This window comes from Pseudomonas sp. D4002 (genome assembly GCF_013385665.1).
Lineage (GTDB): Bacteria > Pseudomonadota > Gammaproteobacteria > Pseudomonadales > Pseudomonadaceae > Aquipseudomonas.
Window position 1 is genome coordinate 1 of sequence record NZ_JACAPN010000047.1, and the last position, 212,022, is coordinate 212,022.

The window sequence follows — 212,022 nt, forward strand, 5'->3', positions numbered from 1 at the left end:
CAAGGATGCCGATTTAGCCGCGCCGGGCCATGGATGGCCCGTCGCGGCGGCCCGCGGAATCGGGCCGGAGTGCGGGCATGCCGAGCCTAAGCGAGGCACCGAGTGGTGGGGCAAAGACCTTTTGGTTACTTTTGGGGCGTTTGCCAAAAGTGACCCGCTGTAAGAGCGGAACCATAAGTGGCCGTTACCGCAGCAACGGATATGTACCCAATACAGCTACCGCGCCAGCACCATGGCAAAATACCCAAACACCGTGAGCAAAATCCCCGACACCGCATACGCCACCGGAAACCCAATCCACGGCACCGTACTATCAATTTCCTTGGCCGCCTCCCGCGCCGGCCCCGAGTGACTCCGCGCCCCCGCAACACCGCCCATGAGAATCGCCGGGTTGATCTTGAACACATGAAAACCCACAGCCCAAACAATAAACGGTGGAATCGTACAAGCCACGAACCCAAGCAAAAAGATCTTCAACGCAATGATCGCGCTAATCTGCGAAACCAGGTTAGCCCCGGCATTCACCCCCACAATCGCGACAAAGAATATCAACCCCATGTCCTCGAGAATGTTGCGCGCCGCATTCGGTGTATTGCCGAAAAACCGCACCCGCGACACCAGCGACGAGACGATAATCCCCGACACCAGCAACCCGCCCGCATTGCCCAGCCCCACCGCCGCACCGAACGCCGGCACCTGAATCAGCCCGATCAACAACCCCAGCACCATACCCAGCGACAGCGTCAGCAAATCCGTCGCCGTACTCGCCCGCCCCGCCTTGCCCAGCAACGCCGTGGCCTTGTCGATGGCACTGCGCAAGCCAATCAAGTGCATCACATCCAGGCGCTGCAACCGCGTTTCCAGCCCCACCGGAATCGGCGCACCACCCCGCTCAATCCCCACCAACTGCACCTGCCCGGCAATCGGCGACTGGCTGAATTCCTTGAGCGCCCTGCCCACGGCATCCTTGTGGGTCACCAGAATCACCGCCTCATCCAGCGGTATATTCAACGCCCGGGCATCCGGTACTTCCGGCCCGATCAGGCCCATGTGATCGGTCAGCGCATCCAGGCTGCCGCCCAGGGCGATCACATCGCCCAGCTGCAACACCAGCGTCGGATCAGCCCCCAGCAACTCTTCACCACGCTCGACGTTCTCGATCTGGTACAACGCAAAGCGCTGGCGAAACTGCGCGATGCTCTGCCCCACCAGCTCCGGGTTCACCAGGCGATAGGCCCGCAGGTCAAACGGCCGATACCCACTGAGCCCGGCATCGTCGACGTTCGGCACACCGTGCTCCACCTCGAATGCCTTGGCCGCCTTGCGCGCATCCACACCCCACCAGCGCGGCAGGTATTTGCAGATCAGGATGATGCCGACCGTGCCCCAGATATAGGTGATGCCGTAAGACAGCGCGATCATCGCGGTGGCCGCCGCCGCCGTGGTGCCCGGTGGCAGCGGCACCACGCCCGAGGTAATCGCCTGTTCGGCGGAGCCAATCGCCGCCGACATGGTTTGCGAACCGGCAAGAATCCCGCCCGCCGCGCCCACCGGCAGGGATAACAGCCGCACGCCGAGCACCACGATACCCAGCCCGAGGAACGAGGACAGGATCGCCAGGAAGGTGAATTTCAGGCCATCACCCTTGAGACTGTTGATGAACGAAGGCCCGACCCGCAGCCCGACGCCGTACATGAACAGGTAATAAAACAGGCTCTTGGTAAAGTTATCGAGTTCGAAATGCACGCCGTAGTAAGACGCCCACGTCGCAATCGCGCAGCCGATCACGATGGCCCCGGCCACCGCGCCCAGGCCATAACCCTTGATGGTGCCGCGCCCGACCCAGACGGACAGGCCAACCACCAGGAACAGCAGGGTGTAGGGGTTGTCGTGCAGGAAAGTAAAGAAGGCAGTCACGATGATTCGTACCTGGCGATGCAACGCTAAAGGCACCGGGCCTCGAGGCCCGGTGAGTGTTCAGTGCGTTCAGTCGAGGTTCGGGGTGTCGGCCGGGATGACCGGGTCGGCGATGGCGCCATGGCTGAAGCTGGGGCCCGCGTCGGAATGCTCCACCGGGTTTTTCTGCAGGTGGGCAACGGCCTTGCGCAGGTCTTCCAGCAGCAACGCCACCAGGTCACGGCTCACGCCATGCCGCACCAGGATGCGCTGTACCACGACGTTCTGCCGATTGGACGGCAACGGGTATGACGCGATCTGCCAGCCGCGCATGCGCACGCGCTCCGACAGGTCGTAGAGGCTGAAGCCGTGGTCGACGCCGTCCTTGAGCTTGTAGCAGACCGCCGGCAGCCCATCCTTGCCGTCGTACACCAGTTCCAGCGGGGCAAACTTGGTGATTTCCGAGGCCAGCCATTGCGCCGTGTCGGAGCACGCTTGTTGAATCCGCGTGTAGCCGTCGCGCCCCAGCCGCAGGAAGTTGTAGTACTGGGCAATGATTTCACCGCCGGGCCGGCTGAAGTTCAGGGCAAAGGTCGCCATGTTGCCGCCCAGGTAGTCGACGTAGAAGATCAACTCTTCCGGCAAGTCTTCGGTGGAGCGCCAGATAACCCAGCCGACGCCCAGCGGCGCCAGGCCGTACTTGTGGCCGGAAGCGTTGATCGACTTGACGCGCTCGATCACAAAATCCCATTGCAGCTCTTGCTGGATGAACGGGGCGATAAACCCGCCGCTCGCCGCGTCGACATGGATCGGGATATCCAGGCCGAGGTCACGTTGCATCGAGTCCAGCTCGGCCGCCAGGGCTGCGACCGGTTCGTAGATCCCGGTGAAGGTCACGCCCAGGGTCGCGACGACACCGATGGTGTTTTCGTCGCAATATTCCCGCAGGTCGGCCGGGCGCAGGCCCAATGCGTCACCGCGCAACGGCACTTCGCGAATTTCCACATCGAAATAACGGGCGAATTTCTTCCAGCAGATCTGCACCGGGCCGCACACGAAATTCGGTTTGTCGGTGGGCAGCCCCGCCGCTTCCCGGCGTTTCTTCCAGCTCCACTTCAGTGCCAGGCCGCCAAGCATCGCCGCTTCGCTGGAACCGGTGGTGGAGCAACCCACGGTTTGCCACGATTTCGGCGCGTGCCACAGGTCGGCAATGATGTGCACGCAACGGTTTTCGATCTCGGCCGTCTGCGGGTACTCATCCTTGTCGATCATGTTTTTGTCGAGGGCATCGGCCATCAACTGCTGCACTTCGGGCTCGACCCAGGTGGTGCAGAAGGTCGCCAGGTTTTGCCGGGAATTGCCGTCCAGCAGCAGTTCGTCGCGCACCAGGTTGTAGGCGGCCGACGGCGTGGTCGAGTGGTCCGGGAGGCGGTATTTGGGCAGTTTGTGCTGGGCGGAGCCACTCGAATAGACGTCTTCGATGGCTTGGTCCTGGGTCTCTACGGTTCTGTGAAGTGCCATGAAATCCTGCTCTTGAATGAGGGAAATGGCGTAGACGTTGATCGCGACAAATGCCGATCAGGCTGCGTCAGGAAACGAACGATGGAGCGGTGGCGCCGAATATCACACGCACGGCGGCGCAGGAAAGTGACCCAGATCATTAAAGGCGTGGATAAGCAGGCAAACGTGCCGGGGGTGCCTGGCAGTGACCTACTGGCTCAGTGCTTCGTTCAATATCAGGCTGCGATAGTGCCCGGGGTTGGAGCCCGACCACTTGCGAAACGCCTTGTAGAACGAGCTGGCATCGGCAAACCCCAGGCGGGTGGCGATCTCGGCAAAGCTGATGTCGGAATCGGCCAGCCAGACGATCGCCAACTCCTTGCGCACGCTGTCCTTGAGGCCCTGGTAGGTCTGCCCTTCTTCCGCCAGGCGCCGGCGCAGGGTCGAGGCCGAGATGCACAGGGATGCGGCCAGGCCTTCGGTTTCCGGCCAGGTGTCGGCAGGCATGTGCCGCAGGTCGGTCTTGATGCGGGCGGCAAGGCTGCCCGGGTCGCGGTATTTGACCAGGATGTTGGCGGGCGCATGGGCCAGGAAGCGCTTGAGCTCCTCCGGGCTGCGCTTGATCGGCAGGTCGAGGCAGTCGGCGGAAAAGATCATCCGGGTACGCGGCCGGTCAAAGCGCAGGTTGTCGGAAAACATCACCTGGTAGTCGTCGCAGAAGTCCGGCTGCGGGCAACGCAGTTCAATCGCCAGGATCGGGATCCGGCGCCCCGCCAGCCAGCAGGCGACGCCGTGGACGATCATCCAGTAGGCGAAATAGGTGAAGGCGCGCCTGGGTGCGGGCTCCGGCTCCAACAGTACGATTTCCGCCAGGCTCTGCTGGCGCACCAGTTGCGCCGGCATGCGCTCGAGCATCAGTGACAGGAACCCCAGGCCGGTTTCCAGCGCAGTGGCCAGGCTCGGTTGTGCCATGGAGGCCCGGCAGAGGAACTCCAGGCTGCCGGATTTGAGCTTGCGCGGGTCCATGCCAAAGAATTCATCGTCCATTCGCCGTGCCAGCAAGCGCCATAAGCGTGCGTAAGCGGTTGCCGGGACGCGTGCGGTTGGCTGGCCCAGCAGTGCCGGCTCAATCCCGACCTTGGTCAACACTTCATCGCTCGCCGCACCCGGCGCACAGCTCTGCAACAGGGCTTCGCGGACCAGTTGGATGGAAATCGTGTCTTTTTCCGACATGGGGAATGGCGCAATCCGGTGGCTGGGACGATGCCGCGCATTCTAGTGTCGGATGCGGTTTGCCACCACCGTTCAGTCAAGGTTCAGTAAAGGTCAATATTCCCTGTTTAGTAATGAGTATCATTATGTTACAACTTAGCATCCTATCTAGTGACGATTCGGTGCCGAATGCTTGTTCCCTTTTTAATCATGCTGCGCGAAGGCATAGAAGCCGCCTTGATCGTTGGCATTATCGCCAGCTACCTCAAGCAAACTGGCCGTGGCCAGTACATGCCCGCAGTGTGGATCGGCGTATTTCTGGCAGCGGCCCTCGCGCTGCTGGTCGGCGGTGGCCTGGAACTGGTGAGTGCCGAATTCCCGCAGAAACAACAGGAACTGTTCGAAGGCATCGTCGGCCTGGTGGCCGTGGGCATTCTCAGCTCCATGGTGTTCTGGATGCGCAAGGTCGCGCGCTCCATCAAGCATTCCCTGCATGAATCCCTCGATCATGCCCTGGCCGGCTCCAAACACCAGGTCACCGCACTGATTGCCATGGTGTTTTTCGCCGTGGCCCGTGAAGGCCTGGAAACCGTGTTCTTCCTGCTGGCCGTGTTCCAGCAAAGCGAAGGTCCGGGCGCGCCGATTGGCGCCCTGCTCGGCCTGATCCTGGCGATCATCGTCGGCTTCCTGATCTACACCGGCAGCATGCGCCTGAACCTCGGTGCGTTCTTCCGCTGGACCGGCCTGTTCATCCTGGTGGTGGCCGCCGGCATCCTCGCCAACTCGGTACAAGCCCTGCACGAAGCCGGGGTATGGAACCACCTGCAAACCGTACTGTTCGATTTCAGCGCGACGCTGCCGATGGATGGCCCGCTGGGCTCGGTGCTGGCCGGCATGTTCGGCTATCAGGACGCCCCGACCATCAGCACCCTCGGTGCCTACCTGATTTACCTGGTGGTGGCCCTGGTGATGTTCTTCCTGCCGGCGCCGCCGAGCAAGCCGGCTACCCGCACAACCTCTTCCGTTTCCAGCCAGTAAGGACCGCCTCTTGTCCAACCAAACCCCTCAACCGGCTCCGCCCTCCCGCGCCTTGCGCTGGGCGGTGGGCGGCTCGGTGGTCGTGATGATCGCCGCCGGTGGCCTGTTCTACTACGCCTCGCAACTGGCCGCCTCCAAGCGCCAGGCCAACCACAATGAAATCGCCGTCACCATCCACGCCCACAGCTGCGAGCCGAATGCGCTGACGGTACCGGCCGGACGCGCCAGCTTCCGCATCATCAACCGCTCGGACCGTGCCGTGGAATGGGAAATCCTCGACGGCGTGCTGGTGGTCGAAGAGCGCGAGAACATCGCCCCGGGCCTGAGCCAGGTGATCAACGCCAACCTGCTGCCCGGCGACTACCAGATCACCTGCGGCCTGCTGAGCAACCCGCGTGGCACCTTGAAGGTGACACCGACTGCCGAGTCTGACGCCCAAGCCAAGGCCAAGCCGTCGATGGTCGCGTTTATCGGCCCGCTGTCGGAGTTCCGCGTGTACCTGAGCAGCCAGGGTAGCGCCCTGGTCAAGGCCGTTACCGCGCTGGACCAAGCCATCGAAGCCGGCGACCTCGCCCAGGCCCAGGCGCTTTACGTACCGGCCCGCGAGGCTTACCAGCGCCTGGCCCCGGCCTCGCAACGCCTGGCGGAACTGGACAACGCGATCAACGCCCGCGCCGACTACTTTGAAAAGCGCGAGCAGGACCCGGCCTTCAGCGGCTTCCACCGTCTCGAATACGGCCTGTTCCAGCAACGCAATCTCGACGGTCTGGCGCCGATTGCCCAGCGCCTGGTCACCGACGTCACCAGCCTCAAGCAACAGCTGCTGGCCCAGTCGCTGCCGCCGGAGCAACTGGTGAGCATCGTAGTGCGCAACCTCAACAGCCTGGCCGACGTACGTGCCGCCAGCGGTGAGGAAGAACGCTACAGCCATACCGACCTCAACGGCTTCGCCGCCAACCTGGACGCCGCCCGCAAAGTGGTCGACCTGATGCGCCCGCTGCTGACCAAATCTGCCGCGCAATTGCTGCCGGGGATCGACAGCGCGATCACCGCCCTCGATGCCGAACTCAACGGTTTGAAAGTCGATGGCCGCTACGCCTCGTATGACAGCGTTACCGCCGATCAGCGCAAGCAGATCGCCGACAAGGCCAAGGCTCTGGCCGTTGCACTCGATGGAATCGACCCTGCCCTTGGCCTTTCCGGCCTGAAGTGAAGACGACCGTAGACATGAGTGATTCAGAACAATTTTCCGCCCAGCGTCGTCGTGTATTGTTGGGTATGGCCGCCACTGGCGCGGCCATTGCCGGCAGCAGCCTGAGCTGCCCGGCAATGGCTGCCAACGCGGCGGCACAAGTGACCACCGCGCCAAGCAGTGAAAAGACCCAGGATCACCACGATTTCCATGGCAAGCACCAGACCGGCATCGTCACTCCGCGCCCGGCCTGCGGCATGCTGGTGGCATTCGACGTATTGGCCAGCGACCGTGAAGACCTGGAGCGGCTGTTCCGCACCTTGAACGAGCGTATCGCGTTCCTGATGACCGGCGGCACCGTGGTGCAAGTCGACCCGAAACTGCCCCCCACCGACTCCGGCATCCTCGGCCCGGTGGTGACACCGGACAACCTGACCATCACCGTATCGGTGGGCGAGTCGCTGTTCGACGAACGCTTCGGCCTGGCCGCAGCCAAGCCCAAGCGCCTGATCCGCATGGTCGGTTTCCCCAACGATGCACTGGAACCGGCGCAGTGCCACGGCGACCTGAGCCTGCAGTTCAGCTCCAACACCCCGGACACCAATATCCACGCCCTGCGCGACATCGTGAAAAACCTGCCGGACCTGCTGCTGGTGCGCTGGAAGCAGGAAGGCAGCGTGCCGCCCCAGGCCCCTGCCCGCCCCGGCGAGCCGGCGCAAAGCGCGCGCAACTTCCTCGGTTTTCGCGATGGTTCGGCCAACCCGAACTCCAACGACAACAAGGCGATGGATCAGATTGTGTGGGTCCAGCCAGGCAGCGACGAACCGGCCTGGGCCGCCAATGGCAGCTACCAGGCGGTGCGGATCATCCGCAACTTCGTCGAACGCTGGGACCGCACCCCGCTGCAAGAGCAAGAAAGCATCATTGGCCGGATCAAGACCAGTGGCGCGCCCATGGATGGCCAGAAAGAAACCCAGGTCCCGGACTACAGCAAGGACCCGGAAGGCAAGTTGACCAAGCTCGATGCCCACATCCGCCTGGCCAACCCGCGTACTGCACAGACCCAGGCCAACCTGATCCTGCGCCGGCCGTTCAACTACTCCAACGGCGTCAACAAAAACGGTCAGCTGGACATGGGGCTGTTGTTCATCTGCTACCAGGCTGACCTGGAGAAAGGCTTTATCAGCGTGCAAACCCGGCTCAACGGCGAGCCTCTGGAGGAATACCTGAAGCCGGTTGGCGGCGGTTACTTCTTCACCTTGCCAGGCGTCACCGGGGCCCAGGATTTCATCGGGCGCACGCTGCTTGATGCGACACATCCACAAACCACTGCCAAAACCTAAAACAAACCCCAGAGCGGAAATCGTCCCATGAAGAAGTCGTCTCTCGCATTGTCGTTGTTAATGAGCCTTTCGCCGCTGGCCGCCTTCGCCGCCACCGCGCCGCTGGACCTGGTAGGGCCGGTGTCGGACTACAAGATCTACGTCACCGAAGAAATCGGCGAGCTGGTCACCCAGACCCAGGCGTTCACCGACGCCGTGAAAAAAGGCGACCTGGCGACCGCCAAGAAGCTGTACGCGCCAACCCGCGTGCACTATGAGTCGATCGAGCCGATCGCCGAACTGTTCAGCGACCTCGACGCCTCCATCGACTCCCGCGTGGACGACCACGAGAAAGGCGTGAAAGCCGAAGACTTCACCGGCTTCCACCGCATCGAGTACAGCCTGTTCTCCGAGAACACCACCAAAGGCCTCGACGCCCTGGCGGACAAGCTCAACAGCGACGTACTGGACCTGAAAACCCGCGTGGACGGCCTGACCTTCCCGCCGGAAAAAGTTGTCGGTGGTGCTGCTGCCCTGCTGGAAGAAGTCGCCGCGACCAAGATCTCCGGTGAAGAAGATCGCTACAGCCACACCGACCTGTATGACTTCCAGGGCAACATCGACGGCGCGAAGAAAATCGTCGACCTGTTCCGTCCGCAGATCGAGAAGCAGGACAAGGCCTTCGTCGCCAAAGTCGACAAGAACTTCGCCACCGTGGACAAGATCCTGGCCAAGTACAAAACCAAGGATGGCGGTTTCGAGACCTACGACAAGGTCAAGGAAGCCGACCGCAAAGCCCTGGTCGGCCCGGTCAATACCCTGGCGGAAGACCTGTCCACACTGCGTGGCAAGCTTGGCTTGAACTGATCCAGACGCTGCATGCTCTCGCCCGGCCTGCCGGGCGAGAGCCTTCCTCAGGCTGACGCCACCTGCACTCCGTCCGAAGGCCGCAAGGCATCGCGGATAGTCCGCAGCTTCAAGCACGTTTCCTCGTACTCACTCCCGGGATCCGACTCGGCGACAATGCCGCAGCCGGCGAACAGGTGCGCCTCACAGCCTCTGATCAACGCCGAGCGCAACGCCACGGCAAATTCACCATCACCCTGCGCATTCATCCAGCCCACTGGCGCTGCGTACCAGCCACGGTCGAGCTGCTCGTGCTCTCGGATATAGGCCATCGCCTCACGTCGCGGCAAGCCACCCACCGCCGGCGTCGGGTGCAGGGCCTGCACCAGTTGCAGCAATTGCACCTGGGGATGCAAGCGGCCCATCACCGGCGTCAACAGGTGCTGCACGTTGGCCAGCCGGTGCAACTGCGGCTGGCTGGCAATGTCGAGCATCGCGCAATAGGGCTGCAATGCTTCGCGCAGGGTTTGAACCACCAGGGTGTGTTCGTGGCGGTCCTTGGGGCTGTCCATCAAGGCCTGGCCAAGTTCGGCATCGTGCTGCTCGTGACGACCACGCGGGCAAGTACCGGCCAACGCCACCGTGTTCAGCGTGCCACGAGTCACCCGCACCAGCCGCTCCGGCGTTGCGCCGAGAAAGCAGCTGTCACCACGGCTGAACGCAAACAGGTACGCCTGGGGATAGGCCGCCTTGAGGTTTTCCAGCAGCGGGCCACAGGGGATCGTCCGTGAGGTGGTCAACCGCACTTCGCGGGCCAGCACCACCTTGCGCAGGTCGCCGGCGTTGATGCGCTGCACGGCCGTCGCCACGGTGTCTTGCCATTGCTGCGCGCTGATGGTGTTTTCGTCGCTCGGTGTGCCGAGGGGAATCTCCTGGCGTGGCGCACTGGCGTAGCGGGACAGAAGCAACGTCCACTGGGTTTCCAGGCTCTGGGCGCAACGCACCGCGTCCGCCCCGGGCTCCAGCCACTGGCTGAAGATCACATGATGTTGCTCGGCTTCCCGCAGCAGCAGGATGCGCGGCAGCACCAGGGAGGTGGCGGCGAATGACTGCCATTTGAGCGAGCGTGGGCCCTTCGGGTCAAACGCAAAGCCGCCACACAGCAACGGCTGGCGCGGCCCCACCTGATGGGCCTGGCTGAGCAACGCCTGCCACGCCAGGGCACTGGCGTTGAAGCGGTCATCGGCCCCGGGGCTGATTTCCTCGGTACAACCAAAGCCGGCCATGGCCAGTGCGCCCCGGTCACTTGACCAGAACAGGCTTTGCCCGAGTACCTGGCGGTTGGCGGCAAATAACCGCAGCGGGTCCAGGCGCTCCGAGGCCAGGCTGAACACCACCAGCACTGCGCCGCCCTTCTCGCGCGCCAGGCGTTCGCCCTCGGTCAGCGCCTGAAGCAATCCCGGCAGACGTTCACTCATGCTCCGCTCCTTGATGCTGCTGGCGCCAGTGGCGCACTTGCTGGTCGATATTCCATTGGATGATCTGCGCAAACAGCGGGACCACGAACATCGGGTCCAACCCTTCGCGCTCGGCCCAGCGGCGGCGATGGGGCAGCATGGCGGCCACCCGCTCGGGGGCGGCGATGCTGGCTTCGTCAGGCTTGAACTGCGCCGCAGCTTTCACATAGGCCAACCGCTGGCCGAGAGCGCGGATGATCTGTTCGTCCAACGTGTCGATACCCAGGCGGACGTCTTCCAGCCCGCTGCACTGCTCAGGTGTTTTCATAGGATTCTCCGGTCATGGGGTCGACGGCCAGCACTGCCACGCCGGTTCGGCGGGGCTGCCCAGCAACAGTTCCAGGTGCTCGATCAGGTCGGCCTGGCTGTCGCGCAGGTAAAAATGCCCGCCGTTGAAGGTTCGAAAGTCGGTGACCTGGCGCGTCACTTCCGACCAGGCATGGGCTTCCTCCCGATCGACTTCGCGGTCGGTGCTGCCCAGGCATACGCTCACGGGCACGTCCAGCAGCTCGCTGATATCGCCGCAGTAGTTTTCGATCAGGCGGTAATCATTGCGCAATGCGGGCAGGTAAAGTGCCTGCATCTCGGGTTCGTCCAGGGGTGATGGCGCACCACCCGACAGGCGCCGCACATCCGCCAGCAGACCGGCATCCGGGCCCTGGTGCAATTGGCTGTGACGTTGCCGGTGAGGGGCCGGATGGGCGGAGACGATCAGCCGTTGCAGGTCCTTGCCCTGGCGGTTCAGGCGCCGCGTCACCTCATAGGCCAGCGCCGCACCCATGCTGTGGCCGAACAGCACCAGCGGCCGGTCGGACAGGTCCCACAGCGCCCGGGTAATAGTGCCCGCCATCCATTCCAGGCTGCCGGGCCAGGTTTCACTCAGGCGCTCTTCGCGGCCGGGGTATTGCACGCTGACCAGTTCGATGTCAGCCGGCAACAGTGCCTGCCAACCGCTGAAAAATCCCGCGCTGCCGCCGGCGTGGGGCAGGCAGACCAATCGGCAACGCGGCGTTTGATGCTGCGGGTAACGTCGCAGCCATGGGCTGGGGATTTTCTTCATAACACGCCCTCCTCCAGTTCAGTGGTGACGTGGATCCGGGTCTGCGGCAACCAGCGCAGCACCTGGCGCAAGCAGTCATCGGCGTCCATCACCTGGGCAGCGTAGTGCGTGCCTTCGGGCAGTTTGGCCAGTTGCAGGGCGCAGATTGCCGCCACTGTGCCGGTCAACGCCGAGCCGTCGGCGGCACGCAACCAGGCGGTGGCCTGCTGCGGTTCGCCGTGTTGCAGGCCTGCCATTTCGACTGCGAGCAACTGGTAAGGCGTGCGCCCTGCCAGGTCCAGCGCACTGGCCTGTACCAGGGCGGCAATGTTCTCTGCCGTGTGTCGCAGAGCCGGTGGCGAGCCCTGAATGCGCCCGAGTGCGGCCCGCAGGTGGCCGCCGTCGAACAGGTTGTAGGCCTGGGCTTCGCGCACCCGCAAGTCAGTAAACAAGCGCTGTTGCTCAGTGGTTAGATACGGGTGGGCCGTTACGGGACCGCCCACCAGCCAGGGCCGCTCGAAGTGTTCATCGACGAGTACGGCGGACTTGATTGCACGGCCATCGCACCAGCCCATCGAGGCCTGGCCATAGCCGTTGCCGAGGCTCAATAGAAAGTCCTCGGCCGCCGTTGTCGACAACCGCCCAAGTCCGACGGCATAGCAATGCACGGCATCGACGCGCTCGAACGACGCCGCAAGCACCTTGGGAAACAACCCCGACAGCCCGGGCAACATGCCGGCTGATAACACCACACGACGACCCGGCGGCAACTGAGCGGGCAGCAGCTGATGCAGCGGATCATCGCCGCCGACATCGATGTAATCGGCGCCACTGGCCAAAGCGGCCAGCGCCACCCGGTCGAGCACCTGGTAGCTGGGGCCCGCGCAATTGATCAGCAGGTCGCAGCCGCTGCAAAACGCCGCCAGGCTTTGGGCGTCCCACAGGTCCACTTCACGGATCTCGGCCTGCCCGTTCAACTCGCCGTCGTTACAACGCTGCCCTTGCCCAGGGTCGCGACCGCCCAGGCGCAAGCGGCAATGACCGACCAGCACCCGCGCAACCTGCCGACCGACATGCCCATAGCCGCCTACAATCCCGACTCTCACGCCGCCACCTGCGCCAGCCGTTCGAACGCGCGGGCCACGGCTTCGACCTGGGGGCTCTGCATGCAGCTGAAGTGGTCGCCCGGCACGTCCACCACCTGCAATTCGCCAAGGCACAGGGCCTGCCAGTATTGGCTCATGTCGCGGTGCATGCCGGGCAGTACCTGGACTTCACCGCACTGGCGGATAAACACCATGTCACCGTCGTAAGGCGTGGCCTGATGCAAGGCGACGGCGGCCAGGCTGTGGCGCAGCACCTGCAGTTGCTCGCGCAGCCAGTCCAGGTCGCTCAGTTGCGAGCCGGCGTGGCGCATCGCGTCTGCAATTGCCTGCAAGCGCTCATCTGCCGACTTGGATGCCAGGGCCCGCAGGCAGGCCAGGGCCGTGGCACAGTCGGGCTCATCCTGCAGCGCCAGCAACGCACCTTGGGGCACGCGGCCCGGAGTTTGGCGCAGCACCTTGGCAATCGCCCGCTCCATCGCCTGTTCATCCACCGGGTAACCCAGGGTGTGCGGGTCGGCCTGCATCACGCGGGCGAACACGTACTCCACCAGCAGGTCATCCTCGATCATGAACGGCACGCGGTAGCTGCTGATCACTGTCAGTTGCAGCACCTCGATGTCCCTCGCCGCGAGGCATGACGCCAGCTCCGTCGCCAGCAACCCGCCGAGGCAATAACCGACGATGCTCACCTGGCGCCGGCCTTCGGCGTGCAAGGTGTCGGCATAACGCTCGGCCAGTTCACGAATCGCCGTAGCCGGTGCCAGAGCCAGGTAACCCGGTACATCATTGAGCACCAGCCCCTCCAGTGGCGCTTCTTCCCCGAGTGCAGCAAACAGCGCGCGATACGGTGCCAGGGTGCCGCTGCCATCATGGACAAAGATCCGCGCCGGGCCTTGCGCCTCCTCACGAATCCGCACCAGCGGCGACAGGCTCTCGCTGCCCTGCCCCCGCAGGTAATCCGCCAGGGCCGCAACGGTGGGCTGGTTGATCAACTGGCGCAGCAAATCCCCCCAGGGCACGTTACGGGCCTGGGGCAGGCTTTCCCGCAGGCGACCAACCACCTGCGCCACCAGCAATGAATCACCGCCCAACTCAAAGAAGCCCTGTTCACGGCCCACACTGGGCACCCGCAACAGGGTTTGCCAGACCTCTGCGATACTGCGCTCCAGCGCATCCAGCGGTGCAGCCCCGCTGTTGGCCTGTTGCGTGGCCTGGGCCATGCCGAGGTTGGCCAACGCCTGGCGGTCGACTTTGCCGTTGACCGTCAGCGGCATTTCATCCAGTACCCGCCACTCGGTGGGTACCATGTAATCCGGCAGGCGCTGGCCCAGATGCGCGCGCAACGCCTCCGGCTCAAGGGTCTGGCGCTCGGTCTTGAAGCGCGTGATGAACAGGTGCTGGCCGATCTGTGACATCGCATCGTCAGCTGCCGGCATGCACAGCGGCGTCTGCGCGCCGGCTTCCTGCAACAGTTGCTGCCACTGCTCGCGGCGGATGAACGTGGTGTCCTGCTCGGCGCGGAAATCCTCGAACGCGGTCAGGCCCTCCTTGAACTCCATGGACGCCATGATCTGGTAGGTGTCGCGGGTGGCTTCGATAAAGATCAGCCAGCCGCCGGGGGCGAGCATTTCCCGCAGCCGGGCGAGTACCTGGCTGGCATGCCGCGAGTTGTGCAGCACGTTGGCACACAGAATCACATCCAGGGAGTTGGCGGCGATGCCTTGGGCCCAGTGGTCGAGGTTCAGGTCAAACAGCCCGTAGCTGACCCACGGAAACTCGACGAAATGCTCCCGCGCTTCGTTGAGGAAAAACTGCGACAGGTCGGTGAACTGGTAGTCCACCGCCAAGCCGTCCAGGGCCGGAATCAGGTCGGCACTGGTGCCGCCCACGCCTGCGCCGATTTCCAGCAACTGCAGACGCCAGCCCGCCGGTTGCAGTGCGGCGATTTCCTGCACCGCCGCACACACCGCCTGGTTCAGGTACTGGCTGATCAGGTTCTTGCGATAGGCGCCTTCGGCGGTGTCGGTACGGCCTTCGGGAAACAGCAAGTGCAACGGGTCGAGCCGGTCGCTCATCAGGGCAGGCAATTGCTCCTGGCTTTCCCGCAGGTAGCGCAGCACTTCACCGCCCCAGCCCACACTCGGTTCCAGCGCCTCGATGCGCTGCCACAGCTGACGGTATTCAGCACCCGAGACCCGCAGTGACGAATAGGCGCCGGTGCCTGGGTTGCGGTCTACCAGTTGTTCGCGATGCAGCGCTTGCAGCCAGCGGCGGATCAGCCGTTCGTTGCGTGGCGCCACTTCGCACAGGCTCATGATCTGGGCCAGGTCGTGCTCGACGCCCGGTTGATCAAACAGCCCCGGGCGTTGCAGGGCCAGGCCCATGGAGAGCAACGCGGCACGCTCGACGCAATCGGACATCTGCGTAATCAGCGCTTCCGTCAGTTGGCCTTTCACGCCGTTGGCCGCCGCCAAGGCGTTGGGTGCCAACCGGGTCGGCCAAGGCAATGGAGTATCACGCAAAGTCCCGCGCACGCAGGCCTGCAAACGCCGCTCGAACGCGCCCTCGCCCGCAGCGACCACCACGGCCGATTCGACATGAGGATGACTGAGCAAGGCACTTTCGACTTCCGCCAACTCGATGCGATGCCCGCGAACCTTGACCTGGAAATCCTCACGGCCAAGGAACTCAATCAACCCGCTTTCAAGGTAGCGCCCCAGGTCGCCGGTGCGGTACAGCCGCTCGCCGCTGTGGGCATGCTCGATAAAACGCTCGGCGGTTTTCTCCGCGTCCCCCAGGTACCCCATCGCCAACCCCGTGCCGGCGATGAACAGCTCACCGGCAACGCCTTGCGGGCGATCGCGGCCTTGTTCGTCGAGCACCATGAAGCGTTGATTGGCCAGCGGCGCGCCGTAGGGAATGCTGCGCCATTGTGCGTCCACCTCGGTGATTGGATAGGCAATCGACCAGATCGCCGCTTCTGTGGCGCCGCCCAGGCTGATCAGTTGGAGCTCAGGCAACAACGCAGCGATTTCGGCGGGCAGGTTCAGCGGGATCCAGTCGCCGGACAGCAAGGCCAGGCGCAGGCTCTGAGGTGCCGCGGCCGGCACGGCTTGCAGGTAATGGGCAAGCATCTGCAACTGCGCGGGCACCGAGTTCCACAGGGTCACACCGTGCTCGCGGGCGCATTCGGCCCAGTGGGACGGGTCGGCGCGGCGTCCGGCGTCGGGCAACACCAGGGCGCCACCTACGGCCAGCAGGCCGAAGATGTCGTACACCGAGAGGTCGAAGCCCAGGCTGGCCAAGGCGAGTACCCGGTCTTCGGCGCCGATGGCGAAGCGCTGATTGATATCCACCACCGTGTTGAGGGCCGCCTGGTGACTGATCATCACACCCTTCGGAATCCCGGTGGAGCCGGAGGTGTAGATCACGTAGGCAAGTTGTTGCGGTGTCACCTGCGGCGCCGGCAGTTCACGTCCGGCACTGGCTGCGGCCTGATCAACGGGTATGCACTGGGTCACCTGGGCGGGCCAGGCCACGCCCTCGCTCAACCACGACTGGCTGAGCACCCGGCTGACCTCGGCGTTCTCAAGAATCAACGCGCGCCGCGCCATCGGCTGATTAGTGTCCAGCGGCAGGTACGCCGCGCCGGCCCGCAAGATCCCGAGTACACCGACCACCTGGTCGATGCCTTTTTCCATGCATACCGCGACCCGCTCGCCGGGCTGGCAACCGCCATCCAGTAACTGCTCGGCAATCGCCTCGGCACGGGCGGCGAGTTGCGCGTAAGTGAGCTGTCGCGCGCCCTGGATCAGGGCGACACGTTGGGGTTGCGCCGGGGCCTGGCGAAAGAACGGTTCATGCAGCAAGCCTGGGGGAATCGGCTGCGCCGTCTGGTTGATCAACTCCCGCACCAGTCGCTGGGGTGCCGGCAGTTCAAGGCAATCGTCCAGGGTCCAGGCCGAAGGCTCCCGCGCCAAGCGCTTGAGCAGACGTTCGAAGGTGTCGAACATCGCTTCCAGCATGGCCTCATTGAACACGCCCTGGCGAATGTCCCAATTGATGAACAGGCCGTTGTCGCGCTCGCTGACCTGGCAATCAATCAACACTTGCGGGGTCTGGCTGATTCCGTGCACCAGTTCTGCGCCGGGCATAAATGCCCCGCCGCCACTTTCGCCACCGGCGCCCAGGGTGCTGGTGAAGGCATAGGGCATCAAGGCCGCATCACGGCCTTTGCGCCGCGCCAGTTCGCGCAGTACTTCAATGCCGGAACACAGGCGGTGGTCCATGTCTTGCCACAGTCGCTCCTGCAACTGCTGGCTGCGTTCACCAAAGCTGCCGCCTTGCAGGGTCTGGACTTCCAGCAATTCCACCGAGCTGAAATCCCCCACCAGCCGATCGACCTGCGGGTGCAGCGACAGGCGATTGAGCAAGGTCAGGCTCAAGCAGAAATGCCCCTTGCGGCTCCAGCGCCCCAGGGTTTCGGCATAGCAGGAAAGAATCGCCGCCGACGCACCCACGCCGGCCGCCGCTGCATTCAGGCGCAGGGCGTTGAAATCCCGGGCCTCCAGGTTCAGGGCGCGGCGCTCGAAACGCGGTCCGCTGGGAGCGCCCTGCATGGGCAATTCCGGAGCACCGGGCAGGCTGTCGACCCGCGCCCACCAGTACTGGCGGTCACGCTGGTAACGCGGCTGTTCCCGCAACCGGCGCTCGCCCAGTACGTAGTCGCGAAAACTGATGGGCGCCGCCGGCGGCAAGGCTTCGCCACGATAGACCTGCTGCAACTCGGCCAACAGCATGCGCACGCTCTGGTAGTCGCACACCAGCAGATCCACTGAGAGATGCAGGCGCGCATGTTCACGGCCCTGGCTGACGCACAACTCGATCAGCGGCCACTGCTGGGGCGACGCCAGGCGAATTTCCATGCGTTCGCGCAGAGCGGCCAGTGCACGGCCGTCGTCTTCGCGCAGGTCATGCCGGGCGATCAGGTAATGCGGCACCTGGGGCAGGATTTGTTGGTAGCCGTCTTCCAGCACCACCGCCCGCAGCATGTCGTGACGCGCAATCAGATGGTTCCATGCCTGCTCCAGGCGCGCCGGGTCCAGTTCCCTGAGTTCAAATTCCAGGTAACCGTGGCACGCCACCCCGCCGTAGCTGAATGCCTGGGTGCGGCCCATCAGGTAAGCGGCCTGCACGTCGGTCAGCGGAAACGGTTCGCTGCGGGCAGCCAGGTCGGCCGAGACGGTGGGCATCACCGGTTCCATCAATTGCTGCAACAACGCGTCCTTGTGTTCGCGCAATTGTTGCAGGCGGCCTTCATCCATCACCCCGGCGGGCGCCCGGTAGCGCAGGCGGCCCTGCTCTTCCCAGAGTTCCACACCCAGTGCTTCGAGGTCCTGTTGCAGTTGCTGCAGTGTCATAGCGCACCCTCCACCATTGCGTTCCGGTTGACGTGGTCCTGTTCTCGTCGGGCGACAAGCCATTGGGCCTGGCGGGCGACGGTGGCCGCGTTGAAAAAGTCCTTCAGCGACAGTTCGACGTCGAACTGTCGGGCGATACGTTCGATCAGGCGAGCGGCCAACAGACTGTTGCCGCCGAGGGCGAAAAAGCCCTGGTTGCGTCCCACCAGGGGAATGTCGAGCAATTCGCGCCAGAGCCCGGCCAACAGTTGTTCGGCTTCGCCTTGAGGCGCGTCTTCATGCTCGGGTCTGGCGCCCTGGCGTTGCTCCTGCACCAGCCACAGCAGTGCGGCGCGGTCGACCTTGCCGTTGGCGCTCAGGGGCAGTTCGGTGAGGTTCAGCCAGTGGTCCGGCAACATGTGTTCCGGCAACCATTGGCAGAGCCACTGGCGCATGGCTTCGGCATCCGGCAGCGCGTCGCCCATCAGGGTTGCTGCCAACTGCGGGTTGGCCCCGGGCAACACCAGGGTGACGGCACGACTGACGGCCGGATGGCGTTCCAGGGCCACGTCGATCTCACTGAGTTCGATGCGGAAGCCACGGACCTTGACCTGCTGGTCCATACGCCCGAGAAATTCGAGGCTGCCGTCGGGCCAATAACGGCCCTGATCGCCGGTGCGGTACCAGCGTTGCCCGGCGTGCTCGACGAAGCGTTGGGCGCTGAGATGCGGCAGGCCACGATAGCCCTGGGCAACCCCGGCGCCGCCGATCCACAACTCCCCCGCCACCCAGTCCGGGCAATCGCGGCCCTGGCTGTCGACGACTCGAAAGCTTTGGTTATCCAGGGGTTTGCCGTAGGGAATCGAGAGCCAGTGAGCCGGCACTTCGTCGACGTCCTGGACGTTGGACCAGATGGCCGCTTCAGTGGCGCCGCCGAGAGCGGCGAACCGGGCGCTTTCGCCGGCTGCCAATCGCAGGCGGCGTGGCAGGTCCAGCCCGACCCAGTCACCCGAGACCATCGCCAGGCGTAATCCGCTCAGGGCATTCGGCTCGCGGGCCTTGAGGGTCAGCATGTCGAGCAACGCCGGTACCGAGTTCCACAGGGTCACGCGCTGCTGGCGGATCAGCCGCAACCATTCGGACGGCTCCTTGCGCCGCGCATCCGCTGGCAGCACCACGGCGCCACCGACACTCAGCAGGCCAAACAGGTCGTACACCGACAGGTCGAAATCGAGGGCGGAAACCCCGAGCACACGGTCATCCGCGCCCACCTGATAACGCCGGTTGATCGCGGCGACGGTGTTCAGCGCCGCCTGGTGGGAAACCTCGACGCCCTTGGGTTCGCCGGTAGTGCCAGAGGTAAAAATCACATAGGCCAGTGCGTCCGGCGCCACCTCGATCGGTTGTTTCAGGGCCCTGGCCGAACGCGCCTGGGCCAGGTCCACCACTTGCAAGTCCGCCAGCCATACACCGCGATCACGGTGGGCCGTATCGGTGATCACCACCTTGGCTCCGGCGCGTTGATAGATCATGTCGCGACGGGCTGCCGGCTGTTCGATACCCACCGGCACATACACCGCGCCCGCCGCCAATATGCCGAGCACCGCAACGATTTGCGCCTGGCCTTTGGGCAAGGTGATCGCCACCGTATCACCCGGTTCAATCCCCCACTGGCGCAGGGCAGCTGCCACTTGCAGGGCCTGGGCCGCCAGCTCGGCGTAACTCAACTCAGCGTCCTCGGTGATCAATGCCACCCGCTGCGGGTGCACCTGCGCCTGTTGGAAAAAGCCATCGTGCAGCAAGCCTTTGTCATAGGCCCAGGGCGTGTGGTTGACCGCTGCACGGACCTCTTGCTGGCCTTGGGGCAACGGCAGCGGCGCGGGTTGGCGCCAGTCACCGGTACACAGCCACGCCAGCAGGTCGCCATAGGCGGTGAACATTTCGTCCAGCAGGCCTTCGGGGAACAGCGCATCTACCCCGTCCCAGTTGAGCAACAGGCCATCGGGCAGCGGATAGCTCTGGTGGTCAAGCCACACTTGGGGCGTTTGCGACAAGGCCCAGCCCGGTTCGCCCAGGTGCTGCCGGCAAGTGGCGTCGACAAACGCTTCGCCAAGGTTGCAGGCAAACACTACGGGGGCGCCGCCTTGCCGGGTGCGGGACAACTCACGCAGCACTTCCACACCAGGCCAGGCGCTGTGGGCGATGTCGCGGTGCAGTTGGCGTTGCAGGGCTTGCGCCTGCTGCGCGAAAGAACCCGCCTGGCGCTGGTCGATCTCCAGCAGCACCAGGTTGGAAAAATCCGCCAGCAGATGCGGGACGCAGGGGTGCAGCTCCTGGCGGTTGAACAGCGGCACGTTCAACAGGAAATGCTGGCTGGCGCTCCAGCGGCCCAGCACTTGGGTATAGGCGCAGCACAGCACGCTGGCCAGGGTCAGGCCGTGTTGGCGGGCCTGGTCTTCCAGGGCTCGCAACTGCGCGCGGCCGAGGCGCATCGCCAGGCGACGAAAACGCGGCGGGCCGAGGGATTGCGGCTCGTGTGCCAAGGGGAGTTGCGGGCCGTCGGGCAGGTCATCCAGACGTTGCAGCCAGTAGTCCCGCGCGCCGGCATCGCTGGTTCGGGTGGCGCCCAGGTAGTGGGCAAAATCCCATTCCAGACGTGGCAGCTGCGCCTCTTGCCCGCTGTAGATCAGCGCCAGATCCCGCAGCAGTACGCTGATACTCAGGACGTCCGCCACCAGCAAATCGATGTTCAGGTGCACCCGGCTGCGGCCGTCGGGCAAGCGGCTGAGTTGCACATCAAACACCTCGCCCTGGCGCACATCCAGGCAGCGGTGGGCCAGGCGCTCACGCAAGGCCAACTCATCCGGCCGTTCATGCACGGTCAACCCAGGCCACGGGCTGGTCGGCAGCACGCGCTGGCAAGTGGCGTTCGGGAAACAGGCGCGCAGCATGGGATGGCGGTGAGTCAGGCGCATCACCGCGCTTTCCAGGCGTTGAGCGTCGACCTGATACCCGTCCAGCTCCTGATACAGGTGACAGCCAACGCCCCCCAGCGGCATGGCCGGGTCGCGACCAAACCAATAAGCCTGCTGCAACGGTGTGAGGGCGAAATCGTTGTCGGCGGCGACGGGCTTGAGGTGCGTCGCCTGCCCGCGACGGCGGTCGATCAGCAACCACCAGGCCTCAAGGGTCGGCTGCTCAATCAGTTCCGCAAAGCTCACCTGCACACCTTCGCGGGCGAGCAAGGCCGGCAGGCGCATCATGCTCACCGAGTCCAGGCCCTGCTCGATCAGCGAGGCATCGGGCTCCAGGTCCTGGGGGGCATAGTCGAGCAACTGCGCGACACCGGCGCACAGCGCCTCGGGGCTGTGTGCGAGGCCGCCGGGTGCAGGATGAACGCATGCCAGTGATGGGTTATCGGTCATGGGGGACGGTCCTTTGGGGAACGGTAGGGTCTGGGCGCAAGCGCCAGCGATTGATCGCTTCGCGCTCGTGGAACAACTCGCGGTAACGGCCGGGCGTGGCCATCAACGCGTCATGGCGGCCGACCTGGGCCAACTGGCCGTGGTCGAGCAGCAGAATCTGGTCGGCATGGGGCGCCAAGGTCGGTTTGTGGGTGACCAGCACCACCGTGTGCCGGCGGGCCAGTTGCAACAGGGTCCGATTGACCCGCGCCTCGCTGATGGCATCGAGGGCGGCGGTCGGCTCGTCCAGCAGGATCAGCGACGCGTCCTTGAGCAACACCCGCGACAACGCCAGGCATTGGCGCTCGCCGCCGGACAGGCTGACGCCCTGCTCGCCCAGCACGGTGTGCCAGCCCTGGGGCAGGCGCTCGGCGAGGCGGTCGAGGCCGGTGGCGCGGGCGGCGTGCTGCCATTGCTCTTCGCTGGCGTCGGGGCGGCCCAGCAGCAGGTTGTCCAGCAGGCTGCCCGGCAACAGCGGGCTGTCCTGGAACATCAAGGCGACCTGGGTATCTCGGGCCAGGGCCGACAGTTGCCGCAGGTCGACACCGCCGAGGTGAATCGCGCCACTGCTTACATCGCTGAAGCGCGCCAGCAGGCGCAACAGGCTGGACTTGCCGGAGCCGGACGCCCCCACCACCAGGTTCAGCGAACGCTCCTGCAACGTGAAGTCGATGCCTTGCAAGATCGCCTGGCCCTGGCGGACCAGTCCTACGTCCCGCACTTGCACGTCGTAACCCAGGGCAGGTTGGGGTTCGAGAGGCTCAGGCAACCCCGGCATCTGCAGCAGGTGGCGCAGGCGATTCAAGCCGTGGCGGGTCTGGCGCAACGTGGTACCGAGGTTGACCAGCGCGCCCATTGGCTCCACCAGGCAGGTGGCGAGAATCGCCAGCGCCAGGAACTTCGCCGCATCGAGGGTGCCACCCAACACGGCATACAGGCCGCATAACAGGATGGCGCTGTAGCCGGCCTGCAACACCACCGCCAAACCCAGCGCGGCGGGAAAAGTGCGCCAGTGGGCGTGACGCTGTGCCTGTTGCTGCTGGGCCAGGGCCTCGGTGAGCAGGTCGAAACCTTGCTCGGTGCGCCCGCTGGAGCGCAGCAACGGTTGCTGGCGCAGAAACTCCATCACCCGGGCCGCCGCTTCATTGGCTGCGGCTTCGCTCAGTGCTTCAGCTTGCCCGCCCCAGCGCACGCCCCAGTGGTACACCAGCACCAGCAACGGCAACGCGGCCAGTGCCGCCAACGCCATGGAGCGGTCGTAGAAAAACAGCGCCAGCAGGAGTGCCAAAGGCGTCAACAGCGCATTGGCCATTGGCTGCAAAAGGTGCGCCGGGGTGCTCATGATTTGCAGCACGGTGTGAGTCACCAGGCGATTCAGTTCAGCGCTGCGCCGCTCCACAAACCATTCCAGCGGCAGTTGCACCAGCTTGTCACCAATGCGTCGGTTCAACGCCTGGGCTGCTTCGGCACCGGCGCGATAGCCCGCCAGCTGGGCATACCGGCGCAGCCAGAGGCACAACAAGGCCATGCCGGTGAAACCGATGGCCCAGGCCCAAGGCGTGGTGTTGCCGAACCACTGGGCAAAGGCCATCGGCAACAACGCCAACGCTGCGCCCTGGGCCAACGCACTCAACGCCATCGCCATCAGCGCACGCCGCAACAAGCCGGCTTCACGGGGTTGCAGGCTGCGTAACAGCGCGCGAATCATGCCCGTGCCCTCTTCAGTGCGGCCGCCGAAAACTGCTCAGCGGCCCACAGCCCGGCGTAAGTGCCCTGCTGGTCCAGCAAGCCGTGATGCGTACCGCGCTCGACAATCCGCCCGCCTTGCAGCACGACGATCTGGTCGGCGTCCTGGATGCTGCTCAAGCGGTGGGCGATTACCAGCACCGTGCGGGCACGGGCCAGGCGAGACAGCGCCTGCTGGATCGCGGCTTCGGATTCAGGATCACTGGCGGCGGTGGCTTCATCGAGAATCAGGATCGGCGCTTCACTGAGCATCGCCCGGGCAATGCCCAGGCGTTGCACTTCACCGCCGGACAGTTGCACGCCGGCTCCGAGGACGGTGTGATACCCCTGGGGCAGCGCGAGGATGCGCTGGTGAATCTGCGCGGCCCGGGCGGCGGCTTCCACCTCGATTTGCGTGGCGTCGGGGCGCGCCAGGCGCAGGTTGTCGAGGACGCTGGTGCGCAGCAGGCGCACATCCTGGAACACAAAGGCGACCTGGCGATACAAGGTGGCGCTGTGCATGTCCCGCAGGTCGACGTCGCCGATGCGGATCGCCCCGGCACTCACATCGGCAAAGCGCGCAAGCAAAGTGGCCAGGGTGGATTTGCCGGCGCCCGAGTCGCCCACCAATGCGGTCAGCGTGCCGGGCGGTAGATCCAGGTCAATGTCATGCAGCACCTGCGTGCCGTCGGGGTAGCGAAAGTCCACGCCTTCAAAGCTCACCTGGCGGCCCTTGGGCTCGCGGGATTCGCGAGGTTGCGTCAACGTCGCGCTGTTGAGCACGGTGGCGATACGGCTGGCGGCCATGCGGCCCTGCACCAGTGCATCCGCACCATGCCCGACGGCCGCGACCGGCGCTGCCAGGGCCGGCCCCAGCAGCAGGAACGGCAGCAGTTGCACCGGCATCAGCCAACCGCCAGCCACCAGCGACGCACCGCCCAACAGCACCAGGGCCAGCACCAGCAACGGCGAAAGCAGCACCTCGACACTCGCCCCAAGCCCGGCCCAGCGTTGGGCCCAGCAGGAAAAGAAACTGGCGAAACGTTCCACCGCACCGAAGAACTTTGACTGCACCCGATCGGCCCGGCCGAATGACTTGACCATGGCGATGCTCTGCACAAACTGCTGGGTGGCCAGGGACAGGTTGCCCAGCGCGGCGCCCAGTGCCTTCTGGTCATCCCGATAAGCCTGGGAGCGCAAGGCTCGCAGTCGCCACAGCGCCAGCGCTGGAGGCAGCAGCACCACAACGGTCATCGGCACACTTACCGTCAGCAGGTACAACAGGCACGCCAGGGGCGCCACCAATGCGGCGGCGAGGTTGTTTGGCAAGTGCGCCACCAGTTGATGCAGCGCACCTACGTCGTCGAGCAAAACACGGTCGACTTTTTGCCCACCACGGGCGCTGAACCAAGCCAGCGGAACCCGCGCCAAATGCGCGGCCAGCCGTTGGCGAACCTGGCGTTGCAGGTCGCTGTCGGCCAGGTGGGTCATCTGCAAGGCGGCAGCCAGCCCGAGCATGCGCAACAGCAAAGCGCCCGCACCGGCCAACAACCACCAGAACCCATCGTGCAGATCGAGTTTTCCGTCCAGCAACGACGGCGCCAACTCCGCCACCGCGATCAACGGCAGCAGGCCGATCAGGGTCGCCAGGGCTTGCAGCAGCATGGCGCAGATCAACCGGCCACGTACAGGCGCGAGCAGTTCACGCAGCGAGTCTTGATCAGCCACGGGCGGCGCTTCCCTCAGGTTGTTTTGCCCCGAAATACAGCTGCTGGATAGCCTCCCGCAGGTGCTTGCGGCTGACCTTGCCCACGCCGGTTTGCGGGAAACCGGGGATAAATTCGAAGCGGTCCGGCAGCTTGAAGGCCGCCAACCCTTGCTCACGCAGATGGCGCAGCAGTTCCGGCGGGCGCGGTGCCGTGCCACGGGGAATCACGAAGGCGCAGGTGCGTTCGCCGAGGTAGGCGTCCGGCATCGCCACCAAGGCCACATCGGCGACGGCAGGATGGCTGAGCAGGAGGTTTTCGACTTCTTCGGCGGCGATCTTTTCGCCGCCACGGTTGATCACGTCCTTGTCGCGACCTTCGACCATCAGGTAGCCGTCGTCGGTGAGCATTACCCGGTCGCCGGTGCGGTAGAAACCGTCAGTGGTAAACGCCTGGGCGTTGTGCGCAGGGTGGCGGTAGTAACCGCGAATCGTGTACGGACCACGGGTCAGCAATTGGCCGACCTGGCCCTGTATCACGTCCTGTTCGTTGTCGTCCACCACCCGGATTTCGTCGCCCGGGGACATGGGTTTGCCCTGGGTGTGCAGGACTCGTTGCGGTGGGTCGTTGGGGTCGGTATAGCAAATCAGCCCCTCGGCCATGCCGAACACTTGCTGCAAGCGGCAGCCGAGGGTGGGTTCCACGCGGCGGGCAGCCTCGAAGCTCAGTTTGGCGCCGCCGACTTGCAGCAGTTGCAATCCTGGCAGGCCCTGCCCGCGCGCCTGGGCGGCATCCAGCCAGACCAGCACCAGTGGCGGCACCAGCGCGGTATGGGTCACGCGTTCATGCTCGATCAGGGCGAAGCAGGTTTCGGCGCTTGGCGAGCCGCTCAGCACCACACGGCCGCCCATCAGCAAGGTGCCCATGAACCCCGGGCAGCACATGGGAAAGTTATGGGCCATGGGCAGCGCGGCGAGGTACACCGTGGCGTCGGTCAGGCCGCAACGTTCGGCGCTGGTCCGCACGTTGTAGAGGTATTCATTGTGGCGACGCGGGATCAGTTTCGGCACGCCGGTGGAGCCACCGGACAACTGGAAACACGCGACGGCATCCGCGGGCGGCGCAGAAAAGGTTGGCTGCGGGTCGTCCAGATAAAGGTCTTCGAGCGCGATGAATTCTTCAGCCTCACCGGCCACGATCACCCACGCAAGGTCGCCATGGGCCGCCTTCAAGCCACGGGCCATGCCCCGATAATCAAAACCTGCCGTGACGTCAGCGCAGAGGTATGCCCTGGCCTGGGCAAACTCGCAGAAGCGGCCGATTTCCAGATGACGATGGGCCGGTAACGCAAAGATTGGCCGTACGCCGAGGCGATACAGGGCGAAGCACACTTCGACAAAACCCACGCAGTTCGGCAGTTGCACCACCACGTTGTCCCCTGCCACCAACCCCAGCCGGGAGAACCCGCCGGCCAGTTGATCGACCCGTTGATCCAGTTGGCGATAGCTCACCCGCAGCGTTCCATCGGTGATCGCTTCACGCTCGCCAAAGGTGCGGGCGGCGTTGCGTAGCAGGTCGCCAAAGGTCTCGTCGCGCCAATAGCCTGCGTCGCGATAGCGTTGGGCAAACGCTTCGGGCCAATCGGGGCAGTCGTCAATGATAGTCATGGGGTCTCCAGAGTTTTTTTCGGCAATAAGGGGCCGATGCCGTGAACAAAAGGCCTGCGGGGCAAGGGTGAAAAGGGCTAGGGAGAATGGGTCATTGAGCGGTTCATCCATGAGTCGCCAAGGGCTGCGGAAATGAGAGTGATTATTAATAGGCAAAAGCCGCAGCACGGCAACCGGCAGGACATTCGTTTGCGCGGCTTTTTCTTTTGATTGCGCTACAGCGTGAGTTTCTGCGGCCTGCAGCGATGAGGCGTGGTCCGGGCTTTCGGCTAAAGGATAATCATTCTTAATTACAGGTAAGAAATTTCCTGCTAGCGTATGCCCCTCTTTTCCGGTTCACAGGGAGTCCGCCATGCTCAGCCCACACGCTGCGCCGCTACCGACCCAAAGGGATTTCACCCTCAATTTTCCCAACACTTTGAACACGGGTGCCGCCACCGTCGTGCCGGAAATCACCCTGTCCGCCGGGACTGTGTTGATGGACAGCCAGATGTGGATGCAAGAGCCGCTGTGGCAAGGTTTGAAGATCATCCTGGTGCTCAGCGGCCAGCTCAATTGCCGGGTCGAAGGCCAGCAGGAAGTGGAGATTCGCGGGCCGACCCTGTGCGCCGTGGCCAACCAGGGTGAACATTGTGGCGATCACCTGTTCGCCAGTGGTGTGCCGGTGCGCTACACCACCGTGCAGCTGGATTTCCCGTCGATCCGCAGCGTCGGCCTTGAGCCTGAGCGCCTGCTGGATAAACGCGGCGGCGGGCCGATGATGTTCTGCCAGCCCGCGAGCAAACCGTTGCTCGCCCTTGCCCAACAGATTTTCACCTGCCCGTTGCAGGGCCCTGCCCGCTCCTTCTATCTGGGCGGCAAGGCCCTGGAGCTGACAGCGCTGGGGGTGGAGGGAATTCTCGCGCAAACCGAGTCGCGCCCGGTGCAGGACGCCCATTGCAACTCAGCGGACATCGAACGCATTCATGCCGCCCGCGACCTGTTGCTCGGTTCGTTGCAGGCTTCGCCGTCATTGGCCGAGCTGTCTCGCGCAGTCGGCCTCAACCCGCGCAAATTGACCGCGGGCTTTCGTCAGGTATTCGGCACCAGTGTCTATGTGTACTTGCAGGAACAGCGCCTGGCCGAAGCCTATCGCCTGCTCGCCAGCGGTGAGACCAATGTGTCCAGCGCCGCGTACCGCGTGGGTTACAGCCCGGCGCATTTCTCCACGGCGTTTCGCAAGCGTTTCGGGGTTTCGCCCAAGGCGTTGCGCTGACGGGTTGTGAAAGTTCCGCCCTGCCCCGCAAACGAAAGAAATGATCGCTCGACCCAAAGCAATAGCCCTGCGTCACAACGCCTGGATGAGATAAGTTTGCATTCGCATTGAACACCTCATCATGGAGTGAAGCATGGGCACCCGCGTTCTGTACCGAGACACCCCAGGTTTGCCAATCGATACCGCAGTCCCGCACTTGAAAACCAGTCGCAAGCCCTTGGCAACCCTGATCCATGGCGTTGCCCTGGGCCTGTCGCTGACCCAGATGAACCTTGTGCAGGCCGCCGAGGCGGACACCGATCACGCCCTGGTGCTCGACAGCAGCGTGGTCACCGGGACCCAAGCCGACAGCCCCACCGGACAACAGGCCGGCTACGTGGCCAAGCGTAGCCTCAGCGGGACCAAAACCGACACCGCGCTCAATGAAATCCCCCAGTCGATCTCCGTAGTGACCCGCGACCAGATGGACGCGCAGCAAGTGCAATCGGTGAGCGAAGCGTTGCGCTACACGGCCGGCGTGCAGGCCAACACTACCGCCGCCAGCCAGCGCTTCGACAACCTCTCGATTCGCGGCTTCGACGTGACCAGCACCGGCATGTTGCGCGACGGCTTACGTGGCACCACCACCCAGGCCTGGCCAAAAGCCGAAGCCTATGGCCTGGAACGCATCGACGTGCTCAAGGGCCCGGCCTCGGTGTTGTTCGGCCAGAACGCACCGGGCGGTGTGGTCAACCAGATCAGCAAGCGGCCACTGGACCAGTCGTTCCATGAAGTGCAGCTCCAGGGCGGCAGTTTCGACCGCGCCCAGGGCCAGTTCGACTTCAGCGGGCCACTGGATGACCAGAGGCAATTCCTCTATCGGCTGGTGGGCCTGGAGCGCAGCAGCGGCACCCAGTTCGATCACATCAAGGACGACAAAACCTTCATCGCGCCGTCGTTTACCTGGCGGCCGAACGACGACACCAGCCTGACCGTACTGGCCGATTACTCGGAGGATGAATTCGGCGCGCCCCGGGTGTTCCTGCCGACGGTGGGCACGCTCAAGCCGAACCCGAATGGCAAGGTCAAACACAACGTCTTTCTCGACGAACCCGGCCTGGACAACGGCCGCACGCAATACTCGCTGGGCTACCTGTTGGAGCACCGGATCAACGATGTGTGGAGCCTGAATTCCAGCGCACGTTATGGCCACGTCAACCTGCTGACCAACACCGCCAGCGGCATGTCCCTGGCGCCGGACCTGCGCACCTTGAACCGGTCGGCCTACCGCTTCCGCATCGTCGGCGACGTGTACTCCCTGGACAACAATGCCCAGGCCCGCTGGAACCTTGGCGAGGTGCAGATGGTGTCGCTGCTGGGGGTCGATTACCGGCGCACCCGTGAAGACTATTACCTCAACGGCGGCGCGGCATCGTCGATCGACATCTACAACCCGGTGCACGGGGGTGTGTTCGCGCCGAACACCCCGTTCGCCAGCACCTTGCAGCGCGCCGACCAGACCGGGCTCTACGCCCAGCAGCAGATGACGTTCAACGACCGTTGGGTACTGACCGTCGGCGGTCGCCAGGATCATTCGAGTGCGCGCACCGACAACCGCCTGACCGACACCGGGCAGAAGCAGGACGACAACAAGTTCACCTACCGTGCAGGCCTCGTTTACCTGGCCGACAACGGCCTGTCGCCGTACATCAGCTACGCCACCTCGTTCGACCCGGTGCTCGGCACTGATTTCTACGGCACCAGCTTCAAACCGAGCACCGCCAAGCAGTCGGAAGTCGGCATCAAGTACCAGCCGCCCGGGATCGACAGCTACATCACCCTGTCGCTGTTCGACCTGACCCAGCAGAACGTCAAGACCACCGACCCGAGCAACCCGCTGAACAGCGTGCAGACCGGTGAGGTCAACGTGCGCGGCGTGGAGCTGGAAGGCAAGGCCAGCCTCGCCAAGGGCCTGGACCTGCTGGCAACCCTGACCTACAACGACGCCGAAGTCAGCAAGAGCAACAACCCGCTGGAAAAAGGCAACCGCCCCACCGACACCCCGGAAAAAATGGCGTCGTTGTGGGCTGACTACACCCTGCCCTTTGGCCCGCTCACCGGGCTCGGATTTGGCGTCGGCGTACGCTATATCGGTTCCACCGAGGCCGATGCTGCCAACACTGTGAGCGTGCCCTCCTACACCTTGCTCGACGCGGCGGTGCACTACGATTTCGACAAGCTGATCCCGGCGGCCAAGGGCCTGCGCCTGGCGGTGAATGCCACCAACCTGACCGACAAGCACTATTACGAAGGCTGCTCCCTCTCCAGCTGCAGTGCCGGGTATGACCGCAGTGTCATCGCCAGCCTGCGCTATCGCTGGTAACTGCCATGCGTGGGTGGTGGCTTCGTGTGCATCGATGGCTGGCGCTGAGCGTCGGCCTGCTGCTGGCGCTGATTGGCTTGAGCGGTGCGCTGCTGGAACTCAAGGGGCCGATCCTGCGCTGGGAGGTCGGCAGCCAGGCCTTGGACCTGGCTCCGGTTGAACACGGCGCACTGCTGGATGACGCGCAGTGGATCAGCGCGGCACTGGGTGCCTACCCGCAATTTCAGAAAGTCTTTGGCGCCGCAAAACCGCGCCAGGGTTTCCTGGAATCGGACAACGCGATCGTCTTCGGAGCCCTGGAGGATCGGCCCGGCATCGGCATTGCGATGATCGATCCCTACAGTGCCGAGCCACGGGCATTTTTTGTGTTCGATGACCTGTGGCTGGCGAAGCTGGTGGCGCTGCACCGGGCACTGCTGTTGCCGCCGCCCATTGGCGCCGTCGCCCTGTTTGCCTGTGGCCTGGTGCTGCTGGGCTCGGTGGGCAGCGGCCTGTACCTGTGGTGGCCGGGGCGGCGCAGCTGGTGGAAAGCCGCCAGCTTGCGCCCGGGCAGCCAGGGCCTGCGCCGCCTGCGGGAATGGCACAACGTCGCAGCCGCCTGGCTGTGCCTGCCGTTGGCGGTGATTGCCGGCAGCGGCGCCTGGCTGGCCCGGCCCGACTGGTTCTTCGCCAACCCCGCCGCGATCAAACCGCTGTTCTCCGCCGCCCACGGCCACCTGTTGCTCGGGTTGCCCGGCGCGGCCCTGGCCTTTCTTTGCGGCCTGGCATTGCCGCTGCTCTATCTCACCGGGCTGTTGTTGTGGTGGCGCAAACGCGTCCGCCACGTGCGCCCAACTGTTCAAGGAAATTGTTCATGAAACACCCTCTGTTGTTGCAACGCGGCCTGCTGCTCGGTCTTGGCCTGTTAATGAGCGGCCTGGCCTGCGCCCACACCGTCACCGACCTGGCGGGGCGCAAGGTCGACGTACCGGACAAGGTCTCGCATATCCTGCTGGGTGAAGGCCGGATGATCTACTCGCTGTCGCTCCTTGAAGGCAAGAACCCGTTTACCCGCATCGCCGGCTGGCAAGGGGATTTTCGCGGCCTGGACGTGCAGGGTTACGCCGCGTTCCAGAAGCACTTTCCCGAAGCCGACAACGTACCGTTGGTAGGCGGCACCTCCGCCGAAACCTTCAGTGTGGAAAAGGCCCTGGCGGTACACCCGGACCTGGCGATCATGGCCTTGAGCGGCGGCCATGGCCCGAGCCCCGACAGCGAGGCGGTCAAGCAGCTGGAAGCGGCCGGCGTGGCGGTGATTTTCGTCGACTTCAGCGACCATCCGCTGAGCAACACGGTGCCGAGCATGCGCCTGCTGGGCAAGGCTCTGGACCGTAATCAACAAGCCGAGGACTACATCGCGTTTTACCAGGCCTCGCTGGCCAAGGTCACCGATACCCTGGCCAAGGCCGGGACGGTAAAACGGCCGAAGATCTTCATCGACATGCTCGCCGGCCTGCAGGATTGCTGTGGTTCGCCGGGCACCGGCAACTTCGGGGAAATGATCAAGCTCGCGGGTGGCCGGAACATCGCCGACGGGCGCATTCCCGGCCCGATCGGCACATTGAACGTCGAATACATTCTGTCCAGCGATCCGGATGTGTACGTCGCCACCGGCGTATTCGGCCACGGCCAGGGCGGTGTGACCCTCGGCTATTCGGCCACGCCGCAGCAGGCCAACGACAGCCTCAAGCAAGTGTCCCAGCGCGCGCCGCTGAATGAACTGCGGGCGGTACGTGAAGGCAACGTGCATGGCCTCTGGCATATTTTCTATGACTCGCCGGAACACTTGATCGCAGTGCAGGCCCTGGCCAAGTGGCTGCATCCTGAGTTGTTCGCCGACCTGGATCCGGAACAGACCCGAGCCGAATTGTACCGGCGCTTTATGCCAATTCCGGCCAGCGGCGTATTCACCACGAGCCTTGTGCCGTGACGCAGGTGCAAGCCTGTGCGAGCGCCGATGGCGCAGGTGAGCGCTATCGCCACCGCCATGGACGACGGGTATTGCTGTTGTCGGCGCTGGCGTTGGCATTGGTGGTTTCCCTGGCGGTGGACATCACCACCGGGCCTTCCGGCATGAGCCTGACGCGCCTGTTGCAAGTGCTGTGGGACCCGGCTTCGATGCCGCGGGTGGAGGCGGTGATCGTATGGAATGTGCGCCTGCCTTACGCGTTGATGGCGGTACTGGTGGGCGCGGCACTGGCCCTGGCCGGCGCCGAAATGCAGACGGTGCTGGATAACCCGCTGGCCAGCCCGTTCACCCTCGGCGTTTCCGCCGCCGCCGCCTTCGGTGCAGCCCTGGCCATTGTGCTCGGGATGGGCATTCCTGGCGTGCCGGCGCAGTACCTGATTTCGGCCAACGCCTTTCTGTTCGCACTGGCATCGGTGGCATTGCTGTATCTGTTGGCACGCTGGCGTGGGTTTGGTGTGGAGAGCCTGGTGCTGTTCGGGATTGCCCTGGTGTTTGCGTTCAATGCGCTGGTGGCACTGCTGCAGTTTGTGGCGAGCCAGGACAGCCTTCAGCAACTGGTGTTCTGGACCCTGGGCAGCCTGGCCCGGGCGTCCTGGGAAAAGCTCGCGATCCTCGCTGCGGCGTTGCTGCTGTGCCTGCCGTTTTCCCTGCGTCAGAGTTGGGCGTTGACTGCCCTGACCCTGGGCGAGGAACGCGCCCGCAGTTTCGGGATTGATGTCGGCCGCCTGCGGGTGCTGTCGTTGCTGCGCATCAGCCTGCTGTCGGCGCTGGCGGTTTCGTTTGTCGGCACTATCGGTTTTATCGGGCTGATTGCTCCGCATATCGCGCGGCTGTTGGTGGGTGAAGATCACCGCTTGTTCCTGCCAGCGAGCGTGCTCAGCGGTGGCTTGATCCTGTCGATGGCGTCGATTGCCAGCAAGGCATTGATGCCCGGCGTGTTGATTCCGGTGGGGATTGTCACCGCACTGGTGGGAATTCCGTTTTTCATGGCGATTGTGATGCGTAACCGCCGAGGTGCTCTGTGACCGGATTAAGCACACAAGCATTGAGCATGCACTACGGCAGTCGCAGCGTGCTGCAGGACATTCATCTGCCGGCGTTGCTGCCCGGCACCATCACCGCGCTGATCGGCCCCAACGCTGCCGGCAAGTCGACCTTGTTGCGTGGCATCGCCGGACTGCACAAGGCGCACGGCCAGATCTGGCTGGAGGGTGTCGATCTCAATCGCCTGCCGCAAGTCGAGCGCGCGCAACAAGTGGTGTACCTGCCTCAGAGCCTGCCGGAGCGTACGCGCCTGTGCGCCTTCGAAGCGGTACTGAGTGCGGCCATGGCCGGCCATCGCGGCGCGGGTTTTGCGCCTGGGCGGCCGAGCCCGACGGTGCTCAAGGGCGTGGAAAAAATCCTCGCCGACCTCGACCTGACCGCCCTCGCCGACCGCCCGATCGATGCACTTTCCGGTGGCCAGCGCCAACTGGTGGGCCTGGCCCAGGCCCTGGTGCGCCAGCCTCGGGTGTTGCTGCTGGACGAACCCACCAGCGCCCTGGACCTGTATCACCAGTGCCAGGTGGTGGAAGCCATCACCCAGGCCACCCGCGAACGCAACCTGATCACCCTGGTGGTGGTGCACGACATCAACCTCGCCCTGGGCTTCAGTGATCAGGTGGTGGTGTTGCACAACGGTCAGTTGGCCGCTGCCGGGCCACCGCAAGTGGTGATCAATCAGGCGTTGCTGAAAAACGTCTATGGTGTGAGTGGCCGCCTGGAACAGGTGCATGGCCGCCCGCTGGTGATGGTGGATGCACGACTGCCCTTTTCTCCTGCCCTTGGATAACCGATGAACAGCTCCCAAGACGCTGCACTCGCGACTTTGCACACTGACCGCCCATTCAACCTGAGGCCGCTGCTGTTGGCCAACATGGCCTGCACCATGGCGATGATGGCATTTGTCTCGCTGATTGGCCCGATCGCTCGGGTGCTTGGCCTGGCCACCTGGCAGGCAGGTGCGGCGGTCACCGTGTCCGGGGTGATCTGGATGCTTCTGGCTCGTCCATGGGGCCAGGCCAGTGACCGACTGGGCCGGCGCCGTGTGCTGCTGCTGGGCACCGGTGGTTTCACCCTGGCCTACTGGGCGCTGTGCGTGTTTATCGATGCGTCCCTGCAACTGCTGCCATCGGCCATGTTGGCGTTTATCGGGCTGATTCTGGGTCGTGGCCTGATCGGCGTGTTCTACGCTGCGATACCGGTGGGCGGCTATGCGCTGGTGGCCGACAACATTGAGCCTGAGCACCGCGCCAAGGCCATGGCTTCCCTGGGCGCCGCCAACGCCTGCGGCCTGGTGCTGGGCCCGGCGATTGCTGCGCTGTTGGCGCGTCACAGCCTGAGCCTGCCGTTTTATGCGATGGCGGTGTTACCGCTGTTGGGATTCTTGTTGCTGCTGGCCAAATTGCCGCGCCAGGAGCTGCACCTCAAGCAGCCGCCCAAGCCGGTCAACCTCTCGGACCCACGCCTGCGTCGACCGTTGGTGGTGGCGTTTGTCGCGATGCTGTGTGTGTCGATCGCGCAGATAACCGTGGGTTTTTTCGCGTTGGATCGCTTGAAGATGAACCCGGCCGATGCGGCACAAACTGCCGGTATCGCCCTGACCATGGTCGGGCTGGCGTTGATCTGTTCGCAACTGGTAGTGCGCAAACTGGAGTGGCCGCCGCTGCGGATGATTCGCATCGGTGCGGTGGTGTCAGCCCTGGGATTTGCCGGCAGCATGTTCGCTGATACGGCCTGGATCCTGTGGCTGTGCTTTTTTGTGTCCGCGGCCGGCATGGGCTGGATCTTCCCGTCTTTCGCGGCGCTGGCGGCGAATGCGGTGGATGCGTCGGAGCAAGGCGCCACGGCAGGTTCGGTGGGTGCGGCCCAAGGCCTGGGCGTGGTGGTCGGGCCGTTGGCCGGGACCTTGATCTACGCGATCGAACCTCGCCTGCCCTACTTGGTGGCGGCGGCGCTGCTGCTATTGATCGCGTGCTGGCCGGCGGCACGGCAACCAGGTAACACCCCAGGTTGAGCTACCTGTTATTTCTGACAGTAGACGTCCATCCCTGAAAAGCCTCTGATAAAGCGCGTGGCCACAGCATTAGCTGAGGCCACCTACCTTTTCTGGAGACAAGCACCATGAGCGACGACCTGAATGACTTGACGACATTTACTGACAGAAATTGGAATGGCTGGCACCCGGACCGCCCAGACACCGCAAAGCTTGAGCCACGGACGCCTGGGAACGATCACGAGTTCTACCTCACCAATGCATCCGATGCGGTTCATGAGATGGGTATCTCCAAGTCCTACTCATTCATAAAGGGCACTGAATACACAGTGATCTTTGAATACCGGACCCTATCGGAAACGGACATCATCGTGTTGGCGGGAGGCTTGGAGCAAGCATACGGGCCACATCCACCGTCTCCCGGCTGGACGCGCCTGACTGTCCCTCTTCCGTACGTGAAAGAGGACGGAGGCACTCACCCAATCTCAATCAGACTCTGGTCAAGAAGTGCAGGCAGCGAACCCCATCGCTACGACTTGGACAACATTCTTGTCAGGTCGATTCCGGATTAACCTGCAAGGTCACGGGCCCTACAAAATCCGATACAGCAAACGCTCGATCCGCACCCGGCTGACCCGGCGCAAGAACTTGCCGACGGCCGCCGGGTACTCCACCAGGGTTTCCAGCTGCTGGTAGCGTTCAATACGCGAGGTGTGCTGGAAAATCTCGGCAAGCTCGGTGCACCGTGGCCCTACCCACTCACCCTTGGGATCATCGATCAGCAAGGCGTTTTCCAGGTCGAGGCGAAACGCTCGTGGGTTGATGTTGTTGCCGGTCAGCAAGGTGTAGCGCTGGTCGACCCACATGCCCTTGAGGTGGTAGGTGTTGTCGCCGTCGCGCCACAGGTGCAGGTTCAGCTGGCCGCTGTCGATCATGCGCTGGTGGCGCTTGGCGAAGCGACGCAGGCTTATTTCGTAGAGATACGGTAGCGCGGCGATGACCTTGAACGGCTCGCTCGGCGGGATGTAGAAGTCGTTGGCAGTCTTGTCGCCAACAATGATGTCAATCTTCACCCCGCGGGCCAGGGCGCGGTTGATTTCCCGGGTCACCGGCAGCGGCAGGTTGAAGTACGGCGTACAGATAGTCAGCTGGTGCTGGGCGCTGGCAATCAGCTCGCAGATCACCCGGCTCAGGGGGTTGTTCTTGCACACGCCCAGCAACGGACTGACCGTCAGGCTGCCGTTGGGCAACTGCCCCGCCGAGGTGTCATACACCGCGTGTTTCAGGCGGCTGCGCAGGTCGCCGATGTCGTTGCGCAGGCTGCGGGTGGTCGGCGGGTTGGGCAGGTCCAGGCGATGCACCGCCTTGGCGGCCACCAGGCCGTGCTCCACCAGGTGCTGCATCGAGTCGGCCAGCGCCTTGTTGTGGATCAGGTGATAACGGTCATAGCGGTACTTGTCGAACTTGTGCAGGTACACGTTATTCAGGCTGGCGCCGCTGTACAGCACGCTGTCATCGATCACGAAGCCCTTGAGGTGCAGCACGCCGAACAGTTCGCGGGTTTGCACCGGCACCCCATACACCGGCACTTCGGTGCTGTGGGACTCGGTCATGGCCTGGTACCAGGCGCTGTTGCCCGGCTGCTTGCCGGCGCCGATCAAACCACGCTGGGCCCGCAGCGAGTCGACCACCACCACGATATCCAGCCCGGGCCGGGCGGCCTTGGCAGCATGCAGCGCGTCGTAGATCTCTTGTCCCGCCTCATCCTGCTGCAGGTATAACGCCACGATGTAGATGCGCTGGGTGGCCTGGGAAATTTTCTCCAGCAGGCAACGGCGGTACTCGGCGGCGCCGGACAGCACCTCGATCGCGTCGGGCGTGAGGGGAAAACCGCGCAGCTTGGGCAACAGGGAGCGTTTGAATAACGACGGCATAGGGCTCGCAATGGGTCGAATCCGAAGGACTCCAGAGCTTACACCATGGGCTGGCTCAGGTCTTCCCGCCCAGGGTTAAAAATAATTAATTGACCAAGGAGAACGATCGTTCTACTGTAATCTCCATGAACGATATCACTCGCGACATTATCCTCGACGTTACCGAAAAGTTGATCTACCGAAATGGCATCGCTGCCACCGGCATGGATCTTCTGGTGAAAACCGCCGGCGTCTCCAGAAAGAGCGTCTACCGCTACTTCGCCAACAAGGACGAACTGGTGATTGCCGCCCTGCAACGCCGCGACGAGCGCTGGATGCAGTGGCTGCGCAGCGAAGTTGAACACCACTCCACCACGGGCGAGCGCCTGCTGGGTGTGTTCAGCGCGTTGAAAACCTGGTTCGGCTCCGATGACTTTCGCGGCTGCGCCTTCATCAACACCAGCGGCGAGACCGGCGACCCGCACAACCCGGTGCGCCAACTGGCCAAGGCCCATAAACAGAAACTGTTCGAGTACGCCCTTGAACTGTGTCAAGCACATGGCACCCCCGACCCGGAACGCCAGGCCGCGCACCTGCTGATCCTGATTGATGGCGCCATTACCGTTGCCCTGGTGATGGGCGACACCACCGCTGCCGATAATGCGCAATCCATCGCGCGAACCCTATTGCAACTTTGACCTGACCTTTAAACCTGTGAAGGAGCCGTCCCATGTCATCCACTGCTGAAATACGCCCGCCGTTGCCGCCGTTTACCCGTGAGTCGGCGATTGAGAAAGTTCGCCTGGCCGAAGACGGCTGGAACTCCCGGGACCCGCAACGGGTGTCCCTGGCCTATACCCTGGATACCCAATGGCGCAACCGTGCCGAGTTCGCCCACAACCGCGAAGAGGCCAAGGCCTTCCTGACCCGCAAATGGGCCAGAGAGCTGGATTATCGGTTGATCAAGGAGTTGTGGGCGTTTACCGGCAACCGCATTGCGGTGCGCTATGCCTATGAATGGCATGACGACTCCGGCAACTGGTTCCGCTCCTACGGCAACGAGAACTGGGAGTTTGACGAGAACGGCTTGATGGCGAACCGGTTTGCCTGCATCAACGACATGCCGATCAAGGAAAGCGAGCGCAAGTTCCACTGGCCGCTGGGGCGGCGTCCGGATGAGCATCCGGGGTTGTCGGAGCTTGGGTTGTAGGCTCGACGCTACACAACTGTGGGAGCGGGCTTGCTCGCGAAGGCAATGGCTCAGCCAACATCTCCAGCGACTGACCCACCGCTTTCGCGAGCAAGCCCGCTCCCACATTGGTATTTGCCGTATCCGTCAGTCCTGGTTCAAACCCACCCGATACAACACGCCGTTATCTTCATCCGTGAGCACATACAGGTAACCATCCGGGCCCTGGCGCACATCGCGGATTCGCGCTTTCAGGCCACCCAGCAGTCGCTCTTCGTGGATGACCTTGTCCCCATCGAACTGCAAGCGAATCAACTCCTGGCTGACCAATGCCCCGATAAACACGTTGTGCTGCCAGGCCTTGAACCGGTCAGCGTCGTAGAACGCCATGCCGCTCACACCCGGGGATTTTTCCCAGACGTGGTGCGGTGCAACGGTGCCTTCGACTGTCTTGCCCTTGGCCTCGGGAATCGGCGTCAGGGAATAGTTGATGCCATGGGTTGCCAGGGGCCAGCCGTAGTTTTTCCCTCGTTCAATGATATTGATCTCATCCCCGCCACGCGGGCCATGTTCGTTTTCCCAGAGTGTGCCGCTCCACGGGTTGAGTGCCGCACCCTGGGGGTTACGCTGGCCGTAGGACCAGATTTCCGGCCTCACGCCTTCCTGGCCGACAAAGGGGTTGTCTTCCGGTATACGACCATCCGGGAAGATCCGCACGACTTTGCCTTGCAGCTTGTCGAGGTCCTGGGCGGTGGGGCGGTCGTTGTTTTCCCCAAGGGTCACGAACAGGTAACCATCGCGGTCAAACACCAGCCGCGAGCCGAAGTGGTTGCCCGTGGACAGCTTGGGCTCCTGACGCAGGATCACCTTGAAGTCTTGCAGGCCGCTCAGGTCATCGCTCAAGCGCCCACGCCCGACTGCGGTGCCTGCAGTGCCATTCGTGCCGCCGCCCTCGGCGTAGGACAGGTACACCAGGCGGTCCTCCTTGAAGTCCGGTGACAGCACCACGTCCAGCAGGCCGCCCTGCCCTTTGGCAAACACCTTCGGCACGCCACTCAGGGGCGCGGACAGTTTGCCGTCCGGGCTGACAAACCGCAGGTTGCCGGGACGTTCGGTGACCAGGAAGCCTTGCTTGTCCGGCAGGAACGCCACCGCCCACGGGTGATCGAGGCCCTTGGCAATCGGGGTGACGGTGATACTCCCTTGCTCGCTGGGAAACTGTTGGGGGGCGGCCGCCGAGACAGGCAGCGCCAGGGGCAGCAAGGCAGCGGCGCAGAAGGTGGCTAGAAGGGTTTTGCGTAACAGCATACGGTGGGTTTCCTTGTCGTCTTTACACACTCAATCGCCGCGATTGCCATTGGCGTCACGGGTGGGAGTCTTGGGCTGGATAGCCGGCGGGGTCTGCGCGCCGTCACGGCGCTGGACGCTGTTGCCGATACCGCCGTTTTGCAGGGTCGGCGGCCGCTGTGCCGGCGGAATATAGGTGCCTCGCGCTGCCGGCGCGTTGGGCTGGGTGCCCTGCATGCTGTTGGGATTGGCCTGGTGGATGGGGCCGTTGTAGGGGTTGTTGCTGCTGCCGGGCAGGTTTTGCGCCTGTGCCAACGAACTCAAGGCCAGGCCCAACGCCAATACGGCAAGGTTGCGCAAACGGGTGTTCATGACAAAGCCTCTCTGGGCGCAAGTAATACGTGCTTTCGATAACACGCTACGCCTTGGGTTCGGCTTTGGTAACTAAATAGTTTCTCATCAGGTGTAACACGATCTGTCTGAAACCCTGGTGCCAGCCGGCTGGCCAGGGAAACTTTTGCCGAATCCGCCCTGTCACCTGAAGACCACACACTTCAGGAATACCGACATGCCACGGGCTATCTGGAAAGGCGCAATCAGTTTTGGCTTGGTGCACATCCCCGTGTCACTGGTCTCGGCCACGTCCTCCCAGGGCGTCGACTTCGACTGGCTGGACAAACGCAGCATGGACCCGGTGGGTTACAAGCGCATCAACAAGACCACCGGCAAGGAAGTCACCAAGGAGAATATCGTCAAGGGCGTGGCCTACGAGAAAGGTCGCTACGTGATCCTCAGCGAAGACGAAATCCGCTCTGCCCACCCCAAGTCCACCCAGACCATCGAAATCATCGCGTTTGTGGCCAGCGACCAGATCCCGTTGCAGAACATCGACACGCCCTACTTCCTGGCCCCCGACAAGCGCGGCGGCAAGGTGTATGCCCTGCTGCGCGAAACCCTGAAGAAAACCCGCAAGGTCGCCCTGGCCAACGTGGTGCTGCACACCAAGCAGCACCTGGCGGCACTGATGCCGCTGGAGTCGGCGCTGGTGCTGGTGATGCTGCGCTGGCCTGCCGAAGTGCGTGGCCTGGACGAGTTGGAATTGGGCAGCGACGTGACCAAACCGACATTGGCCAAGGGCGAACTCGACATGGCCAAGCGTCTGGTGGAAGACATGAGTGCCGACTGGCAGCCGGACGAATACCGCGACAGCTTCCAGGAAAAGATCATGGCGCTGGTGGCGAAGAAGGCCAAGGCCGGCAAGATCGAAGACGTGGAATCCAGCGAAGGTGTCGACGAGCGCAAATCTGCGGACGTGATCGACCTGACGGAGTTGCTCAAGCGCAGCCTGGCCGGCAAGCCCGCGACCAAGGCTGCAGCCAAGAAACCTGCCGCGAAAAAGACCAGCAAGGCTTCATGAGGTAGACCGCCATGGCCAAGCCCCTGAGTGAATACAACGCCAAGCGCGACTTCGACGTGACCGCCGAACCCGCCGGCAGTGCGCCTCGCGCCAGGAACCGGGCGCATGCCCTGTCGTTCGTGATTCAAAAGCACGATGCGCGCAACCTGCATTATGACTTTCGCCTGGAGCTCGACGGCGTCCTCAAAAGCTGGGCGGTGCCCAAGGGCCCAAGCCTCGACCCGAGCCAGAAGCGCCTCGCGGTGCATGTGGAAGATCATCCATTGGGCTACGGCAGTTTCGAGGGCAGCATTCCGGCAGGCCAATACGGCGCTGGCGATGTGATCGTGTGGGATCGCGGTGTATGGCAGCCCCACGATGACCCGCACAAGGCCTACGCGGCCGGCAAGCTGAAGTTCAGCCTGATCGGCGAAAAACTGGCAGGCGACTGGACGCTGGTGCGCACCCGACTCAAGGGCAGCGGCGACAAGGAGCAGTGGTTGTTGATCAAGGAGAACGATCAGCAGGCACGCCCGGTGGCTGACTACGATGTGGTTCAGGCTGAACCGAAAAGCGTGCTGAGCGACGCAACGGTGGGGGCTGCGAAAAAGCCCGCAGCGCCGAAGAAAGCCCGGCGCAAGCCCTCAACCGACCTGCCCGATCAACTCGCGCCACAGCTGGCGACACTGGTGGACCGTGCACCGGAAGGCGATTGGGTGTACGAGATCAAATTCGACGGCTATCGCATCCTCGCGCGGATTCGCGATGGCGAAGTTCGGCTGTTCACCCGCAATGGCCATGACTGGACCGATCGCCTGCCACGCCAGGCCAAGGCCCTGGAAGTCCTGAAGCTCAAGGACAGTTGGCTCGACGGTGAGGTGGTCAGCCTGAACGCCGACGGGCTGCCGGATTTCCAGGCGCTGCAGAACGCCTTTGATATCGGCCGCAGCCTGGACATTGTCTATTACCTGTTCGATGCGCCGTTCCTGGACGGCCGCGACCAGCGCGAAGCCGCTGTCGAAGAGCGCCGCACCGCGCTGAAGGACGCGGTTAGCCGCAGCAAGAGCAAGCTGCTGCGCTTCTCCGAGTCCTTTGCTGCCAACCAGCGGGATATCTTCGAAAGTGCCTGCGACCTGGCGCTGGAGGGCGTGATCGGCAAACGTGCCGGCAGCCCCTACGTTTCCAGGCGCAGCCCGGACTGGATCAAGCTCAAGTGCCGGCTGCGCCAGGAATTCGTGATCGTAGGGTTCACCCGCCCGCAAGGTTCGCGCAGCGGGTTTGGCGCGCTGTTGCTGGCGGTCAATGATGACAGCGACCTGGTGTATGCCGGGCGCGTAGGTACCGGATTCGATCAGGCCGCGCTGAAAAAGATCAGTGCACAGTTGAAGGCGCTGGAACGCCAGACTTCACCGCTGGCCAAGCCCCTGACCAGTGCCCAGGCACGCGGCGTGCACTGGGTCGAGCCGCAGCTGGTGGGCGAAGTGCAATTTGCCGAATGGACCCGCGAAGGTGTGGTGCGCCAGGCGGCGTTTGTCGGGCTGCGCACCGACAAGCCGGCGGAGCAGATTGTGCATGAGCAGCCGCGGACGGCCAAATCGCTGAAGGAAAAACCCCGCAAAAAGACGGTGGGCACCGGCGCCGTGGCTGGGGTCAGGATTACCCATCCGGACCGAGTCATCGATGCCCAGAGCGCTACACAGAAACTGCAACTGGCACAGTTCTATGAGGGCATCAGCGAATGGCTCCTGCCCTTTCTGCGCAACCGGCCGGTGTCCTTGCTCAGGGCACCGGAAGGCATTGCCGGCGAACAGTTTTTCCAGAAGCACTCCGAGCGCCTGGCGATCCCGAATATCAAGCAACTGGACCAGGCCCTGGACCCGGGCCATGCGCGGCTGATGGAAATCGACAGCCCGGCCGCGCTCATCGGTGCCGTGCAGATGGGTACCGTCGAGTTGCATACCTGGGGCGCTACCGCTGACAAGATTGAAACCCCGGACCTCTTTGTGCTCGACCTCGACCCGGACCCGGCACTGCCGTGGAAAAGCATGCTTGAAGCGGCGCAACTGACCTTGTCGGTACTCGATGAACTGGGGCTTGAAGCGTTCGTCAAGACCAGCGGCGGCAAAGGCCTGCACCTGGTGGTGCCGCTGGCGCGCCGCGACGGCTGGGACTCGGTAAAAGCCTTCGCCAAGGCCATCGCCCAGTTCATGACGCTGCAGTTGCCTGAACGCTTTACCGCGACTTCGGGCCCGAAGAATCGCGTGGGCAAGATCTTCATCGACTACCTGCGCAACGCCCGGGGCGCCAGCACGGTAGCCGCCTACTCGGTGCGGGCGCGGCCCGGCCTGCCGGTATCGGTACCGGTGAGTCGTGATGAGTTGAAGAGTTTGCACAGCGCCCAACAATGGACGGTGGCTAACCTGCACGAGCGTTTGCAGGGTTTGAAGAAGGACCCGTGGGCGGGTTATGCCAATCGGCAGAAGATCAGCAAGAAGATGTGGGAGAAGCTGGGGGCGCATCCGCCAGGCTGATGCGCTCCGCTGCCCGGTTCAGATGAGGATGAAGATCGCGGCCAGGCCGGCAAAGATCGCCCACTTTTCCAGGTAGTAACGGGTGCGGTTGCGTTTCTTCAACTCCTTGCCCCGCAGGCGAATCTTGTACAGGCGGGTAAACGCACGGTTCAGGCCGCCGGTCTTGTCACCGGCATCGTTGGGCGAACCGGCCGCGGCCATCACATTGCGGCTGAACCAACGGTTGAACGCGGCCGCCCAGCGGTACTTCATCGGGCGTTCGATATCGCAGAACAGAATGATCCGGTTCTGCTCGGTGGTGTTTTCGGCGTAGTGGATGAAGGTCTCGTCAAACATCACCGGTTCACCGTCGCGCCAGTAGTAGTTTTCACCGTCCACGTTGATGTAGCAGCCCGGGGAGTTGGGCGTGTCCAGGCCCAGGTGGTAACGGTAGGAACCGGCATACGGGTCACGATGGCGTACCAGCTTTGAGCCCGGTGGCAGCTCGGCAAACATCGCGGCCTTGATCGAGCCGATGCTTTGCACCAGCTCGGTGGTGCGCGGGCACAGCTTCATCGCCGAAGGATGGCTGTCGCCGTACCACTTCAAATAGAAACGCTTCCAGCCCGACTTGAAGAACGAATTGAAACCCACGTCATTGTACTGGTCGGAGCGCTTGATCTCGCCTGCGCGCAGCAGGTTCTGACCTTCCTCGCGGATCTCTTGCCAATGCTCCTGAAGCGGGCTCAGGTCGGGAAAGTCGCTGGGGGACAGGTACGGTCGGCTGGGCAGTTTGGAAAAGAGGTAGAGAAAGCAGTTCACCGGAGCCAGGAAGGTCGAGTGATCACTGAGCTGGCGCCCCAGCTTGTGGCGCACCCGGCCACGCAGGTGGACATACGCAATAGAGGCAACGTAGAGAGCAACAATGATGAGTTTCAAGGTATTCGTCACAAGTCAGAAGAGAACAGGCTGCTCCCGCGTGCCCACAACGGCCGAGGATTGAAGATGCAGCACCTGAAATCACAATTCACAAAACCGGCAACACGAACGGCTGGGTGACAATCCGGTCGTGGCCATTGGCAGCTATTTTAGCCACACTTTGTAACCAAAGGTTAATCAAGATTTGTGAAAAGGTGTCCAGTGAGTGTGCCAGGAAGAGCAGCAGCGGGCTTGCCGGGCGGCCTGCCCGCTGCTGAAGGCGTCAGCTTTTCGGTTCGTCATCCTTGCGTGTACGCAGAGAAAGCCGATATTCATCCAACTCCGAGTAGGGTACGGCTTCGCGTCGTGCCAGCAGATGGCGGCCCAGCGCAATCAGTACACCCACGGTCAACCCTGCCAGCAGGCTCAGTATCATAACCAGGGCTTTCTTGGGCTTGATCGGGCTCAGCGGCTCTTGGGCACGACGGTCAATGGTTACCAGCTTGAGGCCACTCATGTCGATATTCAGGCCTCGCAAACGCGCGACTTCCGCTCGTAACGGTTCAACATCCTGCAAGAAAATGTCTTCATTCCCGCGATTTTTCAGCACCTCCACTTCACGGTTGACCTCCAGCATCTGCAACTCTTTGCCAATCTGTGCAATGCGGCTGTTGGTAAAGTCGTCGCTGGTACGCGCCTGCAACGCGGCACGTTCCGCCTCAAGCGCCTCTGTACCGAGGAAGTACAGCGGGATTTTCTGGTTGTTGACCTCGGTGCGCATTACTTGATTCGAGCCGCTACGCGAGGCATCTGCCATGGACGAAGGAGTGGTCGGGGTCTTGATGCCCATCGACTTGGCGATGGAAATGGCCTCCGCCAGCTCTGCCAGCCGGTCCGTGCGCTCCATTTTCATCTGTAAGCGCAGGGCACCCAGTTCGTCCTCCAGCTTGGCCCGTTTGAGCCTGTCGGCTTCAAGCAGCTTGGCAATCTTCGATTCCTTGTCGGTTTCGTAATTGGAGCGCGCCGCGTCGATTTTGCCCTTGAGTTCGTTCAAGCGGTTATTGACGATCACTTTAAGGTCAGCACCGACCTGGGCACGTTCCGAATCAATTGCGTAGTCTACAAAGCCATTGAGAATCGCTACCCCGTCGATGTCTGCCGGGTATTCCAGCTCAAGCTTGATATAGCTGCTCAGGGAGTCGGACTTCTTGGGATCGGGCAGGCTCAGGTTGATGGAGTTTCGATTGAATTCTTCAAAACTCTGCTCGAGGCTTTGCCCGGTTTTCTGGAACGCCTTGAACAGGTCCTCATGGGACTTGAAAAACCCCAGGCGCGCTTCGTATGAGTCCAGTTGCGCCCCCACTTTGTTCAGGGCGTCGGCCGGCGGCAACTTATAGACTTCGGAGCGGTTCAGAGCATCCAGCTCATTGATGGCAGCCGGGCGCAGCACACTGCTGACCTGATACTCCCGCGGGGCCAGAAAAGCGTAGCCCGCCCCCAGCACCCCCGCCAGAATCGTACACCCCAGCACCAACTTCTTTTGCCGCCAGATACCATGACACAGTTCAAACAGATCAATTTCGTCCGATGCCGCATGAGCGTGGAGCCGAGGAGTTTTATTCAAAACTGATGCACCTTAAAAAGTCGACAGTCAGCGGTCACACATATTCATCAAATACTGAATGGCCGCTTGAAAATCAGGGACAACGCCCTGTACACAAGACACGAACGGTCTACCGATGGTCATCGGACCACCTCGGTCATGGAAAAATCCCACATCACCGTAGATTGTTTTCGTTCAGATTACGCAGGAGCCCCTACCCTGGTGCTGAGCGTAGACGAACTTGTAAAGAACCGTTTCCGAATCAACGCACAAAATGGCGCTAAATACCCGTGAATACTGGGAAAATTCGTACGCAACAATGAGAAACCAGACAATTCTCACAAAATCGATTCAGCTTATCCGTCAGGCATCTACGCACCAAGGTATTGACTGCTCGTTTTTTAACCAAAAAGGAATTTGTATGACACGTGCTTCAAATGCGGATTTCCAGGCGCTCCAGGGGGCATGGGAACAAACGGCGCTGGAAGACAATGGTGTGCTCAATCCCACGGATGAACACAGCGCGCCAGGCGCGATCACGACAATCTCGGGCGATCAATTCCAGGTGGTGACGGTCGACGGCGAGGTTTTACTGGCAGGCAGCTTCACGCTCGATGCCAGCACGGCACCCAAAAGCATTACCTGGGTTGACTCGATGGGAGAGGATGCCGGCAAGCAGTTACCCGCGAGTTACCGGCTGGAAGGTGATCACTTCGTGTTTATTGCGGCAGATGAAGGCATGCCCCGCCCTACCCGCTTCAGTACCGGCCCAGGGCAAACCATGCGCACGTTCGTGCGCAAACCCTGACACGGAGATACATCCGTTCCTGCGACATGGTTTTCACATGGCCTTCACGTGTTGACCTATAGGGTGAAGGCTACCTACTCCAGTGAACACCTTGGCCCGTCTACCCCACGGGCCTTTTTTTGCCTGCACGGCAGCCAATCAGCACGGGCGCTTGATGGCGGTGAGGGTGTAGCACGGGGCAGCTGAGCGGGCTGGTTTTGATACCTGAGCTGACAGCATGTCCATTGCGTCTCCAATATGTTCCGGTCATTGCGACAAAAGAAGTCCGCCCTACACCGAAAGCCTCGCCATCCTTGAACCGGTAAAGAGCCTTCACTGTAGGGCGAACGGACGGAAAATAAGCCAGGCTTATTGGATGTTCAACTGTTAACAATAAAAAGCCCTGAAAAAGCCTCGATCAGCGCTATTTTTCGATGCAAATGGCTCCACTTTGTAAATGTTTTTGCTTGTATTGCCATACGAGTGCAACGCCGCCTTCAGAAACTATACCTTCACGCCATGGGTCACTACTGCTACCGACCTCTTGCCTGAAGACCGTGCCATGGCCACTCGCTCTGACCTGCGCAACACCCTGTCCCTGGACAGCCTGAACTTCTTCCTGGCGGACGTGCGTGACGGACTGGGGCCGTACCTGGCGATTTATCTGCTGGCCGTGCACCACTGGGACCCCGCCAGCATCGGCGTGGTCATGACCCTGGCCGGCATCGCGGCCCTGCTCACCCAGACCCCGGCCGGCGCATTGATTGACCGAACCCGCAGCAAACGGGCAGTGATCGTGATCGCCGCGCTGCTGGTGACTGCCAGTTGCCTGCTCCTGCCCTTCGTCAGCTCCTTCAGCCTGGTGGCGCTGACCCAGGCGGCCAGTGCAGCGGCGGCCTCGGTGTTTGCGCCGGCCATCTCGGCGATTTCCCTCGGGATCACCGGGCCGCGCGCTTTTACCCGGCGCACCGGCCGCAATGAAACCTTCAACCACGCCGGCAACGCGGTGGCGGCCCTGCTCGCTGGTGGGTTCGCCTACCTGTTCGGCCCGGTGGCGGTGTTCTATCTGATGGCAGTCATGGCTGCGGCGAGTGTCATCGCGGTCAGCTGCGTGTCAGCCCAGGCAATCGACCACGAAGTCGCACGGGGTTTCGACCCTGCGCATGGCACCGGCCATGAACAACCGTCGGGGTTGGCCGTGCTTCTGGCGAACAGGCCCTTGATGCTGTTTGCCATCTGCTGCGCGCTGTTTCACCTGGCCAATGCGGCCATGCTGCCGCTGGTCAGCCAGAAGCTGTCGCAGATCAACCTGCAGATGGCCACGCCGCTGACCTCGGCCTGCATCGTCGCGGCCCAGTTGGTGATGGTGCCGGTGGCCTGGCTGGTGGGCGTGAAGGCCGACGTGTGGGGGCGCAAGCCGTTGCTGCTCGCCGGTTTCATGATCCTGCCGCTGCGGGGCGTGTTGTATACGCTGTCCAGTGATCCTTATTGGCTGGTGGCAGTGCAGATGCTTGACGGGGTCGGCGCCGGGGTGTTCGGCGCGCTGTTTCCGGTGATCGTCAAAGACCTCACCCAGGGCACCGGACGCTTCAATGTCAGCCTGGGCGCGCTGTCCACGGCATTCGGCCTCGGCGCGGCCTTGAGCAGCAGCCTGGCAGGTTTTGTCGTGCAGTGGGCGGGTTACAACGCCGCGTTCCTGACCCTGGCCGGCGTGGCGGCCGTCGCATTGGGGCTGGTGTGGGTGGCAATGCCGGAGACTCGGGCGAATCCATCCGTGCAGCGCCATACAACTCCCGCCTGACATATGCGACAATGCGCGCCAAATTCCAACATGCACCCATTTTTCTGCTCAGCGACTGGGCCCCAAGCCTTGATGTCGCTGCCGACGTATGCCCGTTGGCCTGGGCCACAAAATGGGCCCGGCTCAAATTAGCGCACTCCAAGCTATTGATAGGTAAAGTAATTGATCTCCACAGCTAACATCACCATGCAGTTCGGCGCCAAGCCGCTATTTGAGAACGTTTCGGTCAAGTTCGGCGCAGGCAACCGTTATGGCCTGATCGGTGCCAACGGTTGCGGCAAGTCGACTTTCATGAAAATCCTCGGTGGCGACCTCGACCCGTCGGGCGGCCAGGTCATGCTGGAGCCGAACGTGCGCTTGGGTAAACTGCGCCAGGACCAGTTCGCCTACGAAGAATTCACCGTACTCGACACCGTGATCATGGGTCACGAAGAGCTGTGGAAGGTCAAGGCCGAGCGCGACCGTATCTACTCGCTGCCGGAAATGACCGAAGACGACGGCATGGCCGTGGCCGAGCTGGAAACCGACTTCGCCGAGATGGACGGCTACACCGCCGAATCCCGCGCCGGTGAGTTGCTGCTGGGCCTGGGTATCGGCATCGAGCAGCACAACGGCCCGATGAGTGAAGTGTCACCAGGCTGGAAGCTGCGTGTATTGCTGGCCCAGGCGCTGTTTTCCGATCCGGAAGTGTTGCTGCTCGACGAGCCAACCAACCACCTGGACATCAACACCATCCGCTGGCTGGAAAACATCCTGACCCAGCGTAACAGCCTGATGATCATCATCTCTCACGACCGTCACTTCCTGAACAGCGTCTGCACCCACATGGCCGACCTGGACTACGGCGAGCTGCGCCTGTTCCCGGGCAACTACGACGAATACATGACCGTGGCGACCCAGTCCCGCGAGCAGTTGCTGTCGGACAACGCCAAGAAGAAAGCGCAGATCTCCGAGCTGCAATCCTTCGTCAGCCGCTTCTCGGCCAACGCCTCGAAAGCCAAGCAGGCCACTTCCCGTGCCAAGGCGATCGACAAGATCCAGCTGGCCGAAGTCAAGCCATCGAGCCGCGTCAGCCCGTTCATCCGCTTCGACCAGACCAAGAAGCTGCACCGCCAGGCGGTCATCGTCGATCGCATGGCCAAGGGCTTTGACGGCAAGACGCTGTTCAAGGACTTCAGCTTCCAGGTTGAAGCCGGCGAGCGCGTGGCGATCATTGGCCCGAACGGTATCGGCAAGACCACCCTGCTGCGTACCCTGGTCAACGAACTGACCCCGGATGCCGGTACGGTCAAGTGGACCGACGCGGCTGAACTGGGCTATTACGCCCAGGACCATGCTTCGGACTTCGAAGACGAGTCCAACCTGTTCGACTGGATGGGCCGCTGGACCAAGGAAGGCGAGCAAGTGGTTCGCGGTACCCTGGGCCGCATGCTGTTCTCCAACGACGAGATCCTGAAGTCGGTGAAGGTGATTTCCGGTGGCGAGCAAGGTCGCATGCTGTTCGGCAAGCTGATCCTGCAAAAGCCGAACGTGCTGATCATGGACGAGCCGACCAACCACTTGGACATGGAGTCCATCGAGGCGCTGAACCTGGCGTTGGAGAACTACCCGGGTACGCTGATCTTTGTCAGCCATGACCGGGAGTTTGTGTCGTCCCTGGCCACCCGCATCATCGAGCTGAGCCCGAGTGGGGTGATCGACTTCAGCGGGACTTATGACGATTACCTGCGTAGTCAGGGTGTGGTTTTCTAAGAGCCGCCGGTAGTTTGAAATGCGAAAGCCCCGTCCAGTGTGATGGGGCTTTTTTTTGGGATATGGCTCTGCTTTTCTGTGGGAGCCGTCGAGCTTTAGCGAGGCCGCGATAGCGGTGTGCCAGGCAACATCTTTATTGACCATGCCGCCGCCTTCGCAGCCTCGCTAAAGCTCGACAGCTCCCACACTTTACCGCGTCCGCTTTAGTCGTCCCGGGCCAGGGAGGCCCCATGGATCCAAAGCCGGATAGGCACGGGCCGCAATATCATCAAATATAGTTAGCCTGCTTCCTTTTACCCCAAGCCCTTGCCATGATGCCCTCACCGCCCGCCCGCGAACGAGTCCCCATGCCTGCCACACAGCTTGCCACCCCCAGCTCCTTGTCGATCACCCTGCAGATCGTTTCCATCGTTTTCTACACGTTTATCGCGTTTATCTGTATCGGCCTGCCGATTGCCGTCATCCCCGGCTATGTCCACGGTGAGCTGGGTTTCAGCGCGGTGGTCGCCGGGATAACCATCGGCTCGCAATACCTGGCCACGCTGCTCAGCCGCCCCATGGCGGGGCGCATGTCGGACAACGTGGGCACCAAGCGCGCTATCGTGCTGGGCCTGAGCGGGATTCTGCTGAGCGGGGTGCTGACGTTCATCGCCACGCTGGTGCAAAGCCTGCCGTTGCTGAGCCTCGGCATATTGATTGTCGGCCGGCTGTTACTCGGCGTCGCGCAGGGCCTGATCGGCGTCGGCACCATCAGTTGGTGCATGGGCGCGGTCGGTGCCGAACATACGGCACGATCGATCTCGTGGAACGGCATCGCCTCCTACGGCGCGATTGCCATTGGTGCACCGCTTGGGGTGGTGATGGTTGCCGACTACGGCTACACCAGCCTCGGAATCGCCCTCACGGCACTTTCCGCCCTGGGCCTGCTGCTGATTCGCAACAAACCTTCGGTGCCCGTGGTGCGCGGCGAGCGGCTGCCCTTCTGGGCGGTATTCGGGCGTATCGCGCCGTTCGGCGCCAGCCTGTGTCTGGCATCGATTGGCTACGGCACCCTCACCACGTTTATCACCCTCTACTACTTGAGCCGTGGCTGGACGGGCGCAGCCTGGTGCCTGACGGTATTTGGCGTGTGTTTCATCCTGTCACGGCTGGTGTTTATCTCTGCCATCAACCGCTTCGGCGGCTTCACCGCGGCGATTGCCTGCATGACCATCGAAACCCTGGGCCTGACGCTGCTGTGGCTGGCACCGTCCACCGGCGTGGCCTTGATCGGCGCCGGGCTGACCGGCTTTGGTTTGTCGCTGGTGTACCCGGCGCTGGGCGTGGAGGCGATCAAGCAGGTGCCCAACAGCAGCCGGGGCGCCGGGTTGAGTGCATATGCGGTGTTTTTTGACCTGGCGCTGGCCATTGCCGGGCCGGTGATGGGTGCGGTGGCGCTGAACCTGGGCTACTCGTGGATCTTCTTCTGCGCCGCCCTGCTCTCGGTCACCGGCCTGGGCCTGACGTTGCTGCTCAAGCGCCGCGCTTACTGATCAGCCGTCTGCAAGCCCGCCCGGGTGGATTGCCCGAGGGTGTGATTAAAGAACCGCCCGGCCTCGGAAATCAGGTCGCGGTGTATGCTTTCACGGTCAACCCCGTCAGCATCGGTGCACATGGCGGGCATCGCGGCCAGTTGGCTCTCGTCGCAAGGCGCCATGAACACAAAGTGCCCTGCCCCGGCCAGCAGCTTGAAGTCCGGCGGCTCCGGCAGTTTGCGCGCCAGGGCCTCGGCGTTCTTGTCCACGGCCACCAGCTTGTCGCCGTCGCCGCTGTAGAGCAGCACCGGTACATGCACGTCCGCCAGGGTGTGGCGGCCGAACATCAGGCTCAACGGCGCCATCAACATCAAGGCATGGATACGCGGGTCGGCCTGCGGTTGCAGGTCGTCGCGGTCGACGATCAACTCGCCCTTGGTGGTGCAGGCGTCGCGATCTTCCGGGCGCTGCTGGCAGTAGCGGCGCAGGCGGTCGAGGTCCGGCTTGGCGCCGGCGAGGATCAGCGCGGTTTCGCCACCGGCCGAATAACCGATGACGCCTACCTGGTCGACGTTGACGAATGGCGACAGCATCGGGTCGCCGAGGGTGGCGGTGATCGCTTCGGAAATCTGGATCGGGCGCCCGTACAGGTTGCTCAAGGTGCCCAGCCGGCTGTGATCCTTGTAGTTGTCGCCAGGGTGCAGCACCGCCACCACCACAAACCCCTTGCGCGCCAGGGAGGTGGCGAGGTCGTGCAGGGCCAGGGGCGTGCCGGTATTGCCGTGGGACAGCATCAGCATCGGAAAGCGGCCGATGGCGATTTTCGAGTCTTCAGTGGCGGCGATGTGATAAGCGCCCACCTGGGTGGTGTGTTCCAGGCCGGTGGACGGGTAGAACGCGACGGCTTTCATCGGCTGCAGATCCAGCGGGTCGAGAAAAGTCATGCGGTGGAAGCCCACACTCCAATGGGGGTGCGGCGCGGGCGCGGCTTGCACTGAAATCAGGCCGCCGAGCAGGGAGAGAACCAAGACTGCACAAAGACGCATCATGGGGATGTCCACCTTTGTTGCGTAAGCCCGCGTAGCTGTTGAAGTATCCATGGTTCAGGCGCTCGGACTGGCAGGGTTTACCCATGCGTGCATAACCTGGGCCAAAGTAGTGACAGCGGGTAAACGAAAAAACTCCGTACTCCGATCGCTTTTCAGGCGAGCAGAATACAGAGTTTAGGCGCCTCGAATCAGATTGATATCGAGGAACAGCAAAATTTACACAAGTCTTACGCTGCGGCAAACAATTGTTCGTTGATCACTGCGTTGGCGTCGCTGATCGCCTTGCTGCGCACTTCATCGCCATAGCCCAGGCCGTGAGCGCGGACGATTTCGATGTCGGTGATGCCGAGGAAGCCCAGCAGTACTTTCAGGTAGTCTTCGTGAGCCACACCGGTAGGCTGGCCAACGTGCAGGCCGCCGGAGGTCGACACGATGATGACTTTTTTGCCACCGGCCAGGCCTTCAGGACCGTTTTCGGTGTAGCGGAATGTCTGGCCGGCGACGGCGATACGGTCGATCCAGGCCTTGAGTTGGGTCGGGATGGTGAAGTTGTACATCGGCGCAGCCAGGACGATGGCGTCGGCCGCGAGGAATTCGGCGAGGGTGTTGGCGCTCAGCTCGGCTTCATGTTTCTGTACGGCATCACGCAGCTCGGCAGCGGTGCCCAGTGCACCCAGGGTCACGCCGGAAAAGTGGTTGATGCCTTCGCTGGCCAGGTCACGGTAGGTCACTTCAACGCCTGGCTCGGCCGCCTGCCAGGTCTTGACGACACCTGCGCTCAACTGACGGGAAACCGAGTTGTCGCCGAGGATGCTGGAATCGATATGCAACAGTTTCATGGTTAATCTCCAAGTAAGCATCGCCAAGGGCGACGGAATGGAAATAAGCCTACAGATGAAACCAATCAGCGATTAGTCAGGCAATATGCGATTATTCGTCCCACTGACAGGACAATAGGCCCACCATGCAAGATCTGAATGACCTCTACTACTTCGCCAAGGTGGTGGAAGCCGGCGGTTTCGCCGCTGCCGGGCGACTGCTGGGGATTCCCAAGTCGCGGCTGTCGCGGCGCATTGCCGAGCTGGAAGAACGCCTCGGCGCCCGCTTGCTGCAACGTACCACCCGCCAACTGACCCTCACCGCCGTGGGTGAACGCTACCTGCGCCACTGCCAGGCAATGCTGCTGGAGGCGGAAATGGCCGATGAGGCAGTGGCCAGCATGTCCAGCGAACCCCGCGGTCGGCTGCGGGTCAGCAGCCCCGTGGGCCTGGCTCACCAATTCCTGCAGACCGTGGTGGCGGAGTTTCTCACCGCCAACCCGCTGGTGCAGTTGGAGATGAACCTGGTCAACCGCCGCGTCGACCTGGTGGCCGAAGGCATTGATGTGGCCTTGCGCGTGCGCGAGCTTGGGGATGAAGACCCGCTGCTGGTGACCAAGCGCCTGCGCCAGGCCCAGACCGCGATTGTCGCCAGCCCCGACTTTGTGCACGAGCGGCAGATCGACACCCTGGAAGACCTCAAGCAACTGCCGGTGCTGGGCGCCCTGGAAGCAGACCGCATGGTGCACTTCCGCATGCTCAGCCCGGAAGGCAGCAGCCACGACCTGGTGATGGAAGCGCGGCTGGGGATCGATGATTTCCTGGTACGCAAGGCCTGCGCCCTCGCCGGCCTGGGGTTTACCGTGCTGCCGATGATGTATTGCGAGGAGGAATTGGCCAACGGCCAATTGGTGCAGCTCTTGCCGCAATGGTCATTGCCGGGTGGCTGGTTGCAGGCGGTGTACCCACATCGGCGCGGTGTGTTGCCGGCCGTGCGGGCCTGGATCGACCACCTGGATAACGCCTTCAAAGGTTGCGGAGACCGTTTGCTATGAGAATGACCGAAGAACAAGTCGCCACGTTTTGCCTGGGCTTGCCCGGCGCGCGGGAAGATTACAAATGGGGTGGCGTACGGGTGTTTTCGATTGCCGGCAACAAGATGTTTGCCTTGCAGAACCTGCGGGGCGACTCGCTGGCCTTCAAGGTCGACAAGGAGCTGTTCCTGGGCCATGTGGATCGCCCCGGCATCCACCCGGCGCCGTACCTGGCGCGGGCGCAGTGGATCATCATGGAAACGCCCTACCCGCTGGGCGCCGAGGAACTGCGTGGCCTGTTGCAGCGTTCCCACCAGTTGGTGGTGAGCAAGCTGCCCAAGCGCACGCAGGTCGGCTTGTTGCTAGAAGATCGAGAGTAGCGTGCCACCCAGGAACAGCTGATCAATCCAGAACACCTGGTGCAGCAACACGATCAGCCAGAACACCACCTGATAAGACACCTTGCGCGTCTTGTGGCGGAACACCTGCTGGGCAATCAACGCCCCCGGCCAACCGCCTGCCAGCTCCACCGCGTGCAGGACGTTTTCCGGGGTGCGCCAGCTGTCTTCGCGAGCCTTGCGCTTGTCGCTCCAGTACAGCAGGAACGCCACCACGCTGACCACGCCATAGGCCACCAGCGGGATCAGCGAAACCCCGCGGTACCCCAGCAGCGCCGCACCAAACAGCGGCGCGGCGCACAACAGTGCAAACACCAACGCCTTGAAGCGCGGATGCTGGATGATCATGGCTTGACGGCCGACCAGTCGATCCAGCCGAACTGCCAGGTGGCCAGGATCACCAGGCCGAAGGCGATCCGGTACCAGGCGAACGCCGCGTAGCTGTGGCTGGCGATGAACTTGAGCAGCGCCTTGACCGCGATCATCGCGAAGATGAACGAGGTGACAAAGCCGATGGCAAACACCGGCAGGTCATCCGGCTGGAACAGGTGACGGTACTTGTAGCCCGAATACACCGCTGCGCCGACCATGGTCGGCATCGCCAGGAAAAACGAGAACTCGGTGGCGGTCTTGCGTGACAGGCCGAACAACAGGCCACCAATGATGGTAGCGCCCGAGCGCGAGGTGCCCGGGATCATCGCCAGGCACTGGGCCAAGCCGACTTTGATCGCGTCCTTCCAGGTGATGTCGTCGACGGTTTCGGCGTGCACTTCATGCTGGCGGCGCTCGGCCCACAACATGATGACGCCGCCCACCACCAACGCCGCCGCAACGGTGATCGGGTTGAACAGGTAGTGTTTGATCAGGTCGGCGAAAATCACCCCCAGTACCACCGCCGGCAATACGGCAATGATCAGGTTGACGGTGAAACGCTGGGCATTGCGCTGGGTCGGCAAGCCAATGACCACGTCGAGGATCTTGCGTCGAAACTCCCACACCACCGCCAGGATCGCGCCCAGCTGAATGATGATATTGAACGCTTCAAAGCGTTCGCCACCGAAGTTGATCAAGTCGGCCACGATAATCTGGTGCCCGGTACTGGAGATCGGCAAAAACTCCGTCAGCCCCTCTACAACGCCGAGTATCAGTGCCTGTACGGCGGTCCAAAGATCCATCGATTCCCCCAAAGGTCATGCCCACGGCATGCCTCGTTGATATTTTTTAGACGTTCACTAACGAAGAGTGCGCTGCAAGCACAGCGCAAATAATCAAGGCCGAACTGCGAAAATTCCGTGAAAAATCAGGCAGGACTCAGGTTTTTTGATTCTGGGCCGAAAGCCTATCAGACAAGCCGGAAATGTCGATGCAGCACCCAAAATTATAAGAACACGGAGTGACAGGACCATGAACAGTTTGCGCAATATGTCTATCAGCCGGCGACTCTGGCTGATCCTGATCGTCGCCGTGCTGATGCTGCTAACCCTCGGCCTGCTTATGCTCAAGCAGATTCATGACGACCTGTACCAGGCCAAGAGTGAGCAGACCCAGCGCGTGGTGCAAACCGCCAGCGGGATCCTGACTTATTATCACAGCCTCGAAACCAGCGGCGTCCTGACCCGTGAAGCGGCGCAGAAGCAAGCCTTGAGCGCGGTACGTGGCTTGCGCTACGGAAAGGACGACTACTTCTGGATCAACGACCTCACGCCCGTGATGATCATGCACGCGGCCAACCCCAAGCTCGACGGCCAGAACCTGTCGGCCATCCGTGACCCGGACGGCTTTGCGGTGTTCAACGAGTTCGTGATCCTGGCCAAGGCCAAGGGCGCCGGGATGGTGAATTACCGCTGGCCCAAACCCGGCGCCGATGCGCCGGTGGCCAAGACCTCCTATATACAGCTGTTCGAACCCTGGGGCTGGATCATCGGTTCCGGCGTGTATGTCGATGACGTGCAAGGCGAGTTCCGCGGCCAGGTGTGGAAAGCCTCGGTGGTTGGCCTGGTGATCGCGCTGATCATGGCCCTGCTGGTGGTGCTGATCGCCCGCAGCATCGTGCGCCCGTTGCAGCAGGCAGTGAATGCGATGGCCAATATCGCCAGTGGCGAAAGCGACCTGACCCGCACCCTCGACACCCATGGCCAGGATGAAGTCACTCAATTGTCGCGGCACTTCAACAGCTTTACCGCCAAGCTGCGGCAGGTGGTGGGCCAGTTGCAGACCTGCGCCAACGCCTTGGGCCAGTCGTCCACCGAGCTGGGCAGCAACGCCAGCGATGCCCATGACCGCAGCCAGCAGCAATCGCAGCAGATGGAACTGGTGGCGACGGCGATCAATGAAGTCACCTATGGCGTACAGGACGTGGCCAAAAATGCCGAGCATGCCGCCAGCGAAATGCGCGATGCCCAGGTGCAGGCCGAACAGGGCCAGCTCAATATCGATGGCAGCCTGCAACGGATCGACCAGCTCTCCGGCACCATCAGCCAGGCCGTGGAGGTGATCCGGACGCTGTCGACTGAAAGCACGCAGATTGGCGGCGTGCTGGAAGTGATCCGCTCGATTGCCGACCAGACCAACTTGCTGGCCCTCAACGCCGCCATCGAAGCGGCCCGCGCCGGGGAGCAAGGCCGTGGTTTTGCGGTGGTGGCCGACGAAGTACGGCTGCTGGCCCAGCGCACGCAAAAATCCACGGCAGAGATCCAGGCGATGATCGAGCGCCTGCAAGGCCATTCGGAGGCAGCGGTCAAGGTCATCAGCGACAGCCACCAGGCCTCGCAACTGACCATCGAACAAGCAGGTCAGGCGGGCGCGAGCCTGACTGCCATCGGCCAGGCGCTGCGTAATCTCAACGGGCTGAACGCCTCGATTGCCAGTGCCACGTTGCAGCAGGCGCATGTGGTGGAAGACATCAACCAGAACGTCACCCAGGCAGCCGGCTTGTCCCACAGCACCGCGCTGGCGGCGCAGCAGTCCAGCGTCGCGAGTGCGCACTTGAAAGGCCTGAGCGAACAACTCGACAGCCTTCTGCGCCAATTCAAGGTCTGACGCCGATGATCGTTCCCACGCTCTGCGTGGGAACGCATTCTGTGACGCTCTGCGTCACCGTTGCGCAGAGCCGGGACGCGGAGCGTCCGGAACTGCATTCCCACGCAGAGCGTGGGAACGATCTATCGTCGCACCGCCGCTCCCACATTGGTTACAATCAGCGCCCTCTTCGACTCCCCCAAGGAACCGCCATGTCCGGGCTTGAACTGTTTGCCGCCGCCCTGGGGGTGATCGCTGTCTGGTTGACGGTTAAACAGAACCCGTGGTGCTGGCCCATCGGCCTGGTGATGGTGCTGCTGTACACCTGGATCTTCTTCGATGTGAAGCTCTACTCCGACATGCTCCTGCAAGTGATCTACGCCGCCCTGCAACTCTACGGCTGGTGGCAGTGGACCCGCGCCGGTGAGGTCAAGCAAGGCCGGCAAGTCACCAGCCTGGGCCTGCAACCGATCCTGCAAGGCCTGGCTGTGGGTGCTGTGGGCAGCCTGTTGCTGGGCGCAGCCATGGCCCACTGGACCGACGCCGCCCAACCCTGGCTGGACGCGGCCCTGACCGGCTTCAGCCTGGTGGCGCAGATGTGGATGGCGCAAAAACGCGTGCAGTGCTGGCCGTTGTGGATCACCGTGGATGTGATCTTCGTCGGGCTGTTCCTCTACAAAGGCCTGTACCTCACCGCCGCGCTCTACGCCTTGTTCACCGTGATCGCCGTGCAGGGCTGGCGTGAATGGCGCGCCGACCCGGCGTTGCACGCATGAAGGTGGTGGTACTGGCCGGCCCGGAATCCAGCGGTAAAAGCTGGCTGGCCGCCCAGTTGCAGGCACATTTTGGCGGGGTAATGGTGGGCGAATACGTGCGTTATTTCATCGACCACCACCAGCGCGATACCACCCTGGCGGATATCCCGGAGATCGCCCGGGGCCAGTTGGCCTGGGAAGATGCCGCCCGCGCCGCGCAGCCGGCGTTGCTGATCTTCGACACCAACCTGCTGACCAACAAGCTGTGGAGCCAGACCCTGTTTGGCGACTACCCGGCGTGGCTCGACAGCGAACTGCTCGCCCGCCACTACGACCTGCACCTGCTGCTGTCGCCGGAAGACGTGGAGTGGACCGCCGATGGCCAGCGCTGCCAGCCTGAGTTTGCCGATCGCCTGGCGTTTTTCCAGGCCAGTCGTGACTGGCTGGAGCAACATCATCTACCGCTACGGGTCATCCGTGGGGATTGGCAAGCACGCCAGGACCAGGCCTTTTCAGCTGTGGAACAACTGCTGGATTGACCGGCGGGGACGGTTTTCATGCACCGCTCGTTACGCATGGCCCACTTTCAACGCTCTGGCGCGCAGGGCTGAAGACCGGTTATCGGGTCAACGCAGTCCTCTACCCGGGGCACCGGTCAATCCTTAAAAGGAGATTGGCCTATGAACATGCGCATCGTTGCCCGCTTGATCAACTTGCCCGAAGACCGTGGCGTTCGTGTTGAAACCGCCGCCCATCACATCCTGCTGGTGCGTTCGGGTAGCGAGGTTCGTGCCTATCAGGCGGATTGCCCCCACGCCGGGGCGCCCCTGGAGCAAGGCGTGGTCTGTGACGGGAGGATCATTTGCCCGTGGCACAAGGCGGCCTTCCGGGTGGATGACGGCCAGGTCTGCGAGCCGCCCGCGCTGGTGCAGCTCAAGCAGTACCCGGTGGAGATTCACGACGGCGTGGTCAGTGTGGGCGACGAGGCACTGCCCTCGCCCGTTGCCCCGCACACCAACGATTCGCGCTGCTTTATCGTGATTGGTGCCGGTGCAGCCGGTTCGGCGGCCGTGGCCACGCTGCGCCGCAAGGGTTTCAGCGGCCGGTTGTTGTGGATCGACCAGGAACAGGACCCCGCCTACGACCGCACCGCCCTGAGCAAATTCGTCATCTGCGGCGAGATGCCGCCGCAGGAAACACCGCCCTTGCTGGACGAGGCCACCTGCCACGCGTCGCGGATCCACGGCGAAGTGCGCCACCTCGACCCTCAAGCCAGGCGCCTCGAGCTTGCGGACGGTCGCCATTTCGACTACGACGCCGCACTGCTGGCCACCGGCGGCGAAGCCAGGCCATTGGATGTTCCGGGCACCGTACTCAACAACGTGTTCGTGTTGCGCTCCCGGGACGATGCGGCGCGTATCGTCAAGGCGGCTCAACCGGGCACATGTGCAGTGATCATCGGCGACAGTTTTATCGGCCTGGAAGCCGCGTCCGCCTTACGCAAGCGCGGGTTGACGGTGCAGGTGGTGGGCCGTCACGAGATTCCGCTGGCGGCCCAACTGGGCAAGCGCATCGGTGCCTCACTGCGCCAATTGCATGAAGCCAACGGCGTGATATTCCACACCGCCAGCGAGCCTGCACGCCTGGAAGGCCACATGGACGTGACGACGGTGGTGCTGAAAAACGGCCACAGATTGGCCGCAGACCTGGTACTGATAGGCGTCGGCGTCACGCCTGCCACGGGGTTTGTCGAGGGGCTGGAAAAAGCCGAGGACCAGTCGCTGAAAGCCGATGCCGGTTTGTCTGTCGCGCCCGGACTATGGGCGGCGGGCGATATGGTGACCTTTCCATGGAACGGCCAACCCGTGCGCATCGAACACTGGCGTGTGGCGCAGCAACTCGGGGTGCTGGCGGCGCGCAATATGCTGGGCGCACAACAGGTGTTTGCCGATGTGCCGTTCTTCTGGACGTATCACTTCGGCAAGACCTTTGAACTGCTGGGCCACCCCCGCCACTGGAATCAGCTCCACGTGGAAGGCGACCTGCAGCGCCACGACTTCATCGCCCTGCTCTGCCAGGGCGACGAAGTGGAAGCGGTAGTTGCCTGTGAACATCAGCGGGCCATGGCGCTGCTCTCGCAACGCCTGAAGCACCCGCTGAAGAAGGCCGAGGTGCTGGAGCTGATCCGCGGGCTTTAGTAGCCCAGCGACAACCCGGTATTGCGCCGAGGGTCGTTGGCCCCATAGAAACGGTTATTGCCGACCGGCTTGCCGTCCAGGGACGGCGCGCCTACCAGGATCGCCGCCAGGTGGTTAGCGTCCTGCGGGCCGGCAAACTTGTGGCCCCAGCCTTCGAGGATTTTCTGGGTGTCGGGGCTCAGGGCAAAGCGTTCGATATTGGTCGCCTCAGGCAGCCATTGCTGGTGGAAACGCGGGGCGTCCACGGCTTCCTGGATGTTCATCTTGTAGTCGATCACGTTGAGGATGGTCAGCAACGTGGCCGTGATGATACGGCTGCCACCCGGCGTACCCACCACCATCACCGCCTTGCCATCCTTGGTGACGATGGTCGGGCTCATGGACGACAGCGGCGTCTTGCCCGGAGCAATGGCGTTGGCTTCGCCCTGCACCAGGCCGTACATGTTCGGCACGCCGATCTTGGAGGTGAAGTCGTCCATTTCGTCGTTGAGGATCACCCCGGTCTTGCTCGCCATCACGCCCGCGCCGAACCAGTCGTTGAGGGTGTAGGTCACCGAGACCGCGTTGCCCCACTTGTCGACGATGGAGTAGTGGGTGGTGTTATTGCCTTCGTGGGGCGAAACGCCCGGCTTGATGTCCTGGGAGATCCCGGCTTTCTGCGGGTCGATGGCAGCGCGCAGTTTGGCGGCGTAATCCTTGTCCAGCAGGTGCTCGACCGGGTTCTGCACGAAGTCCGGGTCGCCGAGGTAGCTGTTGCGGTCGACGTACGCGTGGCGCATGGCTTCGATCTGGTAGTGCAGGCCCTGGGCCGAGTGATAGCCGAGGTCGGCCATCGGGTAGCCTTCGAGGATGTTCATGATTTCGCAGATGACCACCCCGCCCGAGCTCGGTGGTGGCGCGGACACCACGTGGTAGCCACGGTAGTCACACTCGATGGGCGCCAGTTCGCGGGTCTTGTATTTGTCCAGGTCGGCCTGGGTGATGATGCCTTTGCCTGATTGGCTGGAATCGACAATCGCCTTGGCTACCCAGCCTTTGTAAAAGCCATCGGTGCCCTTGGCGGAGATTTCCCGCAGGGTTTTCGCCAGGTCTTTCTGCACCAGCTTCTGGCCCACCAGCATCGGCTCGCCGCCGTGCAGGAAGATGCCGCGCAGGTCTTTGTCTTTCTTGAATTCGTCAGTAGCGGTGTGCAGCAGGTCGACATCGCCCTGCTCCAGGGCAAAACCGTCTTCGGCCAGCTTGATCGCCGGGGCGATGACCTGGGCGCGCTTGAGGGTGCCGTATTTGCTCAGCGCCAGTTCCATGCCCGACACAGTGCCGGGAACGCCGACCGCCAGGTGGCCCTTGGAGCTGAGGTCCGGGACCACGTTGCCGTCCTTGTCCAGGTACATGTCGGCGGTCGCGGCCAGCGGGGCTTTTTCGCGGAAGTCGAGGAAGGTCTTGCGGCCGTCGGCCAGTTGCACGGTCATGAACCCACCGCCGCCGAGGTTGCCGGCTGCCGGGTACACCACGGCCAGGGCGTAGCCCACCGCCACCGCCGCATCCACGGCGTTGCCGCCGGCCTTGAGCACATCCACGCCCACATGGGTCGCCAGATGCTGGGCGGTGACCACCATGCCATTTTCGCCAGCCACCGGGGCCTGGGAGGCCGCCTGCACGCCGCTGACAGTCAGCACCAGCGCGGTGGCAATCAAAGTTCGGGTAAACGGTTGGTATTTCATCCCTGCATACTCTGTTTATTAGAAGAACTAGAAAGTAATACGTTTCCGATCCAAGCCCCAGCGTTATGCCGCGTTTGTGACAGAGCCTGTCGGTAACGGAATAATGCCCATGCTATATTCCGGGCCTTTACGCCGCGCAGCAGAGGCTTTTCGATGGTAATCAAGAAGACCGGTATCCGCGCCCAGCAAGCCGACCAGACCCGCGCGCGGATTCTCCAGGCGGCGGTCAAGGTCTTCACCCGCGACGGCTATTCCGGCGGGCGTGTGGAAAGCATTTCCCGCGAGGCCGACTCCAACGACCGCATGTTGTATTACTACTTCGGCAGCAAGGAGCACCTGTTTGTGTGTGTGCTGGAGCACACCTATGAACAGTTCAACAAGGCCGAAAGCAAGCTCAAGCTCGACCTGACTGCACCGGTGCAAGCGTTGCAGGCGCTGGTGGGGTTTATCTGGAATTACTACGTCAAGCATCCCGAGTTTGTGGCGATCCTGAGCATCGAGAACCTGCACCAGGGCAAGCATGCGAAGCAGTCGGGTGAACTGCGGCGGTTGTCCGGGGAGGCAGTTGGGGTGTTGCGGCCGATCATTGAAGCGGGCCAGGCCCAGGGGCTGTTTCGTGAAGATGTGGACATCAAGCATGTGTACTTGATGATTGCTTCGTTGTGCTACTTCTATAACTCCAACCAGCACACGCTGAGTTCGTTTTTGGGGGAGGATTTGGCGGATAAGACCCAGCAGCGGGATTGGCTGGGGTTTATCAGTGATCTGGTGTTGCGCGGGGTATGCGTGACACCGCCCATCCAACGGTAGAACCTGGATCTAAATGTGGGAGCGGGCTTGCTCGCGAATGCGGTGTATCAGTCAATATATTTGGCGACTGACGAACCGCTTTCGCGAGCAAGCCCGCTCCCACATTTTTTGACCGTGTGAATCAATGGGTACCGGGATTGGCTCGCAGGTGTGCCACGGTTTGCTCCAGGCCTTCCCACTGCGGTGCATGGGGTGCGAAGCGCCCGCGCAGGTAGGCGGCCAACTCCGCCACTTGGGTGTTCGACAAACTGTCCTTGAACGCCGGCATGTAACCCAGATCCTTGGTCGCCGGAGTGCTGATCCCTTGCAAAATCACCTTGATCAGGTTGTCCGGTTGATCGCTGTGCACATTGGTATTGGTCGCCAGTGATGGGCTGACGCCGAACAGCTTCGGGCCCTGCCCGTCGGCATGGCAGGCCTTGCATGAACCTTCGAATACCCGTCGCCCATTGGCATTGGGCACCGTCGCAGCTGCCACCACCTGCGCTTCGGCGGCGCCGCTGTCGTTCAGCGAAGCCAGGTATACCGCCATCGCGCGGATGTCGGTCTTGGGCAGTTTCGCCAGTTCAGTCACGACCGGTCCCATCGGCCCCGTTGCCACGCCATGGGCATCGGAATAACCAGTGCTCAGGTAGCTGAACAATTGGTCTTCGGTCCACGGCGTCGGCGCCTTGGACAAGCCATTCAAGGCCGGCGCTTCCCAACCGTCCACCCTGCCGCCCGCGAGGAACGCATTGCCGCCCTTCTCCGCCCCCATCAGGTTGCGCGGCGAATGGCACGCCGCGCAGTGCCCCAAACCGTTGATTAGGTAAGCGCCACGATTCCATTGCTCGCTGCGCTGTGGCTGCACGCTGATTTCCCCACGGCGCAGGAACAGCGCATTCCAGCCGGCCATCAACGGCCGGATATTGAACGGAAACTTCATCGCGTTCGGCACCGGTGCCTGGCTCACCGGCGCCTGGGACATCAGGTAGGCATACAGCGCCTGCATGTCGGCATCGTTGATATTGCGAAACGCCGTATAGGGAAACGCCGGGTACAGGTTGCGCCCGTCGCGGCCAATGCCGTCGCGCATCGCCCGCTCGAACGCCGGGTAGGACCAGTTGCCAATCCCGGTTTTCTCATCCGGGGTGATGTTGCTGCTGTAAAGGGTGCCGAACGGCGTATGCATCGCCAGCCCGCCGGCATTGGTGGCACCACCCGGTGCCGTGTGGCACACCGCGCAATCCCCCACGGCGGCCAGCAAGCGCCCACGCTCCAGGGTGGCCTTGGACCAGGTTCCGGCGCTGGGCGGTGTGATCGGGGCAATTTCACTGTGAAACGGCCACGCGGTAGCAGCCATGCCCAGCACCGCGCCAAAGGCGGCGAACAATGAGCCGAACAACCATTTGCGGCGCTTTTCCGGGGACTTCGCCGGCTCGCCCAGGGTGCCTGCATTCAGCGCCGCCAATACCCGCTCGGGGGTAATCGGCAGCTCGCGAAAACGGATGCCGGTGGCGTCATAGATCGCATTGGCAATCGCCGCCGCGCTGGGCACCGAGGCCGACTCACCGGCGCCCATCGGGGGCTGGTCCTGGCGCGGCATCATCAGTACGTCGATCTGCGGCACTTCCGGGAAGGTCAGGATCGGATAACCGCCCCACTCCTTGCTCGCCACGGTCGACTCTTCAAAGGTCACGCGTTCCTTGAGCACACGGCTGGTGGACTGGATCACATTGCCGTGGATCTGATGCTGCACCCCTGCGGGGTTGATCATCATCCCCGAGTCATGCCCGATCACCACCCGCGTCACCGAGACATCGCCGGTCTGCTTGTCGATGGCCACGTCCGCGACCCAGGCCGCCCACGCCGCGCCGAAGCCGGGGAACTTGCTGTGGATGTAACGCGCGTAGGCAAAGCCCCGACCACGCAGCAGGTGGTCCTCATTCGCGGTTTGCATCGGCGCGGTACGCGGTGCCCAGTTGGCGCGTTCGGCGGTGGATTTCACCAGGTCGATGGCGCGCTCGTCCTTCAGGTAACGCAGGCGGTACTCCACCGGGTCGACCCCGGCGGCAAACGCCAGTTCGTCGATATAGGATTCATGGGCGAAGGTGTTGGGCAACGCCGACACACCGCGCATCCACGAGGCGCGAACGATCGGCGCCATGTCGTTGATGGTGACGCGCATGTTCGCGATGTCGTAGGGCGGGATCGAGGTGCGGTCGCCCATCTCGAACATCGCCGCCACCGGCTCGACCCGGCCGGTCAACAGCAGCGCCAGGGTGGGCGCGCCGTTGGACGGGTAGCTGGTTTCAAAGTCATAGGCGGCGATGCTGCCGTCGGCGTTCAGGCCGCCGTCGACATCCATCAATTGCGCGGTGCCCTTGGGCTCCCACAGGTGCTCCTGTTCGCGGGTCAGTTGCACCCGCACCGGCTTGCCCACCGCACGCGACAGCAGCAAGGCGTCGGCGCATACATCATCGGCGCAGTTGCGGCCGTAGCAGCCGGCGGCCTCCATGCGAATCACGTCGATGGACGCTTCCGGGCATTCCAGCAACCAGGCCAGGTCGGCCCGCAGCAGGTGCGGGTTCTGGCTGCCCGACCAGACGCGGCTGCCACCGGGCTGATAATCCGCCACGCCACAGGACGGGCCGATGGAGCCGTGCATCTGGTATGGCCACAGGTAGGTGCGCGGCATGCGCTGGCTGGCGGCGGCCAGGGCTGCGTCGACGTTGCCCTGGTCGAGCACGGTGCGGCGTACCCGCGGGTTGTCGCGGATTGCCTGCTCCACATCGCTCATGTCCGGCAGTGGGTGGTTCCAGGGTTTCCAGTGCACCTGCAGTTCGTGGGCGGCCTTGATTGCCTGCTCTTCGCGCAAGGCCACCACGCCGACAAAATCACGGATCACCACCACCGCAACAATGCCCGGGATATGGGCGATGGAAGACTCGTCGACCTTCAGCAGGCTGTTGCCGACAAAGTCACCGCAATCCAGGCCCGCATACGGTGGGCGGATCACCCGACCGTGGAGCATGTCCGGCACGCGCATGTCGTGCACGTACGTCAGTTCGCCGGTGGCCTTGCCCGGGATATCCACCCGGGCTGCGCCCTTGCCCACCAGGCGGTAATCAGCGGTGGCCTTGAGCGGTGCATCGCCGCTGATGCGCAGTTGGTCATGCTCGCCCGTCACCAGTTCACCATAAGTGATGGTGCGCCCGTCTTCGCCGCGGATAACGCCTGCGTCGACCTTGAGACTTTGAGCATTTACGGACCAGCGTTGCGCCGCCCGCGCCAGCAGGAAACGCCGGGCTTCGGCGGCGGCATTGCGCAGCGGAATCGCGGAGATCTGCAAGGTTGCGCTGGCAATGGTCGCGCCCTGGTTCGGCGCACGCTCGGTGTCGCCCAGCACCATGCGCACCTGGTCCATGGTCAGGTCCAGTTCTTCAGCGACGATCTGCGCCAGGGAGGTGCGAATGCCGGTGCCCAGGTCCACGTGCCCGTTGAAGGCGTACACCAGCCCGTCATCGTTCACTGCGATAAACAGCCCCAGCTCCTTGGGCTTGACGGTCGGTGTGCCGCCTTTGGCCACCGGCCCCGAAGGTGGCAGCACATCGTCGACGATCAGCAGGACGCCGGCCTTGGCCAGCCATTGGTCGCGGGAAGGGATTGCGTCAGTCATGGTCATCGATCCACGTTCAAGGCGTTTGGCGGGCGGCACGCAGCACCGCGCGGAGGATTTCGATATGGGTGCCACAGCGGCAGAGGTTGCCAGACAGTTCGCTGCGCACCTCGGCTTCGCTGGGGTTGGGATTGCGGTCGAGCAAGGCCTTGGCGGTCATGATCATGCCGTTGAGGCAGTAGCCGCACTGGGCGGCCTGTTCATCGATGAAGGCCTGCTGCACCGGGTGCGGGGTCTGGCGGGTGCCGAGGCCTTCGAGGGTGACGATGTTGCGTCCCACGGCACCCGACAGGGGGAAGACGCAGGAGCGTGCAGCCACGCCGTCGATGATCACCGTGCAGGCGCCGCACTCCCCCAGGCCGCAGCCGTATTTGGGGCCGTTGAGTTGCAGATCATTGCGCAGGATCAACAACAGCGGGGTGTCGGCCATTGCGCTGACTTCGCTGGTGTGGCCGTTGACCTCAAGCGTTACCGTGATGTTCTGGCTGGTCATTCGCTTCGCCCGTTGGATTTGGTGAAGTGTCCACTACATCAAACAGTCAAAAAAAAGCGTCGCGTACCTGGGGTCTCGCGACACACTTGACGGGTGAAGTGGTTACTACATCAACGTAGAGCAAAAACGGTGCCAGAAGATGGATGAATAGCTGTGGCGAGGGAGCTTGCTCCCGCTGGGTTGCGAAGCGACCCCAAAAGATGGGCCTGCTGCGCAGTCCAGCGGGAGCAAGCTTCCTCACCACAGGGGATCGGGGTCAGGTTTGGGGGTCTTCGATCATTTTGCGTAGCAGGAAGAGTACGGCGACGCGTTCGGCAGGGTTGAGGTTGCTCAGGGTCAGTTCGGTGATGGTGGCGGCGCAGGGCACGGTTTGCTGCACCAGGGCGGCGCCGGAGTCGGATAGGTTGACCACGACTTTGCGTTTGTCCTGCGGGTCGGGTTCGAGGGTGATCAGTTCGCGGGCCTTGAGGCGTTCGACGATGCCACGGATGGTCGCCTGGTCGACGGCGGTGGCCTTGACCAGTTCGGTGAGCGAACTTGCACCGTGATCGCGCAGGGCGCACAGGGTGACGAACTGCACGGCGGTGAGCTGGGAGTCGCCGACGTTCTGCTGGAAGATCGCCAGGTGACGCTGGTAGGCCTTGCGCAGCAGGTGGCCGACTTGTTCGGAGAAAACGTAGGAATCAGGCACGGCGGGCTCGGGAAGGCGGTGGTCGATGGGGTGGCATGATGGCGGGGTTGTGGAAATGACTCAAGGATCTCATTGCCGGAACGCGGTTGAAATGTGGGAGCGGGCTTGCTCGCGAATGCGGTGTGTCAGGTGGCGCATGTGTGACTGACGTACCGCATTCGCGAGCAAGCCCGCTCCCACATTGGATGTTTAGTGGGCCAGGGAGGCCTTGGGGGCTACGACGTCGCCGGCGATGACTACGGCCTCATCATCGAGGTAGACGTCGCAATTGCGCAGCGGGATGTCCATGTGGCACGGGGTCTTGCGGGTGCCGCCGACTTCGGTGTTCGGGCCGGTGGAGAACAGGAAGTTGCCGTAGAACGCGCGGGCGTCCATGCACATGCCGTCGTTCTTGTCGTGCAGGCCCATGGCCGTCCATTGCGCCCGTGGCTGCAGGCCCCAGCCGATGTGGGAGATGCCATATACCTCGGGGTCGTTGAAGTATTTCATGTAGTCGCGCAGGTATTCGGCCTCGAAACCACCGTGGATTCTGGTGATGAAGCCCTTCTCGATCTCCAGGGTGATTTTCTCCCGGGTGTAGGTCTTGAACGGCAGCAGGATGTCGCCGATATCCAGCACCAGCACGCCCTCTGCAGTTTCCTCATTGGGCCAGGAGAACAGGAAGCCGCTCGGCCAGTGGTCCCAGCGTCCCGGTTCGTCGGCAAAGCCGTATTCGGTGACGGACGGGTATTGCCCCAGCGCCGCCCGGAAATCACTGCCGGCGCGGGATTTGACGTGGATCGAGCGGGCTTTTTTCAGCAGTTCTTCAGCGGCCAGCACGCGCACTTTGTCCTCTTCGGTCGGCAGCATGCGCGCCAGCACTTCCGGGGGTTCAACCGCCAGCAGGATGCGCGTGCCGGTCTTGAGGATCTGTTCCTGCTCCGGCGAGTGCAACAGCATCATGGTGTCGACGATCAGGTCTGCCGCTTCCAGCGCCCGCTGCGCCGCGATATTGCCGGTCAGGGCAGTGTCGCCACAGTAGGCGGTCATGTCATTGCCCATCGCCCGGGGATGGTTGAACGACGGCAACTCCACCGCATACACCTTGGCCCCCAGGCGCTGCGCCGCGTCCATCGCGGCGCGCACGGTGCGCGGGTCGGAGTAATGGCTCTTGAGCACGGCGACGCTCTGGGTCGGGTCGACCTTCGAGAGCTTCAACACATGCTCAAACATCTGGGTCAGTTCGCAATCACTTACCGGCATTTCCTGTCTCCTCAGCTGCTGCACCAAGATCTTGCAGGGCGCTTCACTCTAGTGCGTTTTTATAGCGTATACGCCAATTAATCACGATAAGAACTGATTTCATCATGGACTGCAAGCACCACGCCAAAACGTTACGAATCCACACAAGCCCAGTTATATATGGAGATAACCGGTTACAGGGGATCGATATGGCCAAAAAAACAATTTTTCAGGCGTGGGCTTTTCATTTGAAAAAATGAGCGTATACACTTTAAAAACCTTGCGGACAGACGCCGCCGGCCATTATTCGAAAAAGAGGACCACGCCCCATGGGAAGCACACAAAAAATCGCAATCGTCGGCGCCGGCCTTGGCGGTGCCGCCGCTGCCACCCTGCTGCAACAGGCAGGGTTCGACGTGGACATCTACGAGCAGGCGCCGGAGTTTTCCCGCCTGGGTGCCGGGATCCACATGGGCCCCAACATCATGAAAATCTTCCGCCGCATGGGCATCGAAAAACAGCTGGACCTGATGGGTTCGCACCCCGAGCACTGGTTCAGCCGCGATGGTGAAACCGGCGACTACCTGTCACGCATTCCCCTGACTGGCTACGGCGCGTCCTACATCACCGTGCACCGCGGCGATCTGCACGCGCTGCAGATGTCCACCCTCAAGCCCGGCACCCTGCACTTCAACAAGCGCCTGGAAACCCTTGAAGAAACCGATACCCAGGTGCGCCTGACTTTCGCCGACGGCGAGGTAACCTACGCCGACATCGTGATCGGTGCCGACGGCATCAACTCGCGCATTCGTGAAGAGCTGCTGGGTGCCGAAAAACCGCTGTACAGCGGCTGGGTCGCGCACCGTGCGCTGATCCGTGGCGACCAGTTGGCCAAGTACGACCTGAAGTTCGAAGACTGCATCAAGTGGTGGACCGAGGACCGGCACATGATGGTCTACTACACCACCGGCAAGCGCGACGAGTACTACTACGTCACCGGCGTGCCGCACCCGGAATGGGACTTCCAGGGCGCCTTCGTCGACAGCAGCCGGGAGGAGATGTTCGACGCCTTCAAGGGCTACCACCCGACCGTCCAGGCCCTGATCGAATCCACCGAAAGCGTGACCAAATGGCCGTTGCGCAACCGCAACCCGCTGCCGTTGTGGAGCCGTGGTCGCCTGGTATTGCTGGGCGATGCCTGCCACCCGATGAAACCCCATATGGCTCAGGGCGCCGGCATGGCCATCGAAGACGCCGCGATGCTGACGCGCTGCCTGCAGGAAACAGGGATCGGCGACTACCGCACCGCGTTCGAGCTGTATGAAGCCAACCGCAAGGAACGCGCGTCCCGGGTGCAGGCCGTGTCCAACGCCAACACCTGGCTGCGCACCCAGGAAGATCCGGACTGGGTCTACGGCTATGACCTCTACGCCCAGCAACTGAAATCGGGGGTGGCGGCGTGAGCAGCTTTCTCTACGGCGGCAATGTCCAGGCCAACGGTATCCGCCAGCATTACCTGCGTTACGGCGGCAAGGGCCCGGCACTGATCCTGATTCCCGGCATCACCAGCCCGGCGATTACCTGGGGTTTTGTCGCCGAACGCCTGGGTTTGCACTTCGACACCTACGTGCTGGACGTGCGCGGTCGCGGCCTGTCGTCCACCGGCCCGGAGCTGGACTACAGCGCCGACACCTGCGCCGATGACATTGGCGCGTTTGCCGACGCCCTGAAGCTCGACAGCTATCACCTGGTCGGCCATTCCATGGGCGCGCGGTTTGCCGTACGCAGTGCGGTGCGCCATCCACAAGGTGTCAACCGCGTGGTGTTGATCGACCCGCCGATGTCCGGACCGGGTCGCCGCGAATACCCAAGCAAACTGCCGTGGTACGTCGATTCGATTCGTCAATCCCAGGTCGGCATGGATGCGGAGGCGATGCGCGCCTTCTGCGCCACCTGGACCGAGGAACAACTGCAACTGCGCGCCGAATGGCTGCACACCTGCTACGAGCCGGCGATCGTGCGTGCGTTCAATGACTTCCATACCGTCGATTTCCATCAGGACCTGCCGCACCTGGAGGCTCCTGCCCTGCTGATTGTTGCCGGACGCGGCGGTGTAATTCAGGCCGAAGATGTCGCGGAAGTCCGACAGTTACAGCCGACCCTACAGGTCGCCCATGTGCCAAATGCAGGACACATGATCCCCTGGGACGACCTTGAAGGCTTTTTCGCTGCCTTCGGCGACTTCCTCGGCCAGCCCCTGACTGCATAACGGAGACCATCATGCTCAAGCCTTATCGCATCGGCCAGATTGTGCCGAGCTCCAACACCACCATGGAAACCGAGATCCCGGCGATGCTTAACGCGCGCCAGGCGATCCGCCCGGAACGTTTCACCTTTCACTCCAGCCGCATGCGCATGAAGCAAGTGCGCAAGGAAGAACTGGCGGCCATGGACGGTGAGTCCGACCGTTGCGCCATCGAGCTGTCCGACGCCAAGGTCGACGTGCTGGGCTACGCCTGCCTGGTAGCGATCATGGCCATGGGGCTGGGTTACCACCGCAAGTCCGAGCAACGCCTGCGCAAGGCCACCGCCGACAACGACGCCAACGCCCCGGTGATCACCAGCGCCGGCGCCCTGATCGAAGGCTTGAAAGTCATGGGCGCCAAACGCATCGCCATTGTTGCGCCGTACATGAAACCGCTGACCGAACTGGTGGTGAACTACATCCGCGAAGAAGGCTTTGAAGTGGTGGACTGGCGCGCCCTGGAAATCCCCGACAACCTCGAAGTGGCCCGCCACGACCCGGCCAACCTGCCGGCGATTGTTGCCGGGATGAACCTGGAAGGTGTCGACGTAATCGTACTGTCGGCCTGCGTACAAATGCAGTCGCTGCCCGTGGTCGCGAAGGTCGAAGCCCAGACCGGCCTGCCGGTACTCACCGCCGCCATCGCCACCACCTACGCCATGCTCAAGGCCCTGGACCTGGAACCCATCGTCCCCGGCGCCGGCGCCCTCCTGTCGGGAGCCTACTAAAAACGCTTTTGTGGCGAGGGAGCTTGCTCCCGCTGGGGTGCGAAGCGCCCCCAAAAAAACAGGCCTGCTACGCAGCCCAACGGGAGCAAGCTCCCTCGCCACAAGGTTATGTGCACTGTCCATTACCGAGGACTGAAAGATGAGCGAACAATCCGCCGACGCCAACTACCAGGGCGTCTGGGGTAACCGAATCGGCTTCGGCAAAAAATCCGCCCTGCTGATGATCGACTTCATGCAAGGCTATACCACCGAAGGCGCGCCACTGTTTGCCCCCGAAGTGCGCATCGCCGTGGCCGAAAGCGTCGAGCTGCTGGCCTGCGCCAGGCGTCACGGAATCAGCGTGGTGCACACCAATATCCGCTACCATCCGGGCCATTTCGCCGACGGCGGTATCTGGGTAAAAAAGGCCCCGGTGATGAAAGACATGGTCGAGGGCAACCCCCTCGCCGCCTTCTGCACCGAAGTGCTGCCCCTGGCCAATGAAGTGGTCATCACCAAACAATACGCCAGCGCGTTTTTCGGCAGCAGCCTGGCCCCGATGCTGCACGCCCAGGGCATCGACACCGTGGTGCTCGCCGGCTGTTCCACCAGCGGCTGCATCCGGGCCACCGCAGTGGATGCGGTGCAACACGGGTTTCGTACCATCGTCGTGCGCGAATGCGTCGGCGACCGCCACCCGGCGCCCCATGAAGCCAACTTGTTTGATATCGACAGCAAGTACGGCGACGTGGTGAGCAAGCAGGAGGCGATGAGCAAGTTCAAGGAGCAATAACGCGTCAACAGGAACCACGACAAAGAGCGTGGTCCGGAAAAAACTGAGCGCCCACGCTGGAATGCAGTCGAATGTGGGAGCAAGCCCGCTCCCACACTTGATCACCTCCAACAGGGCACCTCAGTCTTCTGTCACTGCCTTTGGAAGTCGCTTTCACAGCACTCCGAAGTGCTGAAAAAGCGGCCGTATAAAAACCATAAGTCACCGCCAGGAGACACCCCAATGCCCATTGCGAATGCAGCGCCCGCGACTACGGTCGCCGATCCGGTCCACACGCTCTACCACAAGATCACCTGGAAGCTGATTCCGTTCCTGTGTTTCTGCTACCTCGCGGCCTACCTGGACCGCATCAACATCGGCTTCGCCAAACTGCAGATGCTCGACCAGCTGCACTTCAGCGAAACCGCGTTCGGCCTCGGTGCCGGGCTGTTTTTTGTCGGCTATATCATCTTCGAAGTCCCCAGCAACCTGATCCTGGAAAAGGTCGGGGCGAAGATCTGGATCGCCCGCATCATGATCACCTGGGGCCTGCTGTCGGCCTGCACCATGCTGGTCACCTCCACCACCCAGTTCTACATCCTGCGGTTCCTGCTGGGTGCGGCCGAAGCCGGGTTTCTGCCGGGCGTGCTGTATTACCTGACCACCTGGTTTCCCACCCATCGCCGGGGGCGGATCATCGCCCTGTTCATGATCGGCCTGCCGCTGTCCAGCGTGATCGGCGGCCCTTTGTCGGGCTGGATCATGGGCCACTTCGACAACATGGCCGGCCTGCGCGGCTGGCAGTGGCTGTTCCTGATCGAAGCGGTGCCCAGCGTGCTGCTCGGTGTGTGGACCTTCTGGGCGCTGCCCAATACCTATCAGCAAGCCAAGTGGCTGTCGCCGGAAGAAAAAACCCTGCTGGAAAGCGAGCTGCGCAAGGATGACGCCGACGGTGCCGGCAGCAAACACAGCTTCCGCGACGGCTTCTTCAACCTCAAGGTGTGGATGCTCGGCGGTATCGACTTCTCGATCCTGCTCAGTGCCTATGCCATGGGGTTCTGGATGCCCACATTCATCCGCAACGCCGGGATTACCGACACCTTCCACATCGGCATCCTCACGGCCCTGCCCAGCGTAGCGGCACTCTTGGGCATGCTGCTGATCGGCGCCAGCTCCGACAAACACCGCGAACGCCGCTGGCACATCATCGTGCCGTTCTTCATCGGCGCGGCGGCGATGGCTACCAGTACGTTCTTCACCCATAACGTGGTCGCCACCGTGGCGCTGTTTGCGATTGCCTCGGCGGCGATCATCGGTGCGGTGCCGGTGTTTTTCAGCCTGCCGGCGACCTTCCTGAAAGGCACCGCAGCGGCCACCGGCTTTGCCCTGGCCTGCTCGCTGGCGAACATCGCGGGCCTGGTGAGCAACTCGCTGATGGGCGTGGCGATTGACGTCACCGGCAGCAGCGCGGGGGCCTTGTGGTTTTTTGCCGGCTGCCTGATTCTCAGCAGCTTCCTGGTGATCGCCTTGCCGGCGAAGCTGGTAAACCGCTAACAACAACAATTTTTCGGGTGAGTCTCCATGCAAGGTTTCATCAAGCGCTGTGCCCTGCTTGTCGCCGTGGGCCTGTGTGCCGGTACGGCGCAGGCCGCAGAAAAGGTCATCTTCGACACCGACTTCAACGTGCTCAACGATGACGGCCAGGCCTTTATCATGCTCGCCCAGCTGCACGGGCAAAAACGCATCGACCTGCTGGGCATGACCCTGGTCAGCGGCAACGCCTGGGTCGACCAGGAACAGGTCGACGCCCTCAAGGCGGTGGAACGCATGGGTGTGGAGAAGGAAGTCGGCGTGTATTCCGGCGCCGCCTACCCGCTGCTGCATGACTACGCCACCTATGAGGCGGAAAAAGCCCTGTTCGGTTCCGGCTGGCCGGGTGCGTTCAAGAACCCGCGGCCAACCAGTGCCTCACAACTGGTCGCGCCACCGGACGGCCTGGCGACCCACACCAGGCTGCGCAAGGAAACCGCCGCCCAGTTCATCGTCGACAGCGTACGGGACAACCCCCACGAGGTAACGATCCTGGCGGTCGGCCCACTGACCAACATTGCCCTGGCGATTCGCTCGGCACCGGACATCGTGCCGCTGATCAAGCGCATCGTGTACATGGGCGGCGCGCTGGAGATTCCGGGCAACACCACGCCGGCGGCGGAGTTCAACTGGTGGTTCGACCCGGAGGCGGCGAAGATCGTGTTGCGCTCGCCCATCGAACACGTGATTTTTCCCAACGATGTCTGTGAGAAAGTCACCTTCGACAAGTCGGTGTATGAGCGGGTGATCGCACACAAAGGCCCGATTGCCGACCTGTACAAGCACGAGTTCGGGCCACTGTTCGCCAAGGACCCGGCTTACCACAGCTTCACCTGGGACAGCCTGCCGGCACTGTTTCTCGTGAACCCCGGGATCGTCACCGAATCCCGCGAGCTGTGGGTGGACGTGGATGCCACCTTCGGCGCCGACTACGGCCGGGCACTGGGCTACAAGAAAGGCGCGCCGGTCGGCACGCAAAAGGCCAAGGTGGTCTTCGCGGTGGACCAGAAGCAGTTCTGGGACGGTTATGTAGGGTTGGTGACGCTGCCGACGCCGGTCAACATCTTCCGCTGAGTGCGCCGGAACTTGAGGGGCTGTGGTTTAATTGCGCGCCTTTGCCCAGCCCTTCAAGGAATCCGTTGTCGATGAATCAGCCCGCCACCAAAGTCCTGGTCATTGGCTACGTCTGGCCAGAGCCTCGCTCCTCGGCGGCCAGCGGGCACATGATGCAGATTCTGGAGAGTTTCCTGGCCCAAGGCTGGGACATCACCTTCAGCAGCCCGGCGGTCACCGGCGAACACAAGGCCGACCTGCCCGCCCTGGGCATTCGCGAATGCGCGATCGAGTTGAATAACAGCAGTTTCGACGCGTTTATCCAGCAATTGGCTCCGGATATCGTGCTGTTCGACCGTTTCATGATGGAAGAACAGTTCGGCTGGCGCGTGGAAAAATCCTGCCCGAATGCTCTACGGGTGCTGGAAGCATCCGACCTGCAAAGCCTGCGGGACGCCCGCCACCAGCGCCTCAAGGATTTCCTGAAGGCGCACCCCGAAGCTGATGACTTCGACGCGCTGTTCAGCCGGGACCTGGCCGCCGAATTCGATGACATGGCCGATACCGACCTGGCCAAGCGCGAGATCGCTGCGATCTACCGCTGCGACATCAGCCTGATGATCTCCGATGTGGAAATCCAGTTGCTGACCGAACACTTCAAGGTGCCCGCTGCCCTGCTCCACTGGTGCCCGCTGATGCTGGTGCCGCCCACCGAAGCCTTTGCCCCCTTTGAGGACCGTGCCCACTTCCTGAGCATCGGCAATTTCCGCCATGCGCCGAACTGGGATGCGGTGTTGTGGATGAAGAACAGTGTGTGGCCGCTGATCCGCCAGCAACTGCCCGGCGCTCAACTCCACGTGTACGGCGCCTATACGCCACCCAAGGCCACCGCGCTGCACAACCCGGCCCAGGGCTTCCATGTGATGAATTGGGCCGAGGATGCATTGCAGGTCATGAGCGCTGCGCGTATCTGCCTGGCGCCACTGCGCTTTGGTGCCGGGATCAAGGGCAAGCTGGCCGACGCGATGCTCTGCGGCACACCCAGCGTTACCACACCGATTGGCGCCGAAGCCATGGGCGAACCGTGGCCCGGCGTGGTCGAACACAGCGCCGGTGCACTGGCGGCTGCGGCGGTTGCGCTGTATCAAGACCCGCCACGCTGGACCCAGGCCCAGGAAGATGGCCGGCAGTTACTGGCCCGCCGTTACGCCCACGACCTCCACGGCCCGGCCCTGGTGGAGCGCCTGGAGCAGTGCCGCCGCCAGTTGGCCGAGCACCGTCGGAACAATTTCACCGGCAGCATGCTGCGCCACCACCTGCACAAAAGTACCCAGTACATGGCGCAGTGGATCGAGGCGAAAAACCGTACGCTGTAGACACAGACGCTGGCGAGGTGGCGCGCAAGGGGGCATTATCCTTTTCGCAACCACAATAAAGCGACTGCAGCATGACCCGAGCAGCGAGAATCACCGATCCTTCCTACGAGCTGATGGACGATCACAACGGTCTGTCCATCATCTATCGCCAACACGGCTTCCCGTGCCCGTTGGTGCGCTGGCATTTCCACAAGGAATACGAGCTGCACCTGATCGTTGCCAGCTCCGGCAAGGTGTTTATCGGCGACTACATCGGCAACTTCTACCCGGAAAGCCTGTTCCTCACCGGCCCCAACCTGCCCCATAACTGGATCAGCCAGGTGGCCGAGGACGAAGTGGTGCCCAAGCGCGACATGCTGGTGAACTTCACCGACGAGCTGTTCGACGGCGGCAGCCATGTCTTTGCCGAGCTCAAGACCCTGGCGCCACTGCTGGAACGGGCGCAATACGGCATCGAATTTCGCTGCAAGAAAACCATCGCCCAGGCCATGACCCTGATGCAGCGCATCGAGGACGCCCAGGGCATGGCGCGCCTGGGGCACTTCTTTATCCTGATGGAAGTGCTGAGTGCCTGCGAGGACTACCATCTGCTCTCCGGCGTGACCACGCCGCAATTGGCGGACGAACACAGCATCGACCGCACCAACCGCGCGGTGGACTACATTTTTGCCCACTACGCGCGGGAGCTGTCCCTGGAAGAGGTGGCCGAATACCTCGGCATGAAACCCACCTATTTCTCCCGCGTGTTCAAACAAGCCACCGGCCGCACCTTCATCGAATTCGTCAACCGCCTGCGTATCAGCAAGTCCTGCGAGCTGCTGGCCGATGGTGACAAGGCCGTGACCGATGTGTGCTTCGAGTCAGGCTTCAACAACATCTCCAACTTCAACCGCCGCTTCCAGCAGCTCAAGGGCATGACCCCCTCGCACTACCGGCGCCTGGCGGTGCAGCGGTTAACCGAGCAGAACCTGGCCTGAAAACGCGCGTTCCTGTGGGAACCCGCTTGTGTGGGAGCGGGCTTGCTCGCGAATGCAGTGTGTCAGGCAGCGCAAATGTCGGCTGATTCACCGCCTTCGCGAGCAAGCCCGCTCCCACATTTGCATCGCGCTCACGCAGGAAGGCGATCGCTCCCAGCGAATCGTTTCAGCAATTTTCCGCTGCAGTGCAAAAAAGTATCAGTAAAAGTGCTCCCAAGGATTTGTCAGCACGTCAATTGAAGGCTGTAATCAACGCACACTCTTCCAGCTGTCGTGGAAGACACAACAACAATAACTGTCCTTCTGCAGCCCCTGGGCGCAGAAATGGAGTGCGCGATGAAGTTCACAGCCAAAGCTCTGCTTGCCTGCACCTGCATGACCCTCAGCGCCGTCAGTCTTGGCGCGCAAACCCTGACCATTGCCACCGTCAACAACAGCGACATGATCCGCATGCAAAAGCTCTCGAAAACCTTCGAGACCGAGCATCCGGAGATCAAGCTGAACTGGGTGGTACTCGAAGAAAACGTCCTGCGCCAACGCCTCACCACCGACATCGCCACCCAGGGCGGACAGTTCGACGTGTTGACCATCGGCATGTACGAAGCTGCACTCTGGGGCGCCAAAGGCTGGCTGGAACCGATGAAGGACCTGCCTGCTTCCTACGACCTGGACGACGTTTTCCCTTCCGTGCGTGACGGCCTTTCCGTCAAGGGCTCGCTGTACGCCCTGCCGTTCTACGCCGAAAGCTCCATCACCTACTATCGCACCGACCTGTTCAAGGACGCCGGGCTGACCATGCCCGAGCACCCGACCTGGACCCAGATTGGCGAATTCGCCGCCAAACTCACCAACAAGGAAAAGGAACAGTACGGCCTGTGCCTGCGCGGCAAAGCCGGTTGGGGCGAGAACATGGCGCTGATCACCACCCTGGCCAACGGCTACGGTGCACGCTGGTTCGATGAGAAGTGGCAACCGGAATTCAACGGGCCAGAGTGGAAAGACGCACTGAACTTCTACGTCGACAACATGAAGAAATCCGGCCCGCCGGGCGCTTCCAGCAACGGTTTCAACGAAAACCTGGCGCTGTTCAACAGCGGCAAGTGTGCGATCTGGGTCGACGCCAGCGTCGCCGGCTCGTTCGTGACCGACAAGACCCAAAGCAAAGTGGCTGACCACGTCGGCTTCACCTTTGCCCCGCACGAGAAGACCGACAAAGGTACTTCGTGGCTGTACTCCTGGTCCCTGGGGATTCCAACCAGTTCCAAAGCCAAGGACGCTGCCAAGGTGTTCACCACCTGGGCCACTTCCAAGGAATACAGCCAGTTGGTCGCCAAGACCGACGGGATTGCCAACGTACCGCCAGGTACCCGCAAATCGACCTACAGCGACGAATACATGAAGGCCGCGCCGTTTGCCAAGGTGACGCTGGAATCGCTGAAAGTCGCCGACCCGAAAGACCCGTCGGCCAAGCCGGTGCCGTATGTGGGCATCCAGCTGGTGACCATTCCTGAATTCCAGGCGATTGGTACCCAGGTCGGCAAGTTCTTCTCCAGCGCACTGACCGGTGGCTCCACTGCCGAAAAAGCCCTGGCGGATGCACAGACCTTCACCGAACGCGAAATGAAGCGGGCCGGTTATCCCAAGTAAAGCGGTCTCACCACACTGAATGTGGGAACCCGCTTTATGTAGGAGCCGGGCTTGCCCGCGATGCAGACAACTCGGTCTGTCAGTTTCACCGAGGCGCTCTCATCGCAGGCAAGCCAGCTCCCACATTTGACCGCACTCCGACCCGCATTCCGCATGTACCTGACTGGTCCTGATCACCATGAATACCACCACTGCCCAAGTGCAAACCGCTACGCCGGACAAGCCGCGTAAAAGCCGCCTGATCAACCCCGGCTGGTTCCTCGTCAGCCCCTCGGTGGCCTTGTTGCTGCTGTGGATGATCGTGCCGCTGGGCATGACCCTGTACTTCTCGCTGATTCGCTACAACCTGCTCTACCCCGGCGAAAACCAATTCGTGGGGCTGGAGAACTTCACCTACTTCATCACCGACTCGGGCTTCCTGCCCGGCGCCACCAACACCCTGTTGCTGGTGGGCAGCGTCTTGCTGATCAGCGTGGTGTTTGGCGTATTGATCAGCGCGCTGCTGGAAGCCAGCGAGTTCTTCGGTCGCGGCCTGGTGCGGGTGTTGCTGATTTCACCGTTCTTCATCATGCCCACCGTCGGTGCGCTGATCTGGAAGAACCTGATTTTCCATCCGGTGTCGGGGATCCTCGCCTACGTGTGGAAGCTGTTCGGCGCCCAGCCGGTGGACTGGCTGGCCCATTACCCGTTGCTGTCGATCATTATCATCGTGTCCTGGCAGTGGCTGCCCTTCGCGATCCTGCTGCTGATGACCGCCATGCAGTCCCTCGACCAGGAACAGAAGGAAGCCGCCCGCCTCGACGGTGCCGGCGCCATCGCGATCTTCTGGCACCTGACCCTGCCGCACCTGGCACGTCCGATTGCCGTGGTGGTGATGATCGAAACGATCTTCCTGCTCTCGGTGTTCGCCGAAATCTTCACCACCACCAACGGTGGCCCCGGCTACGCCTCGACCAACCTCGCCTACCTGATCTACAACCAGGCGCTGGTGCAGTTCGACGTGGGCATGGCCTCGGCCGGCGGCTTGATTGCCGTGGTCATCGCCAATATCGCGGCGATCATCCTGGTGCGGATGATCGGCAAAAACCTGACTGACAAGCCTTGAGGGCCGCGCCATGACGCTTCAACAATCCCGCCGCCTGCAAAGCGTGCTGCTCGGCACCCTGGCCTGGGCCATCGCGATCCTGATTTTCTTCCCGATCTTCTGGATGGTGCTGACCAGCTTCAAGACCGAAATCGACGCGTTCGCCACGCCGCCGCAGTTCATCTTCACGCCGACGCTGGAGAATTACCTGCACATCAACGAGCGCAGCAACTACTTCAGCTACGCCTGGAACTCGGTGCTGATTTCCTTCAGCGCCACCGCCCTGTGCCTGCTGATCTCGGTCCCGGCCGCCTACTCCATGGCGTTCTACGAGACCAAGCGCACCAAGGGCACGCTGCTGTGGATGCTCTCCACCAAGATGTTGCCGCCGGTGGGCGTACTGATGCCGATCTACCTGCTGGCCAAGAGCTTCGGCCTGCTGGATACGCGCATTGCGCTGATCATCATCTACACCCTGATCAACCTGCCGATCGTGGTCTGGATGGTTTACACCTACTTCAAGGACATCCCCAAGGACATCCTCGAAGCCGCCCGCCTGGACGGCGCCACCCTGTGGCAGGAAATGGTCCGGGTGCTGCTGCCGATCGCCAAGGGCGGCCTGGCTTCCACGGTGCTGCTGTCGCTGATCCTGTGCTGGAACGAGGCGTTCTGGTCGCTGAACCTGACCTCGTCCAACGCCGCGCCGCTCACCGCGTTGATCGCCTCCTACTCCAGCCCCGAAGGCTTGTTCTGGGCCAAATTATCTGCCGTGTCGACCCTGGCCTGTGCGCCGATCCTGATCTTTGGCTGGATCAGCCAGAAACAGCTGGTCCGCGGTTTGTCCTTCGGCGCCGTGAAGTAACGGCTCCTTCAAAAATATTTAGAAGCGGAGGCCCATCATGGCCAACCTGAAAATCAAGAATCTGCAAAAAGGCTTCGAAGGCTTCTCCATCATCAAGGGCATCGACCTTGAGGTGAACGACAAGGAATTCGTGGTGTTCGTCGGCCCGTCGGGCTGCGGCAAATCCACCCTGCTGCGCTTGATTGCCGGCCTTGAAGAAGTCACCGAAGGCACCATCGAGCTGGATGGCCGCGACATCACCGAGGTCACCCCGGCCAAGCGCGACCTGGCAATGGTGTTCCAGACCTACGCCCTGTACCCGCACATGAGCGTGCGCAAGAACATGTCGTTTGCCCTGGACCTGGCCGGCGTCGACAAGAAGATTGTCGAGAGCAAGGTCAACGAAGCAGCACGTATCCTGGAGCTGGGCCCTTTGCTTGAGCGCAAGCCAAAGCAGTTGTCCGGCGGCCAGCGCCAGCGTGTCGCCATTGGCCGTGCGATTGTGCGTAACCCGAAGATCTTCCTGTTCGACGAACCCCTGTCCAACCTCGATGCCGCCCTGCGGGTGCAGATGCGCCTGGAGCTGTCGCGCCTGCATAAAGAGCTGCAAGCCACGATGATCTACGTGACCCACGACCAGGTCGAAGCCATGACCCTGGCCGACAAGGTTGTCGTACTCAACAGCGGCCGCGTGGAACAGGTGGGCTCGCCGCTGGAGCTGTATCACCAGCCGGCCAACCTGTTTGTCGCAGGCTTTTTGGGCACGCCGAAAATGGGTTTCCTCAAGGGCAAGGTCACTCGCGTTGACCCACAGAGCTGCGAAGTCGAACTGGACGCCGGCGGCCGCATCAGCCTGCCCCTGAGCAGCGCGAGCTTGAGCGTCGGCAGCGCCGTGACCCTGGGCATTCGCCCGGAGCACCTGGAAATCGCCGCGCCGGGGCAAGCCACCCTGACCGTCACCGCCGACGTCGGCGAGCGCCTCGGCAGCGACACCTTCTGCCACGTGATTACCGCCAGCAAGGAGCCGTTGACCCTGCGGATCCGTGGCGACATGGCCAGCCAGTATGGCGAGACCCTGCAGCTGTACCTGGACCCGACCCAATGCCATCTGTTCGACGCTGAGGGTGTTGCCGTGGCCCGCCCACTGCGCGCCGCCGCCTGATTTCGCGAGAATTTCCCGATGAAACTGAACAAGCAAAACCTCACGCAACTGGCGCCCGAAGTGCAACTGCCGGCCTATGCGATTGCCAATACCAGCCAGGGCATCGCGCACATCGGCGTTGGCGGGTTCCACCGCGCCCACCAGGCGTATTACACCGATGCCTTGATGAATACCGGCACAGGCCTGGACTGGAGCATTTGTGGTGTGGGCCTGCGCAGCGAGGACCGCAAGGCGCGGGACGACCTGGCCGGCCAGGACTACCTGTTCACCCTGTATGAACTGGGCGACACCGACGACACCGAAGTGCGCGTGATCGGCTCCATCAGCGACATGCTGCTGGCCGAAGACGGCGCCCAGGCGTTGATCGACAAGCTGGCCAGCCCGCAGATTCGCATCGTCTCGCTGACCATCACCGAAGGCGGCTACTGCATCGACGACAGCAACGGCGAGTTCATGGCCCACCTGCCGCAGATCCAGCATGACCTGGCCAACCCGGGCTCGCCGAAAACCGTGTTCGGGTTTATCTGCGCGGCGTTGACCCAGCGCCGGGCGGCCGGGGTGCCGGCGTTTACCGTGATGTCCTGCGATAACCTGCCCCACAACGGCGCCGTGACCCGCAAGGCGTTGCTGGCCTTCGCCGCGCTGCATGACGCCGACCTGCACGAGTGGATCAAGGCCAACGTGAGCTTCCCGAATGCGATGGTCGACCGCATCACGCCAATGACCAGTACCGCGCACCGCCTGCAATTGCATGACGATCACGGCATCGACGACGCCTGGCCGGTGGTCTGCGAGCCGTTTGTGCAATGGGTGCTGGAAGACAAGTTCGTCAACGGCCGCCCGGCGTGGGAGACGGTGGGCGTGCAGTTCACCGACGACGTGACACCGTATGAAGAGATGAAGATCGGCCTGCTCAACGGCAGCCACCTGGCATTGACGTACCTGGGCTTCCTGAAGGGCTATCGCTTCGTCCACGAGACCATGAACGACCCGTTGTTCGTGGCCTACATGCGCGCCTACATGGACCTGGACGTCACGCCCAACCTGGCGCCGGTACCGGGTATCGACCTGACCGAATACAAGCAGACCCTGGTGGACCGCTTTTCCAACCAGGCGATTGCCGACCAGCTGGAGCGCGTGTGTTCCGATGGTTCGTCGAAGTTTCCCAAGTTCACCGTACCGACCATCAACCGCCTGATTGCCGATGGTCGCGAGACCGAGCGTGCTGCGCTGGTGGTGGCGGCCTGGGCGTTGTACTTGAAAGGCGTGGATGAGAATGGGGTGATCTACCGCATTCCAGACCCTCGCGCCGAGTTTTGCCAGGGGCTGGTGACGGAAGATGCGTTGATCAGCAAGCGGCTGCTGGGGGTGGAAGAGATTTTTGGTACGGCTATTCCCAACTCGCCCGAGTTTGTGGCAGCGTTTGAGCGGTGTTTCGAGAGCCTGCAGGATGTGGGTGTGAGCAAAACGCTGGAGCGGCTGCTCGGCAATCTCAACTGACGGAACCGAATCAAAGTGTGGGAGCGGGCTTGCTCGCGAAAGCGGTGGATCAGTCAGTATTTGCATTAACTGACACACCCTATTCGCGAGCAAGCCCGCTCCCACATTGACCGAGTTCTCCATAACAATGTGCTGAGCGACCTACCATGACCCAGCAAAACCTCTACCTCGGCATCGACTGCGGCACCCAGGGCACCAAGGCCATCGTGCTGGACGCCAGCAGCGGCAAAGTCCTGGGCCTGGGCGCCGCCAGCCACACGCTGATCAGCGGTGCCAACGGCCGCCGCGAACAGCACACCCAGGAGTGGCTGGACGCGTTTACCGAAGCCACTCACCGCGCCTTGCAACAGGCCGGGGTGGACGGCCAGGACATCCTCGCCATCGGCGTTTCCGGCCAGCAACACGGCCTGGTGTTGCTGGATGACCAAGGCCAGGTGCTGCGCCCCGCCAAACTGTGGTGCGACACCGAAACCGCGCCCGAAAATGATCGCCTGCTGCAACACCTGGGCGGTGAAAGCGGCTCCCTGGAACGCCTCGGTGTAGCCATCGCGCCGGGCTACACCGTGTCCAAACTGCTGTGGACCCGCGAACAGCACCCGGAGGTGTTCGCGCGCATCGCGCATATCCTGCTGCCCCACGACTACCTCAACTACTGGCTCACCGGCCGCGCCTGCGCCGAATACGGCGATGCCTCCGGCACCGGTTATTTCAACGTGCGCACCCGTGAATGGGACTTGGCACTGTTGCGCCACATCGATCCCGACGGGCGCCTGGAAGCTGCGCTGCCCGAGTTGATCGAGGCCAACCAGCCAGTGGGCACCATCCTGCCAGCCATCGCCGAGCGCCTGGGAATCAACCCGAACGCCCGGGTGTCCAGCGGCGGCGGCGACAACATGATGGGCGCCATCGGCACCGGCAATATCGCCCCCGGCGTGATCACCATGAGCCTGGGCTCATCCGGTACCGTGTACGCCTTTGCCGATCAGGCCAATGTCAGCCCGCAGGCGTCGGTGGCGACTTTCTGTTCATCCAGCGGCGGCTGGCTGCCGTTGATCTGCACCATGAACCTGACCAACGCCACCGGGGTCATCCGCGAGCTGTTCGACCTGGATCTGGCGGCGTTCAACGGGTTGGTGGCCCAGGCACCGATCGGCGCCGACGGCGTGAGCATGCTGCCGTTCCTCAATGGCGAGCGGGTGCCCGCCCTGCCCCACGCCACCGGCAGCCTGCACGGCCTGACGATGACCAATCTGACCCGCGCCAACCTGTGCCGCGCCGTGGTCGAAGGCACTACCTTCGGCTTGCGCTATGGCCTGGACCTGCTGCGCCAGACCGGCCTGCAAAGCCAGAGCATCCGCCTGATCGGTGGCGGCTCGAAAAGCCCGGTGTGGCGGCAGATGGTCGCGGATATCATGAACACCGAAGTGGTCTGCACCGAACAAAGCGAAGCCGCAGCCCTGGGCGCGGCAATCCAGGCCGCGTGGTGCCAGTCCGGTGAAAGCCTGGCGCAGTTGTGCCAGCGCTGCGTGAGCGTCGACGCAGCCAGCCGCACACTGCCGGATGCCGGCAGCGTCAGCGCCTACCAGCAGGCTTATGAGCGTTATCAACAGCACGTGGCATCCCTTTAAGAGCGAACGAATATGTATTTGGTATGTGGCGAAGCGCTGTTTGATTTTTTCAGCGAGGACGATGCCAGCGGCAAGGCATCCAGGGTCAATTACAAGGCGATTGCCGGCGGCTCGCCGTTCAACGTCGCGGTAGGCTTGCGTCGACTGGGAATCGACGCGGGCTTTTTCGCCGGGATCTCCGACGACTACCTGGGCCGACGCCTGTTGCAGGTGCTCAAGGACGAAGGCGTGGGCGAGGATTACCTCGTGGAATTCTCAGCGCCCACCACCCTGGCAATGGTCGCCGTGGGCGCCAATGGCTCACCGCAATACAGCTTTCGCGGTGAAGGTTGCGCCGACCGCCAGTTGCAACTTGAGCATCTACCGGCGTTGGGCGACGAAGTGCGTGGCGTACACATCGGCTCGTTCTCACTGGTGGTGCAGCCGATTGCCGACACGTTGCTGGCCCTGGTACGCCGGGAAAGCGGCAAGCGCCTGATCAGCCTCGACCCCAACGTACGCCTGAACCCGGAGCCGAACATCGAGCTGTGGCGCGCCCGCGTGGCCGAGCTGGTCAAGCATGCCGACCTGATCAAGGTCAGTGACGAAGACCTGCACCTGCTCTACCCCGGCCAGGCTCCGGAAAGCATTCTGCAAGGCTGGTTGCAACACCGTTGCCAACTGGTGTTCCTGACCCGTGGCGGCGACGGCGCGACGGTGTTCAGCCGCCAGCACGGCAGTTGGTCGGCGCCGGCGGCCAAGGTCGTCATGGCGGACACGGTAGGGGCTGGCGATACGTTCCAAGCCGCGTTGATTGCCTGGCTGACCGAGCAGCAACTGGACTCGGTAGAGGGCCTGCAACGGCTGACCCGCGAGCAGATCAGCAGCATGCTCACCTTCGCCATCCGCGCTGCCGCACTCACCTGCAGCAAGACCGGGCCGGACCTGCCCTACCGCCAGCAATTGAACTAGCCCAGCCTGCCCCCGCGCGCTGCGGGGGCAACTCATTTACTCCTTTCTCCTTTCCTCCACAACCTGTCAACTTTGACAGTTGTCAGTCGTGGTTTTCGGGTCAAGACTCCGGTTACGCCTCAATCTCAAGGAAGTGGCGCCAACATCATTGTGTTGCCGGGAGATTTTATGAAAAACATCAAGATTGGCTTGTTCGTAGGGATAGTGTTGGCCACGTCGGTTGCTCGCGCAACGCCACTGGATACCACGACAGACCTGGAGTCTATTGCATGGGAACATGTGTCCTTTGTGTCTATAGCACCCTATGCCCCATTGAAAACTTTGAGCCCAGAAAAGAGCGCCACTCAACCCGGATTCCCTACGGGTTTCTGTAACGGCACCTCGGCAAATGGGATCAGTTGCCGCACGGGAGCGGGAAAAGCTGTCGGACATACACGCATAGGGGTCAATTTGCACTATTGAAGTGGCCAGCATGAGCCGGATACTTGGTTTGCGCAGCACGGGATCGTGTTGGCCACGTTGGTTCCAGGCGCAACGCCCGTCGACACAAAGGCAATTCTGGAAGATGTGAGGAGACCCAGTTGGACAGCTATACGCTGGAGGGTTTCAGCGGTAATGCGCAGGTACGCATGAGCTGGTAGGCTCACGCTTCCCTAGCGCGGGTAACCGCCCGGGCAACGATGGCGCCCACCACCGCCCCCACTATCGGTGCCGCCCAGAATAGCCACAACTGCATCAGGTATTCCCCGCCGGCAAACAATGCTGGCCCGGTGCTGCGCGCCGGGTTGACCGAGGTGTTGGTGACGGGGATGGCCACCAGGTGAATCAGCGTCAGGGTCAGGCCAATGGCAATCGGCGCAAACCCGACAGCCGAACCCGGGCCGGTGACACGCATGATGATGAACACAAAAAAGAACGTCCCCACCGCCTCGACCACCAACGCGGCCAGCAGGCTGTAATGCCCGGGGCTCAATTGGCCATAGCCGTTGGCGGCGAAAGCGCCCACTTCAAACCCCGGACGACCACTGGCGATCAGCGCCAACACGGCGGCGGCGACAATCGCACCGGCGACTTGGGCAATGATGTACGGCACCACGTCAACGCCCGGCATCCGGCGCCCCACCCATAGGCCGATGGTCACCGCCGGGTTGAAGTGTGCACCAGAAATACTGCCCACCGCGTAGGCCATCGTCAGCACCGTCAAGCCAAAGGCCAGGGCGACACCGGCGAAGCCGATCCCGAGTTCCGGAAACGCCGCGGCCAGTATCGCGCTGCCGCACCCGCAGAAGGTCAACCAGAACGTCCCAAGAAACTCTGCTGCGATTTTCTTTTGCAAACCAACTCCACCCAATGCCAACGCCATCCGATTGATGGGCCTGGCGGCGACGGTAGCAAAAGCGATTAACTTGGCTGTATCAGACTTGTCCGGTAAACCGGTGAGCCTTTTTCTATGGCAGCGTTGCAACGACTGCATCGTCGGTGCCCGTGCTGTCTTCAGCACCGCCTGCCACATAAGTGCCGTTTGGGGATATCGCCGTCAGACCGCTTTCCTGACCGCCGCCGAACTGTGGAATGGCCACGGTTCCCGTCGCAGAAGTCCAGGTGGCGGCCTGGTGATGCTCGCCGGCATTTTCGCTGGTCAGTGCCACGACGTCGTTATCACTCAAATCCACGAAGCCTATATGTGTGCCGCCTGCCAACGGCGGAATCAACTGAGTGCTGCCCGACGAAGGCGTCCAGAAGGCCAACAGATGATGGCCATTGCTGTCCTGGTACGACACAACGGCATGCCCGTTATTGTTCAACCGCAAACCGGTGATTCGAGATGCCCCCGATACACCGCTGATGCTGCTCAACTGAACCGGCGTGGCGCTTGGATTGGGCCAGTAGACGGCTTGGGGCACATCCGGCGCCGAGAAGTGGCAAGTGCCCAGCAACTGCACTGCATTGTTTACGCTGCTTACGCTGCAGCCCGTGCTACCGGCAGGTGTGGTCAAGGGCGTCGTGACCAAGGTGCCCAGTAGCCCGGTTTTCTGCACGACTTTGGCGACGGTGTTGCCAGACGCAGGATTCGGGCAGTCGAGCGCAACGGTGGGCACACCGTTTATAGGCGTGTTGTTGATGTCGGCGGGAAAGCAGTTGTCGTGCAGGGCGGACACTTGAAGCGGGGCTGTACTCCCGGAAAACCACAACACTGCCGTTGCGTCACCGGTACCGCTTAAGCTCGCCCCGGCCAATACATCGCTCTGGTTGAAGGCACTAATGACAGTGCGCGCCTCAGGCAGTAATCCAGTGCCCAATACCGAGACGGCTTGCAACGCCACCGGCGCAGCGCCCGGCGTAGCGCTGTTCCAGATGACGGCGGTGGCTCGATTGTCTGCCATTTTGCATGAGCCCGCTATTTGTCCGTTATTGTCTATAGCCACGGCGGTGCAGCCTTGGCCACTCACCAATGGCGGTAGCGGAACTTCAGTGCCTGCCGTGGACGCGACCCACGCCACGGATGGCCCCGAAGTAGTGCCCGGGGTACAGGTACCCACCACAACGCCCGAGTTGTTGACCGCCAAGGAAACACATTGCTTCCCGGCAGCCGTGCCTTCACCGACGAATGTTGCTGCGCTGACAGCGCCTGTATAGGCAGTTGCACCCGCCATCGCGAGAACCAGCGTGCGGTTGATCAAATTGTTCATGGCTATTCTTTCCTTGGAGGCCAGTTTGATGGCCGGCGGGTGAGACGTTTCAAGCGCCGGGGCAACCTAGTTATGGCACAGTTCCCAGGACAGACAACTGTCAGAGTTGACAGGTTGTGAGGTGATAAAAAAAGGCGTAATAGATGCTTCCCTCACGCAGCCCACGCCCCCATGAAGATGAAGCTTTTGTCAGTAAAGCCTCACTTAATCGATGGTTAATCCCCCGGGAAGACAGTTGATTCGACCGCACTCGCACGGCTCCAACCGTTGCCCAGGGCGGCCGCGGCTCATCACGTTGTTGAGCCTGCGAACGACTTGCGGAGAAACACCATGAAACTGCGTACGTTAATGCTCGGTGCTGCACTGGCCCTGACGGCTGTAACGGGGATGGCGCAGGCTGACACCGCACCCGTCGTCACGCCTTATCACTACGGCGAGAAGATGGATGTGCAGAAGGTGCTTGCCATGCATGAAACCGATACCAATGAATGCAAGGTGATCAAGGCCGATATCAAGTTCGTGGACAGTCAAGGGAAAGTCCAGGACGTGGGCTATCGCAAACTGTCGGAAGCCTGTGATTTCCAGAATTGAACCGATCGGCTTTTTTGTAGGAGCGAGCTTGCTCGCGAAAGACTCCAGCGAAACGCGGGCATCCTGAATGTACGCGGGCCTTGCGTTCTTCGCGAGCAAGCTCGCTCCTACAGGGGTATCCTTGAGCGCTCGTTACGGCTGAAAGGATTCGCCATGCAAGTGCACTTCCGTCCCCTCGCTACCTTCACTGCCCTGCTGTGCTTTGCCCTCGCGCTGATCTGGGGTTTGCGCCCGGACCTGCTCCTGTGGGTGTGGAGTGTTGAATACTCCAGTGCCACCGGCCTGGTCGCCCGACGCAACGCCGCGCTGTTCCTGGCCATTGGCATCATGTTTTACCGCGCCCGCCATTCCCCACCTGATGCGACACGGCATGCCATGACCTCCGGCTTTGCGATCGGCTGTTTTGTGCTGGCGATGTTGGGGATCAGCGAATGGATCAGCGGCCATGCGGGCCCGGGGATTTTGCTGGCGGTGATCACGGAAACGGCGTTGGGCCTGGCGTTTCTCCAGGCCCGCAAGTCTTCACTGATTGAAGCTCAACCGTCCGTTTAATAGACGTCCGTTTAATAGAAAGGACGCGCACCGGCTCGTTTGAGGGCCGGGGCATGGGTGTGGGTGTGCTTGAGGTCTTCACGCAACTCGGTAATCAAATTGCAGATCGCCCGACTGCTGTCGAGCTTGTTGGCGCAAATGCCGGTGACCACCAAGTCGACCCGGTCATGGTCGATCTCGTGATAAACCTTCACCGTCAGCGAGGCGTCTGGCGCCTTGGTGACTTCACAGCGCTTAGGCAGAAAACTTCCTTCAATAATGCCGCGTAATTCCAGATCCGAAAGCATGGCCGACCTCTCCTTTTATGAGATTGCCAATCGATTGTTATCAATATTCTTTATTCGTACGGCTGGCGAACGCGGTGACACGCTCGCCGTTTGCGCCTGACCAGCCCTGGCAGACGGCTTTGCTTACCCAGCGTACTAGGCTCGCTCGAAATGCGTTGGATCCTTTCCTCATAAGCGACGACATTACTTATATAAGTTACGTGGCAGACCGCCATCAACCCTCCCGTTTGAGGTATGAACCGTCGTGCTTGTAGCTCATTCAGAGTTGCAACAGGATCTTATAAAGCATTAAACGTGCCGCCATACGCACTGCCCTGCGCCCCAGACAAATCGGGGCTTTCGGACAAAATTACGTGCCGTCGATTCATGCGTCTTGCAATGAGCCTCCCTTGGCATCATGCAAATTGAAAGACCGCTCGCTATAAGTGCCCGCAACAAACTTTTTGACGCCTTCATAACCACTATCCAAACGGATGAATGTAACTAAATTAAACAGTCTTTAGGTTAAACGTTTAACCTGTCTGAGCAGCCACTCGTTCAGCAACATGCCGCAAACTATCGAAGTTGATATTGGCCCCGGAGTTGATCGCCACCCATGTTTGCCCCTGGAGGCCAGTCTTCCCGACATACTTGCGGATACCGGCGACAGCCAGGGCACCTGAAGGCTCAGTGATCGAGCGCGTATCGTCGTAGATCAGCTTGATGGCACTGCACAGTTCGTCATTGCTGACGGTGATCACTTCATCCACATGGTGCCGGCAGATTTCAAAACCATAGGCGCCGATCTGGGCCACGGCCGTGCCATCGGCAAAGCTGTCGACACTCGGCAACACCACCCGGCTCCCAGCGCGCAAGGCTGCCAGCAGGCAACTGGAGCCTTCGGGCTCGACGCCGATGATGCGCACTTCGGGCCGCAGGTATTTCACGTAGGCCGCGATACCGGCGATCAACCCGCCGCCGCCCACCGGAACGAAGATCGCGTCCAGCGGGCCCTGCTGCTGACGCAGCACTTCCATCCCCACTGTGCCCTGCCCGGCAATCACGTCCGGGTCGTCGAACGGCGAAACAAACGTACTGCCGGTGGCCTCGGCCAATTGCAACGCATGGGCCAAGGCGAACGGAAAGCTGGCCCCATGCAACACCGCCTCGCCGCCTCGGGAGCGTACGCCCAACACTTTCAGCTCCGGGGTGCTACACGGCATGACAATCGTCGCCTTGATCCCCAACTCCCGCGCCGCCAATGCCACGCCCTGGGCATGGTTGCCCGCCGACGCGGTGATGACGCCCCGGGCCTTTTGCTCGGCGCTGAGTTGCACCAACTTGTTGTAGGCGCCACGGATCTTGAAGGAAAAGGTCGGTTGCAAGTCTTCGCGCTTGAGCAGGATCTGATTACCCAGCAGCGCCGAAAGCGCCGGCGCTGCCTGCAATGGCGTGCGCACCGCCAGGTCGTAGACCGGGGCGGCCAGGATCTTCTTCACGTAGTGCTCAAGCAATCCCGAATCTTGGGGCTGGCTCGCCGGGCGGGTACTCATGGATGTCTCCTGGGTGTTTACAAGGCCCTGGAGACGGAAAAACAAAACCCGCCTCTAGGGCGGGTTTGGGTGCAGCCGTGTGCTATCCCGCCAAATGAGGAATGGCGGTAATAATGCTTGGCTGGCAACGAAAGGTTTGAAATGTCATGAATCAAAATTAACCGGCGCCATCCGGCAAGTCAATGGCGAAACGCCAGGCTTTACGCGAAGCATACGAAACGTATACGCTTTGTATATCAACCCTGCACAGTGAAGCTTATGGGCATCGTCAAGATCACCGACCAATTGCACGAACAACTCCGTCTGGCCAGCGCCACCATGGACCGTTCCATCAACGCCCAGGCCGAGTTCTGGATCAAGATCGGCCTGCTCGCCGAGCTCAATCCGCACCTGGCCTATAACGACCTGATCAACAAGCTGTTGCTGGACAAACCCGACCTGATCCGGGGGCGCGCGCAATGATCAAGACGGCGGAACAACTCGCGGTGATGCGCGAATCCGGTCGCCTGTTGGCCCAGGTGTTTACCATGCTTGACGGCTTTGTCGCCGCCGGCCAGTCGACCCTGGAGATCGACAGCGCCGTCGAAGCTTTCATCCGCAACGACCTGCAATCGCGGCCGGCGAGCCTGGGCCAGTACGACTACCCCTTCTGCATCAACACCTCGATCAACGAGGTGGTGTGCCATGGCATGCCGAGCGCCAAAGCCGTGCTCAAGGATGGCGACATCGTCAATATCGACATCACCCTGGAAAAAGGCGGTTTCATTGCCGACTCCAGCAAGATGTACATGATCGGCAACGTCGCGCCCAAGGCCCGGCGCCTGGTGGAAATGACGTTTGAGGCCATGTGGGCCGGGATCCGCCAGGTCAAACCCGGCGCGCGCCTGGGGGATATCGGCTACGCCATCCAGAGCCATGCCCAGAACAACGGCTACAGCGTGGTGCGTGAATATTGCGGGCATGGCATTGGCCGCGAGATGCACGAGGACCCACAGGTCCTGCACTTCGGCCGCCCCGGTACCGGGCTCGAACTGCGTGAAGGCATGGTGTTTACCATTGAGCCGATGCTCAACCAGGGCAGCGCCAAGGTGCGCAGCTTGAAGGATGGCTGGACGGTGGTGACGAGGGACAACAGCTTGTCGGCACAGTGGGAACATACCGTGGCGGTGACGCGGGATGGGTTTGAGGTGCTGACGTTGCAGCCGGACGTCTGAATGGCGCACATCCCCTGTGGGAGCGGGCTTGCTCGCGAAAGCGGTGTGACAGTCGCCATCTACAGTGACTGATCCACCGCTTTCGCGAGCAAGCCCGCTCCCACATTTAGACCTCAGTGATATTCAGGATTTTAGTCATACTGCCTTGTCACCACTCCCCGCAATCCGCTTCAACCCCAGCACCATCAACCCCGCCCCGAGTCCCATCGCGGCCATGAACAACGGGTACGAAATCCACCACGGCGTGCCCGCCGTCATCATGCTGAATTCCGACATCCCGCCCACGCTCGCAATCAGGTTCAACGGCAGGAACACCACGTTGATCAGCGTCAGCTTGCGCAGCAGGTTGTTCATGCTGTTGTTCATCAGGTTGCCCCGGGCGTCGATCAGCCCGGAGAACACGTTGGAGTAAATCTCCGCCTGCTTGTAGCACTGGTTGTTCTCGATAATCAGGTCATCGATCAGGCCCAGTGTTTCAGCGCTGAAATGTTCCTTTTCCCCATGGTTGCGCAGGCGCGTCAGCACCGCGCCGTTGCTGTGCAGGGCGTTGATGTAATAGATCAGGCTTTCGCTGAGGTTGAACATCTGCATCAGGTGGCGATTGCTCATCGATGCATTGAACTGCTGCTGCAGTTCCCGGGCGACCATCTTGATCACCTTGAGGTGGCCCAGGTAGTGATGGATGTTGTTGAGCAGCAAGTCCAGCAACACATCCAGCGGCGTGCGCAATGGCCGGCGCGCACCCAGCCCGGAGAGCTGGCTGTCGTCGGTGGCGATCACCAGGAGTTGGTCCCCGGAAAACAACAGGCCGCAGGACGACACTTCAAACACCAGGTTGCCGCCGCCGGAATAGTTCTCCGGGCGCTTCCAGATCAGGAACAGGTTATCGGGGTGGAACTCGATGCGCGACACTTCGTCCGGGTCCAGCGCCGAAGCCAGGGCGTGTTCATCGAGCTTGTAGCAGTCGCGCAGGTACTTGCGCTCGTGGGGGTCAGGATTGCTGAACAGCAAGACATCCCCGCCGTCCCCCAGGCTGTTGTACAACTTGCCATCGGTTAATTCAAAGCGCTGGATCATCGCGCGTCACCACACCTGGCCTTGACGCTTCAACTCCAGGCGTCGCACGAACTCTTCCAGTACCAGGGAATACAAGTCGTCTTGCAGGTAGGCATCTTCGATGCCGGCGTCCATGTTGGGGTTATCGTTGACCTCGATCACCACCACCTTGTCGCCGGACTGCTTGAGGTCGACGCCGTACAGGCCGTCGCCGATCAGGTTGGCGGTTTTTACCGCCAGTTCCACCACCGCCTTGGGGGCTTCGTGAACCGCCAGGGTGCGGCACTCGCCGTTGATGTCCTGGCCGATGGCCTTGTGGTTGTAGATCTGCCAATGCCCCTTGGACATGAAGTACTGGCAGGCAAAGATCGGTTTGCGGTTGAGGACGCCGATGCGCCAGTCGTACTCGGTGTAGAAAAATTCCTGGGCCAGCAGCAACACGGAATGCTCGAACAGTTCGGCGGTGGCGGTCAGCAGCGCTTGCTGGCTTTCGACCTTGATCACGCCGCGGGAGAAACACCCGTCGGGGATCTTCAGCACCAGCGGGAAGCCGAGGCGCTCACCCACCCGTTCGAAATCTTCGGGTCGCTCCTTGTAGAGAATTTCGGTGGCGGGCATGCCCAGTTGATGGCTTTTCAGCAGGTCCGTGAGGTAAACCTTGTTGGTACAGCGCAGGATCGAGGCCGGGTCGTCCATCACCACCAACCCTTCGCTTTCGGCCTTTTTCGCGAAGCGGTAGGTGTGGTTGTCGACGCTGGTGGTCTCGCGGATCAGCAGGGCGTCGTATTCGGCCAGGCGGGCGTAGTCCTTGCGTTCGATCAGTTCCACGTCGATGCCGAGCCCCTTGCCGACCCGGACGAAATTTTCCAGGGCGCGGGCGTTGGACGGCGGCAGTTGTTCCTGCGGGTCGTGCAGGATCGCCAGGTCATAGCGGGCCAGACGGCGGGAGCGCGGTTGACGCCAGATCTTGCGGCTGAAGTTGTCCAGGGCATTCGCGAATTGGTCTTCCTGGTCATCACGCAACTTGTGCAATACGCCAGACTTGATGCCTTCGATGTGCCAGCCGTTATTCTTGCGAAACTCAACTAACAGGATCGGGCAGGGAAACGCTTCAAACAATTGGCGGGCCAGATCCTGCAAGGGTTCAATATTGGTCCGGCCAAAGTAAAGTGTCAGGGTAAAGCCTTCGGTGTTGCTGTAGAGATGATGACTCAAGGCTTTATCGAGGGTTTTATCCAGGTCATCCAGGGCCAGGCCGTACAGGGACTTTTTCGTCAGTTCGCTGATGGTGCGCACCGACGGAATCACCTTGTGGCCACGCGCCTCGGCCAGCAGCGAGCAGTAATAGCCGTGCCCCAGGTACTTGTAGCTGCGGCACAGGTTGATCACCTGCACGCGCTTGCCCGTCTCGTTTTCCCGGGTTTGCTCAAGGTATTCCTGGGCGGTGACGATGTCTTCGCTGGGGAAGTACGAGGCCCAGTCTTCCTTGCGCTCGACAATGATTACGACTTGACTTGCACTCTTGGGAGGGCTGGAAAAATAACCGTTGGAAGTTATTGTCGCCGCCACTGTTTGCTCGGATACTTCACGCCAATGACCTTGTACCGCTGACATATTGATTGATCCGCTTTAGAGAACTAGACCTTTTCTATTAAGCACGATCTTTTAGAGAAGTCCCGTTTCGTTACGCAACTTTTACGGCGGTCACATGGCTCTTTCCTTTCGCGTTGCAACACCCGATGACGTGCCTGCATTGGTGGCATTGGAACAGCACTGTTTCACCACGGACCGGCTCTCCACCCGCAGCTTCCAGTGGATGGTCAGTCGCGCCCACGGGCAACTGCTGGTGGCAGAAAAACACGGCGAATTGCTGGGCTACGCCCTGGTGTTGTTCCACCGTGGCACCTCGCTGGCGCGCCTGTATTCCATCGCCATCGCCGAGTCTTCCCGGGGCCTGGGCCTGGGCAAACAACTGCTGACGCGCATCGAAGCCTGTGCGGTGGAGCATGACTGCGCCTACCTGCGCCTGGAAGTGCGTACCGACAACCCCGGCGCCATCGCCCTGTATGAGCGCAACGGCTACCGGCGCTTTGCCCTGGTCAACGACTACTACGAAGACCACGCCCCTGCCCTGCGCCTGGAGAAACGCATCCTCCAGCACCAGGACGCGCGCGCCTTGAGCGTGCCCTATTACCAGCAAACCACCGACTTCACCTGCGGCGCCGCCAGCCTGCTGATGGCCATGGGTGCCCTGGAACCTGCGCGGGTGGCCCAGCGCCGGGAAGAACTGCAGATCTGGCGCGAGGCAACCACCGTGTTCATGACCGCCGGCCATGGCGGCTGCAGCCCCCAGGGTTTGGCGCTGGCCGCCTGGCGCCGGGGCTTTCGGGTGCGCATGCAGGTCAATGTCAGCGGGCCGTTGTTTCTCGACGGGGTGCGTGATCAGCATAAAAAAGACGTCATGCGTTTGGTGCATGACGCCTTCGAGGAAGAGTTGGCCTTGAGCGACGTTGAGCAAGTGCTCGGCGGCCCGCTGGATTTACCCCAGGTGCTGCGCGAAGGCGGCCAGCCGCTGGTGTTGATCAGCAGCTACCGGCTGACCCGCTCCAAGTCGCCCCACTGGGTAATCGTCACCGACTGCGACGAAGACTTCGTGTACCTGCACGACCCGGACGTGGATCACAGCCAGCACCGCCAGCCCATGGACTGCCAGCATCTGCCGGTCAGCCATGGGGAGTTCGAGCGAATGTGCCGGTTCGGCAATAACAAATTGCGGGCAGCGGTGGTGGTGTTCAGGCGACTTGCTTGATCCCGGCCTTGGCTTCCAGTTCGCGCACCAGCGGTAATACACGCTTGCCGAAGTATTCCACTTCTTCCTGGAAGTGCAGGAAGCCGGCCAGTACCAGGTCCACGCCGACCGCCTTCAAGGCGACGATGCGCTCGGCAATCTGCTGCGGGGTGCCGATCAGGTTGGTCTTGAAGCCGTCGTTGTATTGCACCAGATCCTCGAAGGTCGACTTGGCCCAGTTGCCCTCACCTTCCGGTGATGCCTTGCCCGCCTGTTTCGCCGCATCGCCAAACGCGTTGACGGCTTCCGGGTCGGCCTGTTCGATGATTTGCGCGAGCACGGCGCGGGCTTCTTCCTCGGTGTCGCGGGCGATCACAAACGCATTCACACCGACTTTCACCGAATGGTTATTGGCCGCCGCCTTGGCGCGAATGTCATCGACCTGGGCCTTGATGCCTTCCGGGGTATTGCCGTTGGTGAAGTACCAGTCCGATACCCGTGCCGCCATGTCCCGCGCGGCCCTCGAACTGCCACCCTGGAAGATTTCCGGGTGGGGCTCGCCCAGTGGCTTGGGCTTGAGGCTGTAGTTGTCGAAGCGGTAGAAATCACCCCGGAAGGTGAAGTTGTCCTGGGTCCAGATGCCTTTCAGGGCGCGGATGAATTCCTCGGAGCGGCGATAACGCTCGTCGTGCTCCAGCCAGTGTTCGCCGATGGCCTGGAACTCGCCCTTGAACCAGCCGCTGACGATATTGACGGCAACGCGGCCGTTAGTGAGTTGGTCGATGGTTGCCAGTTGCTTGGCCGCCAGCGCAGGTTGCCAGGGGCCCGGCAGGATTGCCGCGATCACCTTGAGCTTGGTGGTGGCCGCCAGCAACGCATGGCTGAACGCGACCGACTCATGCTGGTATTCGGCGCCATAACCGGCGGTGAAACGAATCTGTGTCAGGGCGTATTCAAAGCCGGCTTCTTCAGCCAACTGCGCCAGCTTGCGGTTGTAGTCGATGCCCCAGTGGGTGCGCTGTTCGATCTTGCTGACCACCAGCCCTCCGCTGACGTTGGGCACCCAGTAGGCAAATTTGACGGCTTGCTGACTCATTGGACTGTACCTCGCGGATTGGCATGTACGAGGTGTGGGGCAGCAACTGTGCCAGTGGGCGTGAGAGGCCCGCACTACCGGCCTTTGAGCGCGGAAACAGGCGAAAAGCAGCCTGCTCCGAGCTGTCATGGATTGCAGCGGTTTGTCGTTTTGCTGTTGCAGGAACAACAGTTGAATCGGCACCCGTCCCGTAAATACGTGCCTTCGCGCCCGGCATGGACCGTGCAATAGCTCACCTATCTCACTGCCCAGGAACCGTCCCCATGACCGAACATCACGTGATCAATCCACTGTCCACCGGCGTCGATTATCACGCCCTGGCCGAACGCTTCCGGCCGATTTTCCAGCGCATCGCCGAGGGTGCCGTAGAGCGCGAACAAACCCGCGCCCTGCCCTACGAGCCGATCCAATGGCTCAAGCAAGCCGGCTTTGGCGCCGTGCGCGTCCCGGTGGAATACGGCGGTGGCGGCGCCTCCCTGCCCCAGCTATTCGAACTGCTGATCGAACTGGCCGAAGCCGACTCCAACGTGCCCCAGGCCCTGCGCGGGCACTTCGCGTTTGCCGAAGACCGCGTGAATGCCGCACCCGGCGCGGCGCGAGACCTCTGGTTCAAACGCTTTGTCGACGGTGAGATCGTGGGCTGCGCCTGGACCGAAATCGGCAGCGTGGCCATCGGCGATGTCGTCACTAAAGTCAGCCCCGACGGCGACAAATGGAAACTCAACGGTGAAAAGTTCTACAGCACCGGCAGCCTGTTTTCCGACTGGATCGACGTCTACGCCCAACGCAGCGACACCGGCGCCGACGTGATTGCGGCCACTCGTACCCAGCAGCCCGGCGTGGTGCAAAGCGACGACTGGGACGGCTTTGGCCAACGCACCACCGGCAGCGGCACCTCGCGTTTTACCGATGCGGTGGTGGAGGCGGAAAACGTCATCGACTTTGCCACGCGCTTCAAATACCAGACTGCGTTCTATCAGTTGGTGCTGCTCGCCACCCTCGCCGGCATCGGCCGCGCGGCCCTCAAGGATGTGGCGCATCAGGTGCGCAGCCGCAAACGGATCTACAGCCATGGCAATGCCGCCCATGTGAGCCAGGACTCGCAGATTCAGCAGGTGGTGGGTGAAGTTGCAGCGCTGGTATATGCGGCCGAAGCCAGCGCATTGAAAGCCGCAGTTCCAGCGCAGCGGGCTTATGTGGCGCGGTTCGGTGGGGACGATGCCGTGGAGCGCGAAGCCAATGTGGCCGCCGAAATCGAATCAGCTACGGCGCAGGTGGTGGTCTCGGAACTGATCCAGCGCGCCACCACTGAACTGTTCAACGCACTGGGGGCTTCGGATGTGCGCCAGGGCAAAGCCCTCGACCGGCACTGGCGCAACGCCCGCACCGTGTCGTCCCACAACCCGGTGATCTACAAGGCGCGGATTGTCGGCGACTGGGTGATCAACCGCACCGAGCCGCCGTTTGTGTGGCAGATCGGCAATGGGCCGGCGCGTTAAAACGCCAGCTTGAAGCCGATCATCACCAGCATGAACGCCAGGCAAGGACGCAATATCCCGTCCGGAACCTTGCCGGCCATGTGGCTGCCGACATAAATCCCCGGCAGCGAGCCCAGCAACAGGAAGCCCAGCAGGGTCCAGTCCATGTTGCCCATGCTGGCGTGGCCGAGGCCGGCGACCAGGGTCAGCGGCACGGCGTGGGCGATTTCGGTACCCACCAGGCGCTTGGTGGCCAGGAACGGGTACAGGATAAACAGCGCCACCGTGCCCAGGGCACCGGCGCCGATGGAGGTCAGGGCCACCATGGTACCGAGGACAGCGCCGGTGATGATGGTCAGCGCATTAAGGTTGCGCGGCGCCATCTTGTAGTCGTCGCCGGCATGCCGCTGGGCAAAGGCCAACAGCTTGTTCTTGAACAGGATCGCCGTGGCCGTCAGCAGCAAGACCACGCCCAGGGACTGCTTGATCACCGCGTTCAAGGCGGCGGGGTCGGTGTCCAGGCTCTTGAGAAACCACAAGGTCAGCAACACGGCGGGCACGCTGCCCAGGGTCAGCCAGCCGGTGATGGTCCAGTCGATGTTGCGATTCTTGCTGTGAACCAGCACCCCGCCGGACTTGGTGATGGCGGCGTACAACAGGTCGGTGCCCACGGCGGTGGCCGGGTTGATGCCGAACCAGAGCAGGATCGGCGTCATCAACGAGCCCCCGCCTACACCGGTCATTCCCACGATAAATCCAACAATCAGGCCAGCAATCGAGAAACCAAAATTACCTACATCCATTACCACTACCTGCGGCCTTATAAAATTCTGGCCGCAGCATAGCGATTTTTCTTATAACTACTTATATCAAAACGATCTGACTTTATGCCTTTCTGGTCAGCCGCTGGCTGCGGTAAGCCTGGGTCTGGTACGGAAACGCAACCGTCTCACGGCCGCGCAAGGCCGGATGCGTGTTGATCAGCGACTGCAACTGCTCAGTCACCTGCGCCTTTTCTGCCGGTGGCAATGCGGCGATAAAGCTCACGGAAAGGAAGCGGTCCATGATCACTTCCTGGGGGCTGCCGACATGGCTGTAGGGGAAGCAGGTCATTTCGGGGGCGGAAAAATACTCGCCGGTAAAGGCCTCGCGCCAACGTCCGGTATGAAAGCGCGGTGTGTCGCCCTCGTAGGGCGTGATGATTTCGGTGATGGCCGCGACCCAGTCCACTGACTCATCCCGCACATTCCAGATCAACCCCAGGCGACCGTCCGGCTTGAGCACCCGGTGAATTTCCGCCAGGGCCGCTTCCGTGGAAAACCAATGGAACGCCTGGGCACACACCAGGGCATCAGCGGTGGCCGACTCCAGGGGGATGGCTTCAGCGGTGCCCGACAGCAGGCGCACCTGGGGCAGCAGTTTGTGCAACTGCGCCCCCATTGCCTCCACCGGCTCCACTGCGATCAACGTCGGCGCCACGGTGCTGAGCAAGCGGGTGAACTTGCCGGTGCCGGCGCCCAGGTCGATGACCGTGGAGTGGGGATTGATCTGCAGGGCGTCGGTGAGCCAACCCGTGAGTTGCCGTGGATAGTCCGGCCGGCCTTGGGCGTAAGTGACGGCCTGAGTAGAGAAACCCTGTTGAGCAGACTTGTGAACACCGGTCATCGTCAATCTCTCCTCTGGTAGTGCGGGGGCCCACAGTGTGCGCCCTTGAAGATTTATTTTCTAATCGCTGCATCCGTTTGCGCGTGCCGTGGGTAGTACAGGTAGCAGCGCCTTGCTGCCCTTATGGAGAGACACCGATGAACGCCAAAGCCCTGTTCTGCGTGACCTGCCTGTTCGCCGCTGCACCGACTGCCTTTGCCCAGACCGGTTTACCCGACAGCATCAAGGTGCCGGACGGCCACAAGGTGACCATGGAAACCACCGGAGTCGGCGAAATCACCTACGAATGCCGGGACAAGGCCAATGCTGCCGGCCAGACCGAATGGTTTTTCGTCGGGCCCAAGGCGGTGCTCAATGACCGCAGCGGCCAGCAGGTCGGTAGCTACTTCGGCCCGCCGGCCACCTGGCAGGCCAAGGATGGTTCGAAAGTCACCGGCACCCAGTTGGCCGTGGCGCCGTCCAGCCCTGGCAACCTGCCTTATCAACTGGTCAAGGCCAACCCCGCCGAAGGCAAGGGCGCGATGAGTGGCGTCGCGTATATCCAGCGGGTGGCCCTCAAGGGCGGCGTGGCGCCAGGCACGGAATGCAAGGCGGCCAACAAGGGCAAGCAGGAAGTGGTCAAATACCAGGCCGACTACATCTTCTGGGCGGCCAACTGACCAGATTCGTCTACGCTGCTGCGAAAGCGCCCCGGGCTCACCGCCGGGGCCTCCACCTGGGAACCTGTCTTTGCCTGAAGCCGATTTTGACTATCAAGCCTGCCTGCTGGCCTGCGCCCGTGGCGAACAACCGGCCTTGCGCCGGCTGTATCAACAGGAAAGCAGCCGGCTGCTGGGGGTCGCGTTGCGCATCGTGCGTGACAAGGCGGTGGCCGAAGATATCGTGCATGACGCCTTCATCAAGATCTGGAACGGCGCGGCCAGTTTTGACCCGCACAGAGGCTCGGCCCGCGGCTGGGTATACAGCGTGACCCGGCACCTGGCGCTAAATGCCGTGCGCAGCAATGGACGCGAGGTGCCCCTCAGCGAAGAGCATGAAAGCGCAGAGCGCGCTGACACCTTCGACTATCAGGCGCACTCGGCGCGGATCTACAGCTGCCTCGAACAACTCGACCCGGCCCGCCGCAACTGCATCCTGCATGCGTATGTAGACGGTTATTCCCACAGCGAAATCGCGCACAAACTCGGCACCCCGCTGGGTACCGTGAAAGCGTGGATCAAACGCAGCCTCGCGGCATTGCGTGAGTGCATGGCATGAACAGCATCGACGAACTGGCCAGCGAATATGTGCTGGGCACCTTGCCCACCGAGCAACGCACCGAGGTGGAACAGCGCCTGGCCACCGATGCCGACTTGCGTGCGGCAGTGGACGCCTGGGAACAGCGCCTGCTGCCACTGACTGAACAGGCCGCCCCGGCAACGCCTTCGGTGTATTTATGGCGACGCATCGAGCGCAGCCTGGGGCATTCAGCCACCCGGGACTCGTCGGTCTCATGGTGGAACAGGCTGGCGTTGTGGCGCGGACTGGCCGGCGCCGGCATCGCGGCGAGCCTGGTATTGGCGACACTGCTGTTGACCCGTACGGCCGCTATCAACCCGACCGCGTATGTGGTGGTGCTGGTAGCCCCGCAAAACCAGGCCCCGGGGTGGGTAATCCAGGCGAGCAATACCCAGGAAATTCAGCTGATTCCCCTGGGCATCATGGAAGTACCGGCAGACAAGACGCTGCAGTTCTGGACCAAGGGCGAAGACTGGCAAGGCCCGGTGTCGCTGGGCTTGGTCAAGCCTGGACAGACGTTATCTGTGCCCCTGGACAAACTCCCGCCACTGGCGCCGAACCAGCTGTTTGAGCTGACCCTGGAAAATCCCGGCGGGTCGAAAACCGGCAAGCCGACAGGTCCGATTCAGGCAATTGGCCGGGCCGTTAAAGTAATCTGAACGTAATGCAATGTTGTGGAAGGCCAGTTCGCGCATGTGCATTACATCTCGGGGCTATGGCGTCACCATTGCGCTATAGAATCGGGCTCGGAAACCCGGCTCCCTGGACCCTTCATGCCCTCAAAAACCCGTTCGCTGCTGATTCTCGCACTTGTCGTCATCTTCACCGGCATCGGCGCCGGCCTGGGCGGCATGCTCCTCGCCTTGCTGCTGCACGGCATCCAGCATCTGGCCTACGGCTACAGCCTCGACAGCCTGATCAGCCATGAAACCTTTTTGCTCGGCGTCACCGCCGCCGCGCCCGAACGCCGGGTGCTGGTGCTGATCACCTGTGGCCTGCTGGCCGGTGTGGGTTGGTGGTTGATCTACCGCTATGGCCGCCCGTTGGTGAGCATCAAGCAAGCGGTCTCCGCCCAGGCACCGATCATGCCGCCCAAGACAACCCTCGCCCACGCCGTGCTGCAAATCATCACTGTGGCCCTCGGCTCGCCATTGGGCCGTGAAGTGGCGCCACGGGAAGTCGGCGCGCTGGCCGCCACCTGGTTGTCACAACGGGCGCGACTGGCGCCGGACATGCATCGGCTGATCGTCGCCTGCGGTGCGGGCGCCGGGCTGGCGGCGGTGTACAACGTGCCGTTGGGCGGCGCGGTGTTTGTGCTCGAAGTGTTGGTGGGTGTGTTCAGTTGGCCGGCGGCAGTGATTGCGTTGGCCACCTCGGCCATCGGCGCGTCGGTGGCCTGGATTGGCTTGGGCGCAGAGGCGCAATACGTGGTGCCGCACTTTGTGCTCAGCCCTGGTTTGATCGCCTGGGCGCTGGCCTGCGGGCCGGTGTTTGGCCTGGCCGCCTACGGATTCAACCGGCTGACCGGCGCGGCCCGCAGCAACGCCGCCCGTGGCTGGCGGTTGCCGGTACTGTCGTTGATCAACTTCACGATCATCGGGGGCCTGGCGATTTTCCTGCCGCAGATCCTCGGCAACGGCAAGGGCCCGGCGCAACTGGGCTTTGACAATGAGCTGACCATCGGCCTTGCCGCGGTGCTGCTGGTGGTCAAGGTACTGATCACGGCGAGCAGCCTGCGCGCCGGTGCCGAAGGCGGTTTGCTGACCCCGGCGCTGGCCAACGGCGCCCTGCTCGCCATCATCCTCGGCGGCGCCTGGAGCCTGTTGTGGCCCGGCGTGCCGCTGGGGGCTTTCGCGATCATCGGTGCGGCGGCGTTCCTGGCATCGAGCATGAGCATGCCGTTGACGGCAATCGTGCTGGTGGCGGAATTCACCCGCATCGACCATGACTTCCTGGTGCCGATCATTCTCGCGGTGGCAGGTTCGATGTGCATGAGCAAGCTGTGCGTCCTGTGGGAAAAGCGTTGAAGAAGCTGGATTAAAACCCCGACACGCGCCATCCTCCGCGCTTTAAGCCGCCCCATCAGCGGCGTTCCACGCACAAAGGATATGCCCATGCACGACCAACCCCTCGCCCCCGCCGATTTCGAGTTCATCGACGACACCCTGCTCAAGTACGGCGACGACCACTCGGTGCTGAACCTGGCCGAGCTCGACGGTTACTTCACCGCCCTGGTTTCAAGCCCCGCGCAGGTGGAGGTTGCCGAATGGTTCCCCGGTATCTTTGGTGGGCAGAACCCGGATTGGGAAAGCCCGGAAGAAGCTGGCCAGTTCCTTGAATTGTGCGTGCGCCATATGAACGCCATTGCCACGCAACTGGCGACCGACGCCCAGGGTTTCAAGGCACGTTTCGAGGAAACCGAGCATCAGGACCAGCCACTGACCCTGGCGGAAGAATGGTGCTTTGGTTATATCCGTGGCGCCGCTATCGGCAACTGGCCAGAGCTGCCTGCCGAACAGGCCGGGCAACTGGAGAAGATTTCCTGGTGCGCCGAGCAGGACAACTTTGAACTGCCGGCAGACCTGGATGTAAATGCCCATCAGCAACGGGTAGCCGCTATCGAACCGGCCGCCCGTGCGTTGCACGACTACTGGTTGGCCCAGCGCTGAACGCAACACCTGTGGCGAGGGAGCTTGCTCCCGCTGGGGTGCGAAGCGCCCCCGATTTTTACGGCTGCTTCGCAGCCCAGCGGGAGCAAGCTCCCTCGCCACATTTATGTTGTTCCTCCAGGTTCAGTTGCCGCTAGTTGAAATCGACGTCAAACGCCTGATAGAACGCATTGCCGGTGTTGGCCACGATCCACATCAACACCAGCACATGCCGGCCCTTCTTGCCCTTGGGCAATGTCACTTGATGTTCAACCTTGGCCTTCAGTTCAGCCGAGTGCTGGTAGTACGGCACCTGGGTGTAGAAGTCCTCGAAGAACGGCTTGGGCTCCAGTTGAGCACGGCTGATGCGTTGCTTGGGGTCCCAACCGTCCCGGGTGATCAACCAGCGATAGCCACGGGTCACGTGCGCGGCGGTGTAATCCCACTGCACCTTGAACACCTGGCCGGCTTCAACATTCAACAACGGCCAGTTAAACGGAGTGTTGAGCTTTTTAGCCATTTCTTCGTCGGTGAAGTTGACGCAGTCGCGGGCATCGGTCTTGCCGCCGCTGAGGATGTGCCCGTCGGCGGGCGGCGTGACGCTTTGATCGTCGGTTTCATAAGGCGCCGGAAACGGCCCGGCGTTGAGGGCCGGGAAGTTCTTGCCGCCTTCCATTTCGTTGACTTGCCAGTTTTCCAGCAGGCCACGCTCTACCGCCACCGAGCCACGGCTGGCGGGTGTCACGACGCGACCATGCCTGAGTTGAGTCTGGGGTTTGTTCATTTCAGTCACTCCTTGATTGAAGACTTCCCCTCATGGGAAGCGCCTTGAACTTAGCCCACCTCGCCGGGTTGTCTACCCGACGGTTCTGTCAGACAAATCGCGTCATGTCCTTGTTTTGCGTAGCTTTCGCACTGATCTTGCACCAGAGTTATCGTCGGTCCTACCCTGCGACAGGCGATCGGACTACAGCCGCCGTCCATGAACGCCTGGCCTCAGGTGTTGAGGATCATCTCAAATCCGCCATAGATCATCCGTTGCCCATCAAACGGCATCGGATTGACGTCTGCCTTCAGGCGCGGGTCTTCCAACACCTTGCTCATCCCGGCGTCACGCACCTGCCGCGACGGCCAGACGATCCAGGAAAACACCACGGTTTCATCCTCCTTGAGCTTGACCGCCATGGGAAACGAGGTCACCTGCCCCTGAGGTACATCATCGCCCCAGCACTCGATGATATTCAGCGCACCATGTTCCTTGAACACCACGGCGGCGGCCTTGGCGTGCTGGATGAATTGTTCGCGTTTTGCGGTGGGCACCGCGATCACACAGCCATCTACGTAAGACATGATCACTCTCCTGATTCGACGGGTTGTTCTGCTTGTAGTCGATCCATCAGGCGCTCAATCGACATCAGCGTGGCAAATGTCGACCAGTGGTGGTTTAACGATTGCGATGCCGGGTCGATTCTTGATATGACAGGCGCCTTCAACAGCAAAGCCCACCCAAAGGACTGACCCGCCATGACCGCCCACGCTACCGCCTTCCACGCCCTGCACCATGCTCAACTGTTGATCCTGCCCAACGTCGCCGATGCCGGCGGCGCGCGCCTGGTGGCGCAACTGGGCAGCCAGGCCGTCGCCACCAGCAGCGCGGCCGTTGCCTGGACCCACGGCTACAAGGACGGCAATCAGCTGCCGCTGCCGCTGCTGGTCAGCACCGTGCAATCCATCGCCCGGGTGATTGACGTGCCGCTGAGCGTGGACATCGAGGCCGGTTATTCCGACGACCCGGAGCACGTGGGCCAGGTGATCAAGGCCGTAATCGACGCGGGCGCCATCGGCGTCAATATCGAGGACGGTGCCGGCACCCCTGAACTGCTGGCGCGCAAGATCGAGGTTGCCCGTCGTGTGGCGGACAACTGTGGCGTGAAGCTGTTTATCAATGCCCGCAGCGACGTGTATTTGAAAGGATTGGCCCCGGAGCCACAGCGCCTTGAAGAACTCCTCAAGCGCGCCGCGTTGTACCAGGGCGCAGGCGCCGACGGACTGTTTGCCGCCGGCATCCACCTGGAGCACGAAATCCAGCAGCTCTGCCAGGCGACCAACTTGCCAGTCAACGTGCTGGCCTGGGCCGGCCTGCCCGCGCCCGAGACGCTGCAAGCCTTGGGCGTACGCCGCCTCACGGCCGGCTCGAGCATCGCCGAATTCCTGTATGGCGCCATGCACAGCCTGGCCGAAGGCTTCCTGCGAACCGGGAAGCTCGATACCCATGAGCTGAAGTCGTTCACCTACGGCGACTTGAATGGCCGCATGCCGGGTTAAGACGTCCCACGTACCAACGGCATATTGGCGACAATAAATTCGATAAACACCCGCAGCTTGGGCGGCACCTGCCGCCCCGACGGCCACAGCAGGTTGAACTGGCCGCCCTCACAGGTGTAATCCCCAAGCACCTCCACCAGATGCCCGGCCGCGAGTGCCTCGCGCACCACGAAGTCGGCCGCATAAGTCAGGCCCTGGCCTTGCACCGCCAGCTCCATGCGTCCTTCCACCGAATTGCAGATCATCGAGCGCGGCAGCTCAAGCTCCAGCGCTCGCTCGTCGCGGCGCATCTGCCAGGCCTGGAGTTTGCCGGAGGCGGGAAAGCGGAAATGGATGCAGCGATGTGCGTGCAGGTCTTCCGGGCAACGCGGCGCTCCGTTCCGAGCCAGATAATCCGGGGAGCCAACGACCAACATTCGATAGGTGCCCAGCGGACGCGCCGACAGCCCGGAATCCTTCGGCACGCCGCTGCGGATCACCGCGTCGAAACCTTCGGCAATCACGTCCGCCAGGCGGTCGTTGAAATCCAGGTCCAGCTGGATCTGCGGGTACAGCGCCTGGAACTCGCCGAACATCGCCAGGAACGGCCGCGCAATCATTGGCAGGCCAACCCGCAGCGGGCCCTGGGGCGCGACAAGGGTTTGCGACAGCTCTTCACCCGCCACTTCCAGCTCCGCCAGTACCCGCCGGCAGCGCTCGACAAACTGCGTGCCCTGGGCCGTGAGGGTGATGCTGCGGGTGCTGCGATGAAACAGCCGCACACCAAACTTTGCTTCCAGCCGGGCGATGCTCTTGCTCACCGCCGACGCCGAGATGCCCAGCGTCCTGCCAGCGCCGACAAAACTGCGGGCTTCAGCTGCCGCGACAAACACGCCGATGGCATTCAGGCTTTCCATACGCTTACCCATTAAGGACTCTGGAGTCCATTCTAAACAGAACTAAGGCCTGTTTTTCCGCTAATTGTTCACGCCTATGGTGGTGGCTCGTTCCCCAGCCACAGGCTTTTTCCATGAAGATTTTCCTTACCGGTGCCAATGGTTTCGTCGGCGGCAGCGTTGCCCATCACTTGATCGCCCAAGGGCACAGCGTGCGCGGCCTGCTGCGCGACCCGCAGAAAGCCGGACGCTTGCAGGCCCAGGGCATCACCCCGGTGATCGGCAGCCTGGATGACCGCCAATTACTGATCGACGAAGCACGCCAGGCCGACGCTGTGATTGATGCCGCCAACAGCGACCACGCCGGTGCCGTCGACGCGTTCATCGAGGCGCTGCGTGGCTCGGGCAAACTGCTGATCCACACCAGCGGCTCCAGCATCATCGGCGATGACGCGTTGGGCAATACCTTGTCCGAACACATCTTTGACGAAGACACCCCCTTCATCATCGAGGCCCCCAAGCAAGCCCGCTACGACATTGACCTGCGCATGATGGCTGCCGCCGACCAAGGTATTCGCAGCGTGGTGATCTGCCCGAGCAACATCTATGGCGTGGGCCATGGATTGACCGATCACAGCTTCCAACTGCCGTTCCTGATGGCCCGTGCCCGGGAAACCGGGGTGATGCGTATCGTCGGGGCCGGGGTCAATCGCTGGTCCAACGTGCACATTGATGACGTCGCGCAACTGTTCCTGCTGGCCGTGGAAAAAGCCCCGGCCGGCGCGTTTTACTTTCTGGAAAACGGTGAGGCGTCGTTTATCGATATGGCCGCCGCACTGGCCAAGCGCATGAACCTGGGCGCGGTGCAGTCATGGCCAGCCGAAGAAGCCGAGCAACATTGGGACCCGATGCATGTGCATTACACCTTCGGCACCAATAGCCGGGTCAAGGCCAAGCGCGCTCGCGCCGAGCTGGGTTGGGCGCCGCGTCACGCTTCGATCCTCGACTGGATCGGCAGCGAGATGCCGCTATGAGCCGAGTCTGGATGATTACCGGCAGCGCCGGCGGCCTGGGTGCCGGCATCGCCCGCGCGGCGCTGGTTAACGGCGACCAGGTGGTAGCCACCGACCTTGACCTGGCCCGTCTGGACCAGACCTACAGCAGCGACCAGGTGATGACCGCCGCGCTGGACATCCGCGATGAGCAACAGGCCCAAACGGTGGTGACCGCAGCAGTGGCGCGATTCGGACGCATCGATGTGCTGGTCAATAACGCCGGCTACGGACAGTTCGGGCAATTCGAGGAAGTCGAGCCCGAGGCCATCGAGCGTCAGTTCGCGACCAATGTGTTCGGCACCTTCAACGTCACCCGCGCAGTGCTGCCGGTGATGCGCCGCCAGCGCAGCGGGCACCTTGTGATGATGTCGTCCAATGGCGGCTTCAAGGGCGTGCGTGGGGCCTCGATGTATTCGGCGTCGAAGTTTGCGATTGAAGGGTTTTCCGAAGCCCTGGCCGAGGAAGTCGCCGAGTTCGGCATCCGCCTGACGCTGTTGGAGCCCGGGGCGTTTCGTACTGACTTTCTCGACAGCCGCACGCTCAAGCTGGGCACCCGGGCACTTGAGGATTACGCCGAATTTCGCGCCCGCACGCTGGCCGTCTTCGAGGCTCGTAATCACCGGCAAATCGGCGACCCGTACCGACTCGGCCTGGCGGTTGTGCAATTGGCGGCTCTGGCAGCACCGCCGTTGCGCTTCGTCGCTGGCAGCGATGCGCTGAGTGTCGTCGAAGCCAAGCTGGACCAGGTTCGCGCCGATCTTGAACGCTGGCGCTCGCTGTCCACCTCCACCGATTTTCCTCAATAAAGGCCTCTGTCATGACTGACCTCATCACCCGCGTAGAACAGCTGGAAACCCGCTTCGCCCTCGAGCGCCTGATCAGTGAGTACGCCCACGCCTTCGACTCCCGCGACGAAACGCTGCTGCGCAGCATCTGGCACGACGACGCACGGCTGGACCTCGGTGCCGCGTTCGGCTGCCATGACGGCGTCGCCGCGATCATAGCTTCCGCCCACCTCAACTGGGCAGCCATGCCGCATATGCATCACTGGATGGCCAACCCGCTGATCGACATCAGCGGCGATACCGCCAGCGCGAGGGTTGCGGTGGATTGCCTGTGCACCCATAACGAACTGGGGCAGGTGCAGATCAGCGGTCTTTATCACGATCGGTTCGAACGCCGGCAAGGGCAATGGGCGTTCAGCGAGCGGCGCTTTGAGCTGCATTTCCTGACACCACTGGCCGCCTGGAAGCCGGTGGCAGGGCTGGAGGCGTAGATCCATGCTCGACAAGGGTGGCGTGTTTGGCCGATTATTCGTGTCCGCCAAACGCCACCCGCCTTGAAGCAGGAGCCTTGTACCTTGAGTTCGCAGAAAACCGTGACCGTTACACCGCCCAACTTTCCTCTGAACGGCAAGGTAGCGCCCCCCGGCTCCAAATCCATTACCAACCGTGCCTTGCTGCTGGCGGCCCTGGCCAAGGGCACCAGTCGCTTGAGCGGCGCGCTGAAAAGCGATGACACTCGCCACATGTCGGTGGCCCTGCGGCAGATGGGCGTGGTGATCGATGAACCGGACGACACCACGTTCGTCGTCACCAGCCTGGGCAAGCTGCAATTGCCGGCGCAGCCGTTGTTTCTCGGCAACGCCGGCACGGCGATGCGCTTTCTCACCGCTGCCGTGGCCACTGTACAAGGCACCGTGGTGCTGGACGGCGACGCCTACATGCAAAAACGCCCGATCGGCCCGCTGCTGGCGACCCTCGGCCAGAATGGCATCCAGGTCGACAGCCCTAGCGGTTGCCCACCCGTGACCGTCCATGGCACTGGCCGCGTGCAAGCCAAGCGTTTCGAGATCGACGGCGGCCTGTCGAGCCAGTACGTGTCGGCGCTGCTGATGCTGGCGGCGTGCGGCGAAGCACCGATTGAAGTAGCGCTGACCGGCAAGGACATCGGCGCCCGTGGCTATGTCGACCTGACCCTGGACTGCATGCGCGCCTTCGGTGCCCAGGTGGACATCGTCGATGAAAGCACCTGGCGCGTGGCCCCGACCGGCTACACCGCCCACGACTACCTGATCGAGCCTGACGCTTCCGCTGCCACCTATTTGTGGGCCGCCGAAGTGCTGACCGGTGGCCGCATCGACCTCGGTGTCGCCCCGCAGGATTTCACCCAGCCCGATGCCAAGGCCCAGGCAGTGATCGCGCAGTTCCCGCACATGCAACCGGTGGTTGTCGGTTCGCAGATGCAGGACGCAATCCCCACCCTCGCCGTGCTCGCCGCGTTCAACAACACGCCGGTGCGCTTCACCGAACTGGCCAACCTGCGGGTCAAGGAATGTGATCGGGTGCAGGCCCTGCATGACGGTCTGAATGAAATCCGTCCGGGCCTGGCGACCATTGAAGGTGATGACTTGCTGGTGGCCAGCGACCCGGCCCTGGCGGGCACCACGTGCAATGCGCTGATCGACACCCACGCCGACCACCGCATCGCGATGTGCTTTGCCTTGGCGGGCTTGAAGGTCTCGGGGATCAGGATTCAGGACCCGGACTGCGTCGGCAAGACCTATCCTGAGTACTGGAAAGAGCTGGAAAGCCTTGGGGTCCATCTGACCTGGTAAGCCGCCGGCGCCGGTAACGGGAGGGAGACTGCATGACGATTCGCCAACCCTGCCCACCCGGCGTCTGCGACTGCAATCGTGAGCAACTGCTCGACCTTCCCGGCGCCGATGCACGCATCCTGCACCTGACGCGCCAGGAAGAAAAACGCCTGCTCGAACGCCTCGAAAACCTGCAAAGCCTGCCCGACCTTGAGCGCATGCAACAGCTGATGTACCAGCAACTGGGCATTCGCGTGCATATCGCGCCGGGCCATACGGAAGTGAAGACGATGCGCGGGATTCAGATCGCTATCGATGACTTGCCGGGGTTGTGTCGCAAGACCCGGCAGTCGATTCCGGCGGCGATTCGCAAGGGCATGGAGAAGCGCCCGGAGATTGCGTATCGGTTGCTGGATGCTCATGACTTGTTTCGCGAGGGTTGAGGGCCGCCTTCCATTTGCGGCGATTTTCTCGCTTGAGTCTGCGGGCCTGTTGGTATTCGAGGCGAGCCTGGGCCATCTCCTGAGTACGCGGGGGCCGAAAACCGGCTTTGTAACGCTTGCGTTCGTGGCGAAGTAGAACGAGTTCTGCGCGCATTTGGCGGTGGCGTTTAGTATTCAGGAGGTAGAGGCCTAGAAGCGAGAACAAAAGCCCTGTCGAGAAAGTAAAAAGATCTGGTGTGTGGCTGATAGTGAACATCACCGCAGAAAAGCTCAGCACACAACAGCCAACCATTATCCAGACTCCCCACGCTCGCCCTCGCACAACAAGAGCATTTCCCACCGACAAGATCACTGACATTACGCCCATATCAAGACCCGAGTAATTGCGGTAACCAGAAATCCGATGTAGATAGGTGCTGCCCAAAAGCGCGCTCGCCATAACAAGCGCAAGAAGCGCGCAAAAAAAAGCACCAATAAAAACCGGGCCATACCGAGCCAGAAAGGCCTGACGTGAATGCCTCAATTCCATCATTCAAACTCTTCGTATAGGCCGATGGCCAATGTCCCGATATTCCCGGAGACGCCGCTGCCTATGACACTCATGGTTGCACCCACTCCTGCCCCCGCAATCGCCGGGTCAGCATCGATCGCGGCAAACAACCGGCCGAGGTCGATACTGCCTTCGATCCGTTCGCGGGTGGTGCGATAAGCAGCTGGAAAACCGTCCTTCAAGACGCTGGAAGTCATTCCTTTACTCCTGGATTCCACGAGAACGCAAAGAGTAAGACTGAGCCGCCTGAAAGGTTGTCAGAAAGGTCCTCCTTTCCAGACTGACATTTCCCGATCACCTCTCCATACCTTGTGGGCAATCATTCCAATTGGAAAAGTACGCCCGTGCTACTAATTCCCTCTTCCCCCCGCAAACGACCACTCATCCGCCGCCGTCGTCGTAATCACCACCATCACATCCTCAGGGCTCAGCCCAATCGCAGCCTCCAGCCGCTCCACCAACACCTGGTAAAACCGCCGTTTGGTCTCGGTATCACGAGGTTTACCGCCCGTGATCGCGATGAGTACATAGTCGTGGCTGCGCGGGCCGCCCAAATAGTTGGGGTCGATGATCATCTCGCCAATTTCGTGCTGGTGGATCACGTGGAAGCGATCCGCGTCAGGAATCTTGAAGCTTTCAACCAGAGCGTCATGCAATCCCTGTGAAAGTGCTTGCAGATACTCAGGGGATTTCCCGCGGTGCAGGGAGATTCGGGCGTAAGGCATGGTGGTTACTCCGCAGGATGGATGGCTGCCAACAGGTTCAGCGCCGACGCCGCTGTCGGCCAGCCGGAGTAAAACGCCAGGTGAGTGATGACTTCACCCAGTTCCTCGACGCTCAAGCCATTGCCAACCGCCCGCTGCAAGTGAAACGGTAGTTGCTCCAGACGGTACATCGCCACCAGTGCCGCCACGGTGATCAGGCTGCGCTCCCTGGGCGACAGGCCCTCGCGCTCCCAGATATCGGCGAACAGCACGTCGCGGGTCAGCTCGGTAAATTTGTTGCTCATGGACGCTCGCTCCGACAATTCAGTTGACGGGCAAAAACTAGCAAGCCAGGATCATTCCGAATATCAGATTTAATAGCATCCACCATCCCATTTTAATGGACCATTCAATGCGCCGCCCCACCTTCGACCTTGATGTACTGCGCACCTTCGTCACCGGCGTCGAGCTGAACAGCTTTGCCAAGGCGGCGGATCGCCTGGGCCGTTCGACCTCAGCCGTCAGCGCGCAATTAAAGAAACTCGAAGAACAGGTCGGCACGCCGGTGCTGAGCAAATCCGGGCGCGGGCTGGTGCTGACGCCGGTGGGTGAAGCGCTGCTCGGCCACGCCAGGCGGTTGCTGGACCTCAATGACACTGTCTTCAGCAGCCTTAACGAAACCCAAACCGCAGGCACTTTGCGCCTCGGTTTGCAGGAGGATTTCGGCGAGCATGTGCTCAGTGACATCCTGCGGCGCTTCGCCAGGCTTTATCCGATGATCAGCCTTGAAGTGCGGATAGGCCGCAATGCCGAGCTGTTGACCCTGATCGACAGCGCGAGCCTGGACCTGGCGCTGACCTGGGAAACCGGTCAGACATCGTCCTGCCGCACCCGCCTGGGGCAAACACCCATGCACTGGATCGGGCCCCGGGACAAACCCCAACTACCGCGCGCCGAGGACGCGCCGCTGCCGCTGGTGATGTTCGAGGCACCCTGCGTATTGCGCAGCGCCGCCACCGAAGCCCTGGACCGCGCCGGCATTGCCTGGCGCATTGCCTTGACCAGCCCCAGCGTGGGTGGGATCTGGGCGGCGGTCGATGCCGGGTTGGGTGTGACCTTGCGCACCCGTATCGGTTTGCCTGCGCACCTGCGTGTACTCGACGGTCTGCCGCCGGTGCCGTCCCTTGGCTATGAATTGCATTGCAGCCATCCAGCGCCAGGCGCTGCGGTCGCACAGCTGGCAGCGCTCATACAGAGCAGCCTGGTTCAGGCGGTTTCGAAGGGTTGCAGGGTGACGAACAGTTGTCGCCCCAACTTCGCCGCCGTCTCCAGATGCTGTTCGGCAGCGCCGCTTTCCGAGTCCAGCAGCAGCTCGGATGTCAGCACTTTCGCACCGCAGTAATCAAAGATCCCATGGTCGATTTGCGTGCGCATGGCGTCGGCATAGCCGTGGCGTTCAAACACCCCTTCGTCCGCCCCGCCAACGCCCAGTAAGTGCACCTGCAAGTGGCCGAGTTTTTTCACCACCTTCGTCTCAAGGCTGTAGTCGATCGCCCAACCGTTGACGAATACCCGGTCGATCCAGCCCTTGAGCAAGGCCGGCATCGACCACCAGAAGATCGGGAACACCAGCACCAAGGCGTCGGCGCGGTCGAGTCGGGCCTGTTCGGCCAGTACGTCGGCCGGCGGCGTGGCGCGGGTGCGATGCACTTTATGGTCGGCGGCGTTGTAACGCGGGTCGAAACCTTCAGCGGCGAGGTCGGCGATTTCAAAGGTGTGGCCGGCGGCGGTTATGCCGGCAGCCGCCTGTTTGGCGAGGCTGTGGGTCAGGGAGTGTGAGTCGTGGTGAGCAACAACGATCAGCGCGTGCATGGCAGTGACTCCGTCGGGGTAGCGATGAGAAGGCAAATTGAGTAGGCTTGAGCTAAGTTACCGTTGGTAAGTTACTTTTGGTATATAAGCATGTCAAGCGATCAATCCCCTGCCCCTCGCCGCCGCTTGTCCCGGGATGACCGGTTGCGCCAGCTGCTCGACGTGGCCTGGCAACTGGTGCGAGAAGAAGGCACCGATGCCCTGACCCTGGGGCATCTGGCTGAGTTGGCCGGCGTTACAAAGCCGGTGGTGTATGACCATTTTGGCGATCGCGCGGGGCTGTTGGCCGCGCTGTATGAAGATTTCGACGCCCGTCAGAACCAGGTATTTGCCGCCGCAATCGAGGCCAGCGAACCCACCCTGGACGACCGCGCGTGGGTCATCGCCTCGTGCTACGTCGATTGTGTGTTGCTACAAGGGCGTGAAATTCCGGGGGTGATTGCTGCTTTGGCCGGCAGCCCGGAACTGGAGACCATCAAGCGTGAGTACGACGCAATTTTCCTTGGCAAGTGTCGCGATGCCCTCTCCCCCTTTGCCGTGGACGGTGTGATTGGCCAGCCCGGTTTACGCGCAATGCTGGGCGCGGCGGACGCCTTGTCCCATGCTGCGGCCAGCGGGGAGATCAGCCCGCTGGAGGCGCAAGAGGAGCTGTTTGCGAGCATCAAGTCGATGGTGAGTCGAGGAGCGCGTTAGCCCAGCCTTGCGTGCACAAACATCCGGGCCTTGTGGGTCATTTGGTCGAAGTGACGATCACGTTGTTTTTCCGCATCGATCATCGCCCGCTTACCGTGTTTTTGCAGGAGATAAGTGTGGATCTGTCGCACCTCCAGCGAGCTGTAGATCGACGCCACATCCAGCAAACCCATCAGACCGTCAGTGCTGTAGTCGCGGGTGTTCATCAGCACCTGGGTACCGCGCACGCCGCGCAGTTGAAAGCCCATGGACTCGAACGCCGGGACCTTCTCCACTGCGCAGGTCAGTTCGGCATGCGGGTAGCGAGCGAGCATGTCCTGCATCATCGCCCGCGCCACGCCTTTGCGCCGATGGCTGGCGTGCACCGCCATGTAAGCCACGCCGCACGCCTCGGGATCGTCCTTCACCGGCAGGTACAGCAGGAAGCCGATCACCTGCTCCTGCGCGTCCAGCGCGACGATCAATTCCACCGCAATGCCCTTGGACCCGCCCAGCGCTTCCAGGTACAGGTGCACCTCGTAGCCGATGGCGTACTGGTAGACGTTGTACAGCAGATTGCTTGGCGGGATGGCGACCATGCTGATGTCCGTCAGGTAGTCGACCACCATCTGCAGGATCTGCGCGTTGATCGGCTCGGGGCATGGGGTTTCGTAATGGGTAAGGCTGAACATTTGAATTCCTGGTGTTTCATTTTAAGGCCCGGCGGATTGTACCTGCTGAAGGGCCGCCGTGGACCCGCAAGCACCCATTGTGGCGAGGGAGCTTGCTCCCGCTGGGCTGCGTAGCAGCCCCATTAAGCGCGCCGCGTTCTTTTCGCGGGAAACAGGATGCAGGTTTTGGGGCTGCTTCGCAGCCCAGCGGGAGCAAGCTCCCTCGCCACAAGGGGGCTGCTCGGCTCATTGCGCACATACCTCCCGCAGGCAACCGCGCAGCCAGCGATGGGCCAGGTCGGCGTCCAGGCGCGGGTGCCAGAGCATCGAGACGGTGAAGTCCGGGAACACGAACGGCAGCGCAAAGCGGAAGAGGTCGCTGTGCAGGTTGGCGGTATGCCGCTCCGGCACGCTGGCGATCAGGTCGGTGCTGCGGGCCAGGGCCAGGGCGGTCGAGAAGCCAGCGACGATGGTCGCCACGTCCCGGGTCAGCCCGAGCGCTTCAAGGGCTTGATGGATCTGGCCCTGATCACGGCCGCGCCGGGACACGTAGATGTGCTGGCCTTCGGCGAAGCGCTGCGGCGTGACTTCGCCCTGGCTGAGCGGATGGCCCTTGCGCACCACGCCGATAAACCGGTCGCGGAACAGCGCCTGGGTCAGCACCTCGGGGCTGGCGCTGCTGTCGACCACGCCGGTTTCCAGGTCGACACTGCCATCGCGCAGCGGCGTACTGCCTTTGTCCGGCTTGTGCACGAAGCGCAACCGCACGCCAGGCGCTTCCCGGGCGATCCGCGTCAACAGCGCCGGGCCGAAGTTTTCAACAAATCCGTCGCTGGTGCGCAAGGTGAAGGTGCGTACCAGTTGGCTCACATCCAGCGTCGCAGCGGGTCGCAACACCGCTTCGGCGTCCTGCACCAACTGACTGACCTGTTCGCGCAACGCCAGAGCGCGCGGCGTGGGTACCAGGCCGCGGCCGGCACGGACCAATAACGGATCGCCGGTGGTTTCCCGAAGTCGCGCCAGCGCCCGGCTCATCGCCGACGGGCTCAGGCGCAAGCATTGAGCGGCACGGGCGACGCTGCCTTCGGCGAGCAACACATCCAGGGTGACCAGCAGATTGAAATCAGGTGTCGACACGGCATACCTCATAGGGCGTTTGGCGCACGTATAAAGTGCAAATGCTGCGCCTTCCGCCATGTTAGGTGACGGCGTAGATTTCTGACAGCGGTCAAACCCTGGAGCCTCTTGATGAAATCACCTGCACCCCGTGGCGCTCTCGTCGCCCTGTCACTGTCCATGTTGCTGGCGTCCTTGGGCACCAGCATCGCCAACGTCGGCCTGCCGAGCCTGGTGCAGGCGTTTGATGCATCGTTCCAGGCGGCGCAGTGGGTGGTGCTCGCCTACTTGCTGGCGATTACCGCGGTGATCGTCAGCGTCGGGCGACTGGGCGACCTGATGGGCCGCAGCCGCCTGCTCTTGGCCGGGTTGTTGCTTTTCACCGTTGCCTCGGCCCTGTGCGGCATGGCTCCGTCCCTCGGGCTGTTGATTGCGGCCCGCGCCCTGCAAGGCCTGGGCGCGGCGATCATGATGGCGATGACCATGGCGCTGGTGGGCGAGACCGTGGCCAAGGAACGCACCGGCCGCGCCATGGGGTTGCTGGGCACGATGTCGGCCATGGGTACCGCGCTGGGGCCAAGCCTTGGCGGGGTGTTGATCGCGGGGTTTGGCTGGCGCGCGCTGTTTTTCATCACCGTGCCGCTGGGTTTGCTGACATTTGCCCTCGCCCGGCGCTATCTGCGCGTCGACCGCCATGGGCTACAGCCCGCGCAATCCGGGTTCAGTTTCTTGTCGACTTTACGGGATTCAACGCTAAGCGCTGGCCTGGCCATGAGCGCGCTGGTATCGGCAGTGATGATGGCGACCTTGGTGGTCGGGCCCTTCTACCTGACCCACGGTGCAGGCCTCGACCCTGCCTGGATGGGCCTGACAATGGCAGTCGGGCCCTGCGTTTCGGCATTGACGGGCATCCCTGCGGGACGTTTGACCGACCGTTTCGGCTGCGGCCCGATGACCATCGCCGGGCTGCTGGCGATGCTGGCGGGGTGCCTGCTGCTCTCCCTGGCGCCGCTGAACCTTGGGGTTGCCGGGTACATCGCCCCGCTGATCATCCTCACCCTCGGCTACGCCCAGTTTCAAGCCGCCAACAACACCGCCGTGATGAGCGACGTACTGGCAGACCGCCGTGGCGTGATCGCCGGCTTGCTTAATCTGTCGCGCAATCTGGGCCTGATCGCCGGGGCTTCGGCCTTGGGCGCAGTGTTTTCGCAGGTTTCAGGTGACCTCTCCACGGCCACTCCCGGCGACGTGGGAAGTGGGATGCAAGCCACGTTCGGCGTGGCATTGGCACTGATTGGTGCAGGTCTTTTCCTGGCCCTGCGCACCCGCCTCGGCACCACAGCTGCCTTGACAAGGTAAAATCGTAACGACTATTGTCTGACAACCTGATTACCAAGGTTTTCCCATGCTTGAGCTCCAGCGCCCTGATTCGCTCGTTATGCGCGTTGTCAGCGCCATTCGTGCAGAAATCGACTCCGGCCAACTGGCGCCCGAAGCGCGCCTGCCCACCGAACAGCAACTGGCTGAACAACTCAATGTCAGCCGTTCGGTGGTGCGCGAAGCGATTGCCCAGCTCAAGGCCGATGGCGTACTGACTGCGCGGCGTGGCCTGGGCTCATTTATCTCGCAAACCCCGGCCGGCACCGTGTTCCGCTTCCCGGAAAAAAACGGTCGCCGCCCGGACCTGGCGCAAATGTTCGAAGTGCGCCTGTGGATCGAAACCCAGGCCGCCTCGATTGCCGCCCAACGCCGCGACGCCGCCGACCTGCAGCGCATGAAGACCGCCCTGCAGGAAATGCACGACAAACGCGCCGACTTCGACGCCGCCGCCCTGGCCGATGTGGAATTCCACCGCGCCATCGCCGAGGCCAGCAAGAACGACTATTTCGTGGCCTTCCATGACTTCCTCAGAAGCCAACTGGCCAGCGCCCGCAAGACCGCCTGGGAAAACTCCGCCACCCGCTTTGTCAGCGGCTCGGCCGATGCCACCCAGGAACACACCGCGCTCTACCAGGCCATCGTCGACGGTGATGCCCAAGGCGCCGCCGCCTGTGCCGAGGCTCACTTGCGCGCCGCAGCAAGGCGCCTGCATCTGGAACTGCCCGCTATCAATTAACCGATCCGAACCCTTTTAAAGCGTGCCGATGGCGCGCTGTTTTTTTAACAAAACCATTAGTCTGACAACCTGATAAGCAGACTGAAATGCGTAGGTACCCAAAACAATGATTTATGACTTTTGCATCATCGGCGGCGGCATCGTCGGTTTGGCCACCGCGATGGAGTTGCTCAAGCGCCAGCCCACCGCCTCGCTGGTGATCCTGGAGAAGGAAAGCCTGCTGGCCAAGCACCAGACCGGCCATAACAGCGGCGTGATCCATGCCGGCATCTACTACGCGCCGGGCAGCCTCAAGGCCGACTTGTGCAAACGCGGCGCCGAAGCCACGAAGCAGTTCTGCACCGAGCACGGGATCAAGTTCGAGGTGTGCGGCAAGTTGCTGGTGGCCTCGACTGATCTGGAAGTACAACGGATGGAAGCGCTGTACGCCCGCTCGCAGCTCAACGGCATGAAAGTCGAACGCCTGGACGCCGACCAGTTGCGCCAGCGCGAACCGAACATCGTCGGGCTGGGCGGGCTGTTTCTCGACGCCACCGGCATTGTCGATTACCGCGAAGTCTGCGAAACCATGGCCCGGGTAATTCGTCGCGCTGGCGGGGAAATCTGCCTGGAACGCACCGTCACTGCGATCGTCGAGGACACCGACAAAGTCACCGTCAGCACCCGGGGCGAAAGCTGGCAGGCCAGGCATCTGGTGGTGTGTGCAGGTTTGCAATCGGACCGCCTGGCCGTGATGGCCGGCGTCAAGATCGACCACCAGATCATCCCGTTCCGTGGCGAATACTTCCGCTTGCCGGAATCGAAGAACACCATCGTCAACCACCTGATCTACCCGATTCCCGACCCGGAGCTGCCCTTCCTCGGCGTGCACCTGACCCGCATGATCGACGGCAGCGTCACCGTTGGCCCGAATGCCGTACTCGGCCTGGGTCGCGAGAACTACCGCAAATTCTCGGTGAACTGGCGCGACGTGGCGCAGTACGCGAGCTTCCCGGGTTTCTGGAAAACCATCTGGCAGAACCTCGGTTCGGGCAGCGTCGAGATGAAGAACTCGCTGTTCAAGTCCGGCTACCTGGAGCAGTGCCGCAAGTACTGCCCATCGCTCAACATCGAAGACCTGCTGCCTTATGAAGCCGGCATCCGCGCCCAGGCCGTGATGCGCGACGGCACCCTGGTGCACGACTTCCTGTTCGCCCAGACCCCGCGAATGCTCCACGTGTGCAATGCGCCCTCACCCGCTGCCACCTCCGCGATTCCCATCGGCTCGATGATCGCCGACCGCATGTTCAAGCCCCACTGACGCACCGCACCACGCCTCACTTTGACAATAAATATAATGACTCATAAGGAAGTACAGAATGACGGCTACAGCCCGCACCCCGGACGTTGAAACCCCCGAGCAAACCAGGAAACGCCTGCGCAAAGTCGCGGCCGCGACGATCTTCGGTTCGATGCTGGAGTGGTATGACTTTTACCTGTACGCCACCATGGCGGCGATTGTGTTCTCGAAGATTTTCTTCGATAACAGCGACCCGAAAGCCGCTACGCTGATGGCGTTTTCCACCTTTGCCATCGGCTTCATCGCGCGCCCGTTCGGCGGCATTCTGTTTGGCTACCTGGGCGACAAGTTCGGGCGTAAACAAGTGCTGGTGCTGACCTTCTGCATGATGGGCGTGTGCACCACGTTGATCGGGCTGATCCCCAGCTACGCCTCCATCGGCATCTGGGCGCCGATCGTGCTGGTGTTTATCCGCATCATCCAGGGCCTGGGGGCCGGTGCCGAACTGTCCGGCGCGGCGGTTACCTCCTACGAGCACGCCTCAGAAGGCAAGCGCGGCAGCCAGGGTGCATGGCCGGCGCTCGGGCTGAACCTGGGCTTGCTGCTGTCTTCGCTGACCGTGTACCTGCTGACCATCAACGGCAATGAATTCCTGCTGGCCGGCGGCTGGCGGATTCCGTTCATTTGCAGCATCGCGCTGGTGGGTGTGGGCCTGTGGGTGCGCAACAGCATCCCGGAAACCCCGGAATTCAAGGAACTGAGCAAGGAAACCGCAAAGGCCAAGGCGTCGCCGCTCAAGGCGCTGTTCAAGAACGACCTCAAGGGCCTGGCCGTGGTGTTCTTCGTGGCGATTGGCTACAACGCGTTGAGCTACATCTTCAAGACCTTTTCCCTGGCTTACCTCACCCAGTTCAAGGGTGTCGATGTGCACGTCACGTCGCTGTCGGTGACCATTGCCAGCCTGATCGCCATCGTCGCCGTGCCATGCTTCGGCTGGTTGTGCGACAAGTGGAGCAGCAAGACCGTGCTGATGCTCGGCGGCCTGCTGTCGCTGCTGTTTGCCTACCCGTTCCTTGCGCTGCTCAATACCGGTGAAAGCCTGATGATCTACGTCGCCATTGGCGTGGGCACCGGCATCCTCGCGCCGATGATGTTTGCGCCGCAGGGTTCGTTCCTGAGCCGCCAGTTCCCGACCCAGACCCGCTCCTCGGGCTTTGGCACCGGGCGGGAAATCGGCACCGCGATCGCAGGTGGCCTGGCGCCATTAGGGGCGTTGTCGATGGTGGCGGCGTCGGCCACTCACTCCACTGATGGCGTTGTGATAATCCTCGCGATCTCGTCCCTGCTGGTGGTGGTGTTCGCCTTGTGCGATCAGGGCCGTAAACACTCGGCATTCAAGAACTGAGGCAAAAAGTTCGGACCAACGGGTGCATGGATGCCCCTTCATCGCGCATCATGGGCACTTTCAAGCTCAAGGGAAACGTCCATGCGCGTTCTGTCATTGATGATGGGTCTTACGACGCTGGCCGCCAGTCTGGTGTTTACCGCCCAGGCGCAGGCGGGTGAAGAAAGCCTGTTGGTCGACTCGATCAATCAATACCGCAGCCAGGTCCAGCGCTGCGGCAACCAGGGTTCCCAGGAATTGCCACCGCTGGCCAGCGACACGCGGCTGGTGTTGCCGGTCAACAGTGTCGGCGACTTGCAGCAGGCGCTGGCGCGAGCGGCGTACCCGATGGTCAACGTCCAGGCCATCAGCCTGTCCGGGCCCAGGAACGCCGAAGCCGCGATGAAAGCCGTGCGCGAAAGTTTTTGCCGGGTGGTGCTCGACCCGCAGTTCATTGATATCGGCGTGAGCAACAGCGGCCAGGACTGGCGCATCGTGCTGGCCCGCCCGCTGCTGACCAGCGGCCTGGGCGAGACCCAGACCGAAGGCAAGAAGGTGCTCGACCTGATCAACACCGCCCGCCAGCAACCACGCCAATGTGGCGCCCAGGCCTTTGCCGCCACCACACCCCTGAGCTGGAACGAAGCACTCGCCAACGCCGCCGCCGGCCACGCGCGCAACATGGCCAACGGCAACTTCTTCGATCACCTGGACCACGATGGCCGCACCCCGGGTGACCGGGCTGAACTGGCAGGCTACATCGGCCAGCAGATCGGCGAGAACATCGCCGCCGGCATGGACACCCCACGCAAGGTGGTCGACGGCTGGCTGGCCAGCCCCGGGCACTGTGCCAACCTGATGAACCCGCAGTTCCGCGAAATGGGCGCCGCCTACGCCATGGACCCGAAAAGTGATGCCGGCATCTACTGGACCGGTTTGTTTGGCGTGCAGCAGCAATAACGGTTTGTATCCCAACGTATCTTCCCGGCGAGGCGACACACTGCGAGGTGCAGGGCCCCGGCGATGACACATTGCGGATACGCCGGCGCGGTTTCCTGTGCACACCGGCCCACCCCGGGCCACTTGCGAGGAAACCGTCATGTCCCAGAACAGCACCGTGCTCTACACCGGCAGAACCCACACCACCGGCGGGCGTGAAGGCGCGTCCCACAGCGATGACCTGCACCTGGACATCAAGCTGTCGCCGCCCGGCTCCAAGGCGCCCGGCACCAACCCCGAGCAACTGTTTGGTGCCGGCTGGTCCGCCTGCTTTATCGGCGCAATGGGCAAAGCCGCACAAACCCTTCACATCCGCCTGCCCGCCGACACGGCGGTGAGTGCCGAAGTGGACCTGGTGAACAGCCCGGAAGATGGCTATTACCTACAGGCGCGCCTGCGGGTCAGCCTGCCGGGTATCGAACACTCGGCGGCGCAGGCACTGGTGGACCGTGCCCACCAGACGTGCCCGTATTCCAAGGCCACCCGCGGCAATATCGCGGTAACGATTACGGTGGCCTGAAGGGAGCTCAGCGAAGCATTATCCGGCCGAGACACTAAAGTGCCATCTAGTGGATAATCCCGCTGAACTGGCTGAGTCCCGGGATGTCTGTAGCTTGGCATCCCTACCTCAGCGAACCGTGGCAAGAAGGCGTTCACCGAATGACAAACTGGCTGCAAGGCGGCGGCGAAATGGCCGAACGGGTCCGGCATCACGACTGGGCCAATACGCCATTGGGGCCTTTGGAACACTGGCCGGACGTACTGAAGACCACCGTCGCCCTGTGCCTTGCCTCCAGTTTCCCCCAGGCGATCGTCTGGGGGCCTGCGCTGATCACGCTTTACAACGACGGGTTTATCCCGATTCTCGGCGACAAGCCTGATGCCCTCGGGCGGCCATTCAACGAGATCTGGCAGGAAGCCTGGCCCGAGATCAGTCCGATCGCGGATGCCGCCTTCGCGGGTGAAGCCACCTTTATCGAAAACTTCCCGCTGACGATCGAACGCGGCGGCGCGCCGGAGCAGGCGTACTTCACCTTCTGCTACAGCCCGATCCGCGACGTACAGGGCAAGGTGGTCGGCATGCTCGACACCGTGACCGAAACCACCGCCACCGTGGTTTTGTCCCAGCGCCTGGCCGAGCTGAATGCAAGCCTGGAGCAGCGCGTCACCGAAAGGACCACCCTGCTGACCCAGACCGAAGCCGCCTTGCGTCAATCGCAAAAGCTTGAAGCCATCGGCCAGTTGACCGGTGGCGTGGCCCACGACTTCAACAACCTGCTGACCATCATTCGCTCATCCGTCGACTTCCTGCGGATGCCGAGCCTGTCCGAAGAGCGTCGCCAGCGCTACATGAGCGCGGTCACCGACACCGTGGACCGGGCCGGCAAATTGACCAGCCAGTTGCTCGCATTTGCCCGGCGCCAGCCGCTGAACCCGGAAGTGTTCGATGCAGGCCTGCGGGTGAAAAACATCGGCGAGATGCTTGAGACGGTGACTGGCGCGCGGATTCATGTGCACGTCGAACTGCCCGGGCAGCCGTGCTACATCCGCGCCGACTCCAGCCAGTTTGAAACCGCCCTGATCAACATCGCCCTCAACGCCCGGGACGCGATGAACGGCCAGGGCAGCTTGACCCTGCGACTGGACGCCGATCAAGCACTGCCGAGCATCCGTGGTGACGCCGGTTCACGCCAGGCGTTCATCGCCATTTCACTCACCGACACCGGCAGCGGGATTCCCGGGGAGACGTTCGAGCGCATCTTCGAACCCTTCTTCACCACCAAGGAAGTCGGCAAGGGCACCGGCCTGGGACTGTCCCAGGTGTTCGGCTTCGCCAAGCAATCGGGCGGCAACGTCGATGTGGCCAGCCAGGTCGGCCAGGGCACGGTGTTTACCCTGTACTTGCCGCAAGTGGTACCTGAAGAGAGCTTCCAACGAGACACCCCGGACACCTGCGGGTTGATCACCGAATGCGCCCAGCGCCATATCCTGGTGGTGGAAGACAACCTGGAAGTGGGCCGCTTTGCCAATCAGATCCTCCAGGACCTCGGCTACCAGACCACCTGGGCAACCAATGCCGAACAGGCGCTGGAACTGGCCGGCGCAGACGCGTTGGGGTTCGATGCAGTGTTTTCCGATGTGGTGATGCCCGGCATCACCGGGGTGGCCCTGGCCAGGGAACTGCGACGCCGCCGGCCCGGCCTGCCGGTGGTACTGACCTCGGGCTACAGCGAGGAGCTGGCGGAAAGCGGCTATGAAGGCCTGGTGTTCCTGCCCAAGCCCTACTCGGCCGACCAGGTCTCACAGGTGCTGGCCAAGGCGCTGCTCAAGGGCTGAGGCCTATTCCGCGACGGCCACCTGGTTACGCCCGAGGGCCTTGGCGCGGTACAGCGCCTTGTCTGCGGTGTTCATCAGGCCGTGCAGGTCCTGGTCCACCGCGCGGGCCCAGGCCACGCCGAGGCTGGCGGTCAACCCCTGGACCGGCTCGCTGGTCAGCCCGGCGATGGCCTTGATCAACTGCTCGGCGATGTCCCGCCCGGTCTCCAGCGACGTATCCGGCAGCAACACCGCAAACTCCTCGCCCCCCAGCCGCCCGTACACATCGGCCTGGCGAAACGACGCGCTGATCACCCCGCCGATCTGGCGCAGCACCTGGTCCCCGGCCTGGTGGCCGTAGGTGTCATTGATGTCCTTGAAGTGGTCCATGTCCATCATCAGCGCGCACAACGGCTGCTGGTTATGCCGGCACTGTTCGTAGAGCAACTGCGCATGCTCGAAAAACGCCCGGCGGTTCATCAGGCCGGTGAGTTCGTCGGTTTGCGCGGCGCGGGCGGAGATGTTGTGGGCTCGTTCCATTTGCCGGGTCAGGCGAAAGGCTTTTTCCAGGGCATCCGACAGCTTGCGCGTGGCGCCACCGACAAACGAAGAGAACACCAGCACCGCCAGGGCCATGCCGACTTGCATCGACGACGGTTGAAACAGCAGCCACAGGGTGCACGGCAGCAGCACCAGGCCCATGGAGACCAGGGTCATGTAGCGATAGGCCGAATAACACGAGACTGCGCTGACCGACATGCCCACGGTGAACAACATCACCAGGGCCTGGGACAGGCGGTCGTCGGTGGGCATCAGGGCGAATGCGCCGATGCCCCAGACCCCGGCCGACAACATCAGCGTTACCCAGTAGCGCCGCTCCCAGCGCGCGGGGGTGCGTTCACTGTTGGGGCAGCGAAACCAGTCCATGAACATCCACACCCGCAGCAACGACGTCCCCGCCAATACCACCAGCCAGACCAGCATTACCCGGTGATCAAAACGTTCCCAGCACAGCCAGCACAGCATGGCGGCCGCCATATAACTGCCGAACACTGCAGAGAATGACTGGCGAAACAGCTGGTGCAATCGATCTGTTCGTACCTGCTCCTCGATGAAGCAATCCTGGTCCTGCCCACGCCCAAGGCCATTCATTTGGTCCGCCTGATCTTACTGCCGCGACAAAGTGCCATTGTGGCATCCTGCCAGTAGCCCTAACAACTGAATCAAGCGTGCTAGAGCGCCGAAAGCAGGATAAATATAGGTGAACACCTTCTCGCTCGCTCCAAGGATCAGAATCCACCCATGAATACCCACCCGATTACCACCGAACGCCTGATTCTCAGGCCCGCAGCGGCCGACGATGTGGCCAGTGTATTTGCCATTTATGGCGATCCCGAGACCAACCGCTACAACCCGGCGGGCCCCTTGACGGACCTGGGCCAAGCCGAGGCCGCCCTGGCTCGCTGGCTGCTGCACTGGACAGAACATGGTTTCGGCCAATGGGCGATTGCCACACAAGAGGCGCCGGACCGCGTGATCGGCTTTGGTGGCATCACCTTGTACCCCTACAACGACGTTGAGCGGATCAACCTGGGCTACCGCTTTGCGGTCAGCGCCTGGGGCCAGGGCTTTGCAACCGAGATTGCCAGGGCGGCGTTGCAGTTTGCCTTTGTCGAACTGGACCAGCCGCAGGTGTACGGCGTGGTGCGTCCGGCGCATACAGCGTCGATCAAGGTGCTGGAGAAAATCGGCATGCAGTACATCGATGAGCTGGACGATGTACCCGGTCAGGCGCCGAGCCTGGTGTATGTGGCCCGGCGGGCCCTCTGACCTTTGTATCGCAGTGTGTCCAAACACCGCTGCGATACAAAACCTTTAACCCACGGGTTTTCTCGAAACAGACGGGATACACAACTACGTTCAACTGTGAGCCAGGCACACCACCCGCCGCCGGAGACTCACCATGCACACACAGTTGAACACCCCACCCCGCCGCCTGATGGGCGCGTCGCTGCTGGCCTTTGCGCTGTTGCAGTTCGGTGCCCTCGGCGTCGCCAGTGCACAGGACGCGCAAGCACCTGCGGCTGCCAGCGCAACTGCCCACAGCGCGCTCGGCCCGTTGAAGCATGTGAAAGCCGGCTTGCTGGATGTGGCCTACGCCGAAGTCGGCCCGGCCGATGGCCCGGTGGTGATCCTGCTGCATGGCTGGCCCTACGACATTGACAGCTACTCCGAGGTAGCGCCGCTGCTGGCTGCCCAGGGCTACCGGGTGCTGGTGCCTTACGCCCGCGGCTATGGCGATACCCATTTCCTGTCGGCAAAGACCCTGCGCAACGGCCAGCCGGCCGCCCTCGCCGTCGACCTGATCGACTTCATGGACGCGCTGAAGATCAAGCAGGCCGTGCTCGGCGGCTATGACTGGGGGGCGCGCACCGCCGACATCGTCTCGGCGTTGTGGCCTGAGCGGGTCAAGGCGCTGGTATCGGTCAGCGGCTACCTGATCGGCAACCAGGCCGCGGGCAAGAACCCATTGCCGCCCAAGGCCGAGTTGCAATGGTGGTACCAGTTCTACTTCGCCACCGATCGCGGCGCCGCCGGCTATGCGAAAAACACCCACGACTTCGCCAAGTTGATCTGGCAGATCGCCTCGCCAAAATGGGCATTCGACGACGCCACCTTCGACCGCAGCGCCAAAGGCCTGGACAACCCCGACCACGTCGCCGTATCGATCTTCAACTACCGCTGGCGCCTGGGGCTGGTGCAGGGCGAGAAAAAATACGCTGCGCTGGAACAGAAACTGGCCACTGCACCCTCCATCAACGTACCCACCATCACCATGGAAGGCGACGCCAACGGCGCGCCGCACCCGGCCGCAGAGGACTATGCCAAACGCTTTACCGGCAAGTACGAATACCGGCTGATCAGCGGCGGCATCGGCCACAACCTGCCGCAGGAAGCACCGCAAGCCTTTGCCAAGGCTGTGATCGATGCGGACCACCTGTGATGAAGCGCCTGCATCTTGCTGCACTCGTCGCTGCAACAGCTGCCGTGGTGGCCACCGCTACCGGGTTCGCCTTTGGCGGCCCGGCTACCAGCGAGCCTTCGCCGATCTACGGCGTGACCATTCCCGACGGCTACCGTCAATGGGAGCTGATCGCGCCGGCCCAGGAAGCCGACCCGCTGAATGAACTGCGGGTGGTGCTGGGCAATAAAGTGGCGCTCAAGGCGTACCGCGACGGCACGCTGCCCTTCCCCGACGGCACCGTGCTGGCGAAACTGGCCTGGAAGCACGTGCAATCGCCCGAGTTCAAGACCGCGTCGATTCCCGGCGCGGCGACCACCGTGCAGTTCATGGTCAAGGACTCGAAGAAATACGCAGCGACCGGAGGCTGGGGCTTTGGACGGTTCATCAATGGCAAGCCGGTGGACCAGGCGCAGCATGAGACGTGCTTTGCCTGCCATCAGGCGCTGGTGAAGAACCACGATTATGTGTTCACCCGGCTGGCGCCTTAGCGCAATAGCCCTTTTCAACAACAAACGCCGTGGCGCTCACGCCCGGCTTCAGGCCCAACTCGGCCACCGCGTCGCGGGTCACGATGGAAAACACCTTCGAACCGCCCGCCAACTGCTCGCCGCCGGGCAGGGTCAACACCACTTCGGCATTGACCGCGCCGTGCTGGCCCTGGCTGACCTGGCCTTTGAATACGTTGCGTGCACTGACTTTCATGGAAACGGTTCTTGTCTTGACTTGTAGGTTGGGAATTGCCGCGCATGGTTAAACGTTGCCTTGTGTAAAAACAACTGTAGCGCCCTGCTCTGGCTGGAACCCCACGCCAATAAAGAAGGCCGCCCAATGGGCGGCCTTCATCTGGAGCAGTTACCGACGACTGATTAAAACAGCGCGTAGGTGTAGTTGAAGATCAGGCGGGTCTGATCCTGGTCGGCGGTGCCGGTGTTATGGCCGTGGTAGCTGCCGGTACGGAACGTAGTACCGAAGCCTTTCAGCGGGCCTTCCTGCACGACGTAATCAAGACGGAAATCGGTTTCGCGTTCCGACTGATCGCTGCCACCGGCAACCTTGGCCTTGATGTCGCTGCCGTTCAGGTAGGCAATCGAGGCTTTCAGGCCCGGCACCAGGGTTCTGAAGTCATACAGGTACTGACCGAAATTGACCTGCTCGCCCGCACGGGAGAACTGGCCAACCACCGCGTCGGTGAACAGGTAGAAGTCGGAGCCGGCCGCGCCTTGGGCGGTTGGATCGGCGATGCTGCCCTGGTTGACCCAGACGAAGCCACCGTCATCACTCACGCCGATATGGCCGAGCATCAACTGGCTGCCGCCCAACTGATAGGTGAAGGCAGCACTGTAGGTTTTGTTGTCGACTTCACCGGCGTGCTTGGCATAGCCGCCGTTGTTGTTGAACGCATAGCCGGCCGAACCGTTTTTGCCGTCGCTGGTGCTGTCGAAATAACGCAGGTCGGTCTTGAACGACTGGTCATTGCCCAACGGCAATACGTGGACCAGGCCGAAATAGTTCTGTTTGTAGAAGTCTTCCAGGTTGGCGTAGTAGTACTGCAACGTCAGGTTTTTAGCGATGACGTTGTCAGAAGAACCAAACGGCTGGTAGTCGACACCACCGAAACGGAAGCTGTCGCTGTCGCGAGTGGCACCGGCCACGCTCAAGCCCGTGGAGTTGCTCGATGCACGACCTTCAGCCTTGTTCAGCTCGCCACCGGTGAAGGTGACGTTGGGAATGTCCTTGGAAGTCAGGATGCCGCCGTCAAAGGTCTGCGGCGCGGCACGGCTGTCGTTGGACACCAGGATCGGCAGGATCGGGGCCAGGCCACCGCCCACGTGCAATTCTGTCTGGGAAATACGGAATTTAACGTTGCCGGCTGCGCGACCGAAGCTGTCAGCAGGCTCGGTGCCGTTGTTCTTCACCGGGAAGAAGCTGTTGCCGTTACCCGACAGGCCATTGCCCGCTGCGTGGCCATCGCCACCGTCCAGACGCAACGCGCCGAAAGCCATCACGTCGAAACCTACGCCGACGGTGCCCTGGGTGTAACCGGATTTATAGTCGAAACGCAGTACTTGAGCCGCTTCCCGCAGATCGTTCGCCGTGCCGGAGTGAACGTCGGCGTTGTAGTACATGGTGCGCGAACTGATCGAAGAATGACTGTCTTCGAGGAAGCCGCTATGGCCGTCACCCGTGCCGAGTGAGCCAAGACCAAAGCCGTCTGCGCTGGCGTGTTGTGCAAGGACAGCCGCCGTGATGGCCAACGCTAATGTAGAGAGTTTCATTTACTGCGCCCCTGTGAACATTATTTTTTTACTGTCCTTCGAGCGAATACCGTTGCGGCCCTGCAAACGCTGCGGATTGTGGCATGGGGCCGATGGCGCAGAATGTGAAATTTTTGTCATGTACCGATGAAAAAACCGTCATGAAAAGGCCGTACAAGCCGGCCTTTTTCGAGGGTTGAATGGCCTGCGGTTGTACGACAACCGCTACTGCGCCGTGCGCTGATCAGGCTGGAGTCGGTGGCGAAAATGCGAGAAATGGTAGGCAACCGCCAGCCACATAAACCATGCAGGCATCACGCAAAGGGCCAGGCGGGTATCTGGGCGAAGTGCCAGCAGGCAAAGTACGAACGCCATGAAGCCAAGTGAAACCCACGCCAACGGCACGCCACCGGGCATTTTGTAGAGGGATTTTTCATGTAGCTCAGGGCACTTTTTCCGATAGGCGATGTAGGACGCCAGGATGGTCGACCAGGTAAAGATCACCAGGATCGCCGAAACAGTGGAGACGATGGTAAAGGCCGTCATCACTTCCGGGACTATAAACAGCAGCAACAAGCCCAGCAGCATCAGGAAGGTGGTAAACGCCAGGCTGATAAACGGCACGCTGTTTTTCGACAGTCGTCGGAATATCCCGGGTGCGTCTCCCAGGTCCGCCAGGCCGAACAACATGCGACTCGCCGAAAACACCCCGCTGTTGGCTGAAGAAGCCGCTGAGGTCAGCACCACGAAATTCACAATCCCGGCGGCGGCGGGAAAGCCGGCCACCAGGAACAGCTCGACAAAGGGGCTCTTGCTGGGCGACACCTGCTCCCAGGATGTCACCGCAATGATGCAGGCCAAGGCCAGCACGTAGAACAGGATGATCCGCAGCGGAATCGAGTTGATTGCCTTGGGCAGCGTCTTCTCCGGCGAACGGGTTTCGGCCGCCGCCGTGCCGATCAACTCGGTACCGGCAAACGAGAAGATCGCCATCTGGAACCCGGCAAAGAAGCCGAACACGCCATTGGGAAACGCCGCCTGTTTATCCAGCAAATGATTCAGGGAAGCCGTGACGCCGGTGGGCGACACAAACGAGCTGGCAATCAACACCACGCTCACACTGATCAGGGTCACCACGGCGATGATCTTGATGATCGCAAACCAGAACTCCACCTCGCCGAACAGCCGCACCGTCAGCACATTCAAGGCAAACAGGGTCAGCAGCATTGCAATCGCCGGTATCCAGGCCGGCACGTGCGGGAACCAGTACTGGAAAAAGCCCCCGACCACCACCGCATCCCCCACCACCGCCACGCTCCAGCTCAGCCAATACGACCAGCCAAGAAAAAACGCCGCACGCGGCCCCAGGTAGGCACCGGCAAAGTCGGCGAAGCTCTTGAAGTTCAGGTTGGACAGCAGCAGCTCACCCATGGCGCGCATCACGAAATACACAAACAGCCCGATGATCATGTAGATCAGGATGATCGAGGTGCCGGACAGCGCGATGATCTTGCCCGAGCCCATGAACAGGCCGGTGCCGATCGCACCGCCCATGGCCATCAGTTGGATATGGCGGTTGTTGAGGGTGCGTTGCAAAGCGGGCTTTTCAATCAGCCCGGGCACGGTTGTTTTCATCACAAAACCTCTTGTTATGTTTTTGAGTTTTGGCAGAAAAAAGTCAGGCGTTGTTTATTGTTGGAATGGCATCGGGGTCAGGCGTGTTTGTTCTCGAAACCGTGCAGCACGTTGACCGCGTTGATGCCGATTTCATCGACCATGTAGCCGCCTTCCATCACAAACAGCGTGGGCACGCCGACGCTGGCGATGATCTCGCCGATGCCGAGGAAGTCGCGGCTTTCCAGCAGGAAATGACTGATGGGATCGTCCTTGAAGGTGTCGACGCCGAGGGAAATCACCAGCACTTGCGGCGAGAACGTTCTGAGTTGATTGCAGGCGTCGAGCAACGCTTCTTTGTAGGTGCTCCAACCGGTGTTTTTCGCCAGCGGGTAATTCAGGTTGAACCCCTCGCCCGCCGCGGCACCGCGCTCGGCACTGAAGCCCGAATAGTAGGGATACGACACGGACGGATCGCCATGCAGCGAGACGAACATCACGTCATTGCGGTTGTAGAAGATGTTCTGCGTGCCGTTGCCGTGGTGGAAATCCACGTCCAGCACCGCGACCCGTTTGGCGCCTTGGGTGATCGCCTGTTGCGCGGCAATGGCTGCGTTATTCAGGTAGCAATAACCGCCCATGTATTCCCGTGCCGCATGGTGGCCCGGTGGCCGGCACAGGGCGAAGGCGCTGTTGTGGCCTTCATCAATCAATGCCAGGCCGGTGAGCGCGATATCGGCGCTGGTCTTCACCGCTTCCCAGGTGGTGCTGGTGATCGGTGAACCGGCATCCATCGCGAAAAACCCGAGCTTTCCGTCGATGAATTCCGGCACCTGCTCATTGGCCAGGTCCCGCACCGGCCACACCAGCGGCAAGGCGTCATGGGCACGGCCAATCGCCGTCCATTCGGCCCAGGCGGTTTCCAGGAAGGACACGTAGCGTTCGCTGTGGGCATTGACGTAACAGGCCCGGTCGAACGTGCGCGGCACGATGATATCGCCCAGCCCAACGTGCTTGACCCGATCACGCACCGTGTCGGCGCGGCTGGGTTGTTCGAAGGACGGCTTGAGCACGCCATCCTTGAGTTCGGTGCCATGGTGCAAACGATGAGAGTCGCTGAAAACAGTCAACATGAAAGACATCCACCCGTGAAAGACAGGTGATTATTTTGTTCTGGCTGCGGTGGGCTTTCTTTGCTTTTACGTGCGCCGATGCTAGCGTAATCGGGAATTTTTACCCCAAAGAGCCGCCATGAAGAAAAATAAAACCAGACAGGTCGCACTTGACGACACCGATCTCGCCATCCTCGCCTTGCTGCAGGAAGACGCGAGTATTTCCAACGCCGAACTCAGCGAGCGGCTGTCACTGAGCCTCACTCCATGCTGGCGACGGCGCAAGCGGCTGGAGGAAGAAGGCGTGATCAAGGACTACCAGGCCAACCTCGATCGCAAGATGCTGGGCCTGGAGATCATGGCGTTTGTGCATGTGCGGTTTGCCGTGCATTCCGACCATACGCCGGAAGATTTTGAGGCGGTGATCAAGGAACTGGCGCAGGTGCAGGCGTGCCACAAGATCACCGGGGATGCGGATTATCTGCTGCAGGTGTTGGCGGAGGATCTGGATGCGTACAGCGATTTTGTGGAGAGCGTGTTGCGGCGGCAGTTGGGGATTGCGTCGATTCAGTCGAGCCTGGCGTTAAGGGAGGTGAAGGCGACAAGTCGGGTGGCCATTCCGGGGCGGGTGGGGAAGTGATCCGATGCAAATACCATTGTGGCGAGGGAGCTTGCTCCCGTTGGACTGCGTAGCGGTCCTTTCTTTGGACGCGCTTAGCACCCCGGCAGGAGCAAGCTCCCTCGCTACAGGTCAAGCCATATCCCTGTAGTGTTTCCAACAAACAGCCGAAATCTGCCTTTACATGTAGCATTTACTACCAATACACTCATTCTCGCCAAGCCGTAGCAAAAACAACAAGGCGAGATATGACCAACCTACGTGACAAACTCACCGACGCCGCACTCAGCCCTACGCCTTCCGAGCGCAAGGTGATCCGTGCCCTCCTCGACCACTATCCACGCAGCGGCCTCGGTTCCATGGCGCGCCTGGCCGAACACGCCGGGGTCAGCGACCCGACCATCATGCGGTTGGTGAAGAAGCTCGGCTTCGGTGGCTATGCCGAATTCCAGCACGCCTTGCTCAGCGAAATGGACCACCGCCTGCGGTCCCCAATCACCCTGCTGCAACCCCGGGCGCACTCGTCCCAGGATGACGCCTGGGCCACTTACCTGCACGACTGCAACCGCGCCCTTCAGGAAACCCAGGCCCTGACCCAACCCGAAGACGTGCGCGTACTCACCGAATGGCTGCTGGATACCAAACACCAGGTGTTCTGCTTCGGCGGCCGGCTCAGCAGTTTTCTCGCGGGCTACCTGGTGAATCACTTGCGCCTGTTGCGTCCGGGCTGTCATTCCCTGGAAGACAACGCCCAGTTACCCGACCGAATCCATGACATCCAGCGCCAGGACCTGGTGCTGCTGTTCGACTACCGCCGCTACCAGACCCAGGCCTTGCGCGTGGCAACCGCCGCCAAGGCGCGGGGCGCGCGGGTGGTGTTGTTCACCGACATTTATGCCTCGCCGCTGCGGGAATTGGCCGACTTGATCATCAGCTCCCCAGTGGAATCGGTGTCGGCCTTTGACACGATGGTGCCCGCCCTCGCGCAGGTAGAAGCCCTGATCGCCACCCTCACACAACACAGCAATGGCCTGGATGCCCGCCTGGAAGGGATCGATGCCCTTCGCACGGAATTCGCCGCTCACCTTTTGGAGGAAAAATAACAATGTTCACGCTCCCCCATCATTCGCCCCGCGATCTTCCGTTCACCGCGGGCAACACCGCCTTGCTGCTGGTGGACATGCAACGTGCCTGGCTCGACCCGGCACTCGACCCGCATTTGCAGGGCCCGCACGCAGCATATTTCCTGGGTCGTGCTCGGGAAACGGTGATCCCCAATCAAGTCCGGCTGTTGAATGCGGTGCGCGAAGCCCGGCAAAACGTGCTGCACACCATCATCGAAAGCCTCACGGCGGATGGCCGCGATCGCTCGCTGGATCACAAGCTGTCGGACATGCATTTGCCCAAGGGCAGCTACCAGGCCGGCGTGATTGACGAGTTGACGCCCATTGAAAATGAAATCGTGCTGCCCAAGACGTCGTCCGGGGTCTTCAACTCCACCAACATCGATTACGTGCTGCGCAATCTGGAAACCCGGCACCTGATCATCGCCGGCATCGTTACCGACCAGTGCGTCGACATGGCCGTGCGTGACGCCGCAGACCGTGGCTATCTGGTGACCCTGATCGAAGATGCCTGCGCCACTTACACCTTCGAACGGCATCACGCATGCCTCGAGGCGATCAAGGGTTATTGCTGGATCACCGACACCCAAACCGTGATCAACCGTTTGCAGGAGTTGCGCCCGTGAGCCTGATCCAGCCAACGGCAATGACCACTATCGTCACCACCGACCTGATTGGTGTGACTCGCGGACGTTCGTTTCCCACGGACGAGCTTGAGAGTTATCAGCAAGCCGGTGTGGGTTGGGTGCCGGCCAACAGTGCGCTGACGCCTCAGGACCGGGTGGCGGAGAATAATCCCTGGGGCTCCTGCGGCGATTTGCGCCTGATCCCGGACATGAATACCCGCGTGCAGGTGCCCAACGGCCCGGACGCCAATGCGCCGGGCCTGGATTTTATCCACGCCGATATCTGCGAAACCGACGGCCAGCCCTGGGCGGTCTGCCCGCGCACGATGTTGCGCAACGAGATCCAGCGTTATCGCGACGAGCTGGGGCTTGAGGTGACTGCCGCGTTCGAACATGAGTTCAACCTCGGCTACAAGGCCCCTGACAACGCTCACCATGCCTTCTCGCTTTCCGCCCAGCATCACGCCGCGTCTTTCGGCGGCTGGCTGTTGAGCGCGCTGAAGGCGGCCGGCGTCGAACCGGAGATGTTTTTGCCGGAGTATGGCAAGGCGCAATACGAAGTCACCTGCCGTCCCACTCAAGGTGTGGCCGCAGCCGATCGCGCGGTGAATGTGCGGGAGATCACCCGTGAAATCGCGCGCCAGATGGGCCTGGATATCAGCTTCTCGCCCAAGCTCGAAGCCGATGGCGTGAGCAACGGCGTGCACCTGCATATCAGCTTGCAGGATCCAGCCGGAAACGCGGTGATGTACGACGCGCAAAGCAGCAACGGGCTGTCCGAAAAAGGCCGGCAGTGGGCGGCGGGCGTGTTGAAATTCCTGCCCGCGTTATGCGCCTTCAGCGCGCCCACGCCGATTTCCTACCTGCGCTTGAAGCCTCATCACTGGAGTGCGTCCTACGCCAACCTGGGCCAGCGCAATCGCGAAGCGTCACTGCGGATTTGCCCGACCATCACCATCGGCGGCAAGTCCCCGGCCAGGCAATACAACCTGGAGTTCCGCCCGCTGGACGCAACCGCCTCACCGCACCTGAGCATGGCCGCCGTGCTGATTGCCGGCCGCCTGGGCCTCCAGCAAAAGCTCACGCTGGACAGTTCCTCCGATGAAGACCCGGAGTCCATGAGCGATGAACAACGCCAGGCGCGGCATATCCTCGCCCTGCCCGACACCCTAGAAGACGCCCTCGCCAGCCTGCGCAACAACCCGCAGTTGCTGGACCAATTGCCGCCACTGCTGATGGATGCCTACTTCGCCCTGAAAGCCGAAGAGCTCAAATCCACCGAGAAACTGACGCCTGCCGAACTCTGTGATCACTATGCCCGCCTTTACTGATTCCCCCGAACACGGCCTGTTCAAGAAACCGGTATACCGGGTCAGCCGGCAAGAGTCCGAGCACCCGGTGATTCTGGTTTGCGAACATGCCAGTTCCTACATCCCCACGGAACTGAACGCCCTGGGCCTGAACGATGAAGCGGCAAAGGAGCATATCGCCTGGGACATCGGTGCGCTGAAACTGGCGGAACGACTCTCGAGGGCCCTGGATGCCACGTTGATCTCGGCCGCCTATTCGCGCTTGCTGATCGACCTCAATCGCCCGCTGGAAGCCCCCGACAGCATTCCGCCACGCAGCGAAATCTACGACGTGCCAGGCAACCGGGAACTTCCTGACATCGTTCGCCAGTATCGCCAGGAGCGCTTGTTCACACCCTTTCACCAGCGCTTGAGCGCCCTGATCGATGCGCGACTGGCGCAAGGTCGCGAAGTGCGCATCGTGGCCGTCCACAGCTTCACCCCGATTTACCACGGCCAACCCCGCCCGCTCGAGGCCGGCGTGTTGTTTGCCGGCGCCGCCGCCTATGCCGAAGGGATTCTGCAAGGGTTGGCCGCCCAGGGCTTGAACGTTGCCGCCAACCAGCCTTACGAAGTGGATGTGCTCGGTGACATGACCGTGCCGTTCCACGGTGATCAGCGCGGCATTGAGGCCGTGCTGCTGGAGGTCAGGAACGACCTGCTGCGAACGCCCCATGCGCTGCAGTCATGGGCGGACTATCTGGCTCCACTGCTGTAGCTGCTGTTGGCTGGACCGGTCTTACAACTATAAAAAAACCGCCTGGGCGTCTTTTAACCTGCCGGGTTCAAGAACATGTTCGGCCGCTTTGGCGGCTGCGCATTCGCCTTACTTCATACGGAAGTACCCCATCATGGCAATTGAAGAGTTTGGCTATAAACAAGAACTGAAGCGCAGCCTGTCCCTTACGGACCTGGTGATCTACGGGATGATCTTCATGATCCCCATCGCGCCCTTTGGCGTGTATGGCTATGTGAACAGCGAAGCGCCCGGCATGGTACCGCTGGCCTATATCGTCGGCATGGTGGCAATGCTGTTTACCGCGTTGAGCTACGGCAGCATGGCGCGGGCGTTCCCGATTGCCGGCTCGGTGTATTCCTACGCCCAGCGCGGGCTGAATCCAGGTGTCGGGTTTATTGCCGGTTGGCTGCTGTTGCTCGATTACCTGCTGATCCCGCCGTTGCTGTATATCTATGCCGCGATTGCGCTGAACCACTTGTACCCCGAGATTCCGAAGACCGCATTTATCCTGGCGTTCCTGGTCAGTGCCACCCTGGTCAACCTGCGCGGTATGACGTTTACCGCGCGCATGAACATCGTGTTCCTGCTGGCGCAACTGGTGGTGCTGGGGATTTTCCTAGTGTGTGCCTGGAAGGCTCTGCACGGGGGTGCCGGCAACGGCCACCTGACGCTGGCGCCGCTGTACAACCCCACAGGATTCAACTTTGGGTTGCTGATGCAGGGCGTTTCAATCGCGGTGCTGTCGTTCCTGGGCTTTGACGCGATTTCCACCCTGGCGGAAGAAACCAGAGGCGATGCCGGGCGCAGTGTGGGCCGGGCCGCGCTGATCAGTTTGCTGGTGATGGGCGCGATTTTCGTGGCGCAAACCTGGCTGGCAACCGACCTTGCGGCAGGCATGGGCTTCACGTCCGCCGACTCGGCTTTTTACGAAATTGCAGCCATTGCCGGCGGCAGCTGGCTGGCTTCGCTGACGGCGATTGCCACGGCGTTGGCGTGGGGTGTGGCGGTGTCCATCACCTCGCAGGCAGCAGTGTCGCGACTGCTGTTCGGCATGGCCCGGGATGGCAAGCTTCCGGGAATCCTGGCCAGGGTCCATCCGAAATACAGCACGCCATACCTGAGCATTTACCTGGTGGGCGTGCTGTCGCTGGTCATCTGCTACTTCTTCATCGACACCGTGGACACCCTCACCTCACTGGTGAATTTCGGCGCCCTGAGCGGCTTCATGATCCTGCACATCACCGTGATCAACTACTACTGGCGGCGCATGCAGTCGCGCAATGTGTGGCGGCACCTGATCACGCCGGTGCTGGGCTTTGTGATCACCTTCGCGATCATGTTCAACATGGGACTGCAGGCACAGAAGCTCGGGATTGCCTGGGTCGTGATCGGGCTGGTCTACCTGCGGTTCCTCAGCCGCAAGGGCGCGAGCCTGGTGCTGTCCAAGGACATCTGACGGCTAGCGCAGTGACTGCTGCAGAAACTCACTGATCAAGCTGAGTACCTGCTGCTGGATCTGCGGCTTGGGACGAGCACCCTTGGCATCCAGGCAAATGAAGCCTTCGCCGGGGTCGCTCTGTTCAATCCGCTCCACCGCGCCCGGCTTGCAGATGGGCAGGAAGCTGAAGTGCGTGGCGTCGCTGATTTCCACGTAGCGCGAAGTCTTCTGCGGCAGGCGCTTGGCCAAGTCGGCCGACTCGAGTGCGGCGGGCAATTCCGGCGATGGCGTGCCCGCCGCAATCACCAGCGTGGGGCGGTTCAGCGCCGCGAGGCTGGCATCGCTGAAGCCGCGGGCGAATCCCAGGTCCAGGGAAACAATGGCCGCCACGCGCGGGTCGCTCAAGTCACCGGCCAGTCGCTGCCTCGCCTGCTCGGTGCGACCAACCTCAAGTTGTTCGTAGGCCTTGCAAGGGGCAATTTCCGGATGCAACTTGCAGTCCTCGGTAAAGCGCTGCGGATCAAAGCGGGCACCGCCGACTTCGAGTGCGGTCCAGCCACCGAGGGAGTGGCCGACGACGGCGATCTTGCGTTGGGCCACCGCGCCGAAGCGTTTCGGCTGGGCAATCACGGCATCAATCACCCGATGGATATCCAGGGGCCGTTTCCACAGCTCGGAAGCGGCCGGCTGTGTGCGGTCCTTGCTGGTGGTGCCGGGGTGGTTGGGCGAGGCGACGATATAACCCTGACCGGCCAACGCGCTGGCGAGCCAGGATTGGTTGATCCAGTTGCCAAAGATGCCGTGGGAGATCACCACCAACGGACGCTCACCGGCAGCCGGCGCGGCGTCCTTCAAGGCCGGCGCGCCGACAAACACCGGATTGTCAGCAATCAGTTCTGGTGTGCCGGAAGCATGGGTCGGGTACCACACCGCCACCTGCAACGGCCTGCCGTGCTCCGCGTCGGGAATCACTATTTCCTGGAACCCGGTCCTCATCTCACTGGCCTGAGCCAGCCCGGTGACAACCATCAACAACAGAGCAGCACACAGCGTTTTCATCCTTGAGTTCCCTAAGTGGCTAAGCGCCATATTCTGGCATGCCCGTCATGGGAAAGCAGGTGGGAAATCAATGCGCGTATAAATCATCAGGCTATGGCAACTATCCGAATGGTACGTCTACCATGTAGTCACACTCCTTTCAGATAGCCCCCAATGATCAAAGCCAGCCTGCGTAGTCACCTGACCCTCTGGTTTGCCGGTTTGTCGCTGCTCACCCTGGTGAGCGTAGGGTTCTACGTTGGGCACATCGCTACCGAGCAACTGAAACTGGCCAGTGGCAATGCCTTGTTGAGCACTGCCCGCTCCACCGCCGCGCTACTGGCGGTGCAGCTGCGTGAACGCCAGCTCGAAGTGTCGCTGCTCAGCCGCGCACCGCTGTTCAGACGGGGCAACCTGGACGATCCGGACATACTGACCTCCATGGAACAACGCACCCAGTCCCGCGCCGAGTACGCGTGGATGGGCGTCGCCGACACAGACGGGCGTGTGCGCCAGGCGGTGAATGGGCTGCTGGTCAACCAATCCGTAACGGCACGGCCGTGGTTCCAGGCCGGTTTGCAGGGCAACTACACCGGCGATCCCCACGAGGCGGTATTGCTTGCCAAGCTGCTGCCGGGCTCCAACGGTGAGCCCTGGCGCTTCATCGACTTTGCCGCACCGATTCGCAATGCCGGGGGCCAGGTGATCGGCGTACTGGGGGCTCACGCCCACTGGACGTGGGTGACACAAATTGTCGAAGCGGCCAAAGGCAATACGCCGGACATCGAGGCGCTGATCATCGACAACGACGGCAAGGTGCTCTACCCGGAACAACTGGCCGGCCAGCAACTGCCCCAGGACCGCCTGGCCAATGACACCGGCTGGTCGGTCGACAACGGCTACGTGACCAGCGCCGTGGCGGTGCCCAGCCCGTCGAATTCCAGCCTGACCTGGTACATCGTGATGCGCCAGCCGCTGGAAATCGCCCTGCACCCTGCCCGCGTATTGCTCTACAAACTGCTGCTGTTGGGCGTCATTGCCGCGGTGATTTTCGGCTTCGTGGCGTATTACCTGGCGTCGTACCTCAGCCGGCCCATCGAAGAACTCGCGCGTTCAGCCAAGCAGGTCCAAAACCAACAGCCTGGCGCGTATTTCCCTCAAGACCATTTCGTACTGGAAATCGCCCAGCTCGGGCGCTCCATCAAGGGCATGACCCAATCGCTGCTTGGCAAAGAGCGCGAACTGCAGGACACCAATGCGTCCCTGGAAGCCACCGTCGCCCAGCGTACTGCCGCCCTCACCCAGGCCAATGCCGAGCTGTTGAACCTGGCCAGCCATGACGCCCTGACCGGCGTCTACAACCGTCGGCGCTTCGATGAAAAACTGGCGGAGTACAGCCTGCTGTTCCAGCGCAGCGGGCGCGCATTTGCCTTGCTGCTGATCGACGTTGATCATTTCAAGCGGATCAACGATACCCATGGGCATGCCGTCGGGGACGATGTACTGCGCCAGCTCGCGCAGTTGATTCAGGACGCCACCCGCGCCACTGACTTCGTCGCCCGTTACGGCGGTGAAGAGTTTGCGGTGCTGTTGCCGGAAATCGAAGCGCCGGACAGCCCGGATGTGGTGGCCGAGAAGATTCGCGCGGCAATTGCCGGAGCGCATTTCGAGACCGTTGGGCAGGTCACGGTGAGTATTGGCGTCGGGCTCGTTGAAGCTTCGGACAGCGACACCACAGTGCTGATCAAGCGTGCGGATCAGCAGTTGTATCGGGCCAAGTCGTCGGGGCGTAATCGCGTGGCGTGACGGTGTAGTGCGTCATGAGCCTTTCCAGAAAGCCACAACGCTCTTGATTAAATATCGACAGCCGCGCGCCCATGACCGTAACCTGCCCCACGAACAATGAATACAACGTATGCAGGTCATCAATGGCTGAGGTGCTGGACCGTTTCGACCAATGGCTGGCTCGGTTCGGCAAGCGTTACGTTCATCTGGACTCGGGAGATGACGATTTCCAGGGCTTTATCATCGATGCTGAACAGGTCGCGGCAACCATCGAACTGGCGCGTGTCGCCGGTATCAATGCCAGTCTTGAGAGTTTCTGATTTCAGGTAAATATCCATGTCCATCACCGATAACCTGCTCGCCTTTACCTTCGCCGCCACGTTGCTCACGTTGACGCCCGGACTGGACACGGCCCTGGTATTGCGCACTGCAACGGTGGAGGGCAAGCAACAAGCCTTGCGCGCCACCCTGGGCATCAATGCCGGCTGCCTGCTGTGGGGTGCAGCGGTGGCCTTTGGGCTGGGCGCGTTGATTGCCGTGTCCGAGGTGGCCTTCAACGTCTTGAAGTACTGCGGCGCGGCTTACCTGGCGTGGCTGGGCTTGAACATGCTGGTGCGCCCGCGCAGTTCGCTGGCGTCCGTCGAGGCCGATGGAAAACCCGGTGCCAACTGGTTCCTGAAAGGCATGATGGGCAACGTGCTCAACCCCAAGATCGGGATTTTCTACGTGTCTTTCCTGCCGCAGTTCATTCCCCAGGGGCATCCGCTGGTGGCGTGGACGTTCGGGCTGGTGAGCATCCACGTGGTGATCAGCCTGGCCTGGTCACTGATACTGATCGGTGCCACGCAGCCATTGGCCGGCATGCTGCGGCGTGAAAAGGTGATCAAGTGGATGGACCGCACCACCGGCATGATATTCGTGCTGTTCGCGGCCCGGCTGGCCTTCAGCAAGCGCTGAAGTCAGCGCCGGTCCCGATGCCGTACCAGGCCTTCCAGGGTAAACCGCGCCTGCATCAGCACCACATCCCGCACCAGTTCCATTTCCTTCTGGCTCACTTCGGTCCAGTTCAAGGCGGAGAGCAGCTTGGGTTTCTGCACCCGAAACGCCAGGCCCTGGGTGAACAGCGCCATCGAGTGGATCACCGTGCGTTCGTCGTCAACGGCAAGGCCGGCAACGCGCGCGATCAGCAGGCGGATCACGTTGGCGATGCGCGCCTTGAAGCGTTCCTCGAACGCCATGGTCGCGCTTTCAGGGCAGAGCCCGGCTTGATGGCGATCAAGAAACGCCCGCCACGCGGTGGTCTGGGGACTGTCCTGGATCGTTGAAACCACCGCGCCGAGAATGCCCAGTGAGGCGTCGATCAACCTCTGATCGTCGACCCCGGGATCGGCCAGCGCACCTTCTGCGGCTTCAACGGTAGGCGCCATCTTCTGCCACAACAGCGCGATCAAGTGCTCGACGCATTCCAGGTACACGCCTTCCTTGCCATCGAAGTAGTACTGGATCGCGGGCGCATTGACGCCGGCAGCATTCGCGATGTCTCGCGTGGACGCGCCGTCGTAGCCACGCTCGCCAAATACCTCGACAGCCGCCTCGATAATGCGTGCGCGGGTTTCTTCACCCCGCTGATAACCCCCTTCGGCGGCCGGTTTGTGTCGTGCCATGTGCCACTCCATTTTTTTAACGTAACCAAAATATACCAGTTGACAAAAATTCGCGAAAAAACGAATTTATTCCAACTGATATAAAACTGGAGTGACTTGATGTCCGCTGCACCTCCCTCTCCTCAGGTCATTCCTGAAACCACCGTCAACGGCCAACGTGGCAAAGCCCGACGGATTCTACTGTCACTCGCCGGCGTGGCGCTGTTGGCCGGGCTGGCGTGGGGCGCCTGGTGGTGGCTCACCGGGCGCTTTATCGAGACCACCGACGACGCCTATCTGCAAGCCGACAGCATCAGCGTGGCGCCGAAAATCAACGGCTACGTCGCCGAGGTGCTGGTGGCCGACAACCAGAACGTGAAGCGTGGCGACGTGCTGGTGCGCCTGGATGCGCGCAAATACCAGGCAGTCAGTGACGAAGCCTCGGCGACGATTGCGGCCCGCGAGGCCGACTTTGCCAAGGCCCAGGCCGACCTCGTGCAACAGGACTCGACCATCGCCGAAGCCCGCGCCCAACTGCAGGGCGCCCAGGCCGACGCCCAGCACGCGCAAACCGAAGTCGCACGTTATGCGCCGCTGGCGCGTTCCGGGGCCGAGCCGGAAGAACGCCTGGCGCAGCTCAACAACCAGCTCGCCCAGGCCCGCAGCACCGTGGCCGCCAAGCAGGCCGCGTTGCGCTCCAGCCAGACCCGCTACGGCACCCTCGAAGCCCAGCTCAAGCAAGCCCAGGCGCAACTCGGCGTGGCCAAGGCCAGCGAAGCCCAGAGCCAGCTGGACGTGGACGACGCGGTGATTCGCAGCCCGCTCGATGGCCGCGTCGCTGATCGCGGTGTACGCGTCGGCCAATACGTGCAGCCAGGCACACGCTTGTTGACCGTGGTGCCGGTGAGCGCGATCTACCTGACCGCCAACTACAAGGAAACGCAGATCGGCGAGATGCGCGCCGGGCAGACCGTCACCGTGCATGTGGACGCACTGCCAGGCCATGATATTCAGGGCCATATCGACAGCCTGTCTCCAGGCACCGGCGCACAGTTCGCGTTGCTGCCGCCGTCCAACGCCACCGGCAACTTCACCAAGATCGTGCAGCGCGTGCCGGTGCGGATTTCCCTGGATGTACCGGATGACGACGCGCGCCAGGCACTGGTGCCCGGCTTGTCCGCCACCGTGGAAGTCGACACCCGCACCCACAAGGCAGACGCCAACCATGGCTGAAGCCATCTTGACCGAAGTGCCCGCGGACAAACCGCGCAACGCTTCGCTGACCGACTGGATCGCAGTCGCCGCCGGCTCGCTGGGCGCCTTGCTGGCGACCCTGGACATCTCGATCACCAACTCGGCGCTGCCGCAGATCCAGGGCCAGATCGGCGCGACCGGTACCGAGGGCACGTGGATCGCCACCGGTTACCTGATGTCGGAAATCGTCATGATTCCCCTCGCCGCCTGGCTGACCCGGGTATTCGGCCTGCGCCGGTTCCTGATCGGCACCGCGTTGATGTTCACGTTTTTCTCGATGTTCTGCGGGTTGTCTTCCAGCCTCGGCGCGATGATCGCCGGGCGTATCGGCCAGGGTTTTGCCGGCGGCGCGATGATCCCGACCGCGCAGACCATCGTGCGCACCCGCCTGCCTGCCCATCAGTTGGCAATCGGCACCACGATGTTCGGCATGACGGTGATCCTCGGTCCGCTGCTGGGCCCGGTGATTGGCGGATGGCTCACGGAAAATATCAACTGGCGCTGGTGCTTCTTCATCAACCTGCCCGTCAGCATCACCTTGATCACCTTGCTGATCACCGGCCTGCCCAGCGACCGCATGAACCTCCAGCAATTCATCAAGGCCGACTGGCTGGGCATCATTGGCCTGGCCATGGGCCTGAGTTCACTCACCGTGGTGCTGGAAGAAGGCCAGCGCGAACACTGGTTCGACTCGCAGTTGATCATCTGGTTGAGTATCACGATGGTGATCGGCTTTTTCCTGATTGCCGTCGGGCAAGTCCGCTCGAGTACGCCGATCCTGCGCCTGCAACTGGTGCTCAACCGCAGCTTTGGCAGCGTGCTGCTGATCGCCACGGCGGTCGGCGCCGGGCTCTATGGCACGGCGTACCTGGTGCCGCAGTTCCTCGGCATCCTGTCGGGCTATAACGCGCAACAGTCGGGTTCGATCATGTTGCTGTCGGGGATTCCGGCGTTCCTGCTGATGCCGATCCTGCCGCGAATGCTTGGCCGCCTGGACCTGCGGATGATGGTCGGCGTGGGTTTGTTGATGTACTGGGCCAGCTGTTTTCTCGACACCCAGCTCACCGCCCAGAGTGTCGGCCATGATTTCTACTGGTCGCAGATCCTGCGGGGCTTTGGGCAGATCCTGGTGATGATGCCCCTCAGCCAACTGTCGATGCGCTCGGTGGAAACCCGCGATGCGGGTGACGCGGCCGGGCTCTACAACATGTCACGCAACCTCGGCGGCACCTTGGGGCTGGCGCTGCTCGGCGTACTGATGGACCGGCGTAGCCACTTCCACGACGACATGTTGCGCGAAGGCATCCAGGCCAACACCCAGTTGACCCAGGATCAAATGGCGAGCAATACCGCCAGCTACCTGGCGCAAACCGGCGACCCGTCCACGGCCTCGCTGCAGGCCCTCAGTCATCTGGCCAACGACATCGCCCAACAAGCGGCGGTGATGGCCTACAACGACGCGTTCTACGTGCTGGGACTCGCCATGCTGGCGTGCCTTCCCCTGATCTTCATCCTGAAAAAGCGCGCGGCGCAGGCAGGCCAACGAACATGATTTATCGCTCACTTCCCTTGCTCTTCACCGTCGGTCTGCTGACGGCGTGTACCGTGGGGCCGGACTACCAGGGCGCGCCGGATGCCGCGCCAAAGACCCTCGCGGCCGGGCGCTTGCCCCACGCCGACATAGGCCTGCCGCGCGCACCCGCGGTCGCCCAGTGGTGGCAAGCCCTGGGCGATCCGCAGCTCAACCAATTGGTGGCCCAGGCCCTGCAAAACAGTCCGGACATGGCGACCGCCCAGGCGCGCCTCAAGCAATCGCGAGCCAGCCTGAGTGGCGCCAACGCCAACGCCCTGCCCAAGATCACCGGCGATGCAGCGATGCTGAAGCTGCGCTCCCCCGACACCTCGGCGCTGGGTGGCAGCAGTGGCGGTGGTCGCGGGCCATTGAGCCTTTACCTCGCCGGCTTTGATGCCAGCTGGGAGGCCGACCTGTTCGGCGGCACCCGGCGTGCAATCGAGGCGGCCCAGGCGGAGAACGACGCCTCGCAGGCGCAACTGGCCGATGCCCAGGTGCAACTGGCAGCCGAGGTGGTGCAGACCTATGCCGACGTGCGTGACCAGCAGGCGCGACTGGCACTGGTGGACGCCAGTGTCGAGATTGAGGAACAGGCGCTGGACCTGACCCAGCAGCGACGCAGCCGTGGCGTGGCCTCGCAGTTGCAACTGGAGCAGGTCCTGACACAGGCCGAAAACACCCGGGCCCAACGCCTGCCGCTGCAAGCGTCAATCGTCGAGGCGATTGACCAGTTGAACCTGCTCTGCGGCCTGGAACCGGGCGAGTTGGACGCGAGCCTCAACACTCCCCGCGCCCTGCCCGCTATCCCTAGCCAAGTGCCATTTGCCGACCCGGCGGCGATCCTGAAAGCACGCCCGGATATCCGGGTGGCCGAGCGCCAACTGGCTTCCAGCAACGCGCAGATCGGCGAGAAAACCGCCGACTGGTTTCCCAAGCTCAGCCTGATGGGCGACTTGTCGTTCTCGGCGGCCGATCCCGGGCACCTGGCGCGCAAGGACAGCGGCACCTGGCTGCTGTTGCCGCGGCTGACCTGGAACGCATTGGATTTCGGCCGGGTGGCGGCCAGTGTCAAAGGTGCGGAAGCCGGGCGCGACGAGGCCCTGGCCCATTACAAAAGCGTGGTGTTGAGTGCGTTGCGTGATGCGGATGTGGCCCTGGCGCGGTATGGCAACCAGCGGCAGAACGTGGTGCTGCTGCGTAACGTGGAATCTTCGGCAGTACGGGCTGCGGACCTGACGCGCCAGCGTTATAAGGCAGGTACGGCGAGCACGCTGGATTGGCTGGACGCGGAACGTACGCGGTACCAGGCGCAGGAAAGCCGGATTTCCGGGGATGCGCTGTTGCTCAAGGACTTTGCGTCGTTGCACAAGGCGCTGGGGTTGGGATGGACGTTGTGACAAATAACCCGAGTGACCACTGACCTGTGGCGAGGGGGCTTGTCCCCCGTTGGGCTGCGCAGCGGCCCCAAAAAAGAGGGACTGCTACGCAGTCCAACGGGGGACAAGCCCCCTCGCCACAACAAGCCCTCTCACCACAGGTACGGTGTCAGCTTTTAATTGGCCGTATTGGCCCGCGCCGCGTGCAGCTTCTTGTAGCTGTCGATCAACCGCAGGTGCCGGTCCAGCCCTTCCAGCTTCATGCTCGTCGGCGTCAAACCATAGAACCGCACACTGCCATTCACCGACCCAATCGCCGCGTCCATCCGCTCGTTGCCAAACATCCGGCGGAAATTCACTTCGTAGTCCGCCAGTTCCAGGTCTTCGTCCAGCTCCATCTCCAGCACCGCATTCACAGCCTGATAGAACAAGCCGCGCTCGACGGTGTTGTCGTTGTACTGCTGGAACATCTCCACCAGTTCCTTGGCTTCTTCGAACTGCTGCAGGGCCAGATAAATCAGCAGCTTCAATTCCAGGATGGTCAGTTGACCCCACGCCGTATTGTCATCGAACTCGATGCCGATCAAGGTGGTGATGTCGGTGTAGTCGTCCAGTTCGCTTTCAACCAGGCGCTCAACCAACCCCTTCAATTCCGCTTCGTCGAGGCGATGCAGGTTCAGGATGTCCTCGCGGAAAAACAGCGCCTTGTTGGTGTTGTCCCAGATCAGGTCGTCGATCGGGTAGATCTCCGAATAGTCGGGCACCAGGATGCGGCAGGCGGTCGCGCCGATGTGCTCGTACACCGCCATGTAGACTTCCTTGCCCATGCCTTCGAGGATGCCGAACAACGTGGAGGCTTCCTCGGCATTGGAGTTTTCACCCTGGCCGGAGAAGTCCCATTCGACGAACTCGTAATCCGACTTCGAGCTGAAGAAGCGCCACGACACCACACCGCTGGAGTCGATGAAGTGCTCGACAAAGTTGTTCGGTTCGGTCACCGCATGGCCTTCAAACGTCGGCTGCGGCAGATCGTTCAGGCCTTCAAAGCTGCGGCCTTGCAGCAGTTCGGTGAGGCTGCGTTCCAACGCCACTTCCAGGCTTGGGTGCGCGCCGAACGAGGCGAATACGCCGCCGGTGCGCGGGTTCATCAACGTCACGCACATCACCGGGAATTCACCGCCCAGGGACGCATCCTTCACCAGTACCGGAAAGCCCTGGGCTTCCAGGCCCTGGATACCGGCCAGGATACCGGGGAATTTCGCCAGCACTTCCTGCGGTACATCCGGCAGCGCGAATTCACCTTCGATGATTTCGCGTTTTACCGCGCGTTCGAAGATTTCCGACAGGCACTGCACTTGCGCTTCAGCCAGGGTGTTACCGGCACTCATGCCGTTGCTGAGGTACAGGTTCTCGATCAGGTTGGACGGGAAATACACCACCTCGCCATCGGACTGGCGCACGAACGGCAGCGAAACAATGCCACGTTCTTCGTTGCCGGAGTTGGTGTCATAGAGGTGTGAGCCGCGCAGCTCGCCGTCACGGTTGTAGATGTGCAGGCAATGCGCGTCGAGTATCTCCGGTGGCAGTTCGTCCTTGCGGCCCGGCTTGAACCAGCGCTCGTCCGGGTAATGCACAAACGCCGCGTTGGCGATGTCTTCACCCCAGAACTGGTCGTTGTAGAAGAAGTTGCAGTTCAGCCGCTCGATAAACTCGCCCAATGCCGACGCCAATGCGCCTTCCTTGGTCGCGCCCTTGCCGTTGGTAAAGCACATCGGCGAGTGCGCGTCGCGGATATGCAGCGACCATACGTTGGGCACGATATTGCGCCACGAAGCGATCTCGATCTTCATGCCCAGGCCCGCGAGAATGGCCGACATGTTGGCGATGGTTGTTTCCAGCGGCAGGTCCTTGCCCGCGATGTAGGTGCCCGCGTCGGACGCCGCGCTCGGCATCAGCAATGCCTGGGCATCGGCATCCAGGTTTTCCACTTCCTCGATGACAAACTCCGGCCCGGCCTGCACGACTTTTTTCACGGTGCAGCGGTCGATGGAACGCAGGATGCCCTGGCGGTCTTTATCGGAGATGTCCGCTGGCAATTCGACCTGGATCTTGAAGATCTGGTTGTAGCGGTTTTCCGGGTCGACAATGTTGTTCTGGGACAGGCGAATATTGTCGGTAGGGATGTTGCGGGTTTCGCAGTACAACTTCACAAAGTAAGCCGCACACAACGCCGACGACGCCAGGAAGTAATCGAACGGACCGGGGGCCGAGCCATCGCCCTTGTAGCGAATAGGCTGGTCGGCCACCACGGTGAAGTCGTCGAACTTGGCTTCAAGTCGAAGGTTGTCGAGAAAATTGACCTTGATTTCCATGCGGGATTACCAGAATAGCGAGCAAAATATGGCCGCCATTATCCGGGTTTCGAGGCGTAAGTCTTGTGCTTTCGGGCCTGGCCGATCGTTGGCGATGGGTATCAGCCGTGTTGAAAGTCCGCAATCTGCTGCCACATCGCGATCGGGTTGGAGTACATCGGGAAGTGCCCGCACCGGGCAATCGGCGCCAACCGCACGCCTTGCGCCTGGATATGCGCCAGGTACGACAAATGGGCATTCTGCTCGCCGTACATGAACATGCGCGGGCATTCCAGGCCGAGGAACTTGCCCATCAAGTCGGCGTTATCCGACAGTTCGACCATCGACTGGAAGATCCCCCGCACCGCCCTGGCACGCACCTTGTGCCGCAGGCTCGCCGAATACAGCGCGCTGGCGTAGGCCGGTGCCTGCCGGGTGCGCTCGATAAAGGCGCTGAAAAACGCCTCGGGATCGTCCGCCGGGTAGTCGACGATCTGCCGGCTGAGAAAGCAGTCTTCCGGGGCGATATTGCCTTCGATATCGACAAAGCTCAGCACCCGGCCCGGGAACTGGTGCGCCAACATCAGCGCGGTAAGCCCGCCCATGGAGTGGCCTACCAGATGGAAGCGCTCGATGTTGAAATGCTCGAGCACCTGCAAGGCGGTTTGCAGCAGGAACGGGATGGAGATCTTCGACAGGTCATCGCAATGGCTCTCACCGCAACCCGGGGCGTCATAAGCCAAAAATGGATGACCGTCGAAGGCAGGTTGCTGGACGATGTCGGCGTAGTCTTCCTTGGTCGAGCCAAAGCCATGCAGGAACACGATTGGCGCCAGGGTACCCGCGCGGTGGATCGCGGCGATGTTCAACGGTACGCCGTCGACGGTCATGGGGAGCTGGGTATGGATGAATGGCATAGTGAAGACTCCCTGAAGAAACCGGATCAGCGGCTCAAAAAACCGCTAATGTCGACGGCATTCAGCTTTCTGTAAATTCCTGATTCAAGAAGGTATTCATAGCCTGATCGTATGTATCACTGAATCACCGCCACCGCCTCGGCAAACTGCGCATCGCTGACATCAGCGTTACCGCCAGCGCTGCGAAAACTCAGCAGCGCCTGTTCGAAATACGCGCCACGAATCTCGCCGTCGGACCCTACAAACGCCAATGCGTCATTCTTGGCCGAAAGAAAGCTGCCCGGGCGCGTCGTCAGTTCCGACGTCAGCAAGGTGAAGGTGGAGAACCTCAGGCATGACCAGCCCAGCGGATCGTCGGCAAAGGAGATGCCGTCTTTGGCCTGGGCGGAGGTGGTGACGAGCAAGGCAAAGATGAACGCGAAGATTCTCAACGATCAGCCGCCAGTTCACAGACAGCCGTGCCCTTTATACCCGAGGCTTGCATGCTGACGTGCCGCACGGAAAAGCCGGGGTGCGTCACCGTTTTCTTTTCAGACCATGGCCCACCACTGGCGACCTGGTAGCTGATGGAGCCATCGGCGGCCCAAGCCAGGCGCAGTGAGTAGACCCCGTTGTGATCGGGAGTGGTCAGGACCAGGCTATCAGTGACCCGCTGTGCCTTGTTGAACAGCCGCAGTTGGAAAGCCCGTTGGTCGTCGGTACCTAGCGGGTAGCTGGAGAGAAACAGGATATTGTCCTGGGCATCGTCCTCGCCCGCTCCGAGAATGACCGAAGACACCCATTCCTCACCGAGATTGTTTTTTTCAGTGGTCACGTTGCAGGTCAACTGCCCGTGATTTCCGACTTTCTGCTTGAGGTAGTTGCCGTAATAACCGTGTGGCACATTGAACTTCAGCGTTTGCACAGGCCCGGCGCTGCAGCCGAACAGCAAGCTCAATAGCGATAGCCCGATCACTCCTTGAAAAACCTTCACACGCGCTTCCTTCCTTGAAATGGCTGATGACATCGGAGCGCAAGGCTAACCGTCTTGCCGGATGTGTACAACATCGCCAAGTACCTGGACCATGGTCCTGCCGTGTTCCAATGGAAACACGGCAGGGTTGTTGGCTTACGCCGTGGCCTCACGATGACGGCTCAAGTCGACAGCCATATCGGTATCACCTTCGCATCCGAACAGGCGCAGGTTTGGAAGCCCGGCGCTAATCAGCGGGCGTACGTTCTGGGCGAAGGCATAACCGTTACAGATATCGAAGTACAAGCTGCCGCTCCACCCTCCCGGCGGGTTGGCCAGCAATGCGTCAGCGAACTGACGAGGGGTGAAGTCGGTGAAGTTGACCCCTTCTTCGCCGAAGGCTTGCGGGGAGCCGTGCGCGGTGATGACCAGGACATCGCCATTGCGCAAGCGCCCGAGTGTCTGCGGCAGGGCGGCGCGGCGGCAGCCGCTGTAGCGATAATCAGCGCGAAAATTACGCGCGGCGGCGGTTAGCTGGCTGTCATCACGGCACCAGCAAAGCAGGGTTGTGCTCATGGTCTTGCTCCTTGCATGAGGTTGCGAACATTGAGAGAGGTTGCGTTCACATCTATTCCCCTTTTAAAGGGGATGGCGCGGTTGCGCCCTTCTCCCGCGCCTCGCAGCGCAGGAAGGCCTTAAACGGGGTTAATTCATCAGCAGCCACTTGGCTCGCTCGAGGTAGGCCATTCGATCGGCAAGGCCATTGGCGCCGCCGTTGATGAGTCGCGTGACCTCCTTCACATTGTCGGCATCGGCCTGGTCGTTGAGGTTCCTGCTGGACCAGAACCAGCCCGCAACGTCTACCGACAGGTCGGGGTCTGTGCCCACCTGCCCAGGCGCATCAGTGCCCTCGAAATCCCGGTGGCAGGCCAGGCCGTACTGGCGATAGTTGGCACGGCCCGTGAGCTGGATCAGCCCCCGGCCCTTGAACAGCTTTCCATCGCCTGGCTTCGTATTGCCAAGGTCTTTGCGCCCTTCGTAAGCAGCACCAGAAGCGATTTCTTCGGTGTAAACCAGGCAGCCACTTTCGTGGGCGATCTGCGCCAGGAAATGTGCAATGCGCAGCGGTGTATTGATCTTGTAGCGATTGAGCACATCGACAATCGGCTGGAAAAACTCGGCAACGCGCGAGGCGCTGGCAGTGGTCATGATGATGCGCAACTTTTCTACCGTCAGGCCTGGTGGCAGCCCCCTGCGCAGCGCCGCCATCGTCTGGTCACACGGCGCTACCAGAGCCCCCGGAGTAACCCCTGCACCTTGCTGGAAAGTCTTCAGTGCCCCACGGGAGCCGCTCCCCCACGCCCCATCAGTGGCGAGGTTGCAGACCAGGCCATGTTGGCCGCTGTTGAGGTTGAGCAGAAACTGAAGGCTGCGTACATCTGCCGGAATATTCTTGCCGCTGTCGCCGACTGTATTGCTAATGCACATGGTTTGCTCCTTGCTGCAGGCACACGTTTCCCGTCAGGCGACGGGAAACGTGCCTTGCATCAGTGTGTTCTGAAGGTGGAACTCAGGAAGCGGGCGTTGTCGCTACTTGCCCGGGGGATCGAGCTTGACGGTGTAGAGGGGGCTCTCTTCACCGCGTTTAAACAACTCAATGACGACAGCACCGCCAGCGCCGCGTCTGTGCAGATAACCATTTTCCAGTGGCGCACAACGGCCCTTTGCCGGCCCGCCCAAGGCATAAAGATCTACTTTCTGCTCATCCGTCGTGACGAAATTGAGCGTGAGATTGCAGGCCCAGCTGCCTGCGACGCGCAGATCTCCAGCCGGGGCAGACGGTGTGGCGCTGGGGAGCGTCAGGGCAACCCGAACATAGTTGCTACCGTCGAGGATGGTCCCCGCCAATTGTTCATCGGCAGAAGCCGGCAGGATGCCTGCCAGCAACATCGCGCCAGCGAACAGGGATGCTGTTTTTTTCATTTTGACTCTCCTTGTTAAGTGACTGTCTAGAACCACAACGCCAACAAACGACTCGCCAGCTGCACAATCTCCCTCGCCAAATCGGGCTTGACCATCCCGAGCACCACCACCGCGAACAGGAAGGCAACACCCAGCCCGCATAACACGCGCTTGCGCATCAACATGCCCGCTGGCGGCTCGACGTTTGGCTTGATGATGCCTCGCAATGTCTTCGTCTCCTGTTCAGACAGGGTCAACAACATCGAACGGTCAGCGCGCCTCTTCATCGCCATGCCCCCGGTAGCGCCCAAGCAGGTTGCCATCGAGGCGAACGGTGATCGCTTCAGCCCCATCGCCCGGCACCTCGATACACAGTTCATGAGCGGTTGCCTTACCCCGCGGTGCACGCCCGATCCGCAGCGCCAGCGCCCCGCATGCAACCCGCTCTACCGTGGCGGCCACAACCACCTCCATGCCTGCCACGTAAGTACCCGGCCACAATCGACTGGAGGCCACCTGCGCCAGGTGCATTTCGCCGCCCAATGCCCGGATAAACTCCTCCAGGCGGATCATCACGACTGCCCTTCGTCATCGGGCAGCCAATACGGCTTGCGGGCAAAACCCAGGTGGTAGATAAGGGCCTGCAATACCACCTGGTGCTCGCCAATATTGAGCAGCGTGAAATTCTTTTCGATGCCGACAATCCGCCCCTTGGGGGTTTCGGTCAGGCAGCGATTGAGCAGCGCGGCTTGTGCCTGCACCACCGCTTCGGGAGTCAGCTTTTCCGGATCGGTACTGCCGACCACGATGCGCTTTACGTATCCCACGTCCGTCAGGTCGAACATGATGGGTCTCCTTTCCGGAAAAGCCTGACGACCAGCGCCGGGTTAATCCCCTATAGCCGCTGGCTGTTAAGCACTAGCGATGCCGGCTTACGCCGCCGCCTGGGTGATCGCCTTGGGCGCGACGGACTGGGCGATCATGTCGAGCACCCGGGCCAGGCCTTCAGGCATGCCGTCGTCACTGGCATGCACCTCGACGTGGTACTTGGCCGACTGGTCGCTTGATCGGGTGTTTTCCTTGTGAGAAGACACCGAGCCCGAGATGTTCACCTTGGCGCTGAACGGGCCCCAGCCGATCTTCGCCTCGGCCGACAACGCCGCTGCGGAGTCGCTGGACTCGCGGGATTGCTCGGAGTTTTTAACCTCCATGTCGAAGCTGATGTCGACCTTGTTAATGGACAAGTTCGGCACCTTCACCACGGCCAGAAGCGGCACTTCCAGCTCCACCGTTTCCATCGGGTTGGCCCCGCCCGTGCCCGGGTTGGTCTGTGAAGGTCGATCGAAACGGAACATCACTGTTCGCACGCCACCGACCGCGTTGGGATCGTCGTCGGTCGCGGGCGGCAGAAAGCCAATCACCTTGATGAAATCAGCGGTGGCATTGGCCAGGCGTACCTGGGCATCGCAAGCGGCGGTCAGGGGACCGCCGATCAAGTCACCCATGGGAAGGCCGCGGAATTGGTCACCCATCGAGAAGTTAGGCATAAGTCATCTCCATTTGTACTCAGATCAATTTATCGAGGTTTTGAACCAGCCGAGCCATCCCCTCGGACGAGGGTTGGGTTTCGACTCTGAGGGTGACGCGCGCGAGTGGCCCGCCTTCCCCATTACGGCGAGCGCCAAGATCGACGCTCAAAGGCTTGTGGGATTCAGTCGGCCATGGGGAATCGGCATCGCCTGAGTCAGGCGCTTCGCTTTGCACAGGGCTCAGTGCACCACTCTCATCCGCGTTGAGGCCAACCTCGAAAGAGATTTCCATGTCCTTCACGGCGAGCAGTCGTGAGCCTACGAGGGAAAGCAGCGGCACGGAGACCACGCGTTCCTCACCTTCCAGTGCGCCGGGGGAAGTGGATGGCAACCGGACCTCGATACTGACCGGCCGGTTATCTTCATCGAAATACTGGCGCACCGTGGACACCTGGAAACGCTGGATCTTGTCCTGCGCCTCGGCGACGGCCCCGGCGATGCTCTGGATGAGAAGGTGCAGAGATTGATTCGCCACGTGAGACGCTCCTTGTCAGATGCCAGTGCCAATGCAGACTGCTGTGCCTGGCAACGCCACTTGCTGATGGGTTGGTTGGTGAGTCGAGGTTAGGCCTGGAGTCCCGGTGCTGTCTGTGGACGTGCGTCCCGAAAACCTGGATGCGCGTCCCAAAAAAAGGCCGTTCGGTTAAACGGCCTCTGGCGGATTCAGCTGCTGATCAATTCCCGGACCCACTTCGCGAGCCCGGGCACGTCGCCAGCGTGTGGCACCAGGTGAGAAAAACCCGGCAGATCGCCGCGCTGCATGGCGGTTTTGGCAGCCCGTGGCGACAGGCCGAAGGCCTTGCGAAACAGCCGGCTGAAATGCGCTTCATCGGCGAAGCCATGGTCGTAGGCGAGGTCAGATATGCGCCGGGCGGCATTACCCGGGTCACCGAGTGCGAACAGGCACCGGCGCAGGCGACGTTGCTGGACGTAGTGGCGCACACCGCTAAATTTTTTAAACTCGCGGTACAGCTGGCTGCGCGAAACGCCCAGCTCCTTGGCAAGCGCACCCGGGGTGAGGTCATCGCGCTGCAGATTCTGCTCGATGTAAAGGCGTACCCTGCGGCCAAGATGGGCGGGGCCGGAACGCGGCGCCGCGGCTGTGCGAGCTGCTACCTGAGCCAGGCAAGCCGCGACCATGCCGAGTATGGGCAGCGTGAGCCTGAACGCCTCGTCCAGTGAAAGCTTCGGCACAACGAACGCCAATGAAGACAACAGTTGCGCCAGCAGTGCACCGGATGCGCTCTCCCGGCGCAGCACCAGGCCATGCAACTGGTCCGTGTCATACAGCAAGGGCGACAACGCCGTACGCGGAATCAGCAGGCTAACGCCCTCGCCCTGCGCCATGGAAAAATCCGCCGGTTGCGACAGATCAAGCACCACCACATCCAGCCGGCGCACCCGCAAACCGTCGCCGCACACCAGGCCTCTGTGCAAGGGCAGATGAAGCAGGTAGTGATCGAGGTCGCACCATTTCAATCGTGCCCGGTCCCGGCAGTAGCGGGCGCCATCCAGGCGACCACTGCAAAACAGAAAGCGGTTGAAATGGTAAACCGTCATTGAGGCTGAAAAATCATGAGTTTCGAGAGCGGTTGCATCAAACAGGAGTTCGATGGTCTGTCGCCAAATCAGGAAGCCTTGATTGCCGGGAGAGCCCAGCGTTGTACTGTGGAAACTCGGAATTGCTGTGAAACCCTGTCCTTCGTTGTCGCTAGAACCCTTAGCAGAATAAAACTCCATCGTACCGACCCATCCATAGTTGAGTCGGTAAAGGGCTTAGAAGGGGAATCGGGAAGTCGCCACTAATTTGGCATCACGCTCATAGAAATAAAATTCCATAGTCGGGCCCTGTCAATCCGTATGACCGACGCTCAACCCCCACAACACATCCAGCACGTGCTGCGTCGGCCGTTCGACGTTTCCGGCACGATGCGCGATACCCAACTGGCGCCACAACAACGGCTGCAATGGCCGCATCACAATCCGGCTGTCGGTCAACGGCGTGGACGCTTCATGGGGCAACAACGTCGCGCCATAACCGGCGGCCACCAGGCTTTTGATCGCATCGTTGTAGTTCAGTTGAATACGCGGTGTGGGCTGCAATCCTTCACTGGCAAACCATTCGGCGGTCAGGCGCGAAAGCCGGGTGGTGTTGTCATTCAGGATTAACGGCTGGGCAGCCAGCCAGGCGGGTGTTACCACCTCGGGGCATTCCCGACGCGCCGGCAAAAATGCCATGACCGGGTCGCGCCGCCAGGGCTCGATCCGCAAGCCCTTCACCGGTGCCTGGGGCAGCGCCACCAGGCCAATCTCCAGGGCGCCCTCGGCCAGCTTCTTCAATGTGTCCTGCGACGTGAGCACCGCCACCTGCACATCAATGGCGGGATGATGTTGGCTCAAGGTTTCCAGGGCTTGCGGCAGCAACTGTGCGATGGCTCCGGTTGAGGCTCCCAGACGCACCCGCCCCGCCAGCCCCTGCACCTGTCGCTCCACGTCTTCAAGCGCCTGCTCGGCATCCGCCAACAAGCGGCGGGCGCGCTCCACCAGGGTTTCGCCAATCGCTGAGGGCTGCACCCGCCCACGGGCACGCGATAGCAGCTTGCCGCCCACTCGCGCCTCCAGGTCGGCGATGTGCAGGCTGACGGTGGGTGGCGCCAGGTTAAGCATGCGGGCGGCCTCGGCGAACGAACCGAGGTCGGCAATCGCCACCAACGTACGCAGGCGGTCCAGGCTGATTTCGCGCATGGGTCAATCCTCGTTCATAAAATCTGAACTTCATCGTTTGGAAATTCAACTTTTCCTATCCTAGCGGCTGGCCGAAGATTGGAACACCTGATTTCCTATCCGAGTGCATCCCATGGCAAATCCTCTTGTATTCATCGACGGCGACCAAGGCACCACCGGGCTGCAGATCCATCAACGCCTGCGCGACCGCACCGATCTGCAACTGATCACCCTCAGCCCTGAACACCGCAAGGATCCGCAGCAGCGCGCCGAGATGATCAACGCCTGCGATATCGCGATTCTCTGCCTGCCCGACGACGCCGCACGGGACGCCGTCGCCAGCATCCACAATCCGGCCGTGCGGGTGATCGACGCGAGTTCGGCACACCGCACTCATCCCGACTGGACCTACGGTTTCGCCGAGATGAACCCGCAACAGGCGCAACGCATTGCCACGGCGCAGCGGGTGAGCAATCCCGGTTGCTATCCCACCGGCGCGATTGGTCTGTTGCGCCCGTTGCTTGAGGCCGGGCTGCTGCCCGGGGACTACCCAACGACCATTCATGCGGTCTCGGGCTATTCCGGCAAGGGCCGCGCCGGGGTGCAGGAGCATGAGGGCGCCGACGCCTCACAGGCGCCCGCGTTCCTGGTGTATGGGCTGGGGCTGGCACACAAGCATGTGCCGGAGATTCAGCAGCAAAGCGGGCTGACGCAGCCGCCGCTGTTTATGCCGGCCTACGGGGCGTTCCGCCAGGGCATCGTGCTGACCATCCCGCTGCAACTGCGGCTGTTGGCCCCGGGCGTGGACGCGGCGCGGTTGCATGCCTGCCTGTCGCAGCACTACCGCGATACCCGTCACGTACAGGTGCTGTCGATGCAGGCTGCGAGGGAGTTGACCTACCTCGACCCTCAAGCGCTGAACGGCACGGACGATGTGCGCCTGATCGTGTGTGAAAACCACGAGACGGGCCAGGTCCTGCTGGCGGCGATATTCGACAACCTCGGCAAGGGCGCCGCAGGTGCCGCCGTGCAGAACCTGGATTTGATGATCAAGCCGAGACCGTAGCGATAAAGGCGCGCAGGTCCGCCAGCATCAACGCCGGCTGCTCCCAGGCCGCGAAGTGACCACCGGCGGGCATCTCGCTCCAGTGCACGATGTTGAAGGTCTTTTCGGCAAATGAGCGCGGCGGCGGCACGAACACCGGATCACGAAAGGCGGCAAGTCCGGTCGGCACCTGGATGCGGGTGCCGACCGGGAATTTTGACGATCCCTCAAGGCGCTTGCCGTGATACATCCACGTCGCGGTGACCATGGAAGATGGCGCGAGATACAACATGATGTTGGTCAGCAGTTGCTCCTCGGTAAAGGTGCCCCAGAGATCCGGGCTGCCATCGGCGGTAGTGGGCAGATCGGCCCATGTGCCGATTTTTTCGAGGATCCATCCCGCGGCCCCCACCGGGCTGTCGGCCAGCGCGACACCCAGGGTCTGCGGGCGGGTTTCCTGCTGGTGGTTGTAGCCGGTTTCCCAGTCGATCAGCACGTCACGCCGGGCGACGAAAGCCTCCTCCTCCGGCGTGGTCGCAACGGTGCCCTGGGCCAGCAGGTCGGCCATGTTCAGGTGAATCCCCAGTAACGCCTCGGGCCGATCGTGGGCCATCCAACCGGCGATGCCCGAACCCCAGTCACCGCCCTGAACGATGAAGCGGGTTGGCCCGAACAGCCGGGCCATCAGCCCATGCATGAGTTCGCCCGCCCGACGTGGGCCAATCACTCCGGTGATCGGCCTGGAGAATGCAAACCCCGGAAGCGACGGCACGATCACATCGTGTCCGTCAGCCGCCAGCGGTTCCAGCAGCGCCTCGAATTCCAGGTACGAACCTGGCCAGCCATGGAGCAGCAGGATCGGCGGCCTGGAACCGGGGCCCCGCACATGGACGAAGTGCAGGTGCTCGCCCTCAATCTCGGTGATGAAGTTGGGCAGTTGGTTGAGGTGTTTTTCGACCCGGCGCCAATCATAGGATTCCAGCCAGTAAGCGACCAGGCGCTGAAGGTCGCGCACGCCAACGCCCGACTTCCACCCTCCCAAATCGGGAAGCCGGGTCCAATCGTAGGCGGCGACTTTGTCGCGGATGGCCACAAGACGTTCGTCGGGGACATTGATGGTGTAGGGCAAGATCATGGGATTCTCCTGGTGAGTTTCCGTATTACATTGCTTTACGCAATACTGAACCCGACAAAAACCGATGTGAACCCCATTACGCCGCTCAAGGCCTTTGCGAAAAACGCACAAGTGAGTTTCCCGTGGACATAACGGACGAACTGGAAATCTTTACCCTCGTGGCCGAGACCGCGAGTTTCTCGGCGGCCGCGCGTCGCTTGAACCTTGCGCCCTCCTCCATCGCGCGGGTGCTGGACCGCATGGAGGCCCGGCTGGGCGTACGCCTGTTGTTGCGAACCACGCGCTCACTGACCGTGACCCCGGAGGGCGCCGCCTATCTGTCGTGCGCCCGGCGGATCCTCACGGACCTGCGGGAAACCGAACAGCAGATTACCGACCAGAGTTCACCCCGCGGGCGCCTGCGGGTCAGCAGTTCGCTGCTGTATGGCAGGACCTTCGTGATCCCGCTGTTGGGCGAGTTCATTCAGCGCTACCCGGACATCCTGGTGGACATCAACCTGACCGACACCGTGGTCGACATCGCCGCCGGGCAAGCCGACGTCGCAGTGCGATTGGGCCCGCTGCCCGACAGCAGCCTGACGTCCCGCCGGCTGGGCGCCACCCACAAGGTCATCATTGCTGCGCCGAGCTATCTGGCACGACGCGGCACGCCGCAGGTGCCGGAAGACCTGCTGGATCACGACTGCATCGGTTTCAACTTCAAGCGTGCGGCGCCCACCTGGCCGTTTCGCAAGGATGGCCACGACTATTCACTGACGATCAAGGGCCATGTCGAAACCAATAACGGTGACACCCAGGGCCAATTGGCAGCCGAGGGCATCGGCATCGCGCGGGTCTGCGCCGAGACCGTGGCGGACGCCATTCAGGCGGGTCGGCTGGTGCCGCTGCTGGAGGCATTCAATCCCGGCGATGGCGAAGAGATCCATGCCGTGTTCCTGGGCGGTACCCACACGCCGGCGCGGGTCCGGTGCTTTGTCGACTACCTGGTTGAGCGGTTCCAGTAGGCGCGAAATCCCATTACTACTCGGCAACGAGTTCGACGTAGCTCGACTCCCCGCCTCCCGTCGCGCCCGACAACCAGCCCCAGACGAAGGCCAGGGTGGTACGCCCGGCGTCATCCACGCCTAGCGTGCCCCGAGACCAGCCGGCAAGAATCTCGCCCTCGGTGGTCAGGCACTGGTACAGCAACTCGATGGTATCGGGGCCTGTGGCGCGCCCGACTTGATTGCCCATGCGAATCCGGCCGCCCTGGTAGGTGCCCCAGATGGCGTTTTCATCGACGTGGTAATGAAACACGGTGCCTGTACCGGACACACCATGGGTGTTGCCCGCGACGATAAACCGGCGGTTGTCCAGGCGTTCGCTGATTTGGCAAAAGGCATTTGGCATTGACAGGCGCTTCCTTGGTCGAGAGGGTCCATTCCGGGGCGCCCAACCTACCTCATATGGCTTCTGTCGGTCATGTAAAACCTGCACAATTGTGGGCTTTCCCGCGACAGGACGTCCCTTCATGCAACGCATCGTGATTCTCGGTAATGCGGGCAGCGGAAAATCCACCCTCGCCCGCGCCCTCGGACAACGCCTGGGCCTGCCCGTGGTGCACCTGGACACCCTGTTCTGGTCGCCCGGCTGGGTCGAGCCCGACGCCGAGCAGTTCCGTACCCGCGTGCGCGACGCCGTTGCCGCCGATGGCTGGGTGTGTGAAGGCAACTATGCGCGGCGCACGTTCGACCTGCGCCTGCCCCGTGCCGATTTGATCATCTGGCTCGACACGCCACGGCTCACCTGCTTTACCCGGGTGATCCTGCGCAGTGCGCTGAACCGCCCGCGCCCGGATATTCCCGCCGGCTGTACCGAGAAACTCGACCGGGAGTTCCTGACATTCCTGAAGTACGTGTGGACGTTTGATCGCGGCCACCGGCCAGGTATCGAGGCGGTGCGGTTGGCGGCAGGCCCGTCGGTGCCCGTGGTGCACTTGCGCGGTGGCCAGCAGATCGCCGAGTTTCTCGAGCGCTTGCCCGCAGCATCTGAAGGCTGCCTTGAATAGAGGGAGCAGGAGCGTTGGCCGCGATAGTGGGTCGTCTTGCCAGTGAAGAAATCAATGATGGCAAGACTTCCACCGCTTTCGCGCCATGCCGTCCTACAGGTTTTTTCAACTGTAGGATCTTGTTGGCAGCCGCTCCCTCGTGCGACCTGAAGAAGCCCCTATCTGGATCTCAAGTACCGATAGAGCGTCTGCCGACTGATTTCAAAATCACGCGCCAACTTGGATTTACTTTCTCCAGCAGCGGCCCGGTCAATCAAGTTTACAACCTGATTGTCAGACAGTTTTTTCTTGCGACCTCTATAAGTCCCACGATTCTTTGCACTGGCAATTCCCGCCGCCTGTCTTTCCCTCATCGCAGCGCGCTCGAACTCTGCAATCAGCTCCATTACCGCAATGATCGACTCCACGACTTCAAGACAGTCATGCCGGAAAACCAGGTTTTCGTTCAAACACTCCAACGTGACCTGCTTTTCAATCAACCGGCGAATGATGGCGCACAGCTGCTCCGTGCTTGAAGTCAGCGCTGCCATGCTGTCCACCACCACGGTATCCCCGCACTGCAGGTAGCGGAGTAGCCTTTCCAGGCCTGCAGGATTCGCGGCATTGTCTGCCGGCTCATCGCAAAACACGGCATCAAATACATCGTCGCTTGTTATTTTCTCTACGCCAACCTCGGGCTCTTTTAGAGCGCGCCGGACATATTTGATGCGATGCAATCTCATGGTGCCTCCTTGGCAATACTTGTACAGCGTCATTTTATACTTGTACAAACTGTAACTAAATCATCAATTCCTTACACCGCACTTGTAACACTGAACCCACCCAAAATACACAGTTGCAAAGAGTTGAACTTCCCTTATCATTTTGAAGCATGGAATTCTAACAAGCTTTTCGCAAAAAAGTCGATTTCGTATTCCTTGAATGCCCCGTGCAATTCAAGCAACCCATATGAGTATCTACTGTTTTACAGCTCCAACAATTGACATGACCGGCTTGACGCGGCTGTTAATTTCTCGATGCAATCAGAGGATGAATGGATGAATGTCTTGGAAGGCGCCATCGAAATTGATCGCCCAACTACCGATCAGGAAAAGATTGATAAGGTAACCCGCAGTATTACCGATCATGGGAACTACCTGCGAAAGCGTTATCCGATCCTGCAGCACCAGGATGCTCTGGGCGCGAGTGTCATGGCGTTTTCCCTGATAGGGATGGTCATTACGGGAGGGCTCTATCTAAAGGGTTTTATCCCCGCATGGATGTGTATTCTGGTCAATGCGCTGCTGACTTCGTTCATTCATGAAATCGAACATGACCTGATTCATCGCCTTTATTTTAGAAAACAGCCGCTGGCCCATAATGCCATGATGCTCTTCTGCTGGCTGGCACGCCCGGGTATGCCCAGCCCGTGGCTAAGACGCAGTCTGCACTTTCATCACCACAAGGAGTCCGGAACTGATTCTGATGTTGAAGCCTGGATCACCACGAGCGGCAGTCCTTGGGGAATACTGCGATTACTCAAACTGGTGGACGGATTTGTATTTGGTTTTCTAAATGCGGTGTTTGCCCCTGGATGGCGGCAAAAGGTAAAATTGTTAGGCAAGATCATTCGGCTCAATACACCATTCGGGCTTCTGTATTGGGGGTGCTGGTATGTGTTCCTCGGCTACCACCTGTATGTCTGGCTTGGGTCAATTACCGGGATGGAGGTTCACAGTTCAGCTACGACGCTGGAATTAATGGATATCGTCAATAGCGCAGTGGTTATTCTTATAGCGCCCAATATGATACGGCAGTTCTGCCTGTTCTTTATAAGTTCAAATATGCACTATTACGGCGATGTTGCCCCGCGTAACGCATTACAACAAACCCAGGTGATGAACCCTTGGTGGCTGTGGCCGTTCCAGTTGTTCTGTTTTAACTTTGGCAGCACTCACAGCATCCATCACTTCGTGGTGAGAGACCCGTTTTATCTGCGTCAGATGACGGCACCTTATGCTCATAAAGTCATGGCCCAGGCCGGTGTCAGGTTCAATGACTTCGGCACCTACAAACGAGCCAATCGCTTTTCCATGGAGCACTCCCAAACTCGGTCTCGTGGGTGAATTCCTCCACAACCATTATCCGTGTTCGGCAAGTATCAAGGGCCGCACTTCAAATACGAGGACGTTGAGGTATGAAAGCGCAAGGGATATGTGCGAAGCAGTTTGAAGCGGTCAAGCAGGCCTTCGAGGACATGTTCGATGATCCGCAGGAACGTGGGGCCGGCCTGTGCGTGCAGGTAGGCGCAGAGATCGTTGTCGACCTGTGGGCCGGCATGGCAGACCAGGCGGGGACGAAACCCTGGACCCGCGATACGCTGGCCAATACCTTCTGCGTAATAAAACCCTATGTCGCGGTGGCCGTCCTGATGTTGGTTGAGGCGGGCAAGCTGGAGCTGGATGCACCCGTGGCCCGTTACTGGCCCGAGTTCGCCCGGAGCGGGAAAGCAAAGGTCACCCTGCGCCAGGTGATGAACCATACCGCAGGCCTGCCGGCGCTGCGGGGGCCCGACCACAACCCCATGATGTATGACTGGGAGCATATGCTGCGACTGCTGGAGGCCGAGCCGCTGTGGTGGGAACCGGGAACAGACCTGGGCTACGGCACCACCACGTTTGGCTGGATCCTCGGAGAGTTGATTCGCCGGGTGGACGGACGAGATCCCTGTGTGTTTATCCACGAAGAGATTCTCGATCCCCATGAGTTGGACGTGCACCTCGGCGTGAACGAAGAACACTTTCATCGTATCGCGCGTTTCGACAGTGCCACGGGACGAGTCGGTGACCCTTACTCGCAGGCGTTGCGAACCGTGGTGAAAAACGAGCCGTCGCATATCGCGACGCTCGCCTTCACCAACCCCGGAATGGTGCCCAGACGAACCAGTGACCCTCGCTGGTGGGCCTACCGGCAACCCGCCGTGTGTGGACACGGTTCGGCTCACGGCCTGGCCGGTTTCTACAGTGCATTGATAGCAGGAAACTTTATCGGTCCCGAGTTGCTTACTGAATTCAGCCGTGAGCACAGTCATGGCATGGATCGAGTATGGATGCGCCCCATGCGTTATGGATTGGGTTGCATGCTCGAGCAGCAACGCGACCCGACGGCTTCCCATGCAATGGGCCCGAACACCTTTGGCCATATCGGGCTTGGTGGCCCGATCAGTTTCGCTGATCCCGAAAAACAAGTGAGCTTCGGTTTTGTCACCACGACTTCGGGCAGCCATTCGATGATTGATCCACGCCCACGCCGACTTTCATCCCTTGTCTATGCGGCGCTTTGAAGGCAAGGGGCGGATCTGTTCATCTGAGGCTTTCAAGGGGGCGCAATACTGCCGAATGCAACGCAGCAAGTTTGTGGCAAGACACAAGTGGCTGATGGCAAACCGAAACCTTCCCCTCCCGGCCAACAATGAGTCATTGGCTTATGAACGAAGGCTGGTACAACGACGACATGATTTATTTATAAATAAATTCATACGCCTCGATATAAGAACCTATCTTGTTTGAATGAGCAGTCACCCACACTGCATTCATGCCTGTCTTTCTTTGATCGTTGAATTCCGACTGAGTGGTACAAAGCGCAACCCAGCGCTCAGTCTTTAAATCCTTAATCCGCAGACCCGCCTCACAACGACTGAACCTTCCAACGTAGGGCCCCGGAGTCACCAGCTCGTAAGGTGACGCATACTGAACAATGTCGCCGGGCAACAGGTACGTAACGACGTCATAACTGTGCAAGGACAAAATCAGACCCAGGCAAAAACCACCAAAAAAAGATTCTCCAACACGGTTCGGGTTTCTTACAGCCGGACGATAGTAGGTGGCCCTTGCAGCAAAAAAGAGTCCAACCAGACAACCAATGACTATATAGGTCGTCCACTCGGGAATCGATGGCATTAAAACCGTTCGCATTACAATGCGACCGGCCCAGAGCGTATAAGCAATCCATGCTCCAAATAACAGACACACCACCAACAACAAGGTTCTTTTCTTTGATTTGTTTTCAAATGAAGGATATTCCATTCCCTGCCTACTCTATTTTTAATTCCCGGGAAAAGCGCTTCGTGCTTCACGCCAACTTCCTTTACCCGATTGGCATACCGGACATATTAACGATATGAGCGTCATGGTGACCGATCTATTTACCCACGACTCACAGACATGGCCAGAGCGCCATCGGTTCTACCCATTAGCGCAAATTGTTCAACCGCCTCACATCCCTTATCCTCGTGGCCTTACCTGCCAGCGCCCGCCGGAGCCCCCCATGGACCTCGCCACCCTCACCCTCTTCCTCCCGGCCTGCTTCGCCCTGAACATGGCGCCAGGCCCGAACAACCTGCTGTCCGTGAGCAACTCCACCCGCTACGGCTACCGCACTTCGTGCCTGGCAGGCGTCGGGCGACTGCTGGCCTTTGCCGGGATGATCGCCCTCGCGTCCGCCGGGCTGGCGGTGGTGCTGCAAACCTCGGAGTTGCTGTTCTACGGGATCAAGATCCTGGGGGCGGCGTATCTATTCTATCTGGCGTATCAACTGTGGCGGTCCAATCCGCACGCGGAGGCTGAGTCGACAGCGCCCAAGGCGGGCTTGTGGGCCTTGGCGCGACAGGAGTTCCTGGTGGCCGCCGGCAATCCCAAGGCAATCTTGATTTTTACCGCCTTCCTGCCGCAATTCGTCGACCCGGCACGTCCGATCACGCCGCAATTCGCCCTGCTGGGAGCGATGTTCCTGGCGCTGGAATGGTTCGCCATCAGCGCCTACGCCTATATGGGTTTGCATATGCGCCGCTGGTTCGCGCAGCCTCGGGGCAAGCGGATTTTCAACCGCTGCTGTGCGGGGTTGTTGTCGGCCGCCGCGACGGTATTGCTGATGGCGCGCAGGGCCTGAGCACTGCGAAAAACCGGCGAAAACGCTTACAATCGCCGTCTCACCGCAACTCAGGCAGGCCAGTTCGCCCATGGCGCTCGACCCCATCACCATACTGGTCCTCACCATCGCACTGGCAGGCGCCGCCGCGCTGTACCTGGCCGTCGAGTGGCGCAATGTCCGCGAGCCATCGCTGCTGTACTGGACTGCCGGTTTCGCCATCATCAGCGTGGGCAGCACCCTGGCGCTGTTGCGGGCCAGCGGCCTGCTGTTGATCGGCATCTGGTTCGCCAACGGATTGCTGATCACCGCCCACTGGCTGTTCCTGCTGGGCGTTGCGCGTTTCACCCAGGTGCGCCTGTCTCGCGCCTGGTACCTGATGTTCGTGGCCTGGTTTGCCATGCTGCTGTTGCCGGAAGGACAGTCGTGGTCCAGGGCCATGCTGCTGGCCAACTCGCTGCTGGTTGCCCTGCCGACCCTGCGGGCCAGTTTCCTGTTGCGCCCCCATGGCCGATCACTCAGCGTGGGCGCGGTGCAACTGCGCTATGTGCTGCTGGCCCACGGGCTGTTCTATCTGGCCAAGTCGCTGGTGGCGATCGTGCCGGGGACACTGATCGACCTGACGGCGTTTCGTGGCGAGATCATTCAGGTGTCGCTGGTGGAAGGCGCCATGGCGATCATGCTAATTGCATTGTCGATGACCGGCACCGAGCGCTACCGCCGTGAGGAACAGATTGCACGGTTGGCCGCCCGCGACCCGTTGACCGCGCTGTACAACCGCCGCGCTCTTGAAATGCGCGCGCCGAGCCTGCTGAGCGAGGTGTCGCAGGCCCGGCCAGGTGCCCTGCTGTTGATCGACATCGACAATTTCAAGCTGATCAACGACCTGTACGGCCATACCGCGGGCGACCGGCTGCTGGTGGCCCTGAGCGAGATGATTCGCGCGCAGTTGCCCGATGATTCGCTGGCGGCGCGGTTGGGTGGCGACGAGTTCGTGATCCTGCTTAATGACACCTCGAACGCGCGCATTGTCGCGCTGGGCAGCGCCCTGCGCGAACAGTTTCATCAGGCTGCCTCGCAGGCCTTCGCCACGCCCGAAGCGGTGACATTGAGCATCGGCGCCAGCCTGTTCGACACGCCCCCCGCCAGCCTCGCGGCCTTGATCGAACAAGGCGACGCGGCGCTGTATGAATCCAAGCGCGGTGGACGCAACCGTATTCGTCTGGTGGACCGGACGGCGGTGGGCGCCGATTGACTCAATCGGTGCATCAACCTTTGAGCGCCGCCTCAATCCCCGCAATATCAATCCTGGTCATCCCCATCATCGCGTCAAACGCCCGCTTGGCCGCTGCCGGGTCGGGGTGGGTGATCGCCGCGCTCAGTACACGCGGGGTAATCTGCCATCTCACCCCCCATTTATCCTGGCACCAGCCGCAGACGTTTTCCTGGCCGCCATGGCTGACAATCGCGTGCCACAAGCGGTCGGTTTCCGCCTGGTCGTCGGTGGCCACCTGGAACGAAAACGCCTCGTTGTGCTGCACGCCGGAGCCTCCGTTCAGCCCCAGGCAAGGAATACCCATGACGGTGAATTCCACGGTCAACACATCGCCCTGTTTGCCCGCCGGATAATCCCCGGGGGCGTGATGGACCGCGGTCACTGCGCTGTCCGGGAAGGTCCTGGCGTAGAAGTTGGCAGCGTCCAGTGCACTGCCGTCGTACCAAAGGCACACCGTGTTTTTGCTGAGCATGAGTGTTCTCCAGCGTGGAGGTTCGGACTTGCAGTGTAGTACCGCTACCGACAAGAATGCGTTCGCGTCCTGACATGAACCCAAACGGTGCAGAGAATGAGTAATGGTGTAAGGATCGACCCGCGAATCATCCCGGTTCCGCGGTCCATCAGCCCCGAGGCCCAGGCGATGCTGCAACGCATGGTGAACGCCGATGGCGTGCCGCTGAACAGCCTGTACACCCTGCCCGCACCCGATGACCACGCTGGCTGGCGCCGCATGCAGGCCGCAGTTGCCCAACAGTACGCGGCGTCCCAGGCGGGACAGACGGCAGACCACGTTGAGACATTCACCGTGGAAGACGCCACCGTGTACCGGGCGACGCCGGCATACGGGGCCGAGTTCGCCTATATCGACCTGCACGGCGGCGCCCTGGTGTTCGGCGGCGGCGAAAACGCCCGCCTCGCCGCCGGCAAGCACGCCGACCTGCACAACCTGACCTGCTACGGCGTGGACTACCGCATGCCGCCTGACCATCCGTACCCGGCGGCACTCGATGACTGTATGGCCACCTACCGGCATGTGCTGAAGCACCACACCCCGGACAAGATCGTGATCGGCGGACGCTCGGCCGGAGGCAACCTCGCCGCTGCCATGGTGCTGCGCGCCCGCGACGAAGGCTTGCCGCTGCCGGCCGCGCTGGTATTGCTGTCACCTGAAGTGGACCTGACCGAATCGGGCGACAGCTTCCAGGTCAACCGCACCGTCGACGTGGTGTTGCCCAACCCGCTGATGAGCACCAACCTGCTGTACGCCGCTGGCGCGGATTTGTCTCACCCGTACCTGTCGCCGCTGTTCGGGGATTTCGCAGCGGGCTTCCCGCCGACGTTCGTGCAAAGCGGCACCCGCGACCTGTTCCTGTCCAACGCCGTACGCCTGCACCGGGCGCTGCGCCGGGCCGAGGTACCGGTGGAACTGCACATCTTTGAAGCAATGCCCCACGGCGGTTTCATGGGCGCGCCGGAAGACGCAGAACTGTCGGCAGAGCAGGTGCGTTTCGTGCGCCACTGGTTGAACCGCGACTGATCGCCGTGAGTTGACACACCCTGTAATAATCCATAAAGATAAGCGCCTTCTTCAGGGTGTGTCCTCAATGTCTGCAACGACCTTCAACTTTTCCGTCATTGGCTTGATTGCCAAGGCGCAAGGTTGCGTTGCGCACGCCCTCAAATCGAAGAAACAGTCGCTCATGTGACCGGGGCGCGCTGTCCCGTCAGATGAGCTGACAGGACATTGAGCGCGAAGGCCCCCTCCTCTTGCTTACTTCCCTCTGCCCTTCTGACGGTGACGAAATCGGTCAACCATCAGGAGAAAGCGCATGTCATCGTTTCAAGGTATCTGGGTTCCCGTCGTTACACCGTTTCATAACGGCGCCATCGACTTCATCGGCTTGCGCCGCCTGGTCTGCCATCTGCTGGAACAAGGCGTGGCCGGGATCATGGTCTGTACCACCACCGGCGAAGCCGCAGCACTGAGCCGCCGTGAGCAGTTGGCGATGCTGGATGCCGTACTGGAACTGGTACCGCCGCAGCAGGTGGTAATGGGCCTGGCGGGGTATAACCAGATTGAGCTGCTGCAGTTCCAGAGTGAAATCCTGCAACGCCCGGTGGCCGGTTTGCTGGTACCGCCGCCGAGCTACATCCGCCCGTCCCAGGCGGGCCTTGAAGCGTTCTTCCGCACCGTGGCCGATGCGTCCAGTGTGCCGATCATTCTCTATGACATTCCCTACCGCACCGGTATCGCCTTCGAACAGGCGACGTTGCTGAGCATCGTCGCCCATGAACGGATCGTCGCGATCAAGGATTGTGGCGGCAACCTGGCCAATACCCTGGCGCTGCTGGCCAGCGGGAATGTGGATGTGTTGTGTGGCGAGGATGTGCAGATATTCAACGCGCTGTGCCTGGGAGCGACCGGCGCGATTGCCGCGTCGGCGCATGTGCGTACCGCAGATTTTGTGGCGCTGCATCGACAGGTTCGCGATCACCAGTTGCTGGCGGCTCGTGAGACGTTTTTCGGGCTGCTGCCGTTGATCCACACACTGTTCGTGGAGCCCAATCCGGCGCCGGTGAAGGCCGCGCTGGCGATGGAGGGTTTGATCGGCAGTGAGTTGCGGGCGCCGATGTTGGGAGCGAGTGAGACGGTGACAAATCGGTTGCAGCAAGTATTAGGCGTGCGGCAATAACCCGTGGCGAGGGAGCTTGCTCCCGCTGGGCTGCGCAGCAGCCCCAATTCAGGCACCGCGTTTTCGCCAGGTAAAATGGGGTGACCGGTTTTGGGGGCGCTTCGCACCCCAGCGGGAGCAAGCTCCCTCGCCACAGGGCACGGGCTGCTTATCCTCTCGCCACCGCCAACCGATGCAACGTGATCTTGCGCACCTCCTGCTTGCTCACCTCGATGTGAGTCTTGAGCAGTTGCTGCGCCAGATCGCGGTGCCGTGCCGAGATCGCATCGAGGATGCTTGCGTGTTCCTCATAGGTCGCTGCGATACGTGATTGCTGAGTGAAATCCAGCCGCCGAATGATGCGGATTTTCTCGGTTATCTCGTAATGCATGCGCGCCATTTCAGCGTTGCCCGTGGCCTGCACCAACCCGCAGTGGAACTCCTCATCCAGCGCGCAGACGACCTGTGCGTCATCCAGACGCGCACTTTCGTCCACCCGCCAGATCGCTTCAAGCCGTTCAAGCCCCTGCTCCGCCATGCCACACAAGCGGCTGACGGCGGCCAACTCCAGCACGATTCTTACGTCGTAAAGCTCTTCGAAATAGTTGAAGTCGAACGGCCGCACCTGCCAGCCACTCCTGAAAAACACCTCCAGGTACCCTTCCCGCTCCAGCCGATACAGCGCCTGGCGCACCGGCGTGCGGCTGGCCTGCATGCGCTCGGCCACGTCACCTTCACTGAAGCGATCACCCGGCAGCAGGCGAAAGCCAAAAATGTCGTCCTTCAACTGCTGGTAGACCCGTTCCGCCAGGCTGTCCGGCCGTTCGCCGGGTTTTCTCGTGGTTGAGAGCTGCATGCCTAGTTCCTGCTCGCCATGTACGCGCGCCAGCCGCCGAATTCGGTGATGTCGGTGGCGCCTGCCAGGGCCCAGGGCTCGCAGATAAAACCCTTCACGCTGCGCCCGTCCGCCAGGGTGAGGTTGCCGATGCCCAGCGGCGCGGGAATCTCGGCGACGAACTCACCAAAGCGGGCAACAGGCATGTCCCACAGCTCGACGATGATCGAGCGGCCCGAGTCATTCCTGGCCAGCCCCGGCTTGGGCGGAACCGTGCCCGGCAGTGCATGCAGGCGGTAGTTGCTCGCTGTCAGGGTTTGCTCCACCAGCACGGCGTTGCGGCTGGTCAGCTGGAAGTTCAGCGGCATCCCGGTGAGATGCGCCCCAACCACCGCCACCCGCACGCTGCCGGGCGCCTGTCGCGCCGGTGCCGGTTGCGGCAGATTGCGTTGGGTAGCGCCCAGCGGAAGATCAAGGCCGGCCTGCCAACGCTTGCCCAGATGCGCCAGGGCGGCGTCGTGCCAGGCCGGCGCGATAAGGGTGATGCCGCACGGCAGGCCGTCGCTGCGCAGCCCCGCGGGCACGGCCAGTGCCGAGAGGTCGGCCAGGTTGGTGAAGTTGGTGTAGAAGCCAAACTGCGAGTTGTAGAGCACCGGCTCCACGGCCATTTCCGCCAGGGTGCGGATCGTCGGCGATGTCGGCACCAGCAAGGCGTCGAAACCGGCCAGGGTGTCGTTGATGCAGCGGCTCAGTTCGGCGCGCAGGTATTCGGCTTTATAGGCATCGCAGGCGCTGTACGTGTGACCGTTTTCCACAATGCCACGTACCACCGGGTTGATCGCTTCGGCGTTGCTGGCGAGCATGCCTTCCAGTGCCACCGTGCGCTCCGCAACCCAGGAGCCGTAATAGAGCTGCTCGGCGAGTTGCTGAAACGGGCTGAAATCCACCGCCGTGATTTCGGCGCCGAGGGACTGGAACCTGAGCAGCGCCTGTTCAAATACGGCCTGGTTCTGCGCGTCGCCAAAAAACTCCAGGCTGGCCGGAACCGCCAGCTTGATTGTGGCGCCGACCGCTACGGGAGCAGTGTTGGGATTGACGCGTGAATAGGCGTCGCTGGCGTCGTAAGCAGCAGCGAGGCCCGCAACCGTCTCGGCATCTTCAACCGTCAGCGCAAACACCGAAATACAGTCCACGGTACGACAGGCCGGCACCAGTCCGGTGTTGGACAAGCGCCCCTTGGTCGGCTTCAACCCGACGATATTGTTGAAGCCCGCCGGCACCCGCCCGGAACCGGCGGTGTCGGTGCCCAGGGAAAACGCCACCAGCCCGCGGGCAACCACCGAGGCCGAACCCGAGCTGGAACCGCCGCTGACATAGTCCGGGTTAAAACTGTTGCTCACCGCGCCGTAGGGCGAGCGTGTACCGACCAGGCCGGTGGCGAACTGATCGAGGTTGGTCTTGCCCATCAGGATCGCCCCGGCCGCCCGCAACCGCGCCACCACCGAGGCATCCGCCGCGGCGGTATAGGCAAACTCAGGACACGCCGCCGTGGTTTCCCAACCCGCCGCATCGATGTTGTCCTTGATGGCAAACGGCACGCCATACAACGGCAACTGGTCGATATCGCCATTGACCGCCGCAAGCCGCTCGGCCAACTGCGCCAACTGGTCACGCAACTGCTGCGGTTGCACCTGGCTGATCCAGGCGTTGTCCTCGGCGGGAAACGTGCTCGCCAGGGTCAACAGGATGTCGGGAGTCAGCGCCTGGCTGCGGTAGGCAGCTTGCCATTCACCCAGGGTCCAGCCGAGTTGTTCGTTGCGCATTGAGGATTCCATCTTGTATCCAAGTTTGGATTTCTTTTAGCAAACCCTGGGCCAATCAGCTGCAAGCCAATGAATACGTGAGGTTGACAGAAAACCCACCGATGGATCGCCTCCAGCCGTGCTCCGTCATGAAGCAGCAATGCGCCAAAAAAAGACATTCTGGCGGCCGCGCGGTTGCGAGCGGCCCGATACCGGCCTATGTTCGAAACCATGTTGTAAACGCTGCTGTCCATCCCATACGCCCTTTCCGTAGCCAGGTGACGACATGCCCACCGCTTCCCGCCCCGCCGTGCTCGAACTGATTGGCAATACCCCGCTGGTGCGGGTCAGCCGCTTCGATACCGGCCCGTGCACGCTGTTCCTCAAGCTTGAATCCGAGAACCCCGGCGGCTCCATCAAGGACCGCATTGGCCTGGCCATGATCGACGCCGCCGAGCGCGATGGCCGCCTGCGCCCCGGCGGCACCATCATCGAAGCCACCGCCGGCAATACCGGCCTCGGCCTGGCCCTGGTGGGACGCGCCAAAGGCTACCGGGTGGTGCTGGTGGTACCGGACAAGATGTCCACCGAGAAAGTCTTGCACCTGAAAGCCATGGGCGCCGAGGTGCACATCACCCGCTCGGATGTCGGCAAGGGCCACCCCGAGTATTACCAGGATGTGGCGGCGCGACTGGCCAAGGACATTCCCGATTCGTTCTTCGCCGACCAGTTCAACAACCCGGCCAACCCCCTGGCCCATGAGACCAGCACCGCCCCGGAAATCTGGGCCCAGACCCAACATGACCTGGATGCCATCGTGGTTGGCGTTGGCTCGGCTGGCACCCTCACCGGCCTGACGCGCTTCTTCAAGCGCGTGCAACCTGACCTGGCCATGGTGCTGGCCGACCCGGTGGGCTCGGTAATGGCCGAATACAGCCGCAGCGGCACCATGACCGAACCCGGCTCGTGGGCCGTGGAAGGTATCGGCGAAGACTTCATCCCCTCGATCGCCGACCTCTCCAGCGTGCGCCACGCCTATTCCATCAGCGACGAAGAAAGCTTCGACCACGCCCGCCAACTGCTGCGGGCCGAAGGCATTCTCGGTGGCTCCTCCACCGGCACCCTGCTGGCCGCCGCCCTGCGTTATTGCCGCGAACAGACCGAGCCCAAGCGGGTGGTCACCTTCGTCTGCGACACCGGCACGCGCTACCTGTCGAAGGTCTACAACGACCAATGGATGAACGACGCCGGCCTGCTGCAATACAAACACTACGGCGACCTGCGCGACCTGATCGCCCGTCGTTTCGAGGATGGCCGGGTGATCAGCGTCGGCCCAGACGACAGCCTGCTCACCGCCTTCCAGCGCATGCGCCTGGCCGACGTCTCACAGCTGCCGGTGCTGGTGGACGGCAAGCAACTGGTGGGGGTGCTCGACGAGTCGGATGTATTGCTCGGCCTGCATCAGAACGCCGCGCACTTTTCCATGACCGTGGGCAGCGCCATGACCAACGCCCTTCACACCCTCGCACCCAGCGCCAGCCTTGCGCAATTGCAGGCCGAGCTGGATCGCGGGCTGGTGGCAATCATTGCCGACGCCTCGGGCTTTCACGGCCTGATCACCCGCGTCGACCTGCTCAATCACCTACGGAGATCCCTTGCATGACCCAGCACGATAAAAGCGCCTTCGCCACCCGCGTGATCCATGCCGGGCAATCCCCGGACCCGACCACCGGGGCGCTGATGCCGCCGATCTACGCCAACTCCACCTACCTGCAGGACAGCCCCGGCGTTCACAAGGGCTTCGACTACGGGCGCTCCCACAACCCGACGCGCTTCGCCCTGGAACGCTGCGTGGCCGACCTTGAAGGCGGCACCCAGGCGTTCGCGTTCGCCTCCGGGCTGGCGGCGATTTCCACCGTGCTGGAACTGCTCGACGCCGGTTCCCACGTGGTTTCTGGCAATGACTTGTACGGCGGCACCTTCCGCCTGTTCGACAAAGTGCGCCAGCGCAGCGCCGGGCATCGCTTCAGCTTCGTCGACCTGACCGACCTGTCGGCCTTCGAAGCCGCGCTGCAGGACGACACGCGGATGGTCTGGGTCGAAACCCCGAGCAACCCGCTGCTGAGCCTGACCGATCTCAGTGCCATCTCCCGCATCTGCAAGGCCCGGGGCATCATCTGCGTGGCCGACAACACCTTCGCCAGCCCCTGGATCCAGCGCCCGCTGGAGCTGGGTTTCGACATCGTGGTGCACTCCACCACCAAGTACCTCAACGGCCACTCCGATGTGATCGGCGGCATTGCGGTGGTCGGCCAGAATCCTGAACTGGCCGAGCGCCTGGGCTTCCTGCAAAACTCCGTGGGCGCAATTGCCGGGCCGTTCGACGCATTCCTGACCTTGCGCGGGGTGAAGACCCTGGCGCTGCGCATGGAGCGCCATTGCAGCAATGCGCTGGAACTGGCGACGTGGCTGGAGCAACAGCCGCAAGTGGCGCGGGTTTATTACCCAGGCCTGGCATCACACCCGCAGCATGAGCTGGCACGCCGGCAGATGCGCGGGTTTGGCGGGATGATTTCGGTGGACCTGAAAAGCGACCTGGCAGGAGCGACACGCTTCCTGGAAAACGTGAAGATCTTTGCGTTGGCTGAAAGCCTGGGGGGCGTTGAAAGTCTGATCGAGCACCCGGCGATCATGACCCATGCGAGCATCCCGGCAGCGACCCGGGCGCAGCTGGGGATTGGTGATGGGTTGGTGCGGTTGTCGGTGGGGGTTGAGGATGTGGAAGACCTGCGGGCGGATCTGGCGCAGGCGTTGGCAAAAATCTAACGCGCAATCTGCCGGAGCGAGCATGCCCGCTCCGGCAACACCTTAAATAGCGTAATTGACCTCAACCATTCGCCCGGTCTTGATGGACTCCAGCGCACAGTCCGCCAAGTGCAACGCATACAGCCCATCGCGCATGTTGGTGGGCAGCGCGCGCCCCGCGCTCAGTGCCTGGATAAACTGCCCCAACTCATTGCGGTAGGCATCCGCATAACGCTCCAGGAAGAAATGCTGCAACGGCTCCAACGCCTCGGTGTGCTCGTGGTTCCAATGGCGCAAGGTGCTGGGTCGATGGTTATCCGTGAGCAGCACCCCCTTGGCCCCGGATACCTCAAGTCGCTGGTCATACCCGTAGACCGCCTCCCGACAGCAGTTGATATGGCACTGTTTCCCGGATGCGGTGCGCAGCAGCACCATCACGCTGTCGAAGTCGTCAATCTGCGCCAGGCTCGGATCTACCAGCCGGCTGGCTATCGCGCCGACTTCAATGGGCTCTTCACCCAGCAGGTGCCGCGCCATGTCGAAGTCATGAATGGTCATGTCCCGCAGGATGCCGCCGGAATGTGCCAGGTAATCCCGTGGCGCCAACCCCGGGTCGCGGCTGGTGATGATCACCTGCCGCACAGCACCAATTTGCCCCGCGTCGATGGCCTGGCGCAGGCGCAGCGTGTCGGGATCGAAGCGGCGGTTGAAGCCCAGCATGACTTTGCCGCCCTCGCGGTCCACAGCTTGCGCCGCCGCCCGCGCCTTGGCGAAATCCAGGTCAATGGGCTTCTCGCACAGCACGGCCTTGCCCTGGGACACGGCCGCCAGCAGCAAATCGATATGAGTGTCGGTGGGTGTGCCAATCACCACCGCGTCGATATCGTCCCGACTTAGCACTGCTGCGCAGTCATAGGCCGCCTCGCAACCCAGCTGCGCAGCCAAGCCATCGACGCCCTCCCGCCAGGGGTCGGCGACCACCACCAGAGTGGCATCAGGATGGGCCGCGACATTGGCCGCGTGAATGTTGGCGATGCGCCCTGCACCAAGGACAGCGATACGTAGCATGGTCGAACTCCTGGGATTGTTATTGGGTGTGGAGATTCAGTCCGGCAGGTTGAACGGTGTGACGATCTGTACCTGTGACGGCGCAATCGGCCCAGCCTTCCACAGCCGATGAAATTGCAGGATGTGCAGAAACACATGGCGCGCATCGATCTGCAGGTTGTGATCGATAATCGCGGCGACTTTTTCTTCGGCCAACAGCTGGCGATTCTCTTCGTCGAGGTCGTGAGCAATAAACACGTCCAACGGGCGATCCAGAGCCGCAAAGGCGTCGACAATTGCCCGGTTGCCACCGCCGACGCTGTACACCGCCTTCAGTTCGGGATGCTGCTTCAACGCATCGGTGACCCGGGCAAATGTTCGGTCATACACGCCGTACCCACCGCTGATATCCAGTACCCGCAGGTGCGTCGCACGGCCGCGCAGCCACATGCGAAAGCCCATTTCGCGTTCTTCCTCGCCCCGGAACAATTCACTGCCAATCACCACCGCCACTTCCTGGGGTTGGGGTGACAGCCAGCGGGACAGGAGGTACGCGGCGGTTTGTCCGGCGGTGCGGTTATCCATGCCTACGTAGCCGATGCGCTCGCTGTGGGGCAGATCGGTGACCAGGGTCACCACCGGAATACCTGCGGCCGCCAGGTGCTTGACCGCCAGATTCACCGCCGGCTCGTCCGCGGCCTTGAGCACCACACCCTGGCTGCCGGTCTCGAGGCAGCGCAGCAATTGGTCGTGCATCGCCTGAGGCTCGATCTCTTCGAACACATGAAACCGCGGGGCGATACGAAACGGTGCCAGGCTGCCCAGTTGGGCGGTGATGGCGGCCTGCACCGCCGCACTGAAGCGCTTGGGCGTGTGCATGATCACATCGACATGAAAGGTACGGCCTACTGCCAGGCCATTTTTTTCCTGGGATTCCAGCTCATCCAGAGCCTGTTCGATACGCCGCCGGGTTTGGGCGTGCACGCTGCCGCGCTCATGCAAGACGCGATCGACTGTCGCCTTGCTGACGCCCGCCTGGGTGGCCAGTTGCTTAATGGAAAAGTGTTTAGCGCGTTCGAGCATGCTGTTGGACCTGAGGTCTTTTTGAGGTCTTTTTGAGACTAGTTGAGGTGACCGCAATGCTAGTCTCAGTTTTGCCCGGCGTCGAGCCCGGCCTTCAAAACAACAAAAACCCAGGAGACCCCGATGCCTTCAACCGACCTCAGCCATACCTTCAAAGGCCAATACTTTGTCGTCACCGGCAGCACCCAGGGATTGGGGGCTGCCGTCGCCCATACCCTGGCGCGGCGCGGTGCTGCCGGCCTGATCATCTGCGGACGCCGTCCGGACCAGGGCCAAGAGCAAGTACGGCAGTTGGCAGCGCACGATTGCCGCGCGGTGTTTGTCCAGGCGGACCTGGAACAGATTGGCGACTGCCGCGCCGTGATCGAGGCGGCCCGTGCCCACTTCGGCACCCTCCACGGGCTGATCAACTGCGCCGGGATGTCGGATCGCGGCACCATTCTCGACACCTCCCCCGAACTGTTTGACCGACTGTTTGCGGTCAATGTGAGGGCGCCGTTTTTCCTGATGCAGGAAGCCTTGAGGCTGATGATCAGCCAGAGGGTTGAAGGTGCAGTGGTCAATATCCAGAGTGTCACCGGCCACGGCGGGCAATCGTTCTTGAGTGCCTACGCGGCGTCCAAGGGCGCTCTCGCGATTCTGACCAAAAACGTGGCGTTCAGCGCCCTGCGCAACCGGATTCGGGTCAACGGCTTGAACATCGGCTGGATGGACACACCGCACGAGGATGAAATCCAACGGCACTACCACGGTGCCGGGGATGGCTGGTTGGAGGCCGCCGAAGCCGCGCAGCCCTTCGGCCGCCTGCTCAAACCTGAAGAGGTGGCCCAGAGCGTGGCATTTCTATTGTCACGCGAGTCGGGAATGATGACCGGCACGGTGATCGACCTGGAGCAAGGCGTCATCGGCTGTGGCGACGGCGGCACCCCACGCCCCGATCAGGCCCTGAGCCTGGTGGAGGGTGCGTGATGCCTGCCTTTGTCAGCGCCGACGCAGTGCAACTGGAAGATTTTCACTCGATCTGTGCCCAGCAGGCGGCTGCCGAGGACTACCCGCACTGCGCCGAAGTGTGCAGCAACATCCCGATCTATCAGGCCCAGGCACTGCGCAACGGCGATCGTCACGCCGTGCTGGACGAACTGCATCGCCTGTTCAGCCAGGGGCCGGGAGTGATGGTGGTGCGCCAGGGCTACGCCGACCTGGACGTGGTCGACCGTCACAGCCAGGTATTCGAAGCGATCTTTGCCCAAGAGGCTGCGCAAGGTGTGGCCGCCGACCACTTCGCCAAGGCCGGCAGTAACGGACGTATCTGGAACTCATTACAGAAGGCCGCACTGCAGTCGCCGGCATCCTTTGTCGAATATTACGCCAACCCACTGCTGGGGTTGATCGCACAAGCCTGGCTCGGCCCGGGCTACCAAGTCACGGCCCAGGTCAACGTGGTGCACCCCGGTGGCCAAGCCCAGCAACCGCACCGTGATTATCACCTCGGGTTCCAGACCATCGACGTGGTGGAGCGCTTTCCGTTGCCCCTGCACACGCTGTCCCAATACCTCACGCTGCAAGGGGCCGTGGCCCACAGCGACATGCCCCTGGAAACCGGCCCGACCCAACTGCTGCCGTTTTCCCAGCAATACCCACTGGGCTACCTGGCCTGGAGGCGCACTGAATTCATCGAGTACTTCCAGCAGCATGCCGTGCAATTGCCGCTGAACAAAGGTGACCTGCTGTTCTTCAACCCGGCCCTGTTTCACGCCGCTGGCACCAATCGCACACCGGACCGCCAGCGCATGGCCAACCTGCTGCAAATCTCCTCGGCGTTCGGCAAAACGATGGAGGCTGTGGACCGCGACCGGATGATGCTGGCGCTGTACCCCTGCCTGTTGGAGCGCCTGGCGGACAACGTCATGGATGGCGAGGCGCTGCACGCGGTGATCGCCTGCACTGCCGATGGCTATTCCTTTCCCACCAACCTGGATACCGACCCACCCTTACAGGGCCTGGCTCCGCAAACCGGGCAGCAACTGATGTTGCAGGCACTGAACGAACGCTGGCCCTGCGAGACCTTTGCCGAACGCGTTGCGCAACTACACGCCAAACGCCAAGGCTGAGGAATGTTTTCAACGTCTTTCAAAACAACAAAAAAACGGACTGACACCATGAAAAAACAGCTGCTGACCTTGCTCCTGACCCTCATCGTTACCCCGCTCGCCCTCGCCGAGACACGCATCGGCGTCAGCATCGCCCAGGTGGACGACGTGTTCCTCGCCCAGATGCGTGACTACATGGCGGCCCACGCCAGGGACCTCACCGACGTGACCCTGCAATTCGAAGACGCCCAAGGCGATGTGGTGCGCCAACTGAACCAGGTGCAGAGCTTTTCTGCCCAAGGCATGGACGCGATTATCGTCAACGCGGTCGACACCGCCGCTACCCAGAAAATGACTGTGAATGCCCAGCAGGCGGGTATCCCGCTGGTGTACGTCAACCGTCGCCCGGACATCCCCGGCTTACCGGCCGGGGTGGGTTATGTCGGCTCGGACGAGATCAAAGCGGGCGAGATTCAGATGCGCTACCTCGCGGAAAAAATGAACGGCAAGGGCAACCTCGCAATCATGCTCGGCTTGCTCTCTAACAACGCCACCCACAACCGCACACAGGGCGTGAAAAACGTACTGAAGGATTACCCCAACATCCATATCGTCGAAGAACAAAGCGCCGACTGGCAGCGCAGCAAGGCCATGGACCTGATGAACAACTGGATCGTCTCGGGCAAGAAAATCGACGCCGTGGCGGCCAATGCCGATGAAATGGCTATCGGTGCCGCGATGGCGATTACCCAGGCCGGCATGCACCCTGGCAAGGACATCCTGGTGGGCGGCAGCGACGGCGGCCCCGCCGGCCTGGATGCGATCAAGAAAGATCTATTGGTAGTCACGGCCTATCAGGACAACAAGGGCCAGGCCGTCGGCTCGATTGACCTGGCGCTGAAGATGATCAGGAAGCAGCCCTACACGGCGGAGCTGACCATTCCCTATCAACAGATCACCAAGGACAACTATCAGGCCTTTCTCACCCCTTGATTGTTATCAGCCCAGCGCCAAGCAGACCGGCCAGCCCCGACAAACAGAGCACTCCCACTCCATAAGCGAGGGTGCGCCAGGGCTGGCGGCCGCTCAGATACATCACCGTATGCATCACACGGGCAGCGGTGAACAGACAGAACAACCCCGCGGTAGCGGTGCCTGGCGTTTCCATCGCCAGGCACAGGCCACCCAAAATGAAGAACAACGGAATATTTTCCAGATCATTGGCCCAAGCCTTTTCGGCCCGGGAGACTTGCGGTAACTCCTGGGGATTCGCATCGCGATGGAAGAAAGCTGCATCCTCGTGGTTAGTGAATGCACGGAATCTGAGTCGAAAGAAACCCTGGTAACAGGAGATCGCCAGCATCTTCAAGAACAGCACCAATACGCACAACGCATAAACCTCCATCACCGGCCCCCTGAAGGTTCGCGGAACCCGTTGACCACGATATACAGCAGCGGACCGATGGATACGAAAACCGCCGTTACCAGTAAATAGGGCAACACCGACGCCAGGGATTTGCCCCTGGCCCGCGCATCCCGGTACATCCATACGCCCGCCAAGGCCGCCATCAGATACAAGTCAATCACCACCTGGGCAGTATCCGGCCTCGATATCAATTCACGTCCGAACGCCATGAGCGATTGTTCGGCGATCAGCATCGTGATCAATGTGTACAGGGCAAAAGCCAACAGCCCGGCCAGGGCAATCCAGGGTCTGCGCATGTTCTCCTCCTTGGAGACAACGGTTCGGGAAGCTGCACATTAGTGATAACGTCGTTCCCCTCTCAATGACCTCGAAGGTCATCGACACCACCGACCCGCACGGCCAGAGTCAACCCATGAGCAGCCAACCTTTCCCCCGCGCCAACCCTGACACTACCGCCGGCACGCAACTGCGCGTGCTGCGTCGGCACGCCAGATTGAGCCAGCTGGAACTGGCGCTGATCACCGGGGTTTCCCAACGCCACCTGAGCTGCATCGAGACCGGGCGCGCCAAGCCGAGCCCGGGCACCTTGCATAATTTGCTGATGGCGCTGGAGGTTCCGCTGGAGCAATGCAACAGCGTGTTCCTCGCTGCCGGCTTCGCCCCGCGCTATGAGGCAACCCCGCTCTCCTCGCCCTCCATGGAGGCTATTCGCGAGGCAATCAGCCATGTGCTCCACGCGAACAATCCTGCACCGGCGATCGTGCTGGGCAGCCACTGGGAAGTGCTCGCCGCCAACGCCAGTACCCAGGTGCTGTTCGAGCTGGTGGGGATCAAACCGGAGGCGGCTGATGGGCTGAATTTGCTGGTCACCCTGCTACAGCCTGGCGGTCTGGGTGATCATTTGATCAACGCTGACGAAATCCGCACCATCGCCTGGCAACGGGCGACGCGCGAGGCGTTGGGCAACTCCGAACTTGCCAGGCTTCTGGACAGCCTGCCGGCCCCGCAAAGTACCGAAGCCTTGGTCAATGAACCGCCGCCACTGGTGCTGACACGCGTCAACTCCCGTGAAGGTGAGCTGAACTTCATGTCGACCTTCACCACCTTCGGCATGCCTCAGGACATCACGGTAACGTCGTTGCGCATCGAGCATTTGATTCCGGCGGATGCGCAGACGTGGCAGGTGATGACCGCGGCGTATGAGCGGTCATTGGTGAGGTAGAAAGCCGCGGCGGGGCCATTAGTTATTTGTCGTATTTTGCCCGCCATAGCTATTGGCGCGGCTCTTGGAGGAGGAGCCGTTGCTGTATTGGGTGTCTTGCCCGCCGTAGCTATTGGAGCGGCTCTTGGCTGAGGTGCCGTCGCTGTATTGAGTGTCTTGCCCACCATAGCTGTTGGAACGGGTCTTGGCCGAGGTGCCGTCACCGTATTGGATATCCTGCCCGCCATAACTATTGGAGCGGCTCTTGGAGGAAGTACCATCGCTGTATTGGGTGTCTTGCCCACCGTAGCTATTGGCGCGACTCTTGGAAGAGGTGCCATTGTCGTATTCGCAATCGGACCCACCATAACTGTTCGCCCTGCACGTCTCGGCAACCGCTTGGTAAAGCGGCGCAGCCAACAAAACCGTGCCCAGCAAAACGACCTTAAGCTTCATGTTAATTCCTTGTAGAGGTGGCGATACGCTATTACAGACTGGAGATTCTGAACTTAGTTTCCAACGTTCTGAAATGCGCTCGCGCGAGCCGACGTGGCAACCCTTTGCCAGCCCCGGCAACTCCTGGCCTGCGCCCTGCCCCGGCAATACCACCCAGCCCGCGCCGCACAAGGCATGCAGCACATGGCCCGGGTTTTGCTCTGTTGCTGCTACCAATAAGGGAGCGGCACCATGATAGGAAGCACGACAAGTCTGTTAGCGCTGGGACAGAAGACTTTTACACAATCCATGGAAAACGGCACCCTGCGGGCCGGGAGGATTGAAGTCACCAACGCCACGCCCGAGATCAAGACCAAGCTGGAAGCCAGCTATCAGGAGCAAGTGCGCTCGACCGCGCAAACCGTTGCCACCGCCAGGGCCAACCCTTCATGGGCGACCTTCGACGATAAAGGCAACGCCGTCGAACTGCCCGATGTTCAGTCACTCAGCAAAAGCGACGCCACCCATGTGGCCAACGGTCTTCAGTACCTGCTCGATATCGGGCGCCTGGACGGCAAGACTGTCACCGCGAAAAATGGCGACCAGTCGACCGATAACATCGCGGTCTACAAAGACTGGCTCCAGGCCCACATCGGCGTTGATTTACAGGCCTGAGACGGTTCACACCATCGGCACGGCAATCAGCAAGATCGCCGTGCCATGGGTGGCCGTCGCCGCCACCACACCGTAGCGCATCCGCACCAGCCCGCAGGCCACGCCTTCAATCAGGGTAAAGGCCAACACTGGCCAGCCCAGTTGCGTCACGCTCAACGCCAGAAATGAATGGCACGCGGCGAACGCCAACCCGCTGAGCAACGCCGCACGCAGCGGCGTAACGTGCTGTTCGAGATAGCCCTGCAGGAAGCCGCGAAACAGCACCTCTTCCAGCGCATTGGCGCAGTAGGCAAGCACCAGCATGCCCATCAGCCAGGCCCAGTAAACCGGCTCAATGCCTTGATACAGCCGCAATGGCAGGCCGATCAGACACCCGGCCCCGAGTCCCACCGCCAGGCCCGCCCAACGATTGCCCTTGAACAGCACCGTCAGTTGCCACAACTCCGGTGCCAGGCGCGCGAGCAGGGCAATCAGCCCAAGGGATAACCCGCCCAGCGCGGCCAGCACCCACGGGTTGGCCGTGAATTCGATCTGCACCTCGCGGCTCAGCGACCACATGCCCAGTGGCGTCATCGCATCGCGCATCAGCACAAAGGCCAGCAGCAGGATAACGATGCGCAAGCCCGGCAATGTTTTTGGCGTGAGACCAAACCACAGGCCAAACAGGATCAGTCCCGGGAGCAGGTAGATTCCATAGTGGACCAGTACCGCAAACGCCTCGGCGATCACCCGGTTTCAGTCCCGTGCCACGGCGATCATGTCGATTTCCACGGCCGCGCCCTTGGGCAATTGCAGCACGCCCACCGAGGTGCGCGTATGGGATCCTGCGGCCCCCAGGATCTCGTTCAACAGGTCCGACGCACCGTTGGCGACTTCGCTTTGCTGGTCGAAGTCATCCGCGCTGCGCACGTACACATTGATCTTGAGGATCGCCTTGACCTGATCCAGCGAACCCAGTGCCTGCTTGAGCAAGCCCAGGCAACGCAGTGCGCTGACGCCCGCGGCAATCTGTGCGTCGGCCAGGCTGAGGCTTTCGCCGACCTTGCCGGGCAACACGATGGCGTCACCCACCCGCGGAATCTGGCCACTGATGTAGACGTGATTGCCGTCCCTCAGCAGCGGCGTGTAGTTGCCGCCGATCTTGAACTCGTTGAGTTGATAACCCAGGCGCACCATGGCCGCCGCGTACTTTTGATCCGGTGTCATTTTTTTGTTTTCCTCAGTCGTTGCGAATCCACGCCATGAAATCGCCGGCCACAGCATAGCCATGTGCCATTTCCACGGGAAGTGCCGACCGCTATTTCGCAAGTGATACGACAACCAATACTGGCAAACAGCGCTTATCTTCTAGCCAAGAACAAATTTCACTTTCCTTTATCCCGGTAAATACGGCATGGTTGTACGACGACTTAAAACCACAGTCCGAGTCGTCCCAGTACCCACAACAACAAGGAAATACCCATGCAAAACGTCAAGGTTCTGATTGGTTTTCTGTGCCTGTTCAGCGGCTACGCGGCCGCCGCGCCCGCCGCAAGTGACAAGGATGTAGCCGCTGCGGTCGATCACCTGACCCAGGCCATGCTGCACAAGGACATCCCGCAACTGCAGGCCCTCACCGCGAACAACCTCACCTACGGCCATTCCAGCGGCAAGGTCCAGAACAAGCAGGAATTTATCGCCGACATTGAAACCGGCAGAAGTGGTTTCAAGACCCTGGAAATGCAGAAACAGACCATCACCCTCAATGGCGACACCGCCCTGGTGCGCAACCACTTTTCCGCACAGGCGGTGAACAGTGGCGTCGAGGTGCCCACCGAAATTGAAAACTTCCAGGTCTGGCAGAAGCAGAAAGGCAAATGGCTGCTGATCGGGCGCCAGGCCTACAAGTTCTGAGTCCCGCCTGGATCGTTCCCACGCTCTGCGTGGGAATGCATCCGGTGACGCTCTGCGTCACTATCGCGCAAATCTACAGCGGGACGCGGAGCGTCCAAGGCGGCGTTCCCACGCAGAGCGTGGGAACGATCCGGCCCCCTAGCACGCCTCCACCGCCCAGCGCACTTTCACCAACGCCTCGCGCAGCACCTCCCGGTCCACCGACCCCAGCGCCACTCGCAAGGCATGGGGCACGTGGGCCGAGACGGCAAACGGCTCGGCCGTGGACACCGAGATATTTTCCCGTGCCAGCGCCATGGTGATCTGATCGGCGCGGGCATCTTCCGGCAACGGCAACCACAAGAAATACGAAGACGGATGGCGGATAACATTCAAGCCCGCCAACACCTCATCGGCCACCGCCTGGCGCGCCTGGGCGTCCTTACGTTTTTGCGCTTCAAGCTGCAGCACCGTGCCGTCGTCGATCCACGCGGCAGCCACCGCAGTCATCACCCCCGGGGTGTTCCAGGTGGTGGCCATGACCGTACGTTCCAGCGCCGCCATCCACTGCTGCGGAGCGGCGACAAAACCCACCCGCAGGCCGGTGGCAACGCTCTTGGAAAGCCCCGACACATACACCGTGCGTTCCGGTGCCAGCTCGGCCACCGGCGGCGGCGGGTCCTCGGCTAAAAACGCGTAGGCAGCATCCTCGATCAGGATCAAATCATGCTGGCGGGCAATCGCCACCAGGTGCTCGCGCTGCTCCCTGCTCATCACCCAACCCAACGGGTTATGCAGGGTCGGCATGCTGTACACGGCGCGTACCGGGCGCCGGGCGCAGAGTTGTTCAAGATAGGCCAAGTCGGGCCCCGTCGCGGTCACCGGGATCGCGACGATTTCCAGGTGCAGCGTCTCGGCCAGTACCTTGAACCCGGAATAGGTTAACGCATCCACCGCCACCACATCGCCGGGCCTGAGCAGCGACATCATGGTCACCGCCAGCCCATGCTGGGCACCGCTGACGATCAGCACCTGCTCGGCCTGCACCGTCAACCCACGACTCAGCAGATGACGCGCCACCGCTGCCCGCTCATGCAGCCGACCGGCGTGAGGCTGATAGCGCAGCAGCGCCGCCAGGTCGCCGGACAACGCCAACTGGCGCAATGCGGTGCGCAGCAGGTCGGTCTGGCCCGGCAGCGACGGGTAGTTGAAGTTGAGATCGATCATGCCCGCCGCCACCGCGATCTGGCCGACGCCCTGCCCCGGCGACAACGCGATTTCCCGCACAAAGGTTCCGCGCCCGGTTTCACCACTGACCAGGCCCATGGCCTCCAGCTCGGTGTACACCCGGCTGGCCGTGACCAGCGCCAGGCCATGGCTGGCGGCCAACTGGCGGTGCGTCGGCAACCGGGTGCCCGCCGCCAGCGCGCCCGAACGGATATCCCGGGCGAAGGTGTCCACCAATGTCTTGTAGCGGGCGCGGGGCATAGGCGATGTATCCATGACAATTTTTTGATTGTCTTGATAGTGAATCATAGGATGCGCAGGACGCAACTTATCCCTATCGAGCCCTACACCCATGGAACGAACCACCCACCTCAACACCCGGGAAAACAACGCCAGAGGCTGGATCAACGGTTTGATCGGCGTGGTGATCTTCAGCGGCTCGCTGCCGGCCACGCGCCTGGCGGTGCTGGAGTTCGATCCGGTATTCCTGACCGTCGCCCGCGCCACCATCGCCGCCCTGCTCGGCCTGTGCCTGCTGTGGCTGTTCAAGGAAAAAACCCCGGCCCGCAGTCAGTTGCTGCCCCTGGCAATCGTCGCGCTGGGCGTGGTGATCGGCTTTCCTTTGCTCACCGCACTGGCCTTGCAGTACGTCACCAGTGCCCATTCCATCGTATTTGTCGGCCTGCTGCCGTTAGCCACTGCGGTCTTCGGCGTATGGCGCGGCGGCGAGCGGCCCAAGTTGGTGTTCTGGCTGTTTTCGATCCTGGGCAGCCTGCTGGTGGTGGGCTACGCGGTTGCCCAAGGCCTGAGCGCTGCGCCCGCCGGGGATTTGCTGATGCTGTTGGCAATCCTGGTGTGCGGCCTCGGTTATGCCGAAGGGGCCAGGCTCTCACGCACCCTGGGTGGCTGGCAGGTGATCTGCTGGGCGCTGGTGATCGCGCTGCCGATTGTGGCCCCGCTGACGGCGATCCTCGCCCCGGGCACTTTCGTGAGCATCAGCCTGCCGGCCTGGCTGAGCCTGGCCTATGTGTCGCTGTTCAGCATGCTGATCGGGTTTGTGTTCTGGTACCGCGGGCTGGCCCAGGGCGGCATTGCCGCCGTCGGGCAATTGCAGTTGCTGCAACCGTTTTTCGGCCTGGCACTGGCGGCCACGCTGCTGCATGAGCAGGTGAGCCTGGGCATGCTGGGGGTGACCGTCGCGGTGATTGCGTGCGTGGCGGGGGCCAAGAAGTTCGCCCGCTAGCCATCAGCGCTCAGGCGCAACCATCTTGAACTTGATGACAATCGCATTGGACACCACGCTGTCCGCCCACTCCCCCGCGCCGATCCTGAAGTCATCGCGCTTTAGCACGAATTCGCCGTCGAACACGCCAATGCCGCTCTGCTCCTTGAGGGCCACCTTGACCTCCACCGGCCGGGTCTGGCCCTTGAGGGTCAGGTTGCCGCTGAACAGGTAACGGTTGTCGCCCAGGTCAGTGATGTGGGTCGAGGTGAAGGTGCCCACCGGGTAGGTCGTCATGTCGAACCAGCCGGGCTTGGGCAGCTCGGTGTTGGCGTCGTCGCTGCCGGCATTGATACTCGGCAGCTGGATGGTCAGTACGGTGCTGGCGGCAGCCGGGTTTTGCGTGTCGAAATTCAGGGTCGCCGAATAGGTGCCAAACGTGCCGTACACCTCTTGGCCCATCTGGTCATAGGTGAAGCTGATGGTGCTGGCCGTCGGATTCACGTCGGTGTATTCCACGGCGTACGCGTTAGACAAGGTGGCGAGGGCAAGGACGACCGCTGGCAATCGAGATTTCATGGGATTCTCAACCGGGAATGAACACGCTGTGCACTGCTAACAGCGTAGGCGCTGGATTTATTCACGCGCCTGGCATTAGGCTCGTGCCTCGACGGAACCCAAACAACAAGGAGCCACGATGCCCGCGCTTTCCCTGCAAGACACCACCGCCCCCGAAGGCGTCTGTTATGGCTGCGGCAGCAGCAACCCCCACGGGCTGCACATCAAGAGTCGCTGGGACGCCGACGGCATCCACGTGATCGCCGAGCACCAGCCCGACGCCCGATACAGCGGCTGGCCAGACCTGGTCTATGGCGGTCTGATCGCGATGCTGGTGGACTGCCACTCGAACTGGACCGCCATGGCCTACCACTACCGGTCCGAGCAACGCGAACCCGGCAGCCTGCCGCGTATCGACTGCGTCACCGGCAACCTGGGAATCAAATTCATCAAGCCGACACCGATGGGCGTGCCGCTGACCTTGCGCGCAAGAGTCGAAGGTGACGTGGGGCGCAAAAGCCGCGTGGTGTGCGAGGTGTACGCCGATGGCGTGCTGACGGCGATTGGCGATTCGGTCTTCGTGCGGGTCGACACCGGGCAACTGGCCGCCGCGGCCCATGGCCGGGAAGCCTGATACTGGTCTACATTCAGTCCCACCGCTAATCGAGGACGCTACCGATGACTCGTCTGACCGCCAAAGACTTCGCCCCTGAACTGCTGGAGCTTTACGATGGCTACGCCCACGGCAAGATCAACCGCCGGGAATTTCTCGACCGCGCAGCACTGTTCACCTTCGGCGGGCTGACGGCCTCGGCCCTGCTCGCCGCCCTGAGCCCCAACTACGCCCTGGCCGAGCAGGTGAAATTCACCGACCCGGAGATCGTCGCCGACTACATCACCTACCCGTCACCCAAGGGCAACGGCACGGTGCGCGGCTACCTGGTGCGCCCGGCCAAGGCCAGCGGCAAGGTGCCGGCGGTGGTGGTGGTGCATGAGAACCGGGGGTTGAACCCGTATATCGAAGACGTCGCCCGTCGGTTGGCCAAGGCCGGATTCATTGCCCTGGCGCCGGATGGCCTGACCTCGGTGGGTGGCTATCCCGGCAATGATGAGAAAGGTGTGGAGTTGCAACAGAAAGTCGATCCCGAGAAGCTGATGAACGACTTTTTCGCGGCCATCGAATGGTTGATGCACCACGATGCAAGCACCGGCAAGGTGGGCATTACCGGGTTCTGTTATGGCGGCGGCGTGACGAATGCGGCGGCCGTGGCTTATCCGGAGCTGGGTGCGGCGGTGTCGTTTTATGGGCGCCAGCCGGAAGCCAAGGATGTGCCACGGATCAAGGCACCGATCATGTTGCATTACGGTGAGCTGGATACGCGGATCAATGAGGGCTGGCCGGCGTATGAGAAAGCGTTGAAGGCGGCCGGCACGACCTATGAGGCGTTTATCTACAAGGGCGCCAACCACGGCTTCCACAATGATTCGACGCCGAGGTATGACGAGGCGGCGGCGAATCTGGCGTGGGAGCGGACGTTGGGCTGGTTCAAGAAATACCTGGTGTAACCCGCCCTCCAAAACACCACCCAACTCATGTGGGAGCGGGCTTGCTCGCGAAAGCGGTGTGTCAGTCAGCAGATGTTTGACTGACCCACCCCTTTCGCGAGCAAGCCCGCTCCCACAGGGGACTTTCAGCTTTCTTGAGGTCAGTGCTCCAGCGCATACCGCCGGCAATGATTCAAATACCCTTCCTCATGGCTCCCCACCAACTGCACCACACTGGTCCACAGCCACGAAGGCGCATCCAGTTGCCTGGAGCGATTCTCTTGCAACAGCGCCATCCAGTCCTTGCGCGTATCCCGGTCCATCTGCCGCGCATGAGCCACGCCGACCACCCGCGCCAGGTACCCGGCCGCGTGCATCGCATCAATCTCGCTCAGCTCATCCAGCTCCAGCTTCATGTCCTGGGGCAGCAGTTCGCGGATGAAAAACCCGTGATCCAGAAACCGCGTGGCCAACATCCGCTCCCCCAACGCCGGTGACAGGTGCCGCGCGCCCTCCACCACCCGCCGGCCGTTATCCCGAGGCATTTTTGCCCGAGCCGCACGCGGCGCCGCAGCGCCTACCGCTTCCTTGATGTCGAGCAGGCAGTATTCCTGATCAGACTTGTCCCCTACTCCCAGCAACACCGCATAACGCAGCAACCCAAGGGAGCTGCAACCCTTGACCCAATAGGCCGAGTCCAGCAGCTCAACCTCGGCGTCGTTGGAGCGGCCTTTGAGCGAAGTCACCAGCCGGTGGATTTCATCCGACGCGCACAACGTTTCAAGGGCTGATTTTTCCGCCCGCGACAACGACCAGAAATGCTTGCCCAATGGAATTGTCGGCCGGGTGTTTTCAATACGTTCGCGAGCCAGATTCTTCCAGGTGCGCTCCACCGCACTGCGCATCCCGGCCTTGACCTGGGACGGGCGCGGCGGTGCCTCGTCGGGCTTGTCTTTAAACGCCTGCGCGTAGCCTACCATCATCTCTTCAAGCATGCGCGCGGTGGTCACCCCCGGCAGGTCCGACCCCCGCGCAGCGGTGGCCAGGGACAAGGCCAGGCGCACCAGGTCATGGGCCGGATTGCCGATCACCGCCTGGTCAAGGTCACGGATATGCATGTCGATCCGGCCCTTGGTATCGCCCGTGGGCCCAAGGTTACCGGCGTGGCAGTCGCCGCAGATCCAGATCGCCGGCCCGTGGGGCAAGCGCCGGCCGCGCTGGCTGTGCAGCCACTCGTAAAACTGAACCGTACTGCCCCGCACATAGGCGTGGGCGGAGCGCGCCATCTTCAGGTTGCGCAGTTGCGTGAGGTGGGGCATTCGCGAAGAGGGACGCGGAATTTTCATAGAAGTACTCGTCGTGGAGATACGGTAGAGGCTGGCCCGCGACAAATGTTTCATTTTGTTTCAGAGGATTCTATTAATAAGCCACGCCAATCAATCCCACTGCAATCGGTCTTTCTATTCCTCCCGTCCCCGGGACTAGCATCGGGTCAACTCGATGCAGCGAGTCACAACCCTAACTGCACACATCCCCAAACACTGCCGCCCTAACAAAAGAGATAACGCAGATGAATGAAGTGATGAACACCGCACCCGCCAAGATCAACCTGGTCAAGGCCCGAGGCTCGCTGGTATGGGACGATCAGGGCAAGGAATACATCGACTGTACCGCTCAGGCCTGGTCGAACAATTTGGGGGCCAATGACCCCCGGGTGGTGGAAGCCGCCGTTGCGCAATTGCGCGAAATGACTCACATCCGCCCCAACTTTGGCTCACCGGCCCACACCCGGCTGGTGAAGAAGCTGCGGGAGGTCTCCCCGGGCGCCCTCAACCAGATGGGCTTTGCCCTGCATGGCAGCCTCGCCGGTGAAATGGCGATGAAACTGGCTTTCAAGAACCGCCCCGGCGCACAGAACCTGCTGGTGCTGCAGGACGGCTACCACGGCCGCTCCCTGGCCACCCTCGGCGCCAGTTGGCCGCATCCGAACAATCCGTTCCTGGCGATCCAGCCACGTTTCACCCGCGTCCCCCACCCCAACCCGTACCGTACGCGTCTGGGCATGGACCCGGAAACCGAGTCGCAGCTGTGCCTTGGCCTGCTGGAAGAAACCATCCTCAAGGGCGTCGACGGTGGCGTGGCAGCAGTGATGATGGAACCGATCCAGGGCAATGGCGGGCATATCGAGTTCCCCCGCTCCTACTACAAAGGCGTGCGCGAGATCTGCGACCGCTTAGGCGTGCTGCTGATTTTTGATGAAGTGCAGACCGGTTTCGGGCGCATGGGCACGATGTTCGCTGCGGACTATTACGACGTGCTGCCCGACATCATCGTGTTCGGCAAAGGCGTCGGCGGCGGCTTCCCGCTGGCCGGGATCCTCGCCGATGACAAGCTCAAGTGGTTCGACGAAGGTGAAGAAGCCCTGACCTTCGGCCACTTCCCGGTCTCGCTGGCCGCCGGCTACGCCACGGTGAAAGCGATCGTCGCCGACAACCTCTGCGAAAAGGCCCGCGACTCCGGCGACTACATCACCGCCCGCCTCAAGGACATGCAAACCCGCCACCCGCTGATCGGCGACGTGCGCTGCCCCGGGCTGATGGCGTCCATCGAGCTGGTCAAGGACCGCACCACCAAGGAACCGGCCTGCCGGGAATCCCAGGAGGTGTATCGCCTTGGGGTGGAGCGCGGCGTATTGTTTGGCGAAAGCCGCTACGCCGGGCTGGGTAACCTGATCAAGGTCAAGCCTCCTCTGGATATCGAACGCCCGTTGCTGGCCAAGGCCCTCGATGTGCTGGACGAGGTGATCGGCATCATCGAGGAGCAACGGCCATGAGCACATTCGTTGAAAACACCGTGACCGCCCCGCCGAATGCCCAGGCCCCGCTGTCCAGCGACGACGCCGACCTGGCCAGCCTCGGCTACGAGCAAAAGATGCACCGCACCATGAGTTCGTTCACCTCGTTTGCCCTGGCCTTTTCCATGGTCTCGATCAACACCGGGGTGGTCACGCTGTTCGCCGACCCGTTCAACCGCGTCGGCGGTATCGGCATCCTTTTGTGGCTGCTGGTGATCCCGCTGGTGTGCTGCATCGTCATGGTCTACTGCCACCTGGCCGGGCGCATTCCGCTTACCGGCTACGCCTACCAATGGTCCAGCCGGTTGGCGGGCAATCACTTCGGCTGGTTTACCGGCTGGGTCGCGTTCACCTCGTTTGTCGCCGGTACAGCCGCCACCTCGGCGGCCATCGGCACGGTGTTCGCGCCGGAGATCTGGGCCAACCCGACACAGGGCCAGATCCAGGGCCTGAGCATCGGTGCCACGCTGGTGGTAGGCCTGCTGAACATCTGCGGGATTCGCCTGGCCACGCGGATCAACGACATCGGCGCGATCATCGAAATCATCGGCACGGTGCTGCTGGCGATTGCGTTGTTCTTTGGGGTGTTTTTCTTCTTCGAGCACACCCAGGGCGTGGCGATCCTGACCTCCGCACAACCGGTCAGCGGCGGCACCCTCAGCTTCACCACCCTCGCCCTCGCCACCTTGCTGCCGGTCTCGGTGCTACTGGGCTGGGAGGGCGCCGCCGACCTGTCCGAGGAAACCAAGGACCCACGCCGCGCCGCGCCCCGGGCGATGATTCGTGCGGTGCTGGTGTCCAGTGTATTGGGCTTCGTGGTGTTCGCCTTGCTGAGCATTGCGATCCCGGGGTCGGTCAGCGAGCTGCTCAGCCACAGCGAAAACCCGGTGATCAATATCGTGCGCCTGCAACTGGGCAACGCCGCCGGCGTGGGCATGATCGTGATCGCCTTCGCCTCGATCCTCGCCTGCCTCATCGCCAACATGGCGGTGGCCACGCGCATGACCTTCGCCCTGTCCCGGGACAACATGCTGCCGGGCTCCAAGGTGCTGGCGAAGATCAACCCGCACTTCGGTACGCCGGTCGCCGCCATCGTGCTGATCACCGCCATTGCCGTGCTGCTGAACCTGGCGAGCGGCGGGTTTGTCACGGCGATCTACTCGATGGTCGGCCTGACCTACTACTGCACCTACCTGCTGACACTGATTGCCGCGTACCTGGCCTATAAAAATGGCCGGATGCCGGGGGCGCCTGCGGGGGTGTTCAGCCTGGGCAAGTGGTTGTTGCCGATGATCGTCCTCGGCGGCCTGTGGGCCATCGCGGTGATCCTGACCCTGAGCGTGCCCGAAGAAAGCCACACCGGCGCCATCACCACCGGGGTTACACTCGGGGTCGGCGTGCTGTGGTGGTTGTTTTCGCTGCGCACGCGCCTTAACAATGGCACCGCCGGGCCGAGCGGCAAATTGCTCGACCACTAGCCGCTGATTGCAGCCAAACAACAAAACCCCGGACGCCGGGGTTTTGTCTTGTCACCTTCAAGGAGCTTCCCGATGTTTGAACAGGCCAGTTGGCTCAATCAACCCCAGCAATCGATCCGAGAAGGCCAGCGTCTCAAGGTGCGCACCGATGCCAGCACCGATTTCTGGCGCGAAACCCACTATGGTTTTGTGCGCGACAACGGGCATTTCCTGTTTGTTGAAACCGACGGTGACTTCACCGCCCAGGTCAAGATCCACAGCGCGTTTACCCACCTGTATGACCAGGCCGGGTTGATGGTGCGGGTGGATGAAGCGCATTGGGTGAAGATCGGTGCAGAGCTGTCCGACGGTGTGACGCTGTTGAGCAGCGTATTGACCGATGGCGTGTCGGACTGGGCCACCGGTGTGTTCCCGGGTGATCCCGAGGCGTTCTGGATTCGCGCCACCGTGGCCAAGGGCGTGCTGCGCGTGCAGGTGTCGGTGGATGGTGTGAGCTGGCCATTGGTGCGCCTGGCGCCGTTCCCCGTGGCTGCGTCGTATCAGGTGGGACCTTATTGCTGCACGCCGGAACGTGGCGGGCTGGAGGTGGAGTTTTCCGAGCTTCAGGTAAGTGCGCCCAACGGCAAATCCCTGCACGACCTGTCCTGACTAACCCCGGCTGCTCGCCACTTCCATCGCCAACTCGGCAAAGTTGCGCGCCGCCACACTCGGTTGTGGCGGCAAGGCGACCGCCACTTCACACATCGGCATATCGCTGATCACCGGGAAGGCCAGGCCGGGCCGCGCATAAAAGCGTGCAGTGGACAGCGCGGTGATACTGATCCCGCGCTCCGACGCCACCGCCTGCAACTCGGTCTCCACCGTCGAAGCTTCATGGACAATCCGCGCCGGCTGGCCATCGCGGTACGCGTCGGCGGTCCAGAAACTGCGCCACACGCCCACTCCCGGTGCAGCAATGATCGGCTCATCCAGCACATCGTAGATGCTCACGCTGCTCTCCCCGGCCAACCGGTGGCTGGACGCCAGGCACGCCACGCAGGGTTCGGTCACCAGGGTGTGCAACTCGATGTCCGGCAGGCCCAGTGGCGGGCGCAGCACCGATACGTCCATGCCCTCGTCGATCCCGGCATGGGGCGAGCCGAAGTCATACTCGCGCACCACCAGTTCGATCTCCGGGTAGCGCCTGGCGAACACGCTGAGGATTTGCGGCATCAAGTCCACACCCGCGCCGATCAGGAAGCCGATATTCAATGAGCCGCGTACGCCGCGTGCATGTTCGTGGGCGGTGCGTACGAGGCGGCTTACGCCATTGACGATTTCCCGCGCTTCTACCAGCAAGGCCAGGCCGGCTTCGGTCAGTGCTACGTTGCGGGTGTTGCGTTGGAACAGTTGTACGTCCAGCAGCGCCTCAAACTGGCGGATGGTCTGGGACAGCGCCGGTTGCGAGACATGCAGGCGGGTCGCGGCGCGCACGAAGCTGAGCTCCTCGGCCACCACCACGAAGGCCTTGAGTTGACGGATGTCTACGCCGGAAGTTTGCATTGCAGCCTCTTATGATCAATGGGCAGACCGAGTGGGAGAATAACCTGTGGCGAGGGAGCCTGCTCCCGCTGGGTTGCACAGCGACCCTGAAACCATCCGCCGCGTTCTTGCTGAACTAACACCGCCGCTTCTTTGGGGCCGCTTCGCGGCCCAGCGGGAGCAAGCTCCCTCGCCACAGCGTCGACCCAACCTCAATGCATGGCCACTTCACGCAACCACGTCTTGAACGCCAGCATCGCCGGCGTCTCGGCCCGTGACTGCAAGCGCGTCAGCCAATAACTGCCGGTGGTGATGCCGATCTCGAACGGCTGGCGAATCACGTCCGTCGCCAACTGCCGGCTGAACATCATCGCCGGCGCGAGGGCCACCCCCGCCCCTTGCAGCGCCGCCTCCATCATCGCCAGGGACGAGTCGAAAACGATACTGCGCGGCACCAGCGTATCGGCAGGCAAGCCCGCGGCCTGGAACCATTGCGTCCACTCATCCGCACGATATGAGCGCAGCAGCGTGTGCTTCAACAGGTCCGCCGGAGTCTGCAATTGCCGAGCAAGTTGCGGCACGCACAGCACCGTCAGCGGCGCCTCCAGCAATTGGCACGCCTCGGTGCCGTGCCACGCGCCGGAACCAAACCGGATTGCGTAATCCAGGCCTTCGGCCGCCACGTCGACGCGGTTGTTGTTGGTGGACAGGCGCAAGTCGATAAACGGGTAGCGCGCCTGGAAATCCGCAAGCCGCGGCAACAGCCAGCCCACCGCAAAGGTGCCCACCGCGCCTACCGTCAATACTTCGCGGTAATGCCCACCTTCAAACTGGCCTAAGGTTTGAGCTATCCGGTCGAAGGATTCGCGCAACACCGGCAGCAGGGTCTCGCCCTCGCTGGTGAGCATCAGACCCCGGGGCAGGCGTTTGAACAGCGTGACATTGAGCTGCGCCTCCAGGCTTTTCACCTGGTGACTGACCGCCGCCTGGGTGACGCACAATTCAATCGCCGCCCGGGTAAAACTCAAATGCCGTGCGGAGGCCTCGAAGGCTCGCAGCGCGTTGAGTGGCAAATGGGAACGGAGCATGGCTTGACCCTAATTTTTCTAATGGCTGTTGCGAGATATCATCGTTTGCCGCGGGATCACAAACTGCCTAGATTTGCGGCGCCTGCGCAGGCAACGGTATTCACCCGATCACCTTCATGGAAGTCACGTCATCATGTACACATCTCTTTTTCCAACCGTGCGCAACACCGCGATATTCGCCTTATTGCTCGGCGCAGGCAACTGCATGGCGGCTACCGATATGCGCCAGGTCGTGGACAGTACGGTCCAGCCCCTGATGCAGCAACAGGACATCGCCGGCCTGTCGGTGGCGATCGTACAGAACGGCAAGGCGCAATACTTTAACTACGGCGTTGCCAGCAAGGAGAGCAAGCAGCCCGTCACCGAAAACACCCTGTTTGAAATCGGCTCGGTGAGCAAGACCTTCACCGCCACCCTCGCCGGCTATGCCCTGGCCAACGGCAAGCTGAAGCTGTCGGACCCGGCCAGCCAATACCTGCCGGCATTGCGCGGCGCCACGTTTGACCACATCAGCCTGCTCAACCTCGGCACCTACACCGCAGGTGGCTTGCCCCTGCAATTCCCCGATGAGTCCGATAACGCCGGCAAGATGATCAGCTACTACCAGCACTGGAAACCGGACTTCGCTCCCGGCACCCAACGCCTGTATTCCAACCCGAGCATCGGCCTGTTCGGCCACCTGGCAGCGCAAAGCCTGGGCCAGCCGTTTGACCGGTTGATGGCGCAGACCCTGCTGCCGAAACTCGGCCTCAAGCACACCTTTATCAGCGTACCCAAGTCACAAATGAACCTGTACGCCCAGGGTTACGACAAGGCCGGCAAACCGGTGCGTGTAGGGCCTGGCGCCCTGGACGCCGAGGCCTACGGCATCAAGACCAGCACCTCGGACCTGATTCAGTACGTTGAAGTGAACATGCACCCGGCGAAGCTGGAGAAGCCGCTGCAACAGGCGATTGCCGCAACCCACACCGGCTACTACACGGTGGATGGCATGACCCAGGGCCTCGGCTGGGAGATGTACCCCTACCCAATCACGCTGGATGCATTGACCCAAGGCAACTCGGCGCAAATGGCCTTTCAGCCCCACAAGGTCAACTGGCTGACACCACCGCAAGCGCCCCATGCCGACACGCTGGTGAACAAGACTGGCGCCACCGGTGGTTTTGGCGCCTATGTGGCGTACGTGCCGAGCAGAGGCCTGGGGGTGGTGATCCTGGCGAACAAGAACTACCCGAATGCCGAACGGGTAAAAGTGGCCCATGCGATCTTGAGTGCGATGGATAAATAAATCCCTGCACACCTCAAATGTGGGAGCGGGCAAGCCCGCTCCCACATTGTTTTGTGGCGTGATTCAAGTTGGGTTTACATCCCCAGCCAATGCGGCAAGGCCAGCGATATGAACGGCAGGTAAGTCACCATGATCAGGAACACCAGCAGGATCATCAGCCACGGCAACGCCGCGCGGATGGTCTGCCCCAGCGTCAGCCCGGTCACTGCCGAGGTCACAAACAGGTTCAACCCCACCGGCGGATGCACCAGGCCAATCTCCATGTTGACCACCATCACAATTCCCAGGTGAATCGGGTCGATCCCCAGCTTCATCGCAATCGGGAAAAAGATCGGCGCCAGGATCAGCACGATCGCCGACGGCTCCATAAAGCTGCCCGCCACCAGCAACACCACGTTGACCATGATCAGGAAACCAATCGGCGTCAGGCCCTCGGAGATCACCCACGCGGTGATTTCCTGGGGAATCTGCTCCGTGGTCAGCACGTGAGCGAAGAGCATGGCGTTGGCGATGATAAACATCAGCATGATCGCCAGGCGCCCGGACTCCAGCAGCACCTTGGGGCAATCCCTGATCTTCATGTCCTTGTAGATGAACAGCGCGACAAACGCCGAGTACACCGCCGCCACCGCCGCCGCTTCGGTCGGGGTGAACATGCCGCTGTAGATCCCGCCCAGGATGATCACCAGCAGCAACAGGCCCCAGAATGCCCGGCGGGCGCAGGTCAGCCACTCGCGAAAGGTCGCCCGTGGCTGGGCCGGCAGTTTCTTGATGCGCGCGACGATGTAGATCGCGACCATCAACATCAAGCCCAGCAGCAGGCCCGGAATCACCCCGGCCATGAACAGCTTGCCCACCGAGGTTTCCGTGGCGGCCGAGTACACCACCATCACGATCGACGGCGGAATCAGGATGCCCAGGGTACCGGCGTTGCAGATGATCCCGGCGCCGAATTCCTTCGGGTAGCCCGAGCGCACCATGCCCGCCACGGCAATCGAACCCACCGCCGCCACTGTCGCGGGCGAGGAGCCCGACAGTGCGGCAAACAGCATGCATGCCAGCACCGCCGCAATCGCCAGCCCGCCGCGGATATGCCCGACGCAGGCGTTGGCAAAGTCGATCAGCCGCTGCGCCACGCCACCGGTGGTCATGAACGCACCCGACAACAGGAAGAACGGAATCGCCAGGAAGGTATAGGCGTCCGAGGTTTCAAACAGCTTGATTGCCAGGGAACTCACCGAGTCCGGGCTGAACATCAGGATCGACACCGCGCCCGACAACCCCAGGGAAATCGCGATGGGCACACCGAGGAACATGAACACGAACAGCAGCAAAAACAGACACAGAACGGCCATCAGTGACGCTCCTCATGGCTGCCGGCCAACTTGCTGGCTTCACCGGCTTCGTCGGCCAGGCCCAGCCCGGTTTGGCGGTGGGTGAAGATGCGGTAGAAAATTTCCAGATAGCGGATGAACACCAGGGCAAAGCCGATGGGCACGATCACCACGATGTCGTCGACGTCGATGCCGAACTTGTCGAGGTCTTCGGCGCCGATGTGCGCGGTGGTGACCGCACTCAGCCATTTGTAGCTGGCAACCATGAACAACCCGGCGTAGGCCAGGCAGCACAGGCAAGCCAGCATGCCCAGCAGGCGCTGCACCCGGCGCGGCGTCAGCTTGACCAGCGCGTCCACGCCCAAGTGGCCGGCGGTGCGCACGCCGTAGGAGATGCCGAAGAAAATCAGCCAGCCGAACATGGCCTTGGTCAGCGCCACGCTCCAGGTCATGTCCTGGGCCCAGCCCATGGTGTGGTCACCCAGGGCGTTGAAGAAACCGCTGCTCCACGCCCACTTGTCGGCAAGGGCAAAGAACAGGGTGTAGATGTTGTTGAGCATGACGTAGACAAAAGTCACCAGGGTCATGGCGGCCAGCAGGATGGCGATAAAGCCTTCCTCCAGGTGCTCCCAGACGCGCCTTAGCGTTTGCATGGCAAAACCTCGCGAAGCGGAGATAGGTGTGTGCAAGGCTTGGAGGCGGGAACCGGATCAACATGTGGGAGCGGGCTTGCTCGCGAATGCAGTCTTTCAGTTGATGCATTCGGTGACTGATACACCGCATTCGCGAGCAAGCCCGCTCCCACATTTGATCTCGGTGCTCTCCAAATTACTGGTTCGACGCGTCGGCCGCCTTGATCAGGTCAGCGCCGATTTCACCTTCGAACTTCTGCCACACCGGGCGCATGGCTTCGCGCCAGAGCTGGCGTTGCTCCGGTGTCAGTTCGATGATTTCGCTGGTCTTGGCGTCGATGATCTTCTGCTTGGCCGACTGGTTCAGCGCCTCGGCCTGCTTGTTCACCTCGACGGTGACTTCAACCATGACCTGGTCCAGGGTGGTGCGTACATCCGGCGGCAGGCCGTTCCAGAACTTGGCGTTGGTGATCACCATGTAGTCGATCAGGCCATGGTTGGATTCGGTGAAGTACTTCTGCACTTCGTTGACCTTCTGGCTTTCATAGTTCGACCAGGTGTTCTCGGTGCCGTTGACGGTGCCGGTCTGCAAGCCCTGGTACACCTCGGCAAAACTCATCTTGCGCGGGTTGGCGCGGATCGCCTTGAACTGCTCCTCCAGGACGCTGGAGGCCTGCACGCGGAACTTCAGGCCACGGGCATCCTTGGGCTCACGCAATGCCTTGTTCGCCGACAGTTGCTTGAGGCCGTTGTGCCAATAGGCCAGGCCGAGGATGTTCTTGTCTTGCATCGAGGTCAGCAACGCCTTGCCCTGGGCCGCCTGGAAACGGTCGACCGCCGCCAGGTCGTTGAACAGGAACGGCAGGTCGTAGATCTGTACTTGCTTGGTGTACTGCTCAAACTTGGCCAGGGACGGCGCCAGCATCTGCACGTCGCCCAGCAGCAGCGCTTCCATTTCCTTGCCGTCGCCGAACAGCGAGGAGTTGGGGTACACCTCGACTTTCACCCGGCCGGGCAGGCGTTCTTCAGCGAGCTTCTTGAACAGCAGGGCGCCCTGGCCTTTGGGGGTGTTTTCCGCGACGACGTGGGCGAACTTGATCACGATGGGGTCGGCCGCCTGGGCCAGGCCCGCGGCAAACAAGGTGGCGGCGCAGAACAGCGCCCGAGAAAGCTTGAGCATGGAAAATCACCTTCTTATTGTTGTGTTATAGGGCAAGGTGCCTGATGTCACGCGTATAGAGAATTTCGAATTTTAGATACCTGCGTTCGGCGTGGACGAACGCCGATTTTGCAAACGACAGAGATCCAATGTGGGAGCGGGCTTGCTCGCGAAAGCGGTGTGCCAGTCACCGGATGCACTGGCTGAACCACCGCTTTCGCGAGCAAGCCCGCTCCCACATTTCTACGGTTGCGCGGCTAATAATCGTTGGGCCCGCAACAACACCGGTGCATCCACCATCTGCCCGTCCAGCTGATACGCCCCGGCCCCATGGGCACCAGCGTCCACCACCCGTTTGGCCCAGGCCAGATCCTCGGCACTGGGGGCCAACGCCTGGTGAATCACCGCCACCTGCTTGGGATGGATACACAACGCGCCGGCAAAGCCCATTTCATAGGCATGCCGAATCGAACGGCGCAGGCCTTCGGGGTCGTCGATCGCCGGGTGCACGCCGTCCAGCGGCGCCACCAGCCCGGCGGCGCGGGAATGCACGATCAAGGCAAGGCGAGCCTGGTCCAGGGCAAATTGCGCGGCCGGGGAGCCGCTGCTCAGGTTCAAGTCCAGCGCCAGGTCCAGGCCACCAAACGACAGGCGCTCCACCAGCGGCGCATGGGCGATTTCCGCCACCGCCAGCAAACCCCGCGCACTCTCGATAATCGGCCAGATAGCCTTGCCCGTTGCAGCCACCACGGCCACCTGGGCCGCACTTTCAACCTTGGGCAGCAACACCCCCGCGACCCCGGCGTGGGCCTGACAGAACGCCACATCGGCAAAATGCTCGGGATGCTCCGGCGCGTTGATCCGCACCCACACCCGCGCCGCCGGCGTCGCCTGCAAAAACACCCCGAGGTTGTCCCGGGCCTGACGCTTGAGCGGCTCTTCCACCGCGTCTTCAAAATCCACAATCACCGCATCGGCGCCACTGGCCAGGGCCTTGGCAAAACGTTCCGGTCGGCTGCCCGGTACAAACAGCGCAGAGCGCACAAGAGAGGTTGGCATCGTTCGATTCCTTGTCAGATAACGCCGCGGATACGCAGGCCGTCGATGGCTTCAGCGGAGTAACCCAGCTGGTCGAGAATCCCTTGGCTGTGCTGCCCCAGCCCCGGCACCGCATCCATCCGCGGGGTGAACGCAGCATTGCGCGCCGGTGGCAGCAACGACGGCAACTTGCCCGCCGGGCTGTCGACTTCCCGCCAGCTGTCCCGGGCCTTGAGCTGCGGGTGGTCCCACACGCCTTGCATGTCGTTGACTCGTGCACTGGCGATTTGCGCGTCTTCCAGGCGCTGGATCACGCCCTCGGCGCTCATCTGCGCAAAACGGTCGACGATGATCTGGCGCAGCACGTCGCGGTTTTCCGAACGCTTGAAGTTGGCCGAGAAACGCTCGTCGGTGGCCAATTCCGGGGTGAGCAGCACCTTGTCGCAGAACGCCGCCCATTCCCGCTCATTCTGCAACCCGAGCATCACCGTGCCGCCGTCGCCGGTGGGAAACGGCCCGTAGGGGTAGATCGTCGAATGCGCCGCACCCGCGCGCGGTGGCTGGGGCGCGCCGTCGAACGCGTAATACATCGGGTAGCCCATCCACTCCACCAGGCTTTCCAGCATGCTGACGTCGATGCGACTGCCCTGCCCGGTCTTGCCCCGCAGCAGCAGCGCCGAGAGGATGCCGCTGTAGGCGTACATCCCGGCCGAGATATCGGCGATGGAGCAGCCGGCCTTGGCCATCTGGTCTTCACCCGGGCCACCGGTGACCGAGAGAAAGCCGCCTTCGCTCTGGATCAGCAGGTCGTAGGCCTTTTTCTTTTCATACGGGCCACCCTCGCCATAGCCGGAGATGTCGCAGACGATCAGCCGCGGGAAGCGCTCATGCAGCGCCTCGAATGACAAACCCATGCGCGCGGCCGCGCCCGGTGCGAGGTTCTGCACCAGCACATCGGCATCGGCCAGCAGGGTTTCCAGGATGTCCCCGGCATCGTCGTGCTTGAGGTCCAGGGTCAGGCTTTCCTTGGAGCGGTTGGTCCACACGAAATGCGAGGCCAGGCCGCGCACGCGCTCGTCATAGCCCCGGGCAAAGTCGCCAGCGCCGGGACGTTCGATCTTGATCACCCGCGCGCCCAGGTCGGCCAACTGGCGAGTGCAGAACGGTGCGGCAATCGCGTGTTCCAGGCTGACAACGGTGATGCCGTCCAGCGGTCGTTGATTAGCGGTCATGACAGTTCCTTAAAGCCAGTGAGCCAGGGACGCGGCGTTGCGCAGGTCCCAGACTTTTTCGATCAGCCCGGTGGTTTGCGCGGGTGTGCGGGCACCGCTGAATTGAGTCAGGCGCTGGAACTTGTCGGCCAGCTCCGAGCGGTTCAGGGTGTTGCCCGGGTCGCCCTTGGGTTCGTCGATGGCGCCGTGCAGGGTGCGACCATCGGCGGTGGTCACGATCACCCGGCCCAGCCAGCGCTGCGGATAGGCACCGTCGACTTCGGTGTCGAGGGTCATGGAGACCTTGTCGCGAAACGCCGCCACGTCCCCGTCGCTCAGCGCCAGCTCGTGAAACTCGGTCAGCCCGGCCTTGCCATGCACGGCAATCAACCCCAGCACGGTGCCCATGGAGAACTTGGCCTGGTGCACGGTCTGCGGCAGCGTCACCCGGCCCAAAACGTCGATGGCGCCCTGGTGAACGCGGGTTTCCACATGGGCGATCTGCTCATGGCCCAGCCCTTCGCGCTGCATCAGATCCAGCAGCGCATCCGCGGCCGGATGGGTATGCCGGCATGAAGCATGGAACTTGAACGACGTTTCCAGCAGCGCCCAGCGGCTGCCGAGGCGATCCGACAATTTGCCTGGGTCGGCGTCGGTGGACATGCCCGCCGCCATCCCCTGATCACCTTCCAGAATATTGCGCGCACCGGTCAGCCCGTCCGCCGTCAGATATGCCGCCAGCAAACCATCGGCAGCGGCCTTGGCAGTGTGCAGTTGCTTGGAGTCGGCGGCATCCCGCAGGAACTCCCACAGCCCGGCCGCCTGAGTGCCGGCACTGCCCAGCAGGTTGATGAATTGCTCTTGGTTGAAGTCGAGCAATTTGCCCACGGCCACCGCCGCCGCGAGGGTGCCGACGGTGGCCGTGGTGTGGAAGATCCGGTAATGGGAACGGCCCATGAACTCACCGATGCGAATCCCGGCTTCGTAACCGGCCACCGAGGCCAGCAGCAGCTCGCGACCGGACTTGCCGAGGTCTTGCGCCGCCGCCAATGCCGCCGGAAACACCACGGTCGCCGGGTGCAATACCGAGCTGTTGTGCAGGTCATCCTGCTCCACCAGGTGCGACGACGCGCCATTCACCAGCGCGGCGAAATAGGCACTGCTGCTGTCGCCGTTGACGATGATCTGCGCCGGGCCATCAGCCGGGCCCATCCTGCGGGCATAACGTTCGAACAGCGGGATCGGATGCGCGCCCTTGCTGGCCAGCGCCGAGGCGAGCCAGTCGAGGAACAGGTCTTCGGTGCGGGCGAGTACGGCGTCCGGCAATTGTGCGTAATTCAACTCGGCGAGAAACCGACACAGCGCTTGGGTATGGCTCATGGTCGGGCCCTCAGAAGCTGCGTGGCAGTTCGAGCAGATGCTCGGCCACGTAGGACAGGATCAGGTTGGTGGAGATCGGCGCAACCTGGTACAGGCGGGTTTCGCGGAACTTGCGCTCCACGTCGTATTCGCAGGCAAACCCGAAGCCGCCGTGGGTTTGCAGGCAGGCGTTGGCCGCCTCCCAGGAAGCCTTGGCCGCGAGGTACTTGGCCATGTTCGCGCTGGCCCCGGCATTGGCGCCGCTGTCGTATTCCTCACAGGCACGCCAGCGCATCAAGTCGGCCGCTTCGATCTCGATATGGGCTTCGGCAATCGGGAACTGCACGCCCTGGTTCTGTCCGATGGGCCGACCAAATACCACGCGGTCGCGGGCATAGGCGCTGGCTTTCTCGATAAACCAGCGGCCATCGCCGATGCACTCGGCGGCAATCAGGGTGCGTTCGGCGTTGAGGCCGTCGAGGATGTAGCGAAAGCCCTTGCCCTCCTCGCCAATCAGGCTGTCCAGCGGCAACTCCAGGTTGTCGAAGAACAGTTCGTTGGTCTCGTGGTTGACCATGTTGGCGATGGGCTGCACGGTCAGGCCGTTGCCGATGGCTTCCCGCAAGTCCACCAGGAAGATCGACATGCCTTCGGATTTTTTCTTCACCTCGGCCAACGGCGTGGTGCGGGCCAGCAGGATCATCAGGTCGGAATGCTGCACCCGCGAGATCCAGACTTTCTGGCCGTTGATCACGTACTTGTCGCCACGCTTGACTGCGGTGGTCTTGATTTTGGTGGTGTCAGTGCCGGTGGTGGGCTCGGTCACGGCCATCGACTGCAGGCGCAATTCGCCGCTGGCGAGCTTGGGCAGGTAGAAGCGTTTCTGTGCTTCGCTGCCGTGACGCAGCAAGGTGAACATGTTGTACATCTGGCCGTGGACGGTGCCGGAGTTGCCGCCGCAGCGGTTCACTTCTTCCAGAATCACCGAGGCTTCCGCCAGCCCCAGGCCGGAGCCACCGTATTCTTCGGGGATCATTGCCGACAGCCAGCCGGCGTCGGTCAGGGCTTTGACGAAGGCTTCCGGGAAGCCCTTTTCTTCATCGACCTTGCGCCAGTAGGCGGCGTCGAATTCGGCGCAGAGTGCGCGCACGCCTTCGCGGATGGCATTCAGTTCTTCGTTGTCATTCGGGTTCATTAACGGCTCTCCGCCTGTTGTTCTTGGAGGTTTATTCGAAATGCAGTTCGGCGCGCTGGGCCAGGCCGTCGGCGTTGCCCGCCCACAGTTCCGCGACGCCCGGCGCGGTGACGTGCCCGCCCACTTCAAAGGCTTGCGGGGCAATCAACGGACGCACGCCGCGATACGAGAAACGGCGCAACGTGGCCGCGGGGTTGGCGCGGCAAAATGCGCGCAGGCTCAAGGTGGCGATCAGCGGACCGTGCACCACCAGCCCCGAATAACCTTCGGTGCCGGTGACATAGGGGTAGTCGTAGTGAATGCGGTGGCCGTTGAAGGTTACGGCGCTGTAGCGGAACAACAGGGTTGGCGTCGGGTCGACCGCTTCACGCCAGGCGCCTTCGGGGAGCGCGTCACCACTGCCCTGCTTGGGCGGTGTGGGTTCGCGGTAGACGATGTCCTGCTCTTCGCGCAGGGCCAGGCGGCCGTCCTGGGAATAGTCGTGGCGCACGGTGACGAACAACAACGAGCCGGTGCGACCGGTTTTTTCTTCCACCTGGGTGATGGTCGAAACGCGGGTGGCGGCCTCACCGGCACGCAATGCATGGAAGAACTCGATGCGCCCGCCGGCCCACATGCGGTTGCGATTATCGGCCGGCGGCAGGAAACCGCCACGGGCGGGATGACCGTCACCGCCCAGGGCGGATTCGGGCAGCGGGTCCTGGAAAAAGCACCATTGCCACAAGGGCGGAACCGGCTCGCCATCTGCCGGTGCCGCTTCGCCAAAGGTGGCGGCGATGCGTTTGAGCAGGTTGTGGCTCAAGTGGTCGTGGGCTGTTTCGCTACGGCCGATCCAGTCTGTGGCGCTCATCAGGTGCATGTCCTCGGGCAGGGAATCTGAACCGGATCATGCTGGGCCCTGGCCGTTCTGAGAATTTGCATTTCAATAAAGCAGCGTTCGGCTATGCTGAACGCCATCGCCCATAAAAAGATCTCAAGAACCCGGATGATCAATGTGGGAGATGGCTTGCCTGCGATAGCGCCCTGTCAGTCAACACTGCTTTGGTTGGCCCACCGCTATCGCAGGCAAGCCAGCTCCCACATGGGTTCTTCGTCGCTGCCCCGGAGCCTTGCATGCACTTTGATCTGGCTGACTTACGCCTGTTTATCCATATCGCCGAATCCCCCAGCCTGACCCAGGGCGCCAAGCGCGCGTTCCTTTCGCCGGCCGCCGCCAGTGCGCGGATCAAGGCCCTGGAGGGCCAGCTCGACACCCGCCTGTTGTACCGCGACAGCCGTGGCGTGGAGATCACCCCGGCGGGCGAACGACTGCTGCACCATGCGCGGCTGATCATGCGCCAGGTGGATTACCTGAAAAGCGAGTTCACCCAATACGGCATCGACTCGGCCGGGCATATCCGCATTTTTGCCAACACCACCGCCGTGACCGAGTTTCTCCCGGAGGTGCTGGCCGGCTTCCTGTCCCAGCGCCCCGGCGTGACGGTGGACCTGCAGGAGCGGCTGTCGCGGGATATCGTGCGGGGCGTGCTGGATGGCACCAGCGACATGGGCATCATCGCCGGGCCTGTGGAAGCGTCGGGTTTGCAGGTGCTGCACTTCAGCACCGACCACCTGGTGCTGACGGTACCGGTGGGGCATCCGCTGGCGGGCCTGCCTTCGGTGACGCTGGAGCAAACCCTGGCTTATCAACATATCGGCTTGCATGACGGCAGCACGTTGCTGAGTTTCCTGCGTGAGCATGTGGAGCGGCTGGGCAAGCACTTGTCGTTGCGCATTCAAATGTCGAGCTTCGAGGCGATCTGCCGGATGGTTGAGGCGGGCGTGGGGATCGGCATCATTCCCGAGTCGGCCGCCGTGCGGCACAGCCGGACCATGCAACTGGTGACGGTGAAGCTGGATGAAGTTTGGGCAGTGCGCGAGCGCAGTATTCTGGTGCGGGAACTGGAGGCGTTGCCGGGGACGATTCGGGCGTTGATCGCGACCTTGATGCCCGAGATGGAACCGCCCCGGCTGCCGGGCGCCTAAGCTAACGTTGCCCTTTTGCGAAGGAGATCTGGTCATGCAGCTTGAAGGTTCCTGCCATTGCGGCGCGGTTTCGTTCAGTCTTGAGAGTGCGCATCCCTACCCTTATCAGCGGTGTTATTGCTCGATTTGTCGCAAGACCCAGGGGGGTGGCGGGTATGCGATCAACCTTGGGGGGGATGCCAGGAGCCTCAAGGTGCGGGGGCGCAAGTTGATTTCGATTTATCACGCGCGGATGAAAGAGCCGGGGGATAGCCGTGCGCATGCGAGTACGGCTGAGCGGCATTTTTGTTCGCAGTGTGGGTCGGGGTTGTGGTTGTTCAGTCCGCAGTGGCCGGAGTTGATTCATCCGTTTGCTTCGGCGATTGATACGCCGTTGCCGGTGCCGCCGGAGCATACGCATTTGATGCTGGGGTCGAAGGCGCCGTGGGTTGAGGTGAGTGTTCGCGCGGGGGACCTGGAGTTTGAGGAGTATCCAGAGGAGTCGATTGCCGAGTGGCATGAGCGGTTGGGGCTGGGTTGATTGATTAAGTGAGTGAGTGAGTGAATATCCGTTATTTGGGTGATGGCTGAGATTGGTTCCGCTCTTACAGCGGCTCACTTTTGAAAAGC

The 212,022-nt window shown here is 62.0% G+C and carries 200 protein-coding genes and 1 pseudogene; 109 read left to right on the forward strand and 92 right to left on the reverse strand.

Annotated features, from left to right (window positions below; genetic code table 11):
* Nucleotides 1-216 precede the first annotated feature (216 nt).
* The 3 genes from HX824_RS32825 to HX824_RS28440 form a co-directional block, all read right to left on the reverse strand.
* Nucleotides 217-1,917 (reverse strand): transporter, encoded by a 1,701-nt coding sequence (locus HX824_RS32825; protein ID WP_177055714.1) that lies wholly within the window; start codon nt 1,915-1,917, stop codon nt 217-219.
* Between the two features lie 69 nt (nt 1,918-1,986).
* Nucleotides 1,987-3,417, reverse strand: coding sequence for a glutamate decarboxylase (locus tag HX824_RS28435; protein WP_177055716.1), 1,431 nt, complete (start codon nt 3,415-3,417; stop codon nt 1,987-1,989).
* A gap of 189 nt (nt 3,418-3,606) precedes the next feature.
* On the reverse strand, nt 3,607-4,629 hold the full coding sequence (locus tag HX824_RS28440; protein ID WP_177055717.1) for an AraC family transcriptional regulator: 1,023 nt from the start codon (nt 4,627-4,629) through the stop codon (nt 3,607-3,609).
* A 168-nt stretch (nt 4,630-4,797) separates the two neighbouring features.
* Between HX824_RS28440 and efeU the strand changes: the two genes are divergently transcribed.
* Genes efeU through efeO (HX824_RS28460) form a run of 4 tightly spaced genes read left to right on the forward strand, consistent with a single transcriptional unit; the run spans nt 4,798 to nt 9,027 of the window.
* Nucleotides 4,798-5,646: an iron uptake transporter permease EfeU gene (gene efeU / locus HX824_RS28445; RefSeq protein ID WP_003218412.1), complete on the forward strand. Its 849-nt coding sequence runs from the start codon at nt 4,798-4,800 to the stop codon at nt 5,644-5,646.
* A gap of 10 nt (nt 5,647-5,656) precedes the next feature.
* Nucleotides 5,657-6,859 (forward strand): iron uptake system protein EfeO, encoded by a 1,203-nt coding sequence (efeO, locus tag HX824_RS28450; protein WP_008436219.1) that lies wholly within the window; start codon nt 5,657-5,659, stop codon nt 6,857-6,859.
* A gap of 14 nt (nt 6,860-6,873) precedes the next feature.
* Nucleotides 6,874-8,181, forward strand: a complete 1,308-nt coding sequence (efeB, locus tag HX824_RS28455; RefSeq protein WP_008436218.1) for an iron uptake transporter deferrochelatase/peroxidase subunit — start codon at nt 6,874-6,876, stop codon at nt 8,179-8,181.
* 27 nt (nt 8,182-8,208) lie between these two features.
* The gene (gene efeO, locus HX824_RS28460) at nt 8,209-9,027 is read left to right on the forward strand and encodes an iron uptake system protein EfeO (RefSeq protein WP_003218415.1); all 819 of its coding nucleotides are present in this window, start codon (nt 8,209-8,211) and stop codon (nt 9,025-9,027) included.
* Nucleotides 9,028-9,074: 47 nt separating this feature from the next.
* On the opposite strand, the gene HX824_RS28465 is transcribed toward efeO (HX824_RS28460), so the two are convergent.
* From HX824_RS28465 to HX824_RS28505, 9 genes are read right to left on the reverse strand one after another with little or no spacing between them, the layout of a single operon-like run.
* Complete coding sequence (locus tag HX824_RS28465) at nt 9,075-10,484, reverse strand: isochorismate synthase (RefSeq protein WP_003218416.1); 1,410 nt, start codon at nt 10,482-10,484, stop codon at nt 9,075-9,077.
* The gene (locus tag HX824_RS28470) at nt 10,477-10,791 is read right to left on the reverse strand and encodes an isochorismate lyase (protein WP_003218417.1); all 315 of its coding nucleotides are present in this window, start codon (nt 10,789-10,791) and stop codon (nt 10,477-10,479) included. Before HX824_RS28470 ends, HX824_RS28465 begins: the two co-directional genes overlap by 8 nt.
* A gap of 12 nt (nt 10,792-10,803) precedes the next feature.
* Complete coding sequence (locus HX824_RS28475; RefSeq protein WP_003218418.1) at nt 10,804-11,583, reverse strand: thioesterase II family protein; 780 nt, start codon at nt 11,581-11,583, stop codon at nt 10,804-10,806.
* Nucleotides 11,580-12,668 (reverse strand): saccharopine dehydrogenase NADP-binding domain-containing protein, encoded by a 1,089-nt coding sequence (locus HX824_RS28480; protein ID WP_177055718.1) that lies wholly within the window; start codon nt 12,666-12,668, stop codon nt 11,580-11,582. The genes HX824_RS28475 and HX824_RS28480 overlap by 4 nt, the downstream gene beginning before the upstream one ends.
* Nucleotides 12,665-18,088, reverse strand: coding sequence for a non-ribosomal peptide synthetase (locus HX824_RS28485; RefSeq protein WP_177055719.1), 5,424 nt, complete (start codon nt 18,086-18,088; stop codon nt 12,665-12,667). Before HX824_RS28485 ends, HX824_RS28480 begins: the two co-directional genes overlap by 4 nt.
* Nucleotides 18,085-21,492 (reverse strand): non-ribosomal peptide synthetase, encoded by a 3,408-nt coding sequence (locus tag HX824_RS28490; RefSeq protein WP_177055720.1) that lies wholly within the window; start codon nt 21,490-21,492, stop codon nt 18,085-18,087. Before HX824_RS28490 ends, HX824_RS28485 begins: the two co-directional genes overlap by 4 nt.
* The gene (locus tag HX824_RS28495) at nt 21,482-23,239 is read right to left on the reverse strand and encodes an ABC transporter ATP-binding protein (RefSeq protein WP_003218423.1); all 1,758 of its coding nucleotides are present in this window, start codon (nt 23,237-23,239) and stop codon (nt 21,482-21,484) included. The genes HX824_RS28490 and HX824_RS28495 overlap by 11 nt, the downstream gene beginning before the upstream one ends.
* Nucleotides 23,236-24,984 carry an ABC transporter ATP-binding protein gene (locus HX824_RS28500; protein WP_003218426.1) on the reverse strand — a complete coding sequence of 583 codons (1,749 nt, stop codon included), beginning with the start codon at nt 24,982-24,984 and terminating at the stop codon, nt 23,236-23,238. The genes HX824_RS28495 and HX824_RS28500 overlap by 4 nt, the downstream gene beginning before the upstream one ends.
* Nucleotides 24,977-26,629, reverse strand: coding sequence for a (2,3-dihydroxybenzoyl)adenylate synthase (locus tag HX824_RS28505; protein WP_003218428.1), 1,653 nt, complete (start codon nt 26,627-26,629; stop codon nt 24,977-24,979). The genes HX824_RS28500 and HX824_RS28505 overlap by 8 nt, the downstream gene beginning before the upstream one ends.
* Before the next feature lie 352 nt (nt 26,630-26,981).
* On the opposite strand from HX824_RS28505, the gene HX824_RS28510 reads away from it, so the two are divergent.
* From HX824_RS28510 to HX824_RS28545, 8 genes are all read left to right on the forward strand, one after another.
* Nucleotides 26,982-27,884, forward strand: a complete 903-nt coding sequence (locus tag HX824_RS28510; protein ID WP_003218429.1) for an AraC family transcriptional regulator — start codon at nt 26,982-26,984, stop codon at nt 27,882-27,884.
* A 133-nt stretch (nt 27,885-28,017) separates the two neighbouring features.
* On the forward strand, nt 28,018-30,246 hold the full coding sequence (locus HX824_RS28515) for a TonB-dependent siderophore receptor (RefSeq protein WP_003218431.1): 2,229 nt from the start codon (nt 28,018-28,020) through the stop codon (nt 30,244-30,246).
* A 5-nt stretch (nt 30,247-30,251) separates the two neighbouring features.
* The gene (locus tag HX824_RS28520; protein ID WP_003218433.1) at nt 30,252-31,103 is read left to right on the forward strand and encodes a PepSY domain-containing protein; all 852 of its coding nucleotides are present in this window, start codon (nt 30,252-30,254) and stop codon (nt 31,101-31,103) included.
* On the forward strand, nt 31,100-32,215 hold the full coding sequence (locus HX824_RS28525; RefSeq protein WP_003218435.1) for an ABC transporter substrate-binding protein: 1,116 nt from the start codon (nt 31,100-31,102) through the stop codon (nt 32,213-32,215). Before HX824_RS28520 ends, HX824_RS28525 begins: the two co-directional genes overlap by 4 nt.
* Nucleotides 32,212-33,279 carry an iron ABC transporter permease gene (locus HX824_RS28530; RefSeq protein WP_023658859.1) on the forward strand — a complete coding sequence of 356 codons (1,068 nt, stop codon included), beginning with the start codon at nt 32,212-32,214 and terminating at the stop codon, nt 33,277-33,279. The genes HX824_RS28525 and HX824_RS28530 overlap by 4 nt, the downstream gene beginning before the upstream one ends.
* Before the next feature lie 26 nt (nt 33,280-33,305).
* Complete coding sequence (locus HX824_RS28535; RefSeq protein ID WP_003218440.1) at nt 33,306-34,085, forward strand: ABC transporter ATP-binding protein; 780 nt, start codon at nt 33,306-33,308, stop codon at nt 34,083-34,085.
* A 3-nt stretch (nt 34,086-34,088) separates the two neighbouring features.
* The gene (locus HX824_RS28540; protein WP_003218442.1) at nt 34,089-35,309 is read left to right on the forward strand and encodes an MFS transporter; all 1,221 of its coding nucleotides are present in this window, start codon (nt 34,089-34,091) and stop codon (nt 35,307-35,309) included.
* Between the two features lie 107 nt (nt 35,310-35,416).
* Entirely contained in the window at nt 35,417-35,860 is a 444-nt protein-coding gene (locus HX824_RS28545; protein ID WP_008436193.1) for a hypothetical protein, read from the forward strand.
* Nucleotides 35,861-35,878: 18 nt separating this feature from the next.
* On the opposite strand, the gene pssA is transcribed toward HX824_RS28545, so the two are convergent.
* Nucleotides 35,879-37,222, reverse strand: coding sequence for a CDP-diacylglycerol--serine O-phosphatidyltransferase (gene pssA / locus HX824_RS28550; protein ID WP_177055722.1), 1,344 nt, complete (start codon nt 37,220-37,222; stop codon nt 35,879-35,881).
* A 125-nt stretch (nt 37,223-37,347) separates the two neighbouring features.
* Here pssA and HX824_RS28555 point away from each other — a divergent pair, with 125 nt between their 5' ends.
* Both HX824_RS28555 and HX824_RS28560 read left to right on the forward strand, forming a co-directional pair.
* Nucleotides 37,348-37,899, forward strand: coding sequence for a TetR/AcrR family transcriptional regulator (locus HX824_RS28555; RefSeq protein WP_177035623.1), 552 nt, complete (start codon nt 37,348-37,350; stop codon nt 37,897-37,899).
* A 32-nt stretch (nt 37,900-37,931) separates the two neighbouring features.
* Nucleotides 37,932-38,411: a nuclear transport factor 2 family protein gene (locus HX824_RS28560; protein ID WP_102604993.1), complete on the forward strand. Its 480-nt coding sequence runs from the start codon at nt 37,932-37,934 to the stop codon at nt 38,409-38,411.
* 126 nt (nt 38,412-38,537) lie between these two features.
* On the opposite strand, the gene HX824_RS28565 is transcribed toward HX824_RS28560, so the two are convergent.
* Together HX824_RS28565 and HX824_RS28570 are read right to left on the reverse strand one after the other, a co-directional pair.
* Nucleotides 38,538-39,698, reverse strand: a complete 1,161-nt coding sequence (locus HX824_RS28565) for a PQQ-dependent sugar dehydrogenase (RefSeq protein ID WP_177009409.1) — start codon at nt 39,696-39,698, stop codon at nt 38,538-38,540.
* Between the two features lie 30 nt (nt 39,699-39,728).
* A complete protein-coding gene (locus HX824_RS28570) occupies nt 39,729-40,049 on the reverse strand; it encodes a hypothetical protein (RefSeq protein WP_177009410.1) in 321 nt (106 codons plus the stop codon).
* Nucleotides 40,050-40,245: 196 nt separating this feature from the next.
* Here HX824_RS28570 and HX824_RS28575 point away from each other — a divergent pair, with 196 nt between their 5' ends.
* Together HX824_RS28575 and ligD are read left to right on the forward strand one after the other, a co-directional pair.
* Nucleotides 40,246-41,094: a Ku protein gene (locus tag HX824_RS28575; protein WP_003218456.1), complete on the forward strand. Its 849-nt coding sequence runs from the start codon at nt 40,246-40,248 to the stop codon at nt 41,092-41,094.
* Nucleotides 41,095-41,105: 11 nt separating this feature from the next.
* Nucleotides 41,106-43,604 (forward strand): DNA ligase D, encoded by a 2,499-nt coding sequence (gene ligD, locus HX824_RS28580; RefSeq protein WP_177055724.1) that lies wholly within the window; start codon nt 41,106-41,108, stop codon nt 43,602-43,604.
* 18 nt (nt 43,605-43,622) lie between these two features.
* Here the strand turns inward: ligD and lpxO are convergent, their stop codons facing one another.
* Entirely contained in the window at nt 43,623-44,522 is a 900-nt protein-coding gene (lpxO, locus tag HX824_RS28585) for a lipid A hydroxylase LpxO (protein WP_008436177.1), read from the reverse strand.
* A 262-nt stretch (nt 44,523-44,784) separates the two neighbouring features.
* Nucleotides 44,785-46,125 carry an LPS O-antigen chain length determinant protein WzzB gene (locus HX824_RS28590; protein WP_087692674.1) on the reverse strand — a complete coding sequence of 447 codons (1,341 nt, stop codon included), beginning with the start codon at nt 46,123-46,125 and terminating at the stop codon, nt 44,785-44,787.
* Nucleotides 46,126-46,525: 400 nt separating this feature from the next.
* Between HX824_RS28590 and HX824_RS28595 the strand changes: the two genes are divergently transcribed.
* From HX824_RS28595 to HX824_RS28610, 4 genes are all read left to right on the forward strand, one after another.
* Nucleotides 46,526-46,912, forward strand: coding sequence for a TIGR03067 domain-containing protein (locus HX824_RS28595; RefSeq protein WP_008436175.1), 387 nt, complete (start codon nt 46,526-46,528; stop codon nt 46,910-46,912).
* Nucleotides 46,913-47,453: 541 nt separating this feature from the next.
* Complete coding sequence (locus HX824_RS28600) at nt 47,454-48,692, forward strand: MFS transporter (protein ID WP_087692676.1); 1,239 nt, start codon at nt 47,454-47,456, stop codon at nt 48,690-48,692.
* 162 nt (nt 48,693-48,854) lie between these two features.
* Nucleotides 48,855-50,444 carry an ABC-F family ATPase gene (locus HX824_RS28605; RefSeq protein ID WP_008436174.1) on the forward strand — a complete coding sequence of 530 codons (1,590 nt, stop codon included), beginning with the start codon at nt 48,855-48,857 and terminating at the stop codon, nt 50,442-50,444.
* A gap of 347 nt (nt 50,445-50,791) precedes the next feature.
* Nucleotides 50,792-51,976, forward strand: a complete 1,185-nt coding sequence (locus HX824_RS28610; RefSeq protein ID WP_177055726.1) for an MFS transporter — start codon at nt 50,792-50,794, stop codon at nt 51,974-51,976.
* Here HX824_RS28610 and HX824_RS28615 read toward each other — a convergent pair.
* Complete coding sequence (locus HX824_RS28615) at nt 51,970-53,007, reverse strand: dienelactone hydrolase (protein ID WP_008436172.1); 1,038 nt, start codon at nt 53,005-53,007, stop codon at nt 51,970-51,972. The two genes, HX824_RS28610 and HX824_RS28615, sit on opposite strands and share 7 nt — an antisense overlap.
* 227 nt (nt 53,008-53,234) lie before the next feature.
* Nucleotides 53,235-53,846, reverse strand: coding sequence for an FMN-dependent NADH-azoreductase (locus tag HX824_RS28620; RefSeq protein ID WP_003215366.1), 612 nt, complete (start codon nt 53,844-53,846; stop codon nt 53,235-53,237).
* Between the two features lie 125 nt (nt 53,847-53,971).
* Here HX824_RS28620 and HX824_RS28625 point away from each other — a divergent pair, with 125 nt between their 5' ends.
* The gene (locus HX824_RS28625) at nt 53,972-54,880 is read left to right on the forward strand and encodes a LysR substrate-binding domain-containing protein (protein WP_102604998.1); all 909 of its coding nucleotides are present in this window, start codon (nt 53,972-53,974) and stop codon (nt 54,878-54,880) included.
* On the forward strand, nt 54,877-55,239 hold the full coding sequence (locus HX824_RS28630; protein ID WP_032899493.1) for an MmcQ/YjbR family DNA-binding protein: 363 nt from the start codon (nt 54,877-54,879) through the stop codon (nt 55,237-55,239). Before HX824_RS28625 ends, HX824_RS28630 begins: the two co-directional genes overlap by 4 nt.
* Here the strand turns inward: HX824_RS28630 and HX824_RS28635 are convergent.
* Both HX824_RS28635 and HX824_RS28640 read right to left on the reverse strand, forming a co-directional pair.
* Nucleotides 55,222-55,605: a DUF1294 domain-containing protein gene (locus tag HX824_RS28635; RefSeq protein ID WP_003215359.1), complete on the reverse strand. Its 384-nt coding sequence runs from the start codon at nt 55,603-55,605 to the stop codon at nt 55,222-55,224. The genes HX824_RS28630 and HX824_RS28635 overlap by 18 nt on opposite strands.
* Nucleotides 55,602-56,432 (reverse strand): undecaprenyl-diphosphate phosphatase, encoded by an 831-nt coding sequence (locus HX824_RS28640; RefSeq protein ID WP_177055728.1) that lies wholly within the window; start codon nt 56,430-56,432, stop codon nt 55,602-55,604. Before HX824_RS28640 ends, HX824_RS28635 begins: the two co-directional genes overlap by 4 nt.
* A 229-nt stretch (nt 56,433-56,661) precedes the next feature.
* Here HX824_RS28640 and HX824_RS28645 point away from each other — a divergent pair, with 229 nt between their 5' ends.
* From HX824_RS28645 to HX824_RS28660, 4 genes are all read left to right on the forward strand, one after another.
* On the forward strand, nt 56,662-58,296 hold the full coding sequence (locus tag HX824_RS28645) for a methyl-accepting chemotaxis protein (protein ID WP_102369157.1): 1,635 nt from the start codon (nt 56,662-56,664) through the stop codon (nt 58,294-58,296).
* Nucleotides 58,297-58,487: 191 nt separating this feature from the next.
* Nucleotides 58,488-59,051 (forward strand): nicotinamide riboside transporter PnuC, encoded by a 564-nt coding sequence (gene pnuC / locus HX824_RS28650; RefSeq protein ID WP_003215352.1) that lies wholly within the window; start codon nt 58,488-58,490, stop codon nt 59,049-59,051.
* Entirely contained in the window at nt 59,048-59,569 is a 522-nt protein-coding gene (locus tag HX824_RS28655) for an AAA family ATPase (RefSeq protein ID WP_177055793.1), read from the forward strand. The genes pnuC and HX824_RS28655 overlap by 4 nt, the downstream gene beginning before the upstream one ends.
* Before the next feature lie 141 nt (nt 59,570-59,710).
* Nucleotides 59,711-61,228, forward strand: a complete 1,518-nt coding sequence (locus tag HX824_RS28660; protein WP_177055729.1) for an FAD-dependent oxidoreductase — start codon at nt 59,711-59,713, stop codon at nt 61,226-61,228.
* Here the strand turns inward: HX824_RS28660 and ggt are convergent.
* The gene (gene ggt, locus HX824_RS28665; protein WP_003215346.1) at nt 61,225-62,949 is read right to left on the reverse strand and encodes a gamma-glutamyltransferase; all 1,725 of its coding nucleotides are present in this window, start codon (nt 62,947-62,949) and stop codon (nt 61,225-61,227) included. The genes HX824_RS28660 and ggt overlap by 4 nt on opposite strands.
* 153 nt (nt 62,950-63,102) lie before the next feature.
* On the opposite strand from ggt, the gene HX824_RS28670 reads away from it, so the two are divergent.
* Entirely contained in the window at nt 63,103-63,759 is a 657-nt protein-coding gene (locus HX824_RS28670; protein ID WP_003215344.1) for a TetR/AcrR family transcriptional regulator, read from the forward strand.
* A 121-nt stretch (nt 63,760-63,880) separates the two neighbouring features.
* Here HX824_RS28670 and HX824_RS28675 read toward each other — a convergent pair whose 3' ends face one another.
* The 4 genes from HX824_RS28675 to HX824_RS28690 all read right to left on the reverse strand — a co-directional run bounded on the left by HX824_RS28675 (nt 63,881) and on the right by HX824_RS28690 (nt 69,843).
* Nucleotides 63,881-67,417 carry a molybdopterin cofactor-binding domain-containing protein gene (locus tag HX824_RS28675; RefSeq protein WP_177055730.1) on the reverse strand — a complete coding sequence of 1,179 codons (3,537 nt, stop codon included), beginning with the start codon at nt 67,415-67,417 and terminating at the stop codon, nt 63,881-63,883.
* Nucleotides 67,418-67,433: 16 nt separating this feature from the next.
* Nucleotides 67,434-67,910, reverse strand: coding sequence for a (2Fe-2S)-binding protein (locus HX824_RS28680; protein WP_008436149.1), 477 nt, complete (start codon nt 67,908-67,910; stop codon nt 67,434-67,436).
* Nucleotides 67,911-68,166: 256 nt separating this feature from the next.
* Nucleotides 68,167-68,601, reverse strand: a complete 435-nt coding sequence (locus tag HX824_RS28685) for a MarR family winged helix-turn-helix transcriptional regulator (RefSeq protein ID WP_003215338.1) — start codon at nt 68,599-68,601, stop codon at nt 68,167-68,169.
* A gap of 189 nt (nt 68,602-68,790) precedes the next feature.
* Nucleotides 68,791-69,843 carry a 2,5-dihydroxypyridine 5,6-dioxygenase gene (locus tag HX824_RS28690; protein ID WP_003215335.1) on the reverse strand — a complete coding sequence of 351 codons (1,053 nt, stop codon included), beginning with the start codon at nt 69,841-69,843 and terminating at the stop codon, nt 68,791-68,793.
* Between the two features lie 308 nt (nt 69,844-70,151).
* On the opposite strand from HX824_RS28690, the gene HX824_RS28695 reads away from it, so the two are divergent.
* From HX824_RS28695 to HX824_RS28765, 15 genes are all read left to right on the forward strand, one after another.
* Nucleotides 70,152-71,285: an FAD-dependent monooxygenase gene (locus HX824_RS28695; RefSeq protein ID WP_003215332.1), complete on the forward strand. Its 1,134-nt coding sequence runs from the start codon at nt 70,152-70,154 to the stop codon at nt 71,283-71,285.
* Nucleotides 71,282-72,091, forward strand: a complete 810-nt coding sequence (locus tag HX824_RS28700; RefSeq protein WP_008436143.1) for an alpha/beta fold hydrolase — start codon at nt 71,282-71,284, stop codon at nt 72,089-72,091. The genes HX824_RS28695 and HX824_RS28700 overlap by 4 nt, the downstream gene beginning before the upstream one ends.
* Before the next feature lie 11 nt (nt 72,092-72,102).
* Nucleotides 72,103-72,855, forward strand: a complete 753-nt coding sequence (locus HX824_RS28705; protein WP_003215329.1) for a hypothetical protein — start codon at nt 72,103-72,105, stop codon at nt 72,853-72,855.
* A 139-nt stretch (nt 72,856-72,994) separates the two neighbouring features.
* Entirely contained in the window at nt 72,995-73,627 is a 633-nt protein-coding gene (locus HX824_RS28710) for an N-carbamoylsarcosine amidohydrolase (protein ID WP_003215327.1), read from the forward strand.
* A 222-nt stretch (nt 73,628-73,849) separates the two neighbouring features.
* Nucleotides 73,850-75,160, forward strand: a complete 1,311-nt coding sequence (locus tag HX824_RS28715; protein WP_010169608.1) for an MFS transporter — start codon at nt 73,850-73,852, stop codon at nt 75,158-75,160.
* A 27-nt stretch (nt 75,161-75,187) separates the two neighbouring features.
* Nucleotides 75,188-76,270, forward strand: a complete 1,083-nt coding sequence (locus HX824_RS28720) for a nucleoside hydrolase (RefSeq protein WP_177055731.1) — start codon at nt 75,188-75,190, stop codon at nt 76,268-76,270.
* Nucleotides 76,271-76,341: 71 nt separating this feature from the next.
* Complete coding sequence (locus tag HX824_RS28725) at nt 76,342-77,625, forward strand: glycosyltransferase (protein WP_177055732.1); 1,284 nt, start codon at nt 76,342-76,344, stop codon at nt 77,623-77,625.
* A 71-nt stretch (nt 77,626-77,696) separates the two neighbouring features.
* Nucleotides 77,697-78,602: an AraC family transcriptional regulator gene (locus HX824_RS28730; protein ID WP_102369166.1), complete on the forward strand. Its 906-nt coding sequence runs from the start codon at nt 77,697-77,699 to the stop codon at nt 78,600-78,602.
* A 336-nt stretch (nt 78,603-78,938) separates the two neighbouring features.
* Nucleotides 78,939-80,249, forward strand: a complete 1,311-nt coding sequence (locus HX824_RS28735) for a sugar ABC transporter substrate-binding protein (protein ID WP_177055733.1) — start codon at nt 78,939-78,941, stop codon at nt 80,247-80,249.
* A gap of 178 nt (nt 80,250-80,427) precedes the next feature.
* Nucleotides 80,428-81,354, forward strand: a complete 927-nt coding sequence (locus tag HX824_RS28740) for a carbohydrate ABC transporter permease (RefSeq protein ID WP_003215314.1) — start codon at nt 80,428-80,430, stop codon at nt 81,352-81,354.
* Between the two features lie 10 nt (nt 81,355-81,364).
* Nucleotides 81,365-82,195: a carbohydrate ABC transporter permease gene (locus tag HX824_RS28745; RefSeq protein WP_003215312.1), complete on the forward strand. Its 831-nt coding sequence runs from the start codon at nt 81,365-81,367 to the stop codon at nt 82,193-82,195.
* A 37-nt stretch (nt 82,196-82,232) separates the two neighbouring features.
* Entirely contained in the window at nt 82,233-83,336 is a 1,104-nt protein-coding gene (locus tag HX824_RS28750) for an ABC transporter ATP-binding protein (RefSeq protein ID WP_102606106.1), read from the forward strand.
* 18 nt (nt 83,337-83,354) lie between these two features.
* A complete protein-coding gene (locus tag HX824_RS28755; RefSeq protein WP_087692688.1) occupies nt 83,355-84,836 on the forward strand; it encodes a mannitol dehydrogenase family protein in 1,482 nt (493 codons plus the stop codon).
* 146 nt (nt 84,837-84,982) lie between these two features.
* Complete coding sequence (xylB, locus tag HX824_RS28760; RefSeq protein WP_003215305.1) at nt 84,983-86,464, forward strand: xylulokinase; 1,482 nt, start codon at nt 84,983-84,985, stop codon at nt 86,462-86,464.
* A 12-nt stretch (nt 86,465-86,476) separates the two neighbouring features.
* A complete protein-coding gene (locus HX824_RS28765) occupies nt 86,477-87,415 on the forward strand; it encodes a carbohydrate kinase (protein ID WP_177029174.1) in 939 nt (312 codons plus the stop codon).
* A gap of 643 nt (nt 87,416-88,058) precedes the next feature.
* On the opposite strand, the gene aqpZ is transcribed toward HX824_RS28765, so the two are convergent.
* Complete coding sequence (gene aqpZ / locus HX824_RS28770) at nt 88,059-88,751, reverse strand: aquaporin Z (protein ID WP_008436121.1); 693 nt, start codon at nt 88,749-88,751, stop codon at nt 88,059-88,061.
* Between the two features lie 112 nt (nt 88,752-88,863).
* Nucleotides 88,864-90,105 (reverse strand): hypothetical protein, encoded by a 1,242-nt coding sequence (locus tag HX824_RS28775; RefSeq protein WP_008436119.1) that lies wholly within the window; start codon nt 90,103-90,105, stop codon nt 88,864-88,866.
* Nucleotides 90,106-90,435: 330 nt separating this feature from the next.
* Here HX824_RS28775 and HX824_RS28780 point away from each other — a divergent pair, with 330 nt between their 5' ends.
* Together HX824_RS28780 and HX824_RS28785 are read left to right on the forward strand one after the other, a co-directional pair.
* Nucleotides 90,436-90,696 (forward strand): DUF2790 domain-containing protein, encoded by a 261-nt coding sequence (locus HX824_RS28780; RefSeq protein ID WP_008436118.1) that lies wholly within the window; start codon nt 90,436-90,438, stop codon nt 90,694-90,696.
* A gap of 153 nt (nt 90,697-90,849) precedes the next feature.
* Nucleotides 90,850-91,248, forward strand: coding sequence for a hypothetical protein (locus HX824_RS28785; RefSeq protein WP_102369172.1), 399 nt, complete (start codon nt 90,850-90,852; stop codon nt 91,246-91,248).
* Between the two features lie 11 nt (nt 91,249-91,259).
* Here the strand turns inward: HX824_RS28785 and HX824_RS28790 are convergent, their stop codons facing one another.
* Both HX824_RS28790 and ilvA read right to left on the reverse strand, forming a co-directional pair.
* Nucleotides 91,260-91,535, reverse strand: coding sequence for a DUF1652 domain-containing protein (locus tag HX824_RS28790; protein ID WP_063029815.1), 276 nt, complete (start codon nt 91,533-91,535; stop codon nt 91,260-91,262).
* A 512-nt stretch (nt 91,536-92,047) separates the two neighbouring features.
* The gene (gene ilvA / locus HX824_RS28795) at nt 92,048-93,067 is read right to left on the reverse strand and encodes a threonine ammonia-lyase, biosynthetic (protein ID WP_102606112.1); all 1,020 of its coding nucleotides are present in this window, start codon (nt 93,065-93,067) and stop codon (nt 92,048-92,050) included.
* Between the two features lie 258 nt (nt 93,068-93,325).
* Here ilvA and HX824_RS28800 point away from each other — a divergent pair, with 258 nt between their 5' ends.
* Nucleotides 93,326-93,529 carry a ParD-like family protein gene (locus HX824_RS28800; protein WP_017475587.1) on the forward strand — a complete coding sequence of 68 codons (204 nt, stop codon included), beginning with the start codon at nt 93,326-93,328 and terminating at the stop codon, nt 93,527-93,529.
* Nucleotides 93,526-94,281: a type I methionyl aminopeptidase gene (gene map / locus HX824_RS28805; protein ID WP_102369174.1), complete on the forward strand. Its 756-nt coding sequence runs from the start codon at nt 93,526-93,528 to the stop codon at nt 94,279-94,281. The genes HX824_RS28800 and map overlap by 4 nt, the downstream gene beginning before the upstream one ends.
* A 135-nt stretch (nt 94,282-94,416) precedes the next feature.
* Here the strand turns inward: map and HX824_RS28810 are convergent, their stop codons facing one another.
* Both HX824_RS28810 and HX824_RS28815 read right to left on the reverse strand, forming a co-directional pair.
* Nucleotides 94,417-95,358: a magnesium transporter CorA family protein gene (locus tag HX824_RS28810; RefSeq protein ID WP_008430799.1), complete on the reverse strand. Its 942-nt coding sequence runs from the start codon at nt 95,356-95,358 to the stop codon at nt 94,417-94,419.
* A gap of 6 nt (nt 95,359-95,364) precedes the next feature.
* Nucleotides 95,365-96,951, reverse strand: coding sequence for a RimK family protein (locus HX824_RS28815; RefSeq protein ID WP_003215278.1), 1,587 nt, complete (start codon nt 96,949-96,951; stop codon nt 95,365-95,367).
* 94 nt (nt 96,952-97,045) lie between these two features.
* Between HX824_RS28815 and HX824_RS28820 the strand changes: the two genes are divergently transcribed.
* Nucleotides 97,046-98,146, forward strand: a complete 1,101-nt coding sequence (locus HX824_RS28820) for a GNAT family N-acetyltransferase/peptidase C39 family protein (protein WP_003215276.1) — start codon at nt 97,046-97,048, stop codon at nt 98,144-98,146.
* On the opposite strand, the gene sfnG is transcribed toward HX824_RS28820, so the two are convergent.
* Complete coding sequence (gene sfnG / locus HX824_RS28825; protein ID WP_087692696.1) at nt 98,130-99,221, reverse strand: dimethylsulfone monooxygenase SfnG; 1,092 nt, start codon at nt 99,219-99,221, stop codon at nt 98,130-98,132. The two genes, HX824_RS28820 and sfnG, sit on opposite strands and share 17 nt — an antisense overlap.
* A gap of 263 nt (nt 99,222-99,484) precedes the next feature.
* Between sfnG and HX824_RS28830 the strand changes: the two genes are divergently transcribed.
* Nucleotides 99,485-100,720, forward strand: coding sequence for an acyl-CoA dehydrogenase family protein (locus HX824_RS28830; RefSeq protein ID WP_177055735.1), 1,236 nt, complete (start codon nt 99,485-99,487; stop codon nt 100,718-100,720).
* Here the strand turns inward: HX824_RS28830 and HX824_RS28835 are convergent.
* The gene (locus HX824_RS28835) at nt 100,717-101,502 is read right to left on the reverse strand and encodes a sulfite exporter TauE/SafE family protein (RefSeq protein ID WP_008430805.1); all 786 of its coding nucleotides are present in this window, start codon (nt 101,500-101,502) and stop codon (nt 100,717-100,719) included. The two genes, HX824_RS28830 and HX824_RS28835, sit on opposite strands and share 4 nt — an antisense overlap.
* Before the next feature lie 82 nt (nt 101,503-101,584).
* Nucleotides 101,585-102,364, reverse strand: a complete 780-nt coding sequence (locus HX824_RS28840) for a class I SAM-dependent methyltransferase (RefSeq protein WP_177055736.1) — start codon at nt 102,362-102,364, stop codon at nt 101,585-101,587.
* Between the two features lie 137 nt (nt 102,365-102,501).
* On the opposite strand from HX824_RS28840, the gene HX824_RS28845 reads away from it, so the two are divergent.
* From HX824_RS28845 to HX824_RS28865, 5 genes are all read left to right on the forward strand, one after another.
* The gene (locus HX824_RS28845) at nt 102,502-103,023 is read left to right on the forward strand and encodes a DUF3455 domain-containing protein (RefSeq protein WP_177055737.1); all 522 of its coding nucleotides are present in this window, start codon (nt 102,502-102,504) and stop codon (nt 103,021-103,023) included.
* 70 nt (nt 103,024-103,093) lie between these two features.
* Nucleotides 103,094-103,621 (forward strand): sigma-70 family RNA polymerase sigma factor, encoded by a 528-nt coding sequence (locus HX824_RS28850; protein ID WP_087692699.1) that lies wholly within the window; start codon nt 103,094-103,096, stop codon nt 103,619-103,621.
* A complete protein-coding gene (locus HX824_RS28855) occupies nt 103,618-104,301 on the forward strand; it encodes an anti-sigma factor domain-containing protein (RefSeq protein ID WP_177055738.1) in 684 nt (227 codons plus the stop codon). Before HX824_RS28850 ends, HX824_RS28855 begins: the two co-directional genes overlap by 4 nt.
* Before the next feature lie 114 nt (nt 104,302-104,415).
* On the forward strand, nt 104,416-105,669 hold the full coding sequence (locus HX824_RS28860; RefSeq protein WP_177055739.1) for a chloride channel protein: 1,254 nt from the start codon (nt 104,416-104,418) through the stop codon (nt 105,667-105,669).
* Nucleotides 105,670-105,756: 87 nt separating this feature from the next.
* Nucleotides 105,757-106,311, forward strand: a complete 555-nt coding sequence (locus HX824_RS28865) for a UPF0149 family protein (RefSeq protein ID WP_008430812.1) — start codon at nt 105,757-105,759, stop codon at nt 106,309-106,311.
* A gap of 133 nt (nt 106,312-106,444) precedes the next feature.
* Here the strand turns inward: HX824_RS28865 and HX824_RS28870 are convergent, their stop codons facing one another.
* On the reverse strand, nt 106,445-107,074 hold the full coding sequence (locus HX824_RS28870; RefSeq protein WP_134326714.1) for a lytic polysaccharide monooxygenase auxiliary activity family 9 protein: 630 nt from the start codon (nt 107,072-107,074) through the stop codon (nt 106,445-106,447).
* Between the two features lie 212 nt (nt 107,075-107,286).
* Nucleotides 107,287-107,640 (reverse strand): DUF1428 domain-containing protein, encoded by a 354-nt coding sequence (locus HX824_RS28875; RefSeq protein ID WP_177055740.1) that lies wholly within the window; start codon nt 107,638-107,640, stop codon nt 107,287-107,289.
* A gap of 174 nt (nt 107,641-107,814) precedes the next feature.
* On the opposite strand from HX824_RS28875, the gene HX824_RS28880 reads away from it, so the two are divergent.
* Complete coding sequence (locus HX824_RS28880) at nt 107,815-108,615, forward strand: isocitrate lyase/phosphoenolpyruvate mutase family protein (protein ID WP_177055741.1); 801 nt, start codon at nt 107,815-107,817, stop codon at nt 108,613-108,615.
* Here HX824_RS28880 and HX824_RS28885 read toward each other — a convergent pair.
* On the reverse strand, nt 108,612-109,511 hold the full coding sequence (locus tag HX824_RS28885; RefSeq protein ID WP_177055795.1) for a LysR family transcriptional regulator: 900 nt from the start codon (nt 109,509-109,511) through the stop codon (nt 108,612-108,614). The genes HX824_RS28880 and HX824_RS28885 overlap by 4 nt on opposite strands.
* A gap of 113 nt (nt 109,512-109,624) precedes the next feature.
* On the opposite strand from HX824_RS28885, the gene HX824_RS28890 reads away from it, so the two are divergent.
* From HX824_RS28890 to HX824_RS28910, 5 genes are all read left to right on the forward strand, one after another.
* Nucleotides 109,625-110,524: an NAD-dependent epimerase/dehydratase family protein gene (locus HX824_RS28890; RefSeq protein WP_008430823.1), complete on the forward strand. Its 900-nt coding sequence runs from the start codon at nt 109,625-109,627 to the stop codon at nt 110,522-110,524.
* Nucleotides 110,521-111,351 carry an SDR family NAD(P)-dependent oxidoreductase gene (locus tag HX824_RS28895; RefSeq protein ID WP_023658886.1) on the forward strand — a complete coding sequence of 277 codons (831 nt, stop codon included), beginning with the start codon at nt 110,521-110,523 and terminating at the stop codon, nt 111,349-111,351. The genes HX824_RS28890 and HX824_RS28895 overlap by 4 nt, the downstream gene beginning before the upstream one ends.
* Before the next feature lie 11 nt (nt 111,352-111,362).
* On the forward strand, nt 111,363-111,821 hold the full coding sequence (locus HX824_RS28900; RefSeq protein ID WP_003215242.1) for a nuclear transport factor 2 family protein: 459 nt from the start codon (nt 111,363-111,365) through the stop codon (nt 111,819-111,821).
* An 84-nt stretch (nt 111,822-111,905) separates the two neighbouring features.
* The gene (gene aroA, locus HX824_RS28905; protein WP_177055743.1) at nt 111,906-113,162 is read left to right on the forward strand and encodes a 3-phosphoshikimate 1-carboxyvinyltransferase; all 1,257 of its coding nucleotides are present in this window, start codon (nt 111,906-111,908) and stop codon (nt 113,160-113,162) included.
* Between the two features lie 32 nt (nt 113,163-113,194).
* Nucleotides 113,195-113,584 (forward strand): hypothetical protein, encoded by a 390-nt coding sequence (locus tag HX824_RS28910; RefSeq protein WP_177055745.1) that lies wholly within the window; start codon nt 113,195-113,197, stop codon nt 113,582-113,584.
* A gap of 528 nt (nt 113,585-114,112) precedes the next feature.
* Here HX824_RS28910 and HX824_RS28915 read toward each other — a convergent pair.
* The 3 genes from HX824_RS28915 to HX824_RS28925 all read right to left on the reverse strand — a co-directional run bounded on the left by HX824_RS28915 (nt 114,113) and on the right by HX824_RS28925 (nt 115,143).
* Nucleotides 114,113-114,331: a hypothetical protein gene (locus HX824_RS28915; RefSeq protein ID WP_177009433.1), complete on the reverse strand. Its 219-nt coding sequence runs from the start codon at nt 114,329-114,331 to the stop codon at nt 114,113-114,115.
* A gap of 153 nt (nt 114,332-114,484) precedes the next feature.
* Nucleotides 114,485-114,859 (reverse strand): tautomerase family protein, encoded by a 375-nt coding sequence (locus tag HX824_RS28920; RefSeq protein ID WP_008436392.1) that lies wholly within the window; start codon nt 114,857-114,859, stop codon nt 114,485-114,487.
* Between the two features lie 5 nt (nt 114,860-114,864).
* Nucleotides 114,865-115,143, reverse strand: coding sequence for a carboxymuconolactone decarboxylase family protein (locus tag HX824_RS28925; protein WP_008436391.1), 279 nt, complete (start codon nt 115,141-115,143; stop codon nt 114,865-114,867).
* Nucleotides 115,144-115,250: 107 nt separating this feature from the next.
* Between HX824_RS28925 and HX824_RS28930 the strand changes: the two are divergent.
* Nucleotides 115,251-116,102: pseudogene (locus HX824_RS28930) on the forward strand (LysR substrate-binding domain-containing protein); the annotation flags it as partial.
* Between the two features lie 2 nt (nt 116,103-116,104).
* On the opposite strand, the gene HX824_RS28935 reads toward HX824_RS28930, so the two are convergent.
* A complete protein-coding gene (locus HX824_RS28935; RefSeq protein ID WP_177055747.1) occupies nt 116,105-116,710 on the reverse strand; it encodes an NAD(P)H-dependent oxidoreductase in 606 nt (201 codons plus the stop codon).
* A gap of 90 nt (nt 116,711-116,800) precedes the next feature.
* Between HX824_RS28935 and HX824_RS28940 the strand changes: the two genes are divergently transcribed.
* Entirely contained in the window at nt 116,801-117,403 is a 603-nt protein-coding gene (locus tag HX824_RS28940; protein WP_003215225.1) for a TetR/AcrR family transcriptional regulator, read from the forward strand.
* Here HX824_RS28940 and HX824_RS28945 read toward each other — a convergent pair.
* Together HX824_RS28945 and HX824_RS28950 are read right to left on the reverse strand one after the other, a co-directional pair.
* The gene (locus HX824_RS28945) at nt 117,400-118,074 is read right to left on the reverse strand and encodes a GNAT family N-acetyltransferase (RefSeq protein ID WP_134326721.1); all 675 of its coding nucleotides are present in this window, start codon (nt 118,072-118,074) and stop codon (nt 117,400-117,402) included. The two genes, HX824_RS28940 and HX824_RS28945, sit on opposite strands and share 4 nt — an antisense overlap.
* A 225-nt stretch (nt 118,075-118,299) precedes the next feature.
* Nucleotides 118,300-119,190: a LysR family transcriptional regulator gene (locus HX824_RS28950; RefSeq protein ID WP_177055749.1), complete on the reverse strand. Its 891-nt coding sequence runs from the start codon at nt 119,188-119,190 to the stop codon at nt 118,300-118,302.
* Between the two features lie 111 nt (nt 119,191-119,301).
* On the opposite strand from HX824_RS28950, the gene HX824_RS28955 reads away from it, so the two are divergent.
* From HX824_RS28955 to HX824_RS28985, 7 genes are all read left to right on the forward strand, one after another.
* Nucleotides 119,302-120,528, forward strand: coding sequence for an MFS transporter (locus HX824_RS28955; RefSeq protein ID WP_177055751.1), 1,227 nt, complete (start codon nt 119,302-119,304; stop codon nt 120,526-120,528).
* 46 nt (nt 120,529-120,574) lie between these two features.
* On the forward strand, nt 120,575-121,285 hold the full coding sequence (locus HX824_RS28960) for a FadR/GntR family transcriptional regulator (RefSeq protein ID WP_008436372.1): 711 nt from the start codon (nt 120,575-120,577) through the stop codon (nt 121,283-121,285).
* 106 nt (nt 121,286-121,391) lie between these two features.
* Nucleotides 121,392-122,585, forward strand: a complete 1,194-nt coding sequence (gene lhgO, locus HX824_RS28965; protein ID WP_177050575.1) for an L-2-hydroxyglutarate oxidase — start codon at nt 121,392-121,394, stop codon at nt 122,583-122,585.
* Between the two features lie 58 nt (nt 122,586-122,643).
* Nucleotides 122,644-123,969, forward strand: coding sequence for an MFS transporter (locus HX824_RS28970; RefSeq protein WP_008436370.1), 1,326 nt, complete (start codon nt 122,644-122,646; stop codon nt 123,967-123,969).
* Between the two features lie 81 nt (nt 123,970-124,050).
* Complete coding sequence (locus HX824_RS28975) at nt 124,051-124,908, forward strand: CAP domain-containing protein (protein ID WP_003215212.1); 858 nt, start codon at nt 124,051-124,053, stop codon at nt 124,906-124,908.
* Between the two features lie 139 nt (nt 124,909-125,047).
* Entirely contained in the window at nt 125,048-125,467 is a 420-nt protein-coding gene (locus tag HX824_RS28980) for an organic hydroperoxide resistance protein (RefSeq protein ID WP_087695064.1), read from the forward strand.
* Nucleotides 125,468-125,607: 140 nt separating this feature from the next.
* The gene (locus HX824_RS28985; RefSeq protein ID WP_177055752.1) at nt 125,608-127,284 is read left to right on the forward strand and encodes an ATP-binding protein; all 1,677 of its coding nucleotides are present in this window, start codon (nt 125,608-125,610) and stop codon (nt 127,282-127,284) included.
* Nucleotides 127,285-127,287: 3 nt separating this feature from the next.
* On the opposite strand, the gene HX824_RS28990 is transcribed toward HX824_RS28985, so the two are convergent.
* Nucleotides 127,288-128,415, reverse strand: coding sequence for a sensor domain-containing diguanylate cyclase (locus HX824_RS28990; protein WP_032899500.1), 1,128 nt, complete (start codon nt 128,413-128,415; stop codon nt 127,288-127,290).
* Nucleotides 128,416-128,565: 150 nt separating this feature from the next.
* On the opposite strand from HX824_RS28990, the gene HX824_RS28995 reads away from it, so the two are divergent.
* The 3 genes from HX824_RS28995 to HX824_RS29005 all read left to right on the forward strand — a co-directional run bounded on the left by HX824_RS28995 (nt 128,566) and on the right by HX824_RS29005 (nt 130,776).
* Nucleotides 128,566-129,093: a GNAT family N-acetyltransferase gene (locus HX824_RS28995; RefSeq protein ID WP_008436356.1), complete on the forward strand. Its 528-nt coding sequence runs from the start codon at nt 128,566-128,568 to the stop codon at nt 129,091-129,093.
* A 133-nt stretch (nt 129,094-129,226) separates the two neighbouring features.
* The gene (locus HX824_RS29000) at nt 129,227-130,267 is read left to right on the forward strand and encodes an alpha/beta fold hydrolase (protein WP_003215199.1); all 1,041 of its coding nucleotides are present in this window, start codon (nt 129,227-129,229) and stop codon (nt 130,265-130,267) included.
* Complete coding sequence (locus HX824_RS29005; protein ID WP_003215197.1) at nt 130,267-130,776, forward strand: cytochrome P460 family protein; 510 nt, start codon at nt 130,267-130,269, stop codon at nt 130,774-130,776. The genes HX824_RS29000 and HX824_RS29005 overlap by 1 nt, the downstream gene beginning before the upstream one ends.
* Here HX824_RS29005 and HX824_RS29010 read toward each other — a convergent pair.
* The 4 genes from HX824_RS29010 to HX824_RS29025 all read right to left on the reverse strand — a co-directional run bounded on the left by HX824_RS29010 (nt 130,757) and on the right by HX824_RS29025 (nt 135,290).
* Nucleotides 130,757-130,990 carry a molybdopterin-binding protein gene (locus tag HX824_RS29010; RefSeq protein ID WP_177055753.1) on the reverse strand — a complete coding sequence of 78 codons (234 nt, stop codon included), beginning with the start codon at nt 130,988-130,990 and terminating at the stop codon, nt 130,757-130,759. The genes HX824_RS29005 and HX824_RS29010 overlap by 20 nt on opposite strands.
* A gap of 164 nt (nt 130,991-131,154) precedes the next feature.
* Nucleotides 131,155-132,564 (reverse strand): OprD family outer membrane porin, encoded by a 1,410-nt coding sequence (locus HX824_RS29015; protein WP_023658889.1) that lies wholly within the window; start codon nt 132,562-132,564, stop codon nt 131,155-131,157.
* Nucleotides 132,565-132,768: 204 nt separating this feature from the next.
* A complete protein-coding gene (locus HX824_RS29020; RefSeq protein WP_003215190.1) occupies nt 132,769-134,178 on the reverse strand; it encodes an amino acid permease in 1,410 nt (469 codons plus the stop codon).
* Between the two features lie 77 nt (nt 134,179-134,255).
* Complete coding sequence (locus HX824_RS29025) at nt 134,256-135,290, reverse strand: histone deacetylase family protein (protein WP_003215188.1); 1,035 nt, start codon at nt 135,288-135,290, stop codon at nt 134,256-134,258.
* Between the two features lie 118 nt (nt 135,291-135,408).
* On the opposite strand from HX824_RS29025, the gene HX824_RS29030 reads away from it, so the two are divergent.
* From HX824_RS29030 to HX824_RS29055, 6 genes are all read left to right on the forward strand, one after another.
* A complete protein-coding gene (locus HX824_RS29030; protein ID WP_003215186.1) occupies nt 135,409-135,909 on the forward strand; it encodes an Lrp/AsnC family transcriptional regulator in 501 nt (166 codons plus the stop codon).
* 227 nt (nt 135,910-136,136) lie between these two features.
* A complete protein-coding gene (locus tag HX824_RS29035) occupies nt 136,137-136,991 on the forward strand; it encodes a MurR/RpiR family transcriptional regulator (protein WP_177055754.1) in 855 nt (284 codons plus the stop codon).
* A gap of 2 nt (nt 136,992-136,993) precedes the next feature.
* Complete coding sequence (locus HX824_RS29040; protein ID WP_003215182.1) at nt 136,994-137,638, forward strand: isochorismatase family cysteine hydrolase; 645 nt, start codon at nt 136,994-136,996, stop codon at nt 137,636-137,638.
* Nucleotides 137,635-138,969, forward strand: a complete 1,335-nt coding sequence (locus tag HX824_RS29045) for a glutamine synthetase (RefSeq protein WP_371319424.1) — start codon at nt 137,635-137,637, stop codon at nt 138,967-138,969. Before HX824_RS29040 ends, HX824_RS29045 begins: the two co-directional genes overlap by 4 nt.
* Nucleotides 138,953-139,705: an N-formylglutamate amidohydrolase gene (locus HX824_RS29050; RefSeq protein ID WP_003215178.1), complete on the forward strand. Its 753-nt coding sequence runs from the start codon at nt 138,953-138,955 to the stop codon at nt 139,703-139,705. The genes HX824_RS29045 and HX824_RS29050 overlap by 17 nt, the downstream gene beginning before the upstream one ends.
* A 133-nt stretch (nt 139,706-139,838) precedes the next feature.
* On the forward strand, nt 139,839-141,182 hold the full coding sequence (locus HX824_RS29055; protein ID WP_102604926.1) for an APC family permease: 1,344 nt from the start codon (nt 139,839-139,841) through the stop codon (nt 141,180-141,182).
* 3 nt (nt 141,183-141,185) lie between these two features.
* Here the strand turns inward: HX824_RS29055 and HX824_RS29060 are convergent, their stop codons facing one another.
* The gene (locus tag HX824_RS29060) at nt 141,186-142,223 is read right to left on the reverse strand and encodes an alpha/beta fold hydrolase (protein ID WP_177055755.1); all 1,038 of its coding nucleotides are present in this window, start codon (nt 142,221-142,223) and stop codon (nt 141,186-141,188) included.
* Between the two features lie 153 nt (nt 142,224-142,376).
* Here HX824_RS29060 and HX824_RS29065 point away from each other — a divergent pair, with 153 nt between their 5' ends.
* The 3 genes from HX824_RS29065 to HX824_RS29075 all read left to right on the forward strand — a co-directional run bounded on the left by HX824_RS29065 (nt 142,377) and on the right by HX824_RS29075 (nt 144,944).
* Nucleotides 142,377-144,008 carry a sensor domain-containing diguanylate cyclase gene (locus HX824_RS29065; RefSeq protein ID WP_177055756.1) on the forward strand — a complete coding sequence of 544 codons (1,632 nt, stop codon included), beginning with the start codon at nt 142,377-142,379 and terminating at the stop codon, nt 144,006-144,008.
* A 122-nt stretch (nt 144,009-144,130) separates the two neighbouring features.
* Nucleotides 144,131-144,307 (forward strand): hypothetical protein, encoded by a 177-nt coding sequence (locus HX824_RS32465; protein WP_177019804.1) that lies wholly within the window; start codon nt 144,131-144,133, stop codon nt 144,305-144,307.
* 16 nt (nt 144,308-144,323) lie between these two features.
* Nucleotides 144,324-144,944, forward strand: coding sequence for a LysE family translocator (locus HX824_RS29075; RefSeq protein WP_087695055.1), 621 nt, complete (start codon nt 144,324-144,326; stop codon nt 144,942-144,944).
* 2 nt (nt 144,945-144,946) lie between these two features.
* Here the strand turns inward: HX824_RS29075 and HX824_RS29080 are convergent, their stop codons facing one another.
* A complete protein-coding gene (locus tag HX824_RS29080) occupies nt 144,947-145,651 on the reverse strand; it encodes a CerR family C-terminal domain-containing protein (RefSeq protein ID WP_003215166.1) in 705 nt (234 codons plus the stop codon).
* A 99-nt stretch (nt 145,652-145,750) separates the two neighbouring features.
* Between HX824_RS29080 and HX824_RS29085 the strand changes: the two genes are divergently transcribed.
* Genes HX824_RS29085 through HX824_RS29095 form a run of 3 tightly spaced genes read left to right on the forward strand, consistent with a single transcriptional unit; the run spans nt 145,751 to nt 149,854 of the window.
* Nucleotides 145,751-146,863, forward strand: a complete 1,113-nt coding sequence (locus tag HX824_RS29085; RefSeq protein ID WP_177050591.1) for an HlyD family secretion protein — start codon at nt 145,751-145,753, stop codon at nt 146,861-146,863.
* Nucleotides 146,856-148,436, forward strand: coding sequence for a DHA2 family efflux MFS transporter permease subunit (locus HX824_RS29090; protein ID WP_177055758.1), 1,581 nt, complete (start codon nt 146,856-146,858; stop codon nt 148,434-148,436). Before HX824_RS29085 ends, HX824_RS29090 begins: the two co-directional genes overlap by 8 nt.
* Complete coding sequence (locus HX824_RS29095; protein WP_177055759.1) at nt 148,433-149,854, forward strand: efflux transporter outer membrane subunit; 1,422 nt, start codon at nt 148,433-148,435, stop codon at nt 149,852-149,854. The genes HX824_RS29090 and HX824_RS29095 overlap by 4 nt, the downstream gene beginning before the upstream one ends.
* A 155-nt stretch (nt 149,855-150,009) precedes the next feature.
* Here the strand turns inward: HX824_RS29095 and HX824_RS29100 are convergent, their stop codons facing one another.
* From HX824_RS29100 to HX824_RS29165, 14 genes are all read right to left on the reverse strand, one after another.
* Nucleotides 150,010-152,205, reverse strand: a complete 2,196-nt coding sequence (locus HX824_RS29100; RefSeq protein WP_102369200.1) for an OsmC domain/YcaO domain-containing protein — start codon at nt 152,203-152,205, stop codon at nt 150,010-150,012.
* A 101-nt stretch (nt 152,206-152,306) separates the two neighbouring features.
* Nucleotides 152,307-153,101: an alpha/beta fold hydrolase gene (locus HX824_RS29105; protein ID WP_008436335.1), complete on the reverse strand. Its 795-nt coding sequence runs from the start codon at nt 153,099-153,101 to the stop codon at nt 152,307-152,309.
* Nucleotides 153,102-153,217: 116 nt separating this feature from the next.
* Nucleotides 153,218-153,532: a DUF2388 domain-containing protein gene (locus HX824_RS29110; protein WP_008436334.1), complete on the reverse strand. Its 315-nt coding sequence runs from the start codon at nt 153,530-153,532 to the stop codon at nt 153,218-153,220.
* Entirely contained in the window at nt 153,529-154,074 is a 546-nt protein-coding gene (locus HX824_RS29115) for a hypothetical protein (RefSeq protein ID WP_238544247.1), read from the reverse strand. Before HX824_RS29115 ends, HX824_RS29110 begins: the two co-directional genes overlap by 4 nt.
* 135 nt (nt 154,075-154,209) lie before the next feature.
* Entirely contained in the window at nt 154,210-154,629 is a 420-nt protein-coding gene (locus tag HX824_RS29120; protein WP_008436331.1) for a hypothetical protein, read from the reverse strand.
* Between the two features lie 129 nt (nt 154,630-154,758).
* Nucleotides 154,759-155,541, reverse strand: a complete 783-nt coding sequence (locus tag HX824_RS29125) for a glycoside hydrolase family 19 protein (protein WP_008436330.1) — start codon at nt 155,539-155,541, stop codon at nt 154,759-154,761.
* A 102-nt stretch (nt 155,542-155,643) separates the two neighbouring features.
* The gene (locus HX824_RS29130; protein WP_008436329.1) at nt 155,644-156,036 is read right to left on the reverse strand and encodes a hypothetical protein; all 393 of its coding nucleotides are present in this window, start codon (nt 156,034-156,036) and stop codon (nt 155,644-155,646) included.
* Nucleotides 156,037-156,062: 26 nt separating this feature from the next.
* A complete protein-coding gene (locus HX824_RS29135; RefSeq protein WP_008436328.1) occupies nt 156,063-156,302 on the reverse strand; it encodes a hypothetical protein in 240 nt (79 codons plus the stop codon).
* Entirely contained in the window at nt 156,286-156,588 is a 303-nt protein-coding gene (locus HX824_RS29140; RefSeq protein ID WP_008436327.1) for a hypothetical protein, read from the reverse strand. Before HX824_RS29140 ends, HX824_RS29135 begins: the two co-directional genes overlap by 17 nt.
* Nucleotides 156,588-156,860 carry a hypothetical protein gene (locus tag HX824_RS29145; protein WP_008436326.1) on the reverse strand — a complete coding sequence of 91 codons (273 nt, stop codon included), beginning with the start codon at nt 156,858-156,860 and terminating at the stop codon, nt 156,588-156,590. The genes HX824_RS29140 and HX824_RS29145 overlap by 1 nt, the downstream gene beginning before the upstream one ends.
* A gap of 87 nt (nt 156,861-156,947) precedes the next feature.
* Nucleotides 156,948-157,562 (reverse strand): DUF2589 domain-containing protein, encoded by a 615-nt coding sequence (locus HX824_RS29150; RefSeq protein WP_008436325.1) that lies wholly within the window; start codon nt 157,560-157,562, stop codon nt 156,948-156,950.
* Nucleotides 157,563-157,581: 19 nt separating this feature from the next.
* The gene (locus tag HX824_RS29155; protein WP_008436324.1) at nt 157,582-158,079 is read right to left on the reverse strand and encodes a DUF2589 domain-containing protein; all 498 of its coding nucleotides are present in this window, start codon (nt 158,077-158,079) and stop codon (nt 157,582-157,584) included.
* Between the two features lie 188 nt (nt 158,080-158,267).
* Complete coding sequence (locus HX824_RS29160) at nt 158,268-159,344, reverse strand: helix-turn-helix domain-containing protein (protein ID WP_256347060.1); 1,077 nt, start codon at nt 159,342-159,344, stop codon at nt 158,268-158,270.
* Nucleotides 159,345-159,455: 111 nt separating this feature from the next.
* Complete coding sequence (locus HX824_RS29165; RefSeq protein ID WP_008436322.1) at nt 159,456-160,349, reverse strand: LysR family transcriptional regulator; 894 nt, start codon at nt 160,347-160,349, stop codon at nt 159,456-159,458.
* Between the two features lie 112 nt (nt 160,350-160,461).
* Here HX824_RS29165 and argC point away from each other — a divergent pair, with 112 nt between their 5' ends.
* Nucleotides 160,462-161,394, forward strand: a complete 933-nt coding sequence (argC, locus tag HX824_RS29170) for an N-acetyl-gamma-glutamyl-phosphate reductase (protein WP_177055761.1) — start codon at nt 160,462-160,464, stop codon at nt 161,392-161,394.
* Here argC and HX824_RS29175 read toward each other — a convergent pair.
* A complete protein-coding gene (locus tag HX824_RS29175; RefSeq protein ID WP_177055763.1) occupies nt 161,378-162,508 on the reverse strand; it encodes an epoxide hydrolase family protein in 1,131 nt (376 codons plus the stop codon). The two genes, argC and HX824_RS29175, sit on opposite strands and share 17 nt — an antisense overlap.
* Before the next feature lie 122 nt (nt 162,509-162,630).
* Between HX824_RS29175 and HX824_RS29180 the strand changes: the two genes are divergently transcribed.
* Entirely contained in the window at nt 162,631-163,512 is an 882-nt protein-coding gene (locus tag HX824_RS29180; protein WP_003215146.1) for a LysR family transcriptional regulator, read from the forward strand.
* 16 nt (nt 163,513-163,528) lie between these two features.
* Here HX824_RS29180 and HX824_RS29185 read toward each other — a convergent pair whose 3' ends face one another.
* Nucleotides 163,529-163,897, reverse strand: coding sequence for a hypothetical protein (locus HX824_RS29185; protein WP_008436319.1), 369 nt, complete (start codon nt 163,895-163,897; stop codon nt 163,529-163,531).
* Nucleotides 163,898-164,018: 121 nt separating this feature from the next.
* On the opposite strand from HX824_RS29185, the gene HX824_RS29190 reads away from it, so the two are divergent.
* Nucleotides 164,019-164,555, forward strand: coding sequence for an ATPase AAA (locus tag HX824_RS29190; RefSeq protein WP_008436317.1), 537 nt, complete (start codon nt 164,019-164,021; stop codon nt 164,553-164,555).
* 158 nt (nt 164,556-164,713) lie between these two features.
* Here the strand turns inward: HX824_RS29190 and HX824_RS29195 are convergent, their stop codons facing one another.
* Nucleotides 164,714-165,277: a recombinase family protein gene (locus tag HX824_RS29195; protein WP_023658890.1), complete on the reverse strand. Its 564-nt coding sequence runs from the start codon at nt 165,275-165,277 to the stop codon at nt 164,714-164,716.
* 315 nt (nt 165,278-165,592) lie between these two features.
* On the opposite strand from HX824_RS29195, the gene HX824_RS29200 reads away from it, so the two are divergent.
* Both HX824_RS29200 and HX824_RS29205 read left to right on the forward strand, forming a co-directional pair.
* A complete protein-coding gene (locus tag HX824_RS29200; protein ID WP_003215138.1) occupies nt 165,593-166,660 on the forward strand; it encodes a fatty acid desaturase in 1,068 nt (355 codons plus the stop codon).
* A gap of 71 nt (nt 166,661-166,731) precedes the next feature.
* The gene (locus tag HX824_RS29205) at nt 166,732-167,877 is read left to right on the forward strand and encodes a serine hydrolase domain-containing protein (RefSeq protein ID WP_102604937.1); all 1,146 of its coding nucleotides are present in this window, start codon (nt 166,732-166,734) and stop codon (nt 167,875-167,877) included.
* A gap of 175 nt (nt 167,878-168,052) precedes the next feature.
* Here HX824_RS29205 and HX824_RS29210 read toward each other — a convergent pair whose 3' ends face one another.
* Nucleotides 168,053-168,619 carry a hypothetical protein gene (locus HX824_RS29210; RefSeq protein WP_177055765.1) on the reverse strand — a complete coding sequence of 189 codons (567 nt, stop codon included), beginning with the start codon at nt 168,617-168,619 and terminating at the stop codon, nt 168,053-168,055.
* Nucleotides 168,620-168,860: 241 nt separating this feature from the next.
* Here HX824_RS29210 and HX824_RS29215 point away from each other — a divergent pair, with 241 nt between their 5' ends.
* A complete protein-coding gene (locus HX824_RS29215; protein ID WP_177009454.1) occupies nt 168,861-169,481 on the forward strand; it encodes a LysE family translocator in 621 nt (206 codons plus the stop codon).
* A 70-nt stretch (nt 169,482-169,551) separates the two neighbouring features.
* On the forward strand, nt 169,552-170,715 hold the full coding sequence (locus tag HX824_RS29220) for a GGDEF domain-containing protein (protein ID WP_008436297.1): 1,164 nt from the start codon (nt 169,552-169,554) through the stop codon (nt 170,713-170,715).
* 13 nt (nt 170,716-170,728) lie between these two features.
* Here HX824_RS29220 and HX824_RS29225 read toward each other — a convergent pair whose 3' ends face one another.
* Nucleotides 170,729-171,208 carry a VOC family protein gene (locus HX824_RS29225; protein WP_087695027.1) on the reverse strand — a complete coding sequence of 160 codons (480 nt, stop codon included), beginning with the start codon at nt 171,206-171,208 and terminating at the stop codon, nt 170,729-170,731.
* A gap of 96 nt (nt 171,209-171,304) precedes the next feature.
* Here HX824_RS29225 and HX824_RS29230 point away from each other — a divergent pair, with 96 nt between their 5' ends.
* Nucleotides 171,305-172,273, forward strand: coding sequence for an alpha/beta hydrolase (locus HX824_RS29230; RefSeq protein ID WP_177055767.1), 969 nt, complete (start codon nt 171,305-171,307; stop codon nt 172,271-172,273).
* A gap of 292 nt (nt 172,274-172,565) precedes the next feature.
* Complete coding sequence (gene dapA, locus HX824_RS29235) at nt 172,566-173,429, forward strand: 4-hydroxy-tetrahydrodipicolinate synthase (protein WP_177055769.1); 864 nt, start codon at nt 172,566-172,568, stop codon at nt 173,427-173,429.
* Nucleotides 173,430-173,577: 148 nt separating this feature from the next.
* Here the strand turns inward: dapA and HX824_RS29240 are convergent, their stop codons facing one another.
* Entirely contained in the window at nt 173,578-174,264 is a 687-nt protein-coding gene (locus HX824_RS29240) for a GntR family transcriptional regulator (protein WP_087695021.1), read from the reverse strand.
* 2 nt (nt 174,265-174,266) lie between these two features.
* Nucleotides 174,267-176,066: an allophanate hydrolase gene (gene atzF, locus HX824_RS29245; protein WP_177055771.1), complete on the reverse strand. Its 1,800-nt coding sequence runs from the start codon at nt 176,064-176,066 to the stop codon at nt 174,267-174,269.
* Nucleotides 176,067-176,331: 265 nt separating this feature from the next.
* On the opposite strand from atzF, the gene HX824_RS29250 reads away from it, so the two are divergent.
* Together HX824_RS29250 and HX824_RS29255 are read left to right on the forward strand one after the other, a co-directional pair.
* Complete coding sequence (locus tag HX824_RS29250; protein ID WP_177055773.1) at nt 176,332-177,708, forward strand: cystathionine beta-synthase; 1,377 nt, start codon at nt 176,332-176,334, stop codon at nt 177,706-177,708.
* Entirely contained in the window at nt 177,705-178,871 is a 1,167-nt protein-coding gene (locus tag HX824_RS29255; protein ID WP_008436288.1) for a cystathionine gamma-synthase, read from the forward strand. Before HX824_RS29250 ends, HX824_RS29255 begins: the two co-directional genes overlap by 4 nt.
* A gap of 42 nt (nt 178,872-178,913) precedes the next feature.
* Here HX824_RS29255 and iolG read toward each other — a convergent pair whose 3' ends face one another.
* Both iolG and HX824_RS29265 read right to left on the reverse strand, forming a co-directional pair.
* Entirely contained in the window at nt 178,914-179,918 is a 1,005-nt protein-coding gene (gene iolG / locus HX824_RS29260) for an inositol 2-dehydrogenase (protein ID WP_177055775.1), read from the reverse strand.
* A 36-nt stretch (nt 179,919-179,954) separates the two neighbouring features.
* Nucleotides 179,955-180,980, reverse strand: a complete 1,026-nt coding sequence (locus HX824_RS29265) for a LacI family DNA-binding transcriptional regulator (RefSeq protein ID WP_003215111.1) — start codon at nt 180,978-180,980, stop codon at nt 179,955-179,957.
* A gap of 123 nt (nt 180,981-181,103) precedes the next feature.
* On the opposite strand from HX824_RS29265, the gene HX824_RS29270 reads away from it, so the two are divergent.
* From HX824_RS29270 to HX824_RS29280, 3 genes are read left to right on the forward strand one after another with little or no spacing between them, the layout of a single operon-like run.
* Nucleotides 181,104-181,949 carry an SDR family oxidoreductase gene (locus HX824_RS29270; RefSeq protein WP_177055778.1) on the forward strand — a complete coding sequence of 282 codons (846 nt, stop codon included), beginning with the start codon at nt 181,104-181,106 and terminating at the stop codon, nt 181,947-181,949.
* Nucleotides 181,949-183,091, forward strand: a complete 1,143-nt coding sequence (locus HX824_RS29275) for a phytanoyl-CoA dioxygenase family protein (RefSeq protein ID WP_003215107.1) — start codon at nt 181,949-181,951, stop codon at nt 183,089-183,091. Before HX824_RS29270 ends, HX824_RS29275 begins: the two co-directional genes overlap by 1 nt.
* 48 nt (nt 183,092-183,139) lie before the next feature.
* Nucleotides 183,140-184,063, forward strand: a complete 924-nt coding sequence (locus tag HX824_RS29280; protein ID WP_008436286.1) for a sugar ABC transporter substrate-binding protein — start codon at nt 183,140-183,142, stop codon at nt 184,061-184,063.
* Here the strand turns inward: HX824_RS29280 and HX824_RS29285 are convergent.
* On the reverse strand, nt 184,053-184,475 hold the full coding sequence (locus HX824_RS29285; protein ID WP_003215104.1) for an MAPEG family protein: 423 nt from the start codon (nt 184,473-184,475) through the stop codon (nt 184,053-184,055). The two genes, HX824_RS29280 and HX824_RS29285, sit on opposite strands and share 11 nt — an antisense overlap.
* The gene (locus tag HX824_RS29290) at nt 184,475-184,792 is read right to left on the reverse strand and encodes a DUF2834 domain-containing protein (RefSeq protein ID WP_003215101.1); all 318 of its coding nucleotides are present in this window, start codon (nt 184,790-184,792) and stop codon (nt 184,475-184,477) included. The genes HX824_RS29285 and HX824_RS29290 overlap by 1 nt, the downstream gene beginning before the upstream one ends.
* A gap of 116 nt (nt 184,793-184,908) precedes the next feature.
* On the opposite strand from HX824_RS29290, the gene HX824_RS29295 reads away from it, so the two are divergent.
* Nucleotides 184,909-185,718, forward strand: a complete 810-nt coding sequence (locus HX824_RS29295; protein ID WP_174717786.1) for a helix-turn-helix domain-containing protein — start codon at nt 184,909-184,911, stop codon at nt 185,716-185,718.
* Between the two features lie 18 nt (nt 185,719-185,736).
* On the opposite strand, the gene HX824_RS29300 is transcribed toward HX824_RS29295, so the two are convergent.
* Nucleotides 185,737-186,153 (reverse strand): hypothetical protein, encoded by a 417-nt coding sequence (locus HX824_RS29300; RefSeq protein WP_003215097.1) that lies wholly within the window; start codon nt 186,151-186,153, stop codon nt 185,737-185,739.
* Nucleotides 186,154-186,441: 288 nt separating this feature from the next.
* Here HX824_RS29300 and HX824_RS29305 point away from each other — a divergent pair, with 288 nt between their 5' ends.
* Nucleotides 186,442-186,807, forward strand: coding sequence for a hypothetical protein (locus HX824_RS29305; RefSeq protein ID WP_177055780.1), 366 nt, complete (start codon nt 186,442-186,444; stop codon nt 186,805-186,807).
* A 6-nt stretch (nt 186,808-186,813) separates the two neighbouring features.
* Here HX824_RS29305 and HX824_RS29310 read toward each other — a convergent pair whose 3' ends face one another.
* Together HX824_RS29310 and HX824_RS29315 are read right to left on the reverse strand one after the other, a co-directional pair.
* Nucleotides 186,814-187,536, reverse strand: coding sequence for a CPBP family intramembrane glutamic endopeptidase (locus tag HX824_RS29310; RefSeq protein ID WP_003215093.1), 723 nt, complete (start codon nt 187,534-187,536; stop codon nt 186,814-186,816).
* A gap of 6 nt (nt 187,537-187,542) precedes the next feature.
* The gene (locus HX824_RS29315; protein WP_003215091.1) at nt 187,543-188,013 is read right to left on the reverse strand and encodes a RidA family protein; all 471 of its coding nucleotides are present in this window, start codon (nt 188,011-188,013) and stop codon (nt 187,543-187,545) included.
* Between the two features lie 255 nt (nt 188,014-188,268).
* On the opposite strand from HX824_RS29315, the gene HX824_RS29320 reads away from it, so the two are divergent.
* The gene (locus tag HX824_RS29320; RefSeq protein WP_003215089.1) at nt 188,269-188,700 is read left to right on the forward strand and encodes a nuclear transport factor 2 family protein; all 432 of its coding nucleotides are present in this window, start codon (nt 188,269-188,271) and stop codon (nt 188,698-188,700) included.
* Between the two features lie 138 nt (nt 188,701-188,838).
* On the opposite strand, the gene HX824_RS29325 is transcribed toward HX824_RS29320, so the two are convergent.
* Nucleotides 188,839-190,167, reverse strand: coding sequence for a PLP-dependent aminotransferase family protein (locus HX824_RS29325; RefSeq protein ID WP_177055782.1), 1,329 nt, complete (start codon nt 190,165-190,167; stop codon nt 188,839-188,841).
* A gap of 91 nt (nt 190,168-190,258) precedes the next feature.
* Between HX824_RS29325 and HX824_RS29330 the strand changes: the two genes are divergently transcribed.
* Nucleotides 190,259-191,149 (forward strand): DMT family transporter, encoded by an 891-nt coding sequence (locus HX824_RS29330; RefSeq protein WP_177055785.1) that lies wholly within the window; start codon nt 190,259-190,261, stop codon nt 191,147-191,149.
* Nucleotides 191,150-191,152: 3 nt separating this feature from the next.
* On the opposite strand, the gene HX824_RS29335 is transcribed toward HX824_RS29330, so the two are convergent.
* On the reverse strand, nt 191,153-191,707 hold the full coding sequence (locus HX824_RS29335; RefSeq protein WP_032899495.1) for a YceI family protein: 555 nt from the start codon (nt 191,705-191,707) through the stop codon (nt 191,153-191,155).
* A gap of 118 nt (nt 191,708-191,825) precedes the next feature.
* Between HX824_RS29335 and HX824_RS29340 the strand changes: the two genes are divergently transcribed.
* Together HX824_RS29340 and yghX are read left to right on the forward strand one after the other, a co-directional pair.
* Nucleotides 191,826-192,320 carry a PaaI family thioesterase gene (locus HX824_RS29340; RefSeq protein ID WP_003215081.1) on the forward strand — a complete coding sequence of 165 codons (495 nt, stop codon included), beginning with the start codon at nt 191,826-191,828 and terminating at the stop codon, nt 192,318-192,320.
* A gap of 44 nt (nt 192,321-192,364) precedes the next feature.
* A complete protein-coding gene (gene yghX, locus HX824_RS29345; protein ID WP_003215079.1) occupies nt 192,365-193,252 on the forward strand; it encodes a YghX family hydrolase in 888 nt (295 codons plus the stop codon).
* A 140-nt stretch (nt 193,253-193,392) separates the two neighbouring features.
* On the opposite strand, the gene HX824_RS29350 is transcribed toward yghX, so the two are convergent.
* Nucleotides 193,393-194,577: a DUF2252 family protein gene (locus tag HX824_RS29350; protein ID WP_102604955.1), complete on the reverse strand. Its 1,185-nt coding sequence runs from the start codon at nt 194,575-194,577 to the stop codon at nt 193,393-193,395.
* A 224-nt stretch (nt 194,578-194,801) separates the two neighbouring features.
* Between HX824_RS29350 and HX824_RS29355 the strand changes: the two genes are divergently transcribed.
* From HX824_RS29355 to HX824_RS29365, 3 genes are all read left to right on the forward strand, one after another.
* Nucleotides 194,802-196,064 (forward strand): aspartate aminotransferase family protein, encoded by a 1,263-nt coding sequence (locus HX824_RS29355; RefSeq protein ID WP_177055787.1) that lies wholly within the window; start codon nt 194,802-194,804, stop codon nt 196,062-196,064.
* Nucleotides 196,061-197,563, forward strand: coding sequence for an APC family permease (locus HX824_RS29360; protein ID WP_087695002.1), 1,503 nt, complete (start codon nt 196,061-196,063; stop codon nt 197,561-197,563). The genes HX824_RS29355 and HX824_RS29360 overlap by 4 nt, the downstream gene beginning before the upstream one ends.
* A 72-nt stretch (nt 197,564-197,635) precedes the next feature.
* Entirely contained in the window at nt 197,636-198,211 is a 576-nt protein-coding gene (locus HX824_RS29365) for a DUF1349 domain-containing protein (protein WP_177055789.1), read from the forward strand.
* On the opposite strand, the gene HX824_RS29370 is transcribed toward HX824_RS29365, so the two are convergent.
* Both HX824_RS29370 and HX824_RS29375 read right to left on the reverse strand, forming a co-directional pair.
* The gene (locus tag HX824_RS29370) at nt 198,212-199,105 is read right to left on the reverse strand and encodes a LysR family transcriptional regulator (RefSeq protein WP_087694998.1); all 894 of its coding nucleotides are present in this window, start codon (nt 199,103-199,105) and stop codon (nt 198,212-198,214) included. It lies immediately after the preceding gene.
* A gap of 191 nt (nt 199,106-199,296) precedes the next feature.
* On the reverse strand, nt 199,297-200,172 hold the full coding sequence (locus HX824_RS29375) for a LysR family transcriptional regulator (protein ID WP_003215066.1): 876 nt from the start codon (nt 200,170-200,172) through the stop codon (nt 199,297-199,299).
* Between the two features lie 133 nt (nt 200,173-200,305).
* On the opposite strand from HX824_RS29375, the gene ampC reads away from it, so the two are divergent.
* Nucleotides 200,306-201,460 carry a class C beta-lactamase gene (gene ampC, locus HX824_RS29380; protein WP_177029130.1) on the forward strand — a complete coding sequence of 385 codons (1,155 nt, stop codon included), beginning with the start codon at nt 200,306-200,308 and terminating at the stop codon, nt 201,458-201,460.
* Nucleotides 201,461-201,534: 74 nt separating this feature from the next.
* Here ampC and dctM read toward each other — a convergent pair whose 3' ends face one another.
* The 8 genes from dctM to HX824_RS29420 all read right to left on the reverse strand — a co-directional run bounded on the left by dctM (nt 201,535) and on the right by HX824_RS29420 (nt 210,238).
* Nucleotides 201,535-202,815 carry a C4-dicarboxylate TRAP transporter large permease protein DctM gene (dctM, locus tag HX824_RS29385; RefSeq protein ID WP_003215062.1) on the reverse strand — a complete coding sequence of 427 codons (1,281 nt, stop codon included), beginning with the start codon at nt 202,813-202,815 and terminating at the stop codon, nt 201,535-201,537.
* Nucleotides 202,815-203,447: a TRAP transporter small permease gene (locus tag HX824_RS29390; protein WP_003215060.1), complete on the reverse strand. Its 633-nt coding sequence runs from the start codon at nt 203,445-203,447 to the stop codon at nt 202,815-202,817. Before HX824_RS29390 ends, dctM begins: the two co-directional genes overlap by 1 nt.
* A 175-nt stretch (nt 203,448-203,622) precedes the next feature.
* Nucleotides 203,623-204,606: a C4-dicarboxylate TRAP substrate-binding protein DctP gene (dctP, locus tag HX824_RS29395; protein WP_003215057.1), complete on the reverse strand. Its 984-nt coding sequence runs from the start codon at nt 204,604-204,606 to the stop codon at nt 203,623-203,625.
* 222 nt (nt 204,607-204,828) lie between these two features.
* The gene (locus HX824_RS29400; RefSeq protein ID WP_003215055.1) at nt 204,829-205,644 is read right to left on the reverse strand and encodes a CoA ester lyase; all 816 of its coding nucleotides are present in this window, start codon (nt 205,642-205,644) and stop codon (nt 204,829-204,831) included.
* A gap of 14 nt (nt 205,645-205,658) precedes the next feature.
* Nucleotides 205,659-206,855, reverse strand: a complete 1,197-nt coding sequence (locus tag HX824_RS29405; protein ID WP_087694990.1) for a CaiB/BaiF CoA-transferase family protein — start codon at nt 206,853-206,855, stop codon at nt 205,659-205,661.
* 9 nt (nt 206,856-206,864) lie between these two features.
* Nucleotides 206,865-208,214 (reverse strand): MmgE/PrpD family protein, encoded by a 1,350-nt coding sequence (locus HX824_RS29410; protein WP_177055791.1) that lies wholly within the window; start codon nt 208,212-208,214, stop codon nt 206,865-206,867.
* Between the two features lie 10 nt (nt 208,215-208,224).
* On the reverse strand, nt 208,225-209,388 hold the full coding sequence (locus tag HX824_RS29415) for an acyl-CoA dehydrogenase family protein (protein WP_177019774.1): 1,164 nt from the start codon (nt 209,386-209,388) through the stop codon (nt 208,225-208,227).
* A gap of 31 nt (nt 209,389-209,419) precedes the next feature.
* Nucleotides 209,420-210,238 carry a MaoC family dehydratase N-terminal domain-containing protein gene (locus tag HX824_RS29420; protein WP_177009472.1) on the reverse strand — a complete coding sequence of 273 codons (819 nt, stop codon included), beginning with the start codon at nt 210,236-210,238 and terminating at the stop codon, nt 209,420-209,422.
* Between the two features lie 263 nt (nt 210,239-210,501).
* Here HX824_RS29420 and HX824_RS29425 point away from each other — a divergent pair, with 263 nt between their 5' ends.
* Together HX824_RS29425 and HX824_RS29430 are read left to right on the forward strand one after the other, a co-directional pair.
* Nucleotides 210,502-211,413, forward strand: a complete 912-nt coding sequence (locus HX824_RS29425) for a LysR family transcriptional regulator (protein WP_008436234.1) — start codon at nt 210,502-210,504, stop codon at nt 211,411-211,413.
* Nucleotides 211,414-211,447: 34 nt separating this feature from the next.
* The gene (locus HX824_RS29430; RefSeq protein WP_087694984.1) at nt 211,448-211,933 is read left to right on the forward strand and encodes a GFA family protein; all 486 of its coding nucleotides are present in this window, start codon (nt 211,448-211,450) and stop codon (nt 211,931-211,933) included.
* The last annotated feature ends 89 nt before the right edge of the window (nt 211,934-212,022 follow it).

Bases quoted from the DNA above. Each gene is read 5' to 3' on its own strand.
- HX824_RS28745 (WP_003215312.1), top strand. From the start codon at position 81,365: ATGACGCTTCAACAATCCCGCCGCCTGCAAAGCGTGCTGCTCGGCACC.
- HX824_RS29025 (WP_003215188.1), bottom strand. From the start codon at position 135,290: ATGTTGACTGTTTTCAGCGACTCTCATCGTTTGCACCATGGCACCGAA.
- HX824_RS29280 (WP_008436286.1), top strand. From the start codon at position 183,140: ATGAAAAAACAGCTGCTGACCTTGCTCCTGACCCTCATCGTTACCCCG.
- HX824_RS28710 (WP_003215327.1), top strand. From the start codon at position 72,995: ATGAGCGAACAATCCGCCGACGCCAACTACCAGGGCGTCTGGGGTAAC.
- HX824_RS28810 (WP_008430799.1), bottom strand. From the start codon at position 95,358: ATGATCCAGCGCTTTGAATTAACCGATGGCAAGTTGTACAACAGCCTG.
- HX824_RS28495 (WP_003218423.1), bottom strand. From the start codon at position 23,239: ATGATTCGCGCGCTGTTACGCAGCCTGCAACCCCGTGAAGCCGGCTTG.
- HX824_RS28520 (WP_003218433.1), top strand. From the start codon at position 30,252: ATGCGTGGGTGGTGGCTTCGTGTGCATCGATGGCTGGCGCTGAGCGTC.
- HX824_RS29010 (WP_177055753.1), bottom strand. From the start codon at position 130,990: ATGAAAGTCAGTGCACGCAACGTATTCAAAGGCCAGGTCAGCCAGGGC.
- HX824_RS28890 (WP_008430823.1), top strand. From the start codon at position 109,625: ATGAAGATTTTCCTTACCGGTGCCAATGGTTTCGTCGGCGGCAGCGTT.
- HX824_RS28975 (WP_003215212.1), top strand. From the start codon at position 124,051: ATGCGCGTTCTGTCATTGATGATGGGTCTTACGACGCTGGCCGCCAGT.
- HX824_RS29225 (WP_087695027.1), bottom strand. From the start codon at position 171,208: ATGCTCAGCAAAAACACGGTGTGCCTTTGGTACGACGGCAGTGCACTG.
- HX824_RS29305 (WP_177055780.1), top strand. From the start codon at position 186,442: ATGGAAAACGGCACCCTGCGGGCCGGGAGGATTGAAGTCACCAACGCC.
- HX824_RS29355 (WP_177055787.1), top strand. From the start codon at position 194,802: ATGAATGAAGTGATGAACACCGCACCCGCCAAGATCAACCTGGTCAAG.
- HX824_RS28625 (WP_102604998.1), top strand. From the start codon at position 53,972: ATGCAAGATCTGAATGACCTCTACTACTTCGCCAAGGTGGTGGAAGCC.
- argC (WP_177055761.1), top strand. From the start codon at position 160,462: ATGGCAAATCCTCTTGTATTCATCGACGGCGACCAAGGCACCACCGGG.
- HX824_RS28635 (WP_003215359.1), bottom strand. From the start codon at position 55,605: ATGATCATCCAGCATCCGCGCTTCAAGGCGTTGGTGTTTGCACTGTTG.
- HX824_RS29430 (WP_087694984.1), top strand. From the start codon at position 211,448: ATGCAGCTTGAAGGTTCCTGCCATTGCGGCGCGGTTTCGTTCAGTCTT.
- HX824_RS28980 (WP_087695064.1), top strand. From the start codon at position 125,048: ATGTCCCAGAACAGCACCGTGCTCTACACCGGCAGAACCCACACCACC.
- HX824_RS28855 (WP_177055738.1), top strand. From the start codon at position 103,618: ATGAACAGCATCGACGAACTGGCCAGCGAATATGTGCTGGGCACCTTG.
- HX824_RS28615 (WP_008436172.1), bottom strand. From the start codon at position 53,007: ATGATGCGTCTTTGTGCAGTCTTGGTTCTCTCCCTGCTCGGCGGCCTG.
- HX824_RS29165 (WP_008436322.1), bottom strand. From the start codon at position 160,349: ATGCGCGAAATCAGCCTGGACCGCCTGCGTACGTTGGTGGCGATTGCC.
- HX824_RS28575 (WP_003218456.1), top strand. From the start codon at position 40,246: ATGCCACGGGCTATCTGGAAAGGCGCAATCAGTTTTGGCTTGGTGCAC.
- HX824_RS29405 (WP_087694990.1), bottom strand. From the start codon at position 206,855: ATGACCGCTAATCAACGACCGCTGGACGGCATCACCGTTGTCAGCCTG.
- HX824_RS29265 (WP_003215111.1), bottom strand. From the start codon at position 180,980: ATGCTCGAACGCGCTAAACACTTTTCCATTAAGCAACTGGCCACCCAG.
- HX824_RS29255 (WP_008436288.1), top strand. From the start codon at position 177,705: ATGACCCAGCACGATAAAAGCGCCTTCGCCACCCGCGTGATCCATGCC.
- pssA (WP_177055722.1), bottom strand. From the start codon at position 37,222: ATGCCGTCGTTATTCAAACGCTCCCTGTTGCCCAAGCTGCGCGGTTTT.
- HX824_RS29350 (WP_102604955.1), bottom strand. From the start codon at position 194,577: ATGAAAATTCCGCGTCCCTCTTCGCGAATGCCCCACCTCACGCAACTG.
- HX824_RS29410 (WP_177055791.1), bottom strand. From the start codon at position 208,214: ATGAGCCATACCCAAGCGCTGTGTCGGTTTCTCGCCGAGTTGAATTAC.
- HX824_RS29000 (WP_003215199.1), top strand. From the start codon at position 129,227: ATGCACACACAGTTGAACACCCCACCCCGCCGCCTGATGGGCGCGTCG.
- HX824_RS29295 (WP_174717786.1), top strand. From the start codon at position 184,909: ATGAGCAGCCAACCTTTCCCCCGCGCCAACCCTGACACTACCGCCGGC.
- HX824_RS28600 (WP_087692676.1), top strand. From the start codon at position 47,454: ATGGCCACTCGCTCTGACCTGCGCAACACCCTGTCCCTGGACAGCCTG.
- HX824_RS28895 (WP_023658886.1), top strand. From the start codon at position 110,521: ATGAGCCGAGTCTGGATGATTACCGGCAGCGCCGGCGGCCTGGGTGCC.
- HX824_RS28440 (WP_177055717.1), bottom strand. From the start codon at position 4,629: ATGTCGGAAAAAGACACGATTTCCATCCAACTGGTCCGCGAAGCCCTG.
- HX824_RS29230 (WP_177055767.1), top strand. From the start codon at position 171,305: ATGAGTAATGGTGTAAGGATCGACCCGCGAATCATCCCGGTTCCGCGG.
- HX824_RS28690 (WP_003215335.1), bottom strand. From the start codon at position 69,843: ATGCCGGTAAGTGATTGCGAACTGACCCAGATGTTTGAGCATGTGTTG.
- HX824_RS28695 (WP_003215332.1), top strand. From the start codon at position 70,152: ATGGGAAGCACACAAAAAATCGCAATCGTCGGCGCCGGCCTTGGCGGT.
- HX824_RS29015 (WP_023658889.1), bottom strand. From the start codon at position 132,564: ATGAAACTCTCTACATTAGCGTTGGCCATCACGGCGGCTGTCCTTGCA.
- HX824_RS29130 (WP_008436329.1), bottom strand. From the start codon at position 156,036: ATGAAAAAAACAGCATCCCTGTTCGCTGGCGCGATGTTGCTGGCAGGC.
- efeB (WP_008436218.1), top strand. From the start codon at position 6,874: ATGAGTGATTCAGAACAATTTTCCGCCCAGCGTCGTCGTGTATTGTTG.
- HX824_RS28725 (WP_177055732.1), top strand. From the start codon at position 76,342: ATGAATCAGCCCGCCACCAAAGTCCTGGTCATTGGCTACGTCTGGCCA.
- HX824_RS29400 (WP_003215055.1), bottom strand. From the start codon at position 205,644: ATGCCAACCTCTCTTGTGCGCTCTGCGCTGTTTGTACCGGGCAGCCGA.
- map (WP_102369174.1), top strand. From the start codon at position 93,526: ATGATCAAGACGGCGGAACAACTCGCGGTGATGCGCGAATCCGGTCGC.
- HX824_RS28490 (WP_177055720.1), bottom strand. From the start codon at position 21,492: ATGACCGATAACCCATCACTGGCATGCGTTCATCCTGCACCCGGCGGC.
- HX824_RS29210 (WP_177055765.1), bottom strand. From the start codon at position 168,619: ATGGAATATCCTTCATTTGAAAACAAATCAAAGAAAAGAACCTTGTTG.
- HX824_RS28505 (WP_003218428.1), bottom strand. From the start codon at position 26,629: ATGACTATCATTGACGACTGCCCCGATTGGCCCGAAGCGTTTGCCCAA.
- yghX (WP_003215079.1), top strand. From the start codon at position 192,365: ATGACTCGTCTGACCGCCAAAGACTTCGCCCCTGAACTGCTGGAGCTT.
- HX824_RS29020 (WP_003215190.1), bottom strand. From the start codon at position 134,178: ATGAAAACAACCGTGCCCGGGCTGATTGAAAAGCCCGCTTTGCAACGC.
- HX824_RS32465 (WP_177019804.1), top strand. From the start codon at position 144,131: ATGGCTGAGGTGCTGGACCGTTTCGACCAATGGCTGGCTCGGTTCGGC.
- HX824_RS28840 (WP_177055736.1), bottom strand. From the start codon at position 102,364: ATGACCGGTGTTCACAAGTCTGCTCAACAGGGTTTCTCTACTCAGGCC.
- HX824_RS29035 (WP_177055754.1), top strand. From the start codon at position 136,137: ATGACCAACCTACGTGACAAACTCACCGACGCCGCACTCAGCCCTACG.
- HX824_RS28735 (WP_177055733.1), top strand. From the start codon at position 78,939: ATGAAGTTCACAGCCAAAGCTCTGCTTGCCTGCACCTGCATGACCCTC.
- HX824_RS29425 (WP_008436234.1), top strand. From the start codon at position 210,502: ATGCACTTTGATCTGGCTGACTTACGCCTGTTTATCCATATCGCCGAA.
- HX824_RS28705 (WP_003215329.1), top strand. From the start codon at position 72,103: ATGCTCAAGCCTTATCGCATCGGCCAGATTGTGCCGAGCTCCAACACC.
- HX824_RS29085 (WP_177050591.1), top strand. From the start codon at position 145,751: ATGTCCGCTGCACCTCCCTCTCCTCAGGTCATTCCTGAAACCACCGTC.
- xylB (WP_003215305.1), top strand. From the start codon at position 84,983: ATGACCCAGCAAAACCTCTACCTCGGCATCGACTGCGGCACCCAGGGC.
- dctP (WP_003215057.1), bottom strand. From the start codon at position 204,606: ATGCTCAAGCTTTCTCGGGCGCTGTTCTGCGCCGCCACCTTGTTTGCC.
- HX824_RS28670 (WP_003215344.1), top strand. From the start codon at position 63,103: ATGGTAATCAAGAAGACCGGTATCCGCGCCCAGCAAGCCGACCAGACC.
- HX824_RS29300 (WP_003215097.1), bottom strand. From the start codon at position 186,153: ATGAAGCTTAAGGTCGTTTTGCTGGGCACGGTTTTGTTGGCTGCGCCG.
- HX824_RS29285 (WP_003215104.1), bottom strand. From the start codon at position 184,475: ATGGAGGTTTATGCGTTGTGCGTATTGGTGCTGTTCTTGAAGATGCTG.
- dapA (WP_177055769.1), top strand. From the start codon at position 172,566: ATGTCATCGTTTCAAGGTATCTGGGTTCCCGTCGTTACACCGTTTCAT.
- HX824_RS29415 (WP_177019774.1), bottom strand. From the start codon at position 209,388: ATGAACCCGAATGACAACGAAGAACTGAATGCCATCCGCGAAGGCGTG.
- HX824_RS28680 (WP_008436149.1), bottom strand. From the start codon at position 67,910: ATGACCAGCCAGAACATCACGGTAACGCTTGAGGTCAACGGCCACACC.
- HX824_RS28655 (WP_177055793.1), top strand. From the start codon at position 59,048: ATGAAGGTGGTGGTACTGGCCGGCCCGGAATCCAGCGGTAAAAGCTGG.
- HX824_RS29145 (WP_008436326.1), bottom strand. From the start codon at position 156,860: ATGTTCGACCTGACGGACGTGGGATACGTAAAGCGCATCGTGGTCGGC.
- HX824_RS29200 (WP_003215138.1), top strand. From the start codon at position 165,593: ATGAATGTCTTGGAAGGCGCCATCGAAATTGATCGCCCAACTACCGAT.
- HX824_RS29040 (WP_003215182.1), top strand. From the start codon at position 136,994: ATGTTCACGCTCCCCCATCATTCGCCCCGCGATCTTCCGTTCACCGCG.
- ggt (WP_003215346.1), bottom strand. From the start codon at position 62,949: ATGAAATACCAACCGTTTACCCGAACTTTGATTGCCACCGCGCTGGTG.
- HX824_RS28545 (WP_008436193.1), top strand. From the start codon at position 35,417: ATGAGCGACGACCTGAATGACTTGACGACATTTACTGACAGAAATTGG.
- HX824_RS29140 (WP_008436327.1), bottom strand. From the start codon at position 156,588: ATGATCCGCCTGGAGGAGTTTATCCGGGCATTGGGCGGCGAAATGCAC.
- HX824_RS29195 (WP_023658890.1), bottom strand. From the start codon at position 165,277: ATGAGATTGCATCGCATCAAATATGTCCGGCGCGCTCTAAAAGAGCCC.
- HX824_RS28515 (WP_003218431.1), top strand. From the start codon at position 28,018: ATGGGCACCCGCGTTCTGTACCGAGACACCCCAGGTTTGCCAATCGAT.
- HX824_RS28960 (WP_008436372.1), top strand. From the start codon at position 120,575: ATGCTTGAGCTCCAGCGCCCTGATTCGCTCGTTATGCGCGTTGTCAGC.
- HX824_RS28560 (WP_102604993.1), top strand. From the start codon at position 37,932: ATGTCATCCACTGCTGAAATACGCCCGCCGTTGCCGCCGTTTACCCGT.
- HX824_RS28860 (WP_177055739.1), top strand. From the start codon at position 104,416: ATGCCCTCAAAAACCCGTTCGCTGCTGATTCTCGCACTTGTCGTCATC.
- iolG (WP_177055775.1), bottom strand. From the start codon at position 179,918: ATGCTACGTATCGCTGTCCTTGGTGCAGGGCGCATCGCCAACATTCAC.
- HX824_RS29190 (WP_008436317.1), top strand. From the start codon at position 164,019: ATGCAACGCATCGTGATTCTCGGTAATGCGGGCAGCGGAAAATCCACC.
- sfnG (WP_087692696.1), bottom strand. From the start codon at position 99,221: ATGAGTCAGCAAGCCGTCAAATTTGCCTACTGGGTGCCCAACGTCAGC.
- HX824_RS28935 (WP_177055747.1), bottom strand. From the start codon at position 116,710: ATGCACGCGCTGATCGTTGTTGCTCACCACGACTCACACTCCCTGACC.
- HX824_RS28565 (WP_177009409.1), bottom strand. From the start codon at position 39,698: ATGCTGTTACGCAAAACCCTTCTAGCCACCTTCTGCGCCGCTGCCTTG.
- HX824_RS29125 (WP_008436330.1), bottom strand. From the start codon at position 155,541: ATGTGCATTAGCAATACAGTCGGCGACAGCGGCAAGAATATTCCGGCA.
- HX824_RS28535 (WP_003218440.1), top strand. From the start codon at position 33,306: ATGCACTACGGCAGTCGCAGCGTGCTGCAGGACATTCATCTGCCGGCG.
- HX824_RS28570 (WP_177009410.1), bottom strand. From the start codon at position 40,049: ATGAACACCCGTTTGCGCAACCTTGCCGTATTGGCGTTGGGCCTGGCC.
- HX824_RS29150 (WP_008436325.1), bottom strand. From the start codon at position 157,562: ATGCCTAACTTCTCGATGGGTGACCAATTCCGCGGCCTTCCCATGGGT.
- HX824_RS28940 (WP_003215225.1), top strand. From the start codon at position 116,801: ATGTCAAGCGATCAATCCCCTGCCCCTCGCCGCCGCTTGTCCCGGGAT.
- HX824_RS29105 (WP_008436335.1), bottom strand. From the start codon at position 153,101: ATGCCATTCATCCATACCCAGCTCCCCATGACCGTCGACGGCGTACCG.
- HX824_RS29090 (WP_177055758.1), top strand. From the start codon at position 146,856: ATGGCTGAAGCCATCTTGACCGAAGTGCCCGCGGACAAACCGCGCAAC.
- HX824_RS29160 (WP_256347060.1), bottom strand. From the start codon at position 159,344: ATGGAGTTTTATTCTGCTAAGGGTTCTAGCGACAACGAAGGACAGGGT.
- HX824_RS29095 (WP_177055759.1), top strand. From the start codon at position 148,433: ATGATTTATCGCTCACTTCCCTTGCTCTTCACCGTCGGTCTGCTGACG.
- HX824_RS29175 (WP_177055763.1), bottom strand. From the start codon at position 162,508: ATGATCTTGCCCTACACCATCAATGTCCCCGACGAACGTCTTGTGGCC.
- HX824_RS28780 (WP_008436118.1), top strand. From the start codon at position 90,436: ATGAAACTGCGTACGTTAATGCTCGGTGCTGCACTGGCCCTGACGGCT.
- HX824_RS28465 (WP_003218416.1), bottom strand. From the start codon at position 10,484: ATGAGTGAACGTCTGCCGGGATTGCTTCAGGCGCTGACCGAGGGCGAA.
- HX824_RS29055 (WP_102604926.1), top strand. From the start codon at position 139,839: ATGGCAATTGAAGAGTTTGGCTATAAACAAGAACTGAAGCGCAGCCTG.
- efeO (WP_003218415.1), top strand. From the start codon at position 8,209: ATGAAGAAGTCGTCTCTCGCATTGTCGTTGTTAATGAGCCTTTCGCCG.
- HX824_RS28785 (WP_102369172.1), top strand. From the start codon at position 90,850: ATGCAAGTGCACTTCCGTCCCCTCGCTACCTTCACTGCCCTGCTGTGC.
- HX824_RS29075 (WP_087695055.1), top strand. From the start codon at position 144,324: ATGTCCATCACCGATAACCTGCTCGCCTTTACCTTCGCCGCCACGTTG.
- HX824_RS29205 (WP_102604937.1), top strand. From the start codon at position 166,732: ATGAAAGCGCAAGGGATATGTGCGAAGCAGTTTGAAGCGGTCAAGCAG.
- HX824_RS28435 (WP_177055716.1), bottom strand. From the start codon at position 3,417: ATGGCACTTCACAGAACCGTAGAGACCCAGGACCAAGCCATCGAAGAC.
- HX824_RS28970 (WP_008436370.1), top strand. From the start codon at position 122,644: ATGACGGCTACAGCCCGCACCCCGGACGTTGAAACCCCCGAGCAAACC.
- HX824_RS28755 (WP_087692688.1), top strand. From the start codon at position 83,355: ATGAAACTGAACAAGCAAAACCTCACGCAACTGGCGCCCGAAGTGCAA.
- atzF (WP_177055771.1), bottom strand. From the start codon at position 176,066: ATGCGCAACGAACAACTCGGCTGGACCCTGGGTGAATGGCAAGCTGCC.
- HX824_RS29050 (WP_003215178.1), top strand. From the start codon at position 138,953: ATGCCCGCCTTTACTGATTCCCCCGAACACGGCCTGTTCAAGAAACCG.
- dctM (WP_003215062.1), bottom strand. From the start codon at position 202,815: ATGGCCGTTCTGTGTCTGTTTTTGCTGCTGTTCGTGTTCATGTTCCTC.
- HX824_RS28990 (WP_032899500.1), bottom strand. From the start codon at position 128,415: ATGAATGGCCTTGGGCGTGGGCAGGACCAGGATTGCTTCATCGAGGAG.
- HX824_RS28865 (WP_008430812.1), top strand. From the start codon at position 105,757: ATGCACGACCAACCCCTCGCCCCCGCCGATTTCGAGTTCATCGACGAC.
- HX824_RS29330 (WP_177055785.1), top strand. From the start codon at position 190,259: ATGGAACGAACCACCCACCTCAACACCCGGGAAAACAACGCCAGAGGC.
- HX824_RS28815 (WP_003215278.1), bottom strand. From the start codon at position 96,951: ATGTCAGCGGTACAAGGTCATTGGCGTGAAGTATCCGAGCAAACAGTG.
- HX824_RS29375 (WP_003215066.1), bottom strand. From the start codon at position 200,172: ATGCTCCGTTCCCATTTGCCACTCAACGCGCTGCGAGCCTTCGAGGCC.
- HX824_RS28820 (WP_003215276.1), top strand. From the start codon at position 97,046: ATGGCTCTTTCCTTTCGCGTTGCAACACCCGATGACGTGCCTGCATTG.
- HX824_RS29290 (WP_003215101.1), bottom strand. From the start codon at position 184,792: ATGCGCAGACCCTGGATTGCCCTGGCCGGGCTGTTGGCTTTTGCCCTG.
- HX824_RS28640 (WP_177055728.1), bottom strand. From the start codon at position 56,432: ATGGATCTTTGGACCGCCGTACAGGCACTGATACTCGGCGTTGTAGAG.
- HX824_RS28835 (WP_008430805.1), bottom strand. From the start codon at position 101,502: ATGGATGTAGGTAATTTTGGTTTCTCGATTGCTGGCCTGATTGTTGGA.
- HX824_RS29215 (WP_177009454.1), top strand. From the start codon at position 168,861: ATGGACCTCGCCACCCTCACCCTCTTCCTCCCGGCCTGCTTCGCCCTG.
- HX824_RS28875 (WP_177055740.1), bottom strand. From the start codon at position 107,640: ATGTCTTACGTAGATGGCTGTGTGATCGCGGTGCCCACCGCAAAACGC.
- HX824_RS29220 (WP_008436297.1), top strand. From the start codon at position 169,552: ATGGCGCTCGACCCCATCACCATACTGGTCCTCACCATCGCACTGGCA.
- HX824_RS29030 (WP_003215186.1), top strand. From the start codon at position 135,409: ATGAAGAAAAATAAAACCAGACAGGTCGCACTTGACGACACCGATCTC.
- HX824_RS29120 (WP_008436331.1), bottom strand. From the start codon at position 154,629: ATGAGCACAACCCTGCTTTGCTGGTGCCGTGATGACAGCCAGCTAACC.
- HX824_RS29250 (WP_177055773.1), top strand. From the start codon at position 176,332: ATGCCCACCGCTTCCCGCCCCGCCGTGCTCGAACTGATTGGCAATACC.
- HX824_RS28715 (WP_010169608.1), top strand. From the start codon at position 73,850: ATGCCCATTGCGAATGCAGCGCCCGCGACTACGGTCGCCGATCCGGTC.
- HX824_RS29315 (WP_003215091.1), bottom strand. From the start codon at position 188,013: ATGACACCGGATCAAAAGTACGCGGCGGCCATGGTGCGCCTGGGTTAT.
- HX824_RS28740 (WP_003215314.1), top strand. From the start codon at position 80,428: ATGAATACCACCACTGCCCAAGTGCAAACCGCTACGCCGGACAAGCCG.
- HX824_RS29365 (WP_177055789.1), top strand. From the start codon at position 197,636: ATGTTTGAACAGGCCAGTTGGCTCAATCAACCCCAGCAATCGATCCGA.
- HX824_RS28945 (WP_134326721.1), bottom strand. From the start codon at position 118,074: ATGTTCAGCCTTACCCATTACGAAACCCCATGCCCCGAGCCGATCAAC.
- ampC (WP_177029130.1), top strand. From the start codon at position 200,306: ATGTACACATCTCTTTTTCCAACCGTGCGCAACACCGCGATATTCGCC.
- HX824_RS28595 (WP_008436175.1), top strand. From the start codon at position 46,526: ATGACACGTGCTTCAAATGCGGATTTCCAGGCGCTCCAGGGGGCATGG.
- lhgO (WP_177050575.1), top strand. From the start codon at position 121,392: ATGATTTATGACTTTTGCATCATCGGCGGCGGCATCGTCGGTTTGGCC.
- HX824_RS28790 (WP_063029815.1), bottom strand. From the start codon at position 91,535: ATGCTTTCGGATCTGGAATTACGCGGCATTATTGAAGGAAGTTTTCTG.
- HX824_RS28915 (WP_177009433.1), bottom strand. From the start codon at position 114,331: ATGACTTCCAGCGTCTTGAAGGACGGTTTTCCAGCTGCTTATCGCACC.
- HX824_RS29335 (WP_032899495.1), bottom strand. From the start codon at position 191,707: ATGAAATCTCGATTGCCAGCGGTCGTCCTTGCCCTCGCCACCTTGTCT.
- HX824_RS29080 (WP_003215166.1), bottom strand. From the start codon at position 145,651: ATGGCACGACACAAACCGGCCGCCGAAGGGGGTTATCAGCGGGGTGAA.
- HX824_RS28955 (WP_177055751.1), top strand. From the start codon at position 119,302: ATGAAATCACCTGCACCCCGTGGCGCTCTCGTCGCCCTGTCACTGTCC.
- HX824_RS28775 (WP_008436119.1), bottom strand. From the start codon at position 90,105: ATGAACAATTTGATCAACCGCACGCTGGTTCTCGCGATGGCGGGTGCA.
- HX824_RS28830 (WP_177055735.1), top strand. From the start codon at position 99,485: ATGACCGAACATCACGTGATCAATCCACTGTCCACCGGCGTCGATTAT.
- HX824_RS28765 (WP_177029174.1), top strand. From the start codon at position 86,477: ATGTATTTGGTATGTGGCGAAGCGCTGTTTGATTTTTTCAGCGAGGAC.
- HX824_RS29340 (WP_003215081.1), top strand. From the start codon at position 191,826: ATGCCCGCGCTTTCCCTGCAAGACACCACCGCCCCCGAAGGCGTCTGT.
- HX824_RS28475 (WP_003218418.1), bottom strand. From the start codon at position 11,583: ATGAAGAAAATCCCCAGCCCATGGCTGCGACGTTACCCGCAGCATCAA.
- HX824_RS29270 (WP_177055778.1), top strand. From the start codon at position 181,104: ATGCCTTCAACCGACCTCAGCCATACCTTCAAAGGCCAATACTTTGTC.
- HX824_RS28750 (WP_102606106.1), top strand. From the start codon at position 82,233: ATGGCCAACCTGAAAATCAAGAATCTGCAAAAAGGCTTCGAAGGCTTC.
- HX824_RS28610 (WP_177055726.1), top strand. From the start codon at position 50,792: ATGCCTGCCACACAGCTTGCCACCCCCAGCTCCTTGTCGATCACCCTG.
- HX824_RS28620 (WP_003215366.1), bottom strand. From the start codon at position 53,846: ATGAAACTGTTGCATATCGATTCCAGCATCCTCGGCGACAACTCGGTT.
- HX824_RS28900 (WP_003215242.1), top strand. From the start codon at position 111,363: ATGACTGACCTCATCACCCGCGTAGAACAGCTGGAAACCCGCTTCGCC.
- HX824_RS28910 (WP_177055745.1), top strand. From the start codon at position 113,195: ATGACGATTCGCCAACCCTGCCCACCCGGCGTCTGCGACTGCAATCGT.
- HX824_RS28995 (WP_008436356.1), top strand. From the start codon at position 128,566: ATGAATACCCACCCGATTACCACCGAACGCCTGATTCTCAGGCCCGCA.
- HX824_RS29135 (WP_008436328.1), bottom strand. From the start codon at position 156,302: ATGAAGAGGCGCGCTGACCGTTCGATGTTGTTGACCCTGTCTGAACAG.
- HX824_RS29360 (WP_087695002.1), top strand. From the start codon at position 196,061: ATGAGCACATTCGTTGAAAACACCGTGACCGCCCCGCCGAATGCCCAG.
- HX824_RS28675 (WP_177055730.1), bottom strand. From the start codon at position 67,417: ATGACTGACGCAATCCCTTCCCGCGACCAATGGCTGGCCAAGGCCGGC.
- HX824_RS29390 (WP_003215060.1), bottom strand. From the start codon at position 203,447: ATGCAAACGCTAAGGCGCGTCTGGGAGCACCTGGAGGAAGGCTTTATC.
- efeU (WP_003218412.1), top strand. From the start codon at position 4,798: ATGCTTGTTCCCTTTTTAATCATGCTGCGCGAAGGCATAGAAGCCGCC.
- HX824_RS28645 (WP_102369157.1), top strand. From the start codon at position 56,662: ATGAACAGTTTGCGCAATATGTCTATCAGCCGGCGACTCTGGCTGATC.
- HX824_RS28925 (WP_008436391.1), bottom strand. From the start codon at position 115,143: ATGAGCAACAAATTTACCGAGCTGACCCGCGACGTGCTGTTCGCCGAT.
- HX824_RS28885 (WP_177055795.1), bottom strand. From the start codon at position 109,511: ATGGAAAGCCTGAATGCCATCGGCGTGTTTGTCGCGGCAGCTGAAGCC.
- HX824_RS28870 (WP_134326714.1), bottom strand. From the start codon at position 107,074: ATGAACAAACCCCAGACTCAACTCAGGCATGGTCGCGTCGTGACACCC.
- ligD (WP_177055724.1), top strand. From the start codon at position 41,106: ATGGCCAAGCCCCTGAGTGAATACAACGCCAAGCGCGACTTCGACGTG.
- HX824_RS28540 (WP_003218442.1), top strand. From the start codon at position 34,089: ATGAACAGCTCCCAAGACGCTGCACTCGCGACTTTGCACACTGACCGC.
- HX824_RS29320 (WP_003215089.1), top strand. From the start codon at position 188,269: ATGCAAAACGTCAAGGTTCTGATTGGTTTTCTGTGCCTGTTCAGCGGC.
- HX824_RS29100 (WP_102369200.1), bottom strand. From the start codon at position 152,205: ATGGAAATCAAGGTCAATTTTCTCGACAACCTTCGACTTGAAGCCAAG.
- HX824_RS29060 (WP_177055755.1), bottom strand. From the start codon at position 142,223: ATGAAAACGCTGTGTGCTGCTCTGTTGTTGATGGTTGTCACCGGGCTG.
- HX824_RS28525 (WP_003218435.1), top strand. From the start codon at position 31,100: ATGAAACACCCTCTGTTGTTGCAACGCGGCCTGCTGCTCGGTCTTGGC.
- HX824_RS28630 (WP_032899493.1), top strand. From the start codon at position 54,877: ATGAGAATGACCGAAGAACAAGTCGCCACGTTTTGCCTGGGCTTGCCC.
- HX824_RS28845 (WP_177055737.1), top strand. From the start codon at position 102,502: ATGAACGCCAAAGCCCTGTTCTGCGTGACCTGCCTGTTCGCCGCTGCA.
- pnuC (WP_003215352.1), top strand. From the start codon at position 58,488: ATGTCCGGGCTTGAACTGTTTGCCGCCGCCCTGGGGGTGATCGCTGTC.
- HX824_RS28470 (WP_003218417.1), bottom strand. From the start codon at position 10,791: ATGAAAACACCTGAGCAGTGCAGCGGGCTGGAAGACGTCCGCCTGGGT.
- HX824_RS29065 (WP_177055756.1), top strand. From the start codon at position 142,377: ATGATCAAAGCCAGCCTGCGTAGTCACCTGACCCTCTGGTTTGCCGGT.
- HX824_RS28730 (WP_102369166.1), top strand. From the start codon at position 77,697: ATGACCCGAGCAGCGAGAATCACCGATCCTTCCTACGAGCTGATGGAC.
- HX824_RS29370 (WP_087694998.1), bottom strand. From the start codon at position 199,105: ATGCAAACTTCCGGCGTAGACATCCGTCAACTCAAGGCCTTCGTGGTG.
- HX824_RS28660 (WP_177055729.1), top strand. From the start codon at position 59,711: ATGAACATGCGCATCGTTGCCCGCTTGATCAACTTGCCCGAAGACCGT.
- HX824_RS28920 (WP_008436392.1), bottom strand. From the start codon at position 114,859: ATGCCTTACGCCCGAATCTCCCTGCACCGCGGGAAATCCCCTGAGTAT.
- HX824_RS29185 (WP_008436319.1), bottom strand. From the start codon at position 163,897: ATGCCAAATGCCTTTTGCCAAATCAGCGAACGCCTGGACAACCGCCGG.
- HX824_RS29005 (WP_003215197.1), top strand. From the start codon at position 130,267: ATGAAGCGCCTGCATCTTGCTGCACTCGTCGCTGCAACAGCTGCCGTG.
- HX824_RS29240 (WP_087695021.1), bottom strand. From the start codon at position 174,264: ATGCAGCTCTCAACCACGAGAAAACCCGGCGAACGGCCGGACAGCCTG.
- HX824_RS29325 (WP_177055782.1), bottom strand. From the start codon at position 190,167: ATGCCCCGCGCCCGCTACAAGACATTGGTGGACACCTTCGCCCGGGAT.
- HX824_RS28485 (WP_177055719.1), bottom strand. From the start codon at position 18,088: ATGACACTGCAGCAACTGCAACAGGACCTCGAAGCACTGGGTGTGGAA.
- HX824_RS28555 (WP_177035623.1), top strand. From the start codon at position 37,348: ATGAACGATATCACTCGCGACATTATCCTCGACGTTACCGAAAAGTTG.
- HX824_RS29420 (WP_177009472.1), bottom strand. From the start codon at position 210,238: ATGAGCGCCACAGACTGGATCGGCCGTAGCGAAACAGCCCACGACCAC.
- HX824_RS28510 (WP_003218429.1), top strand. From the start codon at position 26,982: ATGCTCAGCCCACACGCTGCGCCGCTACCGACCCAAAGGGATTTCACC.
- HX824_RS28985 (WP_177055752.1), top strand. From the start codon at position 125,608: ATGACAAACTGGCTGCAAGGCGGCGGCGAAATGGCCGAACGGGTCCGG.
- HX824_RS28800 (WP_017475587.1), top strand. From the start codon at position 93,326: ATGGGCATCGTCAAGATCACCGACCAATTGCACGAACAACTCCGTCTG.
- HX824_RS28720 (WP_177055731.1), top strand. From the start codon at position 75,188: ATGCAAGGTTTCATCAAGCGCTGTGCCCTGCTTGTCGCCGTGGGCCTG.
- HX824_RS29275 (WP_003215107.1), top strand. From the start codon at position 181,949: ATGCCTGCCTTTGTCAGCGCCGACGCAGTGCAACTGGAAGATTTTCAC.
- HX824_RS28880 (WP_177055741.1), top strand. From the start codon at position 107,815: ATGACCGCCCACGCTACCGCCTTCCACGCCCTGCACCATGCTCAACTG.
- ilvA (WP_102606112.1), bottom strand. From the start codon at position 93,067: ATGAGTACCCGCCCGGCGAGCCAGCCCCAAGATTCGGGATTGCTTGAG.